The 223,856-nt window shown below is 69.7% G+C and carries 211 protein-coding genes, 1 tRNA gene and 1 riboswitch (2 of these 213 running past the window's edge); of the genes, 112 read left to right on the forward strand and 100 right to left on the reverse strand.

Features of this window, described 5'->3' with window-relative positions; all coding sequences use genetic code 11:
• Both J2X55_RS05225 and J2X55_RS05230 read right to left on the reverse strand, forming a co-directional pair.
• Nucleotides 1-99 carry the 5' portion of a response regulator transcription factor gene (locus J2X55_RS05225; RefSeq protein ID WP_181906355.1) on the reverse strand. Its footprint begins 849 nt before the window's first position, so 99 of the gene's 948 nt are visible here — the first part of the coding sequence; the start codon lies at nt 97-99; its stop codon lies off the left edge, out of view.
• A gap of 120 nt (nt 100-219) precedes the next feature.
• Nucleotides 220-1,245 (reverse strand): glycoside hydrolase family 6 protein, encoded by a 1,026-nt coding sequence (locus tag J2X55_RS05230; RefSeq protein WP_309822186.1) that lies wholly within the window; start codon nt 1,243-1,245, stop codon nt 220-222.
• Nucleotides 1,246-1,320: 75 nt separating this feature from the next.
• Between J2X55_RS05230 and J2X55_RS05235 the strand changes: the two genes are divergently transcribed.
• Entirely contained in the window at nt 1,321-1,641 is a 321-nt protein-coding gene (locus J2X55_RS05235; RefSeq protein ID WP_115915906.1) for an ATP-dependent DNA ligase, read from the forward strand.
• 6 nt (nt 1,642-1,647) lie between these two features.
• Here J2X55_RS05235 and J2X55_RS05240 read toward each other — a convergent pair whose 3' ends face one another.
• Both J2X55_RS05240 and J2X55_RS05245 read right to left on the reverse strand, forming a co-directional pair.
• The gene (locus J2X55_RS05240; protein ID WP_115915905.1) at nt 1,648-2,103 is read right to left on the reverse strand and encodes a MarR family transcriptional regulator; all 456 of its coding nucleotides are present in this window, start codon (nt 2,101-2,103) and stop codon (nt 1,648-1,650) included.
• A 253-nt stretch (nt 2,104-2,356) separates the two neighbouring features.
• Nucleotides 2,357-2,650, reverse strand: coding sequence for a hypothetical protein (locus J2X55_RS05245; RefSeq protein ID WP_115915904.1), 294 nt, complete (start codon nt 2,648-2,650; stop codon nt 2,357-2,359).
• Between the two features lie 170 nt (nt 2,651-2,820).
• Here J2X55_RS05245 and J2X55_RS05250 point away from each other — a divergent pair, with 170 nt between their 5' ends.
• From J2X55_RS05250 to J2X55_RS05270, 5 genes are all read left to right on the forward strand, one after another.
• The gene (locus J2X55_RS05250) at nt 2,821-3,198 is read left to right on the forward strand and encodes a hypothetical protein (RefSeq protein ID WP_309822190.1); all 378 of its coding nucleotides are present in this window, start codon (nt 2,821-2,823) and stop codon (nt 3,196-3,198) included.
• Nucleotides 3,199-3,205: 7 nt separating this feature from the next.
• Nucleotides 3,206-3,748: a 2'-5' RNA ligase family protein gene (locus J2X55_RS05255; protein ID WP_115915902.1), complete on the forward strand. Its 543-nt coding sequence runs from the start codon at nt 3,206-3,208 to the stop codon at nt 3,746-3,748.
• A complete protein-coding gene (locus J2X55_RS05260; RefSeq protein WP_309822193.1) occupies nt 3,742-4,119 on the forward strand; it encodes a PPOX class F420-dependent oxidoreductase in 378 nt (125 codons plus the stop codon). Before J2X55_RS05255 ends, J2X55_RS05260 begins: the two co-directional genes overlap by 7 nt.
• Nucleotides 4,120-4,381: 262 nt before the next feature.
• Nucleotides 4,382-4,873 (forward strand): FBP domain-containing protein, encoded by a 492-nt coding sequence (locus J2X55_RS05265; RefSeq protein WP_309822195.1) that lies wholly within the window; start codon nt 4,382-4,384, stop codon nt 4,871-4,873.
• A gap of 261 nt (nt 4,874-5,134) precedes the next feature.
• Complete coding sequence (locus J2X55_RS05270) at nt 5,135-6,028, forward strand: helix-turn-helix transcriptional regulator (RefSeq protein WP_309822197.1); 894 nt, start codon at nt 5,135-5,137, stop codon at nt 6,026-6,028.
• A 33-nt stretch (nt 6,029-6,061) separates the two neighbouring features.
• Here J2X55_RS05270 and J2X55_RS05275 read toward each other — a convergent pair whose 3' ends face one another.
• From J2X55_RS05275 to J2X55_RS05285, 3 genes are all read right to left on the reverse strand, one after another.
• Nucleotides 6,062-7,027 (reverse strand): LLM class F420-dependent oxidoreductase, encoded by a 966-nt coding sequence (locus J2X55_RS05275; protein WP_309822199.1) that lies wholly within the window; start codon nt 7,025-7,027, stop codon nt 6,062-6,064.
• Nucleotides 7,028-7,141: 114 nt separating this feature from the next.
• Nucleotides 7,142-8,164: a TerC family protein gene (locus J2X55_RS05280; RefSeq protein ID WP_309822201.1), complete on the reverse strand. Its 1,023-nt coding sequence runs from the start codon at nt 8,162-8,164 to the stop codon at nt 7,142-7,144.
• A gap of 236 nt (nt 8,165-8,400) precedes the next feature.
• Nucleotides 8,401-8,970, reverse strand: a complete 570-nt coding sequence (locus tag J2X55_RS05285) for a TetR/AcrR family transcriptional regulator (RefSeq protein ID WP_309822203.1) — start codon at nt 8,968-8,970, stop codon at nt 8,401-8,403.
• A 120-nt stretch (nt 8,971-9,090) separates the two neighbouring features.
• On the opposite strand from J2X55_RS05285, the gene J2X55_RS05290 reads away from it, so the two are divergent.
• Nucleotides 9,091-11,700 carry an MMPL family transporter gene (locus J2X55_RS05290; RefSeq protein ID WP_309822205.1) on the forward strand — a complete coding sequence of 870 codons (2,610 nt, stop codon included), beginning with the start codon at nt 9,091-9,093 and terminating at the stop codon, nt 11,698-11,700.
• Between the two features lie 90 nt (nt 11,701-11,790).
• Entirely contained in the window at nt 11,791-11,976 is a 186-nt protein-coding gene (locus J2X55_RS05295) for a hypothetical protein (RefSeq protein WP_309822207.1), read from the forward strand.
• Between the two features lie 211 nt (nt 11,977-12,187).
• On the opposite strand, the gene J2X55_RS05300 is transcribed toward J2X55_RS05295, so the two are convergent.
• On the reverse strand, nt 12,188-12,430 hold the full coding sequence (locus J2X55_RS05300; protein ID WP_115915894.1) for a hypothetical protein: 243 nt from the start codon (nt 12,428-12,430) through the stop codon (nt 12,188-12,190).
• A gap of 111 nt (nt 12,431-12,541) precedes the next feature.
• Here J2X55_RS05300 and J2X55_RS05305 point away from each other — a divergent pair, with 111 nt between their 5' ends.
• The gene (locus J2X55_RS05305) at nt 12,542-13,246 is read left to right on the forward strand and encodes an alpha/beta hydrolase (RefSeq protein WP_309822210.1); all 705 of its coding nucleotides are present in this window, start codon (nt 12,542-12,544) and stop codon (nt 13,244-13,246) included.
• Between the two features lie 109 nt (nt 13,247-13,355).
• On the opposite strand, the gene J2X55_RS05310 is transcribed toward J2X55_RS05305, so the two are convergent.
• Complete coding sequence (locus tag J2X55_RS05310) at nt 13,356-13,946, reverse strand: MarR family transcriptional regulator (protein ID WP_115915893.1); 591 nt, start codon at nt 13,944-13,946, stop codon at nt 13,356-13,358.
• An 80-nt stretch (nt 13,947-14,026) separates the two neighbouring features.
• Here J2X55_RS05310 and J2X55_RS05315 point away from each other — a divergent pair, with 80 nt between their 5' ends.
• Nucleotides 14,027-14,404 carry a hypothetical protein gene (locus tag J2X55_RS05315; protein WP_115915892.1) on the forward strand — a complete coding sequence of 126 codons (378 nt, stop codon included), beginning with the start codon at nt 14,027-14,029 and terminating at the stop codon, nt 14,402-14,404.
• 370 nt (nt 14,405-14,774) lie between these two features.
• Here the strand turns inward: J2X55_RS05315 and J2X55_RS05320 are convergent, their stop codons facing one another.
• Nucleotides 14,775-15,002: a hypothetical protein gene (locus J2X55_RS05320; protein WP_309822212.1), complete on the reverse strand. Its 228-nt coding sequence runs from the start codon at nt 15,000-15,002 to the stop codon at nt 14,775-14,777.
• Nucleotides 15,003-15,145: 143 nt separating this feature from the next.
• On the opposite strand from J2X55_RS05320, the gene J2X55_RS05325 reads away from it, so the two are divergent.
• The 3 genes from J2X55_RS05325 to J2X55_RS05335 all read left to right on the forward strand — a co-directional run bounded on the left by J2X55_RS05325 (nt 15,146) and on the right by J2X55_RS05335 (nt 16,737).
• On the forward strand, nt 15,146-15,490 hold the full coding sequence (locus J2X55_RS05325; protein WP_309822215.1) for a hypothetical protein: 345 nt from the start codon (nt 15,146-15,148) through the stop codon (nt 15,488-15,490).
• 326 nt (nt 15,491-15,816) lie between these two features.
• A complete protein-coding gene (locus J2X55_RS05330; RefSeq protein WP_309822217.1) occupies nt 15,817-16,503 on the forward strand; it encodes a DUF998 domain-containing protein in 687 nt (228 codons plus the stop codon).
• An 18-nt stretch (nt 16,504-16,521) separates the two neighbouring features.
• Nucleotides 16,522-16,737, forward strand: coding sequence for a hypothetical protein (locus tag J2X55_RS05335; protein ID WP_309822219.1), 216 nt, complete (start codon nt 16,522-16,524; stop codon nt 16,735-16,737).
• Here the strand turns inward: J2X55_RS05335 and J2X55_RS05340 are convergent.
• Nucleotides 16,712-19,183: a LuxR C-terminal-related transcriptional regulator gene (locus tag J2X55_RS05340; protein ID WP_309822221.1), complete on the reverse strand. Its 2,472-nt coding sequence runs from the start codon at nt 19,181-19,183 to the stop codon at nt 16,712-16,714. The two genes, J2X55_RS05335 and J2X55_RS05340, sit on opposite strands and share 26 nt — an antisense overlap.
• 378 nt (nt 19,184-19,561) lie before the next feature.
• On the opposite strand from J2X55_RS05340, the gene J2X55_RS05345 reads away from it, so the two are divergent.
• A complete protein-coding gene (locus J2X55_RS05345) occupies nt 19,562-19,837 on the forward strand; it encodes a helix-turn-helix domain-containing protein (RefSeq protein ID WP_115917345.1) in 276 nt (91 codons plus the stop codon).
• 24 nt (nt 19,838-19,861) lie between these two features.
• Here the strand turns inward: J2X55_RS05345 and J2X55_RS05350 are convergent, their stop codons facing one another.
• From J2X55_RS05350 to J2X55_RS05370, 5 genes are all read right to left on the reverse strand, one after another.
• Nucleotides 19,862-20,296 (reverse strand): VanZ family protein, encoded by a 435-nt coding sequence (locus J2X55_RS05350; RefSeq protein ID WP_309822225.1) that lies wholly within the window; start codon nt 20,294-20,296, stop codon nt 19,862-19,864.
• A gap of 41 nt (nt 20,297-20,337) precedes the next feature.
• Nucleotides 20,338-22,341: an AarF/UbiB family protein gene (locus J2X55_RS05355; protein ID WP_309823013.1), complete on the reverse strand. Its 2,004-nt coding sequence runs from the start codon at nt 22,339-22,341 to the stop codon at nt 20,338-20,340.
• 47 nt (nt 22,342-22,388) lie between these two features.
• On the reverse strand, nt 22,389-22,613 hold the full coding sequence (locus J2X55_RS05360) for a hypothetical protein (protein WP_115915884.1): 225 nt from the start codon (nt 22,611-22,613) through the stop codon (nt 22,389-22,391).
• A gap of 185 nt (nt 22,614-22,798) precedes the next feature.
• Complete coding sequence (locus tag J2X55_RS05365) at nt 22,799-24,124, reverse strand: UDP-glucose/GDP-mannose dehydrogenase family protein (protein WP_309822228.1); 1,326 nt, start codon at nt 24,122-24,124, stop codon at nt 22,799-22,801.
• Between the two features lie 76 nt (nt 24,125-24,200).
• Nucleotides 24,201-25,790: a sugar transferase gene (locus J2X55_RS05370; RefSeq protein WP_396653243.1), complete on the reverse strand. Its 1,590-nt coding sequence runs from the start codon at nt 25,788-25,790 to the stop codon at nt 24,201-24,203.
• 262 nt (nt 25,791-26,052) lie between these two features.
• On the opposite strand from J2X55_RS05370, the gene J2X55_RS05375 reads away from it, so the two are divergent.
• Nucleotides 26,053-27,123: a PIG-L family deacetylase gene (locus J2X55_RS05375; RefSeq protein WP_309822229.1), complete on the forward strand. Its 1,071-nt coding sequence runs from the start codon at nt 26,053-26,055 to the stop codon at nt 27,121-27,123.
• 24 nt (nt 27,124-27,147) lie between these two features.
• Here J2X55_RS05375 and J2X55_RS05380 read toward each other — a convergent pair whose 3' ends face one another.
• The 3 genes from J2X55_RS05380 to J2X55_RS05390 form a co-directional block, all read right to left on the reverse strand.
• Nucleotides 27,148-27,369: a three-helix bundle dimerization domain-containing protein gene (locus tag J2X55_RS05380; RefSeq protein ID WP_115915882.1), complete on the reverse strand. Its 222-nt coding sequence runs from the start codon at nt 27,367-27,369 to the stop codon at nt 27,148-27,150.
• A gap of 10 nt (nt 27,370-27,379) precedes the next feature.
• Nucleotides 27,380-27,904, reverse strand: coding sequence for a YbhB/YbcL family Raf kinase inhibitor-like protein (locus tag J2X55_RS05385; RefSeq protein WP_309822233.1), 525 nt, complete (start codon nt 27,902-27,904; stop codon nt 27,380-27,382).
• A 70-nt stretch (nt 27,905-27,974) separates the two neighbouring features.
• Nucleotides 27,975-28,256 carry a hypothetical protein gene (locus tag J2X55_RS05390; protein WP_309822235.1) on the reverse strand — a complete coding sequence of 94 codons (282 nt, stop codon included), beginning with the start codon at nt 28,254-28,256 and terminating at the stop codon, nt 27,975-27,977.
• A 251-nt stretch (nt 28,257-28,507) separates the two neighbouring features.
• On the opposite strand from J2X55_RS05390, the gene J2X55_RS05395 reads away from it, so the two are divergent.
• The gene (locus J2X55_RS05395; RefSeq protein WP_115915879.1) at nt 28,508-29,578 is read left to right on the forward strand and encodes a PIG-L family deacetylase; all 1,071 of its coding nucleotides are present in this window, start codon (nt 28,508-28,510) and stop codon (nt 29,576-29,578) included.
• A gap of 16 nt (nt 29,579-29,594) precedes the next feature.
• Here the strand turns inward: J2X55_RS05395 and J2X55_RS05400 are convergent, their stop codons facing one another.
• The 3 genes from J2X55_RS05400 to J2X55_RS05410 form a co-directional block, all read right to left on the reverse strand.
• The gene (locus J2X55_RS05400) at nt 29,595-30,242 is read right to left on the reverse strand and encodes a response regulator transcription factor (protein ID WP_115917339.1); all 648 of its coding nucleotides are present in this window, start codon (nt 30,240-30,242) and stop codon (nt 29,595-29,597) included.
• A gap of 110 nt (nt 30,243-30,352) precedes the next feature.
• Entirely contained in the window at nt 30,353-30,772 is a 420-nt protein-coding gene (locus J2X55_RS05405; protein ID WP_309822238.1) for an organic hydroperoxide resistance protein, read from the reverse strand.
• A gap of 31 nt (nt 30,773-30,803) precedes the next feature.
• Nucleotides 30,804-31,280: a MarR family winged helix-turn-helix transcriptional regulator gene (locus J2X55_RS05410; protein WP_309822240.1), complete on the reverse strand. Its 477-nt coding sequence runs from the start codon at nt 31,278-31,280 to the stop codon at nt 30,804-30,806.
• Between the two features lie 118 nt (nt 31,281-31,398).
• Between J2X55_RS05410 and J2X55_RS05415 the strand changes: the two genes are divergently transcribed.
• Nucleotides 31,399-31,536, forward strand: coding sequence for a hypothetical protein (locus J2X55_RS05415; RefSeq protein WP_181906351.1), 138 nt, complete (start codon nt 31,399-31,401; stop codon nt 31,534-31,536).
• Nucleotides 31,537-31,601: 65 nt separating this feature from the next.
• Here the strand turns inward: J2X55_RS05415 and J2X55_RS05420 are convergent, their stop codons facing one another.
• Nucleotides 31,602-32,906, reverse strand: a complete 1,305-nt coding sequence (locus J2X55_RS05420; protein ID WP_309822242.1) for a hemolysin family protein — start codon at nt 32,904-32,906, stop codon at nt 31,602-31,604.
• Nucleotides 32,907-32,921: 15 nt separating this feature from the next.
• Nucleotides 32,922-33,404, reverse strand: coding sequence for a PepSY domain-containing protein (locus J2X55_RS05425; RefSeq protein ID WP_309822244.1), 483 nt, complete (start codon nt 33,402-33,404; stop codon nt 32,922-32,924).
• A 141-nt stretch (nt 33,405-33,545) separates the two neighbouring features.
• Between J2X55_RS05425 and J2X55_RS05430 the strand changes: the two genes are divergently transcribed.
• The 4 genes from J2X55_RS05430 (at nt 33,546) to glmM (ending at nt 37,029) form a co-directional block, all read left to right on the forward strand.
• Nucleotides 33,546-34,382, forward strand: coding sequence for an alpha/beta hydrolase (locus J2X55_RS05430; RefSeq protein WP_309822246.1), 837 nt, complete (start codon nt 33,546-33,548; stop codon nt 34,380-34,382).
• A gap of 335 nt (nt 34,383-34,717) precedes the next feature.
• Nucleotides 34,718-35,164 carry a 50S ribosomal protein L13 gene (rplM, locus tag J2X55_RS05435; RefSeq protein WP_058230950.1) on the forward strand — a complete coding sequence of 149 codons (447 nt, stop codon included), beginning with the start codon at nt 34,718-34,720 and terminating at the stop codon, nt 35,162-35,164.
• Between the two features lie 24 nt (nt 35,165-35,188).
• Nucleotides 35,189-35,659 carry a 30S ribosomal protein S9 gene (gene rpsI / locus J2X55_RS05440; RefSeq protein ID WP_074696481.1) on the forward strand — a complete coding sequence of 157 codons (471 nt, stop codon included), beginning with the start codon at nt 35,189-35,191 and terminating at the stop codon, nt 35,657-35,659.
• 14 nt (nt 35,660-35,673) lie between these two features.
• Nucleotides 35,674-37,029, forward strand: a complete 1,356-nt coding sequence (gene glmM / locus J2X55_RS05445) for a phosphoglucosamine mutase (protein ID WP_115915873.1) — start codon at nt 35,674-35,676, stop codon at nt 37,027-37,029.
• A gap of 82 nt (nt 37,030-37,111) precedes the next feature.
• Here the strand turns inward: glmM and J2X55_RS05450 are convergent, their stop codons facing one another.
• Complete coding sequence (locus J2X55_RS05450) at nt 37,112-38,041, reverse strand: Ppx/GppA phosphatase family protein (RefSeq protein WP_115915872.1); 930 nt, start codon at nt 38,039-38,041, stop codon at nt 37,112-37,114.
• A 74-nt stretch (nt 38,042-38,115) separates the two neighbouring features.
• On the opposite strand from J2X55_RS05450, the gene coaA reads away from it, so the two are divergent.
• The 5 genes from coaA to tsaE all read left to right on the forward strand — a co-directional run bounded on the left by coaA (nt 38,116) and on the right by tsaE (nt 43,124).
• A complete protein-coding gene (coaA, locus tag J2X55_RS05455; RefSeq protein WP_309822249.1) occupies nt 38,116-39,069 on the forward strand; it encodes a type I pantothenate kinase in 954 nt (317 codons plus the stop codon).
• Between the two features lie 75 nt (nt 39,070-39,144).
• Entirely contained in the window at nt 39,145-40,995 is a 1,851-nt protein-coding gene (glmS, locus tag J2X55_RS05460) for a glutamine--fructose-6-phosphate transaminase (isomerizing) (protein ID WP_115915870.1), read from the forward strand.
• A gap of 103 nt (nt 40,996-41,098) precedes the next feature.
• Nucleotides 41,099-41,506, forward strand: coding sequence for a holo-ACP synthase (locus J2X55_RS05465; RefSeq protein WP_309822251.1), 408 nt, complete (start codon nt 41,099-41,101; stop codon nt 41,504-41,506).
• The gene (gene alr / locus J2X55_RS05470) at nt 41,503-42,624 is read left to right on the forward strand and encodes an alanine racemase (RefSeq protein ID WP_309822253.1); all 1,122 of its coding nucleotides are present in this window, start codon (nt 41,503-41,505) and stop codon (nt 42,622-42,624) included. The genes J2X55_RS05465 and alr overlap by 4 nt, the downstream gene beginning before the upstream one ends.
• Nucleotides 42,621-43,124: a tRNA (adenosine(37)-N6)-threonylcarbamoyltransferase complex ATPase subunit type 1 TsaE gene (gene tsaE, locus J2X55_RS05475; protein WP_309822255.1), complete on the forward strand. Its 504-nt coding sequence runs from the start codon at nt 42,621-42,623 to the stop codon at nt 43,122-43,124. The genes alr and tsaE overlap by 4 nt, the downstream gene beginning before the upstream one ends.
• Here the strand turns inward: tsaE and J2X55_RS05480 are convergent.
• Complete coding sequence (locus tag J2X55_RS05480; protein ID WP_309822257.1) at nt 43,102-44,070, reverse strand: alpha/beta hydrolase; 969 nt, start codon at nt 44,068-44,070, stop codon at nt 43,102-43,104. The genes tsaE and J2X55_RS05480 overlap by 23 nt on opposite strands.
• A gap of 64 nt (nt 44,071-44,134) precedes the next feature.
• Between J2X55_RS05480 and tsaB the strand changes: the two genes are divergently transcribed.
• Genes tsaB through J2X55_RS05500 form a run of 4 tightly spaced genes read left to right on the forward strand, consistent with a single transcriptional unit; the run spans nt 44,135 to nt 46,933 of the window.
• A complete protein-coding gene (tsaB, locus tag J2X55_RS05485) occupies nt 44,135-44,767 on the forward strand; it encodes a tRNA (adenosine(37)-N6)-threonylcarbamoyltransferase complex dimerization subunit type 1 TsaB (RefSeq protein ID WP_210110788.1) in 633 nt (210 codons plus the stop codon).
• The gene (gene rimI, locus J2X55_RS05490) at nt 44,767-45,372 is read left to right on the forward strand and encodes a ribosomal protein S18-alanine N-acetyltransferase (protein WP_309822259.1); all 606 of its coding nucleotides are present in this window, start codon (nt 44,767-44,769) and stop codon (nt 45,370-45,372) included. The genes tsaB and rimI overlap by 1 nt, the downstream gene beginning before the upstream one ends.
• A complete protein-coding gene (gene tsaD, locus J2X55_RS05495) occupies nt 45,372-46,472 on the forward strand; it encodes a tRNA (adenosine(37)-N6)-threonylcarbamoyltransferase complex transferase subunit TsaD (RefSeq protein ID WP_181906349.1) in 1,101 nt (366 codons plus the stop codon). Before rimI ends, tsaD begins: the two co-directional genes overlap by 1 nt.
• Nucleotides 46,469-46,933, forward strand: a complete 465-nt coding sequence (locus J2X55_RS05500) for a hypothetical protein (protein ID WP_115915866.1) — start codon at nt 46,469-46,471, stop codon at nt 46,931-46,933. Before tsaD ends, J2X55_RS05500 begins: the two co-directional genes overlap by 4 nt.
• Before the next feature lie 9 nt (nt 46,934-46,942).
• Here J2X55_RS05500 and J2X55_RS05505 read toward each other — a convergent pair whose 3' ends face one another.
• Complete coding sequence (locus J2X55_RS05505; RefSeq protein ID WP_115915865.1) at nt 46,943-48,130, reverse strand: class I SAM-dependent methyltransferase; 1,188 nt, start codon at nt 48,128-48,130, stop codon at nt 46,943-46,945.
• Between the two features lie 131 nt (nt 48,131-48,261).
• On the opposite strand from J2X55_RS05505, the gene groES reads away from it, so the two are divergent.
• The 3 genes from groES (at nt 48,262) to J2X55_RS05520 (ending at nt 51,239) form a co-directional block, all read left to right on the forward strand.
• The gene (gene groES / locus J2X55_RS05510) at nt 48,262-48,558 is read left to right on the forward strand and encodes a co-chaperone GroES (RefSeq protein ID WP_039394204.1); all 297 of its coding nucleotides are present in this window, start codon (nt 48,262-48,264) and stop codon (nt 48,556-48,558) included.
• A 139-nt stretch (nt 48,559-48,697) separates the two neighbouring features.
• A complete protein-coding gene (gene rarD, locus J2X55_RS05515) occupies nt 48,698-49,639 on the forward strand; it encodes an EamA family transporter RarD (protein WP_309822261.1) in 942 nt (313 codons plus the stop codon).
• Nucleotides 49,640-49,955: 316 nt separating this feature from the next.
• Nucleotides 49,956-51,239 (forward strand): ABC transporter substrate-binding protein, encoded by a 1,284-nt coding sequence (locus J2X55_RS05520; protein WP_115915863.1) that lies wholly within the window; start codon nt 49,956-49,958, stop codon nt 51,237-51,239.
• 65 nt (nt 51,240-51,304) lie between these two features.
• Here J2X55_RS05520 and J2X55_RS05525 read toward each other — a convergent pair whose 3' ends face one another.
• Genes J2X55_RS05525 through J2X55_RS05545 form a run of 5 tightly spaced genes read right to left on the reverse strand, consistent with a single transcriptional unit; the run spans nt 51,305 to nt 56,132 of the window.
• Nucleotides 51,305-52,096: a hypothetical protein gene (locus tag J2X55_RS05525; RefSeq protein ID WP_309822263.1), complete on the reverse strand. Its 792-nt coding sequence runs from the start codon at nt 52,094-52,096 to the stop codon at nt 51,305-51,307.
• Nucleotides 52,097-52,134: 38 nt separating this feature from the next.
• A complete protein-coding gene (locus tag J2X55_RS05530; protein WP_115915861.1) occupies nt 52,135-52,917 on the reverse strand; it encodes an ABC transporter ATP-binding protein in 783 nt (260 codons plus the stop codon).
• Entirely contained in the window at nt 52,917-53,849 is a 933-nt protein-coding gene (locus J2X55_RS05535) for an ABC transporter ATP-binding protein (protein ID WP_115915860.1), read from the reverse strand. Before J2X55_RS05535 ends, J2X55_RS05530 begins: the two co-directional genes overlap by 1 nt.
• Nucleotides 53,842-54,822: a branched-chain amino acid ABC transporter permease gene (locus J2X55_RS05540; protein ID WP_115915859.1), complete on the reverse strand. Its 981-nt coding sequence runs from the start codon at nt 54,820-54,822 to the stop codon at nt 53,842-53,844. Before J2X55_RS05540 ends, J2X55_RS05535 begins: the two co-directional genes overlap by 8 nt.
• An 11-nt stretch (nt 54,823-54,833) precedes the next feature.
• On the reverse strand, nt 54,834-56,132 hold the full coding sequence (locus tag J2X55_RS05545) for a branched-chain amino acid ABC transporter permease (protein WP_115915858.1): 1,299 nt from the start codon (nt 56,130-56,132) through the stop codon (nt 54,834-54,836).
• 298 nt (nt 56,133-56,430) lie between these two features.
• Here J2X55_RS05545 and guaB point away from each other — a divergent pair, with 298 nt between their 5' ends.
• The 8 genes from guaB to J2X55_RS05585 all read left to right on the forward strand — a co-directional run bounded on the left by guaB (nt 56,431) and on the right by J2X55_RS05585 (nt 67,100).
• A complete protein-coding gene (gene guaB / locus J2X55_RS05550; RefSeq protein ID WP_115915857.1) occupies nt 56,431-57,933 on the forward strand; it encodes an IMP dehydrogenase in 1,503 nt (500 codons plus the stop codon).
• Nucleotides 57,934-58,105: 172 nt separating this feature from the next.
• Nucleotides 58,106-59,794: an ATP-binding cassette domain-containing protein gene (locus J2X55_RS05555; RefSeq protein WP_309822268.1), complete on the forward strand. Its 1,689-nt coding sequence runs from the start codon at nt 58,106-58,108 to the stop codon at nt 59,792-59,794.
• A gap of 71 nt (nt 59,795-59,865) precedes the next feature.
• Nucleotides 59,866-60,981, forward strand: coding sequence for a GuaB3 family IMP dehydrogenase-related protein (locus J2X55_RS05560; protein WP_115915855.1), 1,116 nt, complete (start codon nt 59,866-59,868; stop codon nt 60,979-60,981).
• A 12-nt stretch (nt 60,982-60,993) separates the two neighbouring features.
• Nucleotides 60,994-61,863 (forward strand): SURF1 family protein, encoded by an 870-nt coding sequence (locus J2X55_RS05565; RefSeq protein ID WP_115915854.1) that lies wholly within the window; start codon nt 60,994-60,996, stop codon nt 61,861-61,863.
• A 10-nt stretch (nt 61,864-61,873) separates the two neighbouring features.
• The gene (locus J2X55_RS05570; RefSeq protein ID WP_115915853.1) at nt 61,874-62,395 is read left to right on the forward strand and encodes a DUF3817 domain-containing protein; all 522 of its coding nucleotides are present in this window, start codon (nt 61,874-61,876) and stop codon (nt 62,393-62,395) included.
• Complete coding sequence (guaA, locus tag J2X55_RS05575; RefSeq protein ID WP_115915852.1) at nt 62,392-63,972, forward strand: glutamine-hydrolyzing GMP synthase; 1,581 nt, start codon at nt 62,392-62,394, stop codon at nt 63,970-63,972. Before J2X55_RS05570 ends, guaA begins: the two co-directional genes overlap by 4 nt.
• Nucleotides 63,973-64,447: 475 nt before the next feature.
• The gene (locus J2X55_RS05580) at nt 64,448-65,671 is read left to right on the forward strand and encodes an MFS transporter (protein WP_309822272.1); all 1,224 of its coding nucleotides are present in this window, start codon (nt 64,448-64,450) and stop codon (nt 65,669-65,671) included.
• A gap of 67 nt (nt 65,672-65,738) precedes the next feature.
• Nucleotides 65,739-67,100 (forward strand): glycosyltransferase, encoded by a 1,362-nt coding sequence (locus J2X55_RS05585; RefSeq protein ID WP_309822274.1) that lies wholly within the window; start codon nt 65,739-65,741, stop codon nt 67,098-67,100.
• Between the two features lie 142 nt (nt 67,101-67,242).
• Here the strand turns inward: J2X55_RS05585 and J2X55_RS05590 are convergent, their stop codons facing one another.
• Nucleotides 67,243-67,956 (reverse strand): MBL fold metallo-hydrolase, encoded by a 714-nt coding sequence (locus J2X55_RS05590; protein WP_309822276.1) that lies wholly within the window; start codon nt 67,954-67,956, stop codon nt 67,243-67,245.
• Nucleotides 67,957-68,024: 68 nt separating this feature from the next.
• On the opposite strand from J2X55_RS05590, the gene J2X55_RS05595 reads away from it, so the two are divergent.
• Nucleotides 68,025-68,579: a TetR/AcrR family transcriptional regulator gene (locus J2X55_RS05595; RefSeq protein ID WP_309822277.1), complete on the forward strand. Its 555-nt coding sequence runs from the start codon at nt 68,025-68,027 to the stop codon at nt 68,577-68,579.
• Here J2X55_RS05595 and ligD (J2X55_RS05600) read toward each other — a convergent pair.
• Both ligD (J2X55_RS05600) and J2X55_RS05605 read right to left on the reverse strand, forming a co-directional pair.
• Nucleotides 68,546-69,775, reverse strand: a complete 1,230-nt coding sequence (gene ligD, locus J2X55_RS05600) for a non-homologous end-joining DNA ligase (RefSeq protein WP_309822279.1) — start codon at nt 69,773-69,775, stop codon at nt 68,546-68,548. The genes J2X55_RS05595 and ligD (J2X55_RS05600) overlap by 34 nt on opposite strands.
• A gap of 483 nt (nt 69,776-70,258) precedes the next feature.
• Nucleotides 70,259-71,131 (reverse strand): Bax inhibitor-1/YccA family protein, encoded by an 873-nt coding sequence (locus J2X55_RS05605; RefSeq protein ID WP_309822281.1) that lies wholly within the window; start codon nt 71,129-71,131, stop codon nt 70,259-70,261.
• 143 nt (nt 71,132-71,274) lie between these two features.
• Between J2X55_RS05605 and J2X55_RS05610 the strand changes: the two genes are divergently transcribed.
• The 4 genes from J2X55_RS05610 to J2X55_RS05625 all read left to right on the forward strand — a co-directional run bounded on the left by J2X55_RS05610 (nt 71,275) and on the right by J2X55_RS05625 (nt 75,650).
• A complete protein-coding gene (locus J2X55_RS05610; RefSeq protein WP_309822283.1) occupies nt 71,275-72,267 on the forward strand; it encodes a glycerophosphodiester phosphodiesterase family protein in 993 nt (330 codons plus the stop codon).
• A 204-nt stretch (nt 72,268-72,471) separates the two neighbouring features.
• Nucleotides 72,472-73,401: an FAD-dependent oxidoreductase gene (locus J2X55_RS05615; protein WP_309822285.1), complete on the forward strand. Its 930-nt coding sequence runs from the start codon at nt 72,472-72,474 to the stop codon at nt 73,399-73,401.
• Between the two features lie 132 nt (nt 73,402-73,533).
• A complete protein-coding gene (locus J2X55_RS05620) occupies nt 73,534-74,565 on the forward strand; it encodes an ABC transporter ATP-binding protein (RefSeq protein ID WP_309822287.1) in 1,032 nt (343 codons plus the stop codon).
• A complete protein-coding gene (locus tag J2X55_RS05625) occupies nt 74,562-75,650 on the forward strand; it encodes an ABC transporter permease (RefSeq protein ID WP_309822289.1) in 1,089 nt (362 codons plus the stop codon). Before J2X55_RS05620 ends, J2X55_RS05625 begins: the two co-directional genes overlap by 4 nt.
• Nucleotides 75,651-75,672: 22 nt before the next feature.
• On the opposite strand, the gene J2X55_RS05630 is transcribed toward J2X55_RS05625, so the two are convergent.
• The 3 genes from J2X55_RS05630 to J2X55_RS05640 are packed head-to-tail and all read right to left on the reverse strand — an operon-like array spanning nt 75,673 to nt 77,757.
• A complete protein-coding gene (locus J2X55_RS05630) occupies nt 75,673-76,506 on the reverse strand; it encodes a DUF72 domain-containing protein (protein WP_309823015.1) in 834 nt (277 codons plus the stop codon).
• Nucleotides 76,503-76,712 carry a hypothetical protein gene (locus J2X55_RS05635; RefSeq protein WP_309822290.1) on the reverse strand — a complete coding sequence of 70 codons (210 nt, stop codon included), beginning with the start codon at nt 76,710-76,712 and terminating at the stop codon, nt 76,503-76,505. The genes J2X55_RS05630 and J2X55_RS05635 overlap by 4 nt, the downstream gene beginning before the upstream one ends.
• A gap of 49 nt (nt 76,713-76,761) precedes the next feature.
• A complete protein-coding gene (locus J2X55_RS05640; RefSeq protein WP_309822291.1) occupies nt 76,762-77,757 on the reverse strand; it encodes a GTP-binding protein in 996 nt (331 codons plus the stop codon).
• 79 nt (nt 77,758-77,836) lie between these two features.
• Between J2X55_RS05640 and ykgO the strand changes: the two genes are divergently transcribed.
• The 3 genes from ykgO (at nt 77,837) to J2X55_RS05655 (ending at nt 78,652) form a co-directional block, all read left to right on the forward strand.
• Entirely contained in the window at nt 77,837-77,959 is a 123-nt protein-coding gene (gene ykgO, locus J2X55_RS05645; RefSeq protein WP_056226526.1) for a type B 50S ribosomal protein L36, read from the forward strand.
• 91 nt (nt 77,960-78,050) lie between these two features.
• On the forward strand, nt 78,051-78,359 hold the full coding sequence (locus J2X55_RS05650) for a helix-turn-helix transcriptional regulator (protein ID WP_115915839.1): 309 nt from the start codon (nt 78,051-78,053) through the stop codon (nt 78,357-78,359).
• Nucleotides 78,356-78,652 (forward strand): hypothetical protein, encoded by a 297-nt coding sequence (locus tag J2X55_RS05655; RefSeq protein WP_115915838.1) that lies wholly within the window; start codon nt 78,356-78,358, stop codon nt 78,650-78,652. The genes J2X55_RS05650 and J2X55_RS05655 overlap by 4 nt, the downstream gene beginning before the upstream one ends.
• An 89-nt stretch (nt 78,653-78,741) precedes the next feature.
• On the opposite strand, the gene J2X55_RS05660 is transcribed toward J2X55_RS05655, so the two are convergent.
• Entirely contained in the window at nt 78,742-78,966 is a 225-nt protein-coding gene (locus tag J2X55_RS05660) for an RNA-binding S4 domain-containing protein (protein WP_103206691.1), read from the reverse strand.
• A gap of 339 nt (nt 78,967-79,305) precedes the next feature.
• On the opposite strand from J2X55_RS05660, the gene J2X55_RS05665 reads away from it, so the two are divergent.
• Nucleotides 79,306-80,562 (forward strand): AAA family ATPase, encoded by a 1,257-nt coding sequence (locus tag J2X55_RS05665; RefSeq protein ID WP_309822295.1) that lies wholly within the window; start codon nt 79,306-79,308, stop codon nt 80,560-80,562.
• Between the two features lie 691 nt (nt 80,563-81,253).
• On the opposite strand, the gene J2X55_RS05670 is transcribed toward J2X55_RS05665, so the two are convergent.
• The 3 genes from J2X55_RS05670 to J2X55_RS05680 all read right to left on the reverse strand — a co-directional run bounded on the left by J2X55_RS05670 (nt 81,254) and on the right by J2X55_RS05680 (nt 83,008).
• Nucleotides 81,254-81,326 (reverse strand) — tRNA-Met (locus tag J2X55_RS05670).
• 94 nt (nt 81,327-81,420) lie between these two features.
• Nucleotides 81,421-82,122 (reverse strand): GntR family transcriptional regulator, encoded by a 702-nt coding sequence (locus J2X55_RS05675; protein WP_309822297.1) that lies wholly within the window; start codon nt 82,120-82,122, stop codon nt 81,421-81,423.
• Nucleotides 82,103-83,008, reverse strand: a complete 906-nt coding sequence (locus tag J2X55_RS05680; protein ID WP_309822298.1) for an EamA family transporter — start codon at nt 83,006-83,008, stop codon at nt 82,103-82,105. The genes J2X55_RS05675 and J2X55_RS05680 overlap by 20 nt, the downstream gene beginning before the upstream one ends.
• A 320-nt stretch (nt 83,009-83,328) precedes the next feature.
• Here J2X55_RS05680 and J2X55_RS05685 point away from each other — a divergent pair, with 320 nt between their 5' ends.
• Nucleotides 83,329-84,267 carry a hypothetical protein gene (locus tag J2X55_RS05685; protein WP_309822300.1) on the forward strand — a complete coding sequence of 313 codons (939 nt, stop codon included), beginning with the start codon at nt 83,329-83,331 and terminating at the stop codon, nt 84,265-84,267.
• 3 nt (nt 84,268-84,270) lie between these two features.
• Here the strand turns inward: J2X55_RS05685 and J2X55_RS05690 are convergent, their stop codons facing one another.
• Nucleotides 84,271-84,678, reverse strand: coding sequence for a YccF domain-containing protein (locus tag J2X55_RS05690; protein ID WP_309822302.1), 408 nt, complete (start codon nt 84,676-84,678; stop codon nt 84,271-84,273).
• Between the two features lie 138 nt (nt 84,679-84,816).
• Between J2X55_RS05690 and J2X55_RS05695 the strand changes: the two genes are divergently transcribed.
• The 3 genes from J2X55_RS05695 to J2X55_RS05705 all read left to right on the forward strand — a co-directional run bounded on the left by J2X55_RS05695 (nt 84,817) and on the right by J2X55_RS05705 (nt 89,616).
• Nucleotides 84,817-85,293: a general stress protein gene (locus J2X55_RS05695; protein ID WP_181906347.1), complete on the forward strand. Its 477-nt coding sequence runs from the start codon at nt 84,817-84,819 to the stop codon at nt 85,291-85,293.
• Nucleotides 85,294-85,584: 291 nt separating this feature from the next.
• Nucleotides 85,585-88,020 (forward strand): UvrD-helicase domain-containing protein, encoded by a 2,436-nt coding sequence (locus J2X55_RS05700; protein WP_115915828.1) that lies wholly within the window; start codon nt 85,585-85,587, stop codon nt 88,018-88,020.
• A 501-nt stretch (nt 88,021-88,521) separates the two neighbouring features.
• Nucleotides 88,522-89,616, forward strand: a complete 1,095-nt coding sequence (locus tag J2X55_RS05705) for an SseB family protein (protein ID WP_309822305.1) — start codon at nt 88,522-88,524, stop codon at nt 89,614-89,616.
• Nucleotides 89,617-89,667: 51 nt separating this feature from the next.
• Here J2X55_RS05705 and J2X55_RS05710 read toward each other — a convergent pair whose 3' ends face one another.
• Entirely contained in the window at nt 89,668-90,294 is a 627-nt protein-coding gene (locus J2X55_RS05710) for a DUF1684 domain-containing protein (protein WP_103206678.1), read from the reverse strand.
• A gap of 329 nt (nt 90,295-90,623) precedes the next feature.
• Here J2X55_RS05710 and ligD (J2X55_RS05715) point away from each other — a divergent pair, with 329 nt between their 5' ends.
• Nucleotides 90,624-91,649 (forward strand): non-homologous end-joining DNA ligase, encoded by a 1,026-nt coding sequence (gene ligD / locus J2X55_RS05715; protein WP_309822308.1) that lies wholly within the window; start codon nt 90,624-90,626, stop codon nt 91,647-91,649.
• On the opposite strand, the gene J2X55_RS05720 is transcribed toward ligD (J2X55_RS05715), so the two are convergent.
• Nucleotides 91,646-92,596 carry a helix-turn-helix domain-containing protein gene (locus J2X55_RS05720; protein WP_309822309.1) on the reverse strand — a complete coding sequence of 317 codons (951 nt, stop codon included), beginning with the start codon at nt 92,594-92,596 and terminating at the stop codon, nt 91,646-91,648. The genes ligD (J2X55_RS05715) and J2X55_RS05720 overlap by 4 nt on opposite strands.
• Before the next feature lie 55 nt (nt 92,597-92,651).
• Here J2X55_RS05720 and J2X55_RS05725 point away from each other — a divergent pair, with 55 nt between their 5' ends.
• Together J2X55_RS05725 and J2X55_RS05730 are read left to right on the forward strand one after the other, a co-directional pair.
• Nucleotides 92,652-93,929 (forward strand): MFS transporter, encoded by a 1,278-nt coding sequence (locus tag J2X55_RS05725; protein ID WP_309822310.1) that lies wholly within the window; start codon nt 92,652-92,654, stop codon nt 93,927-93,929.
• A 282-nt stretch (nt 93,930-94,211) separates the two neighbouring features.
• Nucleotides 94,212-94,355, forward strand: coding sequence for a hypothetical protein (locus J2X55_RS05730; RefSeq protein WP_309822312.1), 144 nt, complete (start codon nt 94,212-94,214; stop codon nt 94,353-94,355).
• 44 nt (nt 94,356-94,399) lie between these two features.
• Here J2X55_RS05730 and J2X55_RS05735 read toward each other — a convergent pair whose 3' ends face one another.
• The 4 genes from J2X55_RS05735 to J2X55_RS05750 form a co-directional block, all read right to left on the reverse strand.
• Nucleotides 94,400-95,443, reverse strand: coding sequence for an ATP-dependent DNA ligase (locus J2X55_RS05735; protein ID WP_309822313.1), 1,044 nt, complete (start codon nt 95,441-95,443; stop codon nt 94,400-94,402).
• 3 nt (nt 95,444-95,446) lie between these two features.
• Nucleotides 95,447-96,625 (reverse strand): AI-2E family transporter, encoded by a 1,179-nt coding sequence (locus J2X55_RS05740; protein WP_309822317.1) that lies wholly within the window; start codon nt 96,623-96,625, stop codon nt 95,447-95,449.
• A 260-nt stretch (nt 96,626-96,885) separates the two neighbouring features.
• Nucleotides 96,886-98,127: an acyl-CoA dehydrogenase family protein gene (locus tag J2X55_RS05745; RefSeq protein WP_309822319.1), complete on the reverse strand. Its 1,242-nt coding sequence runs from the start codon at nt 98,125-98,127 to the stop codon at nt 96,886-96,888.
• A 541-nt stretch (nt 98,128-98,668) separates the two neighbouring features.
• The gene (locus J2X55_RS05750) at nt 98,669-99,337 is read right to left on the reverse strand and encodes a helix-turn-helix domain-containing protein (RefSeq protein ID WP_309822321.1); all 669 of its coding nucleotides are present in this window, start codon (nt 99,335-99,337) and stop codon (nt 98,669-98,671) included.
• A 123-nt stretch (nt 99,338-99,460) separates the two neighbouring features.
• On the opposite strand from J2X55_RS05750, the gene J2X55_RS05755 reads away from it, so the two are divergent.
• Nucleotides 99,461-100,936: an FAD-dependent oxidoreductase gene (locus J2X55_RS05755; protein ID WP_309822323.1), complete on the forward strand. Its 1,476-nt coding sequence runs from the start codon at nt 99,461-99,463 to the stop codon at nt 100,934-100,936.
• 140 nt (nt 100,937-101,076) lie between these two features.
• Here J2X55_RS05755 and J2X55_RS05760 read toward each other — a convergent pair whose 3' ends face one another.
• From J2X55_RS05760 to J2X55_RS05785, 6 genes are all read right to left on the reverse strand, one after another.
• A complete protein-coding gene (locus J2X55_RS05760) occupies nt 101,077-101,709 on the reverse strand; it encodes a LysE family translocator (RefSeq protein ID WP_115915818.1) in 633 nt (210 codons plus the stop codon).
• Nucleotides 101,710-102,295: 586 nt separating this feature from the next.
• Nucleotides 102,296-103,861 carry an FAD-dependent oxidoreductase gene (locus tag J2X55_RS05765; RefSeq protein WP_309822325.1) on the reverse strand — a complete coding sequence of 522 codons (1,566 nt, stop codon included), beginning with the start codon at nt 103,859-103,861 and terminating at the stop codon, nt 102,296-102,298.
• Nucleotides 103,854-106,052, reverse strand: coding sequence for a molybdopterin oxidoreductase family protein (locus tag J2X55_RS05770; RefSeq protein WP_309822326.1), 2,199 nt, complete (start codon nt 106,050-106,052; stop codon nt 103,854-103,856). Before J2X55_RS05770 ends, J2X55_RS05765 begins: the two co-directional genes overlap by 8 nt.
• A 4-nt stretch (nt 106,053-106,056) precedes the next feature.
• On the reverse strand, nt 106,057-107,466 hold the full coding sequence (locus J2X55_RS05775) for an MFS transporter (RefSeq protein ID WP_309822327.1): 1,410 nt from the start codon (nt 107,464-107,466) through the stop codon (nt 106,057-106,059).
• 411 nt (nt 107,467-107,877) lie between these two features.
• Nucleotides 107,878-109,053: an MFS transporter gene (locus J2X55_RS05780; protein ID WP_309822328.1), complete on the reverse strand. Its 1,176-nt coding sequence runs from the start codon at nt 109,051-109,053 to the stop codon at nt 107,878-107,880.
• A 418-nt stretch (nt 109,054-109,471) separates the two neighbouring features.
• Entirely contained in the window at nt 109,472-109,960 is a 489-nt protein-coding gene (locus J2X55_RS05785; protein ID WP_181906344.1) for a MarR family winged helix-turn-helix transcriptional regulator, read from the reverse strand.
• Between the two features lie 108 nt (nt 109,961-110,068).
• Here J2X55_RS05785 and J2X55_RS05790 point away from each other — a divergent pair, with 108 nt between their 5' ends.
• From J2X55_RS05790 to J2X55_RS05840, 12 genes are all read left to right on the forward strand, one after another.
• Entirely contained in the window at nt 110,069-111,724 is a 1,656-nt protein-coding gene (locus tag J2X55_RS05790) for a DHA2 family efflux MFS transporter permease subunit (protein ID WP_307314858.1), read from the forward strand.
• Entirely contained in the window at nt 111,721-112,920 is a 1,200-nt protein-coding gene (locus J2X55_RS05795; RefSeq protein ID WP_309822329.1) for an FAD-dependent monooxygenase, read from the forward strand. The genes J2X55_RS05790 and J2X55_RS05795 overlap by 4 nt, the downstream gene beginning before the upstream one ends.
• A gap of 170 nt (nt 112,921-113,090) precedes the next feature.
• Complete coding sequence (locus J2X55_RS05800) at nt 113,091-113,519, forward strand: MarR family transcriptional regulator (protein WP_115915805.1); 429 nt, start codon at nt 113,091-113,093, stop codon at nt 113,517-113,519.
• Nucleotides 113,520-113,655: 136 nt separating this feature from the next.
• On the forward strand, nt 113,656-115,104 hold the full coding sequence (locus J2X55_RS05805; RefSeq protein WP_309822331.1) for an RNA polymerase sigma factor: 1,449 nt from the start codon (nt 113,656-113,658) through the stop codon (nt 115,102-115,104).
• Between the two features lie 145 nt (nt 115,105-115,249).
• The gene (locus J2X55_RS05810; RefSeq protein WP_309822332.1) at nt 115,250-115,873 is read left to right on the forward strand and encodes a hypothetical protein; all 624 of its coding nucleotides are present in this window, start codon (nt 115,250-115,252) and stop codon (nt 115,871-115,873) included.
• A gap of 221 nt (nt 115,874-116,094) precedes the next feature.
• Nucleotides 116,095-116,661: a hypothetical protein gene (locus tag J2X55_RS05815; RefSeq protein WP_115915802.1), complete on the forward strand. Its 567-nt coding sequence runs from the start codon at nt 116,095-116,097 to the stop codon at nt 116,659-116,661.
• The gene (locus J2X55_RS05820; RefSeq protein WP_147302338.1) at nt 116,658-117,257 is read left to right on the forward strand and encodes a hypothetical protein; all 600 of its coding nucleotides are present in this window, start codon (nt 116,658-116,660) and stop codon (nt 117,255-117,257) included. Before J2X55_RS05815 ends, J2X55_RS05820 begins: the two co-directional genes overlap by 4 nt.
• Before the next feature lie 101 nt (nt 117,258-117,358).
• Nucleotides 117,359-117,835, forward strand: coding sequence for a hypothetical protein (locus tag J2X55_RS05825; RefSeq protein WP_309822334.1), 477 nt, complete (start codon nt 117,359-117,361; stop codon nt 117,833-117,835).
• Nucleotides 117,832-119,100, forward strand: coding sequence for a hypothetical protein (locus J2X55_RS05830; protein WP_309822336.1), 1,269 nt, complete (start codon nt 117,832-117,834; stop codon nt 119,098-119,100). The genes J2X55_RS05825 and J2X55_RS05830 overlap by 4 nt, the downstream gene beginning before the upstream one ends.
• Before the next feature lie 44 nt (nt 119,101-119,144).
• Complete coding sequence (locus tag J2X55_RS05835; protein WP_309822337.1) at nt 119,145-119,762, forward strand: hypothetical protein; 618 nt, start codon at nt 119,145-119,147, stop codon at nt 119,760-119,762.
• Nucleotides 119,740-120,327 (forward strand): signal peptidase I, encoded by a 588-nt coding sequence (locus tag J2X55_RS17370; protein WP_396653244.1) that lies wholly within the window; start codon nt 119,740-119,742, stop codon nt 120,325-120,327. The genes J2X55_RS05835 and J2X55_RS17370 overlap by 23 nt, the downstream gene beginning before the upstream one ends.
• 396 nt (nt 120,328-120,723) lie before the next feature.
• Nucleotides 120,724-120,981 (forward strand): nuclease, encoded by a 258-nt coding sequence (locus J2X55_RS05840; protein WP_309822339.1) that lies wholly within the window; start codon nt 120,724-120,726, stop codon nt 120,979-120,981.
• Nucleotides 120,982-121,028: 47 nt separating this feature from the next.
• Here the strand turns inward: J2X55_RS05840 and J2X55_RS05845 are convergent, their stop codons facing one another.
• Nucleotides 121,029-121,430, reverse strand: coding sequence for an aldehyde dehydrogenase (locus J2X55_RS05845; RefSeq protein WP_246077929.1), 402 nt, complete (start codon nt 121,428-121,430; stop codon nt 121,029-121,031).
• Nucleotides 121,431-121,669: 239 nt separating this feature from the next.
• Nucleotides 121,670-122,920 (reverse strand): multidrug effflux MFS transporter, encoded by a 1,251-nt coding sequence (locus J2X55_RS05850; RefSeq protein WP_309822341.1) that lies wholly within the window; start codon nt 122,918-122,920, stop codon nt 121,670-121,672.
• Nucleotides 122,921-122,965: 45 nt separating this feature from the next.
• On the opposite strand from J2X55_RS05850, the gene J2X55_RS05855 reads away from it, so the two are divergent.
• Both J2X55_RS05855 and J2X55_RS05860 read left to right on the forward strand, forming a co-directional pair.
• Nucleotides 122,966-123,430, forward strand: coding sequence for a MarR family winged helix-turn-helix transcriptional regulator (locus tag J2X55_RS05855; RefSeq protein ID WP_309822343.1), 465 nt, complete (start codon nt 122,966-122,968; stop codon nt 123,428-123,430).
• Between the two features lie 90 nt (nt 123,431-123,520).
• Nucleotides 123,521-123,883, forward strand: a complete 363-nt coding sequence (locus J2X55_RS05860; protein ID WP_103206641.1) for a VOC family protein — start codon at nt 123,521-123,523, stop codon at nt 123,881-123,883.
• Nucleotides 123,884-123,925: 42 nt separating this feature from the next.
• Here the strand turns inward: J2X55_RS05860 and J2X55_RS05865 are convergent, their stop codons facing one another.
• The 13 genes from J2X55_RS05865 to J2X55_RS05925 all read right to left on the reverse strand — a co-directional run bounded on the left by J2X55_RS05865 (nt 123,926) and on the right by J2X55_RS05925 (nt 136,519).
• Entirely contained in the window at nt 123,926-124,528 is a 603-nt protein-coding gene (locus tag J2X55_RS05865) for a hypothetical protein (protein ID WP_309822344.1), read from the reverse strand.
• Nucleotides 124,529-124,585: 57 nt separating this feature from the next.
• Nucleotides 124,586-124,828 (reverse strand): DUF1653 domain-containing protein, encoded by a 243-nt coding sequence (locus J2X55_RS05870; RefSeq protein WP_309822345.1) that lies wholly within the window; start codon nt 124,826-124,828, stop codon nt 124,586-124,588.
• The gene (locus tag J2X55_RS05875) at nt 124,825-125,181 is read right to left on the reverse strand and encodes a hypothetical protein (RefSeq protein WP_309822346.1); all 357 of its coding nucleotides are present in this window, start codon (nt 125,179-125,181) and stop codon (nt 124,825-124,827) included. The genes J2X55_RS05870 and J2X55_RS05875 overlap by 4 nt, the downstream gene beginning before the upstream one ends.
• Before the next feature lie 124 nt (nt 125,182-125,305).
• Entirely contained in the window at nt 125,306-126,250 is a 945-nt protein-coding gene (locus J2X55_RS05880; protein WP_309822348.1) for a 5'-nucleotidase, read from the reverse strand.
• A 65-nt stretch (nt 126,251-126,315) separates the two neighbouring features.
• Nucleotides 126,316-127,410, reverse strand: a complete 1,095-nt coding sequence (locus J2X55_RS05885) for a type I restriction enzyme HsdR N-terminal domain-containing protein (protein WP_309822350.1) — start codon at nt 127,408-127,410, stop codon at nt 126,316-126,318.
• Between the two features lie 131 nt (nt 127,411-127,541).
• Nucleotides 127,542-127,946, reverse strand: a complete 405-nt coding sequence (locus J2X55_RS05890; RefSeq protein WP_309822352.1) for a hypothetical protein — start codon at nt 127,944-127,946, stop codon at nt 127,542-127,544.
• 281 nt (nt 127,947-128,227) lie between these two features.
• On the reverse strand, nt 128,228-131,125 hold the full coding sequence (locus tag J2X55_RS05895) for a chitobiase/beta-hexosaminidase C-terminal domain-containing protein (RefSeq protein WP_309822353.1): 2,898 nt from the start codon (nt 131,123-131,125) through the stop codon (nt 128,228-128,230).
• Nucleotides 131,126-131,404: 279 nt separating this feature from the next.
• On the reverse strand, nt 131,405-132,022 hold the full coding sequence (gene eda / locus J2X55_RS05900) for a bifunctional 4-hydroxy-2-oxoglutarate aldolase/2-dehydro-3-deoxy-phosphogluconate aldolase (RefSeq protein ID WP_309822354.1): 618 nt from the start codon (nt 132,020-132,022) through the stop codon (nt 131,405-131,407).
• Between the two features lie 10 nt (nt 132,023-132,032).
• A complete protein-coding gene (locus J2X55_RS05905; RefSeq protein ID WP_309822355.1) occupies nt 132,033-132,758 on the reverse strand; it encodes an SDR family oxidoreductase in 726 nt (241 codons plus the stop codon).
• Nucleotides 132,755-134,266 (reverse strand): FGGY family carbohydrate kinase, encoded by a 1,512-nt coding sequence (locus J2X55_RS05910; RefSeq protein WP_309822356.1) that lies wholly within the window; start codon nt 134,264-134,266, stop codon nt 132,755-132,757. Before J2X55_RS05910 ends, J2X55_RS05905 begins: the two co-directional genes overlap by 4 nt.
• A 3-nt stretch (nt 134,267-134,269) precedes the next feature.
• Nucleotides 134,270-135,238, reverse strand: a complete 969-nt coding sequence (locus J2X55_RS05915; RefSeq protein WP_309822357.1) for a shikimate dehydrogenase — start codon at nt 135,236-135,238, stop codon at nt 134,270-134,272.
• Nucleotides 135,235-135,924, reverse strand: a complete 690-nt coding sequence (deoC, locus tag J2X55_RS05920; protein ID WP_309822358.1) for a deoxyribose-phosphate aldolase — start codon at nt 135,922-135,924, stop codon at nt 135,235-135,237. The genes J2X55_RS05915 and deoC overlap by 4 nt, the downstream gene beginning before the upstream one ends.
• Entirely contained in the window at nt 135,917-136,519 is a 603-nt protein-coding gene (locus J2X55_RS05925; protein WP_309822359.1) for a glucose-6-phosphate isomerase family protein, read from the reverse strand. Before J2X55_RS05925 ends, deoC begins: the two co-directional genes overlap by 8 nt.
• 134 nt (nt 136,520-136,653) lie before the next feature.
• Here J2X55_RS05925 and J2X55_RS05930 point away from each other — a divergent pair, with 134 nt between their 5' ends.
• Nucleotides 136,654-139,107 (forward strand): glycosyl hydrolase 2 galactose-binding domain-containing protein, encoded by a 2,454-nt coding sequence (locus J2X55_RS05930; protein WP_309822360.1) that lies wholly within the window; start codon nt 136,654-136,656, stop codon nt 139,105-139,107.
• 66 nt (nt 139,108-139,173) lie between these two features.
• Here the strand turns inward: J2X55_RS05930 and J2X55_RS05935 are convergent, their stop codons facing one another.
• Genes J2X55_RS05935 through J2X55_RS05945 form a run of 3 tightly spaced genes read right to left on the reverse strand, consistent with a single transcriptional unit; the run spans nt 139,174 to nt 141,955 of the window.
• A complete protein-coding gene (locus J2X55_RS05935; protein ID WP_115915783.1) occupies nt 139,174-140,103 on the reverse strand; it encodes a phosphotriesterase in 930 nt (309 codons plus the stop codon).
• Complete coding sequence (locus tag J2X55_RS05940) at nt 140,100-141,056, reverse strand: NAD(P)-dependent oxidoreductase (protein ID WP_115915782.1); 957 nt, start codon at nt 141,054-141,056, stop codon at nt 140,100-140,102. Before J2X55_RS05940 ends, J2X55_RS05935 begins: the two co-directional genes overlap by 4 nt.
• Complete coding sequence (locus J2X55_RS05945) at nt 141,053-141,955, reverse strand: SIS domain-containing protein (protein WP_309822362.1); 903 nt, start codon at nt 141,953-141,955, stop codon at nt 141,053-141,055. The genes J2X55_RS05940 and J2X55_RS05945 overlap by 4 nt, the downstream gene beginning before the upstream one ends.
• 74 nt (nt 141,956-142,029) lie before the next feature.
• On the opposite strand from J2X55_RS05945, the gene J2X55_RS05950 reads away from it, so the two are divergent.
• Nucleotides 142,030-142,791: an SDR family oxidoreductase gene (locus J2X55_RS05950; RefSeq protein ID WP_309822363.1), complete on the forward strand. Its 762-nt coding sequence runs from the start codon at nt 142,030-142,032 to the stop codon at nt 142,789-142,791.
• A gap of 163 nt (nt 142,792-142,954) precedes the next feature.
• Here J2X55_RS05950 and J2X55_RS05955 read toward each other — a convergent pair whose 3' ends face one another.
• Together J2X55_RS05955 and J2X55_RS05960 are read right to left on the reverse strand one after the other, a co-directional pair.
• Nucleotides 142,955-145,480 (reverse strand): family 78 glycoside hydrolase catalytic domain, encoded by a 2,526-nt coding sequence (locus J2X55_RS05955; RefSeq protein WP_309822364.1) that lies wholly within the window; start codon nt 145,478-145,480, stop codon nt 142,955-142,957.
• Entirely contained in the window at nt 145,477-146,787 is a 1,311-nt protein-coding gene (locus tag J2X55_RS05960; RefSeq protein WP_309822365.1) for a DUF3863 domain-containing protein, read from the reverse strand. The genes J2X55_RS05955 and J2X55_RS05960 overlap by 4 nt, the downstream gene beginning before the upstream one ends.
• 179 nt (nt 146,788-146,966) lie before the next feature.
• Between J2X55_RS05960 and J2X55_RS05965 the strand changes: the two genes are divergently transcribed.
• The 7 genes from J2X55_RS05965 to J2X55_RS05995 all read left to right on the forward strand — a co-directional run bounded on the left by J2X55_RS05965 (nt 146,967) and on the right by J2X55_RS05995 (nt 157,055).
• A complete protein-coding gene (locus J2X55_RS05965) occupies nt 146,967-148,229 on the forward strand; it encodes an extracellular solute-binding protein (RefSeq protein WP_309822367.1) in 1,263 nt (420 codons plus the stop codon).
• Nucleotides 148,230-148,297: 68 nt separating this feature from the next.
• On the forward strand, nt 148,298-149,563 hold the full coding sequence (locus tag J2X55_RS05970) for an ABC transporter substrate-binding protein (protein WP_309822368.1): 1,266 nt from the start codon (nt 148,298-148,300) through the stop codon (nt 149,561-149,563).
• A gap of 138 nt (nt 149,564-149,701) precedes the next feature.
• Nucleotides 149,702-151,771: a DUF6259 domain-containing protein gene (locus J2X55_RS05975; protein ID WP_309822370.1), complete on the forward strand. Its 2,070-nt coding sequence runs from the start codon at nt 149,702-149,704 to the stop codon at nt 151,769-151,771.
• Complete coding sequence (locus J2X55_RS05980; RefSeq protein WP_115915775.1) at nt 151,768-152,757, forward strand: carbohydrate ABC transporter permease; 990 nt, start codon at nt 151,768-151,770, stop codon at nt 152,755-152,757. The genes J2X55_RS05975 and J2X55_RS05980 overlap by 4 nt, the downstream gene beginning before the upstream one ends.
• A complete protein-coding gene (locus J2X55_RS05985) occupies nt 152,754-153,620 on the forward strand; it encodes a carbohydrate ABC transporter permease (RefSeq protein WP_309822372.1) in 867 nt (288 codons plus the stop codon). The genes J2X55_RS05980 and J2X55_RS05985 overlap by 4 nt, the downstream gene beginning before the upstream one ends.
• 4 nt (nt 153,621-153,624) lie before the next feature.
• Nucleotides 153,625-156,357 carry a glycosyl hydrolase 2 galactose-binding domain-containing protein gene (locus J2X55_RS05990; RefSeq protein WP_309822373.1) on the forward strand — a complete coding sequence of 911 codons (2,733 nt, stop codon included), beginning with the start codon at nt 153,625-153,627 and terminating at the stop codon, nt 156,355-156,357.
• Nucleotides 156,354-157,055: a peptidase E gene (locus J2X55_RS05995; RefSeq protein WP_309822375.1), complete on the forward strand. Its 702-nt coding sequence runs from the start codon at nt 156,354-156,356 to the stop codon at nt 157,053-157,055. The genes J2X55_RS05990 and J2X55_RS05995 overlap by 4 nt, the downstream gene beginning before the upstream one ends.
• A gap of 54 nt (nt 157,056-157,109) precedes the next feature.
• Here the strand turns inward: J2X55_RS05995 and J2X55_RS06000 are convergent, their stop codons facing one another.
• Both J2X55_RS06000 and J2X55_RS06005 read right to left on the reverse strand, forming a co-directional pair.
• Nucleotides 157,110-160,193 (reverse strand): chitobiase/beta-hexosaminidase C-terminal domain-containing protein, encoded by a 3,084-nt coding sequence (locus J2X55_RS06000; protein WP_309822377.1) that lies wholly within the window; start codon nt 160,191-160,193, stop codon nt 157,110-157,112.
• Between the two features lie 159 nt (nt 160,194-160,352).
• Nucleotides 160,353-160,853 carry a small multidrug efflux protein gene (locus J2X55_RS06005; protein WP_309822379.1) on the reverse strand — a complete coding sequence of 167 codons (501 nt, stop codon included), beginning with the start codon at nt 160,851-160,853 and terminating at the stop codon, nt 160,353-160,355.
• Between the two features lie 152 nt (nt 160,854-161,005).
• Between J2X55_RS06005 and J2X55_RS06010 the strand changes: the two genes are divergently transcribed.
• Both J2X55_RS06010 and J2X55_RS06015 read left to right on the forward strand, forming a co-directional pair.
• Nucleotides 161,006-162,193, forward strand: a complete 1,188-nt coding sequence (locus J2X55_RS06010) for a histidine kinase (RefSeq protein ID WP_309822381.1) — start codon at nt 161,006-161,008, stop codon at nt 162,191-162,193.
• Nucleotides 162,190-162,792 carry a DNA-binding response regulator gene (locus J2X55_RS06015; protein ID WP_115915769.1) on the forward strand — a complete coding sequence of 201 codons (603 nt, stop codon included), beginning with the start codon at nt 162,190-162,192 and terminating at the stop codon, nt 162,790-162,792. Before J2X55_RS06010 ends, J2X55_RS06015 begins: the two co-directional genes overlap by 4 nt.
• Here the strand turns inward: J2X55_RS06015 and J2X55_RS06020 are convergent.
• Nucleotides 162,789-163,199 (reverse strand): Rid family hydrolase, encoded by a 411-nt coding sequence (locus J2X55_RS06020; RefSeq protein WP_115915768.1) that lies wholly within the window; start codon nt 163,197-163,199, stop codon nt 162,789-162,791. The two genes, J2X55_RS06015 and J2X55_RS06020, sit on opposite strands and share 4 nt — an antisense overlap.
• A 54-nt stretch (nt 163,200-163,253) precedes the next feature.
• Here J2X55_RS06020 and J2X55_RS06025 point away from each other — a divergent pair, with 54 nt between their 5' ends.
• The gene (locus J2X55_RS06025; protein WP_115915767.1) at nt 163,254-163,646 is read left to right on the forward strand and encodes a VOC family protein; all 393 of its coding nucleotides are present in this window, start codon (nt 163,254-163,256) and stop codon (nt 163,644-163,646) included.
• Between the two features lie 33 nt (nt 163,647-163,679).
• Here the strand turns inward: J2X55_RS06025 and J2X55_RS06030 are convergent, their stop codons facing one another.
• The 3 genes from J2X55_RS06030 to J2X55_RS06040 form a co-directional block, all read right to left on the reverse strand.
• A complete protein-coding gene (locus J2X55_RS06030; protein WP_309822385.1) occupies nt 163,680-164,561 on the reverse strand; it encodes a bacteriorhodopsin in 882 nt (293 codons plus the stop codon).
• 183 nt (nt 164,562-164,744) lie between these two features.
• Nucleotides 164,745-165,230 carry a hypothetical protein gene (locus tag J2X55_RS06035; protein WP_115915765.1) on the reverse strand — a complete coding sequence of 162 codons (486 nt, stop codon included), beginning with the start codon at nt 165,228-165,230 and terminating at the stop codon, nt 164,745-164,747.
• Nucleotides 165,227-166,537, reverse strand: a complete 1,311-nt coding sequence (locus J2X55_RS06040) for a hypothetical protein (RefSeq protein ID WP_309822388.1) — start codon at nt 166,535-166,537, stop codon at nt 165,227-165,229. Before J2X55_RS06040 ends, J2X55_RS06035 begins: the two co-directional genes overlap by 4 nt.
• Before the next feature lie 130 nt (nt 166,538-166,667).
• Between J2X55_RS06040 and J2X55_RS06045 the strand changes: the two genes are divergently transcribed.
• From J2X55_RS06045 to sucD, 3 genes are all read left to right on the forward strand, one after another.
• Nucleotides 166,668-167,258: a hypothetical protein gene (locus J2X55_RS06045; protein ID WP_309822390.1), complete on the forward strand. Its 591-nt coding sequence runs from the start codon at nt 166,668-166,670 to the stop codon at nt 167,256-167,258.
• 318 nt (nt 167,259-167,576) lie between these two features.
• Nucleotides 167,577-168,740 (forward strand): ADP-forming succinate--CoA ligase subunit beta, encoded by a 1,164-nt coding sequence (gene sucC / locus J2X55_RS06050; RefSeq protein WP_103206613.1) that lies wholly within the window; start codon nt 167,577-167,579, stop codon nt 168,738-168,740.
• A gap of 17 nt (nt 168,741-168,757) precedes the next feature.
• Nucleotides 168,758-169,660, forward strand: coding sequence for a succinate--CoA ligase subunit alpha (gene sucD / locus J2X55_RS06055; RefSeq protein WP_115915762.1), 903 nt, complete (start codon nt 168,758-168,760; stop codon nt 169,658-169,660).
• A 332-nt stretch (nt 169,661-169,992) separates the two neighbouring features.
• Here sucD and J2X55_RS06060 read toward each other — a convergent pair whose 3' ends face one another.
• Nucleotides 169,993-171,444 (reverse strand): NCS2 family permease, encoded by a 1,452-nt coding sequence (locus J2X55_RS06060; protein WP_115915761.1) that lies wholly within the window; start codon nt 171,442-171,444, stop codon nt 169,993-169,995.
• A 66-nt stretch (nt 171,445-171,510) separates the two neighbouring features.
• On the opposite strand from J2X55_RS06060, the gene J2X55_RS06065 reads away from it, so the two are divergent.
• The 9 genes from J2X55_RS06065 to purH all read left to right on the forward strand — a co-directional run bounded on the left by J2X55_RS06065 (nt 171,511) and on the right by purH (nt 182,605).
• Complete coding sequence (locus tag J2X55_RS06065; RefSeq protein WP_115915760.1) at nt 171,511-171,948, forward strand: nitroreductase family deazaflavin-dependent oxidoreductase; 438 nt, start codon at nt 171,511-171,513, stop codon at nt 171,946-171,948.
• A gap of 462 nt (nt 171,949-172,410) precedes the next feature.
• Nucleotides 172,411-174,990, forward strand: coding sequence for a nitrite reductase large subunit NirB (gene nirB, locus J2X55_RS06070; protein WP_115917314.1), 2,580 nt, complete (start codon nt 172,411-172,413; stop codon nt 174,988-174,990).
• The gene (nirD, locus tag J2X55_RS06075) at nt 174,987-175,436 is read left to right on the forward strand and encodes a nitrite reductase small subunit NirD (RefSeq protein ID WP_309822392.1); all 450 of its coding nucleotides are present in this window, start codon (nt 174,987-174,989) and stop codon (nt 175,434-175,436) included. The genes nirB and nirD overlap by 4 nt, the downstream gene beginning before the upstream one ends.
• Nucleotides 175,433-176,668, forward strand: a complete 1,236-nt coding sequence (gene cobA, locus J2X55_RS06080; protein WP_115915759.1) for a uroporphyrinogen-III C-methyltransferase — start codon at nt 175,433-175,435, stop codon at nt 176,666-176,668. Before nirD ends, cobA begins: the two co-directional genes overlap by 4 nt.
• Complete coding sequence (locus J2X55_RS06085) at nt 176,665-177,804, forward strand: uroporphyrinogen-III synthase (protein ID WP_309822393.1); 1,140 nt, start codon at nt 176,665-176,667, stop codon at nt 177,802-177,804. The genes cobA and J2X55_RS06085 overlap by 4 nt, the downstream gene beginning before the upstream one ends.
• On the forward strand, nt 177,801-178,571 hold the full coding sequence (locus J2X55_RS06090; RefSeq protein ID WP_309822394.1) for a CbiX/SirB N-terminal domain-containing protein: 771 nt from the start codon (nt 177,801-177,803) through the stop codon (nt 178,569-178,571). The genes J2X55_RS06085 and J2X55_RS06090 overlap by 4 nt, the downstream gene beginning before the upstream one ends.
• A gap of 40 nt (nt 178,572-178,611) precedes the next feature.
• Nucleotides 178,612-180,195 carry a DUF6350 family protein gene (locus J2X55_RS06095; protein ID WP_309822395.1) on the forward strand — a complete coding sequence of 528 codons (1,584 nt, stop codon included), beginning with the start codon at nt 178,612-178,614 and terminating at the stop codon, nt 180,193-180,195.
• A 134-nt stretch (nt 180,196-180,329) separates the two neighbouring features.
• A complete protein-coding gene (purN, locus tag J2X55_RS06100; RefSeq protein WP_115915756.1) occupies nt 180,330-180,929 on the forward strand; it encodes a phosphoribosylglycinamide formyltransferase in 600 nt (199 codons plus the stop codon).
• Between the two features lie 65 nt (nt 180,930-180,994).
• Nucleotides 180,995-182,605: a bifunctional phosphoribosylaminoimidazolecarboxamide formyltransferase/IMP cyclohydrolase gene (gene purH, locus J2X55_RS06105; protein ID WP_309822396.1), complete on the forward strand. Its 1,611-nt coding sequence runs from the start codon at nt 180,995-180,997 to the stop codon at nt 182,603-182,605.
• Between the two features lie 512 nt (nt 182,606-183,117).
• Here the strand turns inward: purH and J2X55_RS06110 are convergent.
• Together J2X55_RS06110 and J2X55_RS06115 are read right to left on the reverse strand one after the other, a co-directional pair.
• Entirely contained in the window at nt 183,118-183,639 is a 522-nt protein-coding gene (locus tag J2X55_RS06110; RefSeq protein ID WP_309822398.1) for a DUF1697 domain-containing protein, read from the reverse strand.
• Nucleotides 183,640-183,692: 53 nt separating this feature from the next.
• Nucleotides 183,693-185,120, reverse strand: a complete 1,428-nt coding sequence (locus tag J2X55_RS06115; RefSeq protein ID WP_309822399.1) for an NAD(P)/FAD-dependent oxidoreductase — start codon at nt 185,118-185,120, stop codon at nt 183,693-183,695.
• 143 nt (nt 185,121-185,263) lie between these two features.
• On the opposite strand from J2X55_RS06115, the gene J2X55_RS06120 reads away from it, so the two are divergent.
• From J2X55_RS06120 to J2X55_RS06135, 4 genes are all read left to right on the forward strand, one after another.
• Nucleotides 185,264-186,871, forward strand: coding sequence for an AlkA N-terminal domain-containing protein (locus tag J2X55_RS06120; RefSeq protein WP_309823016.1), 1,608 nt, complete (start codon nt 185,264-185,266; stop codon nt 186,869-186,871).
• Entirely contained in the window at nt 186,868-187,365 is a 498-nt protein-coding gene (locus J2X55_RS06125) for a methylated-DNA--[protein]-cysteine S-methyltransferase (protein ID WP_309822400.1), read from the forward strand. The genes J2X55_RS06120 and J2X55_RS06125 overlap by 4 nt, the downstream gene beginning before the upstream one ends.
• 297 nt (nt 187,366-187,662) lie before the next feature.
• Nucleotides 187,663-189,519, forward strand: coding sequence for an ABC transporter ATP-binding protein (locus J2X55_RS06130; protein WP_115915751.1), 1,857 nt, complete (start codon nt 187,663-187,665; stop codon nt 189,517-189,519).
• Nucleotides 189,516-191,333, forward strand: coding sequence for an ABC transporter ATP-binding protein (locus J2X55_RS06135; protein ID WP_115915750.1), 1,818 nt, complete (start codon nt 189,516-189,518; stop codon nt 191,331-191,333). The genes J2X55_RS06130 and J2X55_RS06135 overlap by 4 nt, the downstream gene beginning before the upstream one ends.
• A 224-nt stretch (nt 191,334-191,557) precedes the next feature.
• On the opposite strand, the gene J2X55_RS06140 is transcribed toward J2X55_RS06135, so the two are convergent.
• Nucleotides 191,558-192,043 (reverse strand): DUF559 domain-containing protein, encoded by a 486-nt coding sequence (locus J2X55_RS06140; protein WP_309822401.1) that lies wholly within the window; start codon nt 192,041-192,043, stop codon nt 191,558-191,560.
• A 341-nt stretch (nt 192,044-192,384) separates the two neighbouring features.
• Nucleotides 192,385-192,837: a GNAT family N-acetyltransferase gene (locus tag J2X55_RS06145; protein ID WP_115915748.1), complete on the reverse strand. Its 453-nt coding sequence runs from the start codon at nt 192,835-192,837 to the stop codon at nt 192,385-192,387.
• Between the two features lie 89 nt (nt 192,838-192,926).
• On the opposite strand from J2X55_RS06145, the gene J2X55_RS06150 reads away from it, so the two are divergent.
• Nucleotides 192,927-193,451: a hypothetical protein gene (locus J2X55_RS06150; protein WP_309822403.1), complete on the forward strand. Its 525-nt coding sequence runs from the start codon at nt 192,927-192,929 to the stop codon at nt 193,449-193,451.
• 115 nt (nt 193,452-193,566) lie between these two features.
• Nucleotides 193,567-195,786 (forward strand): NADP-dependent isocitrate dehydrogenase, encoded by a 2,220-nt coding sequence (locus J2X55_RS06155; RefSeq protein ID WP_309822404.1) that lies wholly within the window; start codon nt 193,567-193,569, stop codon nt 195,784-195,786.
• A gap of 292 nt (nt 195,787-196,078) precedes the next feature.
• Here the strand turns inward: J2X55_RS06155 and J2X55_RS06160 are convergent, their stop codons facing one another.
• The 3 genes from J2X55_RS06160 to J2X55_RS06170 form a co-directional block, all read right to left on the reverse strand.
• Nucleotides 196,079-197,479, reverse strand: coding sequence for a L,D-transpeptidase family protein (locus tag J2X55_RS06160; protein ID WP_115915746.1), 1,401 nt, complete (start codon nt 197,477-197,479; stop codon nt 196,079-196,081).
• A 130-nt stretch (nt 197,480-197,609) separates the two neighbouring features.
• Complete coding sequence (locus J2X55_RS06165) at nt 197,610-198,974, reverse strand: FAD-linked oxidase C-terminal domain-containing protein (protein WP_309822405.1); 1,365 nt, start codon at nt 198,972-198,974, stop codon at nt 197,610-197,612.
• Nucleotides 198,971-199,357, reverse strand: a complete 387-nt coding sequence (locus J2X55_RS06170) for a YrdB family protein (RefSeq protein ID WP_115915744.1) — start codon at nt 199,355-199,357, stop codon at nt 198,971-198,973. The genes J2X55_RS06165 and J2X55_RS06170 overlap by 4 nt, the downstream gene beginning before the upstream one ends.
• Before the next feature lie 137 nt (nt 199,358-199,494).
• Nucleotides 199,495-199,580, forward strand: a riboswitch (ZMP/ZTP riboswitch).
• 57 nt (nt 199,581-199,637) lie between these two features.
• On the opposite strand from J2X55_RS06170, the gene glyA reads away from it, so the two are divergent.
• The 3 genes from glyA to J2X55_RS06185 all read left to right on the forward strand — a co-directional run bounded on the left by glyA (nt 199,638) and on the right by J2X55_RS06185 (nt 202,757).
• On the forward strand, nt 199,638-200,912 hold the full coding sequence (gene glyA, locus J2X55_RS06175) for a serine hydroxymethyltransferase (protein ID WP_309822406.1): 1,275 nt from the start codon (nt 199,638-199,640) through the stop codon (nt 200,910-200,912).
• 387 nt (nt 200,913-201,299) lie between these two features.
• The gene (locus J2X55_RS06180; protein ID WP_115915742.1) at nt 201,300-202,184 is read left to right on the forward strand and encodes a bifunctional methylenetetrahydrofolate dehydrogenase/methenyltetrahydrofolate cyclohydrolase; all 885 of its coding nucleotides are present in this window, start codon (nt 201,300-201,302) and stop codon (nt 202,182-202,184) included.
• Between the two features lie 90 nt (nt 202,185-202,274).
• A complete protein-coding gene (locus J2X55_RS06185) occupies nt 202,275-202,757 on the forward strand; it encodes a cytochrome C5 (RefSeq protein WP_309822407.1) in 483 nt (160 codons plus the stop codon).
• A gap of 65 nt (nt 202,758-202,822) precedes the next feature.
• Here the strand turns inward: J2X55_RS06185 and hxlA are convergent, their stop codons facing one another.
• Together hxlA and hxlB are read right to left on the reverse strand one after the other, a co-directional pair.
• Nucleotides 202,823-203,446, reverse strand: a complete 624-nt coding sequence (gene hxlA, locus J2X55_RS06190) for a 3-hexulose-6-phosphate synthase (protein ID WP_309822408.1) — start codon at nt 203,444-203,446, stop codon at nt 202,823-202,825.
• A 26-nt stretch (nt 203,447-203,472) separates the two neighbouring features.
• Nucleotides 203,473-204,051: a 6-phospho-3-hexuloisomerase gene (hxlB, locus tag J2X55_RS06195; protein WP_309822409.1), complete on the reverse strand. Its 579-nt coding sequence runs from the start codon at nt 204,049-204,051 to the stop codon at nt 203,473-203,475.
• Between the two features lie 100 nt (nt 204,052-204,151).
• Between hxlB and J2X55_RS06200 the strand changes: the two genes are divergently transcribed.
• Complete coding sequence (locus J2X55_RS06200; RefSeq protein ID WP_115915738.1) at nt 204,152-204,991, forward strand: LuxR C-terminal-related transcriptional regulator; 840 nt, start codon at nt 204,152-204,154, stop codon at nt 204,989-204,991.
• A gap of 36 nt (nt 204,992-205,027) precedes the next feature.
• Here J2X55_RS06200 and J2X55_RS06205 read toward each other — a convergent pair whose 3' ends face one another.
• From J2X55_RS06205 to J2X55_RS06230, 6 genes are all read right to left on the reverse strand, one after another.
• Nucleotides 205,028-205,834 (reverse strand): HpcH/HpaI aldolase/citrate lyase family protein, encoded by an 807-nt coding sequence (locus tag J2X55_RS06205; protein ID WP_309822410.1) that lies wholly within the window; start codon nt 205,832-205,834, stop codon nt 205,028-205,030.
• A complete protein-coding gene (locus J2X55_RS06210; protein ID WP_309822411.1) occupies nt 205,819-206,604 on the reverse strand; it encodes a fumarylacetoacetate hydrolase family protein in 786 nt (261 codons plus the stop codon). Before J2X55_RS06210 ends, J2X55_RS06205 begins: the two co-directional genes overlap by 16 nt.
• Nucleotides 206,605-206,726: 122 nt before the next feature.
• Nucleotides 206,727-207,893, reverse strand: a complete 1,167-nt coding sequence (hpaD, locus tag J2X55_RS06215) for a 3,4-dihydroxyphenylacetate 2,3-dioxygenase (protein WP_309822412.1) — start codon at nt 207,891-207,893, stop codon at nt 206,727-206,729.
• A 1-nt stretch (nt 207,894) separates the two neighbouring features.
• Nucleotides 207,895-209,391 (reverse strand): 5-carboxymethyl-2-hydroxymuconate semialdehyde dehydrogenase, encoded by a 1,497-nt coding sequence (hpaE, locus tag J2X55_RS06220; RefSeq protein WP_309822413.1) that lies wholly within the window; start codon nt 209,389-209,391, stop codon nt 207,895-207,897.
• 44 nt (nt 209,392-209,435) lie between these two features.
• Nucleotides 209,436-210,122, reverse strand: coding sequence for a GntR family transcriptional regulator (locus J2X55_RS06225; RefSeq protein WP_115915733.1), 687 nt, complete (start codon nt 210,120-210,122; stop codon nt 209,436-209,438).
• Nucleotides 210,122-211,669: a fumarylacetoacetate hydrolase family protein gene (locus tag J2X55_RS06230; protein ID WP_309822415.1), complete on the reverse strand. Its 1,548-nt coding sequence runs from the start codon at nt 211,667-211,669 to the stop codon at nt 210,122-210,124. The genes J2X55_RS06225 and J2X55_RS06230 overlap by 1 nt, the downstream gene beginning before the upstream one ends.
• 120 nt (nt 211,670-211,789) lie before the next feature.
• Here J2X55_RS06230 and J2X55_RS06235 point away from each other — a divergent pair, with 120 nt between their 5' ends.
• Nucleotides 211,790-213,181: an MFS transporter gene (locus J2X55_RS06235; RefSeq protein WP_309822417.1), complete on the forward strand. Its 1,392-nt coding sequence runs from the start codon at nt 211,790-211,792 to the stop codon at nt 213,179-213,181.
• Between the two features lie 364 nt (nt 213,182-213,545).
• Here the strand turns inward: J2X55_RS06235 and J2X55_RS06240 are convergent, their stop codons facing one another.
• A complete protein-coding gene (locus J2X55_RS06240; RefSeq protein ID WP_309822420.1) occupies nt 213,546-215,204 on the reverse strand; it encodes a thiamine pyrophosphate-binding protein in 1,659 nt (552 codons plus the stop codon).
• 224 nt (nt 215,205-215,428) lie between these two features.
• Here J2X55_RS06240 and J2X55_RS06245 point away from each other — a divergent pair, with 224 nt between their 5' ends.
• Together J2X55_RS06245 and J2X55_RS06250 are read left to right on the forward strand one after the other, a co-directional pair.
• Nucleotides 215,429-216,013 (forward strand): TetR/AcrR family transcriptional regulator, encoded by a 585-nt coding sequence (locus tag J2X55_RS06245; RefSeq protein WP_309822422.1) that lies wholly within the window; start codon nt 215,429-215,431, stop codon nt 216,011-216,013.
• 1 nt (nt 216,014) lies between these two features.
• Entirely contained in the window at nt 216,015-216,656 is a 642-nt protein-coding gene (locus J2X55_RS06250; protein ID WP_309822423.1) for a zinc ribbon domain-containing protein, read from the forward strand.
• Between the two features lie 2 nt (nt 216,657-216,658).
• Here J2X55_RS06250 and J2X55_RS06255 read toward each other — a convergent pair whose 3' ends face one another.
• Complete coding sequence (locus J2X55_RS06255) at nt 216,659-217,363, reverse strand: helix-turn-helix domain-containing protein (RefSeq protein ID WP_309822425.1); 705 nt, start codon at nt 217,361-217,363, stop codon at nt 216,659-216,661.
• A gap of 99 nt (nt 217,364-217,462) precedes the next feature.
• Here J2X55_RS06255 and J2X55_RS06260 point away from each other — a divergent pair, with 99 nt between their 5' ends.
• Together J2X55_RS06260 and J2X55_RS06265 are read left to right on the forward strand one after the other, a co-directional pair.
• Entirely contained in the window at nt 217,463-219,307 is a 1,845-nt protein-coding gene (locus tag J2X55_RS06260) for an FAD-dependent monooxygenase (RefSeq protein WP_309822427.1), read from the forward strand.
• 408 nt (nt 219,308-219,715) lie between these two features.
• Nucleotides 219,716-221,188, forward strand: a complete 1,473-nt coding sequence (locus J2X55_RS06265; protein ID WP_309822429.1) for an NAD-dependent succinate-semialdehyde dehydrogenase — start codon at nt 219,716-219,718, stop codon at nt 221,186-221,188.
• Nucleotides 221,189-221,271: 83 nt separating this feature from the next.
• Here the strand turns inward: J2X55_RS06265 and J2X55_RS06270 are convergent, their stop codons facing one another.
• A complete protein-coding gene (locus J2X55_RS06270) occupies nt 221,272-222,711 on the reverse strand; it encodes a helix-turn-helix domain-containing protein (RefSeq protein WP_309822431.1) in 1,440 nt (479 codons plus the stop codon).
• A gap of 117 nt (nt 222,712-222,828) precedes the next feature.
• Between J2X55_RS06270 and J2X55_RS06275 the strand changes: the two genes are divergently transcribed.
• Nucleotides 222,829-223,856, forward strand: the 5' portion of a protein-coding gene (locus J2X55_RS06275) for a phosphoenolpyruvate carboxykinase (GTP) (protein ID WP_309822433.1). It continues 865 nt past the right edge of the window; only the first 1,028 of its 1,893 coding nucleotides appear in the window; it begins with the start codon at nt 222,829-222,831; its stop codon lies off the right edge, out of view.

Genomic DNA, 223,856 nt, shown 5'->3' on the forward strand with positions numbered 1-223,856 from the left:
GAACCCTGCGGACTCGAGCACTTCGACCAGCAGGTGGCGGATATCGGGATCGTCTTCCACGATCACGGCTGTCTTCAGCATCTCTGTGCTGTCGCTCATGTCACCCACTCTTCCGGCTTCGCACGGGACCGTGCTCGCGTTCTCCCCCGAGTCGCGGCGTCGCAGAGCGACGAGCGCAATCTTGGCACATTCGTGGCGCGCACGCGGTCGACTTGAATGTCAGCGCTGTTCCCGCGTCAATTCCGCCGCGGCGGCGGGCCACCACACTCCCGCTGCGGGACCGCCGTTGCACTCGCCGTCGCTCTCGCCGGCCGGTTTGATCCACAGGTTGGTGTCGACGACGCCGTCGCCGTACGAGCCGCCCGGACTCCCGACGAGGCGGCCGGAGGGGTTGCACCACTCCGAGCCCGCCGGCCCCGCGCCGTTGCGGGAGGTGTCGATGACGGCGTGGGTGCCCCCGAGCAGATCGGAGAGGGCGTGCGCGTAGGCGAACTCGGCGGCGGTGTCCTGGTAGTTGGAGACGTTCAGGGCGACGCCGCGCACCTCGGGGAGGATCCCCATCGCCTGGATGAGTCCTGCCATCTCCGCGGCGGGATGCCAGGAGGAGTGACCCCCGTCGATGTAGATCCACGTGTTGGTCCCGCGGAGGTTCTCGACAGCTTGCTGCAGGTATCCCGCGCGGTCGCTGACGGACCCGCAGGAGGAGGACAGGGCGATGCTGTCGGGTTCGAGCACCACGATCTTCTGGACGTCGGACGCGTTGCGCAGGGCATCGCCGATACGTTTCGTCCACTGCGTGTAGGACGCGGGGTCGAGGCCTCCGGCGGAGTGGTTCCCGCAGTCGCGGTCGGGAAGCCCGTAGACCGCGACGGAGATCGAGGCCTTCTGATCGCGAGCCTCGGCGGCCAGGTGCGCGACGCGATCCCATACCTCGTCGACCGGATCGATCTCGGGGGTGAGCCAGTAGGTGGTGGGCTGTGTGGCGAGCCAGCTCGCGGCGGCGACCTCGTCGGCATCCCCCTGACCCGAGCGAGCGGCCTGGGCGGCTTTGGACTCATCCGGCACGACGATGCGGGTATCGACCGCCGGCGGCTTGGCCGACAGGGTCTGGAAGAGGTTGTTCACGAGGCTCCCGACGACACCGATCCCGGCGATGAGCGCGACGACGGCGACGATCGCGCCGGCGACGAGGATCGCGCGGGGGAGCCGTCGTCGGGGCCGCTTCGGCCGAGGTGATCTCGCCACGTTCGGAACTCTAGTCGAGGCGAAACCCCCGGGGGGCGAGGTAGTTAGTCGTGCGAAGGGTTGTAGACTTTCTTCGTGGGAAAACTGGTTTACAACACCGCGGGTCATTCATTCGATATCGAGGATCGGACGCTTTCCCACCTCCGAATGGTCTTCATGAACAAGCTTCGCCGCGGCGAGTCGTTCATGTTCCACTTCCCGATGGGTGACGGCAGCGGTACTCGCACGCTGTGGATCTCGCCGTCGATCCCGATCGTCTTCCACTTCTACGGCAGTCGTGCCCCGCAACTGAACCGCCGGTGGATCGAAGACCTCATGGATGAGGCCAGTTCGCCGCAGGGGCTCAGCGTCACGGCCGAGCCCGACCCCGAATCGGTCGCCGCGACGACGGCCTGAGCGGGCTCACTCGCACTCGGCGTCCACGACCTCGCGGACGCGGTCGAGGAAAGCGGCGACCTGGTCGGCGGTGTCGCCGGGAAGCCCCAGCGCGAACTCGCGGATGCGGGCGGTCACGGGGTCGATCGCATCCGGGTCGACGCCGCGATCGAACGGAACGACGAACTTGCTCCGGCGATCCGACGGATTGGCGACGAAATCGATGAGGCCGCCCGCGCGCAAGCGGTCGAGCATGCCTGTCACCGACGCGGTGGAGATGCCCAGCGACTGCGCGATCTCGGTCGGCGTCAAGGTCGCTCCGGCGTCCGCGCGCTCGAGGACGAGTCGCATCGCCGCGCGGGCGTTCTCGCTGGGGCCGCAGTCGGACTGTCGTCGACGAGCGAGTCGGGCCTCCGCCAGGCGGAGCCTCTCGACCGCGCGCGCTGCCGTCATGGCGTGGTCGTCTTCGGTCTCGAGCGTCATCAGTCTCCTCGGGTTAGCCCCCGTGTACGCATTGTAGTTAGATCGCCGAGATTCCAGTTGGTCGACCTATTTCGACCCGAGTCCAACAACGGATCCCACCGTTCATCCCCCTGCGGCTCGTCCCGGTCCCGCGGAGCCCGAGGCGCTCGACGTCACGACCGCGAACTCGGCGGATTCGGCGAGCGGGCCGATCCTCGACGGGGAGGAGATCGTCGCGCCGGTCGTCGCGGACGGTCGCCGACCCTCACCGCCGTCAGCGGTGCGCGCTGGCGTGTCGATGGGCGATGGACGACATCCACTCCATACCCGGGCACGGGGGAGCAGCTCGACCGCGCAGGCGTTCCCAGGCCTCGACGTAGATCCCCTCGAGCAGGGCATCCGTCGTCGACGTGATACCTGTCAGTGAGAGCAGCACCGCGTAGATCCGCGGGGCGGTCGCGTCGTAGAACTCGACGAAGGCGTCGCAGTCGCCCGTCGCGGCGCGGACGAGGAGGGCATCCAGGTCCTGATCCCGGCTCGGGCGGGTGGCGGGGTCGGTCATGGTCACGGTGCACCTCCTTCGTGGCTCCCAGACAGTCAATCGACGGGCGACGTGGGCGGCCTGGGGTTGCGCAATCCGGACGTATGTCGTAGCGATCTGTTCTGGCGAGGTGGAGCTCCGTGGCCGGTGGCGTCAAGCCGGGCGTGCGCGGCGGAGGGACGTCTTACGGTGAGCCCATGAAAAGTGTCGTGCGATGGGCTCTCGCCCTGGCGATGATGTTCGCCGGTATCTCCCACCTGACGTTCGCGCGTCGCGACTTCCAGGCGCAGGTGCCCGACGTTCTCGTGCAGTCGGGGCACCTCGACAGGGACGCCGTGGTCGTGGCATCCGGAGTCGTCGAGGCCGCCTTCGGGCTTTCGCTCCTCGTCCTGCCGAAGGAGCGGCGGCGCATCGGTGCCGCTCTCGCGGCTTTCTTCGTTGCCATCTTCCCCGGCAACATCGACCAGTGGCGCAAGGGGCGTTCCGCATTCGGGCTGGATACCGACCAGAAGCGCTTCGGACGCCTGTTCTTCCAGCCCCTGCTCGTGGCGGCCGCGTGGTGGTCGACGCGATGAACGGCCGATGAGCGACGTCGTCAGCCTCGAACTCGTCTTCGACGAAGAGACCGATGCCGCCGTCCGTGCGGAATGGGACGCTCTGCTCGCCGCGGACCTGCCGAGCCAGGCGCGGCACCGGGGAGAGAGCAACCGCCCCCACGTGACCGTGCTCGTCCGCTCGCGGCTGGAGGCGTTCGACGTGGCCGCACTGGAGGGAGCTCTCCCTCTTCCTCTCGTGCTCGGGGCGCCCGTGCTGTTCGGTGTGGGGCGGCATCGGGTCCTCGCGCGCTCGGTCGTGCCCTCGGCGGCGCTGTTGGCTCTGCATGCGCGGGTCCACGAACTGGCCGGACCGGGCGCCGACGTGGATCACACGGTGCCCGGCGCCTGGACGGCGCACGTGACGTTGGCGAGGCGGGTGCCGCTCGATCGGATCGGCGAGGCGCTGGGCGTCCTCGGCGACACCGGTGCACGAGACCTCGAAGCGCGAGCGGTCGGGATCCGACGGTGGGATGCGGCGACGAAGACAGTCACCCACCTGCTGGGACGTGGCACGCTGGACCCGTGCTGACCGACGACGCCTTCTCCTTCCTCCGCGAGTACCACCTCGCGACACTGTCGACCGTGGGACGTTCCGGTCGCGTACACGCCGTGCCGGTGGGATTCACCTACGAGGACGGTGTCGTGCGCGTGATCGGTTCGCGCGGAACGCAGAAGTTCGTCAACGCCGAGCGTGACGGCCGCGCCTCGATCTGCTCGGTCGACGGCGCGCGGTGGATCAGCTTCGAGGGCCCGGCGCGGGTCAGCGATGATCCGGATGCCGTGGCGCACGCGGTCGAGCTGTATGCGGCGCGCTATCGCCAGCCGCGTCCCAACCCCGACCGTGTCGTTCTCGAGATCGCGGTCGAGCGGGTTCTGGGTTCTGCCGCTTTCCGCGGCTGATCGGCGTATCCTGGGCTCATGTCCCCCGCCATCTGGTCGATGCCCTCCGGGCGTGAGGGGGTCGTCGGCGCGTGGAGCGCCGACGGCACAGGCGCCGTGCACGCCGCCTTCTTCGCCGGATGACCGGCGCGGGCGCCCCGCTTCACCGCGCGAGCGCCCCCTCGCCCTTCCTTCTCTTGACGGGCTCACCGCCGCGCGATCTCCTCGCGCGTTCGTCGCCGCGCCGCTTCGCGCGCCGCAGCTCCTCGACGGGACCACTCCCATGCACGCTCTTTCCCCTTCCGACATCCGCTCCAGCTTCGTCAACGTCTCACTGCGCGAACGCAGCGCGATCGTGATCCCCTCCGACCTCGACGCCACGGCGTGGGATCGTCTCGACTACTTCGGATGGCGTGACGCCAAGACCCCGCTTCTCGGGTTCGTCGTCGCCGAGATCGACGGCATCCCCGTCGGTCTGCAACTCCGGCAGACGGAGCAGCCCACGCGCACGCGCCCGCAGTGCTCGTGGTGCTCCGACGTGACCCTGCCGAATGGCGTCGTCTTCTTCTCCGCGCGTCGAGCGGGCAAAGCCGGACGTGCCGGGAACACCGTCGGCACGCTGCTGTGCGCGCGGTTCGAGTGCTCCCGCAACGCGCGACGTCTGGATCCGCCCGCCTATCTCGGTCACGATGCATCCGCGGCCCGCGATCGCCGTGTCGAGTCGCTGCGCACGCACGTCGACACGTTCTTCCGCGACCTGCGCGACGGTGCGTGAGCGCCGCACCGGCGACGTCGAGCACACCTACCCTGCGGCATTTCTCCCTGCGGGACGAGCACGGGACGCGATAGTGTTCAGTGTCTCCCCCGGACACGAGTCGACGCATGCGCGTCGGAGGGGGAGAACGGTGTCGGCAGAATGGCTCGGCGCGGCGGGGGCATGTCCTCTGGGCTGCCGCCGGTATCCCGTCGCGATGTCGGGTGCGCTCCCGGTCCGTCGCGGGTTCCGCGGCCCGTCGGATCGTTGCGAGGAGCAGTGGTGACCTCCGTGGCCGTCGATGACCGCCTCGACGCCCTTCTCAACACGCTCGCGGACCGGGTCCGCGAGCTGCGGAGAGAGCGGGACCTCACGGTGCTCGCCCTGTCGTTCGAGGCGGGAATCTCGGAGTCCCGGGTGCGAGCGATCGAATCGGGGCGTACGACGGCATCGCTCGCGACCCTCGTTGCGCTCGCGGAGGCCTTTGGTATCCCGCTTTCGGAGCTCTTCAGCGAGCATGCGTCCGGAGAGACCCACCGTGACCCGTCGAGCGTCCATGTCGTGCCGAGCGAAGTCACGTGGGGTGGGGAGCTTCCGCCGGCGCCGTGGATGACCGCCGCTCCCGCGACACCCGCGTCGAGTCCCTACGTGGTTCCGAGCGAGGTGGTGTGGGGAGGGGAACTCCCCGCCGCCGCGTGGACGACGGCGAAGGCCGGTCCGAACATGCCGGAGCCCATCCGTCAGTCGGAGCCGGTCGCACCCGAGTCGAGATCCAGCCAGCCGACGGAGACGGTCTGGGCGGCCTCGCCGCCGACGGTGCCGGGGACCGCGGAAGACTCCGCTACCGCCAGAACTCCGTCGTACGGCGGTCGGCGGGCGTCCTCGTCATCCGCCGCTGCCGGGATTCGGGGCTCCGCGTCGACGGATGGTGGGGAAGGCAGCTCCCGATACGTTCTCGCCACCACCACGACAGCCGCGCCGCGGGAACCGCGCACGTTCTCTGACCTGCGCGAGGGGGTCCTCGCGGGACGCGAGTTCGGCTCGCTTCGAGCATTCGCGGTGGCCGCCGTCGCGGAGGCCGGGTACTCGGCCGTCACGGTCGCCCGGATCTTCCGCCTCCCCGTGTGGAAACTCGAGCGATGGGTCGCCGAGGCGGGTTACGTCGGACGCCGGTGAGGTCGGGGTGCGCTCACGGCGCACCCCGAACCGTCAGAGGGCGCGGAGCTTCTCGAGCAAGGGTGCAGCCACCTCGTCGACGAACCGTTGCTGTTGCGCGTCGCCCACCTGGACGATGGCAACGTCGGTGAAACCGGCGTCGATGAAGGGCCGCACGCTCTCGGCGAGTTCGTCGAGGTCGGGGCCGCACGCGATGGATTCGGCGACGTCCTCCGGCCGGACGAACTGCGATGCGCCGGCGAACCCTGCCGGGGTGGGCAGGTCCGCATTGACCGACCAGCCACCGGCGAACCAGCGGAACTGGTCGTGGGCACGTGCGATCGCGGCATTCTTGTCGGGGTCCCAGCTGATGGGGATCTGACCGATCTTTCGCGACTCGCCCTCGTGGTGCTCATCCCAGCCCTGGATGAGGTCGCCGTCGGGCTCGGTGGTGATCAGATGGTCGCCGAGAGGGGCGAAACGTTCGATCGAGTGCGCGCCGGAGACGGCGACGCCAACTGGGACGCCGCCCTCGGGGACGTCCCACACGCGCGCCGAGTCGACGCGGAAGTATTCGCCGTCGTAGGTGACGAGGTCTCCGGTGTGCAGGGCGCGGATGATCTCGATCGCCTCGACGAGCATGTCCTGGCGCGCGTGGACGGCCGGCCATCCTTCGCCCACCACGTGCTCGTTCAGGTTCTCGCCCGAGCCCAGGCCGAGCGTGAAGCGGCCGTCGGACAGGAGTTGCAGGGTCGCCGCCTTCTGCGCGACGACGGCGGGGTGGTAGCGGACCGTCGGGCACGTGACGTAGGTCATCAGTTCGACATCGGTGGTGGCCTGTGCGACCGCCCCGAGCACCGTCCACGCGTAGGGCGCGTGGCCCTGGCTGGTCAGCCACGGTGAGTAGTGGTCGCTCGAGACGAGGAAGTCGTAGCCGGCGCGCTCGGCGCCCACGGCGTAGTCGACGAGGGCTTTGGGGCCGCTCTGCTCGGTCATGAGGGTGTAGCCGAATCGCGTCATGTCGGCCACGGTAGGGCGGCGCGATCCGAGGACTGCCGGGGTTGCGCTGATCGCGGGGATGCGGCAGGAACGACGAAGGGCCCCCGGGTGGTCGCCGGGGGCCCTTCGCGGAGGTCAGTCCTCCGGAGCGTGGATGATCTTCTCTCCGTCGAAGGTCTCGCGTTCCTTCTTCTTGTCGTCGTTGCGTGTCTTGCGGAGGCTGAGGAACGTCGCCACCGCCACCGTCGCCGCGATGAACAGCAAAGAGAACCAGATGGGGATCTCGGGAACCCACAGCAGCGGCTCGCCTCCGTTGATGAAAGGCAGCTCGTTGACGTGGAGGGCGTGGAAGACGAGTTTCACGCCGATGAACGCCAGGATGACGGCGAGACCCTGCGCGAGGTAGACGAGGCGCTCCAGCAGACCGCCGATGAGGAAGTACAGCTGACGCAGGCCCATGAGAGCGAAGGCGTTCGCGGTGAAGACGATGTACGCCTCATTCGTCAGGCCGTAGATGGCCGGGATGGAGTCGACGGCGAAGACGAGGTCGATGAATCCGATCGCGATGATGACCAGCAGCATCGGAGTGACGAAGCGCTTCCCGTTCTTCCGGACGGTCAGCTTGTCGTCGTTGTACTCCTCGGAGACGGGGAGCACGCGTCGCACGAAGGTCATGAACTTCCCGTTGGCGGGGTCGCTTTCTCCGTGCGAGAACGCCTGGCGGTAGGCGAGGAAGAGCAGCAGCGCGCCGAAGATGTAGAAGATCCACGAGAAGTTCTCGATCAGCGCCGCACCCACCGCGATGAAGGCGCCTCGCATGATCAGGGCGATGACGATACCGATCATCAGCACCTTCTGCTGGTAGATCTTGGGCACCGCGAACCCGGTCATGATGATCAGGAACACGAAGAGGTTGTCGATCGACAGGGCCTTCTCGGTCAGGTACCCGGCGAAGTACTCACCGCCGTAGGTCCAGCCGGAGAACACGCCGATTCCGACGCCGAACAGCAGAGCCAGTCCGATGTAGAACGCCGACCAACGAGCGGATTCGGCGATCGACGGTTCGTGGGGCTTCCGAACGTGGGCGAAGAACTCGAACACGAAGAACGCGACGGTGATCGCGATCGTGATGATCCAGATCAACGGGGTGACGCCCATGGCGACCTCCAAGGGAAATAGGTGTACGACAAGACACCAAGGTCTCCTCCACCCGGTGATATGGGCCGACGTCCCGGGCTCACGATGGCGTGATCCGTATTGACGGGAACGTCGCGATGGGAGTACTCCCCTTGCTGAGAGTAATTCTACGGCATCCGGCGGGTCACCCGGTCTGGACATCGTCCGCGGCGCTGCGATAGCCGAGAGCGACCGGATGCCGTGGCGCGGGCCGCCCGTCAGCGTGGGGGAGTGCCGCCCACGATCGCGTCCACGAGAGTGAGCATGTCGTCGCCGTCGAACTCCTCGCGGCTCAGCGCCCGCAGGATCACGGCCCCGAGGAGGGCGTCGGCTGCCGCATCCAGCCGCGGGCCCGTCACGTCGCCCATGGCTCGAGAAAGGCGTTCGACGAGCGGGGCGGCGAGGATCTCGGCCCGGAGTCGTCGCCCGGTCTCGGCGCTGCCCGCCGCTGCCGCCACGAGGGAACGCAGCAGTCCCTCTCCGTCGGGACTCGCTCGCAGGGTGAAGAGGTCCGTCAGCCAGATGGCGAGGTCGGTCCGGGGGTCGCCCGTGTCGGGGAGCTCCCGCTGACCACCGAGGAGGCGCCCCTCGAGGATGGCCTCGGCGATGACGTCACCCTTGCTCGTCCACCACCGGTAGATGGTCTGTTTGCCCACACCCGCTCGCCGGGCGATTCCCTCGATCGTGAGGTGGTCGTAACCGCCCTCGGCAAAAAGCGCGACCGCCGCGTCGAGGATCGCCAGGCGCGCCGCTTCGCTGCGGACGGGTCCACTGCGCGGAAGGGTCATGACACACATTCTGGACGATCCCGACCGATAACGAGACGAGACGGTGCGTGTTATCTTTGGCCGGACTTGTCGGAGCCGACGGTGCTCCCTCGCGCGCACCGCACGAGAGGACCACCCCGTATGGCTGAACTGCTGCACCGCCTTGGAACGTTCGCGGCCCGCCGCGCGTGGACGGTGATCGTCGCGTGGGCGGTGATCCTCGGAATCGTCGTGGGCGGTTTCCTGATCGGCTTCAAGGGACTCAGCTCGAGCTTCGACATCCCGGGAACGGCATCCGGGGAGGTGATCTCCGAACTGCAGGGTGAGCTCCCCGACTTCGCCGGAGCATCCGGAGCGGTGGTGTTCCGCACCGACGACGGCTCGGCTCTCACCGACGCCCAGAAGACGCAGATCTCGGCCCGGGTGGCCACGGCGGCCGACCTGCCCGACGTGGCTCGTGTCACCGACCCGTTCGCCGCGCAACAGCAGCTCGACGGGCAGCGCCAACAGGTCGTCAACGGCCGGCAGCAACTCGACGAGGCCCGCGCCCAGGCGGAGTCGGGTCAGCAGCAGCTCGACGCCGGGAAGGCTCAGCTCGAGGCTGCACAGCAGCAGCTGGACCAGGGGAAGGCGCGGATCGAAGCCGCGCCGCTGCCCTCGGCCCAGAAGCAGACGCAGCTCTCCGCCCTCGATGCTCAGCAGCAGCAGATGGACCAGCAACGCACCGCTCTCGAGCAGCAGCAGACCCAGCTGACGGAGGGACTCGCCCAGATCGACGCCCAGCAGACGCAGCTCGACGACGGCGCCGAGCTGCTCGGCTTCGCGGATGCCATCCGTCTGGTGTCGGCGGACGGCTCGACGGCGATCGTCAACGTCTCGTTCGACAAGCCCCGGCTCGAGCTGACGGAAGCGTCGAAGGAAGGCGTCGTCGAGCACTTCACCGCCGACCCGGTCGACGGCGTCGATGTGGCATTCAACACCGAGATCTCGCAGGGCGTGCCCGAGATCTTCGGGGTGGGCGAGGTCGTGGGCGTCGCCATCGCCGGAATCGTCCTCGTCGTGGTGCTGGGATCGCTCCTGGCGGCATCGTTCCCGATCGCCACCGCGATCGTCGGCGTGGCGATCGGTGCCATGGCGACGCTGTCGTTCTCGGGTGTGATCCAGATGGCATCCGTCACCCCCTTCCTCGGGGTGATGCTGGGTCTGGCCGTCGGCATCGACTACTCGCTCTTCATCCTCTACCGCCACCGCAAGCAGCTTCTGTCGGGGGCGGACGTCCGCGAGTCGATCGGCCTCGCGAACGGAACGGCGGGCAACGCCGTCGTCTTCGCCGGGTCCACGGTCATCGTCGCGTTGCTGGCGCTGAACATCACCGGCATCCCGTTCCTCGGTCTGATGGGGACCGCGGGCGCGGTGAGCGTCCTCGTGGCGGTGCTCATCGCCGTGTCGCTGACTCCCGCCCTGCTCGGGCTCGCCGGCATGCGCATCCTCAGTCGCAAGGCGCGCGCTCGGGCGGCCGCCGCGTCGGACGCCGCCGAGCACCCGCGCCGTGCGGCCCGCACGGAGCTCGTCGAGGCCCAGGAGCATCCGCGTCGCGCCGCTCGCGCCGAGACCGGCCCGGTCGCGACCACCGGCCGAGCCGTGCGCCCGATGTCGACCGTGCGCGCGGTCGTGACCATGCTGGTGGCGACCGTGGTGCTGCTCGTGATCGCCATCCCCGCCCTCTCGATGCGCCTCGGACTGCCCGACGGTGGCAGCGAGTCCGAGGATTCCACCGGCTACAAGGCCTTCACCTGGAGTGAAGAGGCCTTCGGAGCCGGATCCAACGCCCCGCTCCTCGTGACCGCCGCGCTGCCCGCCGGTACCGCCGAGAGCGACGTGCAGGGGCTGCAGCTCGACGTCGCTCGCGAACTGTTCTCGCAGGATGACGTGGTGGCCGTGGCTCCCGTCGCGGTGTCCGAGGACCGCTCGCTCGCCGCCTTCCAGGTCATCCCCGCGGAGGGCCCCAACGCGGTCTCGACCGACCGACTCGTACGAGACCTGCGGTCGCTGCCACCGGTCGACGGCGACATCGCCCTCGGCGTCGCGGGCGCGGCGGCCATCAACATCGACATCTCCGAGGGACTGGCGGACGTCCTGCCGATCTACCTCGTGGTCGTCGTCGGTCTGTCGTTCCTCATCATGGTGATGGTCTTCCGCTCCCTGCTCGTGCCGCTGATCGCGACCCTCGGCTTCGTGCTGTCGCTGTTCGCGACCTATGGAGCGGTCACCGCGGTCTTCCAGTGGGGATGGCTGGGCGGTCTGTTCGGGGTGCACAACCCCGGCCCGATCCTGAGCTTCCTGCCGGTGATCCTCGTCGGCATCCTGTTCGGTCTGGCGATGGACTATCAGCTCTTCCTGACGACCGGCATGCGCGAGGCGTGGGCGCACGGCGCGGCACCCAGGCTGGCTGTGGCGCAGGGCTTCCGCGCGGGCCGGACCGTGGTGATCGCGGCGGCGGTCATCATGATCTCGGTGTTCTCGGGCTTCATCACGTCCGAGGCCGTCATCATCAAGTCGTTCGGTCTGGGGCTCGGCCTCGGTGTGCTCTTCGACGCGTTCATCGTGCGCATGCTGCTGATGCCCGCCATCATGCACGTCCTGGGCGGTGCAGCCTGGTGGCTGCCGAAGTGGCTCGACCGCATCGTGCCGAACGTCGACGTCGAGGGTTCGGCACTCGAGCGTCGTCACCCCGGACACCACGGCGCCTGAGCATTCGCGGCCGGGGGAGCGCAAGCCCCGGCCGGTGCCGACATCGAGGCCGCAGGATGCCGGGAACGACCGTTTCCGAGGAGGAAGACGATGACCGACCGCGAAGAGACCCAGGACGCCCCCGTCATGGACGGCGCCACCGACGCCGGCGTGGAGGAGAAGAAGGAGGGTGCGCAGCAGCAGCGCGCCGCCGACGACGCCGTGCACGAGGACCCCGCGCAGCAGGAGCTGAAAGACGACATCCGCAGCATCCGCGGCTACGGCGAGGACCGCTGACGCGGACGACGACCCCCGCCCGGAGCCCCGTATGGGGGACGGGCTCGACGGGCGGGAGTCGTCGTGGCGCCCAGAGCGGCGTCATCCTGGCCGGCGATGCCGGGGCCGGACACCGGCAGACTACGCCCCGGGTTCCCGCCGTCGAGCGCTCGTTCAGCCAACGCGAAGGCGGCCCCGCGAATTCTCCCGGGGCCGCCTTCCGCTCGTGTTCTCAGGAGTCCGTGGGAACCTCGCCCGCGGCGATCGCATCGGCGTACGTGCGGATGTCCGGACCGGGCTCATAGTCGATGAATCGGTCTTTGATCCGTGCGTTGATCTGTGCGAAGGCCTCGTCCGACGAGATCCCGTCGCTGTCACGGGCGATCGCGACGACGGCCTCGCGCAGGACGGCGTCGGCGTCGTCGAGGATCTTCTGGCGGGCGGGCTCGTTCCAGCGGATGTCTGAGATGTCCATGCCGACACGGTACGGTCGGCGACGATCCGCCGATCCCGGGGTTGCATCGCACGGGTCGATGTGCGCGGCAACCCGCCTCCGGCCAGGGCCTCGGCGCGACACCATGGAGGAATGCCGAGGGATGCCGTGACCACCGTGCTGCAGAAGATCCGCACCGGTCTGCGCGATGCGGCGTGGTGGGCACGCGACTATGCGTACGCGGTGCACGCCCAGGCGCGAGCCCTCAGCGGCCGGGACGCCCCGGACTCGCTCGCCGAGGGGGACGGCACGCCGATCGTGCTGCTCCCGGGAATCTACGAGACGTGGCGCTTCCTCGAGCCGCTCGCTCGGGCTCTGCACGGTCGAGGCCACCCCGTGCACGTCGTGGCGGAGCTCGGAGGCAACCGCCGGCCGATCGCCGAATCCGCCGAACGGGTCGCCGCCCTGCTCGTGTCTCGAGGTCTGGACGATGTGGTGCTCGTTGCGCACAGCAAGGGCGGCCTCATCGGCAAGCACGTGATGGCCTTCAGCTCAGCCGGAACGCGCGTGCGCGCGATGGTCGCGGTCGCCACCCCGTTCGGAGGGTCGCGATACAGCCGGCTCATGCCGACGCCGTCCTTGCGCGCCTTCGCGTCGGGCGACGCGACGATGAAGGCGCTCGCCGCGTCGGCCGAGGTAAATACGCGCATCGTGTCGGTGTTCGGCCCGTTCGACCCGCACATTCCCGAGGGCAGCGAGCTCGCCGGAGCCCGGAACGTCGTCCTCGCCAGCGGAGGGCACTTCCGCGTTCTGGCGGACCCGCGCGTGATCGCCGAGGTGATCCGCGTCGCCGAGTGATCGTCGGGCTCCGCGGTCCCGCCCGCGCCATCTCGTCGGGTCGCGCCGTGCCGCGCGCGGTGCCCGCCCTGCCGCGTTCGTGACGAAGCTCAGAGGGGACGGGGTGGCCTCACGCGGCGCTCGGCGACGCGACGTCGTCGGCGGGGCGGATGCCGGGAGCACCCGCGTGCGGACTCATCAGCGCGCAACAGGGGCGGCCCGCCGCCTCGCACACGTCGGCGACGGCGCAGCGCATGCGCTGGAGGAACGCGGTGACCGCGGCGGTCTCGCTCTCCGTCATCCCGCGAGTCGCCTGCATCATGCGAGCGTGCATCGACGCGAGAGTCTCGCGCATCTCTTCATCGGCGTGCGCGGTGGCCGCGACGAGGATCTTTCGTCGGTCCGAGGGGTGCGGGCGGCGCTCGAGGTGCCCGGATCGCTCCAGCCTGTCGAGGAGAGCGGTCATAGATGCCGTGGAGACCCCGAGGTGGCGCGCGAGATCGACAGGGGTGATATCGCGACCGTCGCCGACGGCACGGGTGAGAAACCGAAGGACGAGCAGTTCGTTCTCGCCCATCGCCATCGAACTCTGCGTGCGCCGGCGCATGGTCATCTCGGCTGCGCGGTACGCCCGCATCGCCTCCATGATGCGCGCTCCGCGTTCGTCGTCGGTGCTGTCGCTGTACCAATACGACGGAGGTGCCGTGTTCTCAGTCGACATCGGTCTCCTAATATCTCGCTTGCCTATTCGCTAGTCTACCTAGTAAGTTGAGACGCGAGCAACGAGCAAAGGGGTACATCATGGCGAAGCTCTACTACGGCACGACGACCGAGCCGATCCGAATCGACGACCGCATGCTGGCGCACGTCAAGGTCGTCGTTGCGACCAAGCTTCGCCGGGGTGAGAGCTTCACCCTCTCGTGGGTGCACGGCGAAGACGAGCCCACCGGTCGTTCGACCATCTGGCTCCAGCCGTCGATCCCCCTGCGTTTCGTCTTCGACTCCGAGCAGCCCGAGGCGCTCGACCAGAACCTGCTGAAGCGCATGGCCAACGACGCCAACTCCTCGCGCGGCCTCAGCCTCGACATCGCCCTCGACGAGCCCGCGGCGAAGACGGTCCCGGCACGCGCCACGGCGCCCGCGTCGACCTCGACTCGCTCTCTCGTTCGCGCGGCGTAATGCCGTCCGTTCCACCGCCCGCCGCCTCGATCGAGTGGTCGCGCCTCGACAACGACCTCTCCGTGGCCACTCGGAATGGGGAGTTCGCCGGGTACGTGGATCGTCGCTCGCCCGGGACCTTCGTCGTCTTCGACCGCGACTCCCGCTACGTCGGAACGTTCGGCGATGCGGGCACGGCCCGCTCGGCGCTAGGCGAGTCCGCCCCCGCTCGGCGCGGGCCGGTCACCCGTCCTGGGGCTCGTCTTCTTCGGGCCCTCAGCTCACGGCTCACGCCTTTGAAGTTCTAAGAAAGCAGTCATGACGACCCCTCCGACGTGGGACGTGCCCACGGAACCCATCTCGATCCTCAGCCCCGAAGAAATCGCCGCTCTCAACGATCGGTGACGTCTTCGTCCTGACGCCCGGGAGGAGCCTGGGCAGCCGGCTCGCGTCGAATCCGTCGGACGGCGAGCACGAAGATGACCGCGCCTGCGGCCGCGAAGACCAGCTTGGGCTCGGTCGGGGAGTCCGCCGGGAGCAGAAGCGTCGGAGCGGCCAGCACCGCCACTGCGGCCAGGCAGAGTGCGACGCCGATCGGTCGTGGTGATCGCGAGCTCATCGCACCCCTTCCGTACGCAGACCTGCCGACAGCCTAAGCGAGTCGGGCCCGCCGCGGTCATAGCTGCTGAACGTCGATGCGTCCACCACTGCTCGGGTCGGACCGCTGCTGAATATGGTGACGGTTCGACGAAGGGACCTTCCGTGCGTTATCTCTCCACCGCAATGCCGGCCACTGCCGCGCTGACCCTGCTGTTCCTCGCTCCCGCGATACCGGCGGGTGCCGCTGTCCCATCCCCGGCGGTATACGAGACCGGCGTCGTGACATCGGGCGAGAAGAGCGCGGCACGCCCCGCGTCGGGAGACGGTCTCGTCTCCACCAGCTCGTCCGACCCGCGCGCTTCCCACGCGACGCAAGAGCAGCCCGCCCCCGAAGCAGAGGCAGGGCGCTTCGCCTTCGTCTTGATCCCCCTCATCGCGGCAGCCGTGGTGGTCGTCGGGGCGATCTTCGTCCTTTCGCGCGGCCGCCGCCGGCGTCGGGGCGACTGAGTTCGGCGGAGCCCCGACGTGCGCGACGGCGCGCGGTCCCGCGGACTACGAACCGGCTCTCGTCCGCGGGGTCTGCCCCCGCGGCCAACTTCCCGACACTCGACGATGAGCTGAGGCGCGGGCAGAGAACCAGCGTCCGGCGGTGCGGCCCCCCGGCTCGCAGGCGGCGCGGTTCTCTACCCGCGAAGAACAGCATCCCCCTCATAGCCGGCCACTAGCGGTCTGAACCGTCGAATATCACCCTGCGACGGCGCACAGATCACCTCCGATGGGGGCTGCGCTGGGTCGAGACGATAGTGTGGCCGAGCCCGCTGCAGGAGGAGCCGATGACCGAGACCGTCGAACGGCCCCTCACCCGGGCAGCCCAGGCGCGCACCTCACCCGTGGCCCGCTTGGCGACGGCCGGGGGCCTCGCGGCTTTTCTCAGCGCCGCGCTCATCTGGATCTGCCGGCTCTGGGAGCCGAGCGTCCAGTACGTCAGCCAGCTCGGGGCCACCTCCATGCCGACCGCGCCCCTGTTCAACACGGCCCTGCTCCTGCTCGCGATAGCCGCCGTCCTCGTCGACCGGTCGCTCGTGTCTCGAGGTGGGGGATACGTCGTCGGGTGGCCCGTCGCCACGACGCTTCTCGTATGCGGTCTGTGTTTCGGTGTGGCCTCCGTCGTCACGTGTTCACCCGGGTGCCCCATCCCCTTCACAGAGGGTGCTCTCCCTCAGGACCTGATCCACATCTGCTTCGCGGTCCTCGGGTTCTTCCTGGCGATCGTCGCGATGGGACAGGTCGCCGCCCTTCGTCGTCGTCCTTGGATGCGCGCGGCGTCCGTCCTGACGCTCATCGCCGTCGGTCTCACGTCATCGACCGGTGCGCTGATCGCTCTGTTCCGCGGCGACACCGCGCTCGGAGGCAATCTCGAGTTCACGGCGGCCACCCTGGCCATCGCGTGGTTCGGGGTCTTCGGCCTGCAGGTCGCCGCTGACGAACGGCTGACCCGCCGGGACCCGCCCGCCGTATGAAGCGTTAGCGTTACTGCCGTGACCTTTCGACGGCTGCTTCGCATTCTCGGGTGGCTCGCGCCGGTGGTCGCTCTCGCGATCATCATCGCGGTCCTGCGGGGAGCGGGCGTGCCGCTGACGCTCCCCGGCATCCTGGTGGTCGTCGGACTTCTCGGTGTCGCGCGTCTGATGATCGGGAGGTCGCGCCGTCGTCAGCGCAACCGCTCCGTCACGCGTCCGGGTCGCTCTCGATGAGTCCCCACGCGTGTGCTGCGCGGATGGCGCTGGACCGGTCCGACACCTCGAGCTTCCGATAAAGGCTCTGCAACTGCGTCTTGACCGTGTTCGGCGAGACGACGAGTGCGCGGGCGATGTCGGCGATCGTCGACGTGGGAGTGAGTTCGCTCAACACCACCAGCTCTCGTTTGGTGAGGCGAGGAACACTCACCGACGAGACGAAGAACGACGCTCTCGCCTCGATCTGCTCGCGCGAGGACGGAGACAGGGCCTTCACGACGAGCGCGCGATCCTCCGGCGCCACGGCACTCCACGGACTCCACAGGTCGTGCCGGATGCTCAGCGCTTCGGCGCGTTGAACAGCGGCGCGGTGCGAGGCGGTCCCGTTCAATCGCACGTCCGCCACGACGCTCACCACCAGGCTCTCGAGTGCCGCGCGGGGGGACGGTTCGTGGTGCAGGCCCCACTTGACGCTCAAGACGAAGGCGTCGTGTGCCCTCCCGGCATACAACTGGGAGAGGGCGACCGCGGGAGCGGTGACGGGCGACAGCGTGTGCGGGCCGTCGAGCAACGTGAGAGCTTCTCGAGCCTGCCGCAGCGCGATGAGCACCTTCGCCTGCGTCATCAGGAGTTGCGTCGACTGATAGTGCGACAGCGGCGTGCTGCGGGTCCGTGCCTTCCAGGTGCGGAGGAGGCCCAGTGCATCCGATGCGGCTCCCGAGAGCAGAAGCGACGAGATGTGCACCGCGGCGGCGAAGGGCCACAACTCCCGAGCTCCGGCAGTGGCCGGCAGATCGTCGAGTTGCGCGCGAGCGTCCGCCGCTTCGCCGGCTTCGAGCAGGACCCACGCGGACGCCAGCCGAAGGCCCTCTCCCCACGGCGACGCCTCCCAGTTCTCCGAGCAGCTGGCCTCCACGATGGCGCGAGCCGTGCGGACGTCGCCCTCGAGGAGGGCGATGACGGCCAGGGCTCCCCTGGCGCGCACCTGGGAAGCAGACGGTGCCGTCCGCGCGGACAGCGACATGGCCACGCTCGCATCGCGAAGCCGGCCCATCGCGAGGAAGGTCATCGCGACCTGGTACCACCCCTCGGCCGCCGTTTCGGCATCGACGTCTGTCGCGCGGCGCAGGGCCTCGGCGAGCATTCCCGACGCTTCGGAGGCGAGGGCGAACCGTCCTGCGGCTCGGAGGAGGCTCACGCGGATGATGAGGACCTCGACGCCGGCCTCGGCGCTGCTCTTCGCATCGGGGAGACGACTCAGGGCGGACGCGACGAGCGCCGGCGTGTCCGGCGATGTCGCGGTGTCGGGGTCGAGAGCGAGCAGGGCTTCGACGACCACCGGCGACGCCGAAGCGCTCGACCGGAGCTGTTCGAGCGAGCGTCTGAAGCCGTCGGTGTTCCGGGCCCAGATCTCCGGCCCCGACGTCCTCAGGACGCTGGCCAGGGTCGTCCACTGCTGTGCGTCCGCCGCGAGCTGCGCCGCGAGGAGGGGTTCGCCGCGCGAGACGAGATGCTCGAGCAGCCGGAGCCGGGCCGCCGAGACGAGCGCCGGCTGCCGAGCGGTGATGTCGGCGAGCCAACGCTCCCGAACCGGCTCGGCCAACGTCATCCGTGTGGTGCTGGGCCAGACGAAGCCCGCGCTCTGGAGCTGGTCGAGGAGATCTCGTGTCGCACCTGTCGTCGAGCCGACGCCGATCGCGTCCGCGAGGGACTCGGTGACGTACGGGGCGACGGCGAGGAGCCGGACGTCATCGGTCACCGGGAGGGGGAAACGCTCCTCCATGTCGCGGAGGAACGCGGTGCCCGCGAAGGACGCCGCCGCGGCGGCCTCGTCGCGCGTTCGAAGGGGGAGGCTCTCGAGACGGAGACGTGCGCACGCCAGCTGAACGAGAGCGGGCCACCCGTGAGTGAGCGCTGCCAGTTCGTCGACGGCGATCGCGGTCGAGTCGACCCCGTTCACCGTCAGAACCGACGCCACCTCTTCGCGGGTCATGAGCACGTCGCACGCGGGGACCATCTGGATGTCGAACTCCAGGGCGATCAGAGGGCTCTCGAGGCCGGTCGGCTGGCGGGTGGCGACGACGACGCGGAGATCGCCGTCCGCACGCAGGAGGCGAAGCACATGATCGGCCGAGATGCCGCGTCCCTCGACGTAATCGTCGATCAGCAGGATGTGGGAGCGGGGGCCGTCCGCGAACGCCTCGACGATCCGGGGCAGGGTCTCCGGCGGGGTGAGGGCGCCGTCGATGAACTGAACGCCGCGCTCGGAGTCCGATTCGAGCACGGTGGCGAACTGGCGCAGGAGGGATGTCTTGCCGACGCCGGCCGGCCCGCGGAGCACGACGACGTCACTGTCCAGCGCCGCTTCGAGCCGGTGCAGGGCTTCCGGGCGCGGAGCCCAGAACCGACTCGTGCGACGGGCGGTTCGTCCGCCGGCGGGAGCGGTATCCACATCGATCAACATCAGACCTCCAGGAGGGAAGGGCCGTCACCGGTTCGGGCGGGGAGCGGCCGACGTGGCGAAACGACGCCCCGTCGTGATGATCCTGCGGGTGATGTGCGGTCCGCGAAGGCGGAGACGGCCTCTTTCACCCCTCGCATCACCCTGCTCTCACCCTTTCCGCATCACCCTCTCGAGATGACTCGTCTTCTCCGGATCGGCCTCGGAGGGCACCGTGCGGGGCGAGCCGCTTCCGAGATCCGGGTCATCCGGTGAAAGGCGAGAGGCGTCGTCGGGGACTCCTTGACGTCTGCATCCGAAGAGGAGGGGCGCCAGGACGCTCGCCGGGATGAGCATGTGTGCATGTTCATCCCGCCGTTGACCTCCGATCAAGCTGTTCTCATGAACGACGCGCCCGACCCCTGGACAGAGTTCGCCCGCGAGTTGGGTGCGCGCATGTTTCGCGCCCGCGCCGAGAAGCGGATGTCCCAGGAGCAGGTCGCCCACGCGGCGGGCTTGGCGACCTTCACCTACCGGAAGCTCGAGAAAGGCGAGTCCAATCCCGGGACCGCCGCGAACCCGCGCCTGCGGACCCTCGTCGCGCTCTCGGACGTGCTCGGGATCCCGCTTCGCGACCTCATCCCCACCCCTCCGAAGGGTCTTCCTCCCGGTCGATGACGGCGGGGTCGGAGGTGCGCGGATCTACCGGCGGGTCCGGGCGCGCCGGTGCGCGAGAAGGCGTCGGCTCAGAGCGATGGAGAGCGCCCCGATGAGACCACCCAGCGTATTGGCGACGACATCGAGGGCGCTGCTCGTGCGGCCGGGCAGGAAGACGCCCTGGACGACCTCGATGGCGAGCGGGACGACCGCGGCCACCCCGATCAGGCGCCATGGGTGCCCTGTGAGGAGCACTCCGAGGACGATGCCGAACGGCACGAAGAGGATGATGTTGAGCCCGAAGTCCATCGTCACCGGGGTCGCCCCCGGAAAGAGCCGGTAGAGGGCGGCGTAGGCCGCGCCTGCATCACGGTCGGGATGGTCGGGCCAGAGCAGGATGACACCCAGAGCGGCGAGGTAGACCGCCGCCACGGTGGTCGCGACGTATCGGCGACGGACACTCGGGCGGGCGGCGGGCACGGACCACTGTAAACACGCCGCGCGCCACACGGTGAACCACCTCAGCTGCGGCGACCGAACGTCCTGCGCACGATGCGGAGCAGGCCGAGGAAGCCGAAGAGCCCGACCACGGCGCCGAGTACCGCGAACAGCGTGATGGAGCCCCCGAGGACGGGGCCTCCACCCGCGATCACCAGGACGACGGCGATCACCACCGCGGCGATCGAGACGAGGGTCGAGGCGATCTCACCCGTCGCCCGGCCGAGGATCCCGCTGACGTCATCTCCGTCGGCGCTACGGAGGGTGATCCCGATGGACCCCTTCTCGACGCCGGTGAGCAGGGCGTCGAGACGGCGTGGGATCTGTTCGAGGCGGGCGAGGGCGATGACCGCCTGGGCTTGCACATCGGTGGCCAGGCGCGTGACCGACACCGTCCGACGCAGCAGCGTCGGCATGAGGGGAAGCGCTCGTCCGACCATGTCGAAGTCGTCCACGATGACCCGCAGGCAGCCTTCGAGGGTCGCGAAGCTGCGGAAAGCCGAGGCCAACTCTCCCGGCAGTGCGATGTGATGCTGGCGGATCACATCGACCATTCGCGTGAAGATCGAGCCGTGACCGCTCGTGCGCAGATGCTCCGTGGTCAGGACGACGCCGACGTCGTGTCGGAAGGCCTCGAGGTCGACGTCGTCGGGTGCGTCCACGATCAGCAGGAGGGCATCGGTGGCGGCGACATCGTTCTCGCTGAGAGCGGCGAGAAGGAAGGCTGTCATGTGCTGACGCCGACTCCGCTCGATGATGCCGACGGCGCCGAAGTCGATGAGGCCGAGGGTGCCGTCGCTCTTGAGCAGGACATTGCCCGGGTGGAGGTCGGCGTGGAAGACGCCGTGCACGAGGATCTGCTCGAGTACCGTCGCCATGAGCGTCTCGGCCAGGCGGTCGCGCTGGGCCGGATCGAGCCGACGGATGCGGGCAGCCGAGTCGCTCAGGGCCGCCCCCTCGATGAGCCCCATCGTGAGCACACGCTGACCGGAGGCCTCGGCGAAGACATCCGGAACGGTGACGAGGCCGCGTCGATCGGGCTCGGCGTGATCGATCAGCTCGAGTGTCGATGCGATCATCTGCGTGTTCCGCGCCTCGATGCGGTAGTCGAGCTCTTCCAGCAGGGTGGCGGTGAACCCGCGGGCGACCGATTCGATACGGAGGTCGCGGCCCACGCGGGTGCGCGCCTCGGCTCGCTGCGCGAGACGGCCGATGATGTCGGCATCCGCCTCCACCTGCGCCCGGGCTGCGGGTCGCTGCACCTTGACGACGACGGCCGTGCCGTCGAGCAGCCGGGCTCGGTGCACCTGCGCGACGGAGGCGGCGGCGAGGGGCAGGGGATCGACCTCGGTGAACACGGCCTCGATGGGTCGCCCGAGATCGCCCTCGATGACCGAGCGAACGGTGTCCCAGGGCAGGGTCGTCGCGTTCGTCTGCAGGGACGCGAGGGCGCTCAGGTACGGCTCCGGTACGAGGTCGCGGCGCGTGGAGAGCACCTGGCCGAGCTTGACGAAGCTCACCCCGGCGTCGTTCAGCGTCGCGACGATGGCGCGGGCGCGCTCCTCGGAGGTGCTGAGCTGCTCCTCGACGCGGGCCCGGCCGCCGTGGAAGAGCCAACCGACGCCATGCCGCGAGGCGATGGCGAGGATCTCCAGGTAACGCCGGGTGCGTTTGCGCTGGCGCAACGCGGCGCGGACCACGTCGATGGGGTTGGGCAACGGACGGGTGGGGAAGACCGCTTCGCTCGCGACGAGAGCGGCGACCCCGAGGGCGAACACCCACGCCAACGAAAGCGCGATCACGCCCACCCAGATCCACACGTCCTCCGGCGGAATGGATGCCGAGCCGTCGGGGAAACCCGTCTGCCGCAGGGTCCACCCTGCCGAGGGAACCCCGAGGAGGAAGACGAGCAGTCCGACGACGATGCTTCGTGGCCAGCCGACGGCGGTTCCCAGGACGCGGCGCGCCACGAACCCGACGAGCACAGCCGAGACGACGGCGGTGATCGAGATCAGGATGCTGGCCATCACGTGGTCAGCGTAGCCGGGTGCGGCTTTCTCGGAGTCGTCCCGCTTTACTTCCGCAGACCGCGCAGCGTCTTCTTCGCGCGCTTCTCCGCGGCGGCGGCCGCCTTCCGCGCGGCCTTGCGGCGGCGCTTACGCGCACGCGGGTCGTTCCACAGACGCACGACCTGGTGCCCCACCGATTCGCGATTCTTGATCTGGACCCGCGGCGTACGGGTGCCGATCACGTAGGCGAGCAGAGCGACGGCCCCGATCACGATGAGCTTGTTGCGCATGGCATCCTCCCTGTCGGTGGAGACCCCGGAGGCTCCGCGGCCCACGGCCGCGAGCGAGATCCCTCATCACTGAGACGCGTCGTGGGAGCGTTTCGTCACGTGCGATCCCCGACGTCCCCGCATCGCGTGCGGCGCGGACCGCAGAACGTTCCGGTGACAGGGTGCAGGGGACTGCCCGCCGTCTCTCAGGGGCGTCCCATGCCGTGATAAGTCCAGCCGGCGGCGCGCCAGGCCACGGGGTCGAGGCAGTTGCGGCCGTCGATCACGATGCGCCCGCGGACCAGCTCGGCAGCGTGCTCGGGGCTGAGCTCGCGACGGTACTCGTCCCATTCGGTCACGACGACCACCGCGTCCGCGTCGCGAAGAGCGGAATCGAGGTCGTCGTCGTACGTGAGCTGCGGGTGCAGTCGGCGCGCGTTCGCGATCGCCGCAGGATCGGTGAGGGTGACCAGCGCGCCGAGGCCGTGCAGACGAACGGCGACGTCGAGGGCGGGGGAGTCGCGGACGTCGTCGCTGTGCGGCTTGAACGCCGCACCGAGCACGGCGATCTTCTTCTCGTAGACGCTGCCTCCCAGCGCGCTGATGGACAGCTCGACAGCCCGGTCACGACGGCGGAGGTTGATGGCATCCACCTCTCGAAGGAAGGCGACCGACTCGCCCCGTCCGAGCTCCTCGGCGCGAGCCGAGAACGCTCGGATGTCTTTGGGGAGGCACCCGCCGCCGAAGCCGATGCCGGCGCCGAGGAACCGCCGCCCGATACGGGCGTCGTGCCCGATGGCATCGGCGAGCGTCGTCACATCGGCGCCGGTCACCTCGGCGATCTCGGCCATCGCGTTGATGAAGCTGATCTTCGTGGCGAGGAAGGCGTTGGCGGCGACCTTGACGAGCTCGGCCGTCGCGTAGTCGGTGATGATGAAGGGCGTGCCCTTGGCAACCGACGGGTAGTAGACCTCTCGGAGGATGCGGGCCGTGCGTTCGCCGTCGTCCGTCGGAGCGCCGTCGTCGGAGGGGACGCCGGCCACCAGACGATCGGGGTCGATCGTGTCCTTCACCGCCCAGCCCTCGCGAAGGAACTCCGGGTTCCAGACGAGGGTCGCTCCGTGCTCGGCCACGCGGGGCGCGAGGCGCGCGGCGGTGCCGACCGGGACGGTCGACTTCCCCGCGACGACGTCGCCCGGGCTGAGGAACGGCAGCAGGCCGTCGACGGCCGCGTCGACGTACGTCAGGTCCGCGGCGTATCCGCCCGCCTGCTGCGGCGTGCCGACGCCGATGAAGTGCACGGCGGCTCCGCGTGCGGCGGACATCTCGGTCGAGAAGGTCAGCCGGCCCGAGGCGATGCCCTCGGTCAGGATCTCTTGAAGGCCGGGCTCGAAGAAAGGCGCCTCCCCCTTCGACAGGGCCGCGATCTTGCGCTCGTCGACGTCGATCCCCACCACCTCGTGCCCGATCGAGGCCATCGCCGCCGCGTGAACGGCTCCCAGATATCCGCAACCCACAACAGACAGACGCACGATCAAAGCCTCTCAGATCTCCGGACGGCGGTCGGACCGGTCCGGCGGTGACCACTGCGGCGCAGTGGGCGGGGCGTCACGCGGCGGTCTCGCCGGGGGCGAGCGCCGCGCGGGCCGTCTTGCCGAGGATGACGAAATCGCCCAGCAGCGTCCAGTTTTCCACGTAGGACAGGTCGAGCCGTACCGAATCCTCCCAGGAGAGGGAGGAGCGGCCGCTGACCTGCCACAGTCCGGTGATGCCGGGCTTGGCGAGGAAGCGTCGATGGACGTGGTCGGCGTAGACGGCCACCTCCGACGGAAGGGGCGGTCGTGGCCCGACGAGGGACATCGAGCCGCCGATCACGTTGAAGAGCTGGGGGAGTTCGTCGAGGCTGAATTTTCGCATGACGCGGCCGATCGGCGTGACCCGGGGATCGTTCTTCATCTTGAACAGCACTTCGTTGCCCGAGTCGCGTTGCTGTGCGGCCAGCTGCGCGCGCAGCTCCTCGGCGTTGACGACCATGGAACGGAATTTGTACATGGTGAACTCGCGGCCGCGGAAGCCCACACGGGTCTGACGGAACAGGACCGGTCCCTCACTCGACAGGCGCACCGCGATCATCAAGGACAGCAGGACCGGGCTGAGGAGCACGACACCGACGCTCGCCGCGATGAGGTCGACGGATCTCTTCAGGAAGCTCTGTCCGCGGGAGAATTTCGGCGTCTCCACGTGGATCAGGGGCAGTCCGGCGACGGGCCTGGTGTGCAGGCGCGGACCGGCGATGTCGACGATGCTGGGCGCCAGGACGAGGTGCTGGCGGCCGGCCTCGAGACTCCACGAGATCTGCTTGACCTTCTCGGCGGGGAGTTCGTCGGCGCTGGTGATGGCGACCGTGTCGGCGCCGGTGGCCTGCAGTGCCCTCGTCACGTCACCGACGTGGCCCATCACCGGGATCGTGGTGCCGGGGATGGTGTCGGCGGTCTTCCCATTCGGCACGCAGGCGCCGACGACGCGGTAACCGGCACTGGGGCTGCGCGCGAACTCGCGAGCGAGCTGCGTCACGGAGGGCAGCGACCCGACCAGGAGCACGTGGGCGGAGTACCGACCGCGTGAACGCTGCACCACCAGCCACTGCCGCCACATCCATCGGGTGAAGCAGAGGACCAGGATGCCGAGTGGCAGGCTCACCAGGAGGTAGCCCCGCGCGAGGTCGATCTGGGTGAGGAAGGCGACGATGGCCACGGTTCCGAAGAGTCGGAAGCTCGCGTCGGCGATCCGGACGTACTCCGCCGAACCGGTGCCGATCACGCGGTCGCTGCGCGATTCGACGAAGGCGAGGGCCCACATCCAGGTGACGATGAGGATCGCCGAGAAGGCCCAGTACGACAGGTCGCTGATGCGGCTGTCACGGCCCGCGGCGAGCTGCGCGTTGCCCAGCCCGAACCAGAGGAGCTGGGTGCCGTAGACGACCCACACGAGGGCGGCGAAGTCGGTCAGCACGAGGTTGCGTCGGTATCGTCCCCGCCACGGATCGCGGACGTGCGCGGGCGGCGTGGAGCCGGGGGACGGCACCGGTGTCATGGGTGACTCGGACCTCTCGGACGCCGTCTGGTCCACGACGGGGGCGGTCTCCTTCGGCTCGGCGTCGGATGACGACGCGCCAGGACGCAGGCCGGACATCGCCATGTGCGCCCCTTCCCTTCCCCACGCGCGCGTGGGAACCCTCCCGCGAACAGTAACAGGCAAAATTCACCCGTCAACTCACCCTGCTTTTCTTGTCATCCGCGGGAAACGTCGACGTCCGCTGTCCGCGCGCGCACCGACCGGCGGCGGATTGGTCGGTGCGGGGGCGGTCCCCTACACTCGGGCGCGGATCAGCTGCTCCCGGCTGCCTCGAGATCGTGCCGCTCGGCGGGGTCGTCACCGCCCGCCCGCACGAAAGGTTCCGATGTCTCACGCCTCGTCGCCGCGTGCCCCTCGGCGCGTGGAGGTCGGTCTGATCGTGTCGATCGCGATCGCCGCCCTGGTGGTCGCCGCCGTCGCCGGCGTCTTCGCCTTTGCGCTGCTCCGCCCCGAGCCCGCGGCGACCTCGTCGCCCGTGCCGACCCCCGAGCCGCCCACATCCGCTCCCATACCGTCGGCGACATCGAGTCCGACCCCCACTCCGCCCCCGGCGCCGCCGGTCTCGCCGGCCGCCCAGGGGTGCGAGGGGTCGTCGACCCTGATGACGGTCTGGGCGCATCCCGACGACGACATCATCTTCGCCAACCCCACCATCTCGGATGCGATCGCGGCCGGGCGGTGCGTGCGCACGGTGTTCGTCACGGCGGGCGATGCGGGCAAGGGGATGGACTACGTGCGGGCGCGGGAGCTCGGCATCCTGCGCGCCTACAACGCCATGCGCGGTACAGACGGCGAATGGGATGCCACGGAGCTCACGCTCACGACCGGCGTGCACGCCCGACGGCTGACGCCGAAGGACGACCCGCGTCTGTCGGTGCTGTATCTGCGTCTGCCGGACGGCAACATCACGGGTGCCGGCTTCGACCTCACCGCGCACGCGACCCTCAGCAGGCTCTACGACGGAACCGGGGCCTCGCTTGCCCCGGTCGACGGCGGGCCGGCGGTGACCCGGGATCAGCTCGTGAGATCGGTCCGAGAGCTGGCGTCCGCGTTCGCACCGGAGAGCACCCTCACCCACATCCCCCGGGGCAGTGCCTTCGCGCCCGGCGACCACCCCGACCACTCGGTCGTCGGGACCCTCATCCGCGATGCGCTGACATCGGACGCGTCCGTCGGGCCCGGCATCCGGTACTTCGTGGGGTACCCCTCCGAGAACCTGCCCCGCAATCTCACGGGAGCGGTGCTCGACTCCAAGGTCGACACATATCGCATCTATACGCAGCAGGATCAGGTGATCCGCTGCGCCGACCGCAGCGCCTGCCTTCAGACCCGCAAGTTCGGCGAGTGGCTCCAGCGGTCGTACCCCAAGACCGAGGCCGAGCTGCAGATGGGGTGAGCCCCGCGACCGCTCTTGGCGGCCTCAGGAGTCTCCCGAGAGCGACTCTTCGACGGCGGCCCGGGCTTCGCGCTCGGCGATGATGTCGACGAAGTCCTTCACCGGCGCGTCGGCGTACTTGTCGACCGCGACCACGGCCTCTTCGTGCACGACACCCGGCTCCGCTTCGGGAAAGCGCGCCTGCACGCGCTCCTCGACCCCGGCGATCGTCTCGTCCTTGTCGAATCCCTCGTTGCGCGTCGTCATGGTCCGATCCTCAGTGCTGGTAGGTGCCGTGGAGGATCGCCCGTCCGAGCGTCTTGAACGCCAGGTTGAACGACACGACAGCGGGGGAGGCGTCGGCGTCGACACCGAGCGAGGACTCGCTCACCGCGTGGACGACGAAGAAGTACCGATGAGGCTGATCCCCCTGCGGGGGCGCCGCGCCGAGGAACCCCGCCTCTCCGCCGTCGTTGCGGACGTGGAGGGAGTGACCCGGCAGGGAGCCGGCGGCAGCGCCGGATGCGAGCTCGCGGACGTCCGCCGGGACGTCGACGAGCACCCAGTGCCAGAAGCCGCTCGGGGTGGGGGCGTCGGGGTCGAAGCCCGTGATCACGAACGACTTCGTGCCCTCCGGAACGTTCGACCAGGAGAGATGGGGCGACGTGTTGCCCTTGTCGGCGACCTGGTCGTCCGAGAGCGGCTGTCCGTCGGTGACGTCGTCGCTGACCACGTCGAAGGACGGGACGGACGGGAGGAGCGGGTACGGATCGGGCGCCTGCGGGCGGGAGAGATCGGCCATGGACGGCACGTTAGGTCGACGGGGTGACCGAACGGCAGGGCTTGCGTCCGATCTCGGTGGGGGATATCGGTCAGCGGTCGAGGCGAAGGAGTGAGTGCGCGGTCTCTGTGCACCCCTCGGGCGCGGGGAGGCCGTAGTCGTTCTCGACGATGGTGCGCAGTTCGGCGGCGAGCTCGTCGACAGAGGGCTGTGCGTCGAGGGCGTCGAGGATGGGCAGGATCAAGTCGTCGTATTCGTCGTCGGGCCATCCCTGGCCGATGTGGTGGACCCCGATGGGATCCCACTCGTTGAGGACGGCGCGGATGCGCAGGGCTACGGGCGACAGTGACCGCGGCGGTGTGGACGTCTGCATACGGGGAGTGTGGTCAGCTTCTCTAGGTGCGCGCTGAGCATCGGCGATGCGTCCGGTGCGTGACGCTCGTCGGCGCCGGCGCGGCGTGGGAGCGTGATCCGCCGATCGGTTTCATCCACCCCGCCGGGTGGCGGGACTGTGGGGTTTCGAATTCGGAAAGCGCCATCGCCGCGATACCGTCGAAGGGCGCCCGAGGGCGAGGGGGAACCCGCAATCCGTCGCCGGGGGGCGAAGTACAGGACGGAGTCGCCGTGAGTGACATCGACGAGCCTTCGGGTGCCGATCAGGCACCCGACGAATCGGCGACGCCGCGTCGCGCGGGCCTGACCCGCAGAGCCCTGATCCTCGGCGGGGTGGGTATCGGCGGCCTCGCCGCGATCGGTGGGGGCGCTCTCGTCTATCGCCAGATCCGGCGCTCCGCGCCCCCCGAAGGTACCTGGGTCAAGCTCAGTCCCATCGTGCCGGTTCCCGACGCATCCCCTCGCGCGATGTCTCCCGCCTTCGAGGAGCCCGGCGACGACACCACGGTGGCGATCTGGGCTCACGCCGACGACGACATCATCTTCGCCAACCCCCACCTCGCGGCAATCATCGGCTCGGGGGCGACGCTGCGCACGGTGTTCGTGACCGCCGGCGACGCCGGACGGGGCCTCGCCTACGCGCAACAGCGAGAGGCCGGCATCCGTGCCGCATACGACGAGATGCGCGGCAGCACCGAGCCGTGGAACACCACCCAGCTCACGCTCCACAGCGGCGCTCGGGTCACCCGCTTCGTGCCCTCGGACGACGCGCGGCTGTCGATCACCGTGCTCCGGCTCCCGGACGGGAACCTCAGTGGGAAGGGTTTCGCGACGACGGGCGAGGCGGGTCTGACTCAGCTCATCAACGGCACGGTGCCCGCCCTCGCGCCGATCGACGACGGCCCGACGCTCGACGCCCGTCGTCTCTCGGAGACCGTCGCCGAACTGATCCACGCCGGCCGCCCCGACCACATCACGACGAACATCCCCCACGAGAGCGCGTTCGCGCGAGGCGACCACCCCGACCACTCCTGCGTCGGTTCGCTCGTCCGGGCCGTGGCGCCCGTCGTCGGGATCGCACCCGAGGCCGTCATGTACTACATCGGGTATCCCTCGCAGCACGAGCCGGTGAACGTCGAGGGGGAGACCCTGGACGCGAAGGTGGACGTCTACGCGACCTACGCGGCGCAGGACCCCGTCGTCACGTGCGAAACCGCGGCCGCCTGCCTCGCGCAGCCCGGCTTCGGTCAGTGGCTGCGGCGCTCGTACGGCAAGAGTGAGGGCGAGCTCCGGCTCACCTGAGTCGCGCCTTCGGCCATCATCGTCGATCGGTCGGCGAGCTGGCGCGTTCCGCGATGAGAGCGGCCTCGACGCGCGACGACACCGACAGCTTGCTCAGGATCGAGCTCACGTGATCTTTGACCGTCGCGGAACTGAGGTGCAGTCGGCGGCCGATCTCGGCGTTCGAGTCGCCCGTCGGCAGGCACCCGAGCACGTCGCGCTCGCGCCCGGTCAGGAGGGCGACACGACGCGCGGCGTCGAGGTCGGGTCTCCCCGCGAAGCCGTCGACGAGGGAGCGGCAGACCTCCGGCGACAGCACCACTCCGCCCGCCGACAGAGAACGGACCATCGCTGCGAGGTGGGCGGGATCGGTGTCCTTCACGAGGAAGCCCGAAGCGCCGTCGCGCAGGGCCCGAGTGATGGACTCGTCGGACGCGAACGTGGTCAGGATGCCGACCACCGGTCGTTCCGCCTCGTCCCGGAGGGCGGCGAGGATGTCGAGGCCGCTGAGTCCCGGCATCCGGATGTCGAGGAGGACGACGTCGGGGCGGAGCGCTCGGATGGCGGCGAGGGCATCGGGTCCGTCGACGGCGGCGACCACCTCGATGTCGTCGGCTGCGTTCAGGATGAAGGCGAAGCCGGAACGGACGAGGGCCTCATCGTCGACGACAACCACCCGGATCACGAGTGTCACTGTACGCCGAGACGACGAAGCCGCCCCGGTGAGGGGGCGGCAGGCCGGGACGAGGCACGATACGTGGGGCTCAGCGCCTCGCCCCGGGGTTCAGGGGGAGGTCAGTCCTCGGAGACCGTGACGGTGACCTCGATGTTGCCGCGCGTCGCGTTGGAATACGGGCACACCTGGTGGGCCTCGTCGGCGAGCTGCTGGGCGAGGTCGTGCTCGATGCCGGGCAGGACGACCTCGAGCAGCACGGCGAGCTGGTAGCCGCCCTGACCGTTGGGGCCGATGTGGACGCGGCCGCCGACCGAGGAGTCCTCGATCTTGACCTTGTGCCCGCGAGCGACGGAGTGCAGGGCGCTGTGGAAGCAGGCGGCGTACCCGGCGGCGAACAGCTGCTCGGGGTTGGTGCCGGCGCCGGAGCCGCCGAGCTCCTTGGGGGGTGCGACGTCGAGGTCGAGGTAGGTGCCGGCGGTCACGTGACCGAGGCGGCCCTGGCCGGTGGAGACGGCTTCGGCGGTGTAGAGAACGTCCATTGGTGTTCCTTTCTGGGGGTGGGTGCGACAGTCAGGCCCTGGTGCGCGCCGCGTCGGCGGCGCGCGCGTCGTCGGGATGGTCGCGCAGGTCTTTCATGGCCTCGGTCAGCTGGTGCAGGGCGTCGATCAGCTCGCGGGCGCTGGCGGCGTCGGCGAAGCCGGAACCCGCGACGATGCACCGCGGGACGTGGGCCAGTTCGGCACGAAGCGCGGTGCCGCGATCGGTGAGCGCGACGGTGACCACGCGCTCGTCGTCGGCGCGGCGTGTGCGGGTGAGGTAGCCCGCGTTCTCCATGCGGGCGAGCATGGGCGAGAGTGTGCCGGAGTCGAGCTGCAGAGCCTCGCCGAGGCTGCCGACGGTCTGTTCGCCGTCGTTCCACAGGGTCACCAGGGCGATGTACTGCGGGTAGGTGAGATTCCACGGTTCGAGGAGCGCGCGGTACGCCTGCGTCGTTGTGCGATTGGCGGCGTAGAGCGCGAAGCACACGAGCTGGTCGACTGCGGGCATGAGAGAACTATTGCACACAACTAAATTGTGCACAACCTATCGATGGTGCGGTTCCGTCGGGGTGGGGAGACGATGTCAAGCCCTGACATCCGTCCATGAGACGTCGCAGCATGGGCGCATGACCAGCCGCAGCGACGCGAGCGCCTCCGCGCCTCCGGGGTTCCTCCCCGACGGCGAGCGGGATCTGCTCGCCATCAACGGGCATCACTTCGAGCTCGGTGCGCCGGTCGCGCCCCTGCTCGGCGACCTCGCCTGACCTCCACCGACGCGCGAGCCGTGGGGCTCGCGGTCGGGTCGTGCGCGCCGCATCGGCGCGCGGGATCACGAAACGTCGGTGCGTTCCTCGCCGTCGCGCGTTCCTTCGACGGGATGCCGAGTCACCGACAACTCCGCCACTCGGCGTCGATCGACCGCGCTCACCTTCAGCGTCGCGCCGTCGACCTCCACGACGTCGCCGACGTGGGCGAGGCGGCCCAAGCGCTCGACCACGAACCCGGCCACGGTGTCGGACGCGCCGCGCGGGAGTGTGACGCCGGTCGCCTCCTCGAAGTCCTGCAGGTTCAGACGCCCCTCGACGGTGCCGTGCTCCCCCTCCGCCAGGGGCTGCTCGGCATCCGTGTCGTATTCGTCGAAGATCTCGCCCACGACCTCCTCGACGAGATCCTCGAGGGTCACGATTCCATCGGTGCCGCCGTACTCGTCGACGACGACGGCGATATGACTTCCCTCGGCGCGCATCGCGGTGAGCGTCGGCAGCACGCGAGCAGTCGACGGGATGTACCGGATCTCGCGCGTGACCGCGCTCAGGGCCCGTTCCGGGTCGTCGGTGAGGTCGCGCACGTGGACGAAACCGACGACGTCGTCGATGGTCTGCTCCGCCACGGGGTAGCGCGAGAAGGGTAGATCGCGCACCTGGTCGTACGCGTCGGCGATGGTTCCGCCGGCGTCGAGGGTCACGACCTCCGGTCGAGGACGCATGACCTCGCTGACGTGGCGGTCGCGGAGAGAGAGGACGTCGTCGAGGATGCGTCGCTCGTCGGCCGGGAGGCCTTCGTGGCTCGAGACGATGTCGCGCAGCTCCTCGTCGGTGAGTTCTTCGCCGGTCTTGTTCGGATCGCCGCCGAGAAGACGCACCAGCAGATTCGTCGAGATCGACAGCAACCAGATCACCGGGCGCATGAGCTTCGCGAACCCGTTCAGCACGGGGGCCACGGAGTAGGCGAATGCGGCATTGCGCTGGATGGCAAGCCGCTTGGGAACCAGTTCGCCCAGCACGAGCGACAGGTACGCGATGACGAGCGTGAGCGCGATCGTGGACACCGTCGCGGCGGCTCCCTGCTCGAGGCCGAGGTTCGTGAAGAGGGGAGTGACGGACGGAGCGATAGACGACGCGCCGTACGCGGCCGAGGCGAACCCGGCCACCGTCACCCCGATCTGCACGGCCGACAGGAACGTGTTGGGGTTGCGCGCCAGATCGGCAACCTTCTGGCCCCGTCGGCCGCGGGCGGCGAGCGCGTTGACCTGGCTCTCGCGAAGGGTGACCAGGGCCATCTCCGTCGCGGCGAAGACTCCGCCGATGAGAACGAAGATCACGACGAGCACGATGTTCAGCACGAGATCGTTCATCGGCACGCCGTCCGCTCAGCCCACGCTGCCGTCGGCGGCCGACACCCGCACGGTGACACCGCCGGCGAGGTCGATGCTCCACGTCGCCGTGGTGCCGTCGCGCTGCAGCTCGGCTTCGTCGACGGCGCCGCCCGTGCCCTGAGCCGCGGCGATGCGCACGGCGTCCGCCAGGGTGGTTCCGGCCGCAGCGAGCGCCGATCCGTCGTCGGCGTCGAGGGCGCCGCTGTCGGAGGACGAGCGCACCTCCCCGCCGTCCGCACTCACGCGGACCTCGACCTCACGGTCACCGGATGCCACGTGCACCTCCCACGCCCCGTCTTCCGCCTCGAGCTGGAACGCGCGTCCGCCGGCGCGGGACTCGGCCGTCGTGATCGCCCTGACGGCCTCGCGATCGTTGGTCGCGGCGTCGCCCGCCGGGGTCGTGGGGGTGCACCCGGCCATGGCGAGCGCGCTCGCGGCGAGCAGAAGGGCGGCGGCGGATGAGCGACTCGGAGCCATGGGGGAAGGCTAACCAGCAGCTCGGTGCCGGGGAGAGGCGTTGCGCGTCAGCGGCGATCTGTGCGTAGCGCGTCTTACCAACAGGACCGTCGCGCGTCAACAGCACCCTCGCGTTCAGCTTCGACTCGAAACATAACCCCCATGAGCGAGATCACTGCACACCACGGACTCCTGACCGACATCGACCTCCACGTCGACGACACGGGCGGCACGGGTCGCCCCGTCGTCCTGATCCACGGCTGGCCCCTCTCGGGAGAGTCCTGGGCGCACCAGGTCCCCGCCCTGCAGGGTGCGGGCTACCGCGTCGTGACGTACGACCGTCGCGGCTTCGGGCGCAGCGACAAGCCGCGCACCGGCTACGAGTACGACACGTTCAGCAACGACCTGGAGGCCGTGCTCGAAGCGCTCGACCTGCGCGACGTCACGCTCGTCGGTTTCTCGATGGGTGGGGGAGAGGTCGCTCGATACCTCACGCGTCACGGATCCGACCGCATCCACAGCGTCGTCTTCGCCGCCGCGGTGCCTCCGTACCTCGCGAAGACCGACGACAACCCCCAGGGCCCGCTCGATGACGCGACCGCCGACGGCATGAAGCAGGGGCTGAAGGACGACGAGAAGGCGTTCTACCACCAGTTCACGACCGACTTCTTCTCCGTCGACGGCACGCTCGCCGTCTCGGAGGCCGACCGGGCCGAGGCCGAGCGTCTCGCGAATCAGGCCGACCACCACGCCGCCCTGAAGTCGATGGAGGCCTTCGCGACCACCGACTTCCGCGAGGATCTTCCGAATGTCACGGTGCCCACCCTCGTCATCCACGGTGACAGCGACACGACCGTGCCCTTCGAGGGTTCGGGCAAGCGCACCCATGAGGCGATCGCCGACAGCGAGCTGCACGTCGTCGCGGGGGCGCCCCACGGTGTCAACGTCAGCCACGCCGACGAGTTCAACCGTGTGCTGATCGACTTCCTGAAGCGCTGACCCGCCGCCGCGCGTCCCTCTCTCGCCCGCACCCGCGGAGGACGCGACGGATGCCGAGACGCCCCGCCACCCGACCGGTGGCGGGGCGTCCGTCTTTTGCGGGGACGTCCGCGGTTCGGGGTGTGCGGTGGGCGCGCTCGGGCCGGGGAGGAGGGCCGGCGTTTGGTCATGGCATCCGGATGACGTAGTCTTGATCTTTGGTGCCCGCCTCTCTGCGAGCGGGTTGCCCGAACGTGAGCCCTCCACCGGCCCTGTTCTCCCGTCATCGGCGGGGCAACGGACCACCGGAGCGGGATTCACGAACTCCTCCGTTCGATCAAGAAAGCAGCACTACTGTGACGCGCACTTTCACCCCCAAGGCCGCTGAGGTCACGCGCGAGTGGGTCGTTATCGACGCCACCGACGTCGTTCTCGGCCGTCTGGCCTCGCACGCGGCGGTCCTCCTCCGCGGCAAGCACAAGGCGACCTTCGCCAACCACATCGACTCCGGCGACTTCGTCATCGTGATCAACGCCGACAAGGTCGCGCTCACGGGTCAGAAGCTCACGCAGAAGAAGGCCTACCGCCACTCGGGCTTCCCGGGCGGCCTCAAGTCCGTCACCTACGACGAACTCCTCGAGAAGAACCCTGTCCGCGCGGTCGAGAAGGCCATCCGCGGCATGCTGCCCAAGAACAGCCTCGGCGCGGCGCAGCTCAAGAAGCTCAAGGTGTACCGCGGCGCCGAGCACCCCCACGGTGCTCAGCAGCCCACGGCATACACCTTCGACCAGGTCGCCCAGTAAGCGCCGCCGGATAAGGACGAAACAGTGTCGAACATCGACTCCAGCAACTACAGCACCGAGACGCCGGCCGAGCAGTCGGCCGTCGCGACCGAGCGCCCCGTGCTCTCGGTCCCCGGCGCAGCCGTGGGCCGTCGCAAGCAGGCCATCGCCCGCGTGCGCCTCGTTCCCGGTTCGGGCACGATCACGGTCAACGGCCGCACGATCGAGGACTACTTCCCGAACAAGCTGCACCAGCAGCTGATCAACGACCCGTTCACGGTGCTCGAGCTCGCCGGCTCGTACGACGTGATCGCGCGCATCTCCGGCGGTGGCCCCTCGGGTCAGGCCGGCGCGCTGCGCCTGGGCATCGCCCGCGCGCTCAACGAGATCGACGCCGAGAACAACCGCCCGACCCTCAAGAAGGCCGGCTTCCTCTCGCGCGACGCTCGCGTCAAGGAGCGCAAGAAGGCCGGTCTCAAGAAGGCCCGCAAGGCGCCTCAGTACTCCAAGCGCTGAGTTCGATCCTCCGTATGCCTCTCTTTGGCACGGACGGGGTGCGGGGGCTGGCCAACGGCCTCCTCACCGCCGAACTCGCGCTGCACCTGGCCCAGGCGACCGCTGTCGTCCTGGGCCAGGGCCGTTCTGCGGAGGCGCGCAAAGCCGAGGGCCGTCGCCTCACGGCCGTCGTCGCCCGCGACCCGCGCGTCTCGGGAGAGTTCCTCTCGGCCGCGGTCGCCGCAGGATTGGCCTCCTCCGGTGTCGACGTTCTCGACGCCGGTGTCATCCCGACCCCGGCCACCGCGTTCCTCATCGCCGACCATGACGCCGACTTCGGTGTGATGGTGTCGGCCTCGCACAACCCGGCCCCCGACAACGGCATCAAGATCTTCGCCCGTGGCGGCACCAAGCTGCCCGACATCGTCGAGCAGCGCATCGAGAGCGCTCTCGAGTGGGACCGGCTGCAGCCCACCGGCGCCGGAGTGGGCCGCATCCGTCGCTTCGCGGACGCCGAGGACCGGTACGTCCTGCACCTGCTCGGGTCGCTGCCGCATCGGCTCGACGGCATCCACGTCGTCCTCGACTGCGCCCACGGTGCGGCCGCCGGTGTGTCTCCCGAGACGTTCAAGGACGCGGGCGCTCGGGTGACGGTCATCGGAGCCGAGCCCGACGGCCTGAACATCAACGACGGAGTGGGCTCGACGCACCTCGACGTGCTCGCCGAAGCCGTCGTCCGCCTGGGAGCCGACGTCGGCATCGCGCACGACGGCGACGCCGACCGCTGCCTGGCCGTGGACGCGCAGGGCAACGTGGTCGACGGCGACCAGATCATGGCGATCCTCGCGGTCGCGATGAAGGAGCGCGGCGCGCTGGCCGACGACACGCTCGTGGCGACGGTCATGAGCAACCTCGGACTCCATCGCGCGATGCAAGCCCACGGCATCCGGGTCCTGCAGACCGGCGTGGGCGACCGCTACGTTCTCGAAGCCATGAACGAGGGCGGCTACTCCCTCGGCGGCGAGCAGTCCGGGCACGTCATCATGAGCGAGTTCGCCACCACCGGCGACGGCCTGCTGACCGGTCTGCACCTCGTGGCCGAGATGGCCCGGCAGGACAAGACGCTGGCCGAGCTCGCCTCGATCATGACCGTCTATCCGCAGGTGCTCGTGAACGTGCGCGGTGTGGATCGCGAGGGCGTGGACGACGAGGGCGTGCAAGAAGCCGTCGCCGCGACGACGGCAGAGCTCGGCGACTCCGGTCGCGTGCTGCTGCGCGCCTCGGGCACGGAGCAGCTCGTGCGCGTGATGGTCGAGGCGGCCTCCGAAGAAGATGCCCGCGCACACGCGGAGCGTCTCGCCGAGGTCGTGCGCGAGCGTCTCGCGCTTTGACGCGCTGAAGGGGCGGGGGTGTGTCGAGCACCCCCGCCCCTTCGCTGTCCGCCGACGTCCGATCAGCGGGATGCCGCGGTCGTCAGTACTCGAGCGACTCGATGTAGCGGAGCAGGACGCCTTCGCGCAGCGCCCAGGGAGAGACCTCGAGCTCCTCGACGTCGAGGGCCTTCATCGCACGTTCGACGACGATCGCGGCGGCCACGATCTGGAACGTACGGTCGGCGGTGATGCCGGGGAGGGCCTCGCGCGCGTCGGCGGGGATGCGGGCGAGCCGGGGGATCCAGTCCTTCAGTTCCCGCCGCGGGAGGACCATCCGGTCGATGCCCGACCAGCCCGGGACGGGATAGCCCGCCAGCTTGGCGAGTGAGCGGATGGCCTTCGACGATCCGACCACGTGGTCGGGGCGCGGAAGCGCGGCGAAGCGTTCGGCGACGGGGGCGAGCACGGATGCCGCGTGCTGACGCAACGCATCGATCTCGTCGTCACCGGGAGGGTCGTGGGGGAGGAACTGCACGGTGGATCGTCCCGCTCCCAGCGGCACCGACTCGGCGAGATCGGGGAGCTCGTCGGCGCCGCCCGCGATCTCGAGGGAGCCGCCGCCGATGTCGAACAGCAGGATCTGGCCCGCCGACCACCCGAACCAGCGACGGACGGCGAGGTAGGTGAAGCGGGCTTCGGTCTCGCCGCCCAGGACTTGCAGAGGCTGTCCGAGCGCCTCCTCGATGAGGGCGATGACCTCGTCGCCGTTGGTCGCGTCGCGCACCGCCGAGGTCGCCGTGGCGAGGAGCTCGTCGACCCCCTCGGCTCGGGCGCGATCGCGCGCGGCGGTCACGGCATCCACCAGTCCCTGCACGCCCTCTGCGGAGATCGACCCGTCGGGCTGGAGGTACCGCATGAGTCGGAGCACGGAGCGGTGCGAGGTGGTGGCGGTCGGGCGCCCTCCTGCGCGAGCGTTCGCGACGAGCAGGTGGACGGTGTTCGAACCGATGTCGAGGACTCCCAGGCGCACGGTCCGAGCGTAGCGGCCGCCGTGCGACGGGCCGGGTCCGCGGGACAGAGCAGCGCCGCGGGTAGCATGAGCGGGTGTCCGCCGCCGAGACCGCAGCTCCTGCGCCGTCGCTGAGTCCCTACCGTCAGATCGATCGCGATGACTGGTCCCGCATGGCGGGCGGGCTGGAACAGCCCCTGACCGAGAACGAGATCGTGCAGCTGCGCGGCATCGGCGACCGGCTCGACCCCCGCGAGGTCGCCGAGGTCTACCTGCCGCTGAGTCGTCTGCTGAGCCTCTACGCCCGGGCGACGCGCCGACTCGGAGCCGACACGAGCAGCTTCCTGGGGGAGCCGGATGCCACCACCCCCTTCGTCATCGGAGTCGCCGGATCCGTGGCGGTGGGCAAGTCGACGATCGCGCGCCTGTTGCGCGAGCTGATGAGTCGCTGGCCCGACACCCCGCGGGTGGAGCTGGTCACCACCGACGGCTTCCTGTACCCCAATGCCGAACTCGAGCGGCGCGGTCTGATGGACCGCAAAGGCTTCCCCGAGTCGTACGACCGTCGCGCGCTCGTGGAGTTCCTCAGCGAGGTGAAGTCGGGTGCCGAAGAGGCGCGGGCTCCCTTCTACTCCCACGTGCGGTACGACATCATGCCCGACGCGCACGTCACGGTGCACCGGCCCGATGTGGTCATCGTCGAGGGGTTGAACGTGCTGCAGCCGCCGCCCTCGCCGAACGAGGTGGCGGTCAGCGACCTGTTCGACTTCTCGATCTACGTCGACGCGGACGCCGCACACATCGAGCGCTGGTACGTGGACCGATTCCTCGCCCTGCGCGACAACGCCTTCACCAATCCGACCTCGTTCTTCAAGGTCTTCGCCGATATCAGCGACGAAGAGGCCGTCGAGCGTGCGCTCGGGTACTGGCGCGAGATCAACCTGCCCAACCTGGAAGAGAACGTGCTGCCCACGCGCCACCGCGCGAAGCTCGTGCTGCAGAAGGGCGCGGACCACACCGTCGAGACGGTGCTGCTGCGCAAGCTGTGAGGGCTCGCCCCCGCGCCGCGCGCCGCGGGGCGCTGCGGAGGGGTTTGCCCAGCCCCGCCACGTAGACTCGAACCCATGTGCGGAATCATCGGTTACGTGGGTCCTCGGCAGAGCCAGGACATCCTTCTGGCGGGTCTGTCGCGTCTGGAGTACCGGGGGTACGACTCCGCCGGCATCGCCGTGATCGACGGCGACGGGCAGCTCGATATGCGCAAGCGCGCGGGGAAGCTGGCCGTTCTGCGTGACGACCTCGAGTCCACGCCCATGCCGAACGGCACCACCGGCATCGGTCACACCCGCTGGGCGACGCACGGCGGTCCCACCGATGCCAACGCCCACCCGCACCTGGCCGACGACGACAAGCTCGCCGTCATCCACAACGGCATCATCGAGAACTTCGCCGAGCTCAAGAGCGAGCTCGTCGGCGACGGTTTCGCGTTCCGCAGCGAGACCGACACCGAGGTCGCCGCGGTCATGATCGGCCGCGAGTACGCGCGCACCAAGGATCTGGTGCAGGCCTTCCGCTCGGTCGTCTCGCGCCTCGAGGGGGCCTACACGCTCCTCGCCATGCACGAGGACCACCCGGGCCTGGTCGTCGGAGCGCGCCGTAACTCGCCGCTGGTGATCGGCCTCGGCGAGGGGGAGAACTTCCTCGGCTCCGACGTCGCCGCCTTCGTCGAGCACACGCGCAACGCGCTGGCGATCGGTCAGGACGAGATCGTCGCCATCACCCCCGAGGGCGTCGAGGTCACCGACTTCTCGGGCGCCCCCGTCGAGGTCGAGGCCTTCGAGGTCACCTGGGACGCCTCGGCCGCCGAGAAGGGCGGTTGGTCGTCGTTCATGGCCAAAGAGGTCTCGGAGGAGCCCGAGGCCGTCGCGAACACCCTCCGTGGCCGCATCCACGAGGGCCGCGTCGAGATCCCCGAGCTCGATGGGCTCGACGACTTCCTCGCCGACATCGACCGCATCCTCGTCATCGCGTGCGGCACGGCCGCGTACGCGGGCATGGTCGGCAAGTACGCCCTCGAGACCTGGACCCGCGTCCCGGTCGACGTCGAGCTGGCGCACGAGTTCCGCTACCGCGACCCGGTGCTCACCCCCCGCACGCTGGTCGTGTCGATCAGCCAGTCGGGCGAGACCATGGACACGCTCATGGCCGTCAAGTACGCCCGTTCGCGCGGCGCGAAGACGCTGTCGATCTGCAACACCCAGGGGGCGACGATCCCGCGCGAGTCCGACGCGATCGTCTACACGCACGCCGGCCCCGAGGTCGCCGTCGCCTCGACGAAGGCGTTCGTCGCGCAGATCACCGCGCTGTACCTGCTGGCGCTGCACGTGGGCCGTGTGCGCGGCGCAGTCGACCCCATGGCCGCCGTCGAGGCCGTCACCGAGCTCGAGGCCGTGCCGGGCAAGATCGCCCGCGTGCTCGAGACGGAGCAGGGCCGCATCGAGCAGCTCGCGCACTGGATGGCCGACACCCGTTCCGTGCTGTTCCTCGGTCGCAACGTCGGGTACCCGATCGCGCTCGAGGGCGCGCTCAAGCTCAAGGAGCTGGCGTACATCCACGCCGAAGGCTTCGCCGCCGGCGAGCTCAAGCACGGCCCCATCGCGCTGATCGAACCCGGCCAGCCGGTCTTCGTCGTCGTCCCCAGCCCCCGCGGCTCGGGCGAGATGCACAAGAAGGTCGTCTCGAACATCGAAGAGATCCGCGCCCGCGGCGCCCGCGTCATCGCGATCGCCGAAGAGGGTGACGTCGCCGTGCTCCCCGCCGCCGACGAGGTGCTGCGCATCCCGCTGGCTGCACCGCTCTTCGAGCCGCTCCTGGCCGTCGTGCCGCTGCACATCTTCGCGATGGGGCTGGCCGAGGCCAAGGGCCTCGACGTCGACCAGCCGCGCAACCTCGCCAAGTCGGTGACCGTCGAGTAGACACCGCATCGAAGGGGCCGGATGCCGTGGCATCCGGCCCCTTCGTCGTCTCGGTGTCGGCGGGCACCGGCAGAATAAGAGGGATGTCAGGAGGGGAGCGCGCATGATCGTCGGTATCGGCGTCGACCTCGTCGACGTCCCGCGGTTCGAGGAGCATCTGCGGCGTACCCCTCGGCTGCTTGCTCGCCTGTTCTCGACGACCGAGCGCACGTTGAAGCCGCGATCCCTTGCAGCGCGCTATGCGGCCAAAGAAGCCCTGATCAAAGCGCTCGGCGGTTCCGAGGGTGTGCACTGGACCGACATCGAGATCACCTCGGAGGCGTCGGGCCGGCCGGTCTTCTCGCTCAGCGGCGAGACGGCCATCACGGTCGCCCGTCGCGGTATCACGGCCGTGCACCTGTCGCTGTCGCACGACGCGGGCCTCGCGACGGCGTACGTCGTCGCCGAGTCCCTTCCGGGCGCCGAGGTGCCGGCATCCGAGATCCCGCCCCGCCGAGAGGACGACGCATGACGATGGCTCCGGGAGTGCTGCGCGAAGCGACGATCGACGTCGACGCGATCACCGAGAACGTGCGTCACCTGCGCGCGCTGACCGGGTCGGAGATCATCGCGGTCGTCAAGGCCGGGGGATACGGGCACGGGGCGCAGCGCGCGGCCGCCGCGGCGCTTCGCGGGGGAGCCACGCGCATCGGCGTGTCCGACATCGACGAAGCGCTGGCCCTGCGCCGCGCCGGCATCACCGCTCCGCTCTTCGCCTGGCTCCACGCGCCGGGCGCGTCGTTCGTCGAGGCCGTGCGCGAAGAGATCGAGCTCGGCATCTCCGACATCGATCAGCTCCTGCGCGCGGGCGAGGCCGCCCACGGCGAGCGGCCCGTCGCCGTGCACCTGAAGATCGAGACCGGGCTGTCGCGTAACGGCATCGCCCCCGCCGACTGGCGCACGGTGTTCTCCGAGGCGGCGCGTCTCGAACGCATCGGCCGACTGCGGGTGGTCGGGCTGTTCTCGCACCTGTCGAACACGAGCGAGGCCGACGACCGTGCCGCTCTCGCGCGGTTCGAAGAGGGAGTGATGCTCGCGGCCTCCGTGGGCCTGACTCCGCCGCTGCGGCACATCGCGGCCACGAACGCGGCGATCGCGCTGCCCGAGGCCCGGCTCGGCTGCGTGCGGATCGGCATCGGTCTCTACGGCATCTCGCCCTTCGGCGACCGCTCGTCCGCTGATCTGGGCCTGCGCCCGGCGATGACCCTGCGCGGCGCGGTGGCGGCCGTCCGGCGTGTCCCGGCGGGCACGGGGGTGTCGTACGGGTACGACTACCGCACCGACCGCGAGACGACGCTCGCGCTGATTCCCCTCGGCTACGCCGACGGTGTGCCGCGGCAGGCGTCGGGTCGGGGGCCCGTCTCGATCAACGGCCGTCGGTTCCACGTCGCCGGACGCATCGCGATGGATCAGTTCGTCGTCGACGTGGGCGACCACCCGGTCGCGGTGGGCGACGAAGCCGTGCTCTTCGGCGACCCGACTCTGGGCGTGCCGTCGGCGCGGGACTGGGCGGATGCCGCCGACACCATCGACTACGAGATCGTCACGCGCGTGGGTGCGCGCGTGCCCCGACGGGAGGTGCGCGCGTGAGCGTTCCCGACGACCTGCTCGGCGAGCGGCTCATCGAGGGTCCCGGCGACATGGAGGAGCTGGGCCGGCAGATCGGCCGCTCACTCGCACCGGGTGACGTGGTCGTGCTGACCGGTCCCCTGGGCGCCGGCAAGACGACCCTGACCCGAGGGATCGGCGAGGGTCTCGGCATCCGGGGTCCCGTTCAGAGCCCGACCTTCGTCATCGCCCGCACCCATCCCTCGCTCGTCGGGGGGACGCCGCTCGTGCACGTCGACGCGTACCGTCTCGGGGCCGCGGTCGAGCTCGACGACCTCGACATCGACGTCGCGGGCTCCGCGGTGATCGTCGAGTGGGGTCGCGGTATCGCCGACGACCTCGCCGACACGTGGTGGGAGATCGAGATCGACCGCCAGGTCGGGGGACGCGGGGTCGACAACGCCTGCGGCGAGATCGCGGTGCACACGGTCGAGCTCGACGCCGACGCTCCACGCAGGGTCACGATCTCGCGTCGCCCCTGAAACCCGCGCGACGCGCGAGAGGAGCGCGGGGACGTTCGCCGTGCACGCGGAACGCGGGAACGCGGTCCGCGGCCCACACCTCGCGGAGCGCGCGCAGGGTCTCGACCGGCTGCTCGACGTGGGCGAAGTGCCCGCTGTCGTCGAGGACGCGATCGTCGAAGTCGCGCATGAGGCGCTCCCACTCGCGGGCGTCGCGCTCGGCGACGAAGACGTCGTGCTCACCTCGCACGGAGCGCACCGGGCACACGATGCGACGCCACACGCCGTCGTCGTGCGCGCGCGAGAGGTGGGCCGCGGACAAGAACGCCGAGGGGCGGATCTCGTCGGCGAGGTCGTCCGTCACGGATCGGTCGATGTTCTGCGGATGCCGGAACAGCGGACGCGCCAATCGGCGCAGCGCTCCCGTGCGGCGCAGCAGGCGCAGCAGCGGCGAAGCCAGGGGTCCGAGGCCGCGCAGAACCTTCATCGCGACGACCATCCCCGCCAGCCATGGCAGCCGCGGAGCATTGCGCAGGGGGTGACGAGCGATGGCGCGCGCGCCGGCGCCGCTGGGCGAGATCACCCCGACGGCGACGGTCTCGCGGGGGAACCGCGCGGCGATGTCGAGGGCGATCACACCGCCGAGGGAATGTCCGACGACGCGCCAACGCGGGTAACCGAGAGCGCGGGCCACGGCGGCGACCGACACGGCGATCTCGGCCGGTTCCGGCACGGGCCCCGGCGTCTCGCCCCAGCCCGGCAGATCGATCGCGACGACGTCCGACAGGGGGAGGCGTACGCCGTCGGACGCCGCGATCAGGGGGCCCCAGGTGCGCCACGACCCCGCCGCGCCGTGCAGCAGGATGGTCGCCACGGGGCTTCCCGACCGCCGACCCGCGTGCACGACCAGCGGCCCCGCCCCGGTGGGGACGACCACGCGGCGCAGGTCGAGGTCGGCGGCATCCATGCCCTGTGTTCGGAGCGGAGAAGAGGTCGGATGCCGCGCGGGAGCGGCCGGATACCCTGGAAGCGTGATTCTCGGCATCGACACGTCCCTCGGCACCGCCGTCGCCGCGATCGCCCGCGACGGGGAGGTGCTCGCTGACGCGCACAGCTCCAACCCGCTCGGCCACGCCGAGGTGATCGGCGACCTGCTGCGCCGGGTCACGCTCGATGCGCCCGCGCCCGAGCACGTTGCGATCGGCATGGGTCCCGGACCCTTCACCGGGTTGCGTGTGGGCATCGCCACGGCGCGCGTGTACGCCCTCGGGCGCGGCATACCGGTCGTCCCGGTGCCGAGCCACGACGGCATCGCCCTCGGGCTGCTCCTGTCCGACGCGCTCACGGGGACCGACACCGGTCGCTTCGCCGTCGTGACCGACGCCCGGCGCAAAGAATTCGCCTACAGCGTGTACGACGGCATCGACGACGACGGACTCCCCGTGCGGGTGTCGGACGCGCAGCTGAGCCCTCGCGACGACCTCGACGCCCGGCTCGACGCCGCGGGCGCCCGTCGCTACGACGCCACGACCGTCTCGGCCGCGATGATCGCGCTCGCCGCGGCCCGGGCCCTCGACGCCGGGCGAACCCTCGCCGGCCCCGAGCCGCTGTACCTGCGCAGCCCCGACGTCGTCGCCGCGCACGCACCGAAGCGGGTGAGCTGATGGCGACGCGGCCCGCGACCGTCGCCGACCTCGACGGCATCATGGCGCTCGAGCACGCCTCGTTCCCGACCGATGCGTGGAGCCCCGCGATGATGCGCGAAGAGCTCGCCTCACCGCACGGGTGGTACGTCGTCGTCGAAGAGGCGGGGCGGCTGGTCGGCTACGCGGGTCTTCGCGCGGTGCGCGGGGCTCGGGATGCCGACATCCAGACCATCACCATCTCCGAGGCCGCGCGCGGTCGGGGACGCGGCCGCGCCCTGCTGACGGCCCTCTTGGACGAGGCCGCGCGCCGCCAGGTGCACGACGTGTTCCTCGAGGTGCGCGCCGACAACCCCGTCGCCCAGAAGCTGTACCTCTCCGAGGGCTTCGTCGAGGTCGGCCGCCGCCCCCGGTACTACCAGCCTGACGATGTCGACGCGATCGTCATGCAGCTCGACCTGCGCGGCTGGGCCGACCGGCGCACGGAGGCGGCGAGCATCCCGGCATCCGGCCCCGCAGAATCGGACCGTCCCCACGGAATCGGACCGGCGGCGCCGGAAGATCCGAATCCACTGCCCTCGTCCGGATCCGCGACACCCACCACCACCGGAAAGGGCTGGTGCTGATGAACGCGCCCCTCGTACTCGGCATCGAGACCAGCTGCGACGAGACCGGCATCGGCATCGTCCGCGGCCGACAACTGCTCAGCAACACCATCGCCTCCAGCATGGACGAGCACGCCCGCTACGGCGGCGTGGTCCCCGAGGTCGCCGCGCGCGCACACCTCGAGGCGCTGCAGCCGTCGATCGACGCGGCGCTCGCCGAGGCCGGGGTCACCCTCGCCGACCTCGACGCCGTGGCCGTGACGAGCGGCCCCGGCCTGGCCGGCGCGCTGATGGTGGGGGTGGGCGCCGCGAAAGGGCTCGCAGTCGCCCTCGACAAGCCGCTCTACGCCGTCAACCACCTGGTCGGCCACATCGCCGCCGACATCCTCGACGCCGACGCGGGGGAGCTCGAGTACCCCACCGTCGCCCTCCTGGTCAGTGGCGGACACACCTCGCTCCTGCTGGTGCGCGACCTGACCAGCGACGTCGAGCTGCTCGGCGAGACGATGGACGACGCGGCGGGCGAGGCCTTCGACAAGGTCGCCCGGCTGCTGAAGCTCCCGTACCCCGGCGGCCCCGAGATCGACCGGGCCGCTGCCGACGGCGACCCCACCGCGATCCGCTTCCCGCGCGGGCTGTCCCGGGCCTCCGACATGGCATCCCACCGCTACGACTTCTCGTTCTCGGGCCTGAAGACGGCCGTGGCGCGCTGGGTCGAGCAGCACGAGGCCACGGGCGAGCCGGTGCCGGTCGCCGACGTCGCCGCGTCGTTCCGGGAGGCCGTCGTCGACGTGCTCGTGACCAAGGCCCTCGACGCGTGCGCGCGCCACGGCGTTCCGCGACTGCTGCTCGGCGGCGGCGTGATCGCCAACAAGCGTCTGCGCGATGTCGCCCTCGAGCGGGCCGCGGCCGCGGGCGTGGCGGTACGCATCCCGCCGTTGCGCCTGTGCACCGACAACGGTGCCATGATCGCCGCTCTCGCCGCCGAGCTCATCGCGTCGGGACGCCGCCCCTCGACCCTCGCCTTCGGGGCGGATTCGACCCTCCCCGTCACCGAGATCCAGGTGGCGGAGGATCCGGATGCCGATACCCCGGTCCCGCGCGCGGGGACGACGCCGTGACCGACGCGCAGCCCCCCACCCGGCGCGCGCGCACAGACGACGGCGGCCCCGCCGTCGGTCTTCCTCCGGTGCCGCCCCTGCCCGACGACGTCCGGGCCGCGGGCTCGGAGGTGACGACGCCGGAGGTCGACGACGACGCGGACGGGCGTCTTCCGACCGCCCAGCTCGAGATGGCGGCGTTCGGCGATCACCTGATCCCGTACGCGCCGCCCGTCCCGCCGAAGCCGCCGTCCGTCGCCCCCTGGGCGCTCGGGGTGGCGATCATCGCGCTCGCGGCCGCGTTGTTCACCGGCTGGCTTCTCCCGATCGGGGCGGTCGGCGCGGTCCTCGCCATCGTCTCGCTCCGGCGGGCGCATGACAGCCGCCGGGTCGCCGTCTGGGCGCTCGCGCTCGCCGTGCTCTCGGTCGTTTTCAGCGCGGGCTGGTTGATCTGGGGCTTCTCGCAGCTCTCCGTCGGGTGATCGGTCTCGTCAGACGCGGTCGGCCAGCAGCGCGAGGCGCTTCGACCCCACGCGCGTGAGGAGGAGGGTGGCCGAGGCGTCGCCGCGCAGCGACAGCTTCTTGCGCAGCACGGCAGGGTCGACGTCGACGCCGCGCTTCTTGATCTCCAACGTCCCGATCCCTCGTGCGCGCAACGCCTGGGTGAGCTTCTTCGGGTCGGTGGGGAGTTGCTCGCGCACGCGGAACGACGAGACGAACGGGCTCGTCAACGCGGTGTCCGAGGTGAGGTAGGCGATCCCGGGCGCGAGCATGCCGGCATCCAGGGCTCGTCCGACCTCGCCGATGAGTCGCGCGCGGATCACGGCGCCGTCGGGCTCGTGCACGAACTCACCCAGGCCGCGTTCCTCGACATCGGGGCTGTCGGACGGGGCGGTGAGCTCCCAGGCGTCGTTCCCGCGCACGACGAGCGCGGCGCGGCGGACGCCCTCGCGGGCGAGGGCGCCGGCCCACAGCACGAGCTCGATGGTCGATCCGTCGGCGCTGATCCACTGCGCCTCGAGGTCGTCGGGAATCTGCGTCCTGTCGAAGCCGGGACCGAGCTTCACGCCGCCCGGCCTCGTCTTCAGCAGCGCGAAGACCCACTCGAGTGCGGGCGACCACTCGGCCGACGACACCTGACGCGTCTCGGAATGACCCGCCGTGCGTCGCGCGGGATCCAGCCACACGGCATCCGCTCCGCTCAGGTCCACGTCTTCGGCGCGGGCATGCTGCACGGTCGCCGAGGGCCCGAAGGGGGCGAGGTTGTACGCGGCGATCGCGGCGGTCACCTCGTCGGCATCGACGGCGTGGACCCGGATGCCGAGACCCGCCATCCCGAGGGCGTCACCGCCGATGCCGCACCCGAGGTCGGCCACGTTGTCGATCCCCGCGGCGCGGAAGCGGCCGGCGTGACGCGCGGCGATCGGAAGGCGCGTGGCCTGCTCGAGGCCGGCACGCGTGAAGAGCATGCGCTCGGCGAAAGGACCGAACTTGGCGGCCGCCCGCACGCGCAGGCGGGCCTGGCCGACGACGGCCGAGACGAGATCGGGGGAGTGACCGGCGGCGCGCAACCGCGAGACCGTCCGGGCGACATCCTCCGTCGATTCGAGGACGCCCACCTCGTCGAGCAGGCGCAGGCCGTCGGGCGTGAGCAGGGCGGTCAGCTCGGTGATGTCCACCGATTCAGCCTAGGCGGGGTTCATGTTGGCACTCGCGTTGCGTGAGTGCCAACGCTTCCCTACACTCGGATTAGCACTCTCCCCGCGTGAGTGCTGACAAGTCTTCTGTAACGAGAAAGAAGAGGTAGACCGTGTCGGTTTCCATCAAGCCGCTCGAGGACCGCATCGTCATCAAGCAGGTCGAGGCTGAGCAGACCACCGCGAGTGGTCTCGTCATCCCCGACACCGCCAAAGAGAAGCCGCAGGAGGGCGAAGTCGTCGCCGTCGGCCCCGGCCGCATCGACGACAACGGCAACCGTGTCCCCCTCGACGTCGCCGTTGGCGACCGCGTGCTCTACAGCAAGTACGGCGGCACCGAGGTCAAGTTCGGCGCCGACGAGTACCTCGTGCTCTCGGCTCGCGACGTCCTGGCGGTCGTCGTCCGCTGATCGAGTGAGATCGTTCGAAGGCCCCGGATGCCACGGCATCCGGGGCCTTCGTCGTACCCGCCGCCCGCGCCGATCGATCTGGCAGGAAAGGCGCGATCGTCGGCGGTCCCGTGCGCGAAGGGAGCCCTAGGCTGAGTCGGTGACCCCTGCTCCTTCCGCTCCGACCGGCGGGAGCACCCGCGGGGCGTTGTACGCCCTCGGCGCGTACCTGCTCTGGGGCGTCCTGCCCATCTACTTCCTGCAGCTCAAGCCCACCGGCCCGTTCGAGGTCGTGGCGTGGCGCATCATCCTCGCCTTCGTCTTCTGCCTGCTGCTGTTGACGGTGCTGCGCATGTGGCGACCGTTCCTCGCGATCGTGCGCCAGCCGCGGCTCATGGGACTCACCGCCCTGGCGGGCGTGCTCATCTACATCAACTGGCAGACCTACCTGTACGGCGCTCTCACCAACCACGTCATCGAGACGAGCCTCGGCTATTTCATCAACCCGATCGTGACGGTGCTGCTCGGGGTCATCGTGCTGCGCGAGCGGCTGCGCATCGTGCCGTGGATCGCCATCGGTCTCGCCGTCGTCGCGGTGGCCGTGATCGTCATCGGCTACGGGGCGTTCCCCTGGATCGCGCTGACCCTGGCGTTCTCGTTCGGTTTCTACGGTCTCGTGAAGAAGCAGATCGGACCGGCCGTGGATGCCGTCAGCGGGCTGACCCTCGAATCGCTGTGGCTCCTCCCGGTCGCCGCCATCCAGCTCGCGTTCGTCGCCAACCTCACCGGTATCACCCTCGGCACGGCGGGAACACTGCATACCGTGCTGCTTCTGCTCGCGGGAGCCGTCACTGCCGTACCGCTCCTGCTCTTCGCCTCGGGGGCGCGACGCGTGCCGCTCACCGTGATCGGCCTGCTGCAGTTCGTCGCACCGATCATCCAATTCGCGATCGGTGTGTGGGTTCTGCACGAACCGATGACTCTCGAGCGCTGGATCGGTTTCGCGTTGGTCTGGGTGGCTCTGTCGATCCTGACCGTCGATTCCCTCGTCTCGACGCGGCGCCGCAGCGCGGTCGTCGACGACGTCACCGAGCCGGTCTGATCCCGACCGTTCGGGGCTAGCGTCCCCCGTTCGGCCGACAGACGTTCTCGTCCGGTTCTGCCACAGTGGAAGAGAACTCGATGGGGAGTTTCGGGTAAGGGTTTTTGCGGAAAGGGCTCCGTTTTCGCGAAACGTCTCTCGTATCGCGGCCTTTTTGACACCGGGTCAATGAATCCGCTGAACCGTTATGGGGCCGTGACCGCATCGACGCACATCGTTAACGAACGGCAACACGCGGAAAATGCGCAGCGGATTAGGTTTAGGACACCAGGTGACCCGATGGGTCTCCCAACGTTCATTCACAGCAAGGAGCACTATGAACGTCTTCCCGCGCACGCGCAGCGCCCGCATCCTCGGCGGTATCGCCCTGGTCGGCGCTAGCGCTCTCGTCCTCGCCGGTTGCGCCGGCGGCGGCAACGACGCCGCTGCACCCACCGCATCCTCCGGAGGCGGCGCCACCTCCGAGGCGGATGGCACCTTCCACGTCGGCACCATCCTCCCCGCGACGGGTAACCTCGCCTTCCTCGGACCGCCCGAGGTCGCGGGTGTCAAGCTCGCCATCAAGGACATCGAGGCCGCCGGTGACGCGTTCCCCTTCACGACGGAGCTGACCGAGCGGGACTCGGGCGACACCACCACCGACATCGCCACCCAGTCCGCGACCGAGCTCGTCGACGCCGGAGCGGACGTCGTCATCGGCGCCGCGTCGTCGGGCGTGTCGTTCACGTTCATCGACCAGCTGGTGAACGCGGGAATCGTGCAGATCTCGCCCGCCAACACCTCGCCCGACTTCACCACGTACGCCGACAACGGCTACTACTGGCGTACGGCGCCCTCGGACGTCCTCCAGGGTCGCGTGCTCGGCAACCTGATGGTCGGTGACGGTGCCGCCAACGTGGGCATCATCTACATCAACGACCCCTACGGCATCGGCCTGAAGGACAACGCGACGACGGCCATCGAGGCCGCCGGCGGCGAAGTCTCCGTCGCGGTTCCCTACAACCCGGGTGACACGGTGTTCACCTCGCAGGTCGACCAGCTGCTCGCGGCGAAGCCCGACGCCGTCGCGGTCATCGCCTTCGAAGAGACCTCGTCGATCATCCCGCAGCTCGTCAGCACCCAGGGCTACCCGGCCTCGAAGGTCTACTTCGTCGACGGCAACCTCTCGAACTCGTACGAGTTCCCCGCCGGCACCCTCCAGGGCGCCAAGGGCACGCTGCCGGGCAACCCCGCCGACACGACCTTCCAGTCGCGTCTCAAGGAGGTCGACCCCTCGCTGACCGACTTCAGCTACGCGCCGGAGTCGTACGACGCCGTCATCCTGCCCGCCCTCGCGGCGGCGCAGGCCAAGAGCGACTCGGGTACCGCGATCCGCGACAACCTCCAGTCGGTTTCGGAAGGCGGCGAGAAGTGCACCACGTTCGCTGACTGCCTCGCGCTGATCAACGAGGGCAAGGACATCGACTACGACGGTGTCTCGGGCCCGATCACGTTCGACGGCAACGGCGACCCGACCGAGGCATACATCGGTATCTACCAGTACGGTGCGGACAACAAGTACACGCTGCTGAACACGGAGTTCGGTTCGCTCAACGAGTGACCTGACACCCACGCGAAGGGCCCGGATCTGCGGATCTGGGCCCTTCTGCGTTCCCCGGCGCGTGATCAGTCCGACGGGATCAGCCCGCACGCCTGGGCGGTGAGCGTCAGGAGCGTGTCGCCGAGTGCGTCCGGCCGCTTCAGAGGAACGACGATCTCTCGGCCGTCGACGCGCGCGACGAGATCGAACAGCGTGCCCACTTTGTCCTCCGCGATGGCGTGGGCGTCGCAACGTTGAGGGACCAGGGTGACATCGATGGTCGTCGACGGATCTCCGGCCGCGACCGTCACTCCCAGTGGAGCCTCCGCCCCCGTGTCGAAACGCAGCAGCACCGTGCCACGGAGAGCGACCAGTTCGACCGAGCCCTCTCCGTGCGGAGCAGGGTCGACGTTGAGACGCAGGGAGATCGCGCCGTTCGTCCCGGCGACCGCCTGTGAGGCGGTCACCTGGACGACGGAGAGCAGGTCGTCCTCGTCGCACGCGAGGGCGCCGGCCCGACCGAGAACGTCGAGCGCGTCGGTCACAGCAGCCGTGGTCGCGTCGCCGTCGACCGTGAGGTGGGCGTAGGCGGCGCCGGAACCTGCGGTGCAGCGTGGGTCGGGGAGCAGGACAGGAAGGTCCGTCGTACGTCCCGCTTCCAGAACCACCGGACGCGCGGCGCTCCAATCAGCCGGGCCGGCCAGGACGGGGGAAGCGAGGAAAGCCGCCGTGATCGTCGCGCGCGAGGGGGAGGCATTGGTGACGCGGAGCTGAATGCGGCCGGCGGCGATGTCGCCGCGCTGCTGCACGAGTTCGACGCGGAGGATCGGCGGCGACGGAGGAGAGATACCCGAACATGCCGCGAGTGCGACACCCACCAGAGTGAGTGCCGCACTCGCGGCATGCCGGCGTGGTCTCAGGCCTCGGGCTCCGCTCGGTCGCGCTTGGCGTCCTCGTCGGCCGCGAGGGTGCCGAGGTACAGCTCGATGACACGGGGGTCGGTGAGCAGCTCGCGCCCGGTGCCGGTGTACGCGTCCTTGCCCTGGTCGAGGACGTACGCGCGGTGGCAGATCTGCAGGCAGCGGCGGGCGTTCTGCTCGACCATGATGATGGTCACGCCGGCGCGGTTGATCTCGGCCACGCGCAGGAACGTCTCGTCCTGGCGGACGGGGGAGAGGCCGGCGGACGGCTCGTCGAGCAGGAGCACCGACGGGTCCATCATGAGCGCACGGCCCATGGCGACCATCTGTCGCTCGCCGCCCGACAACGACCCGGCCCGCTGGCGGCGGCGCTTGCCGAGCTCGGGGAACAGCCCCGTGACGAATTCGAAGCGCTCGTCGAACACCTTGGGACGCTGGAAGAGCCCCATCTGCAGGTTCTCTTCGATCGACAGGCTCGGGAACACGTTGTTGTTCTGCGGCACCATGCCGACGCCCTTGCCGACGAGCTTGTCGGCCTTGAGCGAGGTGATGTCTTCACCGTTCAGCAGCACGGCGCCGCCGCGGATCTTCACCTGGCCGAAGATGGCCTTCAGCAGGGTCGACTTGCCGGCGCCGTTCGGGCCGATGATGCCGATCAGGTCACCCTGGTAGGCGTCGACCGTGCACCCGTTGAGGATGTTGACCCCGGGCAGGTACCCGGCGACGAGGTCGTCGGTGCGCAGCACCGGGGTGCGCGTGGCGGTGGCGGTGTCGGACATCAGAGCTTCCCGTCCTTCTCGTCGGCGATGAGCTCCGCTTCCGCCTCGGCGGCGGCCTCGGCCTGGATGGTCTCGAGCTGCGAGGTGGTCATATCGCCGAGGTCGGTGTCGTGGTGCGCGCCGAGATAGGCGTCGATCACGGCCTGGTCGCTCATGACGGTCTCGGGCGGCCCCTCGGCCACCACGCGCCCCTCGGCCATGACGACGACCCAGTCGGAGATGTGGCGCACCATGTGCATGTCGTGCTCGACGAACAGCACGCTCATGCCCTCCTTCTTCAGGTCGAGGATGTGCCCGAGCAGGCTCTGCGTGAGCGCCGGGTTCACGCCGGCCATCGGCTCGTCGAGCATGACGAGCTTCGGGTCGCTCATGAGGGCGCGTGCCATTTCGAGGAGCTTGCGCTGGCCGCCCGAGAGCGAGGCCGCGAAGTCCTCGCGCTTGGCATCGAGCTTGAACCGGCGCAGCAGGTCGTCGGCGCGCTCGGTGTTCGACTTCTCCTGACCGCGCCACGTCCCGGGGATCAGGGCGCGGAAGATGTTCTCGCCCTTCTGTCCACGGGCGCCGAGCAACATGTTCTGCAGCACCGTGAGGCGGCCGAGCGACTTGGTGAGCTGGAACGTGCGCACCATTCCCTTACGGGAAACTTTGAACGCAGGGACGTTGGCGAGGTTGGAACCCTCGAAGCTCCACCGGCCCGTGTTGGGCTTGTCGAAGCCCGTGAGCAGGTTGAACAGCGTGGTCTTGCCCGCACCATTGGGGCCGATGAGAGCCGTGATCTGCCCTCGCGGGATCTCGAGGTGCTCCACATCGACGGCCTTCAAACCGCCGAACTGACGGGTGACCCCGTCGGCGACGACGATCGGGTCGACCTTGGCGCACCCGGGTCGAACCTCTCCCTGAACGAGGGGATGGGTGACGGTCGTGTCAGACATTGAACGACAGCTCCTTCTTGTTGCCGAAGATGCCCTGCGGTCGGAAGATCACCAGGAGCATCAGTCCGATGCCGACGAGGATGAAGCGCACCTGTCCGGTCTGCGTGCTGGACATGAAGCCCAGGATGCCGACGTCGCGCAGTCCCACGATGATGCCGTTCGAGAGCGACAGCAGCACCCAGAAGAGCATCGATCCCACGATGGGTCCGAGGAGGGTGGCGGCGCCGCCGAGCAGAAGCGCCGTCCAGATGAAGAAGGTCAGCGCGGTGCCGTAGTTACCGGGCTGCACCGCTCGAGGCAGGATGAAGACCACGCCCGCGAGACCGCCCATGACTCCACCGAGCACGAGCGCCTGCATCTTGTAGGAGTACACGTTCTTGCCGAGGCTGCGCACGGCGTCCTCGTCCTCGCGGATGCCCTTGACGACACGACCCCACGGGCTGCGCATCAGCAGGAAGACGAGGATCGTCGCGATGATGACCAGCCCCCATCCGAAGACGCGCACCCACCAGTCGTTGGCCGAGTAGGTCCACGGCCCGATGCCGTAGGTGCCCGCGGGGAGCGGGTTGATCGCCTGGAACTCGCGGTTGTAGCCGTTCAGGCCCTGCGAGCCGCCGGTGACGCTGGTGAGGCCGACCGTGGAGACCACGTACCGCACGATCTCGGCGGCGGCGATCGTGACGATCGCGAGGTAGTCCGCGCGCAGGCGCAGCGTCGGGATGCCGAGGAGGAACGCGAAGAGCACCGAGGCGAGGATCGCCAGGAGGATCGCGAGCCAGACGGGAGCCGAGAACGACAGCGTCGCGATGGCGAAGGCGTAGGCGCCGACGGCCATGAAGCCCGCCTGACCGAAGTTGAGCAGACCCGCGTACCCGAAGTGCACGCTGAGGCCGATGGCGGCGAGGGCGTAGGCCGCAGTGGTGGGGCTGATGAGCTCGCCCGCGGCGTTGTTGAAGATCGAAAGCCAGTCCATGTCGTCTTTCCTCAGCCGATCCGCTCTTTACGACCGAGCACACCTTGCGGCCGGAACAGCAGCACGCCGATGAGCACGATCAGGGCCACCGCGTACCGCAGGTCGGGTGGGATGACGATGGTGGACAGTTCCGTGATGATGCCGATGATCAGCGAGCCCACGAGGGCGCCGAACGCACTCCCGAGTCCACCGAGGGTCACCGCGGCGAAGAGCAGCAGCAGGATCGCGAAGCCCATGTCCCAGGTCACACCGCGGTAGAGGCCGTACAGGACCCCGGACAGGCCGGTGAGAGCGCCCGCCAGCACCCAGACGATGCGGATGACGCGGTCGACGTTGATGCCGGACGCGGCGGCGAGCGACGCGTTGTCGCTGACGGCGCGGGTGGCCTTGCCGATCCGGGTACGGGTGAGGAAGTAGGCCACCGCGCCGAGCATGACGACGCTGATGCCCATGCTGATGATGGAGGTCAGGGTGACCGTCACCGGACCGATCGTGACGTTGTCGGTGATTCCGGTGTCGATGTTGCGCGTGCCGCCGTCGAAGAAATAGAGGTACAGGTAGCGCAGCACGATCGACAGGCCGATCGTGACGATGAGGACCTGGACCAGGCCGACGCCCCGTTTCCTCAGGGGTTTGAACAGCACGGCATCCTGGGTCCATCCGAGGGCGGCCGACAGGGCCACCGTCAAGACGATCGCGAGCAGGATGTTCCATCCCATCGCGGTGAAGACGTAGAAGATGATGGCGCCGAAGGTGAGCATCTCGCCGTGGGCGAAGTTGTTGACGCCCGTCGTGCCGAAGATTAGCGAGATACCGATGGCCGCGAGGGCGAGGAGGAGTCCGAAGTTCAGTCCGTAGAAGAAGCGCGAGAAGAGCGTGTCCCAGATGGAAGCGCTCGCCGTGGTTCCCTCGCCGGTCGGGAAGAGCACGTTGACCGTGTTCGTCGTCCCGATGGTGACGTCGCGTGTGACGTTGTCGGGGTCGCGAGGGGCGACGCCGTCGGGGAGGGTGTCCACCTGCAGTGTGGCGGTGTAGGCGCCCGGGCCGGGCACCGATACCGACCAACGCCCGTCAGCGCCCGTCGTGCCGACCTCTGAGAAGCCCGAGCCCTCGACGTTGACCTGGACACCCTCGACGGGCTCATCGCCGGCGCGGATGATGCCGCCGATGGAGTATTGCGTCGAGACGTCTCCGGTTCCCGCCGAGACGGCGGGTGTGGGAGCGGGCGTGGTCTGAGCGTTCGCGGGTGCCGCGAAGAACATGCTGAGGACGGCGACCGCGCTCGCGAAGAGCGAGACGATCACGGCCATGCGGGATATGGTGCGCGATCGTATCGCGGTGGGGGAGGAATGACCCACGGAGTCTCCAGTTCGGCAGCGCTGACGAAGTCGTCCCGTCAGCTTCGACGGTCGACGCTACGAGCGTAATGTGTCGAGGGTGTTTCCAACGACGCGTCGTTAGCGAACCGTGTCCCAGGCCGTGCGCACGACGGCCCGCGCTCGGGAACATTCCTCAGCCGCCGACGTTTAGAATCAGTACCGGTGAGCCTCGCGCACGCCGGCCGATGACGTCCCTTTTCGAGCAGGCGCCGCGCGCGCAGGAGGATTCATGGAGCAGCACGACCCGTTCGGTTTCATCGGACTGACTTACGACGACGTGTTGCTGCTTCCCGGCCACACCGACGTCATCCCGAGCGAGGCCGACACGTCGTCGCGTCTGAGCCGCCGCATCACGGTGGCCACGCCCCTGCTCTCGAGCGCGATGGACACCGTCACCGAGGCGCGCATGGCGATCGCCATCGCGCGACAGGGCGGCATCGGCATCGTCCACCGCAACCTCTCGATCGACGACCAGGCCGGCATCGTCGACCAGGTCAAGCGCAGCGAGTCGGGCATGGTGTCGAACCCCATCACGACGAACCCGGATGCCACGGTGGCCGAGGTCGACGCGATGTGCGCGCAGTACCGCATCTCGGGTCTGCCCGTGGTCGACCCCGACGGCGTGCTCGTCGGCATCATCACCAACCGCGACATGCGCTTCGTCTCGGGCTTTGAACGCCAGACCACGCTCGTGAAAGACGTCATGACGAAGGACGGTCTGATCACCGGGCACGTCGGCATCCACGCCAACGACGTCATCGCGACCTTCGCGAAGCACCGCGTCGAGAAGCTCCCCCTCGTCGACGACGACGGCAAGCTCGCCGGCCTCATCACGATCAAGGACTTCGACAAGAGCGAGAAGTACCCCCTCGCGACCAAGGACGACCAGGGGCGTCTGCGGGTCGGCGCGGCCATCGGCTTCTTCGGTGACGCGTGGCAGCGCGCCGAGGCCCTGCGCGACGCCGGTGTCGACGTGCTCGTCGTCGACACCGCGAACGGACAGTCGGCCGGGGTCATCGACATCGTCCGCCGTCTCAAGGCCGATGCCTCTTTCGATCACATCGATGTCATCGGCGGCAACGTCGCGACGCGCGAGGGCGCCCAGGCGCTGATCGACGCGGGAGTGGACGCCGTCAAGGTCGGCGTCGGCCCGGGCTCGATCTGCACCACGCGCGTCGTCGCGGGTGTGGGCGTGCCGCAGGTCACCGCGATCTACGAAGCCGCTCAGGCCGCGATCCCCGCCGGTGTCCCCGTGATCGCCGACGGCGGTCTGCAATATTCGGGCGACATCGCGAAGGCCCTCGTCGCGGGTGCCGACACCGTCATGCTCGGCTCGCTCCTCGCCGGTACCGACGAGTCGCCGGGCGAGATCGTCTTCCAGGGCGGCAAGCAGTTCAAGCAGTACCGCGGCATGGGTTCGCTCGGTGCTCTGCAGACGCGCGGCAAGAAGACCTCGTACTCGAAGGACCGGTACTTCCAGGCCGACGTGCCCAGCGACGACAAGCTCATCCCCGAGGGCATCGAGGGTCAGGTCCCGTACCGCGGCCCGGTCGCCGCGGTGGCGTACCAGCTCATCGGCGGCCTTCGTCAGTCGATGTTCTACGTCGGTGCGCGCACGGTCGAAGAACTGAAGTCCAAGGGCAAGTTCGTCCGCATCACCTCGGCGGGCCTCAAGGAGTCGCACCCGCACGACGTGCAGATCGTCGTCGAGGCGCCCAACTACAAGAAGTAAGCGTTGTCACGAAGGGCCGGGCCGAGAGCCCGGCCCTTCGTCGTTCCCCGTGCGGCACGACGGCTTCGCGACCCGATAGTCTGATCGGCTCGCTCGACGCGGGCCGACGCGAAGATGCCACGGCATCCGGTCGTCGCCGTCGCCGCCGCGTGCGGCCCAGACGAATGCCGCCATGGGATACCTCGACCTCGCCACCATCTCGTTCACCCTGCCCGACGGCAGGCCCCTCCTCGACGAGGTGACGTTCCGCGTGGGGGAAGGCGTGACCACCGCGCTCGTCGGTCCCAACGGGGCGGGGAAGTCCACGTTGCTGCGCATCGTCCGCGGTGACGAGAAGGCGCACGGCGGCGTCGTGTCGATGAGCGGTTCGCTCGGGGTGATGGATCAGTTCATCGGACACGGCCGCGAGGGCGAGACGGTGCACGACCTTCTCGTGTCGGTGTCGCCGGCGCGCGTCCGTCGGGCGGCGCTCGAGCTCGAGGCGGCCGAGAACGCGTTGATCGAGCAGGACGACCTCGACGCGCAGATGCGGTACGCCGTGGCGCTCGCCGACTACGCGGATGCCGGTGGGTACGAGCACGAGACGGTGTGGGACACCTGCGCGATCACCGCGCTCGGACTGCCCTACGAGCGGGCGCGGTTCCGCGAGCTGTCGACGCTGTCGGGAGGGGAGCAGAAGAGGCTCGCTCTCGAGGCGCTGCTGCGCGGGCCCGACGACGTGCTCCTCCTCGACGAGCCCGACAACTACCTCGATGTGCCCGGCAAGCGCTGGCTCGAACAGCAGCTGCGGGCCACGAGCAAGACGGTGCTGCTCGTGTCCCACGACCGCGAGCTGCTGGCCCGTGCCGCCGATCGCATCGTCACTCTTGAATCCGGCGCTGCCGGCAGCACCGCCTGGGTGCACGGCGGGGGCTTCGGGACGTACGGCGCCGCGCGGGAGGACCGCATGGCCCGCTTCGAGGAACTCCGGCGCCGCTGGGACGAGGAGCGCGAGAAACTACGCGCCCTGGTCGCACGCATGAAGGTCGCCGCCGCCGCCAACGACGGCTTCGCCTCGCGGTATCAGGCGGCGGTGACCCGCCTGTCGAAGTTCGAGCTGGCCGGCCCGCCCGAGGAGCGACCCCCGGAGCAGGATCTCCGCCTGCGCCTGCGCGGCGCCCGCACCGGCAAGCGCGCGGTGATCGCCGAGAAGCTCGAGCTCACCGGGCTGATGAAGCCGTTCGACCTCGAGGTGTGGTTCGGTGACCGCGTTGCTGTCCTCGGATCGAACGGCTCGGGGAAGTCGCATTTCCTGCGCCTGCTCGCCGGAGGAGGTACCGATCCCGACACGCTCCTGGGGCACGTGACGACGGTGGGTGCGGGACTCGACCGGGTCGCCCATTCCGGTCGCGCCGTCCTGGGCGCCCGGGTCGTCCCCGGGTGGTTCGCACAGACTCATCGGCATCCGGAGTTCGTCGGAAGGACTCTGCTGGACCTGCTCCACCGAGGCGACGACGACAGGGCCGGGATGCCGAGGGATGCCGCGAGCTCGGCCCTCGACCGCTACGGGCTCATCGCGCAGGCGCAGCAGTCGTTCGAGACCTTGAGCGGGGGGCAGCAGGCGCGCTTCCAGGTGCTGCTCCTCGAATTGTCGGGGACGACGCTCCTGCTGCTCGACGAGCCGACCGACAACCTGGACCTCGCGTCGGCCGAGGCGTTGGAAGACGCGCTGTCGCGGTTCGAGGGCACGGTCCTCGCCGTCACCCACGATCGATGGTTCGCGCGCTCGTTCGACCGCTTCCTCGTCTTCGGCTCCGAGGGCGAGGTGTACGAGGCCGCCGAGCCGGTCTGGGACGAGAAGAGGGTGGCTCGTGCGCGGTGAGCGGAACCGCCGCGGTGTCGAATGGTGCCGACGGCGATGTCCGGGGGCGCGGGTAGGCTGAGGGGGTGACCATGGAGATCGATCTCGGCCGCGCCAAGCGCGCCCGCCGCGCGTATACCTTCGACGACATCGCCGTCGTGCCGTCGCGGCGCACGCGCAACCCCGAAGACGTCTCGACCGCGTGGACCATCGACGCGTTCCCCTTCGAGATCCCGGTGCTCGGCGCCCCCATGGATTCCGTGGTCAGCCCCCGCACGGCGATCGAGCTGGGCCGCCTCGGCGGGCTCGGCGTGCTCGACCTCGAGGGTCTGTGGACGCGTTACGACGACCCCGAGCCGCTGCTGGCCGAGATCGCGACGCTGCCGGATGCCGATGCCACCCGCCGCATGCAAGAGCTCTACGCCGAGCCCATCAAGCCCGAACTCGTGCGCGACCGCCTCGCCGAGGTGCGTGCCGCGGGCGTCACGGTCGCCGGAGCCCTTACGCCGCAGCGCACGCAGGACCTCTACGAAACCGTCGTCGCGGCGGGCGTCGACCTGTTCGTGATCCGCGGTACCACGGTGTCGGCGGAACACGTGTCCAAGGTCGCCGAGCCCCTCAACCTCAAGAAGTTCATCTACGACCTCGACGTCCCCGTCATCGTCGGCGGGGCCGCCACCTACACGGCGGCGCTGCACCTCATGCGCACCGGCGCGGCGGGTGTCCTCGTCGGGTTCGGTGGGGGAGCGGCTTCGACGACGCGCGCCACTCTCGGCCTGCACGCACCGATGGCCACGGCCGTGGCTGATGTCGCCGGCGCTCGCCGCGACTACCTCGACGAGTCCGGCGGGCGCTACGTCCACGTGATCGCCGACGGCGGTGTGGGTACCTCGGGCGACATCGTCAAGGCGCTCGCCATGGGAGCCGACGCCGTCATGCTCGGTGTCGCGCTCGCTCGCGCGACCGATGCTCCCGGTCGGGGCTTCCACTGGGGCCCTGAGGCCCACCACCCCAAGCTCCCGCGCGGCCGTCGCGTCGAGGTCGACCGCGTCGGCCCGCTCGAGCAGGTTCTCTACGGTCCCGCGCCCGTCGCCGACGGCACGGCCAACCTCATCGGTGCTCTCAAGAAGTCGATGGCGACCACCGGATACTCCGACCTCAAGGAGTTCCAGCGCGTCGAGGTCGTCGTCGCCCCGTACGGGCACTGATCGCGGAGTTCCATGACCTCCGTCCCCACGACCGAGCCGGCTCCGCCGCAGATCTTCCCGCCGACGCTGCGGGAAGTCATGCTGCGGCCGCGGTGGATCGCACTGCTCGCGTTCTCCCTCGTCGTGGCCGGCGTGCTCGCGTGGCTCGGGCAGTGGCAGCTCGGGCGCGCGGTGGACACCTCACCCCCCGAGCCGGGTCAGACCGAGGTGGTGCGTCCGCTCGCCGACGTCGTGCAGCCGGGTGACTACCTGGCGGAGCCCCTCGTGGGGCAGCGGGTCGAGACGAGCGGCACCTGGGTGGCATCCGACTTCATCGTCGTCTCATCGCGCTACAACAACGACGTCCAGGGCTACTGGGTGACCGGGCAGCTGCGCATCGCCGGAGCGGCTCAGCCGACGTCGATCGCCGTCGCCACCGGCTGGACGAGTAGCCTGAATGACGCCAACGCCGCTGCCGAGTCGCTGCGCGCCGAGGCCGAGGCCGACCCCACTGCCGTCGTGGAGGTCACCGGCCGCCTCATCTCCGACGAGGGCGCGTCCATCCCGCCCGCCGACGCCGATCCTCTGACGCTCGTGAAGATGTCGCCCGCCATGCTGCTCGGCCGCTGGCACGACACGCAGGGCCTCGACGTCTACCGGCAGTACATCGCGTCGCAGACGGCGATCGGGCCGCTCGAGGCCATCGCATCGCCCGCGCCCGACGAGCGCTCGCGCGTCAACTGGCTCAACATCTTCTACGCGGCCGAGTGGGCCATCTTCGCCGGCTTCGCGCTCTACCTCTGGTACCGCCTCGCGCGCGATGCCTGGGAGAAAGAAGTGGAAGATCTCGAGGACGAACAGTCCGAGGCGCTCGCGGCAGGCGCCGCGGAATCCCGCGACTAGACTGGCCTCCATGCCCCGCGCCCCCAAGCTCGCCTCTTTCCCGGCGATCCGCGGAGCCCTGAAGTTCTACCAGATCTGCTCGATCATCACGGGTGTCGGCCTGCTCCTGCTGGTCGCCGAGATGATCCTGAAGTACACGCCCATTCACGTGGAGCTGTTCCTCGGTGGATCCGGTGGATTCCTGTGGTTCGCGGATGCCGTGCCCGGCCCCGACTGCCAGTGGTTCTCGCTGTTCGTCCCCGGCGGTAGCGGATGCTCGATCTTGTCGACGGGCGACGGCGTGAACGTCTCGTTGGCGATCCTGGTCGCCCACGGCTGGTTCTACGTCGTCTACCTCATCTCGTGCTTCCGCGTCTGGAGCCTCATGCGGTGGCCGTTCCGTCGCTTCGTGTTCCTCGCCCTCGGTGGCGTCGTGCCGTTCCTCTCCTTCATCCTCGAGGTGCGCACCGCCCGTCGCGTGCGCGCCTACCTCGCCGAGCGCGAGGCCGCCACGGCCTCCGCTCCCGTTCCCGCCCCGGAAGGCAACCGGTGACCGAACAGACCGAAACGTCCCAGCGCCCCGTCCTCGTCGTAGATTTCGGCGCCCAGTACGCGCAGCTGATCGCCCGCCGCGTCCGCGAGGCCGGCGTCTACAGCGAGATCGTGCCGCATACCGCCTCCGCGGAAGAGATCGCGGCGAAGAACCCCGTCGGGATCATCCTGTCCGGTGGTCCCTCGTCGGTGTATGAGGACGGTGCGCCGAGTCTCGACACCGGCGTGTTCGACCTCGACGTGCCCACCCTGGGCATCTGCTACGGCTTCCAGGTCATGGCGAAAGCCCTCGGCGGTGAGGTCGCGAACACGGGCCTCCGCGAGTACGGAGCCACGGACGCCACGGTCGTGACCGAGGGCACGCTGCTCGAGGGTCAGCCCGCCGAGCAGAACGTGTGGATGAGCCACGGCGACCAGGTCTCGCGGGCCCCCGAGGGCTTCGAGGTGCTCGCGCGCACCGCCCACACCCCGGTCGCGGCTTTCGCGAACGACGCGCGCCGCATGTACGGCGTGCAGTGGCACCCCGAGGTCAAGCACTCCGACCACGGTCAGCACGTGCTCGAGAACTTCCTGCACAAGGCCGCCGGTCTCCCCGCCGATTGGAACAGCGGCAATGTCATCGCCGAGCAGGTCGAGCGCATCCGCCAGCAGGTCGGCACCAGCCGCGTCATCTCGGCCCTCTCCGGAGGCGTCGACTCCGCCGTCTCGACCGCCCTCGTGCACGAGGCCGTCGGCGACCAGCTCATCGCCGTGTTCGTCGACCACGGTCTGCTCCGCCAGGGTGAGCGCGAGCAGGTCGAGAACGACTACGTCGCCTCGACGGGCGTCAAGCTCATCACCGTCGACGCGCGCGAGACGTTCCTGAACGCCCTCGCCGGCGTCAGCGACCCCGAGCAGAAGCGCAAGATCATCGGCCGCGAGTTCATCCGCGCGTTCGAGAAGGTGCAGGCCGACCTCGTCGCCGAAGCGAAGGCCGAGGGCGAGCAGGTGCGCTTCCTCGTGCAGGGCACGCTCTACCCCGACGTCGTCGAATCGGGCGGCGGAGCCGGTACGGCGAACATCAAGAGCCACCACAACGTCGGCGGTCTGCCCGAAGACCTGCAGTTCGAGCTCGTCGAGCCGCTGCGCACCCTCTTCAAGGACGAGGTCCGCGCGATCGGACGCGAGCTGGGCCTGCCCGAAGCCATCGTCGGCCGTCAGCCCTTTCCGGGGCCGGGCCTTGGCATCCGCATCGTGGGTGAGGTCACCGCTGACCGTCTCGAGATCCTGCGTGAGGCCGACGCCATCGCCCGCGCCGAGTTGACCAAGGCGGGACTCGACAACGAGATCTGGCAGTGCCCCGTCGTGCTGCTCGCCGACGTGCGCTCGGTCGGTGTGCAGGGCGACGGTCGTACGTACGGCCACCCCATCGTTCTTCGCCCCGTCTCGAGCGAAGACGCCATGACCGCCGACTGGACGCGACTGCCCTACGACGTTCTGTCGAAGATCTCCAACCGCATCACGAACGAGGTGCGCGACGTGAACCGCGTCGTGCTCGACGTGACGTCGAAGCCGCCGGGGACGATCGAATGGGAGTGAGCTTCGGCTGACTCCTGACCCCGAAACGACGCCGTCGTCCAGCTCCGGGGTGTCGTCTTCGAATCGAGAGCGGGGCCCCTTCCCCGATCGACTCGAAGACGACACCTCTCCGCTGGACGGCGGCGTCGTTGCTCTGTGGTCTGCCTGTTGAGGTATGGGCGCGCCGTGGCGCGCCGGTCGAGAGCGGGGCCCCTACCCCGATCGACTCAGGAGGGCGCGTCACTTCGCCTCGTGTTCGCGGCGGCGTGCGCGCTCCGCCGGTCCTGCTGAAGCGTATGGGAGCGGGGCCCCTACCCCGATCGACTCGAAGACGAAGCCCCTTCGCCGTCCGGCGCCGGCGGCGCTCTGTCTGAACGCGGGTATGGCGGGGTCCCTCCTCACGCTGAGGGTATGAGGGGCGGGTAGGCTGGCGGCGTCGGCGATCAGCCCTCGGGAATCCCCCGGGTTCGTCCGGCCAGAACGGCACCGGTCTCACATGACCCGTCTCGACTTCTCCGGCTACCGTGACGTGCTGCGTGCACCCGGGGCCCCGTGGTTCACGATCGCCGGGTGGGTGGGGCGCTTCCCGCGCGGCACGCTCAACCTCGGCATCATCCTCCTCGTGCAAGCGGCCACCGGGAGCTTCGCGCTCGCCGGGGCCGTCGCCGCGGCGTACGTCGTCGGCATGGCGGTCGCGGGCCCGCTGTGGTCGCGACTCATGGACCGGCGCGGACAACGCCGCGTGCTTCTCGTCGCGTCGGGAACGCTGGCGCTGTCGACGGCGGTGCTCGTCGCCGCCGTGCTCGGCGAAACGCCGATCGCGCTGTGGTTCGTGCTGTCGCTCGTCGCCGGAGCGGTGTCGGTCGATGTCGGGCCGGCGGTGAGGGCCCGGTGGAGCGCGCTGGTCTCGGCCGACCGGCGTCACAGTGCCTACGCCATCGAGTCGATCGCCGACGAGAGCGTGTTCGTCATAGCCCCACCGCTCTTGACGTTCGCTGCAGCCCTCTGGGCACCACAGGCGGGCCTCGTCCTCGTGGTTGTCGTCGGGGTGGTGGGCTTCGTCTGGCTCGGTCTGCTGAACGGTTCCGAGCCGCCTCAGGTCGCCGCGAGCGGGCGCCGCGTGCGGCTGCTGCCACCGGTCGGCATCCTGCCCGTGACGATCGCATGGGTCGGTGTCGGTGCCATGTTCGGCTCGTTCGATGTCACGAGCATCGCCTGGGCCGAGAAAACGGGGACCCCGTGGCTCGCCGGCGTCATGATGGCAGCCCTCGCCGTCGGCAACACGGCCGGAGCCCTCGTCTACGGCGCGCTGCGATTCCGGGCCTCCCTTCGAGCGCGATGGCTCATCGGCAGCGGCGTGCTCGCGGTCGTCTCCCTCGCGCTCCCGTTCGCGGCCGACGGGATGCTCGCGCTCGTCGCCGCCGCCGTGGTGGGTGCGGTCATCGGCCCCGTGCTCGTGGCGGGGTTCGCGCTCGTCGAGGCTCGCGCTGACCGCGACCGCGTCACCGAGCTGCTGGCGTACCCCTCGCTCGGGGTCGGAGCCGGCATCCCGCTCGGATCCACACTCGCCGGATTCGGCCTCGATGCGGTGGGTCCCGTGATGGGCTTCACCGTCATGGCGGTCAGCTGTGTGGCGATCGTCGTTCTCGGCGGGCTCGGAGAGCTCCTGCTGTCGGTGCGGTCGTGGGGCCTCCCGGTGCGCCGTCGAGGCTCGGCGTGAGCGGTGGCCCGGGCACCCGCACGGCCACGAACGAGAGCAAGAGCCGACGGTGCGGGAGGATGGTGGCGTGACGCTCTTCCCCGATGCCTGGTATTTGATCCTGTCGAGCAGGCTCATCCCCGACCTCGACGGCGGCTATACGATCTCCACCCTCGCGCGAGCGCGTCAGATGTCCGAGGCGGGCGCGCCCCCGCTGCTCTTGACCGTCGACCCCGGTACCGCCGACGCCCACGCCGCGCACCGGGCGACCTTCGTCGAGCGCGAGGCGGTGCCGGCATCCGGGGTCTTCCGCAATCTCTTCGACGAGGCGGTCGCTCCCGACGGGGGAGCGGCCGACTGGGTTCGCGAGGCGTCTCACGAGGGCCAGGCCGACCCGGCGCTGCAGTACCGCGCCGTCGCGGGCGGGGCGATCGACCTGCCCACCGTGGTCGACCCGGACTGGCACCTGACAACGGCGCCGATCGTGGTCCGGGATGCCGCGGGCGGTCCCGTCGGCGTGATCGACGGATTCGGCGCCCTGTATCGGGCGTGGTTGACGCATCTGGCGGCGGTCCTGCGCGCCGAGAACGACCGCCCGATCGTGCTCATCTGCGAGTCACGCCAGCTGGGTGAACTGCTCGTGGGGTGGGGTGACGACCGGGTGCGGATCGTGCACACCGTGCACACGATCCACCTCGAGCCCCCCTTCCGCGACGACTCCGACCTCAACGCCCTCTGGCGGCGCTGGTTCGACGTCGCGCCGCGCTTCGACGCCGTGCTCTGGCCGACGGCGTACCAGCGCGACGATGTGCGCGACCGCTTCGGACCGGTCGCCCATGATCTCGTCGCCCCGCACGCGGTCGCCGGCCCCGAGATCGTGGTGCCGTCGACCGAACGCGACGCGGGGCGGGTCGTGGTGCTCGGGCGGTTGGCCCCCGGCAAGCGTCTGGATCACGCCATCCGTGCGTTCGCACGGGCGGCGGTCGACGTGCCCGGCGCGACGCTCGAGCTGTGGGGGGAGGGAGTGCAGCGCGGTCAGCTCGAGGCGCTCGTCGCGCATCTGGGCCTGACGGAGTCGGTCGTCCTCCCCGGGCTCACCACCGATCCCGGCTCGGTCCTCGATGCGGCCGCGGTGTACCTCACCACCTCGGCATTCGAGGGGCAGGGGCTCGCGCTCGCCGAGGCTCTCGCACACGGAACGCCGGTCGTCGCCTACGACATCCGCTACGGCCCGCGCGACATGCTGGCCGGGGGTGGCGGCATCCTGGTTCCGGACGGCGACGAGGACGCGCTGGTCGAGGCTCTGCGCAGCGTGTTGACGGATGCCGCGCTTCGCGAGCGCCTGTCGACCGAGGCCCTGGATGCCGCGACGACGCTGAGTCCGGCGCGGGCCATGCGGACGTTGGCGGCGGCGTGCGGGGAGGTGCTGTCTCGGGAGCGGCGGCGCTGAGGGCGCGAAACCCCGTGCGGTGAGTCCCGCGCCTCGGCGACGTCGGCTCCCGTTCGGGCCGCCGCGCCGGAGGTGGGAGGGGGAGGCGCCTCGCACCAGCGCCTCGGCGCGCTCGACCCAGGAACGTCAGGGCACGCGGCCGTCAGCCGCGCGTGGCCGCCCGCACGGCCTCAGCCGCTTTCGACGGTGAGCCGTGGAACGCGGCGCCGTGGCCGGGCAGGACCCAGTCGGCATCCAGGCCCGCGAGGCGATCGAGCGAGGCGAGCGCCTCGGCGGGATCATCGGTGAAGGGGGCCGGGCCGGGACCGGTGCGACCGGTCAGAACATGCCGGGTCGTCAGGGCGTCACCGACGAACACGGCGCGGACGGCGTCCGAGTACACCGCGATGCTTCCCGGAGAGTGCCCGGGCATGCCGACGATGAGCGGCCTCCCGGGCAGGTCGAGGGTGTCGCCGTCGGTGACTTCGCGCACCTCGGTGAGCCACCGTGGCCGCATGCCCTTGCGCAGACCGAAGGCGGCGAAGCGCAGCAGTGGTCCGAGACGCATCGGGCCGACGGGATTCTTCGGCTTGTCGCCGCCCCGGGCGCGTTCGGCATCGGCGGCGTGGACGAAGACGGGCACGTCGTGCTCTCGGCGCAGGCGCTCCGCGAAACCGACATGGTCGCTGTCGCCGTGAGTGAGGACGACGCCGCGGATGTCGTCCAGCGTCCGACCGAGGCTGCCGAGCTCGCGGCCCAGGTCGGCGTACATACCAGGCAGTCCCGCATCGACGAGGGTGATGCCCTCGGAAGTGACGATGAGGTACGAGGCGACGATGTCGTTGCCGATGCGGTGAATCGATGGCGCGAGTCTCATGGGGACCTTCCGAGATGGCTACGAACGTTAGCCATGATAGCTTATGTTCATAGCTATAAGGAGAGGTCATGCCGACGCCGGAGAGAACATCGCTCGACGAGATCGTCGCCGCAGCCGTGCGCCTGCTCGAAGAGGGTGGGCCGAGTGCGGTGACCATGCAGGCTGTTGCGGTGACCGTCGGGGTGAAGGCACCCTCGCTGTACAAGCGCGTGCGCGACCGCGAGGCGCTGTTGTCGCTGGTCGGCGCGGACGGCGCCGACGATCTCACCGCCCGACTCGAGGCGGCGTCCGGTCTCGACGACCTCCTGCGGGCGTTCCGTCACTTCGGACACGAGCGGCCCGAGGCGTTCCGCTTGCTCTTCACGACGGCGGTGGATGCCGACCGGCTCGCCGCCACGAGCGCGCCGGTGCTGCGTGCGACCACCTCCGCCGTGGGCGAGAAGCACGCCCTCGACGCCGCGCGCCTGCTCACGGCATGGGCGACGGGCTTCGTGACGATGGAACTCGCCGGAGCCTTCCGTCTCGGCGGCGACCTCGACGAGGCCTACGCGTACGGCCGGGCACACCTCATCGCCTCGCTCGCGCGGGGTCAGGTCGAGGAACGGCCGGCCCAGGGGTCGTAGTCGGCGATCAGGTCTTCCTGCGGCGGGCGTGCGGCATCCGGAATGTGCTGCAGATTCACGCGGACCCGATACCAGAGCGAACTCGATCCGCGCATGCCGTCGACGAGCACGTCGGCGGGGTGGAGCGCGGCGGCTGCTTCAGGATGCCGTTGCTTCCACGTCTCGAGGGCGTCGAGCGCCTCGGGCTTGGTCTTCGTGCGGGCGACCTCGATGAGCGGCATGGTCGAGGCGCGGCGGCCGGATCCGTCGGACCCGCGAGGCGGCTTCTCGGCGGGGCCGAGCTCTTTCGCGAGGGCGAGGAGGGCGTCGAGGGAGCCCGCGGCGTCGTCGATACCCGCGTGCGGGTCGCCGATCGAGCGGAAGCGCTCGGGCACGGTGAGGACGGTGAACTCCTCGGGACGGCGGTCGCGCACCTCGTCCCAAGTGAGCGGCGTCGACACGCGGGCGTCGGGGAGCGCGCGGATCGAGTACGCCGAGGCGACGGTGCGGTCCTTGGCGTTCTGGTTGAAGTCGACGAAGACGCTCTCGCCGCGTTCTTCCTTCCACCAGCGGGCCGTCGCGAGACCCGGCGCGCGGTTCTCGACCTCGCGGGCGAGGGTCTCGGCGGCGAGACGCACGTCGGCGTAGTCCCACTCGGGGCGGATGCGCACGAGGATGTGCAGGCCCCGGGACCCCGAGGTCTTCGGCCAGCCGACGAGCCCGTGGTCTTCGAGCACCTCACGGGCGATGAACGCGACGTCGACGATCTGGGCCCAGTCGACCCCGGGCATGGGGTCCAGGTCGACGCGCAGCTCGTCGGGATGGCCGAGGTCCTCCGCGCGCACGGGATGCGGGTTGAGGTCGAGACAGCCGAGGTTGACGACCCACGCCAGTCCCGCGGCATCCCGGATCACCGTCTCTTCGGCCGAGGTGCCCGAGGCGTAGCGCAGGGTCGCGGTGTCGATGAAAGCGGGGTGCTTCTCGGGCACCCGCTTCTGGAAGAAGGGCTCCTGGTCGAGACCCTTCGAGAACCGCTTGAGCACCATGGGGCGTCCTCCCGCGCCGCGGAGGGCCCCCTCGGCGACGGCGAGGTAGTACCGCACGAGGTCGAGTTTGCTGAGGCCGGGCTCGGCGAAGACGACCCGGTCGGGGCTCGTGACGCGCACCTCGTGACCGTCGATGTCGAGGGTCTCGGCCGGGGTCTTCGCGGGGCTCATGGCGCGAGGCTAGCGCCGGGCCGCGAGGTGCCCACACCCCTTGCGGGGGCGCGCTGCGGCGTTGAGTGTCCAGGAAACCCGGGCGATTTCGCGGAGCGTCCGGGTGTTTTGGACACTCAACGGGGTTGTGCGTGGCGCGGGGCGGGTCGGGCGGGCTGGGGCGCCGGGCGAAGCACTGCCGGGCCTTGAGTGTCCGAGAAACCCGGACGATTTCTCGAAGCGTCCGGGTGTTTTGGACACTCGATGGGTCGCCGAGGGCTGGGCGGCGCGGCGGGCCGGGGCGCTGTCGGGCTGCGGTGGGGCGTTGAGTGTCCGAGAAACCCGGGCGATTTCGCGGAGCGTCCGGGTGTTTTGGACACTCAACGGGTGCGCGGCCGGTGAGGGCGCACGGCGGGGAGGGCGCGCGGAGGAGAGCCGGGATGCCGGCATCCCACGACGAAGGGCCGCCCCGAAACGGGACGGCCCTTCGTATGAGACAATGCGTCAGTTGTTGCCGCGGAGGATCGCGATCATGCGCAGGATCTCGACGTACAGCCACACGACGGTGACCATGATGCCGAAGGCGCCGACCCAGCCGTAGACGCGGGCGGCACCGTTACGGACGCCGCGCTGGATCTGGTCGAAATCGAGCACCAGCGAGTACGCGGCCATGATGACCACGAAGACGCCGATGATGACGCCGAGCGGAATGCCGAAGATCTCGATCGAGCTGCGAAGACCGAACGCACCACCGGCGATCGGAACGTTGAACAGCATGAGGCCGAGGTTGACCAGGCTGAACACCAGGTAGCCGACCATCGCGATCATGAAGATCTTCGTGGCGCGGGCCGAGGCGCGGATCTTGCCGCTCGCGAACAGCGCGAGGGTGACACCGACGACCGAGAGCGTGCCGAGCGTCGCCTGCAGGACGATGCCGGGGAAGATGAACTCGAAGAACGCCGAAATGCCACCGACGAACAGACCCTCGAACGCCGCGTAGGCGACGAAGACGGGGACGGAGGGCTTCTTCTTGAACGTCGCGACCATCGCCAGCACGAAGCCGACCAGGCCACCGACGATCATCGGGGCGGCGCTCGGGTTCGGGTTGGCGGCGCTGACGCCGGCCATCGACCAGACCCAGCCGACGACGGCCGTGACGACGAGGATGCCGAACAGCGCGAGGGTCTTCATGACGGTGTCTTCGACCGTCATGCGGCCGGTGTCGACGGCGCTCGCCGACGGGGCCGCGTATGCGCCTTCGATCGATGCGGCGGCGGCGGGATCGACGGCCGGGGGCGGGCTGTAGCGCGTATTCGCGCCACCGGCTCGAGGGTCCTGGAACGCCGGGTTGTTGAATGCCGGGTTGTTGAGGGCCACGGGAACTCACACTCCAAAAGATGGTGATCACAGCACCGTGCTGTGGAACAACACTAGCCGAGCAGAGGGCGAGAATCCTTGTGCTGACTGGGATTCTGCTCTGAGCGCACCGCTCGTTCGCCCTGTCTCGCTAGCGTGTCGGGGTGCCTCTCGTCATCGGTCATCGCGGCGCGCCGGGCTACCTCCCGGAGCACTCGCGCAGCTCGTACCTGCGCGCGATCGCGGAAGGAGTGGATGCCGTCGAGCCCGACGTCGTCCCCTCGAAGGACGGCGTGCTGATCGTGCGGCACGAGAACGAGATCTCCGGCACCACGGACGTGTCGATGCGACCGGAGTTCACCGAGCGACGCACCTCGAAGATCGTCGATGGGGTGCGGCTGAGCGGCTGGTTCGTCGAGGACTTCACGTCGGAGGAACTGCGAACGCTGCGCTGTCGGGAACGGATCCCGGCCCTGCGCCCCGACAGCGCGACCCACGACGACATTGAGCCGGTGCTCACGCTGCGCGACGTCCTCGACCTCGCGCGGGAGGGCGGCGTCGGGGTCGTGCTCGAGATCAAGCACGCGGCGTCCTTCGCCCGACTCGGGTTCGACATGGCCGAGCTCGTCGACGCCGAACTGCGTGCGGCGGGGTGGCGGGATGCCGAGGACGCCCTCGTCATCGAGTCGTTCGAGCCCCTGGTCCTGGCGCGGCTGCGGGAGCGTGGCATCCGGATTCCCCTCGTGCAGCTGATCGAGGCGCAGGGGGCGCCGTGGGACCTGCGGGAGCGCGACGGGGCCGACGCCACCCCGTACGCCTCCATGCTGACCGCGGCCGGACTCGATGCCCTCGCGGCGGAGGTGCAGGGGATCAGCCCCGACAAGCGGGTCGTGCTCGCACCCGACGAGGCGGGAGTGGCGCGTGGCCCGGCGCGCGTGGTGCGCGAGGCGCAGGACCGGGGCTTGCGGGTGTTCACGTGGACCTGCCGACCCGAGAACGCGTTCCTGCTGCCCGCGTACCGCGGACCCGGTGCCGACGGTGCCTTCGGTGACTGGCGACGGGAGTGGACCGTGCTGCGCGACGCCGAGCTCAACGGGGTGTTCGTAGATCATCCCGACCTGGGGGTGGAATTCTTCCGGGCGGTACGGAACTCCTGAGTTTCGGCGTGCGGGGCGGTCGGGTCGGTCCTCGGACGGGCGGAGACGCAGCGATTCTCAGGAGTTCGGCCCGCGCACCCCCGATCCCCGGGCCGCGCAACCCCGATCCCCGGCCCGCGAACCCCGATCCCCGGCCCGCGCACCCCCGACTCCCGCCCGCGCAACCCCGACCCTGCCCGTTCGCGCACCCGGGAGGATGGCCGCATGACGACGGATGTGACGGTGGTCGGCGGCGGGATCTCGGGCCTGGCGTGCGCGCGGGCGATTCGGGATGCCGGTCGCTCGGTGCGCGTGCTCGATCGCGGGCGCCGTGTGGGTGGACGCCTGTCGAGCCGCACGATCGACGGGCGACCCGTGGACCTCGGGGCGTCGTACTTCGTGGTCGGCGAGGCCGAAGGCTTCGGTCACGTCGTCGCGGAGTGGGAGGAGCGCGGGCTTGCGCGGCCGTGGACGGACACGTTCCAGGTGGTCGATGCGGACGGCGTGCAGACGCCCAAGCACGGGCCCATGCGGTGGGCGGCCCCTGCCGGGCTGCGCTCCCTCGCCCTCGACCTGGCCGAGGGGCTGGACATCACGGCCGCGCGCGTCGTCGAGCGGGTCGAGCCGTTCCGGGTGGACGGTGAGGAGGCGGGCGAGGTCGTGCTCGCGATGCCCGCGCCGCAGGCCGCTCGCCTCACGGGCGAGGCGCCCGGCGGCGCGCAGGAGTGGGAGCCGGTGATCGCCGTCGTCCTGCGGTGGGACGAGCGGCAGTGGGAGGCCGATCTGCACGGCGCCTTCGCCGACGGTGACCCCGACGTGTCTTTCGTCGCCGACGACGGCGACCGGCGGGGCGACGGTGCTCCCGTGCTCGTGGTCCACACGACCGCCGATCGCGCGCGCCGACACCTCGACGATCCCGACGCCGCCATCGCGCCGGTGCTGACGGCGGTCCGGCGGCTCCTTCGCATCGGCGTCGATCCCGTGGCGACGTACGCACACCGCTGGACGTTCGCGCGCCCCGCGCAGGCGACCGGGCGGCCGTTCTTCCGCTCACCGGGGCTCTCCGCGTGCGGAGACGCGTGGGGCGACAGCGCCGCCGTGCGTACCGCGTGGTCCTCGGGCGATGCACTGGGGCGGGCGCTCGCTGCATCCTGAAGCGTTCCGAAGACACGCGCGGGCGACGAGTCGGCCGAAGATCCGGGTGAGCCACCCCGATCAGCGGGCGTGACGGGCGGGTGAGGATGATCGCACGCGAGCGGTGTCGGAGGCTCCCCCTATGGTGAGGCTATGGATGCCGGAATCGACGTCGCAGGAGTCAAACGGTCCTTCGGCGCGGTTCGGGCCGTTCAGCAGGTGACGTTCACCGCCCTGCCCGGCCGGGTCACCGGACTCGTCGGGCCCAACGGTTCGGGCAAGACGACGCTGATGCTCATGCTCGCTTCCCTCTTGCAACCCGACGAGGGCGAGCTGCGCATCGGCGGCATCGACCCCGTGTCCGATCCCGCCGGCGCGCGCCGCCTTCTTGGGTGGATGCCGGATTCCCTGGGCGCCTGGCCGAGCCTGACCTCTCGCGAGGTGCTGGTGGCCACCGCGCAGCTGTACGACCTGTCGCGCGACGACGCACGGGCTCGGGCCGATCACCTGCTCGACCTCGTCGACCTGGGCGCGCTCGCCGCCTCTCCCGCCCGCGTGCTGTCGCGGGGGCAGAAGCAGCGACTCGCCCTGGCGCGGGCTCTGGTGCACGACCCCCGTGTGCTCCTGCTCGACGAGCCGGCCTCGGGCCTCGACCCGCAGGCGCGCATCGCGCTGCGCGTGTTGCTGCGGCGCCTCGCGGCCGAGGGGCGCACCATCCTCATCTCGAGCCACGTCCTCGCCGAGCTCGAAGAGGTCGTCGACGACGCCGTGTTCATGGTCGACGGGCGCACGGTCGGCACCGACCGCGTCGCGGCGGCGGCGACTCGCGTGCGGGTGTGGCGGGTGCGTGTTCCCGCCGATGTCGGGCGTTCCATGGATGCCGTGCGCGACGACGTCGCGGCCGCCCTCAGGCGCACGACCGGCGAGGTGCGGGTCGACCGGCGCGATGTGCTCGTCCCGTTCGCCGACGAAGCGGGAGCCGTCGCGGGTCTGCGTTCGCTCATGGCCGCGGGGCTGCCGATCGTCGAGTTCGCCCCGGCGGTCGGCGATCTCGAGCACGCGTTCCTCGATCTGAAGGCCGACGTTTCGCCGCCCGCGCCCGGGGACACGGACACCCTCGCGACCGATCCTGCGCCGCCCGCGGCCCCGCCGTCCGACCGCGCCGACGACGGGAGCGCCTCGTGAACCTCCACCGCCTCCGCACGATCATCGGAATCGAGCTGCGTCAGCGCGTGCGCTCGGTGGGGTGGTACGTGCTTCTCGGCATCTTCGCCGTCATCCTGGTCGCGCTGCTGAGCCTGTCGTTCGCGGCGTTCTCGCTCACGACCGGCGGCAGCGAGTGGTTCTTCTCGCTCGTCATCATGCTTGTGCTGCTGCTCACCCTGCTCGTCTCTCCCACCCTGAGCGGGAGTGCGGTCAACGGCGATCGGGATGCCGCGACCCTGGCCCCCGTCCAAGTCACCCTCGTCACGACGAGTGAGATCGTGATCGGCAAGTTCCTCGCCGCATGGATCTCGGGACTGGCGTTCCTCGTCGTCGCGCTGCCCTTCCTCGTCGTCGCGACCCTCGCGGGGGAGCTCAATCCGGGCGCGATCGTGACCTCGCTCGGCATCCTGATCATCGAGGTCGGCGTCATCGCCGCGATCGGGGTCGGACTGAGCGCCGTGATCGCCCGTCCGATCTTCTCCGTCGCGTCCACGTACCTGCTGGTCGCGGCTTTGACCGTGGGCACGCTCATCGCGTTCGGACTGGGCGGGGCGGCTCTGCGGACCGAGACGACGAGCATCAGCCGCGACGTCGATTGGGATGCGGTTCCCCTCGGGTGCGACCTGAGCTCCCCGTCGACATCGACGAACTGCCCTCGCTACGAGGACCTGCCCTGCGTGGAATCGCGCTACGTGTCCGAGCAGCCGCGCTTCGATCGCGTGTGGTGGATCCTCGCGGCCAACCCGTTCGTCATCCTCGCCGATGCGACGCCGCCGACGTACGTGAACGGCAACCCGATCGATCTGTTCTCGCAGCTCGCCTCGGGGGTGCGTCTGGCGCAACTGGCGCCCGAGACGACCACCTCGTTCGACGGGTGCGCGCTATCGCGCGGGTTGTCCGTCGACGACTACCCGAGCACCGAGGAGCGGATCGCGGGCACGGCGCCGAGCTGGTTCGTGGGGCTGTTCGTCCAGCTGCTGCTGGCGGGCGGACTGCTCGCGTGGGGTATCGCCCGCACGCGCACCCCCGCGAAGCGGCTGCCGCCGGGAACGCGTATCGCCTGACGGCACGTGTTCCGGCGGTGCGTCACCGCAGCCGTTCCGCGAGCGCCACGGCATCCCACGGTGCTCGCCCGCGGGCGTCGTTGTCTAAGTACACGTAGACGTCTCGGGGCGTTCCGTCGGGGGACGCCGATCCGTCGAGCCACCCGCGGATCCGCGCGGCCCATTCGTCCAGCTCTTCGTCGGTGTACCCGCTGGCGTACAGCTCGCGCGAGCCGTGCAGGCGCACGTAGACGTGGTCGGAGGTCAGCGAATCGAACGCCGGCCACCGACCCGCCGTGTCGGCGAGCACCAGGGAGACGCCGTGGGAGCGGAGGGTCTCGGCCGCGCGGGGTTCGGCGAAGGTGGCCGACCGTGGCTCGAAGGCGTGCCGCAGCGGGACGTCGGCCTCGATCTCGAGCCAGTCGCGGCCGTCCAACCGCTCGTCGTGCTGCCGGGCGAGCGCGAGAGCTTCACCGCTGGTGCGGGGGAGCTGGGCGAGAAAGGCGTCGAGGACGTCGGCGTCGAAGGCGACGCGCTCGGGCAGCTGCCAGAGAAACGGACCGAGGGTGGAGCCGAGCGCCAGCACCCCGGAGGCGTAGAAGTTCGCGAGCGCCGTGTGGACACCGACCAAGCGCAGCATGTGGGTGACGTAGCGAGATCCTTTGACCGCGAAGACGAAGTCGTCGGGGACCTCGCTCCGCCACCGCAGGTAGCTCGTCGGACGCTGCAACGAGTAGAAGGAGCCGTTCAGCTCCGCGCTCGGCATCCGCTGGCCGACGTACTCGAGCTCACGTCGTTGCGCGAGGCCCTTCGGGTAGAAGTCGCCCCGCCATCTCGGGTAGCGCCACCCCGAGATGCCGACGTATGCAGCGGTCAGGCGTGACCCTCGGCGGCGGGGAATCCGGGATCGTCGGCGGGGGCGGCGTCACCGTCGAGGCTGTCGCCGGTGTGGTCGTCGAGCTCGACGTGCTCTTCGGATTCGGCGGCGTCCTCGCGCACCTCGTCGGTCACGGCATCGGTGGGCGCCGCCGAGTCGGCGCGAGCGTCGTCTGCGTGGCGGCTGGGGATCTCAGGAGTGCTCATGAACCCACGCTCCACCCTCGCACCCCCGTGGGCGACCGGCTTGACAGGCTCAGTCCGTGGCATCCGGGATCGACGAGTCCACCGCGGGCCAGGCGGGAAGCGGATCGTCGAATGTCAGCCATGCCGCGGGGCCGGCGGCGAGCTCGTCATCGGTGAGGGCGGCGTGGTCGAGCACGTGCGCGAGCTTGGGCGCCGACAGATCGAGGCCGGTGAAGACGAGCTCCTGTCCCATGCCCATGCGGCCGTCGTCGGTGCCGAGCGGCTCGATCCACATCGCGGATCCGACGTGCTCCCACCGGGCCAGGATGCCGGGACGAGACGCCAGTCGGCAGAATCCGGCCGAGCGCACCAGGCGTCCGGCCGCCCCCGCGTCCAGCCGATCCAGCGCCGCCGACAGCCGTGCGGGGTGGAACGGACGCAGTTGCTCGTAGCGGAGGGTCATGACGCGGTTGTCGCGCATGTAGGGGTCGTGCTCGCCGTTCAGGGCGCGCACCCAACCGGCGCGCTCGAGGATCTCACCGTCGTGCGTCGCCGCGGAGCGTAGGTCGCTCACCGGGTCGCGCGAGAGTCGAACGATCGCCGCGGGGTTCAGGTGCGAGGCCAGCGCCATCTGCACCGCGAGCGCGCGGGTGGGTACCTGCTCCCAGTTCACCCACACGATGCGCGTCGCGAGCTCCAGCGCGAGCGCGGCTTGTCGTGCCCGTGCGCCGACGTCACCGCGGGTGTCGCCCGGAGTCGCGGATGCCGACAGGGCGGCGTCGTCGAGGAGGTCGCCGATCATGTGGCGGGCGTCGACGACGCACACCGCTTCGACCTCGGTGCCGCCGCGTGCCGAGATCGCGTGGATGAGGTCGACGTCGGTTCCGAGATCGACCACCGACACGGTGTCGTTCGCGCGGGGCCGGGGGAGCGGGAGGGTGTGGGATACGCGCAGGTCGGCGTGGCGCAGCAGATGGAGGGGCCGCGACAGGGCGACGGCGGTCCGTTCCGCGTAGGTGCGGCGCTCGGGGGCGCACACGCCCATGATGGCGATTGTGCGGGGCATGGCATCCACCTCTCATTTGTCAGGGGAACGGGGACACTCTAGCTTGTTATTGATAATGCTTATCAACAAGGAGGATGCCATGAAGGTCCGAGCGTCGATCAAGTCCCTCAAGAAGCAGCCCGGCGCGCAGGTCGTGCGTCGGCGCGGCAAGGTGTTCGTCATCAACAAGCTCAATCCGCGGTTCAAGGGTCGCCAGGGGTGACGGCCGAGCCTCGGCGATAACGGAAACGAGAACCGTTCCCGAATAGGTGAACAAATTGCAATTCGTGCATGTGTGTGGTGTTCTAGCTGACGTGGACACGATCGCGGGGCTCGACGAGGCCGCCGAGCTGTTCAAGGTTCTCGGCAACGAGTCGCGACTGGCGCTCGTCTGGCTGCTGAGTCGCGAACCGCTCACCGTCGGTGCGCTCGCAGAGCGCGCCGGACTCTCGCAGCCGCTGGTGTCGCAGCACCTGCGGACCCTGCGGCAGTCGGGGCTCGTCAGCTCGGAACGCGAGGGCAAAGAGATCCGCTACGCCCTGGCCGACCAGCACGTCGCTCACGTCGTGCTCGACGCGATCGCCCACGTCACCGAACCGACCGACCAGGGGAACGAAGAATGAGCACTGCTGAGACCCACGCCGAGCACTCCGTCGAGGAGCACGCGCACGGCGACGACTGCGGCCACCAGAAGATCGAGCACGGCGACCACGTCGACTACGTGCACGGCACCCACCACCACGCGCTGCACGGCGACCACTACGACGAGCACGAGTCGAAGGCAGAGCACGGCGTCGACGAGCACCGTCACGGCGATGACTGCGGTCACGAGAAGGTCGAGCACGACGACCACGCCGACTACGTGCACGACGGCCACCGTCACGCGCTGCACGCCGATCACTACGACGAGCACTGAGCTCGAGCGGCATCCTGTGTCACGAGCTCAGGATGTCTCGAGGCCCGCTTCTCCCTCCGGGGTGGCGGGCCTCTCGCATTGCGTCGGGGTCAGGCGTGCACGCGGAAGGAGCGCCCCTCGAACGTCACGACATCGCCCACCTGCAGCTGGCGCCCGCGTCGGCGGTCGACCTCGCCGTTGACCTCGACGTAGCCGTCGATGATCGCCTCTTTCACGTCTCCGCCGGAGTCGAGGATGCCGGCGAACTTCATGAACGGGCCGAGGCGGATGCCCTCACTGCCGATGGGCACGTCCTGGGGCGCGGGGGAGGTCATGCTTCCAGTCTCGCAGGAGTCACGCGGTGGTCGAAGATTAGGCTGCCCCATATGAAGCACCGGGCGGTGTCGATCACTGTCCCAAGCTATCGCATTGGCGCTCCAAGAGGCTCGTTCGTGAGGGTTTGGTGGAAGTTAGTCTGGTCGTGCAGGGTACACGCAGCAATAGATGCTCCGCTATTCCGGCAGTCCGGCCGATTGCAATCGAGACTCGGTTGACCGGAATGCGCGACTTCCAACGCTCGGGGATGGACGCCTCTTGAAGATTCATCTGTCATTTTCGACACGATCTGACTAGCGGCGACGGTCACGGCTCGGGTAGATTGCACAGGGGGGAAAATGACAGAGATTACTGCATTCGAGCGGGACGGTATCAGATTCAATCTTGACCCGCGTAGCGAGGTTGCGGAGAACAGATTCACTATCATCATCGGCCCGAATGCCAGCGGAAAGAGTCAGCTCCTGAAGGCTGTGGCCGAGGAGGTATTGGATGAGCATCGGGCCATTCGAACCGAAGGGGACGGCTGTGTCCTCGCCCTATCGAGTTTGGTGACTGACTCATTCCCGTTCGCGGGCTATAGCGTGCGAGATTATCGATACTTGGGACTGCGTCAATCCAGTAACAGCGTGACAACGGGGTCATTGCCTGATCTGACTGCTCAAGCGGTAATGATCTGTTCCTTGGAGGATTGGCGGGCGCGGGCGGTTGTGAACGCATGTCAGGTCATCGGATTGACTGACTTGTCGATGACCATCCTTCCCGTTAAGCGCGGCGGCCGGGGTGTTGAAGTGTTCCAGCGTTCGCTCGAAAATGAGATGAAGCGACACGCGCATTTCGAAGAATTCGATGCTTCGGATTTGTTCGCTCGGCTTTCTGAACTCAGGCAAGCCCTTGTGTTGAGCTCTACTCGAGATGTCGTGGAAGGGCATCCGGTCGCACAAAAGTTAGCCCAACTTGCCGAAATGCACAGAGTGGACCTCCACGCCATGCTCAGAGCTGCGAAACGTTCTGGGTTGTTCGAAATTAAAATCTCAGCGAGGGTGGGAAGTGTGGAGGTGGCTGACCGACAGATGAGTAGTGGGCAGCTGCTTTTGCTTTCTCTGGTCGCTCGGGTTGCTGCCTTCGTCAACCGAGGATCGATAGTGCTAATTGATGAGCCGGAGGTGGCGCTACACCCCAGTTGGCAGGCGCAAATAATCCCGTTATTGCGTCGCTCATTCCCGAAAGATCTGCAGTGCCACATCTTCTTAGCAAGTCATTCGCCGCACATTGTCGCCGACGGCTCAGACGTCCTGGTCCCAGGACACTCGTGGGGGAACTTCGAACAGTTTGGTGACCCCTTCTTCGGTAGGTCGCCAGAAAATATTCTTTACCGTGTTTTCAATGCGCGAGTCACGGGAAACATTCTCGTTGATGAGGATCTGCTCACTCTCACGGAGGCTGTCTCTAGGCAGGAGATGCCAAGCGATCTGAGTGAGGTTGAGGCCGCTCTTCGTAGATTGCTGAAGATTTCTGGCCCCGATACCACCGCGCTGAATGAAATCCTTGCGCAAGCTGAGGAGTTTTTAGGTGGGCTGACAGTTGAAGAATTTTAGTGAGCCACCCGCACGTCTGCGGGTGCCACCTGCTGAGTTGCTTACTCGCGACGGGAATTATAGGTCCTGGGACTCTGGAGCACTTTCGTGTGTTCGATTCCGGACCAAATTTTTGGCATGGGCAATTGATAACCAGGATGCGAGGTGCGCATTCTGTTTGCTGCGCGTCGGTCGTTCCACGAGGCGATCAACTTCGGTGGACCATTTCGTACCTAAGGCGAGCGGCGGTCTCTACGAACATTGGACTTACGAGCCGCTGAATTTGCTCCTCGCCTGCCATGAGTGCAATAGCAAAATCAAGAAAAATGAAGACCCGGTATTTCGCATGGTTGGGACTAATTACCGCGCGTGCTCGTTTAGCTTTTTTCATCCCTACCTCCATAGGCCCGCGTCGGCTCACTTCGCCGGTGGCTATAGTGGGGGCGCCCCGCCGAGGTTAGTTCGAACGTATTCGGACATCGCGGCGCGAACTGTGAGATTATTCGAACTCGATGACCCCGGCCTTTTCAAGACCTGGCTGGGCGAGTACAGATCAGAGCGCCGCAACGCGCGCGTGGCCAACCTGCATCGGGTCACTAGGAATCTATTCTTGCGCGCCCGTAATGAAGTAAATTGACACTTCGGTTCGATTTTCTGGATGGTCCAATAGGAAATGGCGCGGTGCGAGGGCGGTGCTTACCGACAGAATTTGACGCGACGGCGGGAGTCGAACCCGCCACGCCTTCGGTTATGAGCCGAGGCCCGGGACCGCCCGGATCGCCGCGATGTGTCCCCACGCTAAACCGGGGGTGCGGCAGAGGCGAAGGGCCGTTGCGCGGCGTGACGCGATGTGTCGCCGTGTGGCGTGTGCCCGGCTCGTCAGCGACGGCGCCCGTCGATGATCGCCCGCGTCGAGTGCTCGAGGTGCGCGCGGACGACCCGCTCCGGGTCCCGCAGTGCGTGATCGACGTACGCGCGGTGCTCCTGCGTCAGTGCCCCGGGTGCGTAGGCCGGTCGCACGTGGGTGAGGAGCAGCCGCATCTCGCCCTCGAGGCGGCGGTACTCCTCGGCGATGCGCGGAGACCCGGAGGCGTCCACGAGCGCGAGGTGCACGCGCGCGTGGGCATCGAGCGTGGCGGGCCAGTCGCGGGCGGCCTCGGCCGCGGCCAGGTCGTCGAGGGCTGCGTCGACACCGGGGGGACGGATGCCGCGCTCGCGGACGATCCGCAGGGCCTCGGTCTCGAGCGCGCAGCGCAGCTGCTGCAGAGCGATCAGGGCGTCGTCGTCGAGCAGCGAGACGCGGACCCCGCGGTACGGCTCCGCGGTGGCGAGACGCTCGGCCGTGAGCGTCGCGAGAGCGGTGCGCGCGGTGTGTCGCGAGACGCCGTGAGCCGCGCTGAGCTCCTCTTCGCGCAGTGGGGTGCCGGGCGCGAGCTCACCCGACAGGATCCCGGCGCGCACGGCGTCGGCGACCGCGTCGGCGGTGCGCGGGCCAGGGGCGGGGCTCGCGGAGCGGTGCGGGGGTGTACCGATGCTCCCCGCCGCGGCGTCTTCGCTGCCGTTACGCGCGAGTCGTGGCATCCGGGACCTCCTCAGTCCGGCGAGACGGAGCCGACACCACGGCGAGACCCACCGCGATGAGGGCCAGGCCGATTCCGCTGACGAGTGTGAGCTGCTCGCGCAGCACGAACAGGCCGAGCACGGTGGCGGCGAGGGGCTCGGCGAGCGTCAGGGTCGACACGGTGACGGCGCTCAGCCGCGCCAAACCCCATCCGAACAGCAGGTAGGCGATGGCCGTCGTGACCACTCCGAGCCACAGCGCGAGCGCGAGGCCGTTCGGGGTGAGCAGCCACGACGTTCCGGCGAGCAGAAGCACCGGGAGGCTCGCGACGGCGGCGACCCCGAACACCGCCCCCATCACGCGCGTGGAGGTCCACCCCCTCTCGATCAGCGCCTTGCCGCACACCGTATAGAGGGCGTATGACATTCCCGCCCCCGCCGAGGCGAGCAGGCCCGTCGGGGCGAGCGCGGTCGCGCCGCCGGTCACGCCCGAGACGAGAACGACCCCGAGCAGGGCGATGGCGGTCGCGAGCATCCACCGCGGTGACGGGGCGCGGCGCAGGCGGACGGCATCCACGATCCCGGTCGCGATGGGCGCCGAACCGAGCGCGACGACCGTGCCGATCGCGACGCCGTTCTCGCGCGTGCCGAGGAAGAACAGGGGTTGATAGGCGAGCACGCCGATCGCTCCGACGGCGATGAGCGCCGACGTCGACGCTCGCGAGCCGCTCCGCACGCGCGCGGGCGACCGTTGCGCCAGGGCGAGAAGGCCCAGGATGCCGCCTCCCACCACGATTCGCGCGGCTCCGACCGCGAGGGGCGAGGCGTCGACGCTCGCGAGGGCCTGCGCCGTGCCCGTGGTGGAGAAGCACAGCGCCGCGGCGAGGATCGCGAGGGCGGGAAGCATGGATGGATTGTTACACAATCCGAACCGGAGGGCGGTCGATCAGTCGCGGAGCGGACCCGACGGCTACCACGTCACCCTGCACGACAGGGCCTGAGTCCGATCGGGACGGCGGGTTCCCGGCATCCGGGACCGTCCGGCGGAGTCGGGGCGGGACGCGCCGGTCGCCGTGGCTGGGGGACGGCGTGTCGGCGGAGAATTCCGCTTGACGGCGATGCTCGAGCGGGACGGATGCCGGCACCCCGGTGCCCGCGCGAACGCGCCGCCCCGGTGCTCGCCGCTGGCCGGTCGGGAGCACCGAGGCAGGCGGGTAACGTAGGTGCATGGCGACGACGGCGGGGCGAGGCATCCTGGCCCTCAGCATCGCCGCCATCCTCCTTGCCGTCGGCACGGTTCTCGCGGTGCTGGTCGATCCGTTCGCCCGTGAGCAGGTGACGGTCGACCCGACGGCGGAATGGGTCGCGCGCGTGCTGCTCGCCGGCGGTGCGGTCTGGCTGCTGATCGGCGCGATCGCCGCGCGCACGCGTCTCGTCCGCCGCCCCGGTGCCGCCGCCGCCCGCGCGACCTGGATCGCCTCGACCCGGCCGTGGCGGTCGCGGGAGTCGAGCCTGGGTCTTCTTCCGCTCGATCGCTGGCTCATGATCCTCGTGCCGGGCGTGCTGCTCGTGACGACGCGGGTCGTGCAGACGCCGCGAGACGGGCTGTGGGGAATGCTCCTCGCCGTCGCCGGGTGGCTCGTGTTCGCCGCCGCCGTGCGCCTGCTGCTCGGACGCCGCTCGCCCTGGCCGATCATCGCCGCCGTGGGCGGGGCTCTCGTACTGCGGTGCGTGGTCGCGCTGTTTGCCGTGTCGTTGTCGGGGCCTGAGGGCATCTGGACGGCGATCTGGGAGCAGTCGTGGGTGCGCGTCCTCTACCTGGCGGTCGCTTTCGCCCTCGTAGCCTGGGTCTTCGTCGTGGCCGGCTGGTCGCTATCGGCGCAGCTTGGACGCCGCCGTGCCGCGGGCGTCGCCCTCGCCGGTATGGGTGCCGGCTACGCCCTGCCCGCCGCGACCATCGCGGTCATGGGGGCGGGCGACGCCCTGCGCTCGTGGAACGAGCAGATCGGAGTGCTGCCCTGGGACCTCGCTCGCTTCACCGCCGCGCGCGACGGGGCGTTCCCGCTCGAGATCATGACGACCACGGCCGTGATCGGCGGGGTCGCTCTGGTGATCGGCATCCTGCTCGCTCTGCCGAACCGCGTGTACTCGCGCTCCGCGCGCTGACCGTCAGCGTCCCAGGGTCTGGTCGAACGGGCCGCCGCGACCGATCTCGCGCACCTCTTTGCCCAGCGGCATGAGCGACACCGGGACCAGCTTGAAGTTCGCGATCCCCAGCGGGATGCCGATGATCGTGACGCACAGCATCAGCCCGGTGACGATGTGGCCGAGGGCCAGCCACCATCCCGCGAGGATCACCCAGACGACGTTGCCGAGGAACGAGCCGACGCCGGCGGATCGCTTGGCGACGATCTCCCGCCCGAACGGCCACAGGGCGTACAGGCCGATGCGGAACGACGCGATACCCCAGGGAATCGTGATGATCAGGATGCACAGCACGATCCCCGCGGCGAGGTAGCCGAGGAAGAGCCAGAAGCCCGAGAGGACGAGCCAGAGGACGTTGAGGATCAGGCGCATGCGTCCATCATGGGGGCGTCGGCTGAACGGCATCCGAGGGTGACTCGCGGCTCTAACCCGGGCCGCCTCGGCGCGCAACCGCCTGCCTGCCGTGCGGAGGCGACGTTACCGTGAGGGCACCGAGGGAAGGGATCCGCCATGTCCGACATCACCCGTGCCACACCCGAACGCCGCGTCCTGTCGAGCTTCAGCGACTACACCGGGGCGCAAGCAGCCGTCGACCGGTTGTCGGACGCCGGCTTCCCCGTCGAGCACACCGCGATCGTCGGAACCGGTGTGCGCATCGTCGAGCAGGTGACCGGCCGGATGACACGCGGCCGCGCAGCCGGGCTCGGAGCCGCGTCGGGGGCCTGGTTCGGTTTGATGATCGGCGTGCTGATCGGTCTGCTCAGCGTCAACGGCTTCCTCGGGTTCGTCTTGCTGGGCCTCGTGCTCGGAGCCGTCTGGGGCGCCGTCTTCGGCTTCGCCGGGCACGCGTTCACGGGCGGCCGCCGCGACTTCTCGTCGGTGCAGGGCTTCGAGGCCGAGCGGTGGGATGTGACGGTGGATGCCGAGCACTTCTCCCGCGCGCAGTCGCTGCTGTCGTCGGGAGCGGCGGGCGAAGCGCGCGGCTGAGGCGTCTGCGGGTGCCCGGGTGGGGTGCCGGGGTCGGCGGTCCGGTCGTGTCGGGGCGTTGTGCGTGGCCCCGGGGCGTGCTCGGTGGCCCCGGGGCGTGCTCGGTGGCTCCGGGGCCACGGTGGCGCGGCGGGTTCGGGTCGCGAGGCGGTCATCCGGTCGTGTCGGGGCGTTGTGCGTGGTCCCGGGGCGTGCTCGGTGGCCCCGGGGCCACGAACAGACGAAGCGCGACCCCGGGTCTGATCAGCGACGGGGCCGATGTCGGAGGCCCCGCCTAGACTTGACCCCGCCATGACCGACGCCTCCACGCCCCTCATCTTCGATGGCCCTGTGCCGTCGTCGGCCCGACCCGACGCCGACCTTCTCGAGGGGTTGAACGGCCCGCAGCGCGAGGCCGTGACCTATCGCGGCCCGGCTCTGCTCATCGTCGCGGGCGCCGGTTCGGGCAAGACCAGCGTGCTCACGCGCCGCATCGCCTCCCTGCTGCGCACCCGCGAGGCGTATCCCAGCCAGATCCTCGCCATCACCTTCACGAACAAGGCCGCGGGCGAGATGCGCGAGCGCGTGCACCAGCTCATCGGTCAGAAGGCCGACGGCATGTGGATCTCGACGTTCCACTCGGCGTGCGTGCGTATCCTCCGCCGCGAGGCCGAGCAGTTCGGCTTCACCAAGTCGTTCACCATCTACGACTCCGGCGACTCGCGTGCCCTCATCAAGCGTCTCGTCAAAGAGCACGAGGGCGACTCGTTCGGTCTCACCCCCGCCGGCACCCAGAGCCGCATCTCGAAGCTCAAGAACGAGCTGGCGGATGCCGAATCCTACGCGCGGTCCGCCAACATGAGCGACCCGGCCGAGCGGGTGTTCGTCGAGATCTTCGGCTCGTACCAGCGCGAGCTGCAGCGCGCCAACGCCTTCGACTTCGACGACCTCATCGCGCAGACCGTGTACCTGTTCCGGGCCTTCCCGCAGGTGGCCGATCGGTACCGCAAGCGATTCCGGCACATTCTGGTCGACGAGTATCAAGACACCAACCACGCGCAGTACGCGCTCATCCACGAGCTCACCCGGCCTCCGGGGTCCGACGCCGAGCCGTTCTCGTCGGGCGGCATGATGATCTTCGACGCCGAGCCCGCGGGCGAAGATGCGGCGTCGCTCACGGTCGTCGGTGACTCCGACCAGTCGATCTACGCGTTCCGCGGCGCCGACATCCGCAACATCAGCGAGTTCGAGCGCGACTATCCGGGTGCCAAGGTCGTCCTGCTCGAGCAGAATTACCGCTCGACGCAGAACATCCTGTCGGCGGCCAACGCGGTGATCTCGAACAACTTCGACCGCAAAGACAAGAAGCTGTGGACCGACGTCGGCGCGGGCGATCCGATCATCGGCTTCACCGGGTACTCGCAGCACGACGAGGCGCAGTTCGTCGCCGACGAGATCGAAGCGCTGCACAAGAAGGGCGTCGACTACTCGGGCGTCGCCGTGTTCTACCGCACCAACTCGCAGTCGCGCGCGCTCGAAGAGATCTTCATCCGCTCCGCGGTGCCCTACAAGATTATGGGCGGCACCAAGTTCTACGAGCGCGCCGAGATCAAAGACGCGCTCGCGTACCTCGTCGCCGTGGCCAACCCGGCGGACTCGATGGCCCTGCGCCGCATCCTCAACCGTCCGCGCCGCGGCATCGGCGATGTCACTGAGACGGCCATCGCCCGCTACGCCGCCGAGCACGGCATCACCTTCCGCGACGCCCTGGCCAACTCGGCCCAGATCGGCGTCGGCCCGAAGCTGCAGAAGGCCATCGATCAGCTCGACGCGGTGCTGACCGAGGCCACGGCGATCATGCTCCCGGCATCCGGAGAGCTCGCTCCCTCCACCTCGGTCACCGAGGGTCTGACACTGCTGCTGAACAAGAGCGGCTACTTCGACGCCCTGCGCGCGAGCAAAGACCCGCAAGACGAGGCGCGCCTCGAGAACCTCGACGAGCTCGTCGCCGTGACGCGCGAGTTCGCGCGCAACAACCCCGAGGGCACGATCATCGACTTCCTCACCGAGGTCACCCTCGTGGCGGATGCCGACGATCTCGACGACGCGTCGGGTTCGGTGTCGCTCATGACCTTGCACACGGCCAAGGGCCTCGAGTACGACGCGGTGTTCCTCACGGGCGTCGAGGAAGACCTGCTGCCGCACCGCATCTCGGCGAACGAACCGGGCGGACCGCAGGAGGAACGCCGGCTCTTCTACGTGGGGATCACCCGCGCCCGCAAGCGCCTGCACCTTTCGCTCGCGATGACCCGCGCGCAGTTCGGCGAGGTCACGGTCGCGATGCCGAGCCGGTTCCTGCAAGAGATCCCGGCCGACCTCATCGACTGGAGGCAGTCACCCGGCGACGTGAACGGTCGCGGGGGTTCGCAGTCCCGCGCGCTCAACGCTCGCGGACGTCGTCCCGGCCAGCCCGGCAGCGGGGGCAACCGCTACGGCGACGACCTCGTGCCGCTGCCCAAGCGCGCTCCGGCCGATCCGAGCAAGTTCCCGAACCGCATTCCGGCGAAGGTCCGTGACAACGGCGACCTCGAACTCACGTCGGGCGACCGCATCCGCCACGACGACTTCGGCGAGGGCCGCGTCGACGCCGTGACGGGCGAGGGCGCAAAGCGAGTGGCGCACGTGCGCTTCGACACCGTCGGACCGAAGAAGCTGCTGGTCAAGATCGCGCCGATCACCAAGCTGTAGGGGTCGTCGCCGGCGAGGCGCGGGTTCTCGGCCGGTGGCGCCCTGCCGGTTTGGGGCGCGTTCTGCCGTTTGGGGCGGAGCATTCCCCGCCCCAATGCGCGGATCGCGCCCCGAACCGGGGCCCGCGCGCGGGGGTCCACCCGGGGCGCCCCCGCCCGCGGCGCCCCGCCCTGCTTGTTTGGTGCGCGTTCTGCCGTTTGGGGCGGAGCATTCCCCGCCCCAAGGTGCGGATCGCGCCCCGAACCGGGGGCCGCCCGCGGGGGTCCACCCGGGGCGCCCCGCCCGCTGCGCCCCGAGTCCCTCTGCCCGCGGCGCCCCGCCCTGCTTGTTTGGGGCGGGTTCTGCCGTTTGGGGCGGAGCATTCCCCGCCCCAAAGTGCGGAACGCGCCCCGAACCGGGGCCGCGCGCGGGAGGCCCCGCCGCCCCGAATCGACGGGAACCCGCGCGGGAGGCCCTTCCCCACGGCCCCCGGCCCCGGGACCGCCCGGATAGGCTGGCCGAATGGCTCTCTTCTCGCGCCGCAAGAAGTCCGACTCCGACGACGCATCGGTCGACCGGCCCGACACCACGATCGAGCCGGGCGAACAGCCCGTCGATCCCGCCGGCCCGAGCGACGCCGCTCCTGCCGCGGAGGTTCCGGCCGAGGCGGCCCCGACCGTGGGCATCTCGATGTCGTCGTTCCGCGGTGTGGGTGCCGATCCGGACGCGCCCGATCCGTCGTCGGCTCCTCCCGTGGCGGCACGTCCCTCGGCGCGTCAGCCGGGAGCGATGGAGGCCCCCGAGGCCCCCGAGACGGTGCCGGGACTGCGCGACAACGTCCTGCTCGGTAACGCTCTCGCCGAGATCGAGGGGCAGCCCGAGCCGACGCAGTTGCTCAACATCGCGCGCCAGCTTCTGCAGGGGCATGTCTTCCTCCGCGTGAAGGGTGACGCTCGCGCGCTCCTCGCCGAGGGCAAGGAGCTTCCGCTCGCCGTCGCCAACAACGGAGACGAACAGCTCGTCCTCGCTTACAGCGGTGGCATGGCCCTGCGCGCCAGTGTCGAGGCCGACGGCGACCGCGACACCTCTGCGATGGGTCAGCCCGTCATGGCGCTTCTGCGTCACGTGCTCTCCGGTCCCTTTGCGGGGCTCATCCTCGACCCCGCGTCCCAGCCCAACCGCGCCGTGCTGCCCAAGGCCCTGCTCGAGCGCATGGTCGCCGAGGTCGACCCCGAGCTGCGCATCAAGACCGCCCTGTGCGAGACGCGCGATGACTCCACGGCATCCACGATCGTCGAGGCCATCGTCGCCGAGGCGCCCCTGTGGATCGGGGTCAACCGCTCTGAGGAAGGCGGCCCGATCGGTGTCGCCGAGTCGCGGTCGGCCACGGGCGAGCGCTTCCTCGAGGTGTTCTCGCACCCGCTCGAGCTCCTCGCCCTCGGACGCGGCGACCAGCCGCTGCCCATTCAGCGCACACAGCTCGCGAAGGCGCTGGCCGGTGACGCCGGGCTCACCGGCATCCTGGTCGATCCCGCGGGCCCGTGGATGCGTATCGACCGCGACGACCTCGCGCCCGTCATCGCCCTCGCGGAAGAGGGCACCGAGCCCACCGCGTGATTCGTCGACACGGCGGGCCACTCCCTCTCGGGGCGGCCCGCCGTGTCGGTGTCAGACCCCGTACAGCTCGCCGACCGGCACCGCGACCGGGAGGACATTGCCGGCGGGGGCCAGCGGGCAGGCCCACATCGGGTCGTACGCGCACGAGGGGTTGTACGCGAAGTTGAAGTCGATGACCAGGGTGTCGGGGGCGGCACCCCGACCGAGGTCGGCACCCTTGATCGTGTCGAGCAGATAGCGCCCGCCGCCGTACGTGCCGCCGGGGCGGCCGGCCGCGGCATCCCGAACCGGGACGAACAACCCGCCCCCGTACGAGGTCAGCCGCCAGACGTCGAGAGACCCGGTGTCGGGCAGCTCGACGCGACCGATGCGCTCGAAGCCGACCTCGCCGTCGGTGCCGGTCGTGGCGACGAACGAGGCCTCGTCGGCATCGAGCAGGGGAACCTCGAAGCGCCATGCCGCGTCGTACGGCGCGAGCGGCAGCCCGACGAAACCCTCGCGCTGCTCCGGGAGCAGGGGAGTGGCCGGGTGGTCGGCGAAAAGCGCGTCGCGCTCGATGCGCCACAACTCGTGCGCGTCTTCGGGGTCGTCGGCTTCGCGCACCGCGTCGTACAGGGCGAAGACGCGGCGGCGCCAGTCGGCGATGTCGAGGGCGGTCCGAGCGGCTGCGGTGGTCATGGTTCGAGCGTAAAGGGCGGCCGGATGCCAGGACTCGGGCTGGACAGCGGGGCGGCGCCCGCTCCGCTCGCAGGTGGCCCCGGGGTCACATCCAGCGCCCCGGGGCCACGTTGACCGCCGCAGAGCGGGGCGGGCCTGCGCACCCAGTGCCCCGGGGCCACATTGCTTGCCCCAGAGCGGGGCGGGACTGCGCACCCAGTGCCCCGGGGCCACGTGCCGCGACGCGACGGACGCCGCCCCCGCACCGCAGCGGGGCGGACGCGATCACGACTCCCGCCCCGCCGCGCAACGGGGCGACACGAGCGCCGCTCGCCCACTAGCGTCGGCACATGGCATCCCCCCGCATCACGCTGACCGTGCCGGGCCCCGAGGGTGCTCGCGAGGTGGGCATCTCCAACCCCGATCGCGTGCTGTGGCCCGAGGTGGGTATCACCAAGCGCGAGCTCGCCGAGTACCTCATCGCCGTCGCCGATCCCTTCATCGCCGCGAACGGGCATCGGCCGGTGTCGCTCGAACGTTTCCCCGAGGGCGTGGGTGGCGAGGCCTTCTTCTCGAAGAACCCGCCGAAGGGGGCGCCGGACTTCGTCGAGGCCGTGACCGTGACGTACAACAGCGGGCGTCGGCATCCGCAGCTCTTCCTGGGCGAGATCGCGTCGGCGGTGTGGGCGGCGCAGATGAACACGATCGTGTTCCACCCGTGGGCCTCGCTCGCGAGCGATGCGGACCACCCGATCGAGTTGCGCATCGATCTCGACCCCCAGCCGGGCACGGGTATCGCCGAGGCGGTGACGGCGGCGCGCGAGCTGCGTACGGTGCTGCGCGAGGCGGGTCTCGAGGCGTGGATCAAGACCAGCGGCAACCGTGGCCTGCACGTCTTCTGCCCGATCGAGCCGACGCACGAGTTCCTCGACGTCCGGCACGCGGTGATCGCCGCGGCGCGCGAGCTGGAGCGACGGATGCCGGATGCCGTGACCACCAGCTGGTGGAAGGAAGAACGCGGCGAGCGGATCTTCGTCGACTTCAACCAGGCCAACCGCGACCGCACGATGGCGGGCGCCTACTCGCCCCGGGCGCTGCCGACCGCGACCGTGTCGACTCCGGTGTCGTGGGACGAGCTCGACGACCTCGACCCGCTCGCCTTCACCGTGCGCTCGATCCCCGAGCGGTTGGCATCCGTCGGCGATCCGTGGGCGGGCTTCAGCGATAAGCCGGGACGCATCGACACGCTCCTCGAGTGGTGGCAGCGCGATCTCGACAACGGGTTGGGGGAGTTGCCGTTCCCGCCCGAGTTTCCGAAGATGCCGGGGGAGCCGCCGCGCGTGCAGCCGTCGCGGGCGAAGACGCCGGGCGCTTAGGGGTTCAGTGCGTCGCCCGCGGCGCTGCGGTAATAGAGCACCGCGCGCCCGTACCGGGTGCGGTTGAGCAGCCCCGCACGCTCCATCACCCGCAGGTGCTGATTGATCGCCGACGTCGAGACTCCGAGCTGAAGAGCCAGATCGGTGGAGGATGCCGGCTCCCCCAGCGCCGCGAGCAGTGTCGCCCGCGTGCGACCGAGCAGGTCGACGACGGCGTCGGGAGCGGGCTCGGCGCTGGTGGACCACATCGCCCCCTGCCCGCGCGCGGGGTACATCACCGTGGGCGGAAGGTCGTCGTCGATGGGCGTCGAGACGCGGACGGTGAAGATCGACGGGACGAGGGTGAGACCCTCGCCGAGGACCGGTCGGCGGCGAATCTCGGGGTTCCACAGCCGCACGTCGAGGTGGCGTCCGTCATAGCGCGCGGCATCCGACAGGCCGTTCAAGACGGTGTCCATGCCCGCTTGCGCGGCAATGCGCCCGCGGTAGGCGATGTCGGACCGCAGCACCGCGCTCATGCGCGCCCAGTGCGGGGCGAAGCAGAGGTCCCACGCCGTCGCGAGCGCGCGCTGCAGGCGAGCGACAACCAGGTCATGGCGCCCGCGGAAGACCGCCGGCACCTCTCCGTGCACGCGTTCCAGATCGGTGTGCAAGCGCGCCCGCGAGATGCGGCCGAGCTTGGCCAGTTCGTCGTCGAACGAGGTGAGCGGGGAGGCGGGTCGTGGGTTGACGAAGTCGGCCGTCCACTTGCGGTCGTTGATGAGGGCGAGCAGCACGTCGAGATCGAGGAGCGGGCGGACGTCCGCGATCTGACGCAGCCACGGCGCCTGCAGCGGGTACCCCTCGGGCTGGTACAGGGCGCGCAGTCCGAGCCCCAGCTCCGACAGCGGGGAGATGCCGAAGCGGATCGCCGAGATGTCGGCGGCCTCCAATTCGTACCGGATCATGAAGCTCCACGCTACATCGATTGAACGCCTCGCCGTCGACTGGATCAATGGAGCCGTGACCAGCACGATCCCCACCGTCCCCCTGAGAACCCTCGTGCAGACGGACAAGACCCTGCGCCGCCTGCTCACGATCACCCTGGTCGACACCCTCGGTCGCGGCGCCTTCTTCACGCTGACGACGCTGTATCTGACGATCATCGTGGGGCTCGAACCGGTGACCGTCGGCATCGGCCTGACCATCGCCGGGGCGGTGGGCGTCGCCAGCTCGCTCACCTTCGGTCACCTCTCGGACCGCTTCAGCGCGCGGATGATGCTGATCGTGCTGCACGTCGTGCAGGGCGCGGCGCTCATCGGGTACCTCTTCGTCCGCGACCTGCCCTCGCTCGTGATCGTCGCCTCTCTCGTCCTGCTCGCTCAGCAGGGAGGCGGGAGCGTCCGCTCCGCCGTCGTCGGACGGGCGTTCCGCGGAGACGACCGCGTACGCATCCGCGCGGCCATGCGCACCGTGACCAACGTCGGCATCGGGGTCGGCACCGCGGTCGCGGCGATCCCGCTCGCCCTCGGCACCCCGTTCGCTTTCCACCTGACCATGACGATCGCGGGCTCGTTCTTCCTCGTGTCCGCCGTGCTCGTCGCGGGGCTCGATCCTGCCCGCGTCGACCTCTCCGTCGCCGAACCCGCGCCGGATGCCCCCGCCGTCGTCGGTCGTAGCCCCTATCGGGACCCACGCTTCTTGTGGTTGACGGCTCTCATGGGGGTGTTCGGCATCCAGTTCGGTGTGTTCGAGATTGGTGTGCCGCTGTGGGTCGTCGCCCACACGATCGCGCCCGACGTCGTGGTGAGCCCGCTGCTGCTGGTCAACACGGTCGTCGTGGTCCTGCTGCAGGTGCGGATGAGCCGCGGCACCGGGACCTTCGCCGGGGCAGGACGCGCGATGAGCAGGGCCGGGTGGCTCATGGTCGCGGCGTGCGCGCTGTGGGCGGGCGCCGGATGGATCGGGGGCGAGGGAGGGGGTCCGGTGGCCGCGGTGATCGTGGTGCTGCTGGCCGCGGCGGTCGTGCACTCCCTCGCCGAGATCACCTCGAGCGCCGCGGGATGGAGCCTCAGCTTCGACCTCGCCCCGCAGGAGCGCATGGGCAGCTACCAGGGCGTCTACGGCACCGGATACGCGGTCGGCGCGATGATCGCCCCCGCGGTGGTGACGCTCACGGCGATCGATCTCGGCACGGGCGGGTGGGCGATCCTCGCGGCGATGTTCGCCGCGGCGGCTGCCGGGGTCGTCGTGATCGCGCGGCGGGCGGAGCGGGAGATGGATGCCGTGGCGATGGGCTGAGCGTCGGATCGCGGGTGGGTGCCCGCCGACGGCGTCGTGAGAACAGGGGATGCGTCGAGAACAGGGCGATTGCGCGGGTTTCGGCCTGTTCTCGTGACGTTTCCTGTTTTCGTGACGGAGAGGTGGCGGCTGGGGACGGCCGCGGTCTGACTTTCGTCACCCCGTCCGTGAGGTCGGCCGGCGCGGCACCGGGCCTTGGCGGTGTCACGAGAACAGGGGGATGCGTCGAGAACAGGGTGATTGCGCGGGTTTCGGCCTGTTCTCGTGACGTTTCCTGTTCTGGTGCCGGAGCGCCTGGGCACCGAGCGCGCGGTCGCCGAGCGCACGGCCGCCGAGCGCGACGCCGCTGAGCGCGCGCTCGTCCAGCACGCGGACGTTGAGCGCGCGTCCCGCGAGCGCGCGTCCCGCGAGCGCGCGAAAATGTAAGTGCGCCAGCCGGTCACGGCCTGGGCGTGCAAATCCCGCCCGGCTCAGTCCAGCACGTCGCCCAGGTCGTACGACGTCACCGTCTCGAGCTGCGCGAAAGTGCAGGAGCGAGCGTCGCGGTCGGGGCGCCAGCGGTCGAACTGCACCGTATGGCGGAAGCGCATCCCCTCGAGCTGGTCGTAACGCACCTCGAGCACGAGCTCGGGGCGCAGCCGCACGAACGACACGTCCTTCGAGGCCGAGAAGCGCGAGCGATCGGTTTCGCCGACCACGGCCTCGCCGTCTTCGTCGCGTTCCACCAGCGGCGCGAGTTCGTCGATCAGCTCTGTGCGGCGTTTGTCCGTCCAGGCGGAGACGCCGCCGACGCCGTGCAGGCGGCCCTCGTCGTCGTAGAGGCCGACGAGTAGCGACCCGACACCCACGCCCGACTTGTGGATGCGGTAGCCGAGGGCGACCACATCCGCGGTGCGGGCGTGCTTGATCTTGAACATCGTGCGCTTGTTCGGTGCGTACGGCTGCGCCAGGGGCTTGGCGATCACGCCGTCGAGGCCTGCGCCCTCGAACTCCGCGAGCCATCGCCGCGCGAGGTCGGGGTCGTCGGTGGTGCGGGTGACGTGGACCGGGTGCGGCACCGAGCCCAGCAGGTCTTCGAGCTGCGCCCGGCGCTCCGAGAACGGCTCGTTCTGCAGGTCGCGGTCGCCGCGCGCGAGCAGGTCGAAGGCGATGAACATCGCCGGCGTCTCTTGGGACAGCATGGTCACGCGCGAGGCCGCGGGGTGGATGCGCTGCGACAGGGCTTCCCAATCGAGACGCTGGCCGCCCGCGGCGCCGCGGGCGACCACGACCTCACCGTCGATGAGGCACGGCTCGGGCAGGATCTCGGCGAAGGCCGCGACCAACTCGGGGAAGTACCGGGTCAGCGGCTTCGCACCGCGGCTGCCGATCTCGACGTCGGTGCCGTCCCACGACACGAGGGCGCGGAACCCGTCCCACTTGGGTTCGTAGCTGAACCCGCCGTCGACCTTGGCGTGCTCGGGTACCTGGGGCACCGACTTCGCCAGCATCGGCGCGGGGATGTCGTAGCCCATGGGTCAGTCCGTACTCTCGCCCCCGGCCAGCGGTACGGGGTTGCGGCGCTTCTTGCGTCGCGCCCACTCCGCGGGCTTGTCGTCGCCGTTCCAGACGGTGATGATGCCCCACACGACGGCGGTCAGCGGGACCGCCAGCAGGGTGCCGAGGATGCCGCCGATCGCGGTACCGCCGGCCAGCACGACCAGCACGACGAAGGAGTGCAGCTTCATCGAGCGGCCCATGAGCACGGGCTGCAGGAAGTTGCCCTCGAGCTGGTTCACGAGCACGACGATGCCGACCACGATCAGGGCGACGACCCAGCCGTTGGTCACGAGGGCGACGAGTGCGGCCAGGATTCCGGCGGTCACCGCACCCACGATCGGGATGAACGCGAGCAGGAAGACGAGAACGGCCAACGGAAGAGCGAGGGGGACCTGCAGGATCGCGAGACCGATACCGATACCGATCGCGTCGACGGCCGCGACCGAAGCGGTACCGCGGACGTACGAGCCGAGGACGGTCACCGTCTTGTCGCCGATGCGGCGCGCGCGGTCGTAGTCGCGGCCGTGGAAGGGGCGGAGCACGAACTCCCACATGCGGGGTCCGTCTTTGAGGAAGAAGAACAGGATGACGACCATCAGCACGAAACCCGTCACGAACGAGGCGATCGCACTGACGCCGGCGAGGGCCCCGGTGCCGAACTGCGAGCTCGTCACGAAGTCCTGAATGCCTTGCACGGCCTGGTTGACCTGGTCGGGCGAGATGGCGAAGGGGAGTGTGTGGTACCAGTCCTGCGCCTGCTCGAAGCCCTTTTGCGCCTGCGAACTGAGGTACGGCCACTGGTCGATGACCGCGTTCACCACGAGCCAGCCCAGGGCGCTCAGCACCACGACGACAGCCAGCAGCGTCAGCAACGTCGCGAGCACCGCCGGCACGCCCTTGCGCCGCATCCACATGGTCACCGGGCCGAACGCCGAGGCGAAGATGAGCGCCAGGATCAGGGGGATGATGACGAGCGTCACCTGCTGAATGCCCCAGATCAGCCCGGCGACCAGGACCACCACGACGATGATCTGCACTGCGCGAACGGCGAGGCGCCCGAACCCATCGGCCCAGAGACTCTTCGGCGGTGTCTGGACCGCCTCGGCGACGGTGGTGACGGCGTCGCGCGGCGCGGGATGACGAGAGAACAGGCCCATGCCCACACGCTAGCGGGGGCCTCCGACATGGTGACGGAGGTTGCGCCGCGCCGGGGTGCCGGATAGGGCGGCGGATGCCGGGAACCCCGCCGTTCCGCGAGCCGAGGCCCCGCGGGTCGAGGTCGCCGGGTCGCGACGTCGGCCGAGGCGGTGACCGGCGCCCGCTCGGAGGGGAGCGGGGCGCCGCATCCCGGCATCCGGGATCGCACGAGCTCGGTGAGGTCGATCGGATCGGGACGCCGGGGTTCCGGCATCCCAAATCAGACGAACGCGCTCATTCCGGTGATGTCGCGGCCGAGCAGGAGGGCCTGGACGCTTTCGGTGCCCTCGTACGTGTGGATGGCCTCGATATCGGCCATGTGCTGCATGACGCCGTTCTCGAGCAGGATGCCGTTGCCGCCGAGCAGGTCGCGGGCGATCGCGGCCACCCGGCGCGCGGCGCGGGTGTTGTGGTACTTCGCGAGCGACGCCTGGGTGGGACGCAGGCCGCCCGACGACTCGAGGTCGGCGAGACGGCGGCAGTAGAGCTGCATCGCGGTGAGCTCGTCGAGCATCTGCGCGAGGCGCTCCTGGACCATCTGGAACTTCGCGAGGGGCTTGCCGAACTGCATGCGCTCGGTGGCATACGTCCGCGCGATCTCGTAGCAGGCGGTCGCGTGACCGAGCGCCGACCAGGCCACGCCCGAGCGGGTCGCGAACAGGACGACCGACGCGTCCTTGAAGGTGTGGGTGCCGGGCAGCACGGCATCCGCAGGAAGACGCACCTCGTCCATCGCGATGTGAGCCTGGTGGATGCCGCGGAGCGACACCTTTCCGGTGATGACGGTGCCCGTGTAGCCCGGGGTGTCCTGCTCGACGAGGAAGCAGCGGACGTTGCCGTGGTCGTCGCCGCCCTCGTTCTCGACACGCGCCCAGACGAAGGTGATGCCGCCGGAGGCGCCGTTGCCGATCCACTTCTTGGTGCCGCTGAGCGACCAGCCGTCGTCGGTGCGGGTGGCCGTGGTCTCGAGCGAGACGGAGTCGGAGCCGTGATCGGGCTCGGTCAGGGCGAAGGCGCCGAGCACCGTTCCGTCGGCGAGAGGCTGGAGCCAGCGCTGCTGCTGCTCGGGCGAGCCGTAGAACGCCAGCGTCCGGAGCGCGAGTCCGCCCTGTACGGCAAGGGCGGTGGCGAGCGAGCCGTCGTGGCGCGAGATCTCCATGTTGACCAGGCCCGCGGCCAGCGGCGAGGTATAGGGCAGCTCCGGGTGCTCGATGCCGTCGGTGAACAGTTCGAGCTCGCCCATACGCCGGACGAGATCGATCGGGTAGCTCGCGGCATCCCATTCGCCCTGCATGCGCGTGCCGACCTCGTCGGCGAAGGCCTTGGCGGTGTCCCAGACGGCGCGGTCGGCGTCGGGGATGTCGGCGAACACCGCGTAGTAGTCGGTGTCGCGGCGGCCCAGGAGGTCGTAGTGGGCGACGCGCTCTCCGGGGAGCGTGCGGGCATCGGCGTCGATGGTCATGGGTCTCAGTATCGCGCATGTTGGTACTGAGTGCCACGCGTCCGAGTGAACGCTCGGCGGATGCTCGGGTGGGCGCCCGGGTGCGGGCTGCGCCGGGTCGCGCGCCCCGCGATGACGGGCCCCGCTTCGACGTCGAGTGTCCAAGACACCCGGAGGGTTTGTCGGAATGTCCGGGTGTTTTGGACACTCAACGCGGGGGTCGCGCCCCGCGTTGACGGTGCGTGATCGAGACGTCGAGTGTCCACAAAACCCGGATGCCTTTCCGGAACCTCCGGGTGTTCTGGACACTCGACGGCCGTCGCACGTGCCCCGCGGTGACGGGGCCCGATTCGACGTTGAGTGTCCACAAAACCCGGACGAATTTCCGGAACGTCCGGGTGTTCTGGACACTCAACGCGGGGGTTGCGCCCCGCGTTGGCGGTGCGTGATTGGACCTTGAGTGTCCACAAAACCCGGACGATTTTTTGCAACGTCCGGGTGTTTTGGACACTCAACGGGTGGGGCGGCCGAGCGGGCACGCGAGGGACGACCCCCGCGAGCGTCAGTCCCCGAGCGTCTCGCGCAGGCGCCGGGCGACCTCGGCGGCGGGCATGCGACGGGGGAAGGCTGCCACGATCAGGTCGTCGCCGGCCGCGTCGTCGCCGTCGGCGTGCACGCCGTAGCGGCGCAGCACGTCGTCGAGCGCTCGACGGAGAACGGATGCCGGCACCCGAGCCCCCCGCATCAGCCGGCGCAGCACGTGGTTGTGCACCGCCGTGACCGAGGCCGCGAAGCCGACGGCATCCAGGGGGTCGAGACCGGGCAGAGCGTCGCGCAGGTACTCGTCGAAGAGCCGTTCGTAGCGGAACACCGTCACGATCTCGCGATCGCGCAGGCCCGGGATCTGCCGCACGATCGCGTAGCGACGGCGGGCGACCTCGGGGTCGTTGGCGAAGTGCCGGAACACGCGCACCGATGCCTCGCACACGGCCGCCCACGGGTCGTCGTGCGGTTCGGCGAGGTACGCGCGCGTCTCGGTGAGCAGCACCTCGTGGTCGGCGAAGACCACGTCTTCTTTGCCGCCGAACTGCCGGAAGAACGTCGACCGCGACACCCCGGCCGCCTGTGCGATCTGCTCGACCGAGGTCTGGTCGTAGCCGTGCTCGACGAAGAGGTCGATGGCCGCGGACACGACGGCCGTCCGGCTCGAGGGGGCGGCGCTGTCGGTCACGCCCCGAGCCTATCCGCGGGCCGTCGTCGCGCGGGGTCGGGTTACGTGGGGCGGCGCGTAGATGATCCGGGCGGCGGAGGCAACCGGATGCCGAGACCCCGGCGCCCGCGATGGGATGAACGCATGACCTCCTCCCTGTGGCACCGTGACCAGACGCCCGTCGACGGGACGCCGTTCGAACCCGACGCCCGCCACGACGTGGTCATCGTCGGTGCCGGGATCACCGGCCTGTCGACCGCGGTGATGCTCGCCGAGGCGGGAGTCGATGTCGCGATCGTCGACGCGGGCCCCGTGGGGCAGGGGGCTACCGGGGCGTCGGTGGGTATGGCATCCCTTCTGCAGGGGACGACCCTCGCGGCGCTGCGCGCACACCACCCGGCCGGACTCGTGAAGGCGTATGTCGAGTCGAACCGCGCGGGGCAGGAGTGGCTCGCCGAGCGCGCGGGAGCCGCCGCCGACCGCCGGACCGCCTTCACCTTCGGTCGGGGACTCTCCACCGACCCGGCGCTCGACGCCGTTCGCGACGCCGCGCGCCAGGCGGGGCTGCCGATCCGTGAAGACGCCCCCGGCGATCTCGGCGGACGCACCCCCGTGCGCGCCCTCGCCCTCGACGACCAGCTCGCCCTGGACCCGGTCGCCCTTTCGCGCTCTCTCGCCGAGGCAGCACTCGCGGCCGGGGCGACGCTGCACACGGGCGTCCGCGCGACCGACGTCCGCGCTCTTCCCTCCGGTCGCGTCGACACCGACCACGGCACGATCTTCGGCGACACCGTCGTGCTCGCCACCGGCACGCCCATCACGCGCCGCGGCCTGTACGACCTCAAGACCCGCGCGCTGCGGTCGTGGGCGATCGCGTTCGAGATGGAGGGGGATGCCGAGGCTCCCGGCGGCATGTGGAGCGAGGTCGGCACCGACGGGCGCAGCGTCGTCGCCGCACCGTCTTCGTTCGGGCGCGGGGTGCTGCTGGTGACCGGGGCACGGCATCCGGTCGGCTCCGCTCCCTCGGAGGTCGCGCTCGCCGAGGGACTCGCCGCCTGGGCCCGCCGCACCCTGCCGGTGGGCGCGGAGATAGCCCGCTGGTCGGGACAGGACTACCAGTCGCACAACCTCGTGCCCTTCGTCGGAGGGATGCCGAGGGGCCTCGGCCGCCTCCGCTTCGCCACCGGCTACGCCGGGTGGGGTCTGACCAACGCCCCGGCCGCCGCGATGCGGTTGAGCGACGAGATCCGCGGGGTGTCGCGCAGCGAGCGCCCGCAGTGGATGCGCACGATCGGCACGCGCATGACGGTTCCCGCCGATCTCGGCCGCGGCATCGGCGAAGCGGCACGTCGGGTGGGCGTGGCAGCGGAAGCGTTCGCCGCGGCGGCGCCCGCGCCGGTCAAGCGGCCCGCCGAGGGCGCCGGGCTGGTGTCGCGGCAGGGACTGCGGACCGCGGCGGTGTCGACGATCGAGGGAGAGACGCGCGCGGTGGTCGCCCCGGCTCCGCTGACGTGGAACGACGCGGAACGCTCCTGGGACAGCCCCGTCGACGGTTCGCGCTACGCCCCGGACGGGACGCGGCTCGAGGGCGCGGCATCCGCGGATCTGGGCGTGGGCTGAGGTCGCACGGGGCTCGGCTCGGCCGCGCCGAGACGCCATCTCGCTGACAAATCGGTTGCAGGCTGACGCGGAGTTGTCAGCCAGTTGCCGTCTCGACGGCCGCCATGTGGACGACCGCCCGAGTCAGCTCTTCGGGCCGGTCAGCTCTTCGCCCCCGACAGTGCGAGCGCGCCGCCGAGACCGATCATCATGACCCCGCCGGTTCCCGACAGGGTCGAGATGCGCTTCGGCGACCGGGCGAACCACTCGCGGGCGGTGCCGGCGGCCAGGGCCCACACGCTGTCGCAGGTGAGCGCCATTATCTGGAACGTCAGTCCGAGAACGAGCAGCTGCAGCCACACCGCCCCCGCGTGCGGGTCGACGAACTGCGGCAGCACCGCGACGAAGAACGCGATCGTCTTCGGGTTGGTCAAACCCACGACGAAGCCCTGACGCAGCAGGGTCCACGACGAAGAGGGCCCGCGCGTCGCCCCGGCGACGTGAGCGTGGCGGTGACGGATGGCCTGAATGCCGAGCCACACGAGGTAGATGGCCCCGACGATCTTCAGGACCGTGAACGCGACGATCGACGACGCGACGATCGCGCCGACGCCGAAGGCCACCGCGAGCACCGCCGGCACCGTGCCGAGCGCGTTGCCGACGACGCTCAGCACGCCCGCGCGGCGGCCGAGCGCGATCGAACGCCCGATCACGAAGAGCACGCTCGGACCCGGGATGACGATGATGATGACCGACGCGGCGACGAACGCCAGCAGGTTCTCGATCGGAGGCATGCGTGAACTGTACTGCTCGCGCGTTTCGCGTCTGTTGCGGGTGCGTGCGTGCGGGCACGGGGCCGACGGGGGCGGCGCGTCGGCTGCGAGCGCCGCGCGTAACTCGTGACTCTCGCGCGCGGGAGGGGCGGGCGGCGGCTCCTCGCGCGGTGGCGGGCCGGGGCGTGGCGGGTTTTTCAGGAGTTCGGTACGTCGCGGCCCGCCCATCGCGTTCTGGGCTCCGGATGGATTGCGGGCGGCGCGTCGGCTGCGAGCGCCGCGCGTAACTCGTGACTCTCGCGCGCGGAAGGGGCGGGCGGCGGCTCCTGGCGCAGTGGTGGGCCGGGGCGTGGCGGGTTTCTCAGGAGTTCGGTACGCCGCGGCCCGCCCATCGCGTGCCGGACTCCGGATGAATTGCGGGCGGCGCGTCGGCTGCGAGCGCCGTGCGTAACTCCTGACTCTCGCGCGGGGGAAGGGCGGGCGGCGGCTCCCGGCGCGGTGGCGGGCCGGGGCGCGGTGGGTTTTTCAGGAGTTCGGTACGTCGCGGCCCGCCCATCCTGCGCCGGTACGCCCCGGACGGCCCTGGACCGGCACGCCCCGGGTGGCCCTACGCCGGAACGCCCTCCCGGGCCAGCAGCTCGGTGATCCGGCCGACGCATCCGCCGCAGCCGGTGCCGGCGCGGGTCGCGGCCTTCACGCACGCGACCGTGGATTCGCCCGCCGCTGCGGCCTCGCGGATGGCCCCGGCGCTGACGCCGTTGCACCAGCAGACGGTGGCGTCCGAGGCGAAGGGGTCGGTGACCACCGCCATGCCCACGTCGGGGGCGTCGAGCCGCAGCAGCGACGAGCGGTCGGCGGGCAGCTCCGAGCCGCGCTCGAACAACAGGGTCAGCTCGGCGCCGGTGCGCGGCATCCCCACCGCGACGAACCCGGTCAGCACACCCCCGACGGTGACGAGCTTGACGTAGGCGCCGCGCGCCGGGTCGGCCCAAAGCGTGACCTGGGGGCCGTGGCATCCGGGTGCGTGCGAGAAGGGGTCGGCGTCGACCGCGCCCCCGGCGACCACGTCGATCCCCTCGGCTTTGAGCATGACGACGCCGGGGCGCTCGACCGGCGCGGGCACGTCGACCCCCGACAACAGCAGTGCCGCGAGCCGGTCGGCCTGTCGCCAGCCGGGGCCGATGAGTCCGCTCGGCCCGCCCGGCACGCGCCCGTCGGGGCCGGTGTCGGCGGGGTCGGCGACGTGCGCGCAGTCGCCGATCGCGAAGACGTTCGGGTCGGTCCACGAGCGCGACGATCCGTCGACGAGCACGCCGGCCGAGGTGGCGAGACCCGCGAGCGAGGCGATTTCCGTCCGTGCCCCGACCCCGCACGACAGCACGAGCAGGTCACCGGCGAGCACTTTGCCGTCGGCGCAGACGAGCCCGTCGAACCAGGCCTGACCGTGGTCGTCGTAGCGCTGCACGATGCTTTCGGCGCGCGCGTGGTGCATCATCTCGATGCCCACGGCGCTCGCCGCGGCGGCGAGCACGCGTCCGCCGTTCTCATCGAGCGTCCGGTTCATCGGCGCGGCGGAGTGATACGCCACGACCACCTCGGCGCCTGACTCGGCGGCGGCGAGGGCGAGTTCCATGCCGAGCACTCCCGCGCCGAGCACGACGATGCGCTGACCCGCCGAGACCGCTGCGCGCACGTGCTCGGCGTCGGCGAGATCGCGCAGGGCCACGACGCCCCGCGGCAATGCCGCCGCACCGTGGTCGAGTTCAGATGGCAGCGCCGGCCGCGTGGACCGATGCCGCTGCGCCCGCTCGAGTCCCGCGAGCGTCGGCACGTTCGCCCGCGCGCCGGTGGCGAGCACGAGTCGGTCGTAGGGGATCCGGATGCCATCGTGCAGACGCACCACCCGAAGGTCGCGGTCGACGCCGACCACCGTCATCCCGAGCACGAACCGGACCCCTGCCTCTTCGGCGACGCGACGGTCGCCCATGTCGAGGCCGTCGCGTTCCATGCGCCCGACGGCATATTCAGCGAGCAGCACGCGGTTGTAGACGTCGTGCTCCTCCGCGCCGATGACCGTGAGGTCGATGCGCCCGTCTCTCACGGCGGGGAGGAGTCCCTCGACCAGCCGTGCTCCCACGGGCCCGTAGCCCACCAGCACCACCCGCTCAGACATGGGTCTCCTCCTCCGTGCTCGACGACGGCGTGCGTCGCGACGGACCCCCCGCGACCCCGACGAGCGCGGGAGCCACACCCGGGTGCTCCGCCACGACGACCGGCGAAGCCGCGATGTGATGAGCCGTCGGGGTCGTGGCATCCGGGATCGCCTTCACTTGAACCCGCGTGCGCTTGAACTCGGGCATGGCCGAGGTCGGGTCGACGATCGCCTCGGTCAGCCGGTTGGCGCACTCGTCGCCCGCGTAGTGGAACGGGAGAAAGACGGTGTCGTGCCGGATGTCGGTGGTCACCGTCGCCCGTGCCCGGACCTCGCCCCGCTCGTTCGACACCGAAACGAGCGCATCCTCGCGGATGCCGAGACGAGAAGCCGTCGCCGGGTGGATCTCCAGCCGTGCCTCCGGTCGGGCACCGTTGAGCTCGGCGACCCGACGGGTCTGCGTGCCCGACTGGTACTGCTGCAGGTAGCGGCCCGTCGTGAGGGTCAGGTCGCCGCCGCGGTCGGTGGGCGTCGGGGGAGTGGCATCCACCGGCACGAGACGCGCGCGGCCGTCGGCGTGGGCGAAGCGCTCGGTGAACGGACGCGGCGTGCTCTCGGAGCGGTACGGCCAGTAGGCCTCGATGCCCGTGTCGAGCAGGGCGTGCGAGAGTCCGGAGTAGTCGGCGACGCCGCCCTCCGACGCGCGGGCAAGCTCGTCGAACACCCCGGCCGGGTCGATCGACCAGGTGGATGCCGCGCCCAGGCGCCGCGCGAGCTCCGACAGGATCCACAGCTCGCTGCGGGCCCCCTCGGGGCCGGGCAGGGCCTGACGACGGCGGATGACCCGGCCCTCGAGCGAGGTCATCGTGCCCTCCTCCTCGGCCCACTGCAGCACGGGGAGCACGATGTCGGCGAGCTCCGCGGTCTCGCTGAGGAAGAAGTCGCACACGATGAGGGTGTCGAGGGCCTGGAGCCGCTCCCGCAGCGCGTCGACGTCGGGCGCCGAGACGACGACGTTCGAGCCCGCGACCAGGAGCGTCTTCACCGGCCCGCCGAGTTCGCCGAGCAGGGCGGTGGCGGGGATGCCGGCATCCGGGATCTCCTCCGGTTCGATGCCCCACACCCCGGCGACGTGCCGGCGCGCCTCGGGGTCGCGGATGGAGCGGTATCCGGGGAGTTGGTCGGCCTTCTGGCCGTGCTCGCGTCCGCCCTGACCGTTGCCCTGCCCGGTGAGGGTGCCGTAGCCCGAGCCCTCGCGGCCGACGAGTCCGAGCACGAGTGCGAGGTTGATCGCGGCGGTCGCGGTGGCGGTGCCGTCGACGTGCTGTTCGACGCCGCGCCCGGTGAGGATGTACGCGCCGCCCACGGCGAGGCGCCGGGCGGTCTCGCGCAGCTGCGCGACGGGGACGCCGGTGGTCGAGGAGGTGCGCTCGGGCCACCACTGCGCGACCGAGCGCCGCACCGCGTCAAAGCCCGTGGTGCGCTCCTCTCCATAGGCGCGGTCGGCGAGCCCCTCGGCGAAAGCGATATGCGTGAGCCCGAGCAGCAGCGGCAGGTCGGTGCCGGGGGCGGGCTGCAGGTGGGTGCCGGCGCCGTCTTCGGTGAGGCGCGCGGTGGCCGAGCGGCGCGGGTCGACGACGATCAGACCGCCCGCGGCCCGAGCTCCGGCGAGGTGCGCGAGGAACGGCGGCATGGTCGCGGCGACGTTCGAGCCGAGCAGCAGGATGGTCCGAGCGTCGTCGAGGTCGGTGACGGGGAACGGGAGGCCGCGGTCCATTCCGAAGGCCCGATTGGATGCCGCTGCCGCCGACGACATACAGAACCGGCCGTTGTAGTCGATGCGCGAGGTGCCGAGCGCGACGCGGGCGAACTTGCCGAGCTGGTACGCCTTCTCGTTGGTGAGTCCGCCGCCGCCGAAGATGGCGTTGGCGTCGGGGCCGTGAGTGGCCTTGGTCTGCCGGAACGCCGCAGCCACGGCATCCAGGGCTTCATCCCAGGTGGTCTCGGCGAGGGTTCCGTCGGGTTGGCGGACCAGTGGCATCCGGAGTCTGTGGGGGGATGCCAAGAGCTCCGCCGACGTCCAGCCCTTCGCGCAGAGCCCGCCCCGGTTCGTCGGGAAGTCGCGGCCCGTGACCGTAGTCGCGCTGTCGTGCGTGACGGTCATGGCGCACTGCAGCGCGCAGTAGGGGCAGTGGGTGTCGGCGGAGCTCACGGCGTCAGATCCGGGTGCCGGACTTCTTCGACATACGCAGGTACACGCCCGCGGTGACGGCGAGGAAGGCGACATACGCGAGCGCGAACCAGCCGAGGGCGGGGGTGTACGAGCCGAACGTCGTCTTCGAGAAGCCGAGCAGCTGCGGGATGAAGAAGCCGCCGTAGGCGCCGATCGCCGAGATGAGACCGAGGGCCGCGGCCGCCTTGCGCTGGGCGCCGATCCCGCCGTTCGCGCGCAGGGTGAAGATCGTCGGGATCATGCGGTACGTCGAACCGTTGCCCATGCCGGCCGCGGCGAACAGCACCAGGAAGCACAGCAGGAAGACGGCGAAGTTCTGCATCGGCAGGGTGAGGATGACGCCCAGGATGCCGAGACCCATCACCGTGAACGCGCCCATCGTGATGACGGTGCCGCCGAAGCGGTCGGCGAGCTTGCCGCCGTAGGGGCGGGCGAGCGAGCCGACAAGCGCACCCATGAACGCGAGGGTGACGGTGGCGGTGCCGATCGCGAAGCCCTTGAAGTCGGGGAACGTGTCGGCCAGCAGCTTCGGGAAGACCCCGGCGAAGCCGATGAACGAGCCGAACGTGCCGATGTAGAGCACGGCCATGACCCACAGGTGCGGCTCTTTCAGAGCGGCGAGGGATGCCGTGATGTCGGCCTTGGCGCTGGACAGGTTATCCATGCGGAGGTACGCGCCGACCATGGCGACGATGATGAGCGGCACCCAGATGAGACCCGCGAGCGGCAGGTTGAGGGTGGCGGCGGCGCCGACCGTGATGACGATCGGGACGACGAACTGCGCGACCGAGGCGCCGAGGTTGCCGCCGGCGGCGTTGAGTCCGAGGGCGTAGCCCTTCTGCGCGGCCGGGTAGAAGAACGTGATGTTCGCCATCGAGCTGGCGAAGTTGCCGCCGCCGAAGCCGGCGAACGCGGCGATCAGCAGCAGCAGGCCGAACGGGGTCGCGGGGTTGCTGACCGCGATGGCGAGGCCGATGCTCGGGATGAGCAGCAGGCCGGCCGAGACGATCGTCCAGTTGCGGCCGCCGAAGCGCGGAACCATGAACGTGTAGGGGATGCGCAGCGTCGCGCCGACGAGGCTCGGCATGGAGATGAGCCAGAAGATCTCACCCGTCGAGAGCTGGAAGCCCGCGGCCGGCAGTGAGACGACGACGACCGACCACAGCTGCCAGACGACGAACCCCAGGAACTCGGCGAAGATCGACCACCGCAGGTTGCGGGAGGCGATGGCCTTGCCTTCCTTGGCCCACTGCGTGGCGTTCTCGGGGTTCCAGTTGTCGATCCAGCGGCCGGGGCGGTGGACGAGCTGTGCCGCGGCTTCCGCGCTCGCGGCTTCGGCTCGGGTGGTGGGCTGCGCCGGCGTGGCTTCGGGGCGCGGGTCGGTGACGGTCACGGGGTCCTCCGGTGGGCGATGCGGGGGAGGTGCAGCGACCCGCATGGGCGGGACGTGCCGCCAGCGTAGGGAGCGGGCGTTACCCGGGACCGCGTCGGGAGGGGCGGGGAGGTAACGGTTGTCTCACCCGCGGAGGGGGTGGGGGAGAGGGGGAGTTTACGTGGGCGTTACACGAGAGGGGGCGGTGCGATGCGAGGAGTCAGGCAGCGGCGGCTGATATACGACCGACTATCGGTTGCGCCTCACGTTGGCCGATGACTGTTCGGGGGAGTGGTGTCTGGCGGCGCCTCCTCGGCAGGGTGACTCCAATGCGGCTACACGTAAGTAGTGTTCACAGCGACCCTTGGGGGGATTGTCAGACTGCGAGGATGGAGACGAGTGCCCACCCATCGGGCTCGGAGTGTCGAGGAACTATCTGCCTCTCGCTGCCCCTCGCTGCTCATCCCGGTACTCCTTGCCGATGCGATCAATGACCCAGGGAGCTAGTGCCGCGCCGCCAAGGATGACGACAGCGCAGGTGACAAATGCGGGGGCCCACCGGCCGTCGGCGGCGATGGCGCCCACGGCGACCACTCCGACTGCCGCGCCGATTGTGTCCGCGTTCGCCTGCAGGCTCATCCCGCGGGCCACCCGGTCGCCGCTCGCCTCTGAGACAAGGGTCTTCTGCAGCGGATAAAGGAGCGCCAGTGAGGCGGACATGATGATCCAGAGTGCGGCGATGAGGATCACGGGCGGTGAGAGAGCGAGCGTTGCTGTGCTCACAGCGGTCGCGAGAGAAGCTGCAATGTAAGCGGGTTTACGACCCCACCGCTCGACGAGACCGTGAAGGGGGCGCGGGAGTAGGGTCATCGCGATGCCGCCTGGCAGGTAGACCAGAGCGATTTGCCACACCTCGAGACCAGCCGCTTGCAGCTGGAGCAAGAGCGCCAATCCGACACCTGCCTCGGCGGCAGTGACGACGCCCCCAATCGTCATCAGAGGTGCGAGTCGGCGGGCATGTTCACGGATTCCGCCGGCGAGTTCCGTTCGCACGACGAGCGGTTCCTTAGGGGTGAGCAGCAAGCGCGCGCCGGCGGCGGCCGCCGTGACGGCAAGTCCGATGAAGACCGCCGAGTATCCGAACGCCCCGAGAAGGGCCATCGCTGGCCCCCAGAAGATCCACGATCCGAGAGCCTCTGCGGACATGAGCCCCGCGTATGTTCCCGAGTCGTCGGCGAGGTACTCCGCGGCTATCGCGCGCAGCGAGATCCAGAACAGAGGACCTGCAACCCCGCCGAGGAACGCCGCAATGAATGCAAGTGCGGGTGTATCTGTTATTGCGTAGATCACGCAGCTGAGGCTGAGGGCGAAGGCGCCGACCGCGGCAATTCGGGACCGTGCTCGTGTGTCGGCAAGATGTCCGGCGAGGGGTCGAACGAGCACCGACACCACGAGCTCGGCGGCGACCAGCCATCCGATCGCGGGGGCACCGAGCCCGAGCATCGCGCCCGCCCAGAGCGGGACGAGGAAGTCGAGCAGTTCGAGAGGCCCACTCAATAGGGTTGCCGATGTCCGTATCGCACGGCTGCGCACGGCATTCGTCGACATCTCACCACATTAAAGGAGGGCCCCACCTCTATGCCCTGAATAAATCGCGGGGAGGACTCATCCCACTGCCGGAGTCAGGTACGCGGGGCCGAAGCCGGTCGTGTCGTGCGCGGTTGCCGCGCGACGCCAGCGGTCCACATTAGGTGAGCAAAAGTGGTGCCAGTCGGTATCCCTCACGCGATTATCGGTCGACGCGGCAGGAGGTCAGCCCAGTGCAAAACCCAGACATGTCAGTAACCTGACATAACGTCGATTATCAGCAGGGAACCGCTCCGTTTGAGACGAGAATCGATCAATACGTCAGGCTCCGTTTCCTGCGTCTGCTCGGCGAGTGGAGCGCCGCCGTCGGGCCGGATAAGAGTCCTTACGAAACGTCAGATTGCCGGCCTCGTGACTACGACAGGTGGGGCAGCGGGATCTAGCTATCTGGACTTTCCGAGATGTGGTCATCGGTGGCCTGTTGCAACTCGATCAGCAGCGCTGAGAATTCAGCAAGGAACGCAGGAGAGTGCGCGGCGAGAATCGAGTCGAGGCGTCGCCCGAGCGGCTCGAAGAAATCATCCGCGAGTCGTTGCACCTCTGGCGTCGAGTGCAGGTTCACGACCCGGCGATCCGTCTGTATGCGGCTGCGGGTGACGTGGCCGACCGCTTCGAGTCGGTTCAGCAAGGTCGAGGTGGCGCCAAAACTGAGACCGATCTGATCGCTTAGCTTCGCCGGCGAGAGCGGTGTGCCGAGTTCTTCGGCGCTGAGGATTTCGATCATCGCCGTCGCATCGGTGGAGTGCAGCCCGGCGTGAGAGGCGAAGGCCCGAGCGACCCGTGTGTAGGTCTCGCCGTAGGCGCGGAGTGCCTCTGTGACCGGGACGGGAACAGGGTCTAGGTCGCGAGAAGTGTCGTGGTCACCCACGTTGGCCTCCCATCCTGGTGCGCCGTGGTCGGACTTGCAGATTATCACTTCATCAAGCTATTCTGCTATCAAATCATTTGACTATGAAATGATCTAAGGAGATGCACGATGGCTCTGTCCGAGAATGCACGCCGCTGGGTCGGTCTGGTTGCCGTAGCCTTGGGTGTCGCCCTGATCGTCGTCGACACCACAATCGTCAACGTCATCACCCCCTCGGTGATCAACGATCTGAACATCGACTCAAGCCAGGCGCAGTGGATCCAAGAGTCGTATGCGATCGTCTTCGCCGCACTGTTGTTGGTCGTAGGACGTATCTCCGACCTCCGCGGCGCGAAGACCGTCTTCCTTGTCGGCGTCGTCGTCTTCGGCCTCACAAGTCTGCTCGCGGGCCTCGCTCCCACGGGCGAGATCTTGATCCTCGCCCGCTTTCTACAGGGCATCGGAGCCGCTGCGGTATTGCCGACCTCGCTCGCGTTGCTGAATGCGATGTTCACGGGTGCGGCGCGCGGCAAAGCTTTCGCTGTCTGGGGTTCGACGATCGGCGCCGCCACGGCGCTCGGACCCGTGCTCGGCGGCTGGCTGTCCGAGCACGTCTCGTGGCGGTGGGCGTTCGGCCTTAATATCCCGTTGACGATCGTGATTGTCGTCATCGGTGCACTGTTCCTCTCCCAGCCCGCTCGCTCGCGCGGCGGTGTCGACGGTCTCGGCGCCGCCCTCTCTGTCATCGGGCTCGGCCTGCTCGCCTTCGGGGTCGTCGAGGGCCGTGTTTATGGATGGGTCGTCAGTAAGAGCGCGTCCGACCTGTTCGGCTGGCGCTGGGATTCCGGTCTATCGCCCGCCTTTGTCGCACTCGTCGCCGCGGTGCTGGTGCTCGCCCTGTTCGTGTGGCGGCAGGTGCGGCTCAGCCGCTCAGACAGCCGCCACCAGCCGCTCATGGACACGCGGCTGTTCTCGATCGCGTCATTCCGCAACGGCAACATCGCCACCCTCATCATCGGGCTCGGCGAATTCGGCATCATCGCGGTGCTTCCCCTCTGGCTGCAGTTCACCCTCGGCTACTCGCCCCTGCAAGCAGGCCTCGCGCTCGTTCCAATCGCAATCGGTAGCTTCGTTGCCAGCGGCATCAGCTTCCCCTTCTCGAACCGCGTCAGTGCGCTGACCTTCGTGAGACTCGGGCTGATCCTCGAGGTGCTCGGTCTCGCAGGCCTCGGCCTTGTCGCCGCTCTCACCGACGCGTCGTGGCTGCTGATCGCGGTCATTCTCTTCTTCTACGGGGTGGGCGTCGGCTTCGCGACCGCACAGGTCACCAACGTCGTGCTCGCCGACGTGCCCACCGACGGTGGCGGCCAGAGTTCGGGCATCCAGAGCACCTTCCGCCAGCTCGGCTCGGCGCTCGGGATCGCGGCACTCACGACCGTCTTCTTCTCGTCCCTGGGCACTACGCTCCAGGGCAAACTCGAAGCCAGCGGACTGGCCCCTTCCGACGCGAAAGGCTTCGCAGATGCGGTGACCGACAGCGCCGGTGCGGCGATCGAGCCGATCGGTCAAGTTCCGGGCCTCGACTACGTCGCCGACCTGGCACGCCAGTCGATGACGGATGCCGTGGCGTTCGGCGCCTTCCTTGCCGCCGGGTTCCTAGTCGTTGGCGTCATTGCCACCTACCTAATCCCGTCGCGCCCAGCGGGCTCCAACACCTCAAACCATACGGAGCGGACAGCAAGCGAGCCATCCGCGTTTACGACGACTACGACAGGGGTGGCATGATGACCGCGCGCCGACGCATCCTCATCAGCGGCGCAAGCATCGCGGGGCCCGCACTGGCCTATTGGATGAACCGCTCGGGGTGGGAAGTCACTGTCGTCGAGCGGGCACCCGAGCTCCGCACGGGCGGGCAGAACATCGACATCCGCGGCGCCGGCCGCGAGGTCGCGCGCCGCATGGGGGTGGAGGAAGAAATCCGGGCGCGGAACACCCACGAGGTAGGAACACAGTTCATCGGGACGCGCGGACAGGCCGTAGCTAGCTTCCCAGCAGGGCGCGATGACACCGGTGGGGCGACGGCAGAGCTCGAGATTCTCCGCGGCGAACTGTCACGAGTTCTGTTCGACCTCACCAAAGATCACGTCGCCTACCGCTTCGGCACCACGATCCGCTCGCTCGACGAGCGTCGGACTGACATACAGGTCACGTTCGACGACGGAACTGAAGAGCGGTTCGACCTCGTCGTGATCGCCGAGGGAATGCGTTCTCGTACACGTCGGCTAATCTTTCCTGGCACCGATCCGGTTGTCACGAAGAACATGTCAACGGCATACCTGACAATTCCCCGGACGCCCGACGACACCGACTGGTGGCGGTGGTATTCCGCCACCGGTGGGCGGAGCATCACCCTGCGCCCCGACAACCTCGGCACAATCCGCGCCACGCTTTCCTATCCGACCCGTGGCGACGAGGGTGCTGCCACAGACGACGACCCGAGTCGTGTGCGCGCCGCGCTGCGCGAGCGATTCGCCGATGCCGGGTGGCAGGCTCCTCGCGTGCTGCGCGAGATGGCGCACGCAGATGAGCTGTATCTCGATCGGGTCGGTCAGGTGCACCTCGACACATGGCACCACGGTAGGGTCGCGCTTGTCGGCGACGCCGCCTACTGCGCGTCTCCACTCAGCGGCATGGGTACGACCCTCTCGCTCGTAGGTGCCTACGTCCTAGCCGGTGAACTCGGGCGCAGCATAGATATTGAGACAGCTTTACAGCGCTATGAAGAAATCCTCCGCCCGTTCGTCACGTGCGCACAAGATCTCCCACCAGGGACCCCGCGACTTGCGAACCCCCGTTCTCTCGCCGGAAGAGCAGTCTTTCATGGCGTGATGCGAGCGGCAGCGTCACGCGTCGGGCGGCGTCTGACCGCGGGGCTGTTTCGTCCCCCCGCCGACGCGTTCAAGCTGCCCGACTACGAGTGATCAGTGTGCCAGCCCCGCTAGACCACGGTTCGATACTGATGTGACCTCAAAGCCCACCTTGGATATCGACCCGTTGCGACGACACGGAGCTGTCGATCAGCAAGGCGGGTCGACAGAACACAGCCTTCGTAGCCACCTGGGACCGGTCCCACGGCGCGTAGAATTTATTGATGCCCGACCATATTCTCGGCGCGCTGCGCTCGAGCCCGACGCTGGCGCTTTTGAGCCTCGGACGGGAGTGGAAACGCCGATTTGCGTCCGATCTGACGCCCCTCGAGCTGACACCCCGTCAATTTGCCGTTCTGTGCGATCTGTGGGAGTCGCCAGGCCTGTCCATAAGCGACGTCGGGCGGTCACACGGCGTGTCCGTCCAAAGTGCACATTCCATCGTTGCAGGCCTTAAGCAACGCGGCTTGGTGGTCGCCGAACCGCACCGTCCGGGAGCGTCAGCGAACCTCTTGCTCACTGAGGGAGGGTTGGCCCTGCTCCGGCAGGCAGCCGCTGTGGCGCAGCAGCTCGATGCGCAATTCACGCAGCTCCATCCCTCCATGTCACCCGCTTTGTTTCGCGCCGTTCAGGTTGAGGAAGATTTGCGTTAGCGCAGGGGGGTTCAGGTAGGTTGAGGGTGACGCCATACCTTCAGTCAACCTGAGGAGAAAGACGTGCGGTACGAACGTGCTCATTCGCTGCTCCAGCGGGGCGCCGTGTTCCCCCGTGGTTCCGTAGGCGCATGCCATGGTTGACAGTCGCACTGAACTTTCCAACTGGCTCACCCAGACCTACGTCACGCTCTCTGACGAAATTCGGCGAAATCTGCGGCGCAATGGTGCCTCGCGCTCGGACGCTGACGACGTCACGTCGGCTGCATTTGCGCTTTTTCTTTCGTTCGACGAAGAGCGGCTTTCTCAGATTGAGAATAGGCGCGCCTACTTGCACGCGATGGCGCGGAACCTGCACGCTCAGGCGCTTGCGGAGCAGCGGCGGACATTGACCGTTTCCGACGACGAACTCGATGTCCCGGTCGATTCCGCTGAGCTGTTGCGGGTGGAGGACGGTCAGTTGCGTCAAACTGCTGCGAGAGCGTTTGCTGCGCTGAGTTCCATGCAGCAGCGGTACCTCTTCGCCGCAACTGTTAAGGGATCCTCTGCGCGCGAGATTGCCGAGGCGGAGGGGATCTCGGTTACGAATGCCACGACTCTGCTTTCTCGCGCCAGGAGAGACCTGCGCGTGGCGTATGTCGCGGAACTCCTCTCGGCTACACCGCCGTCATGCGGGTTTGATGTTCCCGCTCTTGCCCGGGTGATCATGGGCACCGCTGGAGCTCGGGCGCGCCGTGCCTATGACGCGCACGTCATCAACTGCCCTTCATGCCCCCCGCTGGTGAGCACAATCCGCCAAGACCTGGGCCGCGGTGGTGCGACACTCGTACTCGCCATCGTGCTGGGGGGCATCGGAACAGGCCTAACCATCGTCGGAGACGCCCCCTCGGCAAACGCGCAATCGAAAACTTCTCCGCGGCGCCTGCTGGCCACATTGGCGGGTCTTCTTACGGCGGTCGCCCTTGGCGCGGTTGCCCTCTCCGGTGTCCCCGAACCCGCGCCCCGTCCCGAACCCGTTCCCATGACGCCGGGAGCGTCGGCACCACCAACGGGGACGCTTGCTGCTCAAGCACCCTCGGCGATCCCCCTCCCCGCACCGGGTGAGACGATCCAATGGGCGGCCGAGGTGACATCGGCGTCTGAGGGGACCCGCTACCTCTTCGCGAGCACCTGGATGCAGGACGTGTCGTCCGCCGACAGCGCTCCACCCTCACTGGCACTGACCATGCGATGGGGCGCCGGACAGGTAACCCTTCCTCACGTCGAAACACGCCGATCAGGAATCACATATCTCGGGCCGATCAACCCGGGCGAGACGTTGGCAATTCATCACGACGTCACTCGTGGTGTCACGGACACAGATCAGCACGCAAATGTGACACTCGGGACAATTTTCTGGGTGGCGGACACAGCACCCTCCGGGATCGCAGTCGGGGACACGACGGATCGACCGGATGAGCTCGCGGCGACCGGAACGGACGGCGCCGTGCTTGCTTTGACAGCGCTCGGTGGCGCGGTGGCGCTGTTGGCCGGTTCACGCCTCACACGTTCCGCGCCCGTGTTGCGCAAACCGCCCTGCGAGTAATCGGGCCATCGGAAAAATTTTTCCTCAAACGGTGTGACAAAGCTGCTGTCGGCAGCACACACAGATGGCACCCGGAGCGGGAACTCGACGCTCACGGGCCTCATTCATCACGCGCGCTTCGGCGTGCCAAAAGTAGGGAAACCGCATGAACACCACACAGCTTTCGCGCGGCAAGAAGCGCGCCGTCCTCGCCGTCGGAACGCTCCTCGCAGCCGGCGCGCTGACGACCGCCGCAGCGTTCACCGACTTCGCCAACCTGAACCTGGGCAACGGCACCAACGATTCCGGCGTGGGCGGCAACAACCGCTTCAACATCCAGGTCGTCGGCACCGACGCGAACGGCAACCCCGTCCCCGGGACCTGGCAGGAAGCAAACACCGCAGAAGGTGTCAACATCAACGTCCCCGGTGCTGACCTGCTCACGCCCGGCGACACTGTCTCTGTCGACATCCCCTTCCGTAACGAGTCGCCCGCACTGAGCGCCGATATGGCCTTCAGCCTGCAGGACCGCCCTGGTCGCACCTCCGGCGCGGAGATTGCTACTGCACTGCGCTACACGGTTTCGCTGAATGGAACTGCCCTGGTGACGAACGTCACCCAGGCCGCCGTCGACAACCTCGACCTCGGCGTCTACGCCACCGGCACCACGGGCACTCTGAACGTTTCGATCTCCCTTCCCGACCAGGGCAGCGAAGCCGCAAACAACGCCCTCCAGGGTCAGGTCTCCTACGTCCAGGCCCACTTCGACGGTACTTCCGTCAAGCCGTAACCACAGACCGCGGTGCCCGGCCCACGGCTCTGGGCCGGGCACCGCACCAACGAGGGGCCGTCCGCACCTACGAGGTAACACCACCACGGCGCTCTCCCCCGAACTCGTGGGAATCAACCACCTCGCCCGGGCGACCCCTCCTCTCAACGGCTCAGAAGGCGCAAATGAAGACACGTATGACAGGCCAAATGAGGCTAGTTCTAAGCCTCGGAGCACTGGGCATGGCAGGCCTCACGGTCACGGCCGCGGCCCTCAGCGACAGCGCAACCGTTCTGGTGCAGATGGACAGCTCTCAGAACCGTTTCGACCTCGACGTGGCAGGAAACTACTCAAGTGAAGCCTCGACGTGGGAGCCCACGGCAGACTCCTGGCAGCAGGGAAACCCCGACGCCTACCGTCTGCTTATCGGGCCCGGCCAAACCAACGTGATGTCCCCGGGGTCAAGCATCTCTGGGCGGATCGCGGTGAGGAACAACTCGCCACGGCTCGCAGGCCTCATCGAACTCAGCATCCTCGATCCTCAGGCTCGCGGCGACGTCACTGACCCTCAGACGGGCAACTTCCAGGAGCTGTTCGAGCAACTCATTTTCACAGTCAAGGACGGGGACACGGTCATCTTTGACCACGTCCCCGCAACCCAGCTTTCTCCTTTCGCGTGGAACGCAGCCCTTCCAGCAGGAGGCATCCGCGTGCTCGACGTCCGTATCGAAATGTCACCCGATGCAGACAACCGGTGGCAAATGGCCTCCACGGACGTTCAATTCAACTTCTCCGGGGTGACACCATGACCAGAATCCCCACCACCCGGAGCGGCCGGCGTCGAGTGATCCTCAGTCTCGGAATCCTTTGCGCACTCGGCGTCGCCGCCACATCCGCGGCCTTCACCGACCACGCAACCCTGAACTTCGGAACGGGGACACCCGGTTCCGGTGTCGGAAACCCCGACCGCTTCGACATTGCCGTCAAAGATGCCTCAGGAACCCTGCAAGACGCCGCTACTCCAACCGCGGCCGTAGTCCTGCCCCTCACCACCGGAACCGCACTTTCCGAAAGCTCGCCCGTACGTCTCGACGTGCGCTTTGAGAACCGCAATCCCGGTGTCCCCGGTGACCTTCTCCTTCAGGTGTTCGACCCCGACGACACCGGGGAAGGCGATCTGTTCCACAACCTGCGGTTCACCATGTACATCAACGGATCGAGCACTCCCGCCGTTACCGGAGCCACGGCGGACCAACTAAATGCTGCTGCCGTCACCGCCCCAAACGTCGCTCCTGGTGACGGCGTCGACGTCAGGTACGACATCCTCATCGCTCCCGGAACAGGCGTGGCTTCCCTGGGGAAGACCACGCAAATCGGCGCTAGCGCGAAGGGAACAAGCCGATGAGATTCCCGAAAGCAGCCGCATTCGCACTCGCCCTTATCGTGGTTCTCACGCCAGTCGGCGCCGCGGCCGCCGCAGGGCGGCTGATCGAAGCGGATCCCAGCGTGATCGCCCTCGACACACCCGGCCCCGGACAATCCCGGGCATGGGAAATGTCAGTCAGAAGCATGACCGACCAAACCGTGCCGCTCACCCTGTCTGTGACAGGAGAATCGGCGCAACTATTCGACGGCCCAACGCCACTGCAACTAGACCTGAAAGACCCCCGCAACGGAACGGTGGTGTTCTCCGGCCCCGTCGCCAACGTGCTCGGTTCTAGTATCACTCTCCCAAACCTTGCGGGGAGGAGCAGCTACGCGCTTGAAGGCTCGGTGACTCTGCCGGCATCCGCAGACAATCGCTACCAGAACGCGAGCGGCAACCTCATACTCACCTTCCATGCGGAAAGCGCCACCGCCGCGCCCTCACAGCTTGCGATCACCGGCAGCAACCTCGCTACTGGCCTTCTTCTCCTCCTTGGAGTCCCCCTGGTGCTTTGCGGTGCAATCATTCTGATTGCCCGCAGAAAGAGAAACCAATGACCTCTTCTCTGCGAATGAAATCACGTCTCACGGCGGCGACAGTAGGCGTACTGGGAGCCGCAGCCATCGTTGCCAGCGTCGGCGTCACAACCTCCGCATATGTGGACTCCACCTACGCCCGCACCGACTCGTTGTCTGTCCAGGCCGTCGCACCATTCCAGCCGGGCCTCGCCCGAAACTCACGTATGGTCGACACCGGAATCGCGCTCGGTAATAACGGAAACGTCTACGTGTGGGGGCTCACAGGCCTCGCCATCAACGGTGGAGCAGGGAACCCCGGAGGTCAGCGCGCTCCTCAACAGGTTCCGCTGCCCGGCGGCCAGATCAAGCAGATCGCCTCTGGCATTTACAACGCGAACGCTCTCGCTGCAGATGGCACGGTTTACGGTTGGGGCCTTTATCCACAGCGGGATGGCACCGACGCGACAAAGCCAAACGACAACCCCCGCCAAATACGTATCGGCACCGCATGGACGGGGACCGGTCCAGTACTCGATCAGATCTTGTCAATCTCTTCCACAGAAAACGCTGGCGCCGGCATTCGCGCAGACGGATCCATCTGGAATTGGGGTGAACCTGTGGGGTACGGGGGGAACTCAGGCCCCGGGGCATCCAAAGTCGCCGGTCTTCCGGACCCTTCGGTAGCCGGACATCGGCCGGTCTACCTCAAAGGTGCGTACACGAACTTTTTCACCATCCTCGAGAACGGCGATGTGTACTACTGGGGTGGCGCTGGCTCCAACAGCCTCCCCCCCGGCACGGCTCAGTCCACGAACGCTGCCCTCGTTACCGCGCTGTCCCCGTGGATGAAGAAGAACGTCGCATCCGGCGCCCCGTACATCACGGCGGTCGACGGTGGCATCGGGATGGGAGCAGCGACCTTGTCAAACGGGAATGTGCTCAGCTGGGGCAGTAACGCCTCGCGAACTGGACGCGGCCTGCCGACCAGCCCCGCAATAATCCCGAGTTTGTCGAACATTTCGTCCATGCAGTTCGGCTACACCGGCGCAACTTTCATCACTCCGGACGGGACGTTATGGGGATACGGCGCCAGTGACGATTACGGACAATTACCCGTCCTCCCTGTTGTCGTGGACACCAACGTCTCACAATTCGCCGCAGGTCAGGGGTACTACCTGTGGCAACGCCAGAACGGAACCTATTGGGGTCGCGGGTACAACCCTCAAGGGGCTATCGGCCTGCCCGTTGGAACCCAAACAGCCAATCGACAGATCAGCTGGGACCTGTCGTTCGCATCGAGATGAGATCCATGAAAAAGTTTTCGACCCCTCGGCGCTACGGTCCTGGCGTGCTCATCGCCGCTGGTGCCCTCACGCTTGGCTTGGGAGTCACAGCGGCAGGCGTGACAATGGCCTCCTACAACGACTTCGCCAACCTGAACCTCGGCGCCGCCGGGATTGGCTATCAGGGACGTTTCGACATCGGCGTGGTTCTGCCCTCGGGGAGAGTGGAGCAGGCCGACAACGCGTCAGGCTACGACTGGGTCGTGCCCGAGGCTGAAACGCTCGTTCCCGGCCGGTCCGTGACAACGATCATCCCCGTGTTCAACAACACCGAATCGTTGGGGGCAGACACTACTTTTCAGGTCGTCCTTCGCAACACGGACGGCTCTGTCTCGCCAAGCATTCCCAATATCACCTCGCACCTTCGGTTCACCGCAGCTGTGGACGGAGACGTCGTCTTCGAAAATGTTCCATGGACAGCTGCTCGAGGCCAAGTCGGGGTTCTTTCTGCACGGCAACAAGCTCCCCTCGCCGAAGGCGACAACTACGTCGCCGCCCGGCCAGAATCGGCTCGCGACCTCACCCTTACAATCACCTACGTCGACGGACCTGGAACTGAGGCGCTCAATGGTGGCCAATCAGCCTTGGCGGTGAAGTTCAATGCAGCATCGGTCAAGCCCTAGCTCCGCGGCCAAGGTCGAGACCAGGCGGAGCAGGAGAGCTTCGTCGGCCGATAAATGGCTCAGGGCATATGCGTTGTTGCGGTCCGGGTTTCTCACCGCAGCGGCTGTTCTCGGCGCCGGTTGCATCGTCGCGTTCGCGGTTGCGCTCATCTTGGGTATTCGACCCGTCGTCGTTATATCCGGGTCGATGCAACCGGAGCTCCCCGTTGGGTCCGCCGTGTTCGTCAGGCCCGTGCCCGCAAGCGACGTCTCCGTAGGGGACATCGTCACGGTAGAACGACCCCGGAACCTGGGCCTGGTAACGCACCGGGTCGTGAACGTTCAATCCGCAGCAAGCGGTACAACACTTGAACTCAAAGGCGACGCGAACGCTCAGCCCGACCCCGAGCCATACACGGTTACGACAGCCGGACTGTACGTCGCCCACGTGCCGGAGCTTGGTTACATCACCCTCTTCTTTCAGTCGCCGCAGGGCCTTTTGGCTGGCGTCGGGACCGTCGCAGTGTTGGTCTCCATCTTCTTCCTGGATCCGGGACGCCTCGGCACTCTGCGAAAAGCGCCCTAGTCCCCCTGGGCGGCGCTAGCCCCATCCCGGGCGTAGGCGCAGAGAACACTTGAAATTTCCACGATCAGGTCGTGCGCGCCTATGCCGGACGGCTTGAGGCATTAAGGCCAGTTGCGGAGCTACCGGTTCGCGTCTAGTTGGCTCGGAGGGCGACCTGGGTCGGCAATACGTCGTACCCATCCGCGTCTCTGACATAACTGTCTACTATCGGTTCGGCCGTTCCCGACCCGCCGCCATTGTAAGCGGGTTACCGCTCGAGCTGGCCGGTTGTTGCTGGTCGACCCCGCAAATGGCGGCACAAGCTTGCCTGATTACGCCCCACTACGCCCGAGATCGCCCGCCCCCACGGCATCCCGTAGCTTCATCTCACCAACCCCTTCGAAGGCAGGTGAAGCCATGTCCCGCACGATCTCGTCGACAGTCCATCCGATCCAGCGCTGCATGGCAGCCTCGAACCCCTCCGCGTGGTGGGATGGTCTCGTCATCGAGACCGACGGATCGACCGCGACGCTCGCGCTCCTGAACGGCGCGACGGTTCAGCTGCGGATCGTGGGACCTGCGGTCGACATCGCGGTGGGGGAGCCGGTGGCGTTCCACCCGGTCGCCGAGCTGCTCAGCGCGTCGGTGATTCTCACGACCGCGCGCACCGCGTAGCCGAGCGGCCGCCGACGACACGTCAGCGGCCGCGCGAAGAAGAGAACTCAGGCGGTCATCGAGGCCATCATCGCCTCGCACTTCATGACCATGTCGTCGCAGGCCATGGCGCAGTAGCGGCACATCTCGTCCATGTCGCCGTGCGCACGGCACTCGGCAGCGCATGCCTTGCCCATGGTCATGCAGGCGGTCATCATGGCGCTCATCACGTCCATGTTCATGCCGGCGGGACGCATCATCATGTGCATCGTCGCCTGCGCCATCTCGACCATGTTCGAGCACATGGCGCAGCACGTGGCCATCTCGGCGCCGTGCATCATGTCGCTGCCGGCGCACATCGCCGCGGCCATCGCACACGCGTTGAGCGACTGCATGCATTCCTGCATGGCATCCATGTCCATGGTCATCTCGCCCATGTCCATCGACTTCATCATGTCCATCGTGTCCATCTGGATCTCCCGTGCTCTCGTCGGTTCGGAGGAACCGGAGGCCGCGGAGGGACTCCGGCGTAACCGAATGCTACGCCCGCGGCCCGGGCGATCGACAGGCCTCGGAGCAGGTTGATCAGGTCGTCGTCTCGTTGTATCGGGATCACCGCCGCTGGCCCTCCGGAGGCTGACCGTCGGCTACTTCGTGGCCGGAGCTCGAAGCGCTACCCGGGGCTCTGCTGCTGTCGTCACCGCATCCGTCAAGACGCCGAGGTGCCCGCGCTCGAGCGCCGCGTGACAGCGAGGGCTACGGCCGCAATCGCGGCGGCGACGACCATGACGACGGCCAGCGGTGCGGCGGTGCCCTCTCCGCCCAGGCTCACCAGCGGCGAGACCAGCGCGGCGAGACCGAACTGCAGTGCTCCGAGCACGGCCGAGGCGCTCCCGGCGATCTGCGGGACGGCGCTGAGCGCCAGGGCGGTGGCGTTACCGAAAACGAGACCCAGCGACCCGACGGCCGTGAACAGCGGCACCGTGAGCCAGAAAGCCGGCGCGCCGAACAGGACGAGCAGGGCGAAGGCGACGGCAGACGCGGTCACCAGCGCGATCCCGAGGGTCAAGACGCTCTCGACCGAACGGGTGGCGGTGAGCTTGGGCGACAGGGCGCTCACGACCACCAGCGCCAGCGCATTCAGGCCGAAGAGCAGGCCGTAGGCAACCGTGTCGAGTCCGAGCATGTTCTGGTACAGGAACGGCGACGCCGAGATGTACGCCATCATCACCGCGAAGCCGAAGGCGAACACAGCCGTAAAACCGATGAAGGTTCGCGACCGCAGTGCGCGAAGGGGAGACCCGGATGCCACCCGCTCGGCGCGCAGCATGTCACGGCGGGCGCGCAGATGCGTCTCGCGCACCACGGCGAGCACGGCGACGAGCATGGACACCGATAGTCCCAGAACGATCGCCAGCAGGCCGCGCCACCCGATCGGTCCGACGAGCAGGCCCCCGAGGAGCGGTGCCACGACCGGGGCGACACCGCCCACGATCATCATGAGCGAGAAGGCGCGCGCGGCGGCCTTGCCGGTCGACAGGTCGGAGATGACCGCGCGACCGATGACCATTCCCGCTGCCCCACCGAGGCCCTGGAACAGACGCGCGGCGACGAGGACGGCGACGTTGGGCGCGAATACCGCGACGGCGCTCGCGAGCACGCAGAGGGCGGCGCCGACGACGAGGGGCGGGACGCGGCCGAAGCGGTCGGAGAGCGGGCCGAAGACGAGCTGCCCGGCGGTCACGCCGATGAGGAACGCCGTCAGTGTGAGTTGCACGGTCGTGGCCGAAGTCGCCAGCTCGACGGTCATCTGCGGGAATGCCGGCAGGTAGAGGTCGGTGGCGAAAGGGGCGACGGCGCTCAGGAGCCCGAGCACCAGCAGAAGCGGCGTCGTGATGCCCTTTGGGCGAGGGGAAGAGGGCGCAGCCGGAGTGCGGAGGGAACCGGTGTCGATCGTCATAGTTATGAAAGCATAACTGAATGCCACGGCTGTTACAGTCGAGCCGTGCCCCTCTCGGTGTCTGACGTTGATCTCGCCGAGCTCGCTGACGTCGTCATGCGCGTCGCGCGCGAGATCGATCCGAAGGGGCCTCAGGCGCCCGACATCGTGCCGCTCACCGGCACGGAAGCCCTCGTCATGAGATGGGTGCACCACAATCCCGGCGCCTCACCGAGCGCCGTCGCCAGAGCGACGGCGTTGCAGCGCAGCAACTGCAGCGTCGCGCTGCGCTCGCTGGTCGCGAAGGGCTTGATCGAGCGTCAGACCGCCCCGGATGACGCCCGAGTGACGCGTCTGCATCCCACCGCTCTTGCGGATGAGAGCGTGCAGAAGCTTCATGCGTACTGGGCAGGCCGCCTGCGGAGGGCGCTCGACGGCGATGAAGCCGGAGTACAGGCGGCGGCGGCCCTGCTCGCCCGCGTAGAAGAGGAACTGCGCCACGGTGGCGACGCTCCGCCGATGTCAAGCTGAGGTCGCGTTGCGACATAGCTTCGGGGGAGTTGATCACGTGGTGCAGCGGGCGGGGCGCGAAGAAGTCGTTCTGCCGCGAACATTGTTGGAATGAAGGTCCGTTTCGCGCGTCACACCGACCATCTCGACGACATCGTTCGGTTCTACCGCGACGGGGTCGGGCTCCCCGTGCTGGGCGGCTTCGAGGATCATGCGGGATACGACGGGGTGTTCCTCGATCTCCCCGGAAGTGGCGCGCATCTGGAGTTCACCACGGGCGGCGGTCACTCGGCGCCGATGCCGGATCCCGAGTCGGTGCTCGTTCTGTACTTCGACGACGACGAGGAACGCCAGAGCATCGCGGCTCGCCTTGCCGGGCGAGAGGTTTCGCCCTCGAACCCCTATTGGCGGACGCACGCTCTGGCGTTCGCCGACCCCGACGGGTTCCAGGTGCTCCTCGTGTTGGAGCGGTGAGGACGGCGTCGACTAAGCCTTGGGTCTGTAAAAGCCCTCGTCCTAGCGTGCCCGGATGCCGACCGACTTCAGCTCCAGCCCGGCGAGGCGCTGCATGACGACGGGGTCGCCTCGGCGCCAGGCGCTCACCGCGTCGGGATCGACTTTCGCGAGAACGCCGACCTTCTGATGCGTGAGTGCCCGCAGGGCGAGGAGGTCTGTGGTGAGGCCTGAACGCACGAGATTCCGTGTGCGCGTCGCGCGCGAGATGAAGCGCAGGCGCGGGACGAGCCAGACGAGCAGAACGATCAGGATCGGTAGGGCCGCGACACCCACACCGAGGGCGATCGCCGCCTGCCGGACAAGGTCTTGCTGTGTCTGGCCGACGGCCGCGAGGGTGTCGCCCGCGGAGCTCGCCGTGGTGAACGGACTGCTGATCCCCTCGCCGATGAACGGCACTCCTCCGAGGCGGGTGCCGGCGTCGGCCATAGACGTGCGGAAGTCCACGCCGGTCGCCTGGATCTGGCGGCCCAACTGCGCGAGCTGGTCGACGGCGGAGAAGACGGTGACCCCGGCGGTGATGCTCAGCGCGATGAGCACGAGCGCGATGATGTCGACGGTCACCTGACGCGCGCGCTGCACAGCGAAGTCGGAATACAGTTTCACGCCGTCACTCTCGCACGGGAGTGGTTCAGTCGAGGGAGCCTTGTATGGAGGCTCGGATCAGCTCGACGGCCCGACGCGCCGGAACCGCGGGCCCGAGTAGCCGTCGCGTTCCACGTTCTCGGTGAACATCTTGATCGGGCGCACCCAATAGAAGCGATCGCCGTAGAGCGTGCGGTAGGAGACGAAGACCTCTTCGGTCTCGGAATGGCGCGCGGTTCCGAAGACCTCGTACCGCTGGCCTTTGAAGTGCTCGTAGATGCCGGGTTCGATATCGACCGGCTCGCTGCCGTCGGTCGTCACGAGAGCTCGGCAAAAGCCGTGCTGACCGTGCCGTCGGTGCGCGACTGCAGGTACTCGCAGAGCTTGCCGGTCGTGAAGAGTTCCTCACCGAGAGCGATGAGGTGCCTGCCCGAGAGCGGGAACTCGCCGGAGCGTTCGGAGAGGGATGCCGTCCACTTCCGCTCGCAATCGACGTTCAGCGAGATCGACGCGGGCCCGTGGTTGAGGTGGATCGCGACCATGCCGGATTCGAGGTGCTCGGGGTCGTCCTGACGGAGGACGTGCACGGTGGCGTGCGCGACACGGTCGTGCTTCTCGTACTCCGTGACCCACTCGAAGATCTCGGTGTAGGTCGGGCGAGCGGTGCAGGTCATGTAACGAGACTATGCGCACTGAACGCTGGGCGGTTTACCGCTGCCTCCTGCGGGTAGTCGCTCAAGTCGCACGCGCACGAAGTACCGTTCTCCGCATCACTAGCGGACCAGGGGCGGTCCCTTACTAGCCGCGGGGGTTGTTGAGTAGTCCGAACGGCACGTGAACACTGGGCACGTCGTTCTGTGCTCCGTCTAGGTGCGTGCGCTGGTCCTCGAAGAAGATATGCGGGCGGAGGACGCGAAGGACTTTTGCCTTTTCGATGCCTCCGAGGAAGAACGCGTCGTTCACGCGAAGACCACGTGCGCGCAACGTGCGGATGACGCGCTCGTGCGACGGCGCGTTTCGAGCGGTGACGATAGCAACGTGCACCCGCCGGTTGTAGTCGTGGTCGACGCTGGCGCGTTTCTCCTCTATGTCCTGAATGCGATTGATGTCTCGAAGAAGCTTGGCAAGGCGCCCCTCGGCGATGGGCACTTCAACGTTGTCGACTTCGTGCGTGTGGAACGCGGCGAGCCCGGAGGTCTGCATAACCTGTTCGGACGAATCGTCCGCGAGGACGCCGTCGAAGTCGAACGCGATGCGGAGATCGCCAGCCCCTGTCGGCCTGTCAGATCCACCAGAAGCAGGCGTTCCAATGACTTGCCCTGCGGCAAAGCCCATCTCAAGCGCCTCTCGAACGTCACGCTCGTTGGCGGACAGGAAGAGCGACATGTCGAGCGCCTCCATGAACCTGTGGGGAGAACGGCCCTGCATGAAGATTGCCCTAGTGATCGAGAGATGGTGCGCTTCGATCGACTTCATGACCCGAAGCCCAGTTTCCGGGTCGTTTCTCGACAAGACGATCACCTCGACGAGTCGTTTACCATCGTCTAGGTCGTTGAGCGAAAGCAGTCGTTGCACGAAGGGGAAGGCGACCCCGGGCCTCAGGGTGTCGTTCAAATGCTCCTCTTGATACTCGCGGTAGCCGTCTTCGCCTCGCTCCACAAACACCGCATGCGACTCTGCGAGATCGAAAAGTGCACTCGAAGCGACACCGATGACGAGCATGTTCTCTAGGTCGTAAGGCACTTCTATTCCTTCGGTCAGTCCTCGTCGGCCTCTGCGCGGCCGAAAGAACGGGTAGTTCCGGGGTGTTACCGGTAACGTACGACGGCCTCGCGGATCGCATCGGCGTGCTCGTAAATTTCATCGAGCTCGTCAATAGCGTGTCGGGTCTCGACCTTCTGCTCGTCGAGGAGGCCGAGGTACTTCTGGCGTCCATTGAAGTGAAGACGAGCGACTGGCTTCCGGTTGTTGTCGTCGAGGAGCACGGCGAAGTAGCTCTTGGCGTCACGGTGCGTGACGCGCTGCGGCTTTGTCTCGCCGCAGGCGATGGCCTTGACGATCTGGTACCCCTCGAGTTCCTCGAGAGTCGTCTCAATCTCGGTGTCGCGTTCGAGGTCTGCTTGCGCGGCAGGCTCGCTCGAGACGGAGGCGGGTGCTTCGGCGGATACGGGGATTGCGACCCCGGCGCCGGCCCCAAGTGCGGTCTTGAGGCGGTCGTTGACACTCTCGGTCAGGAACTGGCGCGAGGCCTTTGTCACCAACGAGGTGAACTGTTCACGGACCTTCGCGGTGTACGCACCCTCATAGACGCGCTGCGTGAAGAACTTGATCCATTCGTCGCTCGGTTCGCGAAACTGCCCCGCGATCTCGCGCTTGAGAGCACCGACGTACTTGAGCTCCTCAGCCGCGCTGATGATCGAGTCCAGGTCGAAGTTGTCCTTGCTGAGCTTCTGGACCTCGGGAATAAGTGTGTCGTCGATGTCGAGCAGGTCCAGGACGAGGAACGGCTTGGCATCCATTTTGTTCGGGGCATCGAGATCGGTGAAGAACTGCCAGATCACACCGTTGGTCAGAGCGGCGATACGGGCATTCGTGGTGGAGAAGTAACGGAACAGTTGCGACGCGTGTTCGATTTTGGGGGCACCGGTCGATGCCTTGCATTCGATGAGAATCTGCACCTCGGCGTCACGCATGATCGCGTAATCGACCTTCTCGCCCTTCTTGATGCCCACGTCAGCGGTGAACTCGGGAACGACCTCGAGTGGATCGAACACGTCGTAGCCCAGGATGCTCGAGATGAACGGCATGACGAAAGCGTTCTTGGTCGCCTCCTCCGTGCCGATTGCTGACGCTTGATTGTTCACCTTGGTTGCGAGCGCGGCGAGTCGGTCCTGAAATTCCATCGGTCCCCCATGCTGAAGAAATACTTCCCCGATGGTGGCACGCGGCGACTTCCCTGTGCGTTGTTCTCAGAGGGGTTCTTTCGCAATCCGGCCCAGCAGTTCCGTTTCTGGGAGAGGCCGCATTTGTCCGGTTATCTGACGTCGGGCTCCTGCACGCCAGCGAGATCGTGCAGGGCACGGAAGCTCGCTTCGTGCTGCTCCCGCAGGGCCCCCCACCCGGCACTCGGGTCGATCGCCTCGGGAGAGGGAACCGTGACGGCGAACCCGTGCTGGGCGCGCGGAACCGCCTCGCCGGGCAGCCGGAGCTCCTGCGTGAACGCCCCCGTATCGGGCGCGAATGTCAGGGTGTGCGCGGCGATGTCGTGGTCCCAGTCGGCCGACGGCCAGGACATGAAGGCGACGTGGCGCGGGGGATCGAGCGGGACCGTGGCGGACACCCAGCAGCCGTGGTGATCTTCGCCGGGCGAGAGGATCGTGTACGTCCCGCCCTCGCGGTAGACCAGCAGCGCTTCGCGGAACGGCTTCTGCGAGAACATGGCCGTGTATTACAGGGCTTGCGCGAAGATCGGCTGTCCGAGGGTCAGGGTGACGGTGGTCGGCTGCTGCGGCATCGATCAGGGGCCTTTCTGATCCGGGCGGGGTCTTCCATCCACCCATAGACGTCGCCCACACAGCAATGCCGGCGGCCATGTGTTCGCCATGGCTTCGCTGGAGGAGTGGCCCCGCCCTCGCGGAGGTCGGTGAGAAATTTTCATCCACCCCGCAAGGAGCCCGCCCGCGCCGAGCGGCGCAAGCGGGCTCCCGCGGCACGAGCAGGTCAGCGCAGGTGGAACTCCACCGTGGTGGTGTTGCCCGCGGCATCCTGGACGATCATCGTGTTCTCGCCCGAGACGGCACCGAAGACGCCCGGGGCGACGAAGTTCACGTCCGACCACTCGTTGTCGACGAGGTCTTTCACGACACCGTTGATGGTGGCGCGATCGATCTTGCCGGCGTCGTACAGCTTGAAGCTCACCTTGTCGTACGCCTCGGCGCTGCCCTGCGTGAACGCGTCACCCTGCTTGACCGTGACGGTGGGAGCCGTGGTGTCGGTCGGGGTGTCGTCGGCGGCGACCACGCGGATGTCGTCGACGAACGCGGTGTTGTCGCCGTCGGTCGTGGTGGCGACGATCGAGATCGTGTGCTCGCCCTGCGTCACCGTGAACGGCGCGGTCTCGTAGTACTGGTACTCGCCGCCGACCGGCACGTAGCGCCCCAGCGTCTGACCGTCGACCTGCACGTCGAACTCCTGCTGACCGCCGTAGCCCACGCGATTGGCCGCCGCGAACGTCAGCGCGAAGGTACCCGCGGGGAACACGACCGTCTGATCGAGGCGGCTGGCCAGACCCGAGTCGCTCTTCAGGTACGCCGTGCGCTCGCCCTCCGGGGCGGGCGAGGTGGGCGTGAACACGCTGTTGTTGTGCTGGATGCCGGCGCGAGCGCTGAACGTCCAGCCGTTCACCATCGGGCCGTTCGCGGTGCCGCCCGTGGCGGGGCGCTCGAAGCCGGCGTTGAAGATGCTCACCAGCGGCGGCTCCTCGGAGGTGTCGGGGTTGACGAAGCACCGGTTGTCGCCGCTGGGGTTCGGGTTCGAGCCGAACGAGGCGACCGAGCAGTCGACGCCGTCGGTGAAGGCGCCGAACACGAACTGCCCCGCGGAGCCGAACGCCACGTTCGCCTCGCCGTCGAAGGCGCACGTGCCGCCGTCGGCGTACTGGCAGAAGGTGTAGCCGTCGGGGGCGTTCTGCACGTCGAGCACCTTGTACAGCCGTGACGTCACGCCCGAGGCGGTGTCGCCCGGGGCGATCGCGACCGCGCGCAGGTAGGTCGTCTTGAGCGGTTCGAGGAAGATCTGTCCTGTGTACGCGGTGGAGGATGCCGTGGGCTCGCTGCCGTCGGTCGTGTAGAAGATCTGTGCTCCGGGCGTGCCACTGGTGATCGTCACGGCCTCGACGGACGGGTACATGCCGCCCGGCAGGCTGAACACCGGGGCGTCGGTGACGCCCGCGGTGCTCGCCGGGGTCACCTCGACCAGCGCGACGCCGTACTCGCCGCTGGGGAGGGTGGCCCGCACGGCGACGCTGCGCTCGGTGTCGACCGCGGGGGCGGTGAAGACGCCGTTCGCATCGACGCTGCCGTTGCCGTCTCCCACGACCGACCAGGCGGGCGTTCCGGTGCCGTCGATCACGCTCGCGCCCAGCTGCACCTGACCGCTGCCGGCGACCTCGGAGCGCACGGGGGTCATCTTGACCTGCGTCGCGGCGGGGGCCGTGGTGTAGATGGCGTAGCTGTGTTCGGCGCCGACGGTGTCATCGGTGAAGGAGTTGCCCGCGGGAGTCAGCGTGCCGGTCGAGGCCGGGAGCAGCGCGTTGTCTTCGGGCTGCGCGATCGCATCGGTGTAGGGGATGCGGGTGAAGTCGTCGGTGGCGTCGCCGCCCTCGAACTGCACGCGCACGTCTTTCGACGAGCCCTCCTGCGTCTCGACGAGCACGGTCAGCTCGCCGTCCGGCGCGCGGAACGCCGTGGCGCGCACGTCGTCATCGGACACCTCGGTGCCGAGCACGGTGCTGTGCGCCGGCACGTAGCGCAGCAGCGGACCGGCCTCGTAGAACGCGGCCGTGGGCGCCAGCCCGAGGATCAACGAGTCCCACAGGTTGTAGGAGCCGTTCGTGTCGCCCGCGGGGTCGCCGGTCATGACGCCGTTGAGCTGCCAGATGAGGTTCGAGTGCACGCCGTCGTTGGCGCTGCGGACGATGTAGTTGGCGTACCCGGTCTCCCACACGCTCGTGCCGGGGTTGGTCCAGCCCATCTCGGAGAGGTTGAGCGGGGCGTCGCCGATCACCGCGCGGCGCTGGGCGATGGCATCCCCCATCGCCTCGTACGACTCGCCGTACAAGTGGAACGAATACTGGTCGAACACGTCGCCGGCGTTCTCGGCCATGTACTGCGTCCAGGCGACGGCGTTGACCTCTTCAGGACCCCAGATCTGCACGTCGTCGCGCAAACCGTCGGTTTTCAGCCGGTCGCTCACGGCGCGCGCCATGTCGGCGTAGTACGCCTTCTCGTCACCGGGCGCCCAGAAGTCCCAGCTGCCGTTGGGCTCGTTGTAGAACGTCAGGTAGTCGACGTTGTCGTAGCCGCGGTCGAAGAGGTTCTGCAGCAGAGCGGATGCCGAGGCGCCGTACGCCGGCAGATCGGCCGGGGCCGAGATGTAGGGGTCGGGTGCGCCGGGGATGGTGAACCAGTCGTGGACGCGCTCGCCGACCTTCCACCCGAAGTTCAGCTCGATCTCGGTGCCCGCGGCTTTGAACGCGTCGAGGTAGCGGTAGAACGCCTGCATCTCGGGGCTCTCGAAGTCGTACTGCCCCTTCTGCAGCTCCATCCAGTCGATCTGGAACCACACGCGCGCCACCTTCGGGCGCAGCGTCTGGATGCGCTCGACGTCGACCTCCCAGTCGGCATCGTCGTAGCCGTACTTCGTCGTCCCCTCGAGCAGGCTCCCCGGGATGACGTTGACCCCGACGCCGAGATAGTCCTCCTGCACCGTCTGATCGAGGTGGACGGTGACGGTGCGCTGCTCGTCGGCCGCGGATGCCACGGTCGCGGGGAGGAACAGGGCGCTGGCGACGACACTGGTCGCCGCCGTGAGGGCGAGGGCTGTGCGCCGTCGACTCATGGGATCTCCTATCGCCATTGATGCGGGGATGGCGAGAGGACCATCGAAATGTAGTCCTGCTACGCCGGGGGTGACGTGAGCGAGGCTATGCGGTTGCGATGCGGGGCGCAAGTGGCGGAAAGTCGCGGATTTCGTTGAAGGTGTCGATGTAGTGAAGGTAGTGAGGCTACTCGCACGCGTGTGGCAAGTGCCGCGGCTACTCGGCAGAGCGCGGGCGAGGGGCGCGCCGATCCACCCCCGTCGCGCCCATGTCCGGGCGTGCGGGGGCGAGGACGGGGCTCAGGCCGCGGGCACGCCGATCGCCGCGGTGGCCTCGGACGAGAGCGCGCGGACGGTCTCGGCATCCCGTGCTGCCAGGGCGGCCGCCGGAACCATCCACGAGCCGCTGACGGCGAAGACCGACGGCAGCGCGAGGTACTCCGCGGCGTTGGCCGCCGACACCCCGCCCGAGGGGAGGAACCGCACGTCGGGAAAGGGCCCCGCGAAAGCCCTCAGCGCCGAGGGGCCGCCCACCGCCGCGGCGGGGAAGACCTTGAGGTGGTCGAGGCCCGCGGCCACGGCACGCTGGATCTCGGTGGCCGTCGCGACCCCCGGCACCAGGGGAACGCCGCGCGCGGCGGCGCGCTCGGCCACCGCGTCGTCGAAGCCGGGGGAGACGAGGTAGGTCGCCCCGGCGTCGACGGCCTCGTCGACCTGCCGTGCGGTGGTGACCGTGCCGGCGCCCACCGCGAAGCCCGAGCGACCGGCGATCGCGCGGATCGCGTCGAGCGCGGCCGGGGTGCGCAGGGTGATCTCGGCGCACGGGATGCCGCCCGCGGCCAGGGCATCGGCGAGGTCGGGGGCGAACGCCGCGTCGTCGAGCACGACGACGGGGACGATGCGACTGTCGTTCAGCATGATCGGTGGCTCAGGCGTCTTGGGAGGTGGGCGCCACGACGATCTCGCGGAAGCTCACGTGCTGCGGCTGCTGGTAGGCCGTGAGGATCGCCGCGGCGATGTCGTCGGGCACGAGACCCCCGCCGATGCTCTTCTTGTAGTCGTTGTAGCCGTCGAGCACGTCGCCCTCGCCGGTGTTGCCGAGCAGGCCCGTGTCGACCATGCCCGGTGCGACGAGCAGCACGCGGACGCCGTGCGCGGCGTTCTCGCGCCGCAGTCCCTCGGTCATGGCGTGGACGGCGTACTTCGTGCCGTTGTAGACCACGTGGTTTTCGTAGAGCTGTTTGCCCGCGATCGAGCCGATGTTCACGATCGTGCCGCGGCCGCGCTGCTGCATGCCCGGGAGCACGAGCTGCGAGTTCTTCACCAGGGCCACGCAGTTGACGTCGAACTGCTCCTGCACGAGCGCCGGGTCCTGCTCGGCGACCGCCGACAGCGCCATCAGTCCGGCGTTGTTGACCAGCAGGTCGACCGGCCCGAAACGCTCCTCGGCGCGGGCGAGGGCGGCGGACACGGCGGCGGTGTCGGTCACATCGGCCTCGGCGAGCTCGGCATCCGGCAGCCCGAGGGCGGCCATCGGCGCGAGGCGGCGCGCGATGAGGAGCAGGGGGTGACCGGCGGCCGAGAAGGCGCGCGCGGTCGCGGCACCGATGCCGGAGCTGGCGCCGGTGACGACGACGAGGGGGAGGGAGGTCATGGGGTCTCTTTCGCGGAGGTGGATCGGGCGAACAGGGCGGCGGCGTCGGACGCGGCGGCGAAGCGCTCGCGGAGCGCGTCGTAGGCGGCGACGCCGTCGGAATCGGGGACGATGCGCTCCAGCTCGACGTGCGCGTCGTCGACCACGTCGAACGAGCTCCACGTGCCGGAGCCGACGAAGACGAGCGCCGCGGCGCCGAGGGTGGCCGCCTGCTGGTCGACGGAGGTGCGCAGAAGGGGAGTGTCGAGCACGTCGGCGTAGATGCGGTTCCACAGGGGCGACCGGCTGCCGCCCCCCGACACGAGCAGATCGGCGTCGGCGGGCAGGCCGCTGAGCGCGCGCATGTGGCGCAGGCTGCGATCGAGGGCGAAGGCGACGCCCTCGAGGCACGCGCGCACGAGATCAGCTGTGCCGGTGCCCAGCTCGAGCCCGGTGAGGGCACCGCGGACGCCGCTACCGCCCTCGAGCGGCGTGCCGCCCGCGAGCGTCGGTACGAGCACCGCCCCGCGCGCTCCGCGGGGGCTGTCCTCGGCGCGGTCGATGAGCTCGCCGATGTCGCCGCCCGGCGCGAGCAGGTCGCGCAGCCACGTCAGGGTCGTCCCGCTGCTGAAGGTCGACAGGGCGCTGACGTGCAGGCCGGGGATGGCATGGCGGAACACATAGGGGCGGGTGGCGACGTCGACCACCGGCGAGCGAGAGGTCACCGTCATCCAGCTCGACGAACCGAGCGCGGCGTACAGGCGGCCCTCTCGGGTGCCGCGCGAGCCGAGCGCCATCGCCGCGTTGTCGACCGCGCCCGCGTGCACGGGGACGCCCGCGGGCAGGCCCAGCGCCTCGGCCGCCTCGGGGCGGAGCGTACCCACGACCTCGGCCGCCTCGCGCGGGGGAGCGAACAGCGCGCGGTCGATGCCCGCCGCCTCGAGAACCTCGTCGTCGTAGGCGCCCGTGGTGAGGTCGTAGGCGCCCGTCCCGGATGCCATGGAGTGATCGGTCGCGATCTCACCGGTCAGCCGCAGCGTGATCCAGTCCTTCGAGCCGAGCAGCCAACGGGTGCGCGACCATCGCTCGGGCTCTTCGCGCCGCATCGTGCGCGCCTTGAAGACGGGGTACAGCGCGGCGCCGAAGCCGTTGCCGGTGCGCAGATACCAGGCGTCCTCGTCGATGCGCTCGAAGACGTCGGCGCTCCGGCCACGGGTGTCCGACCAGATCGGCGTCGTATCCGACAGGAGCTCGCCGCGCTCGTCGACCTGCACGACGCCCAGGCTCTGCCCCGATAGCGCCAGGCCGATCACGGCGTCGCGGGCGCCGGGCACCTCGGCCAGCACGGTGCGGGTGGCCGAGGCCACGGCATCCCACCACTCTTCCGGCCGCTGCTCGGCGCGACCCGGCGCGGGGTGGACGGTGGGGTAGGTCACGACCGTCTCGGAGAGCGACCGGCCGTCGGCCGACCACAGCGACGCCTTGCAGCCACCGGTGCCGAGGTCGAGAGCGAGAGCGAGCGGCCCCATGGGTCAGCGCGTGGCCAGGGCGAGGTCGCTCAGCCGCTCGAAAGCGGGCCCCGAGGTGGGGATGTCGATGTCGAACACCTCGGCGATGACCTGCGTCCATCCGTGCACGAAGTAGATCCAACCATCCTCGACGCGCAAGGTGCGAGCATCGGCCTGGGCGCGGGCCTGGTCGAGGAAGACCAGGTCGCCGCGGTAGTTCAGGTCCCACGCCACGCCGTCGTGCGGGAAGACCGCGTCGTCGGGGAGGGGCGAGCCGGGGGCATCCTTGCCAAGACCGGTCGCGTTGACGACGAGCGACCGCGGCGCCAGGTCTGCCAGCACGCGGGCGTTGTCGGCGGGCGTCGGAGTCAGGTGGTACTCGAACCGCGTGTCGGTCGGCAGCGACTCGTGGATCTCGCGCAGGTGGTCGAGGCGCGCGGCCGAGCGGTTGGTGACGACGATGCGAGCCGGACGATCGAGCCCGCGCTCGCGCTGCGACAGGTACCAGCTGATGGCGATCGTGGAGCCGCCGGCACCCAGCAGCAGCGCGTCGGCCGGGCCGCCCGACCAGAAGCCCTCGGGCAGGAACGCGTCGAGCGCGAGACCGCTCGAGATCGGGTCCTTTGCGTGGCACACGAGCCGGCCGTCGCGCTTGAACAGGCAACTGGTCTCGCCCATCAGCTCGGCGAACGGATCGATCTCGTCGAACAGGTCGCGGCACGCGGCGTACAGGTCGATCTTGTGCGTGGTCACCAGGGCGCCGAGGCTCAGCGGATCCTCGGCGATGAAGCGGACGACGCGGCGATAGTCCTCGGCGGGCGCGTGCAGCGGCAGGTCGATGCCCTGCAGCACGGCATCCGTGAGTCCGAGGTGCTCGGCCCACAGCGGGAAGACGTGCTGGATCGACGAGCGACCCGTCGTCACGCCGATGAAGTAGAGCGTGGGCACGGTTGCCGGGCGCAGGGTGTCGGCGGTCAGGGTGGGAAAGGTCATGGCTTCTCCTTCGAGGCCGCGACGGCGACCAGGGCGGCGTCGGCGTTCATGCCGAAGCGGGTGACCCCGAGTCGGGCCATCTCGCGGACGGTGTCGATGTCGCGGATGCCGCCGGCGGCCTTCAGCGCGGCGCGACCGGCCGCACGCTCGGCGATCAGGCGGATGTGGGCGAGCGAGGTCGGCACGCCCGACCAGCCGGTTCCCGTCTTGATCCACGGGATGCCGGCCGCCACGGCGGCGTCGACGCCGCGGCGGATGTCGTCGTCGTCGAGGCGCCCGACCTCGAGGATCGCGCGCAGCGGGACCCGCCCGTCGACGACCTCGGCGACCGCGGCGAGCTCGCGCTCGACGTATGCGCCGTCGCCGGAGCGCAGCCGGCCGATCGCGACCACGACGTCGAGCTCCTGCGCGCCGAGCTCGAGCAGCTCGGCAGCCTCCGTGACCTTGGTCGCGGTGGTCGCGCCGCCGCTCGGGAAGGCGACCGGCGAGCCGGCGAGCACGGGGCTGCCGTGCAGACGCTCGCGAAGGTACGGCAGCCAGTTCGGCAGGACGTGGGCGCTGACGAAGCCACCGGCCACCGCGCGCCGGGCGAGCTCGTCGACGTCGTCACGGTCGTGCTGCGCCTGCACGCAGCTGATGTCGATGTGGCGAGCGAGATCGGCCAGGACGGCCTCGGCGTCAGGCACGGTAGCCTCCGTGGTCGGGGTTGGCGCGGGTGGTCCATCCGGAGTCGCCGGCGACGACGAGCTGCTGCATCCCACCGGCGTCGGCGATGAGGCCGTAGTCCTGACCGGCCTCGGTGGCGTAGGCGAACAGCGTCACGAGCGTGTCGTCTCCGACGTTGACGCTGCGGTGCACCCACCCGCCGGGGACGTGCACGACGACGCCCGGACCGATCGGCAGTGCGCGCGACTCGCCCTCGACCGATTCGAGCAGCATCACGCCCGAGCCGGACAGGCCGTAGTACAGCTCGGCGAACTCGGACTGGGCGTGCAGGTGTCCGCGCGTCATCGCGAACTCGTCGCCGATGCGGCCGGGCCGCAGGACGCTGAGACCGATCGTGAGAGCGCCTCGCCCGGTCTCGGGCGTGCTGCTCTCGACCCAGTACACGGGCTCGCCGGTGTCGCGGTCGAGGGCCTCGGCGAACGCGGCCTCATCGCGGTAGACCCCGGCGAGGTCGCCGAGATGCTTCTCGTATCTCTCGGAACGTCCGTCGAGCAGCCCGCTGGCGGTATCCACGGACAGTCGGGCCGGTTCGGCCGGTCGTGCAACGGCGCACATCAGTCGATCTCCTTCACGCGCGACCGCGACGGTCGCTGAGTAGTCAGACTACAAGAAATGTCCACCGAGGGGCAATCCGGCCTCATTTCGACGCTCGACGGGGCGGGTCTAGGTAGTTGTGCTACTTCTGGAGGATGAGCTTTTCCGCACTCACCGATGGCTGGACGCTTCACCACGCCGGGGGCGACGTCCCCGAGTCGTTCGCGGCGATCCCCGCCCGTCCGATCCCCGCGACCGTGCCCGGAGTCGTGCACACCGACCTGCTCGCCGCGGGCCTCATCCCCGACCCGTACGTCGACGACAACGAGGCATTGCTCGCGTGGATCGGGCACAACGACTGGGCCTACGAGACGACCTTCGTCTGGACCCCGGACGGCGAGAGCGTGCACGACCTCGTCGCGGAGGGCCTCGACACCGTCGCGCTCGTCACCCTGAACGGCGCGGAGATCGCCCGCACCCGCAATCAGCACCGCACGTACCGTTGGCCGGTCGACGGCATCCTGCGCGAGGGGGAGAACCGCCTGCGCGTGGAGTTCGCCTCGCCCATCGCGTACGCCCGCGAGCGCGAGGCCGTGCTCGGGGAGCGGCCGCACTCGTACGTTCACCCCTTCAACGCGATCCGCAAGTCGGCGTGCAACTTCGGGTGGGACTGGGGCCCCGCGCTCGTCACGAGCGGCATCTGGCGACGCATCGGCATCGACTCGTGGAGCGGATGCCGCCTGGCCACCGTCCGGCCCCAGACCGGGGTCGGCGGGGACCCCCGCCGTCTGCGCCTCGAGGTGGAGCTGCAGCGCGAGGTCGCGGGCGACATCACCGTGCGCGCCGAGGTCGCCGGGGCCGTGCTCGAGGCCGTCGTCGCGGGCGAGGCGACGACCGCCGTGCTCGAGGCGGTGATTCCGGATGCCGAGGTCTGGTGGCCGCGCGGATACGGCGCCCCCGCGCTGTCGTCGCTCGTCGTGACCGCCGGTGCGGACCGCTGGGAGAAGCGGATCGGCTTCCGCGCCGTCGAGATCGACACCACCCCCGACGACGACGGGACCCCGTTCGTCGTGCGACTGAACGGCCGCGACGTGTACGTGCGCGGGGCCAACTGGATCCCCGAAGACACCTTCTTCCCCCGCGTCACCCGCGAGCGGCTCGCCGAGCGGTTCCGGGACGCGACCGATGCCGGCATGAACCTCCTGCGGGTGTGGGGCGGCGGCATCTACGAGTCGGACGACTTCTACGATCTCGCCGACGAGAACGGGATCCTGGTCTGGCAGGACTTCCTCCTCGCGTGCGCGGCGTACAGCGAAGAGGCCGAGCTCTGGGACGAGTTCGCCGCCGAGGCGCGCGACAACGTCACGCGTCTGGCGAGCCACGCGAGCCTCGTCGTCTGGAACGGCGGCAACGAGAACATCTGGGGCTGGGTGGACTGGAAGTGGCGGCCACAACTGCGCGGCGCCACCTGGGGCGACGGGTACTACCAAGACCTGTTCCCCTCGATCGTCGCCGAACTCGCGCCCGCGACCCCCTACTCGCCCGGGAGCCCCTACGGCTTCAGCCGGTACGTGCACCCGAACGACCCCGCACACGGCACCACCCACATCTGGGACGTGTGGAATCAGGTCGACTACGACGTGTACCGCGACTACCGCCCGCGCTTCGTGTCAGAGTTCGGCTTCCAGGGCCCGGCGGCCTGGTCGACGCTCTTCTCGGTCGTGCACGACGAGCCCGCCGACCCCTACGGCCCGCTGATGCTGGTGCACCAGAAGGCGGTGGACGGCAACGGCAAGCTGGAGCGGGGGCTCGGTGCCCACATCGCGGCACCCGCCACGATCGACGACTGGCACTGGGCGACCCAGCTCAATCAGGCACGCGCGGTGGCGTCGGGCATCGCCCACTTCCGCTCGCTGCATCCCCTCAATCAGGGCGCGATCGTCTGGCAGCTCAACGACTGCTGGCCGGTCATCTCGTGGGCGGCGGTCGACTCCCACGGCATCCGGAAGCCCCTCTGGCATGCGCTGCGTGCCGTCTACGCCGACCGCTTCGCGTCGTTACAGCCGAGGGAGGGCGCGGTGGTCCTGGCGCTGCACAACGACAGTGACGACGCCTGGAGCGGGACCGTCGTGCTGCGGCGGGTGACGCTCGACGGCGTCGAGAGGGCACGCGTCGAACGGTCCGTCCACGTCGCGGCCCGCTCGGCGGCCCTCGTCGAGGTGCCCGAGACCCTGAGCGCGACCGGAGACCCCGCGCGGGGGGTGCTCGTCGCGGACCTGCCCGGCGGCGAGCGGGCGTTCTGGTTCTTCGACGAGGACCCGGCACTCTCGCTCGACCCCGACCCGGTGTCGGTCTCGGTGCGTGCCGTCGACGGCGGCTACGAGGCGACCGCCGTCGCGCGCGCAGTCGCGAAGGACGTGACGCTGCTGGTCGATCGGGTGCACGCCGCGGCACGCGTGGATCGCGCCCTGGTCACCCTGCTGCCGGGGGAGTCCGCGGTCTTCCGCATCGAGGCGCCCGAGGGCCTCGACGCGGACGCGTTCGGACGCCGCCCCGTGCTGCGCTCGGCCAACGACCTCGTCGCCGTCGCGCAGCCCGCGCTCGGCTGACGGCGACCGACCGCGCCCCCGCGCCGTGCTCCCCCCAACGGAGCGCGGCCCGGGGGTGCGGGAACCTCAGCGCCAGGTGAGCCAGGCCGCGGGATTGCGCCGCAGCACGGCGTCGGCGAGATCGTCGCCGCCCTCGCGTCGCAGGCGCGGCACGAAGCGCTCGCCGAGGTAGCGCAGCCCCGGGATGCCGCCGTACGCGGCGTACCGCGTGCGCCGGGCGACGTCGCCGCCGAGGAGGATGCGCTCGACAGCTCCGGCCTCGGCCGCGCGGACGAGGCAGTCCAGGATCACCGCGTCGGGGTGCTCGCGGGCGCGCGCGGGACCGTCGTAGCCGAGGTACGCGCCCGCCGCCGCGAGCTCGGCGTGCAGGCCCGGGTCGGGATTGCGGTCGATGTGGGCGAGGGCCACGCGGTCGGCCGCGACCCCCACGGCGTCGAGGGCGGCGAGGGCTTCGAACGCCGCCGTCCCGTGCTCGAGGTGCACCATCACGGGGGCGCCCGTCGCGGTGTGGGCGCGCCCGACGGCCTCGATGGTGCGAGCGGAGTGCGCGTCGATGCGCCAGTAGCCGAGACCCGCCTTCAGCACGCCCGCGCGCACCGCCGGGTCGCGCTCGCCGCCGGGCTCGGCTGCACCCGTCACGAGATCGGCCTCGAACGCTGCGGCCAGATCGTCGACCCCCGCGTCGAGAAGGGGATCGCCGTCGCGGTAGTGCTCCCGGCGGTGCAGGCCGGTCGTGAGCACCACCCGCACGCCGGTGGCCTCGGCGATGCGTCGCGTGGCGGCGGGGCGGCGGCCGAGCCCGAGAGGCGTGGCATCCACCATCGTCTCGAATCCGGATGCCGCGAACTGCCGCGTCTCCTCGCGACTGAGGTCTTCGTCGTCGAGGTCGTCTCCGGGCAGCAGCGGCGACACCTGGAAGAGGTGCTCGTGGTAGTCGACGCGCCCGAGCTCGGACGGGTCGACGTCACCGGCGGCCGTCCGGACGAAGCCCGTCATGCCGGCACGGGGTGGGCCGGAGTCGCCCCGCGTAGCAGCGCCACCATGTCGGCCACCGCCATGCGCCCCATCTCGTCGACGCCCTCGCGGGTCTGCGCGCCGAGGTGCGCGGTGACCACGACGCGATCGGCCAGGTCGCCCGCGAGAAGGGGAGACGCGGTGTCGCCGACGTTCTCGATCGCGAGGGTGTCGGCCGCGTACGCCACGACACGACCGCGCCGGGCGGCGCGGGCGACGGCCTGCTCATCGACGAGGTCGGCGCGGGCGGTGTTGACCAGCAGCACGGGGCGCTCGTCGGCCGCGAGCCAGCTCTCGTCGATCACGGTCTGACCACCGGGCGCGTGTAGTGTCACGACATCGCAGCGGCTCGCGAGCCCCGCGACGTCGGTGCGTTCGACGTTCTCGAAGAGTGGATCGGAGGGGTCGACCCACGGATCGGCGCCGAGCACGGTCGCTCCGAACGCGCGGAGCCGGTCGATCACGAGGCGGCCGATGCGGCCGAGACCGACGACCCCGACGGTGAGGGCCGAGAGCTCGCGCGCGGAACGGCCCGACCAGTCGCCGGCCCGGACGCGCCGGTCGGCGGCGGGGATGCCCCGCAGCGCGGTCAGCAGCAGCGCGAGGGTGTGCTCGGCTACGGCGGCCGAATTCGCGCCCGGCGTGTTCGTGACGGGGATGCCACGCGCGGCGGCCGCGGCAAGATCGACGTTGTCGACGCCCACCCCGTAGCGCGCGATGCCCCGCAGACGCGGCGCGAGATCGAGGTGCTCGGCCGTCACCGGACCCGTGCCGGCGATCCACCCCTCGGCGTCGGCCAGCAGCGGCGCCAGCTCGTCGAGGCGGTGCGCGGAGCCGGCCCGGACGAGCCGGTATCCGGCCTCGGTGAGCGCCGCGGCGGCGTCGAACGCCCCCGAGCCGAACGAGCGCGAGGTCACCAGCACCGTGGCGGTCACGACGGCTCCTCACCCGTGCTGTCGGAGTGGCGCATCGCCGCCAGCTCGCTTTTCATGCGCCGCACGGCCGCGGTGTGCTCGGGCGAGCGGCGCAGGGCGACGCCCGTGGCGAGGATGTCGATGACCACGAGACCGGCGAGGCGGCTCGTCGACGGCGTGTACACGTCGGTGTCTTCGAAGGTGCGCACGATCAGGGGAATGTCGGCGATCTCCGACAGCGGGCTCGTGCGTCCGGTGAGCGAGATGACCGTTCCCCCGGCCTTCTGGGCCGCGCGTGCCACGGTGAGGGTCTGCTCCGTGTGGCCCGTGTTGGAAATCGCCACGGTGACGCTGCGCGGGCCCGACATGGTGGCGGCGATGAACTGCTGGTGGAAGTCCTCGGGGGACTGGCAGGGGACACCGAAGAGGGGGAACTTCTGCTGCGCGTCCTGGGCGATCACGCCGCTCGCGCCGAAGCCGACGAAGAGGATGTCGCTGGCATCCAGGATCGCGGCGATCGCCTTCTCGACGGCGGCCGGGGCCAGGGTGCGCCGCGCGCGGTCGAGGCTCGAGATGGTGTGGTCGAAGATCTTCTCGGCCACGTCGGCGGGGGAGTCGTCCGCCGTGATCGACGAGTGCGTGACGGGGAGGCCGAGGGCGAGGGTCTGCGCCAGCTGGATCTTGAAGTCCTGGAACCCCTCGCAGCCCACGGAGCTGCAGAAGCGCATGACCGTGGGTTCGCTCACCTCGGCGGCCTCGGCGAGACCCGCCATCGTGAACTGCGCGGCGCTGCCGGGATCGTCGAGGACGATCGCGGCGACCCGCTGTTCGGAGCGGCGCAGATGCGGCAATTGCCGGGTGATGCGCTCGAGGAGGGTGTCGGTGGACTCTTCGCTGGCCGGCTCGACGTTGAGGGTCATCGCGAGCTCCTTCCATGTAGTATGGCTACATCTTAGCTGATGCGCGCTCCATGGCGGAGTGCCGAAGGGGGACGATGATGTACCGGGAACGGCTGGAACTGACGGATCGCGTCGCGGTGGTCACGGGAGGATCCCGGGGGATCGGCCTCGCCGTCGTCACCGCCCTCGTCGAATTCGGTGCGCGGGTCGTCATCGCCGACGTCCTCGACGAAGCGGGCGCGGAGGCCGCCTCGTCGTTCCCCGGCGGTCGGGTGTCGTACGTGCACCTCGACGTCACCGACCCCGCTGCCGTCGAGGCCACTTTCGCCGATGTGGCGCAGCGCCTCGGCTCCGTCGACGTCCTCGTCACCTCCGCGGGGATCGCCAACCACCAGCCGTCGCTCGACCTGGAGCGCGAGACCTGGGACCGCGTGCTTGCGGTCAACGCCACGGGCACCTTCTGGTGCGCTCGCGAGGCGGCCCGCCACATGGGCGAGCGTGGCGGATCGATCGTCGCGATCGGGTCGATGTCCGGAGAGCTGGCCAACGCGCCGCAGCGCCAGGCGGCCTACAACGCGTCGAAGGGGGCGGTGCACCTCGCGGTGAAGTCGCTCGCGATCGAGTTCGCCGAGCAGAACATCCGCGTCAACGCCGTCGCCCCGGGTTACGTCGGCACCGATCTGACCAAGCAGGGCGTCCCCGACGAGTGGTGGGACGACTGGGTGCGCCGCACTCCGATGGGCCGACTCGGCGCCCCCGAGGAGATCGGGTCGCTCGTGGCCTTCCTCGCCTCCGACGCGGCGTCGTACATGACCGGCTCGGTGGTGCTGATCGACGGCGGTTACTCCGCCTGGTGATCGCTCGTGCGGCCCGCGCCGATGCCCCGGACGGGGCGCGGCGCGGGCCGTTCTCGCGTGCGGGGGAGGATGCCGCGTCCGTCGAGGCGGATGTCGCGGCGCGCACGCGGGCCCCGGCGCGGGCTCCGGAGGCGCGCCCCCGGCCCGGCCGAGGCCTGCCCGGTCAGCCCGCGGGCACCGCCGCCACGAGCCCCGCCCGCACCTCGTGCGTCCCGGCCCCGACGCGACGCCGCAGCCCGGGAAGCTCGATCTCGGCGGTCACCCCGACCGGCACGGTGCACGTGAGCACGACCTGGTCGCCCTCGAGGTGCCACGCCACCGCGATCTCGCCGTACGGCGTGCGCACCGCCGCGTCGGCGCGGTCGAGGGCGGTGCCGATCACGCGCGGGGCGATGCGCGCACGCCGCCACCCCGGCTCGAGCGGGGAGAGCCCGGCGACAGCGCCGTAGAGCCAGTCGTCGAGCGTGCCGAGGAAGTAGTGGCCCCGCGAGCGCGACTCCTCCTTCCAGTGCTCCCAGAGCGAGGTCGCGCCCCGCTGCACCCAGAACCCCCAGCTGGGGAAGGTGGTCTGCAGTGCCACCCCGACGGCCGTCTCGACGTGTCCATAGCGGGTGAGCTGCGGGAGCAGGTGCTTGGTGGCCAGGGCCCCGGTCGACAGGTGGTGGTCGCGCTCGACGACGTCCCGCGCGAGGCGGTCGGCGGCGGTCTGCCGGTCGCTCTCGGGCAGCACGTGGAAGGCGAGGGCGAGCACGGTGTGCGCCTGCCGGTATCCCGCGTCGCCGACCCCCCGCACCTCACCGCGGGCGGCATCCCAGAACTCCCGAACGAAGGCGCGGCGCGCGACGGCTGCGGCGGTGCGCCACTCGTCGACGTCGTGCCCCAGGACCCCGGCGATCTCGGCGGCGGTGTCGCACATGGCGATGACGAACGCCGTCGCCGCGATCCGGGTGTCTTCCGGGGCGTTGCCGCCGCCGGCATCGGTCTCGGGGCTGACCCAGTCGCCGAGGGTGGTGTCGGAGATGCCGTCCACCGAGCGGCCGATCTCGAAGCGCAGGTAGTCGCGCGCGTCGGGCCACACGTCGGCGAGCACGCGCTCGTCTCCCCGCTGGCGGTAGATCTCCCACGGCACGAGCAGGAGGGCCGAGTGCCAGGTGGGTGCGGGCGACCAGTCCATGTGCCACCCGCCGTGCGGGGCGATGACCTCGGGCGCTCCCGCGCCGTGGCGCGAGGCGGCGATGTCGTCGGACCACTTCGCGAGCAGCTCGTGCACGTCGAGGTTGAGCAGCATCATCTCGGCGCCCACCATGCCGTCGCCGGTCCAGCCGTTCTTCTCGTACTTCGGGGTGTCGGTGGGCAGGCCGTGCAGGTTGTTGAGGATCGTGCGGACGGTGAGCTCGTGCAGCGTGTCGAGCAGGGGCGACGAGCTGGAGAAGCGCCCGGTGCGCGGTGCGCGGGTGTGCACGACGCGCGCCCGCAGCGCGGGCACCGACCGCGCGCGCACCTCCACGTGCTGGAACCCGTACCAGGTGAATCGTGGATGCCAGTGCACCGGCGCGTCCGCGAGCGTCAGGCGCGCGGTCTGGAACCGCCCGTCGAAGTACCCCTTCTCGTCGTCGTAGTTGGGTGTGCCGTCGGCGCGCAGCGTTTCGCCGAAGCGCAGCTCGACGACGGCGCCGTCGTCGGCCTCGGCGTCAACCTCGACCCAACCGGCGATCACGCGGGGGAACGACACGACCCACCGGTCCTCGGCGAGCGCCGTCACCGACACCGGCTCGAGCAGTTCTCCCTCGACGATGGGGGGCTGGCGCTGCGGCACGGGGCGGCCCCGGGGACCGTCGACGACGGGAGCCGGCATCCACTCCCCGTCGTCGAACGCGGCGCTGCTCCAGTCGGGTCGGTCGCGACGCGCGGCGTAGTCCTCGCCGGCGTAGAGGTCGTCGAGAAGAGTTGGGCCGGATGCCGTGCGCCAGTCCGCTCCGCTCACGATGACCCGCTCGCCGCCGGCGCCCCGCGCCACGAGCAGCACCCGGGCGCACGGCTCGGCGTGCCAGGGAGCGCGCTCCCAGTCCCAGGTGTTGCGCCCGCGCATGCCGTAGAAGCCGCGGCCCAGCTCGAGGCCGAGGGCGTGCGGCCCCGGTTCGAGGCGGTCGGTGACGTCGACGACGGTGTATTGCGCCGTCACGTCGTAGTCGGTGAAGCCGGGCCCGAGTACGCCGTCGTCGACCGCTCGCCCGTCGAGCTCGACGCGCGCGAGCCCGCCGGCGGCGACGACCAGAAACGCCTCGTCCACCTGTCCCTCGACCTCGAAGGTCATCCGGAGCAGGGGAGCGGCGGTGGCCTCGGGCGGCCCCGACACGAAGAGGGACCCGTGCCAGTCGTCGTCGGTGACGGCCGTGACGAACGAGCCCGAGGCGACGGCGTCTCCCGCGGTGGTGGTGACGACGACCGTCCAGGCGTAGCGCCGGAGCGGCCGCAGCGTCGGACCCTCGTAGGCGATGTCGACGCTCCGGTCGGAGTCCACGCGGCCGGTGCTCCACACCGTGCCGTCGCGGTCGGCGACGGTGAGACGGTACGACAGCTGGCGCGCGCCCGGAACGTCGCTACGCAGCACCCATCCGAATCGGGGATCGTCGGGGACGCCGACCGGATCGACGGTGTGCTCGACCGTCAGGTCGCCGACGGCGATCACGCGCGCACCTGCAGCTCGGCGAGCTCGGGGGCGTCCGCCCACGTGCGTTCGAGGGCGGCCTCGACGTCGGGGTGCGCGGCGAAGAAGCGTCCCAGTGCGACGGGGCGGTCCTGGGGGCGGGTCTGTTTCTGGTTGATCTCGCCCAGCAGGCTCCAGCGGCGGTCGCCGAGCCGCGTCGGCTCGCCGGGGGCGTCGAGGTACGACGTGTAGTCGAAGACCTCGACCTCGTCTCCCACCCGGACGACGCCGAGGCGGAAGTCGGCCGTCATGAACCACGTGACGGTCTCTCCGGCGCGCGAGCCCTGCACGCCGGACCCCGACTGCTGCAGCAGATAGGCAAGGCCCTCGTTGTCGGGGTGGTGCTGCCGCCACTCCTCGCCGAAGGCTCCGATCGTCGTGACCTCGAGGTCGCTCCAGGTCTCGCGGATCCCACGCAACCAGCCGGTCCACGCGTCGAGGGTGGTCGGGTCGTGCTCCAGGCCTCGTGCGACCTCGCTGATCTCATAGTTCACGGTCAGCCATCCCAGGCCGTTGCGCTGCACGTTGCGGTCGTCGAGGTGCGCGGCGCTCGTCGCGTACAGCTCGCGCAGGGCCTCGGAGCGGGGGAGGCGGTGCAGCGTCTCGATGGGGCCGAGTCCGAGCCGCGAGTTGAACTGCGACGACATCCCCGCCCCGCGGGCGGCGACGAGGTCGACCGTCCACCCGTCGAGCTGCACGGCATCGGTGCGCTCGGCGCCGCGCCCGGGGACGAGGAAGTTCCCCCGCGAGGGGTAGTACGGGTACGCGAGGGAGCCGTCGCCGTCCTGGAGGTCGATGTCGAACTGGCTCCAGATGTTCCCCTGCACGGTGCGGATGCCGAGATCGCGGGCGCGGGCGATGTTATCGGCCGCGAGGAAGCCGGCGACGAGCGAGGTGGTCGCCCGGTCGAACGACCCGTGCAGCAGGTCGACGGCATCCGAGATGTCGCGGGCCACGTCGTCGCGCGAGCCGTAGAGGTTGGCGAAGAAGCCGCCGGGGACGAACGTGACGTCGTCTCCGTGTTCGGCAGCGATGCGGGCGAGGGTGTGGCGGATGTCGCGGTAGCGGGGCGAGTCGTCGGTCAGCGCGCCCCACGACAACGCCCACGTGAGTCGCGCGTCGGGAACGGCGCTGCGCACGGCATCCGAGAAGCGCTCCACGAGGGCGGCGGAGTGCAGGGGCGTCTCGTCCTCCCAGAGGGAGCGGTCGCGCGTCGCCTCGATCTGGTGGCGTCGCACGATGGTGTTGATGGTCAGTCGGCGGCCGATCGACGTCGAAGGGGAGTCCATGAGGCAACACCCTATGAGGGGGAGACGCGATCCGCGTAGTCTGACTAGCAATTCCTCGCTCAATTCGCGTCATCTTGCGTGCGACACTGTCGCTGGTCGCAATTTTGTGTAGTATCGCTACCGACGTACTCCGGTCGCAGCGGCGTGACCGGCGATCACTGAAGATGAGGGGACGAGCCATGACGAAGTGGCTGAAGCAGACGGCGATCGCAGCCGTCACGTTGACGACGGTGGGCGTGCTCAGCGGGTGCGCGGGGGGCTCGGGCGGCGGCCCGACCGAGCTCAGCTTCCTGATGTGGGGCGACGGGGGCGACACCCAGACCGCGTACGAGGACGTCATCTCGAAGTTCGAGGAGGCCAACCCCGACATCACGGTGAACGCCGAGTTCTTCAACACGAACGACTACGACAACATCCTCAAGACCCGACTGTCCGGCGGCGCGGGACCCGACGTCTACGGCTTCGACCTCGGCAACATCGAGACCTTCGTCGACGACGGTTTCGCCGCCGACCTCTCCGACGGCGGCCAGAGCTACCTCTCGAAGCTGACTCCGGAGGCGGCCAAGGACAGCCAGCGAGAGGGAGGCACCTACAACCTCCCCATCTCGCTCTCGGGCAACGGCATCATCTACAACAAGGCGCTCTTCGAGAAGGCGGGCATCTCCACGCCGCCCACCACCTACAGCGAGCTGCTGGCGGATTCGAAGAAGCTCTCGGATGCCGGTGTCATCCCCTTCGCGATGAGTGCGCAGGACAACTGGTGGCCGCAGTTCATCGTCTACTACGCCCTCGCCGAGCACGGGGCGAACGAAGAGCTCGGTGAGCAGATGGCCAACGGTGAGACGACGTTCTCGCAGAGCACGGCGTGGGCCGAAGCGCTCGACGTCGTGCGCGACCTCACCCCGTATTACATGCCGAACCCGGTCGGCACGAGCCAGACCGCTGCGCAGTCGGCCTTCATCGCTGGCGAGTCCGCGATGTTCCCCGCGACGTGGATCCTCTCCGATGCCCGCGAAGCCGGACTCGACGTCGGCTACATGAACTTCCCGACCGTCGACCAGCCCTCGAACGACATCTGGGGCACCTACCAGGTGCGCTTCGGGGTGAACCCCAACAACGGGGATGCCAAGCTGGCCGCCTCGCAGAAGTTCCTCGACTTCTTCATGCAGGACGACACCTACAAGGCGTTCCTCGACAAGGTGAAGCTGTTCCCGACGACCGAGGGCGTGCAGATCGGCGCCGACGTCGACCCGCTGTTCCCCGAGATGCAGGCGGCCTGGGAGGGCAAGACGTTCGTCGCGGCCTTCTCGCCCACGGCGCCGAGCATCAAGGATGCCCTGGTGGTGGGCCTGCAGAACATCATCAGCGGGCAGAAGAGCACCGACCAGGTGCTCTCCGACCTCGACCTCGCGCTCGAGCAGTACCGCGCCGACAACCGCTGACACACCCGCACGCCCCGCTTCGCGCTCGTCGCGGGGCGGGGCGTCGCTTTGAGAGAACGGACCTCCCCATGCGCCGACGCACCGGCACCGCGCTCGCGAGCGCGGCCACTCTGACCGCCCTCGCCCTGGCATCCCTCACCGGATGCAGCTCCTCCAGCGCGGACGGAACCACCCTCAGCTTCCTCATGTGGGGTGACGGGGGAGACACGCAGAAGGCGTACGAGAAGGTCATCGACGCGTTCGAGGCGCAGAACCCGGGCGTCACGATCAACGCCGAGTTCGTCAACATCAATGACTACGACAGCGTGCTGAAGACGCGGCTGTCGGGAGGTGCCGGCCCGGATGTGTACGGGTTCGATCCGAAGAACATCGGCGACTTCGTGCGTGACGGCTTCGCCGCCGACCTGTCGGGAGCCGAATTCTTCTCGCGCCTCGACCCGGCGGCGGCGCAAGAAGCCCGGCGCGGGGCCGAGGGGGATGCCGCGTACGCGGTGCCCATCTCGCAATCGGGCAACGGCATCATCTACAACACGGCGCTGTTCGCCCAGGCGGGGATCACCGAGGTCCCCCGCACGTACTCCGAGCTGAAGCAGGCCGCGATGAAACTCGCGGGTGCGGGGATCACCCCCTTCGCGATGAGCGCCCAGGACAACTGGTGGCCGCAGTTCATCGCGTACTACGCGATGGCCCAGAACGTCTTCCCCGACGACCCCGACGCCGTCGACGAGCTTCTCGACGGGAAACGGACGTTCGCCGACACCCCGGGTTATGCGCGGTCGCTCGAGATCGTGAAGGACCTCGTGCCGTTCTACATGGCCGATCCTCTCGGAACGAACCAGTCGGCGGCGAAGTCCGCTTTCCTCAAAGGTGAGGTCGCGATGTTCCCCGCGACGTGGGTTCTCTCCGACGCGCGCGCGGCCGGGGTGGAGCCGGGCTACATGAACTTCCCGACGGTCGACGGCGACGTCGCCGACATGTGGGGGAGCTACCTCGTGCAGTGGGGCGTCAACCCGGGCAACGGACGCGTCGATCTGGCGGAGCGCTTCGTCGATTTCTTCTTCCAGGACGACGGCTACACCGAGTTCCTCACGGCGGTAAAGGCGTTCCCGACGACGACCGGCGTCGACGTCTCGGCGGCGGACCCCCTCTTCCCCGACATGGAGGCGGCGTGGGAGGGGAAGACCTTCCAGCCCGTCGTGATCCCCGCTCACCCCCAGCTGCAGAACGCCCTGCTGGTGGGAATCCAGAACCTCATCGCCGGTCGCTCCGACGTCGACACTGTGATCGCCGAGCTCGACGCCGCGCTGGTCGAGATCCGGGCGAACGCCGACTGACGGGGGCCCGGCTTTCCGGGAGTCGTGCGGTAGCTGAGCTACGGCACGTGGGACTTTCGACCCCGTATTGAAACGATCCAGGCGCGTTACGCGCTTAAGTATGTAGTATGGCTACACAACGAGAACGAGGATGTGCTTGTGAGCTCCGAATGGACGATCGCCGACGATCGCATCGCGGTGACCTTCGACCCGGTGAGCGGCGGAATCAGCCGCGTGACCGCGGACGAGGCGGGTCTCACGCGCCCGGATGCCGTGGCCCCCTCGCTGTACGTCCTCGAGGTCCCGCGCGGCGGCGATCGCACGATCGTCGTCGAGACGTCGGCGCAGACCGTGACGCGCGTCGACAGGGACGGCGGCGACGCGGTGCGTCTCGTCTGGACCGACCCCGTCGCCTCGAACGGCGAGAGGCTCGCCGGCGAGATCGTCGCCACCGCCCGCGTGCACGACGGTGCGCTGCGTCTGGGGCTGTCGTTCCGCCTCGACGCGGGCGGTGTGGAAGCCGTGCGGTTCCCGTCGCTTCGTGGCATCCGTCCCGCCGAAGGCTCCCTGGAGCTGCGCGGCGTCGATTACTCCACCGGAACCCGCATCGGTCTTCTTCCCGTCTTCGACTCGAACGCGCCGTACTGGGGCACCACCTTCCCCGACTACGCCAGCGGCAACCTCCGCCCCGAGCTGGTGGGCACCCCCACCTCGCCCTTCGTGATCCTCGCCAGCGAGCGCGGCGGTCTCACCGTGGAGCCGGCCGAGCGATCCCTGGCTTTCATCGGGTGGCGGGCGAGCCTCGAGCCGGGGTTCGACGACAGTCTGCGCCGGACGGCCGGCGAAGATGCCGCGGTCACGCTCGACGCCATCCACTTCCCGGCGGGCGAGGGCGTCGAGGCGACGCTGCCCGACATGGTGGTCGCCCCCTTCACCGGTGCGTGGGAGCGCGGACTCGACGCCTACCTCCCGACGCAGGAACCGACGCGGCGCTCGGCCGCCGCGTGGCTCGATGAACCGCGCTCGTGGCTGCAGGTGCAGCTGATGTCGACCGAGGGAGAGCCCCGCTACGACTTCGAAACGCTCGTCGACATCATCGAAGAGTGCGCCCGCGAGGGCATCGGCGCGATCCAGATCGTGGGGTGGAACGAGGGCGGCCAGGACGGTCTCGTCCCGCAGCACCGGCCGGCCGAGAAGCTCGGCGGTGAAGAGGGGCTGCGGCGGGCGCTCGCCCGCGCGCGCGAACTCGACGTCGCCACGGTCCTCTACGTGAAGTACGTCTGGGTCGAGAAGCCCGGCCCGCTGTGGGAGGAGCTCGAACCGTTCGTCTCGCGCGACGCGAACGGGCAGCCCTACGCCCAGCCCGGTCCCGTCTACCACTCGTCCCGCAAGCGCTACGGCATCGCGACCCCCTGGTACGTGCCCCTGTGCTTCGGCGTCGAGGCATTGCGGCGGCGCTTCGCCGACGAGGCCGCGCGCATGGCGGAGTGGGGTGCCGACGGCATCCTGGCCGACGAGTCGCTCTACCACGGTCGTGCCCTGCTGTGCTTCGCCGACGACCACGGCCACCCCGTCGGCGCCAGCGCCTTCACGTGGGACGACGTCTTCGTCGAAGACATCCGCGCCGCTCTCGGCGACCGCGCCGGCACCTTCGTCATCGCCGCCGAGGGGGCGTACGACGACCAGTTCGCCCACTACGACGTGTCGTACTTCCGCAGCGCCTCGCCCACGCACCGCCCGCTCGGGCGGATGCTGCGCCCCGACGCTCGGATCGTCACCGCGCTCACCGGGTTCGACGACCGCTCGATGGTCGCGCAGTGCGTGCTGTACGGCTACGCGATCAGCCTCGAGCCCTACAACTTCAAGGGCCGCCCGGGCGACATGCCCGCGACCGTGGCCCTCGCGCGGCAGGCCGACGCCCTGCGCGACCGCCACCGCGGTGTGCTCTGGAACGGGCGCCTCGTCGTCGATCACGACGTCGTCGCCCACCGACCCGACGGCTCGGTGCACGACCTGCTCACCGTGTGGGAGGGGGCCGACGGCGCGCGTGCCGTCGTCGTGGCCACCTATGACGACGAACCCCTGTCGCTCCACCTCACGGGTCTCGGCGCGGCCGAGACCGACGATCTCGACGGCCGCCGTACGCGTCCCGCGGACGGGCGCATCGACGTGCCCGCCCGGGGCGTGACCGTCGTCATCCCCCTTTCCGACCCGATTGGAACGCTATGAGCAGCACACGCGTCGAGGACCCGCGGGTCCTCGCCCTGGACGACCCCACCGCGACGCAGGCGGTGACCACGCGCTCGCTCAAGGCGCGCCTGTGGACCGGGCGTTCCACCGCGGGCAGGTTCTGGATCGCCGTCGCACCCGCGCTGGTGCTGTACGGGGTCTTCACGGTCTACCCCATGGGCCAGGTGATCGTCGCGAGCTTCACCGACGCCCGCGGGTTCAACCGCGCGTGGGAGTTCATCGGCGCCGACAACTTCGTTCGCATCTTCTCGGGCGACCCGGTGCTCATGGAGGCGATCGGCAACACCGCGATCTACGGGTTCTTCAAGATCGTCGTGCAGACGATCCTGGCGTTCCTCATCGCCGTGCTCCTGCACCGCCAGCTCCGGCTCGGCAATCTCTACCGCGCGATCTTCTTCGCGCCGATGGTCATCTCGCCCGTGGCGATCGTGTTCACGTGGAGCTTCATGTACGACCCCACCTCGGGGACGTTCAACACGCTGCTGCGCAGCATCGGTCTCGGGGGCCTCGCTCAGGACTGGCTCGGCAACTACGACCTCGCGCTCTACAGCGTCATCCTCGTGGACCTCTGGAGCGGTCTCGGCTTCAACGTCGTCATCTTCCTCGCGGGCCTCTCGACCATCCCGGGCGAGATCCTCGAAGCGGCCAAGGTCGACGGCGCGCGCGGCTGGAAGGCCATGCGCTACATCACCATCCCGCTGATGATCCCCTCGATCGGCCTCGTCCTGGTGCTGTCGATCAACGGTGCCCTGCGCGCCTTCGACACGGTCTACCTGATGACGAGAGGCGGGCCGGGCAATTCGACGCAGCTGTTCATGACGCAGGTGTTTCAGGAGGGCCTGGTCAACAACAACTTCGGCTACGCCTCGGCGATGGCCGTGCTCGTGCTGATCGTGCTGATCGCGATCGCGGCCGTGCAGAACAGACTCAACAACCGCGTCGCCGCCGAGGAGGGCAACCGATGACCACCAGCACCAGCGCCGCCCCGCGCGTCACCACGCGTTCCGCGATGCGCCTGGCCCGTCGCCTCCCGATCAACCTGCTGCTGATCGTGCTCAGCATCGCGATGATCTATCCGATCGTCATCATCGTCATCACGGCGTTCAAGCCGAACCTCGAGGTGCTGACCAACCCGACCGGGCTGCCGCAGGCGCCGACCTTCGACAACTTCGTCACCTCGTGGCGGGATGCCGGGTTCGCCAACCTCTTCTTCAACTCGGTGCTGTTGACCGTCGTCAGCATGACCGTCGCCACGTTCGTCGCGGCTCTCGCGTCGTACGCGATCGTTCGGCAGGCCACCCGCATCGGCTCGGGCGTCTACCTGCTGCTGGCGGCCGGCATCTTCTTGCCGATGCAGCTCGCGCTGGTGCCGCAGTTTCGCGTCGTGCGCGACCTCGGCCTCATCAACAACTACGCCGGTGTCATCCTCATCTACATCGCGGGCGCCCTGCCCTTCGGCGTCTTCCTCATGGCGGCGTTCATGCGTCAGGTGCCCAAGGAGATCGTGGAGGCCGCGGTCATCGACGGGGCGGGGTACTTCACGCTCTTCCGCCGCATCTTCCTCCCCCTCGCTCGCCCCGCGATCGCGACCTTCTGGGTGCTGCAGGGGGTGGGGGTGTGGAACGACTACCTCGTGCCGCAGCTGCTGCTCACCGACCCGTCGAAGCGCACACTGACCACCGGCGTGCTGTACTTCAAGGCGCAGTACCTCGCCGACTGGGGCAACATCATGGCGGCCGTGCTCATCATGAGCCTGCCCATCCTGCTGCTGTTCGTCTTCGCGCAGCGCTTCTTCGTCAGCGGACTGTACGCCGGGGCGGTGAAGTGAGGGCATGACCTCGCTCGACGACCGGGAGAGGGCGCGGTCGCTGGCCTCGCCGCTGTCCGGCGACCGCTGGGTGCAGGAGCACGCGACCCTCCCGGTGTCCGCGCCGCCGGTGTCGGCGGGCGGCGGCGGCCCGCTCGGCGTCGAGCGCGAGGTGGTCTCGCTCGACGGCGAGTGGCTGCTCGCCGGAGCCCCCGCGGGCCGCGAGTTCGCGATCGAGCGCTGGTTCGCCGGTCCGCGACCGGCGACGCCGGTGAGTTGGCACCGACCCGACACCGACCGCTCGGAATGGATCCCCGCCGCGGTTCCGGGCACGGTGCAGGCGGCCCTCACCGACGCGGGCGAGATCCCCGACCCGCTTCTCGACGACCACACGTACGCCGAGCTCACCGCGCACGGCGTGCCGACGGAGTGGCCGTGGCACTTCCGGCGCACGCGCGTCGAGGAGCAGCAGTGGTGGTATGCGCGGCGCTTCGACGTCCCGGCCCCCTGGCGAGGGCGCCGGGTGCGCCTGAGCTTCGACGGCGTCGACGACGCGGCGTCGTTCTGGCTCAACGGCGACCCGATCGCCCGGCATGCCGGCATATACGGCGGGCCCGACATCGACGTGACCACCCTGCTCCGCGGAGACGGCTCCGACGAGGTCGTCGTCCGCCTCGATGCGCCGCCGCGCGACTGGCACGGGGTGCTGAAGCCGTCTCCCGGGTGGGGCTGGCACTACGGGCACCTCATCTCGATCGGCCTCTGGCGCTCGGTCCGTCTGGAGTGCGTCCCCGACCTCGAACTCGACGACCTGTTCGTCTCGACCGTGACCGCCGCCGAGGGCGCCGCGCGCGTCCGCGTGCAGTGGGACCTCGTGCGGCACACCGACGCCGACGGAGTCGTCCCGACGCGCGTGCGGGTACTCGATCCGGACGGGGTGGTCGTCGCCGACGTCACGGCGGACGCCGTGGCATCCCGGGGCACATCTCGGCACGCGGTCGAGATCGACGTCCCGGATGCCCGCCTGTGGTGGCCGTTCGGCTACGGCGACCAGCCGCTGTACCGCGTCGAGGTGGGGATCGACGGCTCCACCCGCACCGCCTCGCTCGGCATCCGCACCGTCGAGATGCGCCCGCTCCCCGAGGTCTCGGGTGACGACGTGTACGACTGGCAGTTCGTCGTCAACGGGCGGGCGCTGTTCCTCAAGGGCGCCAACTGGTGCTTCACCGACCCAATGGCCCGCCGCGGGTTCGACGTCGACCGTCACCTCCTCGACCTGTGCGTGCGCGCGAACCTGCAGATGCTGCGCGCGTGGGGCGGCGGCACCGTCGAGAGCGACGCCTTCTACGACGAGTGCGATCGTCGCGGCATCCTCCTGCTTCAGGAGTTCCCCTTGTCGTTCGGACTGGATGCCACGGGGCAGACCCTCGCGACGGTCGACGAGCAGGCCTCGCGCATCGTGCGACGCCTGCGCTCGCATCCCTCTTTGGTGATGTGGGGCGGGGGCAACGAGAATCCCGAGACCGTCTCGGGCGACGACCTGCTCACCGTGATCGGCACGCGCGTGCGGCAGTACGACCCGTCGCGACCGTTCCACCGCACCGACCCCTGGGGTGGGAGCGAGCACTACTACGGCGTCTATCACGAGGGCGAGCCGGTCGAGGCGTACGCGACGCACGTCCCCCCGGTGTTCGGGGAGTACGGGCTGTCGAGCCAGTGCGACCTTGACAGCATGGCCCGCTTCCTCGACCCCGCACTGCTCGAGCAGTGGCCGCCGCCCGCGCACGGGGCGATCCTGCAGCACCAGGCGCAGTTCTCGCTGTTCGACCTGTTCAAGCAGGCGCGCTACGCCCACTACGGTCCGCTGACCGACTGGGCGACGTTCGTGGAGTACTCCCAACTCGCCCAGGGCGACGCGTTGCGCTTCGCCTCGGAGCGGTTGCGCGCCCACGCGGGCGAGCGCACCGCGGCCTACTGGTTCTACAAGGTGGGGGAGGTCTTCCCGGGCGCCTCGTGGGCGATCGTCGACTATTACGGTCGCGCGAAGCTCTCGTACTACCGCGCCCGGCAGTTCGGCGCCGCCCGCACCGCGTTCGCCGTCTACGACCGCACGGCTCTCGCGGCGGGCGAGACGCTGATCGCCGCGGTGCACGCCGTCGACGACAGCCCGGAGCCGCTGACCGGCACCGTCACGGCGCGCCTGTACGACGCGCGCTTCCGCGTGCTGGCCGAGCGAGCGGCATCCGTCGATCTCGGTCCTGACCAGCACGTCCACGCCTTCGACCTCGAGGCCGTCGTGCCCGACATCGACGCGCATCCGCTCGTGCTGGCCGTGCACCTCGACGACGTCGAGGGGCGGCGCGTCTCGTCGTCGTGGTACGCCCTGAACGCGCAGCCGAAGAGCGCCGAGGCGACCGCGATCGAGGCGGTTCCGCTCGACGATCTGGTCGACCGGCCGATCGACGAGCTCCTCGCGCCGTACGCCACCGGCCCGGCGCCGCTGAAGGAGCAGCCGCGCACGCGGCTCGAGGCCCGGTGGGGCGAGGGCGTGCTGCGCGTGCGCAACGTCGGCGACGTGCCGGCGCCCCTCGTTCTCGTCGACGAATTCCCGACCGCGTTCGGCGCATGGCTCGACGACAACGCCTTCGGCCTCGAACCCGGCGAGGAGCGCGCGATCGCGTTCTCGCTCGCCGGTGCCGCGTGGCCCGACGCGCGCGTGCGCGCCTGGAACGCGGATGCCGTGGAGGTGGGCGCGTGAGCACCCCCCGCATCCTGGCGACCTGCGGCGGATGGGTCGATACGTCGTGGGGAGATGTGGCCTTCGGCCCCCTCCTGCGCCATGCTCTGGACCTCACCGGCGTCGAGGGGCGCCCCCGCGTCGTCTTCGTCAACACGGCCGGCGGTGACCAGCGCGTCGACGAGGGGCGCGAGCTCGCCGCGGCGATGGCGGCGGGGGTGGATGCCGTGCACCTGCGGCTCTACGGGCGCACGGTCATCGACTTCCGCGAGGTCCTGCAGTCGGCCGACCTCGTCTGGGCGGGCGGCGGGAGCGTCGTCAACCTTCTGCCGCTGTGGCGGGCGCACGGCCTCGACACCGCCCTGCGCGACGCGTGGCGCAGCGGCGTCCTCCTCGCGGGGACCTCCGCGGGAGCGCTGTGCTGGCACGAGGGCGGTCCCACGTCCGGGTTCGGCGAGATGCGCACCGTCCATGACGGCCTCGGGTTCATCCCGGGCTCGCTCGGGGTGCACTACGACTCTCAGCCCGAGCGGCGCCCCGCCCTGCGGCGCGCGGTCGATGCGGGGACACTACCCGGCGGCTTCGGCCTCGACGAGGGCACGGCGGTGCTCTACGAGGGCGACCGGGCGGTCGACTTCGTCACCGAGCGCGCGGGCGGCCGCGTGCACCGGGTCGACGCGCACGCTCCCGACGAGGCGTTGCCCACGCGGATCCTCTGAGCTCGCCGCGCACGACGAAGGCCCGGGCCGAAAGACCCGGGCCTTCGTCGTTCCTCAGGGAACGGGGGTCAGCACGACCGCGTCGACGAACGCCGTCGCATCTCCCGTGGCCGCCGAGCCCCGGAAGGTGATCTGCCGATCGCCCGCCGCCACTGAGAACGTCGGCGACGTGTGCGCGCTGAACGTGTTCGTCGGCGGGGCGAAGCTGTCGACGACCGTTCCGTCGACCACCACCTGGATCGTCTGCACCGAGCTGTACCCGGGGCGCCGAGACGCCTGGTAGCTCAGCGTGTAGGTGCCGGCATCCATCTTCAGGGTCTGCGTGAACGACCCGTGCTCACCGTTGCGCGACTGCAGCAGGGCGGTCTGCGTGCCCTCGGGCGCGGTCGGCGCACCGAAGGCGCTGCCGTTGCGCTGGATGCCGGAGCGGCCCACGAACGACCACCCCTCGGTGAACGGCGCCGACTTGACGCCCGTCGTGGACGGCGCCTCGAAGCCCGTGTTCGACAGTTTCGCGGGTTCCGGGGCGACGGGCGCCTCGATCCGCACCGCGTCGAGGAACGCCGTGCGGTCGCCCGAGGGTGCGGTGGCCCGGAAGGTGATCGTGTGGCGTCCGCCGGTCGAGGTGAAGGCGTTCGAGCGCTGCGTCGTGTACGAGCTCGTCGAGCCCACGGCGAACGATCCGATGACCGTGTCGTCGTACAGCACGTCGAAGCTCTGCGCGGGGTAGCCCGAGCGACCCGAGAGGGCGAAGACGACCTGGTAGTCGCCGGCGGGGAAGGCCACCTGCTGCGAGATGGTTCCCTGCACTCCGCCGTCGGTCTTGAGGTACGCCACCTGCTGACCCTCCGGCGGTGTCGGCGGTCCGAGCGGTCCCTGGCCGTTCTGGATGCCAGAGCGGCTGTCGAACGTCCAGCCGTTGGTGAAGGGGCCGGTCTTCGACTTCGTTCCGCCGGGCTTCTCGAAGCCGGCGTTGTTCAGGGTGACCAGCGGGTACGACGACGGCAGCTCCGGGCTGACGTAGCACCGCTGCGTGCCCGAGGGGTTCGGGTCGCCGAGGGTGGCGGTATCGCACGACACCGGTCCCGTCTTCGCCTGGTAGCTGAAAAGCCCGTCGCCGCCGAACGCGACACTCTGCTGCCCCGAGAAGAAGCACTGACCGCCCTCGTTCGCACACAGGGTGTAGCCGTCCGGGCCCTGTGAGACGCCGCCGACCTTGAACAGGCGGCTGGTGATGCCGGAGGGCTGCTTGTTCGCGGCGAAGGCCGCGGCGCGATACAGCTTCGTGGAGCTCTCGGCGAGGATCACCGGTCGCTCATAGAGAGTGGAGCTCGCGGTGGGGGCGGAGCCGTCGGTGGTGTAGCGGATCTGCGCGCCCGAGGTCGCGGTCGAGAGGGTGAGCACCTCGGACCCGGCGTAGACCCCACTGTCGAGGTCGAACTGCACGGGGTCCACGCGCGCCGACGTGAGCTGGGGCGTGACGGTCACGAGCGAGATGCCCGACGAGGTGGGATCGGCGGTACTGGTGGCGCGTACGGCGATCTCGCGCTCGGAGTCGACCGCGGGCGGCGTGTAGACGCCCGAGCTCGACACGGACCCGTTGCCCGAGCCCTCCACCGACCACGTCACGCCGGCCGCGCCATCGATCACGTCGGCCGTCAGTTGCACGGTCGAGCCCGACGCGACGGTGGGCTCGACGTCGCCCATCCGCACCTGGACCGCGGGATCGGCGGTGGTGTACACCGCGAACGAGTAGCCCGTGTCGAGGTCGTCCGAGAAGCTCGTGCCCGCGGGAAGGGTGGCCGAGACGGCGGGCAGGAGCGCGTTGGCATCCGGCACGAGGTCGTCGGAGTACACGACCCGGTGGAAGTCGGCGTTGACCGCCGTCCCGCCGAAGTCGACGGTCAGATCGGTCGGGGCCGCGCCCTTCGACTCCACCAGCACGGTGTAGTCGCCGGCCGCGTCGCGGAAGGCGGCGGAGCGCACGTCGGACGACGATGACGTCGAGGCCAGCACCTGGCTGTGCGCGGGGATGTAGCGGTTCAGCAGACCCGCCGACAGGAACGTCTTGCGCGGTTCGAGTCCGAGCGGGAGGGCGTCCCACATGTTGTAGGTGCCGTTGGTGTCACCGTCGGGGTCGACGGTCCAGGTGCCGTTGAGCTGCCAGACGAGCATCGAGTGCAGGCCCCGGTTCGCCCCGGCGATCACGTAGTTCGCGTAGCCGGAGTCCCACCCGCTCGCGTTGTCGTCCGACCAGCCGAACTCCGACATGTTGACGGGCTTGCCGCCCGCGACGTTCTTGCGGGCGTTGATGCTGCCCGGCACCGAGGCGTAAGAGTCGCCATAGGTGTGGAAGCTGTACTGGTCGAAGGCGTCGCCGCCGTTCTGGGCCATGTAGGTGGTCCACGCGGGGGCGCCGGTCTCTTCGGGGCCCCAGATCTCGACCTCGTCGCGCAACCCGTCGGCGACCAGCCGCTGGTGGACGGCCTGGGCCATCTGCAGGTATGCGGCCTGCTGATCTCCGGGAGCCTCGAAGTCCCAACTGCCGTTGGGCTCGTTGTAGTAGGTGAGGTACTTGACGTTGTCGTACCCGCGCACGTTCTTGAGCTGGTCGATGAGGGCGGAGGCGGATGCCGCGTACGCGGCGTTGTCGGCCGGGGCACTGGTCCACGGGTCGACGCCGGCGATGGGGAACCAGTCGTGCACGGTCGAGCCGACCTTCCAGCCGAAGTTGAGCTCGATGTCGGTGCCGGCGGCCTTGAAGGCGTCCAGGTAGCGGTAGAACGCCTTCATCCGGTCGCTGTCCCACGTGTACACGCCCTTGTCGGGCTCCATCCAGTCGATCTGGAACCACACGCGGGCGACCTTCGGTCGGATGGTCGCGATCCGCTCCGCGTCGATCGCCCAGTCGGCGTCGGTGTACCCGAAGCCGCGCGAGCGTTCCATGAGCGCCGAGGGGATGACGTTCACCCCGATCCCGAGGAAGTCGTCCTGCACCACGGTGCCGGTGTCCACCGAGACGGTTGCGGTGTCCGCCGCGGAGGCGGCGGGGGCCGACCCGGCGACGGCCAGGGCGGCGATCACCCCGCCGACGGTCGTGAGGGCTGTCCAGCGGCGCAGCCGGGGGGAGGGTCTCATCAGGGCTCCATCTCCGTTGAGGGGTCGATATAGGTAGTTCTACTACAGATATCAGCCTCCCGATAGAGAAAAAAGCTAGACGGGCCGCGACTGTGAGCCCATACGTGTAGCAGGGCTACACCCGGTCGTCTTGGGAGACCCTCGGCGCGAAGGCCCCGATCACGCCACCGCGCGGATCACCCCCGTGATGATCAACGTGATCACCGTCGTCCACAGCGCGATCGCGGCGGCCTGCCAGGCGAGCACGCGCACCGGGGCCACACCCGTCGAGGTGAGGGCGGCGGCGGTGAACTGCGTCGGCAGCAGCAGCGGGCCGAGCAGGCTCACACCGGGCGTCCCGTACCGGTGGTACGCCCTCTCGAACTTCTCGCGGCGGGCGGGCGGGGCCTGGGCGGCGGCGCCGCGGCGGGTGGTGACGGCGGTGCGCACGCGGGACGAGGCGAGCACGACCAGGGCGACGCAGAGGAAGTTGCCGATCGCGGCGGCGAGAGCGGCGACGACGGGATGAATGCCGCCCAGGATGCCGATGGCCGCGGCCCCCTCGCCCTCGATGAACGGCACGGCACCGGCGAGGGAGACGATGAGCGGCTGGACGAGGTCGGGCACGTCGGCGACGAGACCCTGGAAGCCGAGGACGAGGTCGGAGACGGGGTTGGACATGGGGACTCCTCGGGGATGGGTCCGCGGCGTGTTCCGCGGTGATTCCATCCCAGGGGCGACCGCCTTCCCGCGGGAGTGTCGTCGTGTCACCGCCCGGCGGGAGGATGCGCTGGCCCACCCGTGACGAATGTCATGCCCGTACTGTGGCGGGGGTGAGCGCCCACGCACCCGCACCCGTCCTGACGCCCGCGGCGACGTACGCCCGTGACGTCCGCGTCACCTGGTGGTACACCGCCGCCTCCGTGATGGTCCTTCACGTCTTCGCGGTCTTCATGTGGGCGTTCGTGGTCGTGCTGCGGGGGACGCCGCTCGACATCGTCCTCGCCCTGGTCGGGGCGGCGGGCTCCGTGGCATCCGGAGTCCTCCTTCTCGTCCGCTACCGGCGCGAGCCGCTCGACGACGGCGACGACTCCGCGCGGAGGTCGGTCGGGCCCCTCGTGCTGCTGGGCGTCGCGTCGGCGGTGCTGCTCGGCGTCGGAACGGGGTCGCTACTCGTCGTCGCCGCCCTCGTGTCGCAGGCGCTGTGCACGGTGCGGTGGCGCGGTGGCATGCGGGTGCGATTGGTCGCGCTGACGCTCGTCGTCGTCGTGGCCGTATGGGTGATCGAGGCGACGCGCTGGGGCCCCGACGGCTACATCTCGCTGACCTTCGCGCTGCCGTTGTTCGCCGCGATGCTCGCGCCCCTCACGGCGACCTCGCTCTGGTGGTGGGACATCGTTCGCGAGCTCGACCGCGCCCGCCGCGCCGAGGGCCGCCTCGCCGCCGCGCAAGAGCGCCTGCGCCTCGCCAGCGACCTGCACGACCTGCAGGGCCACCACCTGCAGGTGGTCGCGCTGCAGCTCGAGCTCGCCGAGAAGATGATGGGGCGGGATCCGGATGCCGCTGTCGAACAGGTCCGCGCCGCTCGCGCGAGCGTCGACGAGGCGCGACGCGGCACGCGGGATCTGGCCGCGCGGTTCCGCGGCGTGCCCCTGCCCGACGAGCTCGCCAACGCCGCCGACCTGCTCCGCGCCGCGGGCCTGACCGTCGACCTGCTGGTCGATACCGAGGCCGCTCGCGCGCCGGCGGACGTGCTCGGGCCGGTGGTGCGCGAGTCCACGACGAACGTGCTGAAGCACGGCGGCGGGGTGTCGGCATCCCTCTCCCTCGCCCGTCACGAGGGGTCGTGGGTGCTGACCGTCGACAACGACGCGCGGGGTGCCGCGTCTCCGGTGGGCGACGGAGCCGGACTGTCGGGGATCGCGGACCGCGTGGGTTCGGTGGGAGGGACGATGGATGCCGCCCGCCTCGGCGACCGGTTCCGTCTCACCGTCCGCGTGCCCGAGGAGGTGATGGCGTGATCCGCGTGCTCATCGCCGACGACGAAGACATGATCCGCACGGCGCTCGCCGCCCTGCTGCGGTTGGAGGACGACCTCGAGGTCGTCGCCGAGTGCCGCGACGGCGAGGGCGCCGTGGCCGAGGCTCAGCGTCTGACGCCCGACGTGTGCCTGCTCGACCTCGAGATGCCCGGGCTCGACGGCGTCGAGACGGCCGCGAAGATCCTGCGGAGCGTTCCCTCGCGCTGCGTCATCGTCACACGGCACGCGCGGCCCGGAGTGCTGCGGCGGGCGCTCGGGGCCGGGGTCAGCGGCTTCCTGCCGAAGTCACGGCCGGCCGATGACGTGGCCGCGGTGATCCGAGAGGTGGCGGCCGGGCGCCGCTACGTCGACCCCGAGATCGCGGCCGACGCGCTGAGCGATGAGCGCAGCCCCCTCACCGACCGCGAGCTCGACGTGCTACGCGCGGGGGCTCGAGGGCAGACGGTGGCCGAGATCGCCGCATCCCTGCACCTGTCGGCCGGGACGGTGCGCAACCACGTGTCGTCGGTGCTCGGCAAGCTCGGGCTCGCGAGTCGGCAGCAGGCGACGATCCACGCGCGCGAGCGGGGGTGGATCTAGCGGTCGACGACCGCCGCGACCGCCTCGATCTCGACCAGCTGGTCGTCGTAGCCGAGGACGGTGACGCGCATCAGCGTGCTCGGGACGTCGTGATCGCCGAAGGCGTCGCGCACGACCTCCCACGCGGTGACGAGATCGGCCTGACGAGTGGATGCCACGAGCACGCGCGTGCTGATCACATCGGTGATCTGCGCCCCCGCCGCGTGCAGGGCGCCCGTCATCGTTTCCACGCACTTCGCTGCCTGCGCCGCGTAATCACCGACCCCGGCGGTCGAGCCGTCGTCGTTCAACGGGCAGGAGCCGGCGAGGAAGATGACGCGGGCGTCGGCCGGAGCGGTGGCGGCGTAGGCGTACTCGGCGGCGTCCGAGAGCGACGCGGAGCGGATGAGGGTCACGGCGGAGGGCATTTCTCGGGTCTCCCGGGAGGTGGTGATGTCGGAGGTCCTGGCCAGACTAGACGCATGCCTCTCTTCGACCATCTCAGCGTCAGCGTCTCCGACGTGGCCCGCGCGGTCGCGCAGTTCGATCCGGTTCTCACCGCGCTCGGGCTCGAACGCACCGACGGTGGCAACGGGGCGTCGTGGTACGCCGAGGGCGAGACGGAGTTCATCGTGCTGCCGGCTCGAGACGCGGCATCCGGTCCCCACGAACACGGACGCATCGGGTGGCAGCACCTTGCCTTCGCCGTGGGGTCGCGAGCCGAGGTCGACCGCATGCACGCGCTGGCGACGGATGCCGGGTGGACCGTCGTCCGCGAGCCCAAGGAGTACCCCCGGTTCACGCCGACGTACTACGCGTCGTTCGTCGAGAACGCCGACGGGATCCGCATCGAGTTCATGCACAACCCGGGGTAGTCCCGCCCGACGAACGGTCGGGCGGGACCCGGTTCAGCGCCGCGTGGAGCGGGTGTTCTGGCGCCCGGTGCGAGGGCCCGTGACCTGCTCGCCGTTCATCCAGATCGGACCGGTGTGGCCAGTGTCGATACCCGCGGCGATGTCTTCGGCGGTCCGCTGCTTCGCGATCTTGTGGATGAGGGCGCCGAAGCCGATCTTGGCGATGATGTCGGCCACGCTCAGCAGCACCTGCGCGGTCACGTAGCTGCCCGAGGTGATGGTGAAGCCCTGGAGGGCGAAGACGACGGGGTAGGCGAACCAGATCACGCAGAGCAGGGCGATAGTGAGGTGGAACGTCGGCAGGGCCGACGATCCGGCCATGTCGCGACGGGCGCGCATCATCATGAAGATGAACATCACGTAGAGCCCGACCATGCACAGGGCGCTGAGCGTGCCCCAGATCCACAGGGCGGTGAGGTTCGTGCCGTCGTCGATCGCGACCCCGCCGATGAAGCCCGTCACGATCATGCCCACCGCGAGCGAGACGCCGATCGTGCGGTATCGCGAGGCGGTGGAGCCGACGAGCGTGGAGACCGCGATCAACTCCGTGACGAGCAGTGGAACCGTGACGGTCCAGTCGAAGTAGCGGGGCGCCCAGCTCAGCACGGCGTTCGAGGTCGCGACCCAGCCCTCACTGGTCTGCGTGTACCCGGCGTCGAACTTCAGCACGAGCACGACATAGGAGAGGAAGGCGACGGCGGCCACGCACATGCCCGCGATGATCGCCGGCCGGTAGCGGACCGACACCTCATGCTGCGTGGCGAACGATCGCAGGGCGAAAGCGACGAGGGCGAGCCCGGCGACGGAGAGCGCGTAGAAGACGAGCGAGTGCTGGCCGTCGGTCAGCGTGACGTTCCACAGGGCGTTGGCGTTCATGATTCCTCGATCTCGGTAGTTGCTTCAGGGCAACTGGTGCTCTCGAGGTATAGCGAGGCAGGTTCAGCGCGACGGGCCGCTGGCGCCGGGGCGTCTTCTGTGCATTACCTGACCCCGCCGCATCGTCGGCGGGGATTCCTCGCGATGCCTCGGTGCGATCTCGGAACTCACTTGGTGTCGACGTCAGCGGGCGGGGCGAAGCGCACGGTCGACCTCCGGGCCCGTGGGGGAGGACGGAAGACGCACCGTCACCTCCTCCGCCATCCCGTCGAGGCCGTAGCGGAGTACGACGCGGTCACGGTTGACCCGCCCGCCGTCGGGGGTGATGAGCATTTGGGTCGGCCGCAGCGCCGCGACGAACCGATCAACATCGTCGGCGTTGGCGTCGCTTCGCTTGGACCACGACGCGAACAGTCGCTGGGGGGCGCTGCCCTCGAGCGGGATCTCTTTCGCGACGGCGTCACGCGCCAGACGGTCGGGGATGTGCAGGTTCTCCAGCACCACGTCGAGATCGTCGATGAGCTTCTGGGTAAGGCGCCCGGGGTGATCGATCTCGAGACGGGTTGGGACCAGTCGGGAACCGAACGGCACGTCACATTCCATCGCACCTCCGCCCATCCCGCCGTCCAGGTCGATGGGCCCGAGGACCCGGCTCGTCACGTCGCTCATGCCTGGCCCGTCAGCGCTTCGTCGGCCAGCAGCTGCTGAACGGTCAGGCGCGCCGTCGCGTCGGCGGCGAAGAAGTCGGCGACCGTGGCGTCGAAGAGCTGTCGCCCCAGCTCGTATTCGTTCCGTGTGCGCTGAAGACAGCTCGCGGTCACGCCGTGCAGCTGGCTGGCCGAGGCGTGCGTCCCGGTCGAGGAGAGGCCGATCCCCGCATTGCGTGGCGTCGGGCTCGATGACGGGCCTGTGCCGAGGGCGGCCGCAGCCTCGGTGAGCTGCTCGTGGACCAGACTCATATTGTCCGAGACGATGCCCGCGTCGGTCTCGTCCATCCGCATCGCACCGTCGCCGAGTGGGTAGCCATCGAGCTTGACGGCGTCGAGATCGTAATCGGCCGGCTCCGCGGTCATGGCCGAGGCCGCCTCGCGCAGAGCAGAGTCGAGCGCCTGCTCCTGCGAACGGATGGTCTCGCTCAGCGTCTGCAGGGCATCCTGCAAAGACCCGAGTATCTCGTCGTACGAGCTGCCGCCGACCGCGACGTCGGCGTTGACCTTGGCGAGGGCGGTGTTCAAGCCGACGGCCGTGGCGCTCAGGCCCGCCACCACGACGCCGAGCCCTGTGGGAGCCGTCACCACAGAAGCGACCGCGCCCGCCACCGCGGTGGCGACCGAGAGCTGAAATTGCATGCTCGCGGCAGATGCGGACTGCGCCTGTGCCGCCCACGCATTCTTGGCGTCGGCGCAGATCTTCGCGACGTCGCTCTTCACCGCGCCCCACATGGCTCCCTCGGCGGCGTAATTGGCCTGCAGAATGACCGATGCCTGCGCCAATCCGCCTTGAACGCTCGAGAAGGCGGTGTAGTACTTGCCCAGGAATGGTCGGCGGAAGGCGCCCTCCATGTTGCCGAGTACGACGGCGTTGATCGTGCCGTTCGAGGTGGCGATGGCGTTGCCGTTCTGAACGGACGCCCCCGCCGCGCTGCTGCCGAGGATCGACGCTGTCGTGCGGGTCGCCGCCGACGGCGCGTCGCACGCCGACCCGTCGGGCAGGCCGAACCACGTCTCTACGACGCCGTCGACGGTGGCACGGATGTCGTCGAAAGCCGCCGCGCAGGAGACGTTCCAGCCGACGCCCTCACCGCCGCCCGACCCGTCGTCGTTGGGGCGCGTGTATTGGTACGGTGCCCATCCCCACTTGCAGTAGGTGCCCTCGTTCCCGGAGACGGGATAGAACTCCTGGTCGGCCATCCAACAGTCGATGGCGGCGCGTTTCATCTGGCCGACGATCGTCGACAGGTCCTCGTAGTCCGACACGCATTCCCCCCACATCTGGTTCCGGCAAGAGTCCAGAGCCGAAACTCCCCGGTGTTTAGGCTAGACAAGCAACGCCCTCAAATCGAGGCGCTTTGTGAACGAGCTATCGGGGAAGAACACGGGGGCAGGCATGTCGCAGCAAGCCGAGACGGGCCGGGTGCAGGGTAGCGCCGGCCCCCGCCGCCCGCGAAGCGCCGTCGTCGCCTTGTGGGTGGGCGTCATAGCCCTCGCTCTGAATCTGTTCCTCGTCCTGCCGTACCTCGCCCGAGGACTGCTCGCCCTGCTGCCCGCCGCCGCCGTCGTGCTGGCCACGGGGGCCATCGTCCTCGCGGTCCGCTCACGCTCGAGCGCGGATCCGCGGCGGACCGCCGGGCGGGCTATGGCGTCCGCCGTCGTCGCGGCTGCTGCGGCAGCCGCGCTTCTCGCCGTCTTCCTGTTCACGGTGGTCGGCTCGCGCGTCGATCAGGTAGAGGTGCGCGGTCAAGGACCGGATGGCACGACGGCGACGTTCTCGAGCGAAGGACAGTCGCGAGAAGAGACGTGGAACGGTGGCGGCACCGGCCGTGTCGCAACAGCGGGCAGGTGGGCCGAGCTCACCCTGATGGCGCCAGCGGATGCCGCCGACCAGAACGTCAGCTGCCAGATCCTCTGGAACGGCGAGGTCGTCGTCGATGAGACCTCGGGCTCGGGCACCGTCACCTGCCGCTACGACGAGAACTGACACTGTCCTAAGGGGGTACCCGCCTCGGGGTGGCCCACGTGCCCGGGGTGGCTTCGTCTGTCGCTGATCAAATGGAGCTCCGCGCGAGCGAGCCGAGACAGACCCGAGGACGCGGGAGGACGCCGTCGTGAAAGTATGCCTCGAACCTCTCATAGATCGCCCTGCCGGCACGGCGGCATCCGGAAGTTCCCTCCCGTCGAAGGGGCAAGGGTCGGGGGTCTCCAGCCCCGTCTAGTAGGGTTGTCCACTGGCGAAGATCTCTTGATATCGAGAGAGTTCGCCTCCTCCCACCACCGATCGCCCAGCGAAGGATTGTCCGTGGATCTCTACGAGTACCAGGCACGTGACCTGTTCGAAAAGTACGAGGTGCCGGTACTCGCCGGCATCATCGCCGACACCCCTGAGGAGGCGAAGGCGGCCGCTGAGAAGCTCGGCGGTGTCGTCGTCGTCAAGGCTCAGGTCAAGACCGGAGGCCGCGGCAAGGCCGGCGGCGTGAAGGTCGCGAAGAACCCCGACGAGGCGTTCGAGGCGGCCCAGGCCATCCTCGGCCTCGACATCAAGGGCCACGTCGTCAAGCGCGTCATGGTCGCAGCGGGCGCCCGCATCGCCAAGGAGTTCTACTTCTCGGTCCTGCTCGACCGCGCCAACCGCTCCTACCTCTCGCTCTCCAGCGTCGAGGGCGGCATGGAGATCGAAGAGCTCGCCGTCGAGCGTCCCGAGGCGCTCGCGCGTATCGAGGTCGACCCGATCGAGGGCATCACGCCCGAGAAGGCCCTCGAGATCGCCAAGGCCGCGAAGTTCGACGACGAGCTGGCCCCCAAGGTGGCCGACGTCTTCGTCAAGCTCTTCAACGTCTACAAGGGCGAGGACGCCACCCTCGTCGAGGTGAACCCGCTCATCCAGAGCGAAGACGGCGACATCATCGCCCTCGACGGCAAGGTCTCGCTCGACGAGAACGCCGGCTTCCGCCACCCCGACCACGAGGCGCTGGAAGACAAGGACGCGGCCGACCCGCTCGAGGCCAAGGCCAAGCAGCACGACCTCAACTACGTCAAGCTCGACGGCCAGGTCGGCATCATCGGCAACGGCGCGGGTCTGGTCATGTCGACCCTCGACGTCGTCGCCTACGCCGGTGAGAAGCACAACGGCGTCAAGCCCGCCAACTTCCTCGACATCGGCGGCGGCGCCTCGGCGACCGTCATGGCCGCCGGCCTCGACGTCATCCTCGGTGACGAGCAGGTCAAGAGCGTCTTCGTCAACGTCTTCGGTGGCATCACCTCGTGCGTCGCCGTGGCCGAGGGCATCGTCAAGGCCCTCGAGATCCTCGGAGACGCCGCGACCAAGCCGCTCGTCGTCCGCCTCGACGGCAACCAGGTCGAGGAGGGTCGTCAGATCCTCGCCGCCGCCAACCACCCGCTCGTCACCCTCGCCGCCGGTATGGACGAGGGCGCCGACAAGGCCGCCGAACTGGCCAACGCGTAAGGGATAGGGACAGAAACATGTCGATCTACCTCAACAAGGACTCCAAGGTCATCGTCCAGGGCATCACCGGCGGCGAGGGCACCAAGCACACCGCCCTCATGCTCAAGGCCGGCACCCAGGTCGTCGGTGGCGTGAACGCCCGTAAGGCCGGCACCACGGTCTCGCACAAGGACGCGTCGGGCAACGACGTCGAGCTCCCCGTCTTCGCGTCGGTCGAAGAGGCCATCCGCGAGACCGGCGCCGACGTGTCGATCGCGTTCGTGCCCCCTGCCTTCACGAAGGACGCGATGGTCGAGGCCATCGACGCCGAGATCCCCCTGCTCGTCGTGATCACCGAGGGCGTGCCCGTCGGCGACACGGCCGAGGCGTGGGCGTACTCGAAGTCCAAGGGTGAGAAGACCCGCATCATCGGCCCGAACTGCCCCGGTATCATCACGCCGGGCGAGGCGCTCGTGGGCATCACGCCCGCGAACATCACCGGCAAGGGCCCCATCGGCCTCGTGTCGAAGTCGGGCACCCTGACGTACCAGATGATGTTCGAGCTGCGCGACCTCGGCTTCTCGACCGCCATCGGCATCGGCGGCGACCCGGTCATCGGCACCACGCACATCGACGCCCTCGCGGCGTTCGAGGCCGACCCCGAGACCAAGGCCATCGTCATGATCGGCGAGATCGGCGGAGACGCCGAAGAGCGTGCCGCCGACTTCATCAAGGCTAACGTCACCAAGCCGGTCGTCGGCTACGTCGCCGGCTTCACCGCTCCCGAGGGCAAGACGATGGGCCACGCCGGTGCCATCGTGTCCGGCTCGGCCGGCACCGCCCAGGCGAAGAAGGAGGCCCTCGAGGCCGCCGGCGTCAAGGTCGGCAAGACGCCGTCCGAGGCCGCTTCGCTGATGCGCGAGATCATCGAGAGCCTGTAACCAGCACTCTCTTCGGGGCCCGGATGTCATGGCATCCGGGCCCTTTCGCGTGTCCGGGCGCCGTGGTGGGCCGCCGTTGGGCCGGCCCGGGGGCGCGGCGTCGAGATGACCGGGTTTTCGCGAGATGACCGGCGAAGTGCCTCGAACGCGTGTTGTCTCGGAAAACGGAGGTGATCTCGGCGGGCGGGCGGCACGGGCGGCAGGCGGGTGCGGTGTCGACGAACGGGCGCGGCCTCGGCCGCCCGGGCCCGCCGCCCGCACGGGCCCGGCCCCAGCAACAACAGAGAAGGGGCCCGGATGCCGTGGCATCCGGGCCCCTCATCGCACAGGCGTCAGCCGAGCAGGGCCTCGACCGGACCGCGGGCGAAGAAGACGACGAATCCGGCGGCGACGATCCACAGCAGCGGGCTGATGCGGCGCGCACGACCCGACAGGGCCTGGATCAGCACCCAGCTGACGAAGCCCGCACCGATGCCGTTTGCGATCGAGTAGGTGAGGGGCATCACGGTGACGGTGAGGAACACCGGGATGAGCACCGACATGTCGCTGAGGTCGACGTGGCGGATCTGCGCCATCATCAGCGCGCCGACGATGACCAGGGCCGCGGCGGCGATCTCGGTGGGGACGATGCTCGTCAGCGGCGTGAAGAACATCGCGAGCAGGAACAGCGCGCCGGTGACGACGTTGGCGAGTCCCGTGCGGGCGCCCTCGCCGATGCCGGAGCCCGACTCGATGAACACGGTGTTCGACGACGACGAGGTCGCTCCACCCGCCACCGCGCCGATGCCCTCGATCACCAACGCCGAGCGCAGGCGCGGGAAGGTACCGTCGGGGGCGGCGAGGCCCGCCTCGCGCGAGAGGCCGGTCATCGTGCCCATCGCGTCGAAGAAGTTCGTGAAGACGAGCGTGAAGACGAGCATGAGGGCCGCGAGCACGCCGATCCGGCCGAACGAGCCGACCAGGTCGACCTGGCCGACGAGCGACAGGTCGGGAAGGCTCACCCACTGTGCGGGGAGCGTCGGGACGCTGAGACCCCACCCGCCGGGGTTGCCGTCGGCCTTCGCGCCGAGGCCCGTGACGGCCTGGACGATCACCGCGATCACGGTGCCCGAGAGCAGTCCGATCAGCAGCGCGGCCTTGACCTTGCGGACCAGCAGCACGGCGGTGATGACGAGGGTCAGCACGAACAGGGCAGTGGGGATCGTGGTGATCGATCCGCCGACGCCGAGGCCGACCGGGGGAGAGCTGAGCCCGGTCGAGGTGACCAGGCCGCTGTCGACGAAGCCGATGAAGGCGATGAACAGGCCGATACCGACGGTGATCGCGGTCTTCAGGGCCAGGGGCACCGCTTCGAAGATCATGCGGCGCAGGCCCGTGACGGCCAGCAGCACGATGATGAGGCCGTTGATGACGACGAGGCCCATCGCCTCGGGCCAGGTGACCTGACCCACGATGCCGACCGCGAGGAACGAGTTGATGCCGAGGCCCGCGGCGAAGGCGAACGGCAGGCGCGTGACCAGGCCGAACAGCATCGTCATGACACCCGCGGTGAGCGCGGTGACGGCGGCGACCTGCGAGAAGCCGAGAGCGTTGCCGGCGACGTCGGGGGTTCCCGACAGGATGATCGGGTTCAGGATGACGATGTATGCCATCGTGACGAAGGTGACGACACCGCCGCGGATCTCTCCGCCGACGGTCGAGCCGCGGGCGGTGATCTCGAAGAACCGGTCGAAACCGTTCTTCGGTTCGGGGGCGGCCGTGGTCTCGGGAGCGGAAGCGCTCATGAAGGCTCCAGGGAAAAGGGGGAGGGGCTAGACCGGAGGGGAAGACGCCGACGTATCGTGTGAGCTATGTCACTCTCAGGAGAGTATCTACCCAGCACCAGCGAATGGGCCCGTCAGCAGGCGGAGACCTTCGAAGCCACGGGGGGCAAGGAGTCCGCCGACATGCGGGGCGTACCCATCATCGTCCTCACCACCGTCGGCGCCAAAACCGGTGGTCTGCGCAAGACGGCCCTCATGCGCGTCGAGCATGACGGGAAGTACGCGGTCGTGGCATCCAAGGGCGGGGCTCCCGAGCACCCGGCGTGGTTCTACAACCTCGTGAAAAACCCCCGCGTCGCCCTGCAGGACGGCGACGTGAAGAAGCAGTACGACGCGCACCAGGCCGAGGGCGCCGAGCGCGAGGAGTGGTGGGGCTACGCGACCGAGGTCTGGCCCGACTACGACGAGTACCAGAAGAAGACCGACCGCCGCATCGAACTGTTCGTGCTCGAGCCCGTCGACTGACGCGTCGCCCGCGCGCGCTTCGGCGCCACGCGCGCGAGCTTGTCGCCGCCGCAACGCTGAGTGTCCAAGAAACCCGGACGTTCTGAAAATTCGTCCGGGTGTCTTGGACACTCAACGCGGTTCGCGCGCGCTTGGGCGCCACGCGCGTGCGCTTGTGGCCGCCGACACTCGAACGAGAATTACTCGGCACGAGCGGGCCCGGGGAGACGCGGGTAGCGGCGGATGCCGAGACCGTCACGGCCGCGAGCACGCACGCGCCCCGGACGGCGAGCGGATGCCGGGACCCAAACCTCACAACAACGTCGCTGCCGCGTGAGCGAAACGTTCGCGGGGAGTAACGCCGGGGCGAGGCCGGGGGAAACCTCGGCTGCCTAGCGTCGGGGCATGGCCCGCTCGAACCCCGCAATCGGAACGAAACACGCCGCTGACGCCTCGGCAAACTCCGCCGCGTACGGTGACGGCATGCTCCACCCCGCGTCATCCGGATCCGTCGTGGTCGTGGGTGCGGGGATGGTGGCCCACCGCTTCGTCGAGAGCCTGACCAGCCGCGACACCGACGGCCGCTGGTCGATCACGGTGCTGGGCGACGAGGCCCGCGGTCCCTACGACCGGGTCGGTCTCAGCGGCGTTTTCAGCGGGAAGACCCACGACGATCTTCTGCTCGACCCGGCGGTTCTCGACCACGACCGTGTGCGCGTGCACACCGACGCCCGGGTCACGAAGATCGACCGCGCCGCCCGCACCGTCACCACGGCCGGCGGCTCGATCCACTCCTACGACCGCCTCGTGCTCGCCACCGGCTCGTACGCCGCGCGGCTCGCGCTCGACGGCTTCGACCACCGGGGCTGCTTCGTCTACCGCACGCTCGACGACGTCGCCGGCATGCGCGCGTGGGTCGCGAAGCGCTCCGCGGAGCTCGGTCGTCCCCTGCGCGGCGCTGTCGTCGGCGGCGGCCTGCTCGGCCTCGAGGCTGCCGGGGCGCTGCAGGCCGAGGGCGTCTCGCCGTTCGTGCTGCAGTCGAACGAGCGGCTCATGTCGGCGCAGCTCGACCTGGGCGGCGCGAAGGCGCTGCAGCGGCTCATCGAGGCGCGCGGTATCGAGGTGCGCACGCAGTCGGTGACGACCCGAGTGGATGCCGACAAGACCGGCGCCGTGTGCGGCCTGGAGCTGCGCGACGGCACGTGGGAGCCCGTCGACATCGTCGTCTTCACGGTCGGTGTGCGCCCCCGCGACGAGCTCGCCCGTGCGGCGGACCTGGCCGTCGACGCGCGCGGCGGCGTCGTGATCGACGCGGGCTGCGACACGTCCGACCCCGCGATCCTCGCGATCGGCGAGGTCGCCAGCTTCGACGGCCAGTGCATCGGCCTGGTCGCTCCCGGATACGCGATGGCCGAGGTCGCCGCGACCCGCCTGCTCGGGGGCGAGGCCGCGTTCGACGGCTTCGACACCTCGGCGAAGCTCAAGCTCTCGGGTGTCGAGGTCGCCAGCTTCGGCGACGCGTTCGCCGAGACGCCGAACGCTCTCGACGTCACGTACGCCGACCCCATCTCGGGCGTCTACAAGAAGCTCGTGCTGAGCGACGACGCGCAGACGCTGCTCGGCGGCATCCTCGTGGGTGACGCCTCGGCTTACACGTCGCTGCGCCCCCTCGTCGGTCGCGCGCTGGGCGGCGATCCCGCCGCGTACCTCATGCCGTCCGACCTCGCGCCCGCCCCGCAGGGCGACCTGCCCGACGACGCCATCGTCTGCTCGTGTAACGGCGTCACGGCCGGTACCGTGCGCGGCGCCGTCACCGAGCACGACTGCGCGGATGCCGCCGAGGTCAAGGCCTGCACGAAGGCGGGCGCGGCGTGCGGCTCGTGCTTCACGCTCGTGAAGAAGCTCGTGGCGACCGAGCTCGCGGCATCCGGGAAAGAGGTCTCGAACGGGCTGTGCGAGCATTTCTCGTTCACCCGCGCGCAGCTGTTCGACGCCGTCCGTATCTCGGGACTGAAGACCTTCACCGCGATCGTCGAGCGCTTCGGCACCGGCCGCGGGTGCGACATCTGCAAGCCGGCGCTCGCGAGCATCCTGGCCAGCCTCTACTCCGGTCACGTGCTCGAGGGCGAGCTCGCGACGATGCAGGACACCAACGACCACGTGATGGCCAACATCCAGCGCGACGGAACCTACAGCGTCGTCCCGCGCATCGCGGGAGGGGAGATCACCCCCGACGGTCTCGTCGTGATCGGCGAGGTCGCCCGCGACTTCGGGCTGTACACGAAGATCACCGGCGGCCAGCGCATCGACATGTTCGGCGCTCGCCTCGAGCAGCTGCCCGCGATCTGGAAGCGCCTCGTCGACGCCGGCTTCGAGTCGGGACAGGCCTACGGCAAGTCCCTCCGCACGGTGAAGTCGTGCGTCGGGCAGACCTGGTGCCGCTACGGCGTGCAGGACTCGGTCGGCATGGCCGTGCAGCTCGAGCTGCGCTACCGGGGCCTGCGCTCGCCGCACAAGATCAAGTTCGGCGTCTCGGGCTGCGCGCGCGAGTGCGCCGAGGCCCGCGGCAAGGACGTCGGCGTCATCGCGACCGAGGCCGGCTGGAACATGTACGTCGGCGGCAACGGCGGCTTCACGCCGCGCCACGCGGTGCTGTTCGCCGAGGGTCTCGACGACGACGGCCTTTTGCGGGCCATCGACCGCTTCCTGATGTTCTACATCCGCACCGCCGACCGGCTGCAGCGCACGGCTCCGTGGATGGAGGACTACGAGGGCGGCCTCGAAGCGCTGAGGGGCGTCGTGTTCGACGACACGCTCGGCATCGCCGAAGACCTCGACCGCGCCATGGCCGCGCACATCGACAACTACGAGGACGAGTGGGCCGCGACCCTCGCCGACCCCGAGAAGCTCAAGCGGTTCCAGAGCTTCGTCAACGCCCCCGACACCGCCGACCCCACCCTCGCGTACGTGTCGGAGCGCGGCCAGCCCCGCCCCGCGACCGCCGAGGAACGCTCTTCGGGCGCGGTCTTCATCGGCGGCACGACCCTGGCGGTGCGCTCGTGACGATCCTGGAGGCGACGACCATGGATGCCGAGACCCCGGCGCCCGACGCATCGGCCGACGCCCCCGCGGGCGCAGGGCGCTCCGCGTGGACCCGCATCTGCCGGGTCGACGACCTGCTCGTCGAGCGCGGTGCCGCGGCCCTGGTCGGCGACCGGCAGATCGCCCTCTTCCGCACCTTCGACGGGCGCCTCTTCGCCACCGACCAGGTCGACCCGTTCAGCGGGGCCGCGATCCTGTCGCGCGGGATCGTCGGCGATCGCTCCGGCATCCCGACCGTGGCCTCGCCCATGTACAAGCAGGTGTTCGACCTGCGCACGGGTGCTTGCCTCGACACGCAGGGCAAAGAGCCGCTGTCGGTGCGGGTGCACCCCGTGACCGTCCACGACGGCGACGTGTTCGTGAAGCTCGCCCCCGCGGCGGACGGCGTAGAAGGAGACCCCCGATGATCGCTCTCGCAGGACTCGACCTCACCGACAGGCTCGTCGTGTGCGTGGGCGGCGGTTCCGTCGCCGAGCGCCGCATCGCCCGGCTGCGTGCCGCGGGTGCGCGGGTGCGTCTGATCGCTCCCGTCGCGACGGCGGGTCTCGCCGCCCTCGCCGCGTCGGGCGACATCGAGTGGCACGCTCGTTCGTTCGCCGCCGCCGATCTCGACGACGCCTGGTTCTGTCACACGGCGACCGGATCGGCATCCGTCGACGCCGCCGTCGTCGACGCGGCCGAGGCCCGCCGCGTGTGGTGCGTCAACGCCGGCCACGGCGGCAAGGGCACCGCGCGCCTCGCCGCCGAGACCACGAGTGGAGACGTCATGGTCGGCGTCGTCTCCACGGCCGGTGCCGACCCGCGCCGCACCGTCGCCGTGCGCGACGCCATCGCCCAGCGCCTCGCCGAAGGCGCCCTTCCGCTCCGCCGCCGGCGGCGCCCGCTCGTGGGGAGTGTGGCGCTCGTCGGCGGCGGCCCCGGCCCGATCGACCTCATGACGGTGCGCGCCCGCGCCCTTCTGGCCGAGGCCGACGTCGTCGTGCACGATCGCCTCGGACCCACCGGGGTGCTCGCCGAACTCGGCGACGACGTCGAGCTCGTCGACGTCGGCAAGCGCCCGCAGCACCACCCCGTGCCGCAGGACGAGATCAACGCGATCCTCGTCGACCGCGCCGCGAAGGGTCTCCGGGTCGTCCGGCTGAAGGGGGGAGACCCCTTCGTCTACGGCCGTGGCGGCGAAGAGGTCATCGCGTGCCGGGCTGCCGGCATCCCGGTCGAGGTCGTTCCGGGCATCTCGAGCGCGATCGCCGTCCCGTCCGCGGCGGGAGTACCCGTGACCCACCGCGGCGTCGCCGGTACCCTGCACGTTGTGAACGGTCAGGAGACCCCCAGCGAGGCCACCCTCGCGGCCCTCCGCGACGACAGCGCCACCGTCGTCGCGCTCATGGGCGTGAGCGCGCTGCCGCGGTTCGTCGCCGCGGCGCGCGCCGCCGGTGCCCCCGAGACCCGGCCCGTCGCCTTCGTCGAGAACGGCCACACCCCCGCTCAGCGCACGATCCGCACGACGCTTGGAACAGCGATCCAGGATGCCGAGACCTACCGTCTCGCGAACCCGGCGGTGCTCGTGTTCGGCGAGGTCGCCCGGGCCGACCTGCTCCTGCCCGTCGCGGTCGCGGCGCAGGGGGAGGGTATCGGGTGACGACACCCGCGCGGACGATCAGCACGGTGCTCCTCGGGTGCACCGTGCTGCTTCCCGTCGACCGGCGGTCGGGGGAGCTGTCGGCCGCGCTCGAACGGCACGGCGCGCGGGTGCGGGTCGCCCCGGCGCTGACGATCATCCCGCACGTCGACGACGACGAGCTGGTCGCCGCGACGCGCCAGCTCGTCGCCGACCCGCCCGACGTCGTCGTGGCGACCACCGGCGTGGGCTTCCGCGGGTGGATGGAGACGGCCGACGAGGCGGGGCTCCACGACGACCTGAGCGCGGTGCTGCAGCGCGCGCGGATCGTCGCCCGCGGGCCCAAGGCGCGCGGGGCGATCCAACAGGCGGGTTTCGAGGCCGACTGGGTCGCCGAGAGCGAGACCTCGGCGGAGCTGCGCGACTTTCTCGTCGCCGAGGGCATCGCCGGGCTCCACGTCGCCGTGCAGCACCACGGTTCGGGAGCCGACGGCCTCGACGAAGCCTTCGAGGCGGCCGGGGCGCGCGTGACCAGCCTCACGATCTACCGGTGGGGCCCGCCGCCCGACCCCGAGGCCGTGGCCGCCTCGACGCGACAGGTCGCCCGGGGCGAGATCGACGCCGTGCTGTTCACCTCGGCTCCCGCGGCCCGCGAGTGGATCCTCGCCGCCGAACGTGCGGACGCGCTCGAGGGGGTGGCCTCCCGTTCGAGAGACGGACGCGTGCTGATGGCGGCGGTGGGTCCGATCACGGCGGGTCCCCTGCGAGATGTGGGGATCGACCCGCTCGTGCCCGACCGCGGACGCCTCGGCGCGCTCGTGCGCGCGGTGGTCACGCACTACGGCGGGGTCGACGCGCCCGTCATCGCCACGACGGCCGGGGTGCTCGGCATCCGGTCGTCGGGGATCGTGCTCGACGGGGAGTTCACACCGCTTCCGCGCACGGGCGTCGAGATCCTGCGGGCTCTCGCGCGCGTACCCGGCGCGGTCGTCTCGCGTGCCGATCTGGTCGCGGCGCTGTCGAACGCCGAGGCCAGCGGCCACGCGGTCGAGGTGGCGGTGGCCCGCACACGCGAGGCGCTCGGCGGCACCGATCTCATCCGCACGGTCTACAAGCGCGGCTATCGGCTCGACGTGATCGACGAGGAGGACTCATGACCGCGGTACTCATCGCCTGCGCCCACGGCACACGGTTCGAGGAAGGGCGGGTGGTCGTGCGGGCACTGCTCGACGTGCTGCGCGAGACCGCGCCCGCGGGCGTCGAGGTGCTCGAGGCCTACGTCGACGTGCACGGGCCCTACGTCACCGACGTGGTCGCGGCTGCGCGGGAGCGCACGGATGACATCGTGATCGTGCCGCTGCTGCTGTCGACCGGGTACCACACCGAGGTCGACCTGGTCGAGGCGGCCGACGGCCTGCCGGTGGCTCCCGCTCTGGGCCCCCACCCGGTGCTGGCCGAGATCCTCGCCGACCGCGTGCGCGAGGCCGGGGCGGCTGCGAGCGACACGGTCGTGCTGGCCGCGGCCGGTTCCACGCGGCCCGGGGCGGTCGTCGACGTCGAGCGCATGGCGGAGCTCATGACCGAGGCAGGCGTCGCGGGCCCCGTCGTGACGGCGTACGCCGCGGCATCCGATCCCCGCATCCCGGATGCCGTGCACGCGGCGCGCTCGGCCGGGCACCGGACGGTCGCCGCGAGCTACGTCCTGGCCCCGGGGCATTTCTCGCGCGTGATCGAGAAGGCCGAGGCCGACCTCACCACCGCCCCGATCGGCGCGGACCCGCGCTTGGCGTCCGTGGTGTGGGAGCGGTGGCGCAACGCCCGGCGCACGGGGCCCAGCGCGCAGGTGGCCGAGCCCGCCGAGCGCCCCACGGGCCTGCTCGCCGTGCTCCGCGCCCTCGTCTCGGGCGCTCGCCGCCGCGCCTGAGCGGTGGCCCGGGGCGGCGCGGGTAGGGTTCCTCTCGCCCATGCATCGCCTCCTCATCGCTCTCCTCGCCGCCCTCGACGCCGTCCTCGCGGCCGCGGGCGGCATCGCGGTCGTGCTCGCGCCGCTCACGTTGCTCTGGGTGTTCGGCGTCGGCAACCCCGACTGGAGCGCGCTCTGGCCCGCGTCGGCCGCGGTCTGGCACCTCGGCCACCTCGTGCCGGTTTCGGTCACCCTGCCCGACGGCTACCTCGCGGCGACCGGCATCGACCCGACGTTCGCGACGTTCACACTGTCGCTCGCGCCGTTGGCCTTCGCCGCCTTCACCGGATTGTTCGCGGCCCGCTCGGGCTCGCGCGCGGCAGAGGCGGGCGCCGGCCTCACCGGATGGCTGTCGGGCTCGCTGGTCTTCGCGGCGCTCTCCGCGGGCATCGCGTTCACCTCGCAGGCCTCGCTCGTGGCATCCGAAACCTGGCTCGCGATCCTGCTGCCCTCGCTGATCTTCCTCGTTCCCTCGCTCATCGGCGCCCTCGCGGGTGCGTGGCGTGTGGGCGACGACGGGCCGGTCGACGCCGTGCGCGGATGGATCGAACGGATGCCGGCCGCCTGGGCGCCCGTCCCCGGACTCGCCCTGCGCGGACTCGCGGTCACCACCCTGGGGCTGATCGGGGTGGGCGGACTGGTCGTGCTCGCCGGTCTCGTCGCCCGCGCCTCGCAGGTCATCGGGCTCTACCAGGCGAGCAACGCCGACGGGATCGGCGCGACCGTCATCGCTCTCGGCCAGCTCTTCTACCTCCCCACGCTCGTGCTCTGGGGGATGTCGTTCGCCGCCGGGCCCGGCTTCGCCCTCGGCACCGACACCGCGGTCACCCCCGCCGCAACGCAGGTCGGCGCGCTCCCCGGCATCCCGGTGCTGGGGGCCGTGCCCGATTCGACCTCGTCGTGGCTGCTGCTCCTCGTGCTGCTGCCGATCGCCGTGGGCGCGCTGACCGGGTGGATCCTGCGCTCCCGGATGCCGTTCACCACCGGCCCCGAGCCGCTCGGGCCCCGACTGGTCCTGGCCGTCGCGGTCGCGGCGCTCACCGGCGGCATGGGTGCGCTCGCGGCCGTCGTCTCGTCGGGCTCGATCGGCCCGGGGCGCCTCGCCGACACGGGCCCGCAGCCGGGGTCGCTGGCACTGACCCTCGGGCTCGAGGTGCTCGTGGGTCTCGCGATCCTGCTGCTCAGCCCGCGCTTCGGCGGCGACGAGGGCGACGTCCGATACGAGGAGCGCGACGACCGCGGCGTCTCGTTCGCGGCGCGCGAGCACGTGCCCTTCGACCGCGACGAGCATTGGACGGGCCCGACCCCCACGGGTTCGCCCGTCGGAGCCGGGATCTCGCACGATGTGTGGCCCAGCTCGTACCGCGAACCGGATGCCGTGGCGACCGACATGACGCTCGGGGTGCGGGGGAGTGCGTCGCTGTCCTCCGCGTCGTCGGTTCCCCCGGCCACGCCGACGTCTCCCGAACGCTCCCGGACGGGCGCGAGCGGGGACGCGCCGGATGAGCTCAGCGACGACGAGGTGCGGGCACGCATCCGCGCCGCGTGGTCGGATCACGGCGGCGAGCCCGGCGACAAGCGCTGACCCCGGGCGCGATCGAGGCGGCCCCGCCGGCTACGACCGCGCACCCCGACAGGCGCGGTCGGTGGCGGCCTTCCCGGTCCCCGGCTGCTGCCCACGAGCCCGCACGGGCGGACGCACCTGCGTAGACTGAGCGCGTGCTCACGGTTGCCGTCCTCATCTCCGGCACCGGCTCGAACCTCCGCGCCCTGCTCGAGGCGGCCTCGGCCCCCGACTTCCCGGCGCGCGTGATCGCGGTCGGTGCCGATCGCGAGGCCGACGGCTTCGCCCACGCCGAGCACTTCGGCATCCCGACCTTCCTCGTTCCCTTCGGAGGGTTCGCCTCTCGCGAAGAGTGGGGCGCCGAGCTCGGCGCCCAGCTCTCGGTGTGGAACCCCGACCTCGTGGTGCTCAGCGGCATGATGCGACTGCTGCCCGCCGACCTCGTGGCCGCGTGGGAACCGCGCATCATCAACACCCACCCCGCGTACCTGCCGGAGTTCCCCGGAGCACACGGAGTGCGCGACGCCCTCGCCGCGGGCGTCGATCAGACCGGGGCGAGCGTGATCGTCGTCGACTCGGGCGTCGACACCGGCCCGATCCTCGCGCAGGAGCGCATCCCCGTGCTTCCCGGCGACGACGAGAACTCCCTGCACGAACGCATCAAGCCCGTCGAACGACGCCTGCTCATCGACGTCGTCCGCCGGATCGCCGAGGGCGAGCTCGACCTCGCCGCCACGGCATCCCGAACCGCCTGACCCGCTCGACGGGCGCCGGCCCGTCACGCACCCGAACCCGACTCGAGACACAGGAGCCGCACGCCATGGCCGGACCCCGCCACGACCCCGCCGACTACCGCCCCCGCGACGTCGTCCCGATCCGCCGCGCGCTGGTGTCGGTGAGCGACAAGACCGGACTGCTCGAGCTCGGCGCGGCCCTCGCCGCCGCCGGTGTCGAGATCGTCTCGACCGGTGGCTCGGCCACGCTGCTGCGCGACGCCGGGTACGGCGTGACCGACGTCTCGGCCGTCACGGGCTTCCCCGAATCGCTCGACGGCCGTGTCAAGACCCTGCACCCGAGCGTGCACGCGGGTCTGCTCGCCGACCTGCGCCTGGCCTCGCACGAGGCGCAGCTCGAGCAGCTCGAGATCCGCCCCTTCGAGCTCGTGGTCGTGAACCTGTACCCGTTCGTCGAGACCGTGGCATCCGGTGCCGAGGGCGACGACGTCGTGGAGCAGATCGACATCGGCGGCCCCGCCATGGTGCGCGCGTCGGCGAAGAACCACGCCAACGTCGCCATCGTCGTCTCGCCCGAGTCGTACCCCGCCATCATCGAGGCACTCCAGTCGAACGGCGGCACGAACCTCGTGCAGCGTCGCGAGCTCGCGGCCCGCGCCTTCTCGCACACGGCCGCGTACGACACCGCCGTGTCGACGTGGTTCGCCGAGGGCACCCTCGCCGACGACATCGATCTGCCCGCGCACCTGACGATCCAGGCCGAGCGCCTGTCGACCCTGCGCTACGGCGAGAACGCGCACCAGCGCGCCGCGATCTACACCCGCGTCGGTGGTCACGGCATCGCGCAGGCCACGCAGCTGCAGGGCAAAGAGATGTCGTACAACAACTACGTCGACGCCGACGCGGCGCTGCGTGCCGCCTTCGACATGGTCAAGCCGGCCGTCGCGATCATCAAGCACGCGAACCCCTGCGGCATCGCGGTCGCGGCCCCCCACGCGCTCGACCCGATCGCCTCGGCCCACCTGCGTGCGCACGAGTGCGACCCCGTGTCGGCCTTCGGCGGCGTGATCGCCGCGAACCGCACCGTCACGCTCAAGATGGCCGAGAACCTGCGCGACATCTTCACCGAGGTCATCATCGCCCCCGACTTCGAGCCCGAGGCGCTCGAGGTGTTCAAGCTCAAGAAGAACCTGCGCGTGCTGCGCCTGCCCGCCGACTGGCAGCAGGAGCGCATGGACGTGCGCCTCGTCTCGGGTGGTCTGCTGCTGCAGGACGCTGACCGCTTCCCCGACGACATCGAGTCGGTCGCGAAGAACTGGGAGCTCGTCTCGGGCGAGCGTCCCGCCGATGAAGACATGGAGAGCCTCATCTTCGCGTGGAAGTCGTGCCGCGCCGTGAAGTCGAACGCGATCGTGCTCGCCCAGGGCTCGGCGACCGTCGGGATCGGCATGGGCCAGGTCAACCGCGTCGACTCGTGCCGCCTCGCGGTGGAGCGCGCCGGCGATCGCGCTCGAGGCTCGATCGCGGCATCCGATGCCTTCTTCCCCTTCGCCGACGGCCCCCAGGTGCTGATCGACGCGGGCATCTCGGCGATCATCCAGCCCGGCGGTTCGGTGCGGGATGCCGAGGTCGTCGACGCCGCGCGCGCCGCCGGCGTCACGATGTTCTTCACGGGAGAGCGTCACTTCTTCCACTGAGCCCGCTCGGTGCGTTCGACGCCGTCGCAGCTTCGGTTGCGGCGGCGTCGTCGCGTGTGCGGGGCGCGGCGCGTGTGCGGGGGTTCTGGAAGCTGTTGGGGAAGCGGGGCGTCCGGATTGTCACGCATAAACGCTGTTCGTGCGCATAAACGCGACGGACACGCGTTTATGCGCGCGGGAAGCGTTTATGGCAGCGCGGCGGCGGGTGTGGCGGACAGCGCGGGCAGGAGCGCGGTGACGGTGCCGGCCGCCGGGACGGGGGCGCGTGCGGGGGTAGGGCGCGCGTCCAGGGCGGGGCGCGTGTGCGGGGGTTCTGGGAGCTGTGGGGGACTGGGCGTCCGGATTGTCACGCATAAACGCTGTTCGCGCGCATAAACGCGATGACCACGCGTTTATGCGCGCGGGAAGCGTTTATGGCAGTGCGGCGACGGGCGTGACGGATAGCGCAGGCAGGAGCGCGGTGACCGCGCCGGGCGCCGGGGCGGGAAGAGTTCCGCCCGGCTCTCGCTGCGTCAGGCGCTCATCGCGACAAGCTTGGCCACCGTGTTCGCGTTGCGCGCGGTGCCCGTCACACCGAGGCGCTTCTCGAACCAGCCGGCCTGCAGCTTCGAGCCGCCGATGCCCTCGGGATACCGCACGAACACCTCCCGGCCGTCCAGCACCGCCTCTTCGGGGAAGTCCGCCGGCACGTCGAGTGACGCTCCCGGGGCCGGGGGTTCGGCGAGGAACACCGTCTGCACCCACCGTCCTTCGGCGGCGTCAGGGAAAGGGTTCCGAGCGTGCGCGTCCGCGAGCTCGGCATGGGTGCGCACGATGACCGGGAGATCGAATCCGAAGGCCTCGCGCACGGCGCCGCGCACCAGGCCCGCGATCTCGCCGGGGGAGCGCCCGCCCTCGTCGAGCACGACGTTGCCGGCCACCTGAAGCGTGTCGACCTCACCCAGACCCGCGGATGCCAACACCTCGCGCAGCGCGGACATCTTCAGTGCCGTGGGGCCGCCGACACCGCGGATGAGGGCGACGGTGCGGGGCATGAGGTGACTCTACGCCGTTGCCGCGCGGGCGCCTCGGGTGCGAATGCTCCCTCTCACGCGGAGTCGCGACCGAGCGTCTCGAGCAGGCGCAGCCAGACCTCGCTGACGGTCGGATACGAGGGCACCGCGTGCCACAGACGCTTGACCGGCACCTCGCCCACGATCGCGATGGTGGCGGAGTGCAGGAGTTCGGCGATGTCCGGACCGACGAAGGTGGCCCCCACGAGAACGCCTCGGTCGAGATCGACGATGGCGCGGGCCTTGCCGACGTAGGCGTCGGACTGCTCGCTCGACCCGGCGATGCTCGCGAGGTCGTAGTCGAGCACCTTGGCGTTCAGCCCCTTCTCTTCCGCCTGCTTCGCGGTGAGACCCACCGACGCCACTTCGGGATCGGTGAACGTCACCTGCGGAACGGCGTCGTGGTCGGCGGTGGCGACGTGAGCGCCCCAGGGAGCATCGTCGACCTCGTCGCCCTTCGCACGAGCCGCGATGACGTCTCCCGCGGCGCGGGCCTGGTACTTGCCCTGGTGCGTGAGCAGGGCGCGGTGGTTGACGTCGCCCACCGCGTAGAGCCAGTCGAAACCGCGGACGAGCAGAGTGTCGTCGACGTCGAGCCAGGTGTCTGCCTCGAGGCCCACGGCATCCAGTCCGAGGTCGCCGGTGCGCGGGGTGCGACCGACCGCCACGAGGACCTCGTCGGCGGAGACGGTGGAGCCGTCGGACAACTCGAGCACCGCGCGTCCGTCGTCGTCGCGGCGGGCGGACGTGGCATCCGCTCCTTGTTTCACGGTGACCCCGCGGTCGCGGAGCGAGGACGCGACGAGCTCACCCGCGAACGGCTCATTGCCGCCGAGAAGGCCCGAGCGGGCGATGAGGGTGACGGCGGTGCCCAGACTCTGGAACGCGGTCGCCATCTCGGCGCCGACGACACCGCCGCCGATGATCGCGAGCGAACCGGGGATCTGCTGCACGGCGGTCGCCTCGCGGCTGGTCCACGGGGAGATGTCGGCGAGGCCCGGGATGTCGGGGAGGAGGGCGGCGGAGCCCGTGCACACCGCGACCGCGCGACGGGCGACGAGGTCGGTCGTCGTACCGTCTTCGGCGGTGACGCGCACGGTCTTCTCTCCGGTCAGCCGGCCGTGCCCGCGCACGAGATCGATGCCCGCGCCCTGGAGCCACTCGACCTGGCCCGAGTCGTTGTAGTCGCTGGTCATGGTGTCGCGGCGACGGAGCACCGCTGCGACGTCGAGGTCGCCGGTGACGGCCTGCTTCGCGCCGTCGACATCGCGCGCCGCGCGGAGGGCTGCGGCGCTGCGGAGGAGAGCCTTCGAGGGCATGCACGCCCAGTACGAGCATTCGCCGCCGACGAGCTCGGATTCGACGATGGCCGCGGTGAGACCGGCCTGCACGGCACGGTCGGCCACGTTCTCGCCGACGGGTCCGGCGCCGATGACGATGAGGTCGTATTCGCGTTCGCTCATGGTGTTCACGGTACCGACGACGTCCGACATCGCGTGGGGGTTGCGCCCCGGCCCGACCATCGGGAGGGATGGTCGAGACGCCCCGCACGGCCGTGTCCGATTTCCGCCAGCCGATGTCGGAGGTCGATGGCAGGGTGGATGCCATGACCACCACCGTCTCCGAGCTCCCGAGCTTCGCCGAGCGCTATCGCGTGATCCAGTCGCGCGACCGCCGCTTCGACGGGCAGTTCGTCACGGCGGTGCGCTCGACGCGCATCTACTGCCGCCCAAGCTGCCCCGCGCGAACACCCAAGGAAGAGAACGTGACGTTCTATGCGACCTCCGCGGCGGCGCACGAGGCCGGCTATCGCGCGTGCAAACGCTGTCTGCCCGAGGCGGCTCCTGGTTCACCCCTATGGGACGTGCGCGGAGACGTGGCCGCGCGGGCCATGCGCCTCATTGCCGACGGGGTCGTCGACCGAGAGGGCGTCCCGGGCCTGGCCCGGCGGCTCGGCTACTCGTCGCGGCACCTCACCCGATTGCTCACCGCCGAACTCGGTGCCGGACCCCTCGCGCTCGCCCGCGCGCATCGCGCGCACACGGCGCGGGCGCTGCTCGTGGGAACCGACCTGTCGTCGGCCGACGTGGCGTTCTCCGCGGGGTTCTCGAGCGTCCGGCAATTCACTGACACGATCGGGGAGGTGTTCGGGATGCCACCGCGCGACCTCCGCGCGAGACGCTCGGACGCCTCGGGAGTCGAGGCGACGGCCGGCCAGATCGACCTCGCTCTGCCGGTGCGGGGGCCGATCGACACGACGGGCCTGTTCGGATGGATGAGGGCTCACGCGATCCCCGGCGTCGAGGAGGGCGATGACCGGTCGTTCGCGCGCGTCGCACGCCTGCCCGGCGGGCCGGCGTGGTTCGAGGTGCGCCTCGCCGACGACGGCCGCCTCCGGCTGCGCGCACGGCTGTCGGCCCTGGCCGACCTGGGCACCCTCATCGCCCGCGTTCGCCGACTGTTCGACCTCGACGCCGACCCTCTCGCGATCGACGAGGCGCTCGCCCGGCATCCCGCACTCGCCGCCGCCGTCGAGGCGATCCCCGGCGTGCGGGTCCCCGGTGCGATCGACGCCGACGAGATGCTCCTGCGCGCCATGATCGGGCAGCAGATCAGTGTGGCCTCGGCCCGGACCATGCAGGGCCGACTGGCCGCCGAACTCGGCGAGTCGACCGCCATCGGGCCGCACCCGCTCACGCTCTTCCCCTCCCCGGCGGTGATCGCCGAGCGCGGGCTCGAGGTGCTCCGCGGACCGGCGGCGCGCATGCGCGCGATCGTCGAGGCGGCGGCGGCTCTCGCCGAGGGCGACCTCGAGCTCAGCGCTGGCGACGACGGTGCCGATCAGCGCGAGCGGCTGCTGGCGATGCGGGGGATCGGGCCGTGGACGGCCGACTACGTGCGCATGCGCGTGCTCGGCGACCCCGACGTGCTGCTGCCCGGCGACGTCGCCGCCCGCGCGGGAGCCGCCGCCCTCGGCCTCCCCTCCGACCCGGCGGGCTTCACCGAGTGGTCGGCGCGAACGGCGCCCTGGCGCAGTTACGTGATGGCGCACTTCTGGTACGCCGCTCCGGTCACACAGGCGTGGCGGGCACCGGCCGAGACGGCGGCCGCGGTCGTCGCTTCTCCTCGGCGTCGGCGCACGTCCGGTCTGCGCGCCGACGTCGTGCTGACCCCCTCACCCGCCACCGACGCAGAGAGCGAGACTCCCGCATGACCGCCGCAACCCTCCAATTCGTCGAGACCGCCGACGGTCCGTTCGCCATCCTCGCCGACGAAGCCGACCGGGTGATCGTCTCGGGATGGACAGACGACACCGATGCCGTGCTCGCGCGGCTCCGGCCGGATCGTCGCCCTGCCCAGGTTCGTGACGGTCAGACCTCGGCGGCCGACGCCGTGCGCGCGTACTACGCGGGCGACATCGGTGCGATCGATTCCGTCACCGTCGCTCAGCAGGGGACACCCCTGCAACTCGCCGGATGGCAGGCCTTGCGCGCCATCACCCCTGGGACGCCCCTCACCTACACCGGTTTCGCCACGGCGCTCGGGTCGCCGGCGGCTGTGCGGGCGGCGGCCTCCATCTGTGCGCGAAACGCCGTGGCGCTTTTTGTTCCCTGTCATCGCGTGTTGCGCGGCGACGGAACGATGGGGGGCTTCGCGTGGGGCACGCGGGTCAAAGAGAGCCTGCTCGCGCGCGAATCCGCCGCCTGACCGGCCGGGAGTTCGGAAGACGCTCTTGCCCCCAGCGTTCTCCCAGGCATACTCTGGAGGGCTGCCGTCCCCCCGCGGAAGCTTCACTGAACAAGGAGGATGCCATGGACCAGACCGACGCCCCCGTCGCCCCGGCCGTCGCTGCGCCCTCCGCCGCTGCACGACCCGGCCGACGCCCCTAGGGTCCCCGCGTCCGCGCTCCGGCGCCCCGCTTTACCCCGGTCGACGAGATTCGTCGCGCCCCCGGCATCCCTTTCCGCGCCTGATCCCGGCGCCCGCTTCGACCCCACGAGGATCATGACTCCCTCTTCCACTCCGCCCCGTCTCTCGACACCGCGCGCGCTCGCGCGGCTTCTGCCCATCGCCCGGCCGGTGCTCCCGCGCCTCATCGCCGGTGCGGTCACCGCGCTCGCCGCCAGCCTGCTCGCGCTGGCCATTCCCCTGGTGCTCGAACAGGTCGTCGCCGGCCCCATCGCCTCGCTCGACCCCACCGCTCTGGTGTGGGGCTCGCTCGCGGTGCTCGGTCTGGGCCTCGCCGAGGCCGCGATGGTGTGGCTGCGGCGTTGGTTCGTGCTCGCGCCCGCCACCAAGGTCGAATACGACCTGCGCCAGTCGTTCTACGCACGTCTGCAGCGTCTGCCGGTCGCCTTCCACGACCGCTGGCAGTCGGGTCAGTTGCTCTCGCGCATGATGCAGGACATCAGCATGCTCCGCCGGTGGCTGGCCTTCGGTGTGATCCTGCTCGTCGTCAACATGCTCACGATCGCCATCGGCGCCGTGCTGCTGTTCCGCTGGCACTGGTTGCTGGGGGCGCTCTTCCTGGTCACCTCCGCCCCGGTCATCTATGTCGGGTTCCGCTTCGAGAAGCGATACGGCGCGCTCACCCGCCAGAGTCAGGACCAGGCGGGCGACCTCGCCACCTCCGTGGAAGAGAGCGTCCACGGCATCCGTGTCCTCAAGGCGTTCGGCCGCGGGGCGCATGCCCTGAAGAAGTTCACCCGCCAGGCCGAGTCGCTGCGCGAGACCGAGATCGACAAGGCCCGCGCCATCGGCTGGATCTGGTTCTGGCTCGTGCTGCTGCCCGACGTCGCCTTCGCGGTGTGCCTGGGCGCGGGCATCGTGCTGACTCAGCTGGGTCAGCTCCAGGTGCCCGAACTCGTCGCATTCTTCGCGATGGCGACCGTGCTGCGGTGGCCGATGGAATCGATCGGCTTCCTCTTCTCGTTCCTGCTCGACGCCCGAACGGCGACCGATCGCATCTTCGAGGTGTTCGACGAGCAGAACACCATCGTCGACCCCGACACCCCGCGCACCATCGCGGAACCCCGCGGTGAGCTCACGTTCGAGAACGCCCACTTCCGGTATCAGGATGCCGCTGACACCGAGCGCGACCTGCTCGACGGCGTCGACCTGGTGCTGCAGCCGGGGGAGACCATGGCGCTCGTCGGCCTGACCGGTTCGGGCAAGACGACCCTCACGACGCTGCCCGGCCGTCTCTACGACGTCACCGGCGGTCGCGTACTGATCGACGGCGTCGACGTGCGCGACCTCACCCTCGCGGAGCTGCGTCGACACGTCGGCATGGCCTTCGAAGACGCGACGCTGTTCTCGCAGACCGTGCGCGAGAACGTGCTGCTCGGTCGCGAGGACCTCGCGCCCGGCTCGGACGAGGCGGAGCAGATCCTGCGCGAAGCGCTGCAGGTGGCCCAGGCGCAGTTCGTGTACGACCTGCCCGACGGCCTCGACACCGTGATCGGGGAAGAGGGGCTGAGCCTTTCGGGCGGTCAACGTCAGCGTCTCGCCCTGGCCCGCGCCGTCGCGGCGCGTCCCGCCGTGCTCGTTCTCGACGACCCTCTCTCGGCGCTCGACGTCGACACCGAGGCCCTCGTCGAGGACGCCCTGCGCGAGGTGCTCAGCGAGACGACCGCCCTGGTCGTGGCCCACCGACCCTCGACGGTCACCCTCGCCGACCGCGTCGCCCTTCTCGAGGAGGGGCGCATCACCGCCGTCGGCACGCACTCCGACCTGCTCCGGCAGAGCGACCACTACCGCTACGTGATCTCGAGCCTCGAAGAGGCCGAGCGCGAAGCCCGTACGGGGGCGATCCCCGTCATGAACGATGAGGCCCTCGCCGACAAGGAGGCGACCCGATGAGCACCGCCACCGTCTCCGGGACCAGCGGCGAAGACCGCTCCGACTACACGCGCGACGAGAGCCGTGCGATCCGCCAGCGTTCGTTGCGGCTTCTGGGCTCGCTCGTGTCGCCCCTGCGTTGGCAGCTCGTGCTCGCCGGTGCCGTGCTGGTCGTGTCCACCGCGCTTCGGGTCGCCGGCCCCGCCCTGATCGCCTTCGGCATCGACAACGCCCTGCCCGCCGTCATCGAGCGATCGGACTGGATGCCGACCATCGGCGTCGTCGGCGTGTACCTGCTCGCGGGCATCGGCGGTGCCGTCCTCATCGGGTGGTACGTCGTCGTAGCTGCGCGCCTCACCCAGGCCGTCATGCTCGACCTCCGCAAGCGCATCTTCCTGCACACGCAGAAGCTGAGCCTCGAGTTCCACGAGTCCTACACCTCGGGCCGCATCATCTCGCGTCAGACGAGCGACCTCGACACCATCCGCGAGCTGCTCGACGGCGGTCTGAACGAACTCGTCTCAGGCGTCCTCTACGGACTGTTCACCCTCGGCGCCCTGTTCCTCATCGACTGGCAGTCCGGTCTGATCCTGACCATCATGGGCATCCCGATGTACCTGCTCATGCGCTGGTTCTACTCGCGCTCGCAGGTCATCTACCGCGAATCCCGCGTCATCAGCGCGCAGGTGATCGTGAAGTTCGTCGAGTCGATGACCGGCATCCGCGCCGTCAAGGCGTTCCGCAAAGAACCCCGCAACGACCAGGAGTTCGGCAAGCTCGCCGCCGACTACCGCGACGTCAACATGCGCTCGATCAAGCTCTTCGGAACCTTCGAGCCGGGCATCATGGCCGTGGCGGCGGTCTCGGTCGCGGTCGTGCTGCTGTGGGGCGGTGGCCGGGTGATCGCGGGACCGCTCGAGATCGGTGTGCTCACGGCCGCCGTGCTCTACGTGCGCAACTTCTTCTCACCGCTGCAGGAGGTCGCGTTCTTCCTGAACTCGTACCAATCGGCGACGGCCGCGCTCGAGAAGGTGTCCGGTGTGCTCGAGGAGGAGCCGACGGTTCCCGACCCGACCGACCCGGTCGACCTGTGGACGGCGAAGGGCCACGTGCGCTTCGACGACGTGACCTTCGGGTACTCCGATGACCGCGTCATCCTGCCGCACTTCTCCCTCGACCTGCCGGCGGGACAGACCGTCGCGCTGGTCGGGACGACGGGGGCGGGCAAATCGACGCTCGCGAAGCTGGTCTCGCGGTTCTACGACCCGACGCAGGGGGCGGTGACCCTCGACGACGTCGACCTGCGACGCCTGCACCCCAAGGATCTCCGCCGCGCGATCGTCATGGTCACCCAGGAGGCCTATCTCTTCAGCGGCACCGTCGCCGACAACATCGCGCTCGGAAAGCCCGACGCGACGATGGACGAGATCCGCGCCGCCGCCCGCGCCGTGGGCGCGGACGCGTTCATCTCGAAGCTGCCCGACGGCTACGACACCGACGTGAACAAGCGCGGCGGTCGCGTGTCGGCGGGCCAGCGTCAGCTGATCTCGTTCGCGCGGGCGTTCCTCGCCGACCCTGCCGTGCTGATCCTCGACGAGGCCACCGCCTCGCTCGACATCCCCAGCGAGCGCCAGATCCAGAACGCGCTGCAGACGCTCCTCGCCGACCGCACCGCGATCATCATCGCCCACCGCCTGTCCACGGTGGCGATCGCCGACCGTGTGCTGGTCATGGAACACGGCCGCATCATCGAGGACGACACCCCCGATGCCCTCATCGCCGGCACGGGCAAGTTCGCCCAACTCCACGCGGCCTGGCGCGAGTCCCTCGTCTGACCACCGCTCACAACGGATGCCACGCTCCCTCGGGGGCGTGGCATCCGGCTTTCTGCCGTCTCTTCCCTGCTCCGCGCAGCCGTCCGGACCGGGGGACCACCGTGCCGACCCCGGTGACGACAGGTGCCACCGACATCGGAGACCCTCGCCGAGATCGGATTCTCGGGTCGCCCCGGTCCGATTCCGGCGCAATTCTCCGATTCTGCGGCGCGCTGCGCTCGAGGTCATCGCGCGAGATGGCGTTCTTGGGCGAGCGCGTCTGCGATGGCGCGCTCGACCGCGGGCCAGTCGGCGACGACGTCGCGGTAGGTGAAGCGGAGAACCGTGTACCCGCGCGCGATCAACTCGCGGTCGTGATCGAGGTCGCGCTGTCTGTCGGCGGGTGAGGAGTGGAAGGCGAAGCCGTCGAGTTGGACCACCAGGCGGTCGCCGATCAACACCTCCACCCGGTGGCCGGCGATCGGCACCTGCTGACGAACGCGTACTCCCCACGGACGCAGCCGCACCACGAAGATCGTCTCGAGACCCGAGTCGGACCGGCCCGTCGCCACGGCGGCGAGCCGGCGTGCGGCCGGACTCCGCCAGGCGACCCGTCCGACGGTATCGGGGTGGAGGCGTTCGAGTCGGAGGGCGGACTCCCAGATCACGAGCGCCTGTTCGAAGGGGAGGCAGTTCGCCACACGTTCGAGGATGTCGGGAACGGCATCCATCAGGCGATCGGCGGGAAGGGGGGACCAACAGCACGGCCCAGTGCGACATCCATCGCCCCAGTGTTACGAAACCCACCATCGCTCGCGGGTCGATCAGCGTCAGGTGTGAGCGAGACGGCGCATCAGCCGTCTGGGGAGGAAGGGCCTCGGCTCTCGGAATCTGCTCGCGCCTCCCCGAGGAGCAGCAGACATCGCTCACCCGAATCGGAGAACCTCATCGAAATCGGATGCCGCGGTCCCGCCGATCCGATCGCGGTGCGTTTCTCCGATTTTGCGAACCACAGCGGGGCCGCTCGCGCGGCGACCGAAACGCCGCCCGGGTGCCCGGAAGCGCCCGCGCCTCAGACGTTCACGCGCGCGATGACCTCGCCGTACTCCGTCTCGCCGACGGGCTCGAAGCCCACGCGCTGGAAGAACGCCTCGGGTCCGCCGACGCCGGGCTCGTAGATGACGTCGACGTGGTCCATGCCGCGGCCGCGGGCCTCTTCGAGCACGGCGGCGATCGCGTAGCTGCCGACGCCGCGGCCCTGCTCGTCGGCGTCGACGTTGATGCGCCACAACACCGAGCGGAAGTGCTCTTCGTGCGCGTCGGGGTCGAAGTTCGCGCTGACGAAGCCGACGACCTCGTCGCCGTCGAGCACGACCCGCTGCCAGGAGGTCTGCGGGTTGCTGACGGTCGCGGCGATGCCGTAGCTGACCGGAGCGAGGAACTGCTCCTGCCCGGGCTTGAGCGACAGGGTGTTCACGGCCACGATCGTGGCGGCGGACAGTTCGACGAGACGCAGGTCAGCCATGGGCCCAGGCTACCGGCACGCCCACCCCGCCCCCAAGAGCCCATGCCCGCGCATGCGCTGAGGGTCCTTCGGCCTCGTACGCTGGATCGATGGATCCCGCACGTCCGCCCCGCGCAGAGGAGGGGCCTGCCGGTCGCTGGAAGATCGCCCGCGCGTGCGTCGTGCATGTGCCGCAGGAGGCGCAGGATGCCACCGTCGCCGCGATGACCGAGGCGCTGCGCCGCGCGCACCTGCGTCCGGCGCCCGAACGCGCGAGAACGGCGGAGCCCGCGGGGGAGGCCCTGAGCGTGTGGCAACGCGGCGATGCGGTCAGCGAAGCCCTTCTCGACAACACCGGCCTGTCACTCCTGGTGACACGGATCGGCCCGCTGTCGCTCAAAGCGGTGGTCGTCGTCACGTGGAGGCCCGAGGGGGAGCGGTGCCGAGTCATCGTGTCGATGGTGGTCGGCGGTCAGCTGGCCGACGAGATCTCGCGGGAGGTGGATGCCGCCATCGACGCGCTCGTCGCCGACGGCGTCCGCGTCGACGGTCCCGGGTGGATGCGTGTCGCCGACCTCCCCCGCGAGAGCCTCGCGCACCCGAAGACAGCCCGAGAGCACGGCATCCGCGCCTGAAATCCGGCCATCCCTCCGGTGGGGATCACCCGAGAACTATCTCGACATCAAGAGACTTTGCCGTGGTGCGATAGGCTGAATCGCAACCCTGGCCGCCTCTACGGAGAGATCTGACGTGCCCGATTCCACCATCATCTACACGTACACCGACGAGGCGCCGGCACTTGCCACCGCGTCGTTCCTGCCGATCGTGCAGGCCGTCACGAAGCAGGCGGGTGTCGACGTCGAAACCCGCGACATCTCGCTCGCCGGCCGCATTCTCGCGGCCTTCCCGCAGCGCCTGACGCCCGAGCAGCAGGTCGGCGACGCCCTCGCCGAGCTCGGCGGACTCGCCACGCTCCCCGAGGCGAACATCATCAAGCTGCCGAACATCTCGGCATCCATCCCCCAGCTGAAGGCCGCGATCGCCGAGCTGCAGGCGCAGGGCTACGACATCCCCGACTACCCGGACGAGGCGTCGAGCGTCGAAGACAAAGACGTCCGCGCGCGCTACGACCGCATCAAGGGTTCGGCCGTGAACCCCGTCCTGCGCGAGGGCAACAGCGACCGCCGCGCTCCGCTCGCGGTGAAGAACTACGCGAAGAAGCACCCGCACCGCAACAAGGCGTTCGCCGAGGGCTCGAAGACCCGCGTCGCGACCCTCGGTCACGACGACTTCCGCTCGAACGAGAAGTCGGTCGTGATCGCCGACGACGACGTGCTCACCATCCAGCACGTCGCCGCCGACGGCACCACGAAGACGCTCAAGGAGGGGCTCAAGGTCCTCCAGGGCGAGATCGTGGATGCCACCTTCCTCTCGGCCGCGGCTCTCGACGCGTTCCTCGCCGACACGCTGGCGCAGGCGAAGGCCGACGACGTGCTCTACTCGGTGCACCTCAAGGCGACGATGATGAAGGTCAGCGACCCGATCATCTTCGGTCACGTCGTCAAGGCGTTCTTCGCCGAGGTGTTCGACCGCCACGGCGACGCGCTCGCCGCTGCGGGCCTCACCCCGAACGACGGGCTCGGTTCGATCCTCGCGGGTCTGTCGAGCGTCGAGGGCGGCGACGCCATCGCCTCCGAGATCCGTGACGCTCTGGCATCCGGTCCCCGCCTGTCGTACGTGAACAGCGACAAGGGCATCACGAACCTGCACGTCCCCTCGGACGTCATCGTCGACGCCTCGATGCCCGCGCTCATCCGCAACGGCGGCAAGCTGTGGGGAGCCGACGGGGGAGAGGACGACACCCTCGCGGTGATCCCCGACTCGTCGTACGCCGGTGTCTACCAGGCGACCATCGAGGACGTCATCGCGAACGGCCCGCTCGACCCCGCGACCATCGGCTCGGTGCCGAACGTCGGCCTCATGGCGCAGGCCGCCGAGGAGTACGGCAGCCACGACAAGACGTTCGAGATCCCCGCTCCCGGCCGCGTGCAGGTCGTCGCCTCGAACGGTGACGTGCTGCTCGAGCACGAGGTCGAAACGGGCGACATCTGGCGCGCGACGCAGACCAAAGACGTGGCTGTCCGCGACTGGGTGAAGCTCGCCGTCACGCGCGCGCGCGCCACCGGTGTGCCGGCGGTCTTCTGGCTCGACGAGACCCGCGCGCACGACCGCAACCTCATCGCCAAGGTCAACGAGTACCTCGCCGACCACGACACCGAGGGCCTCACCATCGAGATCCTCGCTCCGGCCGAGGCCACGACCTACTCGCTCGAGCGCATCCGCCGCGGCGAGGACACGATCTCGGTCACCGGCAACGTGCTGCGCGACTACCTCACCGACCTGTTCCCGATCCTCGAGGTGGGCACGAGCGCCAAGATGCTCTCGATCGTCCCGCTGCTCGCGGGTGGCGGTCTGTTCGAGACCGGTGCGGGCGGCTCGGCCCCGAAGCACGTGCAGCAGCTCATCGAGGAGGACTACCTCCGCTGGGACTCGCTGGGTGAGTTCTTCGCCCTCGCTGCCTCGCTCGAGCACCTCGCCGACACCACGGGCAACGAGCGCGCCCGCGTGCTCGCACAGACCCTGGATGCCGCGACCGGCACGTTCCTCGAGAACGACAAGTCGCCCGGTCGCGCCCTCGGCACGATCGACAACCGCGGCAGCCACTTCTACCTCGCCCTGTACTGGGCGCAGGAGCTGGCGCAGCAGTCGACGGATGCCGACCTCGCCGCCGTCTTCGCACCGGTCGCCGAGAAGCTCGCCGCCTCGGAAGAGACGATCGTCGCCGAGCTGAACGCCGTCCAGGGCCACCACGCCGAGATCGGCGGGTACTACCGCCCGAACACGGAGCTCGTCGAGAAGGTCATGCGCCCCTCGGCCACGCTGAACGCCGTGGTCGACGCCCTGCGCTGAGCCTGACCCGAAAGGGGCGGATGCCACACGGCATCCGCCCCTTTTCCGTTCGCGTGAGTGGCCCGGAATCGTCGCCTGGTCGCGCCCCAGGCGACACTTTGTGGCGCCTCACGCGCCGCGCGCACTCGGGTGTCGGGCCTGGTCGGCTCGCGTGAGTGGCCAGAAACTGTCGCCTGGCCGCACCCCAGGCGACACTTCTTGGCGCCTCACGCGCCACGAACACCGGGACGCACCGGGGACAACGAAGAGGGGCGGATGCCGATCGGCATCCGCCCCTCTTCGGGATCCGGGCTCAGTAGTGGACCGAGACCTCGGTTCCGCGATAGGCCCAGTCGTACAGCTCCTTGGCCTGCGGGATGGTCATGTTGATGCAACCGTGGCTCATCGGCGTGCCGAAGTTGTTGTGCCAGTAGGTGCCGTGGAAGCCCTCGTCGCCGTTGAAGTACGCGACCCAGGGGACGTCCTTCGTGCAGTAGTCGTAGCCGGGGACGCAGCCCATGTCCTGCATGGCGGTCTTCCAGCCGATGCGGAAGTTGCCGGTGTGGGTGGCGTGGTCGCCGGCGCCCGACGAGATCGTGTAGGTGCGGTACACCTGGCCGTTCTGCCAGAGCGTCGTGGTCTGCGTGCTGAGGTTCACGTCGATGCGGCGCTCGGTCTTCGTGGTGTCGAAGGCCGTCTCGGTGACGGGGAGGGCGTAGCGCCCGTTACCCTCGGCGAGCTGCTGCGCGAACGCGGCGGCGACACCGCTCGTGTCGCCCAGCGTGCGGCCGGTCTGTCCCTCGGTGAGGGCCTTGATGACCTCTCCGCCGGTGTCGACGATCACGTCGGCGTTGACGGGGGCGCGGTCGACCGCGCCGGGAAGACCGGCGACGGCGGACTGGATCGCGGCGGCGTCGGCCGAGATGGCGAAGTCGCCCTTGCCGTCGGGGGTGACGGTGAGCCACGAAGCGGCGGTCGCGCGGTCGACGGGGACGGTGCGCTCCTCGCCGACGTAGAAGCCGACCGAGTCGAGGATGCCGTTGAGCGTGGCCACGGCGGCGTTGGCCTCGTCGGTCGACACGGGGGCGTCGACGGGGACCAGGGTGGCCTCGACGGTGGTCGTGGGCTGGCCGGCGTCGAACGCCGACTGCAGGGCTGCGGTCACGGCGGTGACGTCGATGCCCTCGCCCGCTTCGGCGGGAGTGGCGACGTAGGCCTGCGAGCCCGCGTCGTAGGCGATGGTCGCGTCGACCGGGGCGCGGTACGTGCCGGGGGCGCGGCTCTTCAGCGCCGTCGCGGCCTCATCGGCGTTGACCTGCACCTGCACTCCGGTGCCCTCGGGGAACCACGAGGCGGGCTTCCACATGGGGTTGTCGGCGAAGGCCTTGTCGGCGAGGGCGGCCGCGTCGACCGTCGCGCCGAGGTCGGCGCCCGTGACGGTGACGGCGCCCGCGGGGGAGTCGACGGTGACCGCGGTCTCGGCGAGGCGGTTCGAGATCGCCTGGGCTGCGGCACCGGCGGTGAGGCCACCGATCTGCACGCCCGCGACCGAGGCGCCGGGAGCGATCAGCACGAGCGAGGCGGCGATGAGAGCCACGGCCGTCGCGCCGGCGGGGATGCCGATCCAGAGGCCGGAACGGTTCTTGCGCTTCGTCGGCTCGGGCGGCGCCCAGGCGTAGGTCGCGCCGTCGGTGCCAGGTGCGCCGTCGGTCATGAGTCAAACCCCCCGATAGTCAGTCTTCTTATGCTACGAGCGGATGTTGCGCATACGCCCTGAGCAATGTCACGGTCTGATTACGTCGATGGCGCGACGGGGCCAGCAGAGCCGAAGAACGACCCGGAGGTCAGGGCCCGAAGACCTTCCCCGGATTCAGGATGCCGAGCGGGTCGAAGACCCGGGCGAGGTCGCGCTGCAGTGTCCACTGGTCATCGCCGAGTTCGTCGACCAACCAGCGTCGCTTGAGCACGCCGATCCCATGCTCTCCGGTCAGGGTGCCGCCGAGTGCGAGGGCGGCGCGGAACAGTTCTTCGGCGGCCTCCCAGACCACGGGCGGCACGTCGGGGCCCTCGAACACGAAATTCGGGTGCAAGTTTCCGTCGCCGGCGTGCGCGACGGCGGGGATGACGAGCCCGAACTGCTTCTCGATCCGCGCGATCTCGTCGAACATGTCGGGCAGGGCGCTGCGGGGGACCGAGACGTCTTCGATGAGGGTCGTGCCCAGGGTCTCCATCGCTGGATGCATCGCGCGGCGGACGGCCAGCAGCGCTTCTCCCTCGGCGGCGTCCGCGGCCACGGCGACGGCGCCGCCCGCCTCGCGCAGGACTCCGGCGATGGCGGCGGCCTCGTCGACGGCGACGGGGCCGTCCGTCTGGATCGTCAGCTGCGCGGCGCCCCGGGGAGGTGCGGGCAGAGACAGCAGCCGATGCGCGGCCGCGAGGCTCGTGGCATCCATCAGCTCCATGATCGCGGGCTGCACGCCCGAGGCCGTGACCGCGGCAGACGCGACGGCGGCAGCACGGACGCCGTCGAACAGCGCCGTGAGGGTGACGCGCTCGCCCTCGACGAGACGGCGCAGCTTGAGGGTGGCACCCACGACGATCCCGAGGGTCCCCTCGGATCCGATGACCAACGAGGTGAGGTCGAGACCGGTGACGCCCTTGACGCTGCGGTGGCCGAAGTGCATGAGACGGCCATCGGCGAGGACGACGTCGACGCCGAGGACGGCGTCGCGCACGACGCCGTACTTCGCGCAGAGCAGGCCACCGGCGCCCGTGGCGATGTTGCCGCCGACGGTCGAGATCGCGCGGCTGGCGGGGTCGGGAGCCCACCACACGCCGTGCGGTTCGAGCTGCGCGTTGAGCTCGGCGTTCAGGATGCCGGGTTCGACCACGGCCAACAGGTCGTCGGGGCGGACCTCGAGCACGCGGTCCATGCAGCGCACCGACAGGCTGATCTCGCCGCCGCCGGTGTTGGCTCCGCCCGCGAGTCCGGTGCCGGCTCCGCGGGGGACGACGGGGGTGCGGGTGGCGGTCGCGATGCGCATCACCGCCTGGACATCGGCGATGGATGCCGCGTGCACGACGGCGAGCGGGGAGCCCTCGGCCGCGTGCCCCGACTTGTCGGCGCGGGCCGCCTCGAGGGCGGCCGGGTCGGTGTCGACGCGCGCGCCGAGTTCCGCTCGGAGCAGCGCGACGACGTCGGCGGTCATGCCAGGCGCCGACGGCCGTTCAGTGCACCGAGGACGACGGCGACGATCGCGAAGATCAGACCGATCCAGGCTTGGCCCATGCTCCACCACGCGACGGTGGCGGCGGCGTAGACGAACAGCTCGACGAGCGCCCGCACGAAGGGGTGGACCGCGAGCACGGCCCGCGGCGAGACGAACAGCGCCCACACCAGGATCGCCAGTGCCGGAGCGCCGATGCCGGCGACGATGTTCCACGGGAAAGGCCAGGCGAGGAAGCCCCAGACGGCCAGGGTCACGAACGCGAACAGGCCGCACACGACACTGCCGATCTCCAGCGCCGACGGCCGGGGGCGCATGCCGGGAGCGAGAGGCGCCTGGGCGCGGACGTTGCGGGAGTCGGTCACTCCGCCATTTTACGCGGGCCCCGGGCTCCGGCATCCGCGATGCCTCGGCGTCGAGTCGACCGCGCGGGCGGGGACTTCCTGTGGAGGCACGGTGGATGCCGAGACACGCGGGGCCGCGGCGGGTTTACCCGCTAAAGTGGCACCGTCGCGACTGGCGTTGAGGTGGGGAACCACCGGGGAGCGACCGCTTGACGGTATTCGACCGCACGCCTGGGTCGATGCGGTATCTACGCGGGCTCGCCGAGCCCGCGGCATCCGGAACCATCGTCAAGGAGATCGCATGACCGATCCGTACTTCAACGCCCCCCTCTCCGAGGTCGACCCCGAGATCGCCGAGGTGCTCGAGCGAGAGCTCAACCGCCAGCGCGGGTTCCTCGAGATGATCGCCTCCGAGAACTTCGTGCCCGTGTCGGTGCTGCAGTCGCAGGGCTCGGTGCTGACCAACAAGTACGCCGAGGGCTACCCCGGCCGTCGCTACTACGGCGGCTGCGAAGAGGTCGACGTCGCCGAGTCGCTCGCGATCGAGCGGGCCAAGGCCCTGTTCGGTGCCGAGTTCGCCAACGTCCAGCCGCACTCCGGTGCCTCGGCCAACGCCGCCGTGCTGCACGCGATCGCCCGCCCCGGCGACACGCTGCTCGGTCTCGCCCTCGACCAGGGCGGTCACCTGACGCACGGCATGAAGATCAACTTCTCGGGCCGCCTGTACGACATCGTCGCCTACGGCGTCGACCCCGAGACCAGCGTCATCGACATGGACGAGGTGCGCCGCCTCGCCGTCGAGCACAAGCCGAAGGTCATCATCGCGGGCTGGTCGGCCTACCCGCGTCAGCTCGATTTCGCCGCCTTCCGCGCGATCGCCGACGAGGTGGGCGCCCTTCTCTGGGTCGACATGGCGCACTTCGCCGGTCTCGTCGCCGCGGGCGTGCACCCCTCGCCCATCCCGCACGCGCACGTCGTCTCGACCACGGTGCACAAGACGATCGGCGGCCCCCGTTCGGGCCTCATCCTCACCAACGACGCCGACCTCGCCAAGAAGATCAACACCGCGGTCTTCCCGGGCCAGCAGGGCGGTCCGCTCATGCACGTGATCGCCGCGAAGGCCACGGCGTTCAAGCTCGCGATGACGCCCGAGTTCAAGGAACGCCAGGAGCGCACCCTGCGCGGAGCGTCGATCCTCGCCGACCGCCTCACGCAGGACGACGTGAAGAACGCCGGCATCGCCGTGCGCTCGGGCGGTACCGACGTGCACCTCGTGCTCGTCGACCTGCGCGAAGCCGAGATCGACGGCAAGCAGGCCGAAGACCTGCTGCACGACATCCACATCACGGTGAACCGCAACGCGGTGCCCAACGACCCTCGTCCGCCAATGGTGACCTCGGGTCTGCGCATCGGTACCCCCGCGCTCGCGACCCGCGGCTTCGGCGACGCGGAATTCTCCGAGGTGGCCGACATCATCGCGCTCGCGCTGATCCCCGGCGCCGACGTCGAGGCCCTGCGCGCGCGCGTCGCGACGCTGGCCGACGCCTTCCCGCTGTACCCCGACCTGCAGCAGTGAGCCCCGGCCGGGGCGGGCGTCGCGTGTGCGGCCCCGTCCCGGCGACCGGCCCGTCCGGGCCCACGGCGGCGGGGTGACGGCATCCACCGTCGGGGTCTTCGCGGCAAAAGGCCCCGCCCTTTCCACCCATAAACGCGATTCGCGCACAGAAACGCGGGGAGAGCGTGTTTCTGTGACCGGACAGCGTTTATGCGTGACAACGGGCGGCGTCGACCCGGGGCCCACCGCGGAGCCCCGCCGCCGGATCGCTGCCCCCCCGCCGCACCCCACGCATAAACGCCATCCGCGCACATAAACACGGGGACAGCGCGTTTCCGTGAGCGGGAAGCGTTATGCGTGAGGGGAACACCCCGCACGACCCCATCGACACTCAGAAAGAGGGATGCCATGACGGCGACGATCCTCGACGGTAAGGCCGCGTCGGCGGCGATCAAGGCGGAGCTCACCGAGCGCGTCGCAGCGCTCCGCGAGAAGGGCGTCGTCCCCGGCATCGCGACGGTCCTCGTCGGTGCCGACCCGGCGTCGCAGCTGTACGTCGGCATGAAGCACAAGCAGTCCGAGGCGATCGGCATGAACTCGATCCAGGTCGAGCTACCCGCCGAGGCGACCCAGGAAGAGGTCGAGGCCGTCATCGACCGCCTCAACGCGGACCCCGCCTGCCACGGGTACATCGTGCAGCTGCCGCTGCCGAAGCACATCGACACCGACGCGATCCTCGAGCGGATCGATCCGGCGAAGGATGCCGACGGCCTCCACCCCACCAACCTCGGGCGCCTCGTGCTGAACGTCAACGCACCGATCCTCACGCCGCTTCCCTGCACGCCGCGCGGGGTCATCGAGCTGCTGCTGCGCAACGACTACGACCTGAAGGGCAAGGAGGTCGTCGTCGTCGGTCGCGGCGTGACGATCGGTCGCTCGATCGGGCTGCTGCTGACCCGCCGCGAGATCAACGCGACCGTGACCCTCACCCACACCGGCACCGCCGACCTCGCGAAGCACCTGCGCCAGGCCGACGTCATCGTCGCGGCCGCGGGCGTCAAGCACATCGTGCGCGCCGAAGACGTCAAGCCCGGCGCCGCGGTGCTCGACGTGGGCGTCACGCGCGAGACCGACCCCGAGACGGGGAAGTCCCGCGTCTACGGCGACGTGCACCCCGACGTCGCTGAGGTCGCCGGCTTCGTGTCGCCCAACCCGGGCGGCGTCGGACCGATGACCGTCGCCCTGCTGATGACCAACGTCGTCGAGGCCGCGGAGCGCGCGACCGCCGCCTGACGGTGAACCGCGGCCTGCCGCCGGTTGAACAGACGGAGCGTCGCGCGCAATGGGGAGGCGCGCGTGCGCGCGACGTGGCAAGGTTTTCTCATGACTGAGTCCGTGCTGAACGACCTCCTCCGCCGCGTCACCGAGAGCGGCCTGCTCGAAGGCGCCCAGATCGACGAAGACAGCGTCATCGGGTCCGGACACCTGGATGCCGCGGGCGTCGAGGTGGAGGTCGACCTCGACCCCGAGATCGACGAAGACGAAGCCCCCGACCTCGACGCGATCATGAGCAACCTCAAGGACGTGCTCTCGGTCGGCGAGGAGCGCTGGCGCGCGATCGTCGAGGAGATCTCGAGCGACATCGAGGACGCCCTCGACGACGACGAGCTCGACGCCGACGTCGACCTGCGCACTGACCTCGAGGCGATCGGCGTGGGCGTGTTCGCTGACGCCATCATCGTGGTGTTCGCCGGTCAGACCTCGTTCCCCGACGCGCTCGTGCACGTGCAGCTCACGCCCGAGCTCGAGGTCGAAGACATCGAGATCATCGGCGACGACGACGAGGATGACGACGACGAGGACTGATCCTCCGAAACGACGAGAGGGACCGGGCCGTTACGGCCCGGTCCCTCTTTCATTCGGCCGTGCGATCAGACGATCGCGGCGCGCAGGGCGGCGGCCGCGGCGCCCACGTCGGGGGCGCTGTAGATCGCGCTTCCCGCAACGGCGACCTGGGCGCCCGACTTCTGCACGTCGGCGATGCTCGAGGTGTTGACGCCTCCGGCGACGGAGAACGGCACACCGGCCGCCTCACCGTCACGCAGCAGTGTGTCGAAGGTGAAGCCCTCCTCGGCCTGCTCGTCGAGGCCGGCGTGCATCTCGACGAACTCGGCACCGAGGGCCACGACCTCCTTGGCGCGGGCGGGCTTGTCGGCGACGCCGATGAGGTCGACGACGACGCCCTTGCCGTGCTTCTTGGCGGCCTTGACCGCACCGGCGATCGTGCTGTCGCCGGCCGAACCGAGCACCGTCACCAGATCTGCTCCGGCGGTGAAGGCGATGTCGGCCTCGAGCTCGCCGGCATCCATCGTCTTGAGATCGGCGAAGACGATCTTGTCGGGGTGCGCCTTCTTGATCGCGGTGATCGCGGAGAGGCCCTCGCTCTTGATGAGCGGGGTGCCGAGCTCGAGGATGTCGACGTGCGGCGCCGCGGCCGCGGCCAGGTCGAGGGCGGCTTCGGTGGAGAGGGTGTCCATGGCGAACTGCAGCTTCATGAGGGGTCCTTGTCTCTGCGGGTGGGTTATTCGAGGTTGGCGTGGCGGGGCCACAGCTCGTCGGCCGTGGCACCGGACCGGTGCCACAGCGCGTCGAAGATCGCGTCGCCGACGAGCACGACGGCCTGCTCGAAGAGGCTGCCGGCGTATTGCGCCGAGGCGGCTCCGGAGCGGTCGAGCTTGGTGGCCGCGGGAACGGTGACGAGGGCGTCGGCGGCGCGTGCGAGGGGGGAGTCGGGCGCCGTCGTGATCGCGACGATGCGTGCTCCCACATCGGCGGCGGTCTCGGCCGCACGGATGATGCCTCCGGTGGTGCCCGAGCCGCTCGCGGTCAGCAGGGCGTCCTGCGCGCGGATCGCGGGCGTCGTCGTCTCGCCGACCACGTGCACCTCGAGGCCGAGGTGCATGAGGCGCATCGCGGTCATGCGCAGCGCCAGCCCCGAGCGTCCCGCGCCGACGACGAAGACGCGGTCGGCCCCGGTGAGGACGTCGAGCACGCGATCCAGGTCGCCGGGCTCAGAGGCGAGGCGATCGACGACGGATGCCACCTCTTCGGCGATGCGCGAGAGCGAGGAAGCGACGGCGTCGTCGTCGTGGGAAGTCATGGGCCCATGCTGCGCTGACCGTGACGCCGGCCGGGCCGGTCGACCGCAGGGGAAGACCTACCCGAACGGGTAGGTCTGCGCCGTGGTCTAGGTTGTTCGGATGACGTCCGTGCCCGCCCTTCCCTCCCCGGCCTCCCGCGCGCTCGTCACCGAGCACGAACGCATCGTCGCCGAGCAGGCCGATCGACACGCCGTCACGCTCGAGTCCGTGCTCGCGGTGCTGCGCTCCTCGCGTCTCGACGATCGGGCGGCGCGGACGCTCGCCACGGAGACCGCGGCCGCGGCTCTGGTGGCGCTGCGCACGTCGACCGACCAACAGCACGGTGTGCTGCTCGAACCCGTGACTGGGGCGTTCGCACGCCTGCGCAGCGATCTGCGTCCCCTCGTGCGACACGGCGACCTCGACGTGCAGTTCGTCGAGCCGCCGACCACGGGGCGAGCCCTTCCCGGCGAGGTCGCGCACGAGGCGCGCGCGATCGTCCGCAGCGCCGTGCTGGCACTGCTCGACCGCGGAGCACCTCACCGCGTGCGCATCCAGTGGGATTGCGACGGTCTGAACCTGCTGATCGGCATCCGTGACGACGGGGACGGCCGGCTGACCGCGCACGATGACTCGCTGCGCCCGATCGTCGAGCGGGTCAGCGCCCTGAACGGAGCCTTCGAGGTTGCCTCGACACCCGGGTGGGGGTCGGAGGTGTCGGTGCGGCTTCCGCTCGATCCGCCGGCCCGCCCGGAGCTCCTCGACGATGCGGTGGACCTGAGCCCGCGTGAGCGGGAGGTGCTCTCCCTCGTCGGAGCCGGCGCGCGCAACCGCGCCATCGCGACGCAGTTGGGGATCAGCGAGAACACGGTGAAGTTCCACGTGTCCAACCTGCTGCGCAAGGCGGGGGTCACGACCCGGGCGGAACTCGTGGCGCTGGGCGCATCTCGCGTTCCCTGACCACCCCCGTGAGACAGGTCGCGGCTGTTCTCCGGGTCAGTAGCTCTCGCGCTCGCCCGAGGCGCCCCGCGCGGTGACGAAGCGTGCCGCGAGGGCCTCGGACGCACGGGCGAGGAGCGCCACGTCGGCGCCGACCGCCACGAAGTCCGCTCCGGCGTCGAGGTAGGCCTCGGCCACCGCGGGGTCGAACGCGTTCACGCCGACCGGGGTGCCGGCATGCCGGGCCGCGGCGAAGACGCGATGGACCGCCGCGATCACGTCGGGGTGCGTCTGCTGCCCGAGAAGACCCATCGATGCCGACAGGTCGGAGGGGCCGACGAAGACGGCATCCACCCCCTCGACGCCGGCGATGTCGGCGGCGGCGTCGACGCCGGCGGTCGTCTCGATCTGGACCGTGAGCGAGACATGGTCGGCGGCATCGGCGAGATAGCCGTCGACGCGGTTCCAGCGGGCGCTGCGGGCCAGAGCGCTGCCCACCCCGCGGACCCCCGCGGGTGGGTAGCGGGTCGCGGCGACCGCTGTCCGGGCTTCGTCGGCCGACGAGACCATCGGCACGATGAGGTTCTGCGCGCCCACGTCGAGGACGCGTTTGATCGTGACGGCGTCGTTCGACGGCACGCGCACCACGGGCGTGATCGGATAGGCCCCGACCACCTGCAGTTGCACGAGCACCTGCTCTATCGACGTCGCGGAGTGCTCCATGTCGATCAGCAGCCAGTCGAGGCCCGAGCCCGCGGCGATCTCCGCGACGACGGGATTCCCCGTGCACAGCCACATCCCGGCCAGGGGGCGATCGGATGCCGCGAGGGCGGCGCCGAAGGTCGGGTTCAGACGAAGCGGCACGAGATCGTTCCCATCGGTCCGTAGTCGCAGAGGACGTCGTCGCCCCGCGACACCCACATCGGGCGCGTGAACGATCCTGCCAGGATGATCTCGCCCGCCTCCAGGCGCGCGCCGTGCTGGTGGAACTTGTTCGCGAGCCACGCCACGCCCGTCGCGGGGTGGCCGAGGACGCCGGCGGCGACCCCGGTCTCTTCGATCTCGCCGTTGCGGCTCAGCACTCCGGGGACCCAGCGCAGGTCGATCTCGTCGGGACGCTTGTGCACGTCACCGAGCACCATCGCGCCGTAGGCGGCGTTGTCGCTGATCGTGTCGACGATCGTGCGGCCCTCGAGCTCGATGTGCGAGTTGAGCACCTCGAGCGCGGGGACGGCGTAGTCGATCGCGGCGAGGGCGTCGTCGAGTGTGCAATCGGGGCCCTCGAGCGACGTCCGGAGGACGAAGGCGAGCTCGACCTCGATGCGGACGTTCGAGAAGTGGTCCACCGGGATCTCCGCTCCCGAGCGGTGGACCGTGTCGTCGAACATCACGCCGTAGTCGGGCTCCGTGATCCCCGTCGCCTGCTGCATGGCCTTCGAGGTCAGGCCGATCTTGCGCCCCACGAGGGTGCGGCCGGCGGCGAGCTGCGTATCGCGCCAGCGGCCCTGGATCCGATACGAGTCGTCGACCGTGGCATCCGGGAACCGCGCCGTGATGCGCGGGATGACCGAGTGGGTGCGATCGGCCTCGGCGAGCTCGCCCGCGATGGCGTCGATCTGTTCGTCGGTGAGCATGTGTTCTCCTTGGTCGGTCTCCGGAACCTCGTCCCACTTTCGGCGAAGCGTGTCCCATGTGTGGTCGGCTGAGGGGTGCTCAGGCAGCCATAAGTGGGACATCGTCCGGGCCGCGGACGCGGTCAGAGCTGGTTGCCGAGCTTGAACTCGGATGACGACGACGAGGATCCGGATGCCGTGTCCTCCGGCGCGCGGGTGTAGCTGAACCCGTCGGCGCCGATCGTCACGGCCATCTCGCTCGAGTCCTCGCGGGCGCGGACCGGCTGCGGGTTCCCGTCGAGGTCGAGAACGAGCGAGCCGTCGGTGTACCAGGACGGCACGACGGGGTTGCCCCACCAGTCCCGGCGCTGGTTGTCGTGCACGTCCCACGTGATCACGGGGTTGTCGGGGTCGCCGGTGTAGTAGTCCTGCGTGTAGATCTCGACGCGGTGTCCGTCGGGGTCGCGCAGATACAGGTAGAACGCGTTCGAGACGCCGTGGCGGCCGGGGCCGCGCTCGATGGCATCCGATCGGCGGAGGGCGCCGAGCTTGTCGCAGATGGCGAGGATGTTGTGCTTCTCGTGCGTCGCGAAGCACACGTGGTGCATGCGCGGTCCGTCTCCGCCGGTCATCGCGGTGTCGTGCACGGTGGGCTTGCGGCGCATCCACGCGGCGTAGACGGTGCCTTCCTCGTCCTGGATGTCCTCGGTCACGCGGAAGCCGAGCGCCTGCATGAAGTTCACCGCGCGCGGCACGTCGGGCGTGATCTGGTTGAAGTGGTCGAGACGCACGAGCTCGCCGGGGGAGTGCAGGTCGTAGCGCCACGACAGGCGCTCCTGGTGCTCGGTGTCGAAGAAGAACTCGTACGGGAAGCCGAGCGGGTCGACCACGCGGACGGAGTCGCCGATGCCCTTCGTGAAGCCGTCCGGTGCGCGGCGGACGTCGCAGCCGAGCTCCTCGTAGAAGGCGACGGCGCGGTCGAGATCGTCGGCCGACCGCACGCGGTACGAGAAGGCGGCCACCGCGGCGACCGCGCCCCGCCGCAGCACGAGGTTGTGGTGGATGAACTCCTCGGTGGAGCGGAGGTAGATCGCCTCGTCGTCCTCTTCGGTGACGTGCAGTCCCAGCACGTCGACATAGAAGACGCGGGATGCCGCGAGGTCGGTGACCACGAGCTCCATGTACGCGCAGCGCAGGATGTCGGGCGCGGGCGAGGTGGGCGTGGGGATCGGGTTCGAGGCCTCGATGGGGGCCTCCTGAGAGACGAAGAATCCCGACGAGGTGCGTGTCATCGTGCTGCGGTCTGTCATGTCAGGCTCCCTTGCCGAACGTCGGGTTGTGGGCACCGCCGAGCGTGATGTGCACGGCCTGCTGGTCGGTGTAGAAGTCGATCGAGCGGTAGCCGCCCTCGTGCCCGAGGCCGGAGGCCTTGACTCCGCCGAAGGGGGTGCGCAGGTCGCGGACGTTGTTTGAGTTCAGCCACACCATGCCCGCCTCGACGTTCTGCGCGAACAGGTGGGCGCGCTTCAGGTCGTTCGTCCAGACGTAGGCGGCCAGGCCGTACCTCGTGTCGTTCGCGAGGGCGAGGGCCTCTTCGTCGGTGTCGAAGGGCGTGATCGCGACGACGGGGCCGAAGATCTCCTCCTGGAAGATGCGCGCGTCGGGCGAGACGTCGGCGAACACCGTGGGCCGCACGAAGTTGCCCTCGGCGAACCCGTCGGGCCGACCGCCACCGGCGACCAGGCGCCCCTCGCTCTTGCCCAGTTCGACGTAGGACATGACCTTCTCGTAGTGCTCGGGGTGCACCAGGGCGCCGACCTCGGTGGCGGGGTCGTCGGGGTAGCCGACCTTCACGCGGTCGGCCTGGGCGGCATAACGCTCGACGAAGTCGTCGTACACCGAGCGCTCCACGAGGATGCGGCTGCCCGCAGTGCAGCGCTCGCCGTTGAGCGAGAAGACCCCGAAGATGGTCGCGTCGATCGCGGCGTCCAGGTCGGCGTCGGCGAAGACGATCGCCGGACTCTTGCCGCCGAGCTCCATCGACAGGCCCTTCAGGAAGGGCGCGGCGTTGGCGAAGATGAGTTGCCCGGTCGAGCTCTCGCCGGTGAACGAGATGAGCGGGACGTCGGGGTGCTTCACGAGTGCGTCGCCGGCGTCTTCGCCGAGGCCGTTGACGAGGTTGAACACGCCCTCGGGAAGGCCCGCCTCCTCGAAGATCCCGGCCCACAGGGATGCCGACAGCGGCGTGAACTCCGCGGGCTTGAGCACCACGGTGTTGCCGGTCGCGAGGGCGGGGCCGAGCTTCCACGACTCGAGCATGAACGGGGTGTTCCACGGGGTGATGAGCCCGGCGACGCCGATCGGCTTGCGGTTGACGTAGTTGAGCTGACGGCCAGGGACCTTGAAGGCGTCGTCGGTCTGCGCCACGATCAGGTCGGCGAAGAAGCGGAAGTTCTCGGCCGCGCGGCGTGCCTGGCCGAGCGCCTGAGTGATCGGCAGGCCCGAGTCGAAGGACTCGAGCTCGGCGAGACGCTCGTCGCGCGACTCGACGAGGTCGGCGATGCGGTGCAGCACCCGCGAGCGTTCGCGGGGGAGCATGCGCGGCCAGGGGCCGTCGGTGAAGGCTTTCCGGGCGGCCTCGACGGCGAGGTCGATGTCGGCCTTCTTGCCGGCGGCGGCCGTGACATAGGTCTGATTCGTCACCGGGTCGAGCACGTCGAACGTGTCGCCGTCGACCGAGTCGACGAAACGGCCGCCGATGTAGTGCTGGATGCGCTCGGGCAGCTCGGCGGGGATACGGCGGGTCATGGATGCTCCTTCGTCGGAGGGGCGGATGCCGATGGCATCCGGGATCAGAAAGCGGGCAGGCCGAGCACCTGGTCGGGGTGCTCGTGGATCATGTAGGCATCGAGAGTGGCGGAGCGGTGACGTCGCGAGACCTTCTCGATCTCGGCGAGCGGGGCGCCGTTCTCGATCAGCACGAGGATGTTCTCGTGCTCGCGGACCGACTCGGCGGCGCGGCCGGGGACGAAGCTGAAGGTGGAGTCGCGCAGGTGCCCGAGGCGCGCCCACTCGGCCTGCACGAGCTCGAGCATGCGGGGGTTGGCGCACTTCTCGAACAGGATCGCGTGGAACTCCTGGTTGAGCGCGGTGAAGGCGCGGGGGTCGAAGTGCTCGAGCGTCTCGACCATGAGCTCGTTGACCTGGCGCGCGCGACGTACGTCGTCGGTCGTCAGAGCTCGGGCCGACAGCGCGGTCGCCGCTCCCTCGAGCAGGCTCAGCGCCTGCATGCTGAAGCGGTAGGCGGTGTCGTCGACCATCGAGACGCGGGCGCCGACGTTCCGCTCGAACATGACCAGCCCCTCGGCCTCGAGCTGGCGGATCGCCTCGCGCACCGGCACGACGCTCATGTCGAGTTCCCCGGCGATCGAGCCGAGCACGAGCCGGTAGCCGGGCGTGAACTCCTGCGAAGCGATGCGGTTCTTGATCCAGTGGTACGCGCGCTGGGATTTGCTCTGGGTCGAGGTCTCGGCATCCATCAGGCGTTCCTCTCGCCGTCGAAGCGGGCACGCCACGCGGCGTTCATCGGGAAGAGCCCCTCGAGGGGATGACCGGATGCCACCTGGCGGGCGATCCACGCATCTTCTTCCTCCTGCGCGAGGGCGGCGTCGACCACCTCGTCGGCCAGAGCCGGCGGGATGACGATCACCCCGTCGCCGTCGCCGACGAGGATGTCGCCGGGTTCGACGGTGGTGCCGCCGCAGCCCACGGCGACGTCGGTCTCCCACGGCACGTGGCGGCGGCCGAGGACGGCGGGGTGGGGGCCGGCGGTGAAGACGGGAATTCCGACCGCGGCCACGGCCTCGGCGTCGCGGACGCCTCCGTCGGTGACGATGGCGGCCGCCTTGCGGGCGTGCGCGCGGATCGCGAGGATGTCGCCGAGCGTGCCCGACCCGGTCTCGCCGCGGGCCTCGATGACGATCACCTCGCCCTCGTCGACGGCGTCGAAGGCGCGTTTCTGGGCGTTCTGCCCGCCGCCGTGCGCGGCGAAGAGGTCTTCGCGGTGCGGGACGAAGCGCAGGGTCCGCGCCGTGCCGACGAAGCGGCTGCCCGCCGTGAGCGGGTGCACCCCGTCGATGGTGACGTCGTTGAGGCCGCGCTTGCGCAGCTGCCCGCTGAGGGCGGCGACGGGGACGCGCGAGAGCTTGTCGCGCAGTTCGGGCGAGAGCGAGGGGGACGCGGCGGGCACGAGCACAGGGGATTCGGCGGGGACAGGCTGATCCGCGGCGGATCGCCCTGCGTCGGTGGCATCCCCTGTTCCCGTGGCGGCGGCGGCCATGGCCTCGACCGACCCCCACGCCTCGGTGCGCTGGGTGTCGTCGACCGCGGGCAGCGAGCCGATGGCGGGATCGAACGGCCGGTCGCCCTGGGCAACGGTGGTGCGGAGCCTTCCGGTCGAGAGGGTGCCGGCATCCACCTGCACCTCGACGACCTGTCCCGGCGTGACGACCGAGGATCCCGCGGGGGTGCCCGTGAGGATGACGTCTCCGGTCTCGAGGGTGAAGTGCTGCGAGAGGTCGGCGACGATCTGCGCCAGGGGGAAGATGAGCCCGGCGGTCGAGTCGTCCTGGACGAGTTCGCCGTCGACCCAGGTGCGCAGGCGCAGGTCGGCCGGATCGACGTCGCGGGCGTCGATGAGCGCCGGTCCGAGGGGCGTGTAGCCGTCGCCGCCCTTGGAGCGGACGTTCGATCCCTTGTCGTTCGCGCGCAGATCGTAGAGACCGAAGTCGTTCGCGGCGGTGAGGGATGCCACGTGCGACCACGCGGCGTCGGGCGTCACCCACCGCGCGGGCTCGCCGATGACGAGGGCGATCTCACCCTCGAACGCGAGCAGTTCGGTGCCCGCGGGGCGTTCGATCTCGACGCCCGAGGGGGCGAGGGAGCTCGACGGCTTGAAGAAGTACGAGGGGGCGGCCGGGCGGCGGCCGCGCTGGTCGGCGCGCGAGGCGTAGGCCAGGTGGACGGCCACGATCTTGCCCGGGCGCTCGCCGAGGACGGCGAACCGGGGGTCGGTGGTGTCGTTCATGAGGCTCCCTTGCGTCGTATTCGAAATCGTATATGATCCGAGAGGCGGGGGCAAGCACGACCCCGCCGACCTCTCGACAGCGACGTCGCGGTCTCGACGATGACGTCAAAGGAGCCACTCATGTCCACCGCATCCTCTCGCCGCTCGGCCGGGTTCACCCCGACCGGCACCATCTCGACCTCGGGCGATCGCCGCCGCGTGGTCTTCGCCACCGTGGTCGGAACCACCGTCGAGTGGTACGACTTCTTCCTCTACGCCTCGGCTGCGGGGCTGGTCTTCGGCCAGCTCTTCTTCGCCCCGGCCGGACCCGGGGTCGCGCAGATCCTGTCGTTCCTCACCGTGGGGCTCAGCTTCCTGTTCCGTCCCCTCGGCGCGTTCCTCGCCGGCCATCTCGGCGACAAGTACGGCCGCCGGGTCGTGCTGATGATCACGCTCATCCTCATGGGCGCCTCGACGACCCTGATCGGCGTGCTGCCGACCTTCGACGTCATCGGCGTCGCGGCCCCGGTGCTGCTGATCCTGCTGCGCGTGCTGCAGGGCATCTCGGCCGGGGGCGAGTGGGGTGGCGCGGTGCTCATGGCCGTCGAGCACGCCCCCAAGGCCAAGCGCAGCCTCTTCGGTGCCGCCCCCCAGCTCGGCGTTCCGCTGGGGCTGCTGCTGGCGAGCGGCATGCTCGCTCTGATGGCGATCGTCGCCCCCGGCGACGCCTTCCTCGCGTGGGGCTGGCGCGTGCCGTTCCTGCTGTCGTTCGTGCTGATCCTCATCGGCTACTACGTGCGCCGCAAGGTCGAGGAGAGCCCGGTCTTCCTCGAGCTCGCCGAGCGCAAAGAGAAGACGCGGATGCCGATCGTGCAGCTGTTCCGCAAGCACGCGCTGCTCGTGCTGATCGCCGCCCTCGTGTTCGCCGGCAACAACGCCGTGGGCTACATGACCACGGGCGGCTACATCCAGCGCTACGCCACCAACCCCGACGGACCCGTGGGCCTGGCCACGGCCGACGTGCTCGGCGCGGTGACCCTGTCGGCGGTGTCGTGGCTCGTCTTCACGTGGATCGGCGGGTGGATCGGCGACGTCATCGGCCGACGCACCACCTATCTGATCGGGTGGGCGGCGCTGCTGGTCGGGGTCTTCGTGCTGTTCCCGCTCGTCAACACCGCGAGCATCGGCCTGCTGACCCTGGGTCTCGTGGTGCTGACCGTGGGACTCGGCCTCACCTACGGACCCCAGGCCGCGCTGTACGCGGAGCTGTTCCCGGCATCCATCCGCTTCTCGGGGGTGTCGATCTCGTACGCCCTCGGCGCGATCCTGGGCGGCGCGTTCGCCCCGACGATCGCCGAGGCGCTGGTCAAGGCGACCGGGTCGACCATGTCGGTGACCTGGTACCTCGCGGGCATGGTCGTGCTCGGAGCGGTCGCGACGCTCGTGCTGCGCGATCGCAGCGGCATCCCGCTGGGCCCCGACCATGAGGCCGAGCAGTCGGTCAGCCCGGTGCGCGGGCTGTCGAAGGCCTGAGCCCACTGGTCACGGCCCCGTCGCGCTGCGGTGCGGCGGGGCCGTTCGGCGTGGAGGAGGTGCCCGGCTCCCGGGTCCCGCGGGCGTACCGAACTCCTGAGACCCGGGCCGCCGGGGGCGGGCGGGCCGTTCTTCAGGCCGCGCAGCCCGAGACATTCAGGAGTTGGGTACGGTCCGGGGCGGGTGCCCGCCCCGGCTTTTCGCGGTCCGGTGGGGCGGGGCCGTTCGGCGTGCCGGGCTCCGGAGATCTCCCGAGGGCGCGTGCCATCGGCCGTCGGGAGGCGCCGATCGCGTCGAACTCTCCGGAGTGCGGCACGGGGCCGGACGCCGAAGCGCCGCACCCGGCGGAACGGTGCGCCCGCGGTCAGCGAGCCGCGATCTCTTCCCAGTACGGCGCCACGACCGCCGCGCTCACGCGCAGGTCCAGGAGCAGGAAGCGTCGCTCAAAGGCGGGGCGAGCGACCCAGGATGCCAGGGCCTCGAGGTCGTCGACCGACTCGACCACCACGCCCTCGGCGCCGAACCCGCGCGCGACCGCGGCGAAGTCGACCTGGGGGATGAGCATGGGATCGGGGTGCAGGCCCTTGAGGCCGTAGTTCAGGACCTCGGCTCCGTACTGCGCGTCGTTCCAGACCACGGCGATACCGCGGCCGCCCGCGACCCGGACGGCGGTCTCGAGGTCGGCGAGGGCCATGAGCCCGCCCCCGTCGCCGGTGGTGAGCACGATCGTGGAGTCCGGGCGGGCGACGGCGGCACCGGGGACGCTGGGGAAGCCCAGGCCTATCGACTGGTACGCGGTTCCGACCATGATCATGCGGTCGGGCGAGGCCACCGGCCAGTACATGTTCGACCAGCCGAGGAAGTGCCCGCCGTCCGAGACGATCACGCGGTCCTCGGGCAGCAGCTCCGCGATGCGGGCGGCGGCGGTGCGCGGGTCGAGGCGACCGTCGGGGCCCGTGCCCTGACCCTCGGGCTGGCGGCGGGCGGCGGCGAGGTCGAGACCCCGGCCCCAGGTCGAGGGCGTTGCGCCCCGCTCGCGCAGGCGCCGCGTGATCTCGGTGGCGACGTCAGCGGCATCCCCCCGCACGTATCCGCCGATGTGCGGGTGCGTCGCGGTCGGCGCGAGGTCGACCTGGAAGACGCGGGTGCCGGGGGCGAAGAGCTCGCCGAAGCGCATCGTGAACTGGTTCAGGCCCGCGCCGAACACGACGGCGACGTCGGCCTCGCGAACGAGCTCCATCGCGCCGGGCGCGCCGAAACCGCCGGCGACGCCGAGGTCGCGCGCGGGGTCCGAGAACAGGCCGCGACCCAGGGCGCTGGTGGTGGTCAGCGCTCCCGCGGTGGCGGCGAGGTCGTCGAGCGCCGCTCCCGCGCCGGCCAGCCAGGCGCCGCGTCCACCGAGCAGCAGCGGGCGCTCGGCCGACGCCAGCGCGTCGACGACCTGATCGATGACGGTGTCGGCGAACGCGCCGAGAGGGGGGTGCTCGGGCGTGACCTCGGGCGCCGCGCCGGGGGCCTCGGCATCCGGGATCGAGCCGGCCTCGCGGGTCGCGACGTCGTACGGGATGCCGAGCACCACGGGCAGGCGGTAGGTGAGGGCGTGCTCGACCGCGATGACGATGGTGGCCGCCGCGTCGCGGTGGCCGACCGTATAGGTGCGTGCGCCGACGGCGGCGGCGAGGGCGATCTGGTCGACGCCCCACGGGCGCGGGCCCGAGGTCGGCTCGTCGCCGACGATCAGCACGAGAGGCGTGCGCGCCTGCACGGCCTCGGCGAGGGCGGTGAGCGTGTTGGTGAACCCGGCGCCGTACGTGGCGGTGGCGGCGGCGAGACGGCCGCAGGCGCGGTAGTGCGCGTCGGCGGCCACCACTCCCGCCGCCTCGTGGCGGACGGCGACGAAGCCGGCGGAGGTCTCGCGGCCCAGAGCGTCGAGGAAGTAGGCGTTGCCGTTGCCCATGACGCCGAAGACGGTGTCGATGTGGCGGGCGAGGGTGTGAGCGACGTGGGCGGAGACGGTGGGCATGACGGAGGAAGCCTTTCGAGACGGGACGGATGAAATGCCGTATGTGTCTCGCGGGGACTCCGCTACGTGCCCTTTTTTCGAGCAGCGACGCACGGCCTCGTGCGCCTGACGGGATCGAGTATAGGGGCGGGGCGGTGGCTCTCCGCGTCGGGGGAGGGGAATGCGTCCGCGGGCGGCGATGTCGCCAGTATTATCGAGCGATAACCTCCCCGGAAGGAGAACGGATGCCGAGCCCCCGCCGTACCGCGCGCGACGACGAGTTGCTCACGGCATCCGTCCGTGCCTTCGCCGCCCGCGGCTACTTCGGCACCTCGACCGCGCAGGTCGCGAGCGAGATGGGGGTGTCGCAGCCGTACGTCATCCGGACCTTCGGCTCGAAGCTCGAACTGTTCGTGCGCACGCACGCGCACGCCGGGGCGGAGATCACGCGAGCCTTCCGGGAAGCGACGGGGGAGGGCTTCGACCCCGAGCGGCTGGGCGCCGCGTATCGGACCCTCATCCTGTCGCGACCGGAGGCCGTCCTCGTCTGGGCGCACGCGTTCTCGGCTGCGACGGCCGAGCCCGAGATTGGTGTCGAGTCGCGCCGGCAGTTCGACGAGGTCTACCGCACGCTTCGCGACGCCGGCGCCAGCGACCTCGACCTGTGGGCGTTCATGGGGCGCGGAATGCTGATGAACAACCTGCTTCTCATGCAGGCCCCGCACTTCGGCGATCGCTACGACTTCGGTCCGCTCGTCGACCTCGTCTTCGGGCAGCGGCCCGGATCCCCCCACGGCGCCGACGGCGCCCCTCGCCTCGATCAGGAGTGACATGAGCGACCTCGTCCCGTTCACCGACAACTTCACCGATCTGTCCAACATGGACGGCTTCCAGTTCGAGTTCCGGTGCGAACGCTGCGGCAACGGCTACCGCTCGGCGTTCCGAGCCGACCCGCGGGCCGCGGGGCAGAAGCTCGCCCGGGGTATCGGGAACCTCTTCGGCGGCCCCGTGTCGCAGTTCGCCTCGATGGCCGACCGTTTCCTCGACCGCGGCACCAATTCGCCCGCGAAGGACGAGGCGCTTCGCGCGGCGACGGCCGAGATCGCGCCGCGGTTCCACCAGTGTCGGGGCTGCAGCGACTGGGTCTGCGGCGACGGCTGCTGGAACGACGGGGTGGGTCAGTGCGTGCGCTGCTCCCCGAACGCCACGGAGGAGCTGGCTCAGCTGCAGGCCGAGGCGCGACGTCGCCAGGTGCAGGAGCGGCTCGAGACCGTCGACCTGCTCGGCGGAACCGACCTCAAGGCGCAGGCCCGCCCGCGCTGCGGGGCGTGCGGAGCGCAGTCTCACGGCGGCAAGTTCTGCGGCGAGTGCGGTTCACCGCTCGCGGTGGTCGCGTCGTGCGGCGGATGCGGTTCCGAGAACCCGGCGGGTGCGCGTTTCTGTTCCTCGTGCGGCACGGGCTTGACGGGCTGAGGTCAGAGGGCGCGCCGGATGGCTTCGGCCGCTGCCGTCAGCCGCGACCCGATCGCCGCGTCGTCGCGATCGGTCGCTACGTACACCGCGGCGACGGCGGCCGGCTGCCGCCCCTGCACGCTGAGCGGCGCGGCGACGGCGCGCAGGGTGGGGATGACCTCATCGTGGCTGGTCGCCCAGCCGCGCTCGGCGGCGTCGGCGACCTCGGCGGCGAGTCGGGCGTCGGCGGCTTCGGGCCAGCGGCGCGGGGGCATCTGCGCGAGGATCGCCCGCCCCGGGGCTCCCCGGGTGACCGGATGCCGCGTCCCCGGCCGCTGCGCGACGGTCGTCGTCGCGTGGCGCGGCTCGACGCTGACGAGGGTCACGCACTCGTCGTGATCGAGCACGACGAGGAAGCACGTCATGCCCAGCTCGTTCGCGGCGGCCGTGAGCTCGGGCAGGGCCTCGGCCTGCAGGTCGGCGGCGACGCCCGCCGCGAGGGCCGCCAGTCCCGTTCCCAGTCGCACCGCGCCCGCGGCATCCCGCGACACGAGTCCGTGGTCTTCGAGCGTGCGCAGGAGGCGGTACGTGACGGAGCGGTGGAGCTCGACGCGGGCGGCGAGGTCGTCGATGGTCAGGGGCGCGCGGGCGTCGGCGAGTTCTTCGAGCAAGCGGATGCCGCGACTCAGGGTCTGCGAGGCGGGCGGAGCGTCTTGCCGTGCGGACATGGCTCGGCTAACCTCTCGTTCGATAGCGGAACGGTGCGTTCGAATATAGAACATCCGCCGTCGCGCCCGCAACCTCGACATCGACGTCAGGAGAACACGATGCAGTTTCACCACCACGGCTACGTCTCGGGCGACCCGCGCGTGCAGAACGCCGCCGGGACCGGCATCGACCGGCCCGAGCGCCTGCCCGACGAGGTCGACGTGCTCATCGTCGGGTCCGGCCCCGCCGGGATGCTGCTCGCGGCCCAGATGTCGCAGTACCCGCAGCTGACCACGCGCCTCATCGAGAAGCGCGAGGGCCGACTCCCGCTGGGGCAGGCCGACGGCATCCAGCCCCGCAGCGTCGAGACCTTTCAGGCGTTCGGATTCGCCGATCGCATCACGGCCGAGGCGTACAACATCGGCTGGATGAACTTCTGGGCCCCCGATCCCGAGAACCCCGACCGGATCGTCCGGACGACCCGCACCGAGGACTACGGCCTGAAGATCAGCGAGTTCCCGCACCTGATCGTCAACCAGGCGCGCGTGCTCGACTACTTCGCCGAAGCCGCGGCCCACGGTCCCGCGCGGGTCACCCCCGACTACGGGGTCGAGTTCCTGGGCCTCGAGGTGCGGGGCGATCACGTCGAGGTGCGCGTGCGCACCGACGTGGGGGAGCGCACCGTCCGCGCAAAGTACGTCGCCGGGTGCGACGGGGCGCGCAGCGGCGTGCGTCAGTCGATCGGCCGCACCCACGTCGGCGCGGCCGCCCGCCACGCCTGGGGTGTCATGGACGTGCTCGTCGAGACTGACTTCCCCGACTGGCGCATCAAGTGCGCGATCAACGCCGCGGCGGGCAACATCCTGCACATCCCGCGCGAGGGCGGCTACCTCAGCCGCATGTACATCGACCTCGGCGAGGTCGCGGAGGACGACGACCATCGCGTGCGCCGGACTCCCCTCGACGAGGTGATCCGTCGGGCGAACGAGATCCTGCACCCCTACTCGATCGACGTGAAGCAGGTCGCGTGGCACAGCGTCTACGAGGTGGGGCACCGGGTCACCGACCAGTTCGTCGACGACCTCGAGAACCCCCGAGTCTTCCTGACCGGTGATGCCTGCCACACGCACAGCGCCAAGGCCGGGCAGGGGATGAACGTGTCGATGCAGGACGGGTTCAATCTCGGCTGGAAGCTCGGCCACGTGCTCACCGGTCTCGCGCCCGCCGACCTGCTGCGCACCTACGACGCCGAGCGCCGTCCGGTCGCCCAGCAGCTCATCGACTTCGACCGCGAGTGGTCGTCGCTGATGGCCCGCAAGCCCGGCGAGATCACCGATCCCGACGAGCTCGCCACGTACTACCTCGCCACCGCCGAGTTCCCCTCCGGGTTCGGCACGCACTACGCCCCGTCGCGGATCGTCGCAGCCGATGCGACCGTGGAGCTGGCATCCGGATTCCCGGTGGGAAAGCGCTTCCACAGCGTCGAGGTCGTGCGGGTGTGCGACGGCAACCCCGTGCACCTCGGTCACCACGCGAAAGCCGATGGGCGCTGGCGCCTTTACGCCTTCGCGGATGCCGAGGGTTCGGCGTTGCGGGCGTGGGCCGAGGCGGCGCGGGCCGTCGTCGAGCGGTTCACGCCCGAGGGGGCCGACCTCGACGCGGTGTTCGACGTGAAGGCGGTGTTCCCCGGTCGCTGGGAGGACGTGACCGAGGTGCCCGTACTGTTCCGTCCGCGCTCGGGGCCGCTGGGGCTCACCGACCTCGAGAAGGTGTTCGCCGCGGCCCCCTCGGCGTGGACGACGAGCGACATCTTCGCCGAGCGCGGGATCGGCGCCGAGGGGGCCGTGGTCGTCGTCCGCCCCGACCAGTACGTCGCGCACGTGCTGCCGCTGACCGACGCGGAGGGTCTGGAACGCTTCTTCGCCGGCATCATGGCGGAGCCGGCGGTCGCGGTCTCGCGCTGATGCGGGGAGTTCCGGCATCCCCCTTCACGCATAAACGCGATCCGCGCGCAGAAACGCGAGCACAACGCGTTTCCGCGCGTGGGAGGCGTTTATGCGTGACCGGGACCCGCCGGGGGCCGGAGCGCCCGGATGTCGTAGCCGCCTCGGGTGCCGGAGCCCGTGTCGCGCGGCATCCGCCCCACCCCACGCATAAACGCGATCCGCGCGCAGAAACGCGAGCACAACGCGTTTTCACGCGTGGCAAGCGTTTATGCGTGACCGGGCACCCGTCGCGCCCGCGCGCCGGCCGTCCGCACGGACTGGCCGCCGCGGCGACCGGAGCCACCCCCTTGTACGCCACGTATATCGGCGCGCGCCCGCGCGCTGACAAGAATGGGCGAGGAACCCCGCCCCGATCCAGGAGGATTCATGACTGATTCGCGCGAGAGCGAGCTGCTGGCATCCGTGCCCACCGGTCTGTTGATCAACGGCGAGTGGCGTGCGGCCGAGGGCGGCAAGACCGTCGCGGTGAACGACCCCGCCACCGGGAACGTCATCCGCGAGATCGCCGATGCCAGCATCGACGACGGGGTGGCGGCGATGGATGCCGCGGCCGACGCGTTTCCGTCGTGGGCGGCGACCCCGGCTCGTGAGCGTGCCGAGATCCTGCGCCGCGCCTTCGACCTGCTGCAGGAGCGCAAAGAAGACGTCGCGCTGCTGATGACGCTCGAGATGGGCAAGCCTCTCGCCGAGGCGCGCGGCGAGGTCGGCTACGGAGGAGAGTTCCTGCGCTGGTTCAGCGAGGTCACGGCCCACACCCAGGGCCGCTATGGCGCGAACCCCGAGGGCACGGGTCGAATGATCGTGACGCAGCACCCTGTGGGGCCCTGCTACCTGATCACCCCGTGGAACTTCCCGCTCGCGATGGCCACCCGAAAGATCGCGCCCGCGCTGGCCGCCGGCTGCACGGTCGTCATCAAGCCCGCGACGCTCACCCCGCTCACGACGCTGTTCTTCGCGCAGATCCTGCAGGACGCCGGCGTCCCCGCGGGGGTCGTCAACGTCGTCACGACGACGAACACCGGCCCGGTGTCGGAGCGCATCATCTCCGACCCGCGTCTGCGCAAGCTCTCGTTCACCGGCTCCACCCCCGTCGGCGTGAAGCTGCTGCAGCAGGCCGCGCCCGGCGTCCTGCGCACCTCGATGGAACTCGGCGGCAACGCGCCCTTCGTCGTGTTCGACGACGCCGACCTCGACAAGGCGGTCGAGGGGGCGATGCTCGCGAAGTTCCGCAACATCGGCCAGGCGTGCACCGCCGCCAACCGCTTCATGGTGCAGCGCTCGATTGTCGAGGAGTTCACCCGCCGCGTCACCGAGCGCGTGCAGAGCATGAAGATTGGCCGCGGCACCGAGGAGGGCGTGCAGATCGGACCCCTCATCGACGACCGGGCGGTCGACAAGGCCAAGACCCTCGTGGGGGATGCCGTCGAGCGCGGCGCGACCGTCACCGTCGGCGGCTCGCCGGTCGACGGACCGGGCACGTTCTTCGAGCCGACCGTCGTGGCCGACGTGCAGCCGGGCAGCGACATCCTGCGTGAGGAGATCTTCGGACCGGTGCTCGCGATCGTCCCCTTCGACGACGAGGACGACGCGGTGCGCATCGCCAACGACACCGAATACGGCCTCGTCTCGTACGTCTTCACCGAGTCGCTCGCGCGCGGCCAGCGCATGATCGACAAGCTCGAGACGGGCATGATGGGCCTCAACGTCGGCGTGGTCTCGAACGCGGGCGCCCCCTTCGGCGGCTGGAAGCAGTCGGGTCTCGGCCGCGAGGGCGGCGACGAGGGCATCCACGAGTACCTGCAGACGAAGTACACGCTGACGGCGAACCCCTACGCCTGACGACACCGGATGCCACGACCCCGGCGCCCCGCGAGGGCCGGGGTCGTGGCATCCGCCGTTGCCGCGTACGTGCGCGAGCGGTCTCAGCCGTTCGCGTGGCGGTCCAGAAAGGCGAACACCTCGGCGTCGTCGACCCCGGGGAACATGCCGCGCGGCAGCGGCGAGAACATGTACTGGTGCACCCGGGCGCTCGGCCACGCCTTACCCGACCAACGCTGCGCGGCCTCGGTGTCGGGTCGGCGGCAGCACGACTCGTCGGGGCAGTGCGAGACGCCGCGGGTGGGGGTCTCGCGGCCACGGAACCACCGGGCGTCATCGAACGGCACGCCCACGGTGATCGAGAAGTCCCCGCTCGAGGTGCTGCCCGTCTGGGTCGAGCACCAGTAGGTTCCGGCCGGGGTGTCGGTGTACTGGTAGTGCTCGGTGGTGCGGTTGTGCTCGTCGAAGGCCGACCGCGCCGAGAACTTCTTGCAGACGACCTGGCCCTCCACCGCCCCGGTGACATCGGTCGGCAGCGGCAGTCCGTCGTTCTCGTACACGCGCGAGATCGCTCCGTCACCGTCCACGCGCATGAAGTGCAGGCGGATGCCGAGGTGCACGGTCATCAGGTTCGTCATGCGCATGGCCGCGGCCTCGTGCGTGACGCCGAACGCGTCGCGGAAGTCCTCGACGGCGAGGTTCCGGTCCTTCTTCGCCTGCGTGAGGAAGGCGACCGCGCTCGTCTCGGGCATGAGGCAGCACGCGGCGTAGTAGTTGATCTCGAGGCGCTGCTGCAGGAAGTCGGCGTAGTCGGTGGGCGGGCGGTGCCCGAGCAGACGGTGCGCCATGGCCTGCAGGGCCATCGAGCGCAGCCCGTGACCCCCGGGGATCGACGCGGGCGGAAGGTAGATGCGTCCGTTCTCGAGGTCGGTGACCGAGCGGGCCGAGTGCGGCAGGTCGCTGACGTAGAGGAGCTCGAAGCCCAGCTGTTCGGCCATGATGCTCACCGTGCGGTGGGTGAGAGCGCCGGTCGAGTGACCCGCGGCTCGGAGCTGCTTCTCGGCGAGACGCTCGATCTCGGGCAGATGGTTCGACATCTCGCGCATGCGCAGGCGTAGCTCGGTATTGGCGCGGCGGGCTTCTTCGGGACTCGCGATCGTCTCGCGCTCGCGCCGCTGCAGTTCGCGGTGCAGGCCCAGCACGGCCTCGATCGTGTCGTCGCTCGTTCCCTTAGTCACTTTGACGGGGGGAATGCCGAGCTGCCGGAAGAACGGACTCGTCTGTGCCCGCTCGAGCTCGATCTCGAGAGCGGCCCGGCGGTTCGGGGGTTCGCGCGAGAGCAGTTCGGTGACCTCGGTCTCGGTGGCCCGGGCGATCTCCTGCAGGAGCGAGAGCTTGGGTTCGCGCTTGCCGTTCTCGATGAGGCTCAGTTGGCTGCCGGCGACCCCGACCATCGCACCGAGCTCGTCGAGCGTGTAGCCCCGGGCGAGGCGGTGGTGCCGGATGCGGTGCCCCAGGGTGGTGAGTTCGAACGTCGACGCCATTCCTTGACCATATCGAAAAATCCACGATTCTTAACGAGGAAATTCTTGAAAAGAACCCGCTGAGGCGCGCAGCATGGGGGAAGACCACCGATTTCGCTCTCAACCGAGGAGAACGACATGGCACTCGCCGACATCTTCCACTCCACCCCGCGCACCGCTGCGCGCAACGCCCGCACCGATGGAGCACGACGCTCCGGCCACGGAGACCGCCCCGCCGTCGAGGGCCCCGGGCTCGCCGCGCTCGTCGCCTGGGTCGACCAGGTCGCCGCCCTCACCCAGCCCGACCGCATCCACTGGGTCGACGGCTCGGCCGCCGAGAACGACGCTCTCCTTCGCGAGATGGTCGACGAGGGCAAGCTCATCAAGCTCAACCCCGAGTGGCGCCCCGGCTCGTACCTGGCGCGTTCCCACCCCGGCGACGTCGCGCGTCTCGAGTCGCGCACCTACATCGCGTCGAACCGCGAAGAAGACGCGGGCCCCACGAACAACTGGATCGACCCCGCCGAGATCCGCGCGACGCTCGACGGCGTCTTCGAGGGCTCGATGCGGGGCCGCACCCTGTACGTCGTCCCCTTCTCGATGGGCGCCGTCGGCGGGCCGCTCAGCCACATCGGTGTGCAGATCACCGACAGCGCCTACGCCGTCGCCTCCATCGGCGTCATGACCCGTGTCGGCACCTCGGTCCTGCAGCAGATCGCGAACGGCGCCCCCTGGGTCAAGACGGTGCACTCGGTCGGTGCGCCCCTCGCCCCCGGCCAGGACGACGTCGCCTGGCCCTGCAACGATGAGAAGTACATCGTGCACTTCCCCGACACCCTCGAGGTCTGGTCGTACGGCTCGGGATACGGCGGCAACGCGATCCTCGCGAAGAAGTGCTTCGCACTGCGCATCGCCTCGGTCATCGGCCGCGACGAGGGCTGGCTGGCCGAGCACATGCTGCTCATCCGCGTCATCGACCCGAAGGGCAAGGCGTACCACGTGGCCGCCGCGTTCCCCTCGGCGTGCGGCAAGACCAACCTCGCGATGCTGCGCCCGACGATCCCCGGCTGGCGCGTCGAGACCCTCGGCGACGACATCACCTGGATCCGCCCCGGCGAGGATGGACGCCTGTGGGCCATCAACCCCGAGGCCGGTTTCTTCGGCGT

The organism is Microbacterium sp. 1154 (assembly GCF_031455375.1).
In the GTDB taxonomy this organism is placed as follows: Bacteria; Actinomycetota; Actinomycetes; order Actinomycetales; family Microbacteriaceae; genus Microbacterium.

What these genes read in the sequence shown, in the direction of transcription:
- J2X55_RS05240 (WP_115915905.1), bottom strand. Translation starts at nt 2,103, where the DNA reads ATGACGCTCGAGACCGAAGACGACCACGCCATGACGGCAGCGCGCGCG.
- J2X55_RS05250 (WP_309822190.1), top strand. Translation starts at nt 2,821, where the DNA reads ATGAAAAGTGTCGTGCGATGGGCTCTCGCCCTGGCGATGATGTTCGCC.
- J2X55_RS05255 (WP_115915902.1), top strand. Translation starts at nt 3,206, where the DNA reads ATGAGCGACGTCGTCAGCCTCGAACTCGTCTTCGACGAAGAGACCGAT.
- J2X55_RS05265 (WP_309822195.1), top strand. Translation starts at nt 4,382, where the DNA reads ATGCACGCTCTTTCCCCTTCCGACATCCGCTCCAGCTTCGTCAACGTC.
- J2X55_RS05275 (WP_309822199.1), bottom strand. Translation starts at nt 7,027, where the DNA reads ATGACGCGATTCGGCTACACCCTCATGACCGAGCAGAGCGGCCCCAAA.
- J2X55_RS05280 (WP_309822201.1), bottom strand. Translation starts at nt 8,164, where the DNA reads ATGGGCGTCACCCCGTTGATCTGGATCATCACGATCGCGATCACCGTC.
- J2X55_RS05285 (WP_309822203.1), bottom strand. Translation starts at nt 8,970, where the DNA reads ATGACCCTTCCGCGCAGTGGACCCGTCCGCAGCGAAGCGGCGCGCCTG.
- J2X55_RS05290 (WP_309822205.1), top strand. Translation starts at nt 9,091, where the DNA reads ATGGCTGAACTGCTGCACCGCCTTGGAACGTTCGCGGCCCGCCGCGCG.
- J2X55_RS05295 (WP_309822207.1), top strand. Translation starts at nt 11,791, where the DNA reads ATGACCGACCGCGAAGAGACCCAGGACGCCCCCGTCATGGACGGCGCC.
- J2X55_RS05300 (WP_115915894.1), bottom strand. Translation starts at nt 12,430, where the DNA reads ATGGACATCTCAGACATCCGCTGGAACGAGCCCGCCCGCCAGAAGATC.
- J2X55_RS05305 (WP_309822210.1), top strand. Translation starts at nt 12,542, where the DNA reads ATGCCGAGGGATGCCGTGACCACCGTGCTGCAGAAGATCCGCACCGGT.
- J2X55_RS05310 (WP_115915893.1), bottom strand. Translation starts at nt 13,946, where the DNA reads ATGTCGACTGAGAACACGGCACCTCCGTCGTATTGGTACAGCGACAGC.
- J2X55_RS05315 (WP_115915892.1), top strand. Translation starts at nt 14,027, where the DNA reads ATGGCGAAGCTCTACTACGGCACGACGACCGAGCCGATCCGAATCGAC.
- J2X55_RS05320 (WP_309822212.1), bottom strand. Translation starts at nt 15,002, where the DNA reads ATGAGCTCGCGATCACCACGACCGATCGGCGTCGCACTCTGCCTGGCC.
- J2X55_RS05330 (WP_309822217.1), top strand. Translation starts at nt 15,817, where the DNA reads ATGACCGAGACCGTCGAACGGCCCCTCACCCGGGCAGCCCAGGCGCGC.
- J2X55_RS05340 (WP_309822221.1), bottom strand. Translation starts at nt 19,183, where the DNA reads ATGTTGATCGATGTGGATACCGCTCCCGCCGGCGGACGAACCGCCCGT.
- J2X55_RS05345 (WP_115917345.1), top strand. Translation starts at nt 19,562, where the DNA reads ATGAACGACGCGCCCGACCCCTGGACAGAGTTCGCCCGCGAGTTGGGT.
- J2X55_RS05355 (WP_309823013.1), bottom strand. Translation starts at nt 22,341, where the DNA reads ATGGCCAGCATCCTGATCTCGATCACCGCCGTCGTCTCGGCTGTGCTC.
- J2X55_RS05360 (WP_115915884.1), bottom strand. Translation starts at nt 22,613, where the DNA reads ATGCGCAACAAGCTCATCGTGATCGGGGCCGTCGCTCTGCTCGCCTAC.
- J2X55_RS05370 (WP_396653243.1), bottom strand. Translation starts at nt 25,790, where the DNA reads ATGGCGATGTCCGGCCTGCGTCCTGGCGCGTCGTCATCCGACGCCGAG.
- J2X55_RS05375 (WP_309822229.1), top strand. Translation starts at nt 26,053, where the DNA reads ATGTCTCACGCCTCGTCGCCGCGTGCCCCTCGGCGCGTGGAGGTCGGT.
- J2X55_RS05380 (WP_115915882.1), bottom strand. Translation starts at nt 27,369, where the DNA reads ATGACGACGCGCAACGAGGGATTCGACAAGGACGAGACGATCGCCGGG.
- J2X55_RS05385 (WP_309822233.1), bottom strand. Translation starts at nt 27,904, where the DNA reads ATGGCCGATCTCTCCCGCCCGCAGGCGCCCGATCCGTACCCGCTCCTC.
- J2X55_RS05390 (WP_309822235.1), bottom strand. Translation starts at nt 28,256, where the DNA reads ATGCAGACGTCCACACCGCCGCGGTCACTGTCGCCCGTAGCCCTGCGC.
- J2X55_RS05405 (WP_309822238.1), bottom strand. Translation starts at nt 30,772, where the DNA reads ATGGACGTTCTCTACACCGCCGAAGCCGTCTCCACCGGCCAGGGCCGC.
- J2X55_RS05410 (WP_309822240.1), bottom strand. Translation starts at nt 31,280, where the DNA reads ATGCCCGCAGTCGACCAGCTCGTGTGCTTCGCGCTCTACGCCGCCAAT.
- J2X55_RS05415 (WP_181906351.1), top strand. Translation starts at nt 31,399, where the DNA reads ATGACCAGCCGCAGCGACGCGAGCGCCTCCGCGCCTCCGGGGTTCCTC.
- J2X55_RS05420 (WP_309822242.1), bottom strand. Translation starts at nt 32,906, where the DNA reads ATGAACGATCTCGTGCTGAACATCGTGCTCGTCGTGATCTTCGTTCTC.
- J2X55_RS05425 (WP_309822244.1), bottom strand. Translation starts at nt 33,404, where the DNA reads ATGGCTCCGAGTCGCTCATCCGCCGCCGCCCTTCTGCTCGCCGCGAGC.
- J2X55_RS05430 (WP_309822246.1), top strand. Translation starts at nt 33,546, where the DNA reads ATGAGCGAGATCACTGCACACCACGGACTCCTGACCGACATCGACCTC.
- glmM (WP_115915873.1), top strand. Translation starts at nt 35,674, where the DNA reads ATGCCTCTCTTTGGCACGGACGGGGTGCGGGGGCTGGCCAACGGCCTC.
- glmS (WP_115915870.1), top strand. Translation starts at nt 39,145, where the DNA reads ATGTGCGGAATCATCGGTTACGTGGGTCCTCGGCAGAGCCAGGACATC.
- J2X55_RS05465 (WP_309822251.1), top strand. Translation starts at nt 41,099, where the DNA reads ATGATCGTCGGTATCGGCGTCGACCTCGTCGACGTCCCGCGGTTCGAG.
- alr (WP_309822253.1), top strand. Translation starts at nt 41,503, where the DNA reads ATGACGATGGCTCCGGGAGTGCTGCGCGAAGCGACGATCGACGTCGAC.
- J2X55_RS05480 (WP_309822257.1), bottom strand. Translation starts at nt 44,070, where the DNA reads ATGGATGCCGCCGACCTCGACCTGCGCCGCGTGGTCGTCCCCACCGGG.
- rimI (WP_309822259.1), top strand. Translation starts at nt 44,767, where the DNA reads ATGGCGACGCGGCCCGCGACCGTCGCCGACCTCGACGGCATCATGGCG.
- tsaD (WP_181906349.1), top strand. Translation starts at nt 45,372, where the DNA reads ATGAACGCGCCCCTCGTACTCGGCATCGAGACCAGCTGCGACGAGACC.
- J2X55_RS05520 (WP_115915863.1), top strand. Translation starts at nt 49,956, where the DNA reads ATGAACGTCTTCCCGCGCACGCGCAGCGCCCGCATCCTCGGCGGTATC.
- J2X55_RS05530 (WP_115915861.1), bottom strand. Translation starts at nt 52,917, where the DNA reads ATGTCCGACACCGCCACCGCCACGCGCACCCCGGTGCTGCGCACCGAC.
- J2X55_RS05535 (WP_115915860.1), bottom strand. Translation starts at nt 53,849, where the DNA reads ATGTCTGACACGACCGTCACCCATCCCCTCGTTCAGGGAGAGGTTCGA.
- J2X55_RS05540 (WP_115915859.1), bottom strand. Translation starts at nt 54,822, where the DNA reads ATGGACTGGCTTTCGATCTTCAACAACGCCGCGGGCGAGCTCATCAGC.
- J2X55_RS05545 (WP_115915858.1), bottom strand. Translation starts at nt 56,132, where the DNA reads ATGGCCGTGATCGTCTCGCTCTTCGCGAGCGCGGTCGCCGTCCTCAGC.
- guaB (WP_115915857.1), top strand. Translation starts at nt 56,431, where the DNA reads ATGGAGCAGCACGACCCGTTCGGTTTCATCGGACTGACTTACGACGAC.
- J2X55_RS05555 (WP_309822268.1), top strand. Translation starts at nt 58,106, where the DNA reads ATGGGATACCTCGACCTCGCCACCATCTCGTTCACCCTGCCCGACGGC.
- J2X55_RS05560 (WP_115915855.1), top strand. Translation starts at nt 59,866, where the DNA reads ATGGAGATCGATCTCGGCCGCGCCAAGCGCGCCCGCCGCGCGTATACC.
- J2X55_RS05565 (WP_115915854.1), top strand. Translation starts at nt 60,994, where the DNA reads ATGACCTCCGTCCCCACGACCGAGCCGGCTCCGCCGCAGATCTTCCCG.
- J2X55_RS05570 (WP_115915853.1), top strand. Translation starts at nt 61,874, where the DNA reads ATGCCCCGCGCCCCCAAGCTCGCCTCTTTCCCGGCGATCCGCGGAGCC.
- J2X55_RS05580 (WP_309822272.1), top strand. Translation starts at nt 64,448, where the DNA reads ATGACCCGTCTCGACTTCTCCGGCTACCGTGACGTGCTGCGTGCACCC.
- J2X55_RS05590 (WP_309822276.1), bottom strand. Translation starts at nt 67,956, where the DNA reads ATGAGACTCGCGCCATCGATTCACCGCATCGGCAACGACATCGTCGCC.
- J2X55_RS05595 (WP_309822277.1), top strand. Translation starts at nt 68,025, where the DNA reads ATGCCGACGCCGGAGAGAACATCGCTCGACGAGATCGTCGCCGCAGCC.
- ligD (WP_309822279.1), bottom strand. Translation starts at nt 69,775, where the DNA reads ATGAGCCCCGCGAAGACCCCGGCCGAGACCCTCGACATCGACGGTCAC.
- J2X55_RS05615 (WP_309822285.1), top strand. Translation starts at nt 72,472, where the DNA reads ATGACGACGGATGTGACGGTGGTCGGCGGCGGGATCTCGGGCCTGGCG.
- J2X55_RS05620 (WP_309822287.1), top strand. Translation starts at nt 73,534, where the DNA reads ATGGATGCCGGAATCGACGTCGCAGGAGTCAAACGGTCCTTCGGCGCG.
- J2X55_RS05635 (WP_309822290.1), bottom strand. Translation starts at nt 76,712, where the DNA reads ATGAGCACTCCTGAGATCCCCAGCCGCCACGCAGACGACGCTCGCGCC.
- J2X55_RS05640 (WP_309822291.1), bottom strand. Translation starts at nt 77,757, where the DNA reads ATGCCCCGCACAATCGCCATCATGGGCGTGTGCGCCCCCGAGCGCCGC.
- ykgO (WP_056226526.1), top strand. Translation starts at nt 77,837, where the DNA reads ATGAAGGTCCGAGCGTCGATCAAGTCCCTCAAGAAGCAGCCCGGCGCG.
- J2X55_RS05655 (WP_115915838.1), top strand. Translation starts at nt 78,356, where the DNA reads ATGAGCACTGCTGAGACCCACGCCGAGCACTCCGTCGAGGAGCACGCG.
- J2X55_RS05660 (WP_103206691.1), bottom strand. Translation starts at nt 78,966, where the DNA reads ATGACCTCCCCCGCGCCCCAGGACGTGCCCATCGGCAGTGAGGGCATC.
- J2X55_RS05665 (WP_309822295.1), top strand. Translation starts at nt 79,306, where the DNA reads ATGACAGAGATTACTGCATTCGAGCGGGACGGTATCAGATTCAATCTT.
- J2X55_RS05675 (WP_309822297.1), bottom strand. Translation starts at nt 82,122, where the DNA reads ATGCCACGACTCGCGCGTAACGGCAGCGAAGACGCCGCGGCGGGGAGC.
- J2X55_RS05680 (WP_309822298.1), bottom strand. Translation starts at nt 83,008, where the DNA reads ATGCTTCCCGCCCTCGCGATCCTCGCCGCGGCGCTGTGCTTCTCCACC.
- J2X55_RS05685 (WP_309822300.1), top strand. Translation starts at nt 83,329, where the DNA reads ATGGCGACGACGGCGGGGCGAGGCATCCTGGCCCTCAGCATCGCCGCC.
- J2X55_RS05690 (WP_309822302.1), bottom strand. Translation starts at nt 84,678, where the DNA reads ATGCGCCTGATCCTCAACGTCCTCTGGCTCGTCCTCTCGGGCTTCTGG.
- J2X55_RS05695 (WP_181906347.1), top strand. Translation starts at nt 84,817, where the DNA reads ATGTCCGACATCACCCGTGCCACACCCGAACGCCGCGTCCTGTCGAGC.
- J2X55_RS05700 (WP_115915828.1), top strand. Translation starts at nt 85,585, where the DNA reads ATGACCGACGCCTCCACGCCCCTCATCTTCGATGGCCCTGTGCCGTCG.
- J2X55_RS05705 (WP_309822305.1), top strand. Translation starts at nt 88,522, where the DNA reads ATGGCTCTCTTCTCGCGCCGCAAGAAGTCCGACTCCGACGACGCATCG.
- J2X55_RS05710 (WP_103206678.1), bottom strand. Translation starts at nt 90,294, where the DNA reads ATGACCACCGCAGCCGCTCGGACCGCCCTCGACATCGCCGACTGGCGC.
- ligD (WP_309822308.1), top strand. Translation starts at nt 90,624, where the DNA reads ATGGCATCCCCCCGCATCACGCTGACCGTGCCGGGCCCCGAGGGTGCT.
- J2X55_RS05720 (WP_309822309.1), bottom strand. Translation starts at nt 92,596, where the DNA reads ATGATCCGGTACGAATTGGAGGCCGCCGACATCTCGGCGATCCGCTTC.
- J2X55_RS05735 (WP_309822313.1), bottom strand. Translation starts at nt 95,443, where the DNA reads ATGGGCTACGACATCCCCGCGCCGATGCTGGCGAAGTCGGTGCCCCAG.
- J2X55_RS05740 (WP_309822317.1), bottom strand. Translation starts at nt 96,625, where the DNA reads ATGGGCCTGTTCTCTCGTCATCCCGCGCCGCGCGACGCCGTCACCACC.
- J2X55_RS05745 (WP_309822319.1), bottom strand. Translation starts at nt 98,127, where the DNA reads ATGACCATCGACGCCGATGCCCGCACGCTCCCCGGAGAGCGCGTCGCC.
- J2X55_RS05755 (WP_309822323.1), top strand. Translation starts at nt 99,461, where the DNA reads ATGACCTCCTCCCTGTGGCACCGTGACCAGACGCCCGTCGACGGGACG.
- J2X55_RS05760 (WP_115915818.1), bottom strand. Translation starts at nt 101,709, where the DNA reads ATGCCTCCGATCGAGAACCTGCTGGCGTTCGTCGCCGCGTCGGTCATC.
- J2X55_RS05765 (WP_309822325.1), bottom strand. Translation starts at nt 103,861, where the DNA reads ATGTCTGAGCGGGTGGTGCTGGTGGGCTACGGGCCCGTGGGAGCACGG.
- J2X55_RS05780 (WP_309822328.1), bottom strand. Translation starts at nt 109,053, where the DNA reads ATGTCGACGAATGCCGTGCGCAGCCGTGCGATACGGACATCGGCAACC.
- J2X55_RS05790 (WP_307314858.1), top strand. Translation starts at nt 110,069, where the DNA reads ATGGCTCTGTCCGAGAATGCACGCCGCTGGGTCGGTCTGGTTGCCGTA.
- J2X55_RS05795 (WP_309822329.1), top strand. Translation starts at nt 111,721, where the DNA reads ATGATGACCGCGCGCCGACGCATCCTCATCAGCGGCGCAAGCATCGCG.
- J2X55_RS05800 (WP_115915805.1), top strand. Translation starts at nt 113,091, where the DNA reads ATGCCCGACCATATTCTCGGCGCGCTGCGCTCGAGCCCGACGCTGGCG.
- J2X55_RS05805 (WP_309822331.1), top strand. Translation starts at nt 113,656, where the DNA reads ATGGTTGACAGTCGCACTGAACTTTCCAACTGGCTCACCCAGACCTAC.
- J2X55_RS05810 (WP_309822332.1), top strand. Translation starts at nt 115,250, where the DNA reads ATGAACACCACACAGCTTTCGCGCGGCAAGAAGCGCGCCGTCCTCGCC.
- J2X55_RS05815 (WP_115915802.1), top strand. Translation starts at nt 116,095, where the DNA reads ATGGCAGGCCTCACGGTCACGGCCGCGGCCCTCAGCGACAGCGCAACC.
- J2X55_RS05820 (WP_147302338.1), top strand. Translation starts at nt 116,658, where the DNA reads ATGACCAGAATCCCCACCACCCGGAGCGGCCGGCGTCGAGTGATCCTC.
- J2X55_RS05830 (WP_309822336.1), top strand. Translation starts at nt 117,832, where the DNA reads ATGACCTCTTCTCTGCGAATGAAATCACGTCTCACGGCGGCGACAGTA.
- J2X55_RS17370 (WP_396653244.1), top strand. Translation starts at nt 119,740, where the DNA reads ATGCAGCATCGGTCAAGCCCTAGCTCCGCGGCCAAGGTCGAGACCAGG.
- J2X55_RS05840 (WP_309822339.1), top strand. Translation starts at nt 120,724, where the DNA reads ATGTCCCGCACGATCTCGTCGACAGTCCATCCGATCCAGCGCTGCATG.
- J2X55_RS05845 (WP_246077929.1), bottom strand. Translation starts at nt 121,430, where the DNA reads ATGGACACGATGGACATGATGAAGTCGATGGACATGGGCGAGATGACC.
- J2X55_RS05850 (WP_309822341.1), bottom strand. Translation starts at nt 122,920, where the DNA reads ATGACGATCGACACCGGTTCCCTCCGCACTCCGGCTGCGCCCTCTTCC.
- J2X55_RS05860 (WP_103206641.1), top strand. Translation starts at nt 123,521, where the DNA reads ATGAAGGTCCGTTTCGCGCGTCACACCGACCATCTCGACGACATCGTT.
- J2X55_RS05875 (WP_309822346.1), bottom strand. Translation starts at nt 125,181, where the DNA reads ATGACCTGCACCGCTCGCCCGACCTACACCGAGATCTTCGAGTGGGTC.
- J2X55_RS05885 (WP_309822350.1), bottom strand. Translation starts at nt 127,410, where the DNA reads ATGGAATTTCAGGACCGACTCGCCGCGCTCGCAACCAAGGTGAACAAT.
- J2X55_RS05890 (WP_309822352.1), bottom strand. Translation starts at nt 127,946, where the DNA reads ATGTTCTCGCAGAAGCCGTTCCGCGAAGCGCTGCTGGTCTACCGCGAG.
- J2X55_RS05895 (WP_309822353.1), bottom strand. Translation starts at nt 131,125, where the DNA reads ATGAGTCGACGGCGCACAGCCCTCGCCCTCACGGCGGCGACCAGTGTC.
- eda (WP_309822354.1), bottom strand. Translation starts at nt 132,022, where the DNA reads ATGCTGAACGACAGTCGCATCGTCCCCGTCGTCGTGCTCGACGACGCG.
- J2X55_RS05905 (WP_309822355.1), bottom strand. Translation starts at nt 132,758, where the DNA reads ATGACCTCCCTCCCCCTCGTCGTCGTCACCGGCGCCAGCTCCGGCATC.
- J2X55_RS05910 (WP_309822356.1), bottom strand. Translation starts at nt 134,266, where the DNA reads ATGGGGCCGCTCGCTCTCGCTCTCGACCTCGGCACCGGTGGCTGCAAG.
- J2X55_RS05915 (WP_309822357.1), bottom strand. Translation starts at nt 135,238, where the DNA reads ATGACCTTTCCCACCCTGACCGCCGACACCCTGCGCCCGGCAACCGTG.
- J2X55_RS05925 (WP_309822359.1), bottom strand. Translation starts at nt 136,519, where the DNA reads ATGTGCGCCGTTGCACGACCGGCCGAACCGGCCCGACTGTCCGTGGAT.
- J2X55_RS05930 (WP_309822360.1), top strand. Translation starts at nt 136,654, where the DNA reads ATGAGCTTTTCCGCACTCACCGATGGCTGGACGCTTCACCACGCCGGG.
- J2X55_RS05935 (WP_115915783.1), bottom strand. Translation starts at nt 140,103, where the DNA reads ATGACGGGCTTCGTCCGGACGGCCGCCGGTGACGTCGACCCGTCCGAG.
- J2X55_RS05945 (WP_309822362.1), bottom strand. Translation starts at nt 141,955, where the DNA reads ATGACCCTCAACGTCGAGCCGGCCAGCGAAGAGTCCACCGACACCCTC.
- J2X55_RS05950 (WP_309822363.1), top strand. Translation starts at nt 142,030, where the DNA reads ATGATGTACCGGGAACGGCTGGAACTGACGGATCGCGTCGCGGTGGTC.
- J2X55_RS05960 (WP_309822365.1), bottom strand. Translation starts at nt 146,787, where the DNA reads ATGGACTCCCCTTCGACGTCGATCGGCCGCCGACTGACCATCAACACC.
- J2X55_RS05965 (WP_309822367.1), top strand. Translation starts at nt 146,967, where the DNA reads ATGACGAAGTGGCTGAAGCAGACGGCGATCGCAGCCGTCACGTTGACG.
- J2X55_RS05970 (WP_309822368.1), top strand. Translation starts at nt 148,298, where the DNA reads ATGCGCCGACGCACCGGCACCGCGCTCGCGAGCGCGGCCACTCTGACC.
- J2X55_RS05980 (WP_115915775.1), top strand. Translation starts at nt 151,768, where the DNA reads ATGAGCAGCACACGCGTCGAGGACCCGCGGGTCCTCGCCCTGGACGAC.
- J2X55_RS05985 (WP_309822372.1), top strand. Translation starts at nt 152,754, where the DNA reads ATGACCACCAGCACCAGCGCCGCCCCGCGCGTCACCACGCGTTCCGCG.
- J2X55_RS05990 (WP_309822373.1), top strand. Translation starts at nt 153,625, where the DNA reads ATGACCTCGCTCGACGACCGGGAGAGGGCGCGGTCGCTGGCCTCGCCG.
- J2X55_RS06000 (WP_309822377.1), bottom strand. Translation starts at nt 160,193, where the DNA reads ATGAGACCCTCCCCCCGGCTGCGCCGCTGGACAGCCCTCACGACCGTC.
- J2X55_RS06005 (WP_309822379.1), bottom strand. Translation starts at nt 160,853, where the DNA reads ATGTCCAACCCCGTCTCCGACCTCGTCCTCGGCTTCCAGGGTCTCGTC.
- J2X55_RS06020 (WP_115915768.1), bottom strand. Translation starts at nt 163,199, where the DNA reads ATGCCCTCCGCCGTGACCCTCATCCGCTCCGCGTCGCTCTCGGACGCC.
- J2X55_RS06025 (WP_115915767.1), top strand. Translation starts at nt 163,254, where the DNA reads ATGCCTCTCTTCGACCATCTCAGCGTCAGCGTCTCCGACGTGGCCCGC.
- J2X55_RS06030 (WP_309822385.1), bottom strand. Translation starts at nt 164,561, where the DNA reads ATGAACGCCAACGCCCTGTGGAACGTCACGCTGACCGACGGCCAGCAC.
- J2X55_RS06035 (WP_115915765.1), bottom strand. Translation starts at nt 165,230, where the DNA reads ATGAGCGACGTGACGAGCCGGGTCCTCGGGCCCATCGACCTGGACGGC.
- J2X55_RS06045 (WP_309822390.1), top strand. Translation starts at nt 166,668, where the DNA reads ATGTCGCAGCAAGCCGAGACGGGCCGGGTGCAGGGTAGCGCCGGCCCC.
- sucD (WP_115915762.1), top strand. Translation starts at nt 168,758, where the DNA reads ATGTCGATCTACCTCAACAAGGACTCCAAGGTCATCGTCCAGGGCATC.
- J2X55_RS06060 (WP_115915761.1), bottom strand. Translation starts at nt 171,444, where the DNA reads ATGAGCGCTTCCGCTCCCGAGACCACGGCCGCCCCCGAACCGAAGAAC.
- J2X55_RS06065 (WP_115915760.1), top strand. Translation starts at nt 171,511, where the DNA reads ATGTCACTCTCAGGAGAGTATCTACCCAGCACCAGCGAATGGGCCCGT.
- nirB (WP_115917314.1), top strand. Translation starts at nt 172,411, where the DNA reads ATGCTCCACCCCGCGTCATCCGGATCCGTCGTGGTCGTGGGTGCGGGG.
- cobA (WP_115915759.1), top strand. Translation starts at nt 175,433, where the DNA reads ATGATCGCTCTCGCAGGACTCGACCTCACCGACAGGCTCGTCGTGTGC.
- J2X55_RS06090 (WP_309822394.1), top strand. Translation starts at nt 177,801, where the DNA reads ATGACCGCGGTACTCATCGCCTGCGCCCACGGCACACGGTTCGAGGAA.
- J2X55_RS06095 (WP_309822395.1), top strand. Translation starts at nt 178,612, where the DNA reads ATGCATCGCCTCCTCATCGCTCTCCTCGCCGCCCTCGACGCCGTCCTC.
- purH (WP_309822396.1), top strand. Translation starts at nt 180,995, where the DNA reads ATGGCCGGACCCCGCCACGACCCCGCCGACTACCGCCCCCGCGACGTC.
- J2X55_RS06110 (WP_309822398.1), bottom strand. Translation starts at nt 183,639, where the DNA reads ATGCCCCGCACCGTCGCCCTCATCCGCGGTGTCGGCGGCCCCACGGCA.
- J2X55_RS06115 (WP_309822399.1), bottom strand. Translation starts at nt 185,120, where the DNA reads ATGAGCGAACGCGAATACGACCTCATCGTCATCGGCGCCGGACCCGTC.
- J2X55_RS06120 (WP_309823016.1), top strand. Translation starts at nt 185,264, where the DNA reads ATGACCACCACCGTCTCCGAGCTCCCGAGCTTCGCCGAGCGCTATCGC.
- J2X55_RS06125 (WP_309822400.1), top strand. Translation starts at nt 186,868, where the DNA reads ATGACCGCCGCAACCCTCCAATTCGTCGAGACCGCCGACGGTCCGTTC.
- J2X55_RS06130 (WP_115915751.1), top strand. Translation starts at nt 187,663, where the DNA reads ATGACTCCCTCTTCCACTCCGCCCCGTCTCTCGACACCGCGCGCGCTC.
- J2X55_RS06135 (WP_115915750.1), top strand. Translation starts at nt 189,516, where the DNA reads ATGAGCACCGCCACCGTCTCCGGGACCAGCGGCGAAGACCGCTCCGAC.
- J2X55_RS06140 (WP_309822401.1), bottom strand. Translation starts at nt 192,043, where the DNA reads ATGGATGCCGTTCCCGACATCCTCGAACGTGTGGCGAACTGCCTCCCC.
- J2X55_RS06145 (WP_115915748.1), bottom strand. Translation starts at nt 192,837, where the DNA reads ATGGCTGACCTGCGTCTCGTCGAACTGTCCGCCGCCACGATCGTGGCC.
- J2X55_RS06150 (WP_309822403.1), top strand. Translation starts at nt 192,927, where the DNA reads ATGGATCCCGCACGTCCGCCCCGCGCAGAGGAGGGGCCTGCCGGTCGC.
- J2X55_RS06160 (WP_115915746.1), bottom strand. Translation starts at nt 197,479, where the DNA reads ATGACCGACGGCGCACCTGGCACCGACGGCGCGACCTACGCCTGGGCG.
- J2X55_RS06165 (WP_309822405.1), bottom strand. Translation starts at nt 198,974, where the DNA reads ATGACCGCCGACGTCGTCGCGCTGCTCCGAGCGGAACTCGGCGCGCGC.
- glyA (WP_309822406.1), top strand. Translation starts at nt 199,638, where the DNA reads ATGACCGATCCGTACTTCAACGCCCCCCTCTCCGAGGTCGACCCCGAG.
- J2X55_RS06180 (WP_115915742.1), top strand. Translation starts at nt 201,300, where the DNA reads ATGACGGCGACGATCCTCGACGGTAAGGCCGCGTCGGCGGCGATCAAG.
- J2X55_RS06185 (WP_309822407.1), top strand. Translation starts at nt 202,275, where the DNA reads ATGACTGAGTCCGTGCTGAACGACCTCCTCCGCCGCGTCACCGAGAGC.
- hxlA (WP_309822408.1), bottom strand. Translation starts at nt 203,446, where the DNA reads ATGAAGCTGCAGTTCGCCATGGACACCCTCTCCACCGAAGCCGCCCTC.
- hxlB (WP_309822409.1), bottom strand. Translation starts at nt 204,051, where the DNA reads ATGACTTCCCACGACGACGACGCCGTCGCTTCCTCGCTCTCGCGCATC.
- J2X55_RS06200 (WP_115915738.1), top strand. Translation starts at nt 204,152, where the DNA reads ATGACGTCCGTGCCCGCCCTTCCCTCCCCGGCCTCCCGCGCGCTCGTC.
- J2X55_RS06210 (WP_309822411.1), bottom strand. Translation starts at nt 206,604, where the DNA reads ATGCTCACCGACGAACAGATCGACGCCATCGCGGGCGAGCTCGCCGAG.
- hpaD (WP_309822412.1), bottom strand. Translation starts at nt 207,893, where the DNA reads ATGACAGACCGCAGCACGATGACACGCACCTCGTCGGGATTCTTCGTC.
- hpaE (WP_309822413.1), bottom strand. Translation starts at nt 209,391, where the DNA reads ATGACCCGCCGTATCCCCGCCGAGCTGCCCGAGCGCATCCAGCACTAC.
- J2X55_RS06225 (WP_115915733.1), bottom strand. Translation starts at nt 210,122, where the DNA reads ATGGATGCCGAGACCTCGACCCAGAGCAAATCCCAGCGCGCGTACCAC.
- J2X55_RS06230 (WP_309822415.1), bottom strand. Translation starts at nt 211,669, where the DNA reads ATGAACGACACCACCGACCCCCGGTTCGCCGTCCTCGGCGAGCGCCCG.
- J2X55_RS06235 (WP_309822417.1), top strand. Translation starts at nt 211,790, where the DNA reads ATGTCCACCGCATCCTCTCGCCGCTCGGCCGGGTTCACCCCGACCGGC.
- J2X55_RS06240 (WP_309822420.1), bottom strand. Translation starts at nt 215,204, where the DNA reads ATGCCCACCGTCTCCGCCCACGTCGCTCACACCCTCGCCCGCCACATC.
- J2X55_RS06245 (WP_309822422.1), top strand. Translation starts at nt 215,429, where the DNA reads ATGCCGAGCCCCCGCCGTACCGCGCGCGACGACGAGTTGCTCACGGCA.
- J2X55_RS06250 (WP_309822423.1), top strand. Translation starts at nt 216,015, where the DNA reads ATGAGCGACCTCGTCCCGTTCACCGACAACTTCACCGATCTGTCCAAC.
- J2X55_RS06255 (WP_309822425.1), bottom strand. Translation starts at nt 217,363, where the DNA reads ATGTCCGCACGGCAAGACGCTCCGCCCGCCTCGCAGACCCTGAGTCGC.
- J2X55_RS06260 (WP_309822427.1), top strand. Translation starts at nt 217,463, where the DNA reads ATGCAGTTTCACCACCACGGCTACGTCTCGGGCGACCCGCGCGTGCAG.
- J2X55_RS06265 (WP_309822429.1), top strand. Translation starts at nt 219,716, where the DNA reads ATGACTGATTCGCGCGAGAGCGAGCTGCTGGCATCCGTGCCCACCGGT.
- J2X55_RS06270 (WP_309822431.1), bottom strand. Translation starts at nt 222,711, where the DNA reads ATGGCGTCGACGTTCGAACTCACCACCCTGGGGCACCGCATCCGGCAC.